Origin of the sequence: Spirulina subsalsa PCC 9445, assembly GCF_000314005.1 — a bacterium.
Classification (GTDB): domain Bacteria; phylum Cyanobacteriota; class Cyanobacteriia; order Cyanobacteriales; family Spirulinaceae; genus Spirulina_A; species Spirulina_A subsalsa.
Genome location: NZ_JH980292.1, coordinates 3,999,098 through 4,229,783 on the forward strand (window position 1 = coordinate 3,999,098; position 230,686 = coordinate 4,229,783).

216 protein-coding genes, 1 tRNA gene, 9 pseudogenes, 1 CRISPR repeat array and 1 riboswitch (2 of these 228 cut by a window edge) are annotated in these 230,686 nt (G+C 47.5%); of the genes and pseudogenes, 112 read left to right on the plus strand and 114 right to left on the minus strand.

Annotated features, from left to right (window positions below; genetic code table 11):
* On the minus strand, positions 1-103 hold the 5' portion of the coding sequence (locus tag SPI9445_RS26075) for a hypothetical protein (protein ID WP_017306213.1). 731 nt of this gene lie to the left of the window's left edge; only the first 103 of its 834 coding nucleotides appear in the window; its start codon is at positions 101-103; its stop codon lies off the left edge, out of view.
* A 456-nt stretch (positions 104-559) separates the two neighbouring features.
* On the opposite strand from SPI9445_RS26075, the gene SPI9445_RS0118245 reads away from it, so the two are divergent.
* Positions 560-2,191, plus strand: coding sequence for a methyl-accepting chemotaxis protein (locus tag SPI9445_RS0118245; protein WP_017306214.1), 1,632 nt, complete (start codon positions 560-562; stop codon positions 2,189-2,191).
* Positions 2,192-2,387: 196 nt separating this feature from the next.
* Complete coding sequence (locus SPI9445_RS0118250; protein ID WP_017306215.1) at positions 2,388-3,107, plus strand: 2-phosphosulfolactate phosphatase family protein; 720 nt, start codon at positions 2,388-2,390, stop codon at positions 3,105-3,107.
* A 71-nt stretch (positions 3,108-3,178) separates the two neighbouring features.
* Positions 3,179-7,735: direct repeats of the CRISPR family, unit length 37 nt; unit sequence GTTTCAATCCTCACCCAGCCCGGAGGCCGGGTGCTAC.
* 168 nt (positions 7,736-7,903) lie between these two features.
* On the opposite strand, the gene cas2 is transcribed toward SPI9445_RS0118250, so the two are convergent.
* The 15 genes from cas2 to SPI9445_RS0118325 form a co-directional block, all read right to left on the minus strand.
* Positions 7,904-8,194 (minus strand): CRISPR-associated endonuclease Cas2, encoded by a 291-nt coding sequence (cas2, locus tag SPI9445_RS0118255; RefSeq protein ID WP_017306216.1) that lies wholly within the window; start codon positions 8,192-8,194, stop codon positions 7,904-7,906.
* A 4-nt stretch (positions 8,195-8,198) separates the two neighbouring features.
* Positions 8,199-9,230 (minus strand): type I-C CRISPR-associated endonuclease Cas1c, encoded by a 1,032-nt coding sequence (gene cas1c, locus SPI9445_RS0118260; protein ID WP_017306217.1) that lies wholly within the window; start codon positions 9,228-9,230, stop codon positions 8,199-8,201.
* Entirely contained in the window at positions 9,214-9,837 is a 624-nt protein-coding gene (gene cas4 / locus SPI9445_RS0118265; protein ID WP_017306218.1) for a CRISPR-associated protein Cas4, read from the minus strand. Before cas4 ends, cas1c begins: the two co-directional genes overlap by 17 nt.
* A gap of 196 nt (positions 9,838-10,033) precedes the next feature.
* Positions 10,034-10,273 carry a type II toxin-antitoxin system HicB family antitoxin gene (locus tag SPI9445_RS0118270; RefSeq protein WP_202803722.1) on the minus strand — a complete coding sequence of 80 codons (240 nt, stop codon included), beginning with the start codon at positions 10,271-10,273 and terminating at the stop codon, positions 10,034-10,036.
* Complete coding sequence (locus tag SPI9445_RS26080) at positions 10,254-10,511, minus strand: type II toxin-antitoxin system HicA family toxin (RefSeq protein WP_017306220.1); 258 nt, start codon at positions 10,509-10,511, stop codon at positions 10,254-10,256. The genes SPI9445_RS0118270 and SPI9445_RS26080 overlap by 20 nt, the downstream gene beginning before the upstream one ends.
* A 136-nt stretch (positions 10,512-10,647) precedes the next feature.
* Entirely contained in the window at positions 10,648-11,772 is a 1,125-nt protein-coding gene (gene cas7c, locus SPI9445_RS0118280; RefSeq protein WP_017306221.1) for a type I-C CRISPR-associated protein Cas7/Csd2, read from the minus strand.
* A 186-nt stretch (positions 11,773-11,958) separates the two neighbouring features.
* Positions 11,959-13,725: a type I-C CRISPR-associated protein Cas8c/Csd1 gene (gene cas8c, locus SPI9445_RS0118285; protein WP_017306222.1), complete on the minus strand. Its 1,767-nt coding sequence runs from the start codon at positions 13,723-13,725 to the stop codon at positions 11,959-11,961.
* A 3-nt stretch (positions 13,726-13,728) separates the two neighbouring features.
* Positions 13,729-14,424: a type I-C CRISPR-associated protein Cas5c gene (cas5c, locus tag SPI9445_RS0118290; protein WP_017306223.1), complete on the minus strand. Its 696-nt coding sequence runs from the start codon at positions 14,422-14,424 to the stop codon at positions 13,729-13,731.
* 359 nt (positions 14,425-14,783) lie between these two features.
* Positions 14,784-17,015 (minus strand): CRISPR-associated helicase/endonuclease Cas3, encoded by a 2,232-nt coding sequence (locus SPI9445_RS0118295; RefSeq protein ID WP_017306224.1) that lies wholly within the window; start codon positions 17,013-17,015, stop codon positions 14,784-14,786.
* Entirely contained in the window at positions 17,015-17,446 is a 432-nt protein-coding gene (locus tag SPI9445_RS0118300; RefSeq protein ID WP_017306225.1) for a DUF6691 family protein, read from the minus strand. Before SPI9445_RS0118300 ends, SPI9445_RS0118295 begins: the two co-directional genes overlap by 1 nt.
* Entirely contained in the window at positions 17,443-17,868 is a 426-nt protein-coding gene (locus tag SPI9445_RS0118305) for a YeeE/YedE family protein (RefSeq protein WP_017306226.1), read from the minus strand. The genes SPI9445_RS0118300 and SPI9445_RS0118305 overlap by 4 nt, the downstream gene beginning before the upstream one ends.
* A 190-nt stretch (positions 17,869-18,058) precedes the next feature.
* The gene (locus SPI9445_RS26085; protein ID WP_017306227.1) at positions 18,059-18,844 is read right to left on the minus strand and encodes an EAL domain-containing protein; all 786 of its coding nucleotides are present in this window, start codon (positions 18,842-18,844) and stop codon (positions 18,059-18,061) included.
* A gap of 181 nt (positions 18,845-19,025) precedes the next feature.
* Complete coding sequence (locus SPI9445_RS26090) at positions 19,026-20,372, minus strand: sensor histidine kinase (RefSeq protein ID WP_237747984.1); 1,347 nt, start codon at positions 20,370-20,372, stop codon at positions 19,026-19,028.
* A gap of 585 nt (positions 20,373-20,957) precedes the next feature.
* Positions 20,958-23,663, minus strand: coding sequence for a phycobilisome rod-core linker polypeptide (locus tag SPI9445_RS0118320; RefSeq protein WP_017306229.1), 2,706 nt, complete (start codon positions 23,661-23,663; stop codon positions 20,958-20,960).
* Positions 23,664-23,927: 264 nt separating this feature from the next.
* Positions 23,928-29,225 (minus strand): AAA family ATPase, encoded by a 5,298-nt coding sequence (locus tag SPI9445_RS0118325; RefSeq protein ID WP_017306230.1) that lies wholly within the window; start codon positions 29,223-29,225, stop codon positions 23,928-23,930.
* 471 nt (positions 29,226-29,696) lie between these two features.
* Here SPI9445_RS0118325 and acnB point away from each other — a divergent pair, with 471 nt between their 5' ends.
* The 4 genes from acnB to SPI9445_RS0118345 are packed head-to-tail and all read left to right on the plus strand — an operon-like array spanning position 29,697 to position 33,356.
* Entirely contained in the window at positions 29,697-32,285 is a 2,589-nt protein-coding gene (gene acnB, locus SPI9445_RS0118330; RefSeq protein ID WP_017306231.1) for a bifunctional aconitate hydratase 2/2-methylisocitrate dehydratase, read from the plus strand.
* A gap of 51 nt (positions 32,286-32,336) precedes the next feature.
* A complete protein-coding gene (locus SPI9445_RS0118335; protein WP_017306232.1) occupies positions 32,337-32,753 on the plus strand; it encodes a XisH family protein in 417 nt (138 codons plus the stop codon).
* Positions 32,741-33,085 (plus strand): XisI protein, encoded by a 345-nt coding sequence (locus tag SPI9445_RS0118340; RefSeq protein ID WP_017306233.1) that lies wholly within the window; start codon positions 32,741-32,743, stop codon positions 33,083-33,085. The genes SPI9445_RS0118335 and SPI9445_RS0118340 overlap by 13 nt, the downstream gene beginning before the upstream one ends.
* A gap of 46 nt (positions 33,086-33,131) precedes the next feature.
* Entirely contained in the window at positions 33,132-33,356 is a 225-nt protein-coding gene (locus tag SPI9445_RS0118345; protein WP_017306234.1) for a hypothetical protein, read from the plus strand.
* Here the strand turns inward: SPI9445_RS0118345 and SPI9445_RS31165 are convergent.
* Complete coding sequence (locus tag SPI9445_RS31165) at positions 33,330-33,569, minus strand: hypothetical protein (protein ID WP_202803724.1); 240 nt, start codon at positions 33,567-33,569, stop codon at positions 33,330-33,332. The genes SPI9445_RS0118345 and SPI9445_RS31165 overlap by 27 nt on opposite strands.
* Positions 33,570-33,625: 56 nt before the next feature.
* Complete coding sequence (locus SPI9445_RS27080) at positions 33,626-34,192, minus strand: hypothetical protein (protein ID WP_017306235.1); 567 nt, start codon at positions 34,190-34,192, stop codon at positions 33,626-33,628.
* 103 nt (positions 34,193-34,295) lie between these two features.
* On the opposite strand from SPI9445_RS27080, the gene SPI9445_RS31700 reads away from it, so the two are divergent.
* Positions 34,296-34,421 (plus strand): hypothetical protein, encoded by a 126-nt coding sequence (locus tag SPI9445_RS31700; RefSeq protein ID WP_272943240.1) that lies wholly within the window; start codon positions 34,296-34,298, stop codon positions 34,419-34,421.
* A gap of 333 nt (positions 34,422-34,754) precedes the next feature.
* Here SPI9445_RS31700 and SPI9445_RS0118355 read toward each other — a convergent pair whose 3' ends face one another.
* On the minus strand, positions 34,755-34,982 hold the full coding sequence (locus tag SPI9445_RS0118355) for a hypothetical protein (protein WP_017306236.1): 228 nt from the start codon (positions 34,980-34,982) through the stop codon (positions 34,755-34,757).
* Positions 34,983-35,043: 61 nt separating this feature from the next.
* Between SPI9445_RS0118355 and SPI9445_RS31705 the strand changes: the two are divergent.
* Positions 35,044-35,181, plus strand: a pseudogene (locus SPI9445_RS31705) (element excision factor XisI family protein); the annotation flags it as partial.
* 48 nt (positions 35,182-35,229) lie between these two features.
* Positions 35,230-35,319: pseudogene (locus SPI9445_RS28830) on the plus strand (element excision factor XisH family protein); the annotation flags it as partial.
* 82 nt (positions 35,320-35,401) lie between these two features.
* On the opposite strand, the gene SPI9445_RS26100 reads toward SPI9445_RS28830, so the two are convergent.
* The 4 genes and pseudogenes from SPI9445_RS26100 to SPI9445_RS0118380 form a co-directional block, all read right to left on the minus strand.
* The gene (locus tag SPI9445_RS26100) at positions 35,402-38,293 is read right to left on the minus strand and encodes an EAL domain-containing protein (protein WP_202803725.1); all 2,892 of its coding nucleotides are present in this window, start codon (positions 38,291-38,293) and stop codon (positions 35,402-35,404) included.
* 116 nt (positions 38,294-38,409) lie between these two features.
* Positions 38,410-40,824, minus strand: a complete 2,415-nt coding sequence (locus SPI9445_RS26105) for a PAS domain-containing hybrid sensor histidine kinase/response regulator (RefSeq protein ID WP_017306239.1) — start codon at positions 40,822-40,824, stop codon at positions 38,410-38,412.
* A gap of 245 nt (positions 40,825-41,069) precedes the next feature.
* Positions 41,070-42,080, minus strand: coding sequence for a zinc-dependent alcohol dehydrogenase family protein (locus SPI9445_RS0118375; RefSeq protein WP_026079920.1), 1,011 nt, complete (start codon positions 42,078-42,080; stop codon positions 41,070-41,072).
* A gap of 137 nt (positions 42,081-42,217) precedes the next feature.
* Positions 42,218-42,496, minus strand: a pseudogene (locus tag SPI9445_RS0118380) (Fe(3+) ABC transporter substrate-binding protein); the annotation flags it as partial.
* A gap of 126 nt (positions 42,497-42,622) precedes the next feature.
* Here SPI9445_RS0118380 and SPI9445_RS0118385 point away from each other — a divergent pair.
* The 8 genes from SPI9445_RS0118385 (at position 42,623) to petE (SPI9445_RS0118420) (ending at position 48,806) form a co-directional block, all read left to right on the plus strand.
* On the plus strand, positions 42,623-43,540 hold the full coding sequence (locus SPI9445_RS0118385; protein ID WP_017306242.1) for a class I SAM-dependent methyltransferase: 918 nt from the start codon (positions 42,623-42,625) through the stop codon (positions 43,538-43,540).
* A 75-nt stretch (positions 43,541-43,615) separates the two neighbouring features.
* Complete coding sequence (nblR, locus tag SPI9445_RS0118390; RefSeq protein ID WP_083883560.1) at positions 43,616-44,332, plus strand: response regulator transcription factor NblR; 717 nt, start codon at positions 43,616-43,618, stop codon at positions 44,330-44,332.
* The gene (locus tag SPI9445_RS0118395; protein ID WP_017306244.1) at positions 44,313-44,864 is read left to right on the plus strand and encodes a DUF192 domain-containing protein; all 552 of its coding nucleotides are present in this window, start codon (positions 44,313-44,315) and stop codon (positions 44,862-44,864) included. The genes nblR and SPI9445_RS0118395 overlap by 20 nt, the downstream gene beginning before the upstream one ends.
* Positions 44,865-45,737: 873 nt before the next feature.
* Positions 45,738-45,959, plus strand: coding sequence for a DUF2949 domain-containing protein (locus SPI9445_RS0118400; protein WP_237747985.1), 222 nt, complete (start codon positions 45,738-45,740; stop codon positions 45,957-45,959).
* Positions 45,960-46,436: 477 nt separating this feature from the next.
* Complete coding sequence (locus tag SPI9445_RS0118405; RefSeq protein WP_017306246.1) at positions 46,437-47,120, plus strand: Crp/Fnr family transcriptional regulator; 684 nt, start codon at positions 46,437-46,439, stop codon at positions 47,118-47,120.
* A 189-nt stretch (positions 47,121-47,309) separates the two neighbouring features.
* Positions 47,310-47,804, plus strand: coding sequence for a photosystem II cytochrome c-550 (gene psbV, locus SPI9445_RS0118410; protein WP_017306247.1), 495 nt, complete (start codon positions 47,310-47,312; stop codon positions 47,802-47,804).
* 191 nt (positions 47,805-47,995) lie between these two features.
* Positions 47,996-48,382 carry a plastocyanin gene (gene petE / locus SPI9445_RS0118415; protein WP_017306248.1) on the plus strand — a complete coding sequence of 129 codons (387 nt, stop codon included), beginning with the start codon at positions 47,996-47,998 and terminating at the stop codon, positions 48,380-48,382.
* Between the two features lie 67 nt (positions 48,383-48,449).
* Entirely contained in the window at positions 48,450-48,806 is a 357-nt protein-coding gene (gene petE, locus SPI9445_RS0118420; RefSeq protein WP_026079923.1) for a plastocyanin, read from the plus strand.
* 90 nt (positions 48,807-48,896) lie between these two features.
* Here the strand turns inward: petE (SPI9445_RS0118420) and metK are convergent, their stop codons facing one another.
* Both metK and SPI9445_RS0118430 read right to left on the minus strand, forming a co-directional pair.
* A complete protein-coding gene (gene metK, locus SPI9445_RS0118425; RefSeq protein WP_017306250.1) occupies positions 48,897-50,150 on the minus strand; it encodes a methionine adenosyltransferase in 1,254 nt (417 codons plus the stop codon).
* A gap of 507 nt (positions 50,151-50,657) precedes the next feature.
* The gene (locus tag SPI9445_RS0118430; protein WP_017306251.1) at positions 50,658-52,037 is read right to left on the minus strand and encodes an efflux RND transporter periplasmic adaptor subunit; all 1,380 of its coding nucleotides are present in this window, start codon (positions 52,035-52,037) and stop codon (positions 50,658-50,660) included.
* 254 nt (positions 52,038-52,291) lie between these two features.
* Between SPI9445_RS0118430 and SPI9445_RS0118435 the strand changes: the two genes are divergently transcribed.
* Positions 52,292-53,149, plus strand: a complete 858-nt coding sequence (locus SPI9445_RS0118435) for a tetratricopeptide repeat protein (protein ID WP_017306252.1) — start codon at positions 52,292-52,294, stop codon at positions 53,147-53,149.
* A 191-nt stretch (positions 53,150-53,340) separates the two neighbouring features.
* On the opposite strand, the gene SPI9445_RS0118440 is transcribed toward SPI9445_RS0118435, so the two are convergent.
* Complete coding sequence (locus tag SPI9445_RS0118440) at positions 53,341-53,736, minus strand: response regulator (RefSeq protein ID WP_017306253.1); 396 nt, start codon at positions 53,734-53,736, stop codon at positions 53,341-53,343.
* A gap of 132 nt (positions 53,737-53,868) precedes the next feature.
* Here SPI9445_RS0118440 and SPI9445_RS0118445 point away from each other — a divergent pair, with 132 nt between their 5' ends.
* Positions 53,869-56,346, plus strand: a complete 2,478-nt coding sequence (locus tag SPI9445_RS0118445; RefSeq protein ID WP_017306254.1) for a DNA gyrase/topoisomerase IV subunit A — start codon at positions 53,869-53,871, stop codon at positions 56,344-56,346.
* Positions 56,347-57,027: 681 nt separating this feature from the next.
* On the opposite strand, the gene SPI9445_RS0118450 is transcribed toward SPI9445_RS0118445, so the two are convergent.
* The gene (locus SPI9445_RS0118450) at positions 57,028-57,867 is read right to left on the minus strand and encodes an SPFH domain-containing protein (protein ID WP_017306255.1); all 840 of its coding nucleotides are present in this window, start codon (positions 57,865-57,867) and stop codon (positions 57,028-57,030) included.
* A gap of 233 nt (positions 57,868-58,100) precedes the next feature.
* Entirely contained in the window at positions 58,101-59,267 is a 1,167-nt protein-coding gene (locus tag SPI9445_RS0118455; protein WP_017306256.1) for a ferrochelatase, read from the minus strand.
* A 402-nt stretch (positions 59,268-59,669) separates the two neighbouring features.
* On the opposite strand from SPI9445_RS0118455, the gene SPI9445_RS0118465 reads away from it, so the two are divergent.
* Positions 59,670-60,293 (plus strand): 4Fe-4S single cluster domain-containing protein, encoded by a 624-nt coding sequence (locus tag SPI9445_RS0118465; RefSeq protein WP_017306258.1) that lies wholly within the window; start codon positions 59,670-59,672, stop codon positions 60,291-60,293.
* A 180-nt stretch (positions 60,294-60,473) separates the two neighbouring features.
* Here the strand turns inward: SPI9445_RS0118465 and SPI9445_RS30750 are convergent, their stop codons facing one another.
* Positions 60,474-60,623 carry a hypothetical protein gene (locus SPI9445_RS30750; protein ID WP_164674553.1) on the minus strand — a complete coding sequence of 50 codons (150 nt, stop codon included), beginning with the start codon at positions 60,621-60,623 and terminating at the stop codon, positions 60,474-60,476.
* A 172-nt stretch (positions 60,624-60,795) separates the two neighbouring features.
* Positions 60,796-62,109: an aminopeptidase P N-terminal domain-containing protein gene (locus SPI9445_RS0118475; protein ID WP_017306259.1), complete on the minus strand. Its 1,314-nt coding sequence runs from the start codon at positions 62,107-62,109 to the stop codon at positions 60,796-60,798.
* A 365-nt stretch (positions 62,110-62,474) separates the two neighbouring features.
* Here SPI9445_RS0118475 and SPI9445_RS0118480 point away from each other — a divergent pair, with 365 nt between their 5' ends.
* A complete protein-coding gene (locus SPI9445_RS0118480; RefSeq protein ID WP_017306260.1) occupies positions 62,475-63,482 on the plus strand; it encodes an ROK family protein in 1,008 nt (335 codons plus the stop codon).
* Positions 63,483-63,675: 193 nt separating this feature from the next.
* On the opposite strand, the gene SPI9445_RS31470 is transcribed toward SPI9445_RS0118480, so the two are convergent.
* Both SPI9445_RS31470 and SPI9445_RS26110 read right to left on the minus strand, forming a co-directional pair.
* Positions 63,676-64,467 carry a glutathione S-transferase family protein gene (locus SPI9445_RS31470; protein WP_017306261.1) on the minus strand — a complete coding sequence of 264 codons (792 nt, stop codon included), beginning with the start codon at positions 64,465-64,467 and terminating at the stop codon, positions 63,676-63,678.
* Positions 64,468-64,526: 59 nt separating this feature from the next.
* Positions 64,527-65,030, minus strand: coding sequence for a YidH family protein (locus tag SPI9445_RS26110; protein WP_017306262.1), 504 nt, complete (start codon positions 65,028-65,030; stop codon positions 64,527-64,529).
* 109 nt (positions 65,031-65,139) lie between these two features.
* Between SPI9445_RS26110 and SPI9445_RS0118495 the strand changes: the two genes are divergently transcribed.
* Positions 65,140-65,979 (plus strand): DUF4344 domain-containing metallopeptidase, encoded by an 840-nt coding sequence (locus tag SPI9445_RS0118495; RefSeq protein ID WP_017306263.1) that lies wholly within the window; start codon positions 65,140-65,142, stop codon positions 65,977-65,979.
* Positions 65,980-66,405: 426 nt separating this feature from the next.
* Here the strand turns inward: SPI9445_RS0118495 and SPI9445_RS0118500 are convergent, their stop codons facing one another.
* On the minus strand, positions 66,406-67,608 hold the full coding sequence (locus tag SPI9445_RS0118500) for an HhoA/HhoB/HtrA family serine endopeptidase (protein WP_017306264.1): 1,203 nt from the start codon (positions 67,606-67,608) through the stop codon (positions 66,406-66,408).
* A 271-nt stretch (positions 67,609-67,879) separates the two neighbouring features.
* Here SPI9445_RS0118500 and SPI9445_RS0118505 point away from each other — a divergent pair, with 271 nt between their 5' ends.
* Entirely contained in the window at positions 67,880-69,028 is a 1,149-nt protein-coding gene (locus tag SPI9445_RS0118505; protein WP_017306265.1) for a hypothetical protein, read from the plus strand.
* A 117-nt stretch (positions 69,029-69,145) separates the two neighbouring features.
* Positions 69,146-69,949, plus strand: coding sequence for a Tab2 family RNA-binding protein (locus SPI9445_RS0118510; RefSeq protein ID WP_017306266.1), 804 nt, complete (start codon positions 69,146-69,148; stop codon positions 69,947-69,949).
* A gap of 13 nt (positions 69,950-69,962) precedes the next feature.
* On the opposite strand, the gene SPI9445_RS0118515 is transcribed toward SPI9445_RS0118510, so the two are convergent.
* Positions 69,963-70,919, minus strand: a complete 957-nt coding sequence (locus SPI9445_RS0118515; RefSeq protein WP_026079924.1) for a GDP-mannose 4,6-dehydratase — start codon at positions 70,917-70,919, stop codon at positions 69,963-69,965.
* A gap of 10 nt (positions 70,920-70,929) precedes the next feature.
* On the opposite strand from SPI9445_RS0118515, the gene SPI9445_RS30755 reads away from it, so the two are divergent.
* The 5 genes from SPI9445_RS30755 to SPI9445_RS0118535 all read left to right on the plus strand — a co-directional run bounded on the left by SPI9445_RS30755 (position 70,930) and on the right by SPI9445_RS0118535 (position 74,549).
* The gene (locus SPI9445_RS30755) at positions 70,930-71,115 is read left to right on the plus strand and encodes a hypothetical protein (RefSeq protein WP_164674554.1); all 186 of its coding nucleotides are present in this window, start codon (positions 70,930-70,932) and stop codon (positions 71,113-71,115) included.
* Positions 71,116-71,275: 160 nt separating this feature from the next.
* Complete coding sequence (locus tag SPI9445_RS26115; protein WP_017306268.1) at positions 71,276-72,244, plus strand: GDSL-type esterase/lipase family protein; 969 nt, start codon at positions 71,276-71,278, stop codon at positions 72,242-72,244.
* Between the two features lie 75 nt (positions 72,245-72,319).
* The gene (gene isiD / locus SPI9445_RS0118525) at positions 72,320-72,535 is read left to right on the plus strand and encodes a protein IsiD (RefSeq protein ID WP_017306269.1); all 216 of its coding nucleotides are present in this window, start codon (positions 72,320-72,322) and stop codon (positions 72,533-72,535) included.
* Positions 72,536-72,555: 20 nt separating this feature from the next.
* On the plus strand, positions 72,556-73,767 hold the full coding sequence (gene coaBC, locus SPI9445_RS0118530) for a bifunctional phosphopantothenoylcysteine decarboxylase/phosphopantothenate--cysteine ligase CoaBC (protein WP_017306270.1): 1,212 nt from the start codon (positions 72,556-72,558) through the stop codon (positions 73,765-73,767).
* A gap of 602 nt (positions 73,768-74,369) precedes the next feature.
* Positions 74,370-74,549 carry a hypothetical protein gene (locus SPI9445_RS0118535; protein ID WP_017306271.1) on the plus strand — a complete coding sequence of 60 codons (180 nt, stop codon included), beginning with the start codon at positions 74,370-74,372 and terminating at the stop codon, positions 74,547-74,549.
* 10 nt (positions 74,550-74,559) lie between these two features.
* Here SPI9445_RS0118535 and SPI9445_RS0118540 read toward each other — a convergent pair whose 3' ends face one another.
* Positions 74,560-75,006 carry a pre-16S rRNA-processing nuclease YqgF gene (locus SPI9445_RS0118540; protein ID WP_017306272.1) on the minus strand — a complete coding sequence of 149 codons (447 nt, stop codon included), beginning with the start codon at positions 75,004-75,006 and terminating at the stop codon, positions 74,560-74,562.
* Positions 75,007-75,194: 188 nt separating this feature from the next.
* Positions 75,195-76,424, minus strand: coding sequence for a DUF3747 domain-containing protein (locus SPI9445_RS0118545; protein ID WP_017306273.1), 1,230 nt, complete (start codon positions 76,422-76,424; stop codon positions 75,195-75,197).
* 446 nt (positions 76,425-76,870) lie between these two features.
* Here SPI9445_RS0118545 and ppk1 point away from each other — a divergent pair, with 446 nt between their 5' ends.
* Complete coding sequence (gene ppk1 / locus SPI9445_RS0118550) at positions 76,871-79,030, plus strand: polyphosphate kinase 1 (RefSeq protein WP_017306274.1); 2,160 nt, start codon at positions 76,871-76,873, stop codon at positions 79,028-79,030.
* A gap of 102 nt (positions 79,031-79,132) precedes the next feature.
* Here the strand turns inward: ppk1 and SPI9445_RS27790 are convergent, their stop codons facing one another.
* The 4 genes from SPI9445_RS27790 to SPI9445_RS0118570 form a co-directional block, all read right to left on the minus strand.
* Positions 79,133-80,464 carry a hypothetical protein gene (locus SPI9445_RS27790; RefSeq protein WP_017306275.1) on the minus strand — a complete coding sequence of 444 codons (1,332 nt, stop codon included), beginning with the start codon at positions 80,462-80,464 and terminating at the stop codon, positions 79,133-79,135.
* A 106-nt stretch (positions 80,465-80,570) separates the two neighbouring features.
* Positions 80,571-81,191 (minus strand): Uma2 family endonuclease, encoded by a 621-nt coding sequence (locus SPI9445_RS0118560; RefSeq protein ID WP_017306276.1) that lies wholly within the window; start codon positions 81,189-81,191, stop codon positions 80,571-80,573.
* Between the two features lie 121 nt (positions 81,192-81,312).
* A complete protein-coding gene (locus tag SPI9445_RS0118565; RefSeq protein WP_017306277.1) occupies positions 81,313-81,771 on the minus strand; it encodes a hypothetical protein in 459 nt (152 codons plus the stop codon).
* Between the two features lie 3 nt (positions 81,772-81,774).
* A complete protein-coding gene (locus SPI9445_RS0118570; RefSeq protein WP_017306278.1) occupies positions 81,775-82,203 on the minus strand; it encodes a Panacea domain-containing protein in 429 nt (142 codons plus the stop codon).
* 52 nt (positions 82,204-82,255) lie between these two features.
* Between SPI9445_RS0118570 and SPI9445_RS27085 the strand changes: the two are divergent.
* Positions 82,256-82,775 (plus strand): annotated as a pseudogene (locus SPI9445_RS27085) (pyridoxine 5'-phosphate synthase); the annotation flags it as partial.
* Positions 82,776-82,936: 161 nt separating this feature from the next.
* Here SPI9445_RS27085 and SPI9445_RS31185 read toward each other — a convergent pair.
* The 4 genes from SPI9445_RS31185 to SPI9445_RS0118590 form a co-directional block, all read right to left on the minus strand.
* Entirely contained in the window at positions 82,937-83,062 is a 126-nt protein-coding gene (locus tag SPI9445_RS31185) for a DUF4926 domain-containing protein (protein ID WP_017306280.1), read from the minus strand.
* A 23-nt stretch (positions 83,063-83,085) separates the two neighbouring features.
* Positions 83,086-83,244, minus strand: a complete 159-nt coding sequence (locus tag SPI9445_RS31190) for a hypothetical protein (protein WP_017306281.1) — start codon at positions 83,242-83,244, stop codon at positions 83,086-83,088.
* A complete protein-coding gene (locus SPI9445_RS26135; protein ID WP_017306282.1) occupies positions 83,237-83,470 on the minus strand; it encodes a hypothetical protein in 234 nt (77 codons plus the stop codon). The genes SPI9445_RS31190 and SPI9445_RS26135 overlap by 8 nt, the downstream gene beginning before the upstream one ends.
* Positions 83,471-83,752: 282 nt before the next feature.
* Positions 83,753-86,065 (minus strand): tetratricopeptide repeat protein, encoded by a 2,313-nt coding sequence (locus SPI9445_RS0118590; RefSeq protein ID WP_017306283.1) that lies wholly within the window; start codon positions 86,063-86,065, stop codon positions 83,753-83,755.
* Between the two features lie 138 nt (positions 86,066-86,203).
* On the opposite strand from SPI9445_RS0118590, the gene SPI9445_RS0118595 reads away from it, so the two are divergent.
* The 5 genes and pseudogenes from SPI9445_RS0118595 to SPI9445_RS0118610 all read left to right on the plus strand — a co-directional run bounded on the left by SPI9445_RS0118595 (position 86,204) and on the right by SPI9445_RS0118610 (position 89,730).
* Positions 86,204-86,383, plus strand: coding sequence for a hypothetical protein (locus SPI9445_RS0118595; RefSeq protein ID WP_017306284.1), 180 nt, complete (start codon positions 86,204-86,206; stop codon positions 86,381-86,383).
* 374 nt (positions 86,384-86,757) lie between these two features.
* Positions 86,758-86,961: a hypothetical protein gene (locus SPI9445_RS0118600; protein WP_017306285.1), complete on the plus strand. Its 204-nt coding sequence runs from the start codon at positions 86,758-86,760 to the stop codon at positions 86,959-86,961.
* Positions 86,958-87,227 carry a type II toxin-antitoxin system RelE family toxin gene (locus SPI9445_RS0118605; protein WP_017306286.1) on the plus strand — a complete coding sequence of 90 codons (270 nt, stop codon included), beginning with the start codon at positions 86,958-86,960 and terminating at the stop codon, positions 87,225-87,227. The genes SPI9445_RS0118600 and SPI9445_RS0118605 overlap by 4 nt, the downstream gene beginning before the upstream one ends.
* 3 nt (positions 87,228-87,230) lie before the next feature.
* Positions 87,231-87,389: pseudogene (locus tag SPI9445_RS32205) on the plus strand (hypothetical protein); the annotation flags it as partial.
* A gap of 157 nt (positions 87,390-87,546) precedes the next feature.
* Positions 87,547-89,730, plus strand: a complete 2,184-nt coding sequence (locus SPI9445_RS0118610; protein ID WP_017306287.1) for a sigma 54-interacting transcriptional regulator — start codon at positions 87,547-87,549, stop codon at positions 89,728-89,730.
* A 43-nt stretch (positions 89,731-89,773) separates the two neighbouring features.
* Here the strand turns inward: SPI9445_RS0118610 and SPI9445_RS0118615 are convergent, their stop codons facing one another.
* From SPI9445_RS0118615 to SPI9445_RS26140, 3 genes are all read right to left on the minus strand, one after another.
* On the minus strand, positions 89,774-91,003 hold the full coding sequence (locus SPI9445_RS0118615) for an FAD-dependent hydroxylase (RefSeq protein WP_033375073.1): 1,230 nt from the start codon (positions 91,001-91,003) through the stop codon (positions 89,774-89,776).
* A gap of 218 nt (positions 91,004-91,221) precedes the next feature.
* A complete protein-coding gene (locus tag SPI9445_RS0118620; protein ID WP_017306289.1) occupies positions 91,222-91,410 on the minus strand; it encodes a PCP reductase family protein in 189 nt (62 codons plus the stop codon).
* 2 nt (positions 91,411-91,412) lie between these two features.
* Entirely contained in the window at positions 91,413-93,179 is a 1,767-nt protein-coding gene (locus SPI9445_RS26140; protein WP_017306290.1) for a DMT family transporter, read from the minus strand.
* Positions 93,180-93,378: 199 nt separating this feature from the next.
* Between SPI9445_RS26140 and SPI9445_RS0118630 the strand changes: the two genes are divergently transcribed.
* From SPI9445_RS0118630 to SPI9445_RS0118660, 8 genes are all read left to right on the plus strand, one after another.
* Positions 93,379-93,681: a hypothetical protein gene (locus tag SPI9445_RS0118630; protein ID WP_017306291.1), complete on the plus strand. Its 303-nt coding sequence runs from the start codon at positions 93,379-93,381 to the stop codon at positions 93,679-93,681.
* Positions 93,682-93,924: 243 nt separating this feature from the next.
* On the plus strand, positions 93,925-95,460 hold the full coding sequence (gene psbB / locus SPI9445_RS0118635) for a photosystem II chlorophyll-binding protein CP47 (RefSeq protein WP_026079926.1): 1,536 nt from the start codon (positions 93,925-93,927) through the stop codon (positions 95,458-95,460).
* A 238-nt stretch (positions 95,461-95,698) separates the two neighbouring features.
* Complete coding sequence (locus tag SPI9445_RS28840; protein WP_071525310.1) at positions 95,699-95,794, plus strand: photosystem II reaction center protein T; 96 nt, start codon at positions 95,699-95,701, stop codon at positions 95,792-95,794.
* Between the two features lie 265 nt (positions 95,795-96,059).
* Entirely contained in the window at positions 96,060-96,587 is a 528-nt protein-coding gene (gene nrdR / locus SPI9445_RS0118640) for a transcriptional regulator NrdR (protein ID WP_017306293.1), read from the plus strand.
* Positions 96,587-97,309: a nicotinamide riboside transporter PnuC gene (gene pnuC, locus SPI9445_RS26145; RefSeq protein WP_017306294.1), complete on the plus strand. Its 723-nt coding sequence runs from the start codon at positions 96,587-96,589 to the stop codon at positions 97,307-97,309. Before nrdR ends, pnuC begins: the two co-directional genes overlap by 1 nt.
* Positions 97,294-98,316 (plus strand): AAA family ATPase, encoded by a 1,023-nt coding sequence (locus SPI9445_RS0118650; protein ID WP_017306295.1) that lies wholly within the window; start codon positions 97,294-97,296, stop codon positions 98,314-98,316. Before pnuC ends, SPI9445_RS0118650 begins: the two co-directional genes overlap by 16 nt.
* 660 nt (positions 98,317-98,976) lie before the next feature.
* Positions 98,977-100,017 (plus strand): 30S ribosomal protein S1, encoded by a 1,041-nt coding sequence (locus SPI9445_RS0118655; RefSeq protein WP_017306296.1) that lies wholly within the window; start codon positions 98,977-98,979, stop codon positions 100,015-100,017.
* Between the two features lie 147 nt (positions 100,018-100,164).
* Entirely contained in the window at positions 100,165-100,347 is a 183-nt protein-coding gene (locus SPI9445_RS0118660; RefSeq protein ID WP_017306297.1) for a hypothetical protein, read from the plus strand.
* 402 nt (positions 100,348-100,749) lie between these two features.
* On the opposite strand, the gene ctpB is transcribed toward SPI9445_RS0118660, so the two are convergent.
* The 3 genes from ctpB to SPI9445_RS27795 all read right to left on the minus strand — a co-directional run bounded on the left by ctpB (position 100,750) and on the right by SPI9445_RS27795 (position 103,167).
* Complete coding sequence (gene ctpB / locus SPI9445_RS0118665; protein WP_017306298.1) at positions 100,750-102,111, minus strand: carboxyl-terminal processing protease CtpB; 1,362 nt, start codon at positions 102,109-102,111, stop codon at positions 100,750-100,752.
* 256 nt (positions 102,112-102,367) lie between these two features.
* Entirely contained in the window at positions 102,368-102,832 is a 465-nt protein-coding gene (locus tag SPI9445_RS0118670; protein ID WP_017306299.1) for an NUDIX hydrolase, read from the minus strand.
* Entirely contained in the window at positions 102,829-103,167 is a 339-nt protein-coding gene (locus SPI9445_RS27795) for a hypothetical protein (RefSeq protein WP_017306300.1), read from the minus strand. Before SPI9445_RS27795 ends, SPI9445_RS0118670 begins: the two co-directional genes overlap by 4 nt.
* Before the next feature lie 47 nt (positions 103,168-103,214).
* Between SPI9445_RS27795 and folD the strand changes: the two genes are divergently transcribed.
* Positions 103,215-104,087: a bifunctional methylenetetrahydrofolate dehydrogenase/methenyltetrahydrofolate cyclohydrolase FolD gene (gene folD, locus SPI9445_RS0118680; RefSeq protein WP_017306301.1), complete on the plus strand. Its 873-nt coding sequence runs from the start codon at positions 103,215-103,217 to the stop codon at positions 104,085-104,087.
* Positions 104,088-104,137: 50 nt separating this feature from the next.
* Here folD and SPI9445_RS0118685 read toward each other — a convergent pair whose 3' ends face one another.
* On the minus strand, positions 104,138-104,980 hold the full coding sequence (locus tag SPI9445_RS0118685) for a Uma2 family endonuclease (RefSeq protein ID WP_017306302.1): 843 nt from the start codon (positions 104,978-104,980) through the stop codon (positions 104,138-104,140).
* A gap of 331 nt (positions 104,981-105,311) precedes the next feature.
* Between SPI9445_RS0118685 and purB the strand changes: the two genes are divergently transcribed.
* The 6 genes and pseudogenes from purB to ligA all read left to right on the plus strand — a co-directional run bounded on the left by purB (position 105,312) and on the right by ligA (position 113,516).
* Entirely contained in the window at positions 105,312-106,607 is a 1,296-nt protein-coding gene (gene purB / locus SPI9445_RS0118695) for an adenylosuccinate lyase (protein ID WP_017306304.1), read from the plus strand.
* A gap of 162 nt (positions 106,608-106,769) precedes the next feature.
* A complete protein-coding gene (locus SPI9445_RS0118700; protein WP_017306305.1) occupies positions 106,770-108,602 on the plus strand; it encodes a tRNA-guanine transglycosylase in 1,833 nt (610 codons plus the stop codon).
* A 290-nt stretch (positions 108,603-108,892) separates the two neighbouring features.
* Positions 108,893-109,987 (plus strand): DUF262 domain-containing protein, encoded by a 1,095-nt coding sequence (locus SPI9445_RS0118705; RefSeq protein WP_017306306.1) that lies wholly within the window; start codon positions 108,893-108,895, stop codon positions 109,985-109,987.
* Positions 109,980-110,612: pseudogene (locus tag SPI9445_RS27095) on the plus strand (MAE_28990/MAE_18760 family HEPN-like nuclease). Before SPI9445_RS0118705 ends, SPI9445_RS27095 begins: the two are co-directional and overlap by 8 nt.
* An 80-nt stretch (positions 110,613-110,692) precedes the next feature.
* Positions 110,693-111,472, plus strand: coding sequence for a DUF1350 family protein (locus SPI9445_RS0118715; protein ID WP_017306309.1), 780 nt, complete (start codon positions 110,693-110,695; stop codon positions 111,470-111,472).
* Between the two features lie 13 nt (positions 111,473-111,485).
* Positions 111,486-113,516, plus strand: a complete 2,031-nt coding sequence (gene ligA, locus SPI9445_RS26160; protein WP_017306310.1) for an NAD-dependent DNA ligase LigA — start codon at positions 111,486-111,488, stop codon at positions 113,514-113,516.
* A gap of 96 nt (positions 113,517-113,612) precedes the next feature.
* Here ligA and SPI9445_RS0118730 read toward each other — a convergent pair.
* Positions 113,613-113,686, minus strand: a tRNA-Pro gene (locus SPI9445_RS0118730).
* A gap of 111 nt (positions 113,687-113,797) precedes the next feature.
* On the opposite strand from SPI9445_RS0118730, the gene lipA reads away from it, so the two are divergent.
* From lipA to SPI9445_RS26165, 4 genes are all read left to right on the plus strand, one after another.
* On the plus strand, positions 113,798-114,670 hold the full coding sequence (gene lipA, locus SPI9445_RS0118735; RefSeq protein ID WP_026079928.1) for a lipoyl synthase: 873 nt from the start codon (positions 113,798-113,800) through the stop codon (positions 114,668-114,670).
* Positions 114,671-114,733: 63 nt separating this feature from the next.
* The gene (locus SPI9445_RS0118740) at positions 114,734-115,228 is read left to right on the plus strand and encodes a pentapeptide repeat-containing protein (protein ID WP_017306312.1); all 495 of its coding nucleotides are present in this window, start codon (positions 114,734-114,736) and stop codon (positions 115,226-115,228) included.
* 179 nt (positions 115,229-115,407) lie between these two features.
* Positions 115,408-116,694 (plus strand): tRNA nucleotidyltransferase/poly(A) polymerase-related protein, encoded by a 1,287-nt coding sequence (locus SPI9445_RS0118745; RefSeq protein ID WP_017306313.1) that lies wholly within the window; start codon positions 115,408-115,410, stop codon positions 116,692-116,694.
* A gap of 145 nt (positions 116,695-116,839) precedes the next feature.
* Positions 116,840-117,304 carry a rhodanese-like domain-containing protein gene (locus SPI9445_RS26165; protein WP_202803727.1) on the plus strand — a complete coding sequence of 155 codons (465 nt, stop codon included), beginning with the start codon at positions 116,840-116,842 and terminating at the stop codon, positions 117,302-117,304.
* Between the two features lie 613 nt (positions 117,305-117,917).
* Here SPI9445_RS26165 and SPI9445_RS31200 read toward each other — a convergent pair.
* On the minus strand, positions 117,918-118,079 hold the full coding sequence (locus SPI9445_RS31200) for a type II toxin-antitoxin system RelN family antitoxin (RefSeq protein ID WP_475297052.1): 162 nt from the start codon (positions 118,077-118,079) through the stop codon (positions 117,918-117,920).
* Positions 118,080-118,200: 121 nt separating this feature from the next.
* Positions 118,201-118,908, minus strand: coding sequence for a diacylglycerol/polyprenol kinase family protein (locus SPI9445_RS0118765; RefSeq protein ID WP_017306316.1), 708 nt, complete (start codon positions 118,906-118,908; stop codon positions 118,201-118,203).
* 82 nt (positions 118,909-118,990) lie between these two features.
* Here SPI9445_RS0118765 and SPI9445_RS0118770 point away from each other — a divergent pair, with 82 nt between their 5' ends.
* A complete protein-coding gene (locus tag SPI9445_RS0118770) occupies positions 118,991-119,449 on the plus strand; it encodes an ABA4-like family protein (protein ID WP_017306317.1) in 459 nt (152 codons plus the stop codon).
* 342 nt (positions 119,450-119,791) lie between these two features.
* Complete coding sequence (gene gloA / locus SPI9445_RS0118775; protein ID WP_026079930.1) at positions 119,792-120,220, plus strand: lactoylglutathione lyase; 429 nt, start codon at positions 119,792-119,794, stop codon at positions 120,218-120,220.
* Between the two features lie 212 nt (positions 120,221-120,432).
* Here gloA and SPI9445_RS0118780 read toward each other — a convergent pair whose 3' ends face one another.
* From SPI9445_RS0118780 to SPI9445_RS0118795, 4 genes are all read right to left on the minus strand, one after another.
* A complete protein-coding gene (locus SPI9445_RS0118780) occupies positions 120,433-120,675 on the minus strand; it encodes a DUF4926 domain-containing protein (protein WP_017306319.1) in 243 nt (80 codons plus the stop codon).
* Positions 120,638-121,834 (minus strand): RNA-guided endonuclease InsQ/TnpB family protein, encoded by a 1,197-nt coding sequence (locus tag SPI9445_RS0118785; protein ID WP_017306320.1) that lies wholly within the window; start codon positions 121,832-121,834, stop codon positions 120,638-120,640. The genes SPI9445_RS0118780 and SPI9445_RS0118785 overlap by 38 nt, the downstream gene beginning before the upstream one ends.
* 50 nt (positions 121,835-121,884) lie before the next feature.
* Positions 121,885-122,073 carry a hypothetical protein gene (locus tag SPI9445_RS0118790; protein ID WP_017306321.1) on the minus strand — a complete coding sequence of 63 codons (189 nt, stop codon included), beginning with the start codon at positions 122,071-122,073 and terminating at the stop codon, positions 121,885-121,887.
* Between the two features lie 109 nt (positions 122,074-122,182).
* Positions 122,183-124,090 carry a GTPase family protein gene (locus SPI9445_RS0118795; RefSeq protein WP_017306322.1) on the minus strand — a complete coding sequence of 636 codons (1,908 nt, stop codon included), beginning with the start codon at positions 124,088-124,090 and terminating at the stop codon, positions 122,183-122,185.
* 99 nt (positions 124,091-124,189) lie between these two features.
* Here SPI9445_RS0118795 and SPI9445_RS30760 point away from each other — a divergent pair, with 99 nt between their 5' ends.
* The 3 genes from SPI9445_RS30760 (at position 124,190) to SPI9445_RS26175 (ending at position 126,544) form a co-directional block, all read left to right on the plus strand.
* Positions 124,190-125,209 (plus strand): S1C family serine protease, encoded by a 1,020-nt coding sequence (locus SPI9445_RS30760; protein ID WP_017306323.1) that lies wholly within the window; start codon positions 124,190-124,192, stop codon positions 125,207-125,209.
* Position 125,210: 1 nt separating this feature from the next.
* Positions 125,211-125,993, plus strand: a complete 783-nt coding sequence (locus SPI9445_RS0118805; RefSeq protein ID WP_017306324.1) for an SDR family NAD(P)-dependent oxidoreductase — start codon at positions 125,211-125,213, stop codon at positions 125,991-125,993.
* A 65-nt stretch (positions 125,994-126,058) separates the two neighbouring features.
* Entirely contained in the window at positions 126,059-126,544 is a 486-nt protein-coding gene (locus SPI9445_RS26175) for an aspartyl protease family protein (protein ID WP_017306325.1), read from the plus strand.
* 22 nt (positions 126,545-126,566) lie between these two features.
* Here the strand turns inward: SPI9445_RS26175 and SPI9445_RS0118815 are convergent, their stop codons facing one another.
* The gene (locus SPI9445_RS0118815; protein WP_017306326.1) at positions 126,567-126,809 is read right to left on the minus strand and encodes a hypothetical protein; all 243 of its coding nucleotides are present in this window, start codon (positions 126,807-126,809) and stop codon (positions 126,567-126,569) included.
* A gap of 141 nt (positions 126,810-126,950) precedes the next feature.
* Between SPI9445_RS0118815 and SPI9445_RS0118820 the strand changes: the two genes are divergently transcribed.
* Positions 126,951-129,050 (plus strand): NAD(P)/FAD-dependent oxidoreductase, encoded by a 2,100-nt coding sequence (locus tag SPI9445_RS0118820; RefSeq protein ID WP_017306327.1) that lies wholly within the window; start codon positions 126,951-126,953, stop codon positions 129,048-129,050.
* Here SPI9445_RS0118820 and aroF read toward each other — a convergent pair.
* From aroF to SPI9445_RS26180, 3 genes are all read right to left on the minus strand, one after another.
* Entirely contained in the window at positions 129,039-129,944 is a 906-nt protein-coding gene (gene aroF / locus SPI9445_RS0118825) for a 3-deoxy-7-phosphoheptulonate synthase (RefSeq protein WP_083883613.1), read from the minus strand. The two genes, SPI9445_RS0118820 and aroF, sit on opposite strands and share 12 nt — an antisense overlap.
* A 484-nt stretch (positions 129,945-130,428) precedes the next feature.
* Positions 130,429-130,746 carry a hypothetical protein gene (locus SPI9445_RS0118830; protein ID WP_017306329.1) on the minus strand — a complete coding sequence of 106 codons (318 nt, stop codon included), beginning with the start codon at positions 130,744-130,746 and terminating at the stop codon, positions 130,429-130,431.
* A gap of 246 nt (positions 130,747-130,992) precedes the next feature.
* Positions 130,993-131,247 (minus strand): peptidoglycan-binding domain-containing protein, encoded by a 255-nt coding sequence (locus SPI9445_RS26180; RefSeq protein WP_164674555.1) that lies wholly within the window; start codon positions 131,245-131,247, stop codon positions 130,993-130,995.
* Between the two features lie 363 nt (positions 131,248-131,610).
* A riboswitch (cobalamin riboswitch) is annotated at positions 131,611-131,754 on the plus strand.
* A 19-nt stretch (positions 131,755-131,773) separates the two neighbouring features.
* On the opposite strand from SPI9445_RS26180, the gene SPI9445_RS0118840 reads away from it, so the two are divergent.
* On the plus strand, positions 131,774-132,532 hold the full coding sequence (locus SPI9445_RS0118840; protein ID WP_017306331.1) for an energy-coupling factor ABC transporter permease: 759 nt from the start codon (positions 131,774-131,776) through the stop codon (positions 132,530-132,532).
* An 89-nt stretch (positions 132,533-132,621) separates the two neighbouring features.
* Positions 132,622-132,918, plus strand: a complete 297-nt coding sequence (locus SPI9445_RS0118845; protein WP_017306332.1) for an energy-coupling factor ABC transporter substrate-binding protein — start codon at positions 132,622-132,624, stop codon at positions 132,916-132,918.
* Positions 132,919-133,025: 107 nt separating this feature from the next.
* Here the strand turns inward: SPI9445_RS0118845 and SPI9445_RS0118850 are convergent, their stop codons facing one another.
* Positions 133,026-133,319, minus strand: coding sequence for a YkvA family protein (locus SPI9445_RS0118850; protein WP_202803731.1), 294 nt, complete (start codon positions 133,317-133,319; stop codon positions 133,026-133,028).
* A 66-nt stretch (positions 133,320-133,385) separates the two neighbouring features.
* Here SPI9445_RS0118850 and SPI9445_RS0118855 point away from each other — a divergent pair, with 66 nt between their 5' ends.
* A complete protein-coding gene (locus SPI9445_RS0118855; protein WP_071525311.1) occupies positions 133,386-133,619 on the plus strand; it encodes a PIN domain-containing protein in 234 nt (77 codons plus the stop codon).
* A gap of 11 nt (positions 133,620-133,630) precedes the next feature.
* On the opposite strand, the gene SPI9445_RS30765 is transcribed toward SPI9445_RS0118855, so the two are convergent.
* A complete protein-coding gene (locus SPI9445_RS30765; protein WP_083883561.1) occupies positions 133,631-133,909 on the minus strand; it encodes a helix-turn-helix domain-containing protein in 279 nt (92 codons plus the stop codon).
* A 208-nt stretch (positions 133,910-134,117) separates the two neighbouring features.
* On the opposite strand from SPI9445_RS30765, the gene SPI9445_RS0118865 reads away from it, so the two are divergent.
* The 7 genes from SPI9445_RS0118865 (at position 134,118) to SPI9445_RS32210 (ending at position 138,740) form a co-directional block, all read left to right on the plus strand.
* Positions 134,118-134,471, plus strand: a complete 354-nt coding sequence (locus tag SPI9445_RS0118865; RefSeq protein ID WP_017306336.1) for a hypothetical protein — start codon at positions 134,118-134,120, stop codon at positions 134,469-134,471.
* A gap of 11 nt (positions 134,472-134,482) precedes the next feature.
* On the plus strand, positions 134,483-135,106 hold the full coding sequence (locus tag SPI9445_RS0118870) for a hypothetical protein (RefSeq protein WP_017306337.1): 624 nt from the start codon (positions 134,483-134,485) through the stop codon (positions 135,104-135,106).
* Positions 135,107-135,186: 80 nt separating this feature from the next.
* Positions 135,187-135,987: a hypothetical protein gene (locus SPI9445_RS0118875; RefSeq protein WP_164674556.1), complete on the plus strand. Its 801-nt coding sequence runs from the start codon at positions 135,187-135,189 to the stop codon at positions 135,985-135,987.
* 17 nt (positions 135,988-136,004) lie between these two features.
* Positions 136,005-137,294 (plus strand): hypothetical protein, encoded by a 1,290-nt coding sequence (locus SPI9445_RS0118880; RefSeq protein WP_164674557.1) that lies wholly within the window; start codon positions 136,005-136,007, stop codon positions 137,292-137,294.
* A 275-nt stretch (positions 137,295-137,569) separates the two neighbouring features.
* Positions 137,570-137,878 carry a DUF4258 domain-containing protein gene (locus SPI9445_RS0118885; RefSeq protein ID WP_017306340.1) on the plus strand — a complete coding sequence of 103 codons (309 nt, stop codon included), beginning with the start codon at positions 137,570-137,572 and terminating at the stop codon, positions 137,876-137,878.
* Positions 137,879-137,980: 102 nt separating this feature from the next.
* Complete coding sequence (locus SPI9445_RS0118890; RefSeq protein WP_017306341.1) at positions 137,981-138,226, plus strand: DUF8054 domain-containing protein; 246 nt, start codon at positions 137,981-137,983, stop codon at positions 138,224-138,226.
* A gap of 76 nt (positions 138,227-138,302) precedes the next feature.
* Complete coding sequence (locus SPI9445_RS32210; RefSeq protein ID WP_017306342.1) at positions 138,303-138,740, plus strand: DUF6444 domain-containing protein; 438 nt, start codon at positions 138,303-138,305, stop codon at positions 138,738-138,740.
* A gap of 170 nt (positions 138,741-138,910) precedes the next feature.
* Here SPI9445_RS32210 and SPI9445_RS0118900 read toward each other — a convergent pair whose 3' ends face one another.
* Positions 138,911-139,225: a hypothetical protein gene (locus SPI9445_RS0118900; protein WP_164674558.1), complete on the minus strand. Its 315-nt coding sequence runs from the start codon at positions 139,223-139,225 to the stop codon at positions 138,911-138,913.
* An 84-nt stretch (positions 139,226-139,309) separates the two neighbouring features.
* Complete coding sequence (locus SPI9445_RS0118905) at positions 139,310-139,555, minus strand: hypothetical protein (RefSeq protein ID WP_017306344.1); 246 nt, start codon at positions 139,553-139,555, stop codon at positions 139,310-139,312.
* A gap of 11 nt (positions 139,556-139,566) precedes the next feature.
* On the opposite strand from SPI9445_RS0118905, the gene SPI9445_RS0118910 reads away from it, so the two are divergent.
* The gene (locus SPI9445_RS0118910) at positions 139,567-139,857 is read left to right on the plus strand and encodes a hypothetical protein (RefSeq protein WP_017306345.1); all 291 of its coding nucleotides are present in this window, start codon (positions 139,567-139,569) and stop codon (positions 139,855-139,857) included.
* Here the strand turns inward: SPI9445_RS0118910 and SPI9445_RS0118915 are convergent.
* Both SPI9445_RS0118915 and SPI9445_RS0118920 read right to left on the minus strand, forming a co-directional pair.
* Positions 139,854-140,177, minus strand: a complete 324-nt coding sequence (locus SPI9445_RS0118915; protein ID WP_017306346.1) for a helix-turn-helix domain-containing transcriptional regulator — start codon at positions 140,175-140,177, stop codon at positions 139,854-139,856. The genes SPI9445_RS0118910 and SPI9445_RS0118915 overlap by 4 nt on opposite strands.
* Positions 140,178-140,182: 5 nt before the next feature.
* Positions 140,183-140,554: a type II toxin-antitoxin system RelE/ParE family toxin gene (locus SPI9445_RS0118920; RefSeq protein ID WP_017306347.1), complete on the minus strand. Its 372-nt coding sequence runs from the start codon at positions 140,552-140,554 to the stop codon at positions 140,183-140,185.
* A gap of 108 nt (positions 140,555-140,662) precedes the next feature.
* Here SPI9445_RS0118920 and SPI9445_RS28850 point away from each other — a divergent pair, with 108 nt between their 5' ends.
* The 5 genes and pseudogenes from SPI9445_RS28850 to SPI9445_RS26200 all read left to right on the plus strand — a co-directional run bounded on the left by SPI9445_RS28850 (position 140,663) and on the right by SPI9445_RS26200 (position 145,973).
* Complete coding sequence (locus SPI9445_RS28850; RefSeq protein ID WP_017306348.1) at positions 140,663-141,049, plus strand: DUF6444 domain-containing protein; 387 nt, start codon at positions 140,663-140,665, stop codon at positions 141,047-141,049.
* Positions 141,050-141,439: 390 nt separating this feature from the next.
* Positions 141,440-142,636 carry a Coenzyme F420 hydrogenase/dehydrogenase, beta subunit C-terminal domain gene (locus tag SPI9445_RS0118930; protein ID WP_017306349.1) on the plus strand — a complete coding sequence of 399 codons (1,197 nt, stop codon included), beginning with the start codon at positions 141,440-141,442 and terminating at the stop codon, positions 142,634-142,636.
* Between the two features lie 193 nt (positions 142,637-142,829).
* Entirely contained in the window at positions 142,830-143,936 is a 1,107-nt protein-coding gene (gene proB, locus SPI9445_RS0118940) for a glutamate 5-kinase (protein WP_017306351.1), read from the plus strand.
* A gap of 164 nt (positions 143,937-144,100) precedes the next feature.
* A pseudogene (locus SPI9445_RS32215) lies at positions 144,101-145,284 on the plus strand (RNA-guided endonuclease InsQ/TnpB family protein).
* Positions 145,285-145,595: 311 nt separating this feature from the next.
* Complete coding sequence (locus tag SPI9445_RS26200) at positions 145,596-145,973, plus strand: DUF1815 family protein (RefSeq protein ID WP_052646684.1); 378 nt, start codon at positions 145,596-145,598, stop codon at positions 145,971-145,973.
* A 738-nt stretch (positions 145,974-146,711) separates the two neighbouring features.
* Here SPI9445_RS26200 and pdhA read toward each other — a convergent pair.
* Positions 146,712-147,755, minus strand: a complete 1,044-nt coding sequence (gene pdhA / locus SPI9445_RS0118955; protein WP_017306355.1) for a pyruvate dehydrogenase (acetyl-transferring) E1 component subunit alpha — start codon at positions 147,753-147,755, stop codon at positions 146,712-146,714.
* A gap of 126 nt (positions 147,756-147,881) precedes the next feature.
* Positions 147,882-148,370, minus strand: a complete 489-nt coding sequence (locus SPI9445_RS0118960; protein ID WP_017306356.1) for a GNAT family N-acetyltransferase — start codon at positions 148,368-148,370, stop codon at positions 147,882-147,884.
* A gap of 27 nt (positions 148,371-148,397) precedes the next feature.
* Here SPI9445_RS0118960 and pheA point away from each other — a divergent pair, with 27 nt between their 5' ends.
* Entirely contained in the window at positions 148,398-149,261 is an 864-nt protein-coding gene (pheA, locus tag SPI9445_RS0118965; RefSeq protein ID WP_017306357.1) for a prephenate dehydratase, read from the plus strand.
* Here pheA and SPI9445_RS0118970 read toward each other — a convergent pair.
* The 9 genes from SPI9445_RS0118970 to codA all read right to left on the minus strand — a co-directional run bounded on the left by SPI9445_RS0118970 (position 149,258) and on the right by codA (position 157,846).
* Positions 149,258-149,899, minus strand: coding sequence for an LON peptidase substrate-binding domain-containing protein (locus tag SPI9445_RS0118970; RefSeq protein ID WP_017306358.1), 642 nt, complete (start codon positions 149,897-149,899; stop codon positions 149,258-149,260). The genes pheA and SPI9445_RS0118970 overlap by 4 nt on opposite strands.
* 167 nt (positions 149,900-150,066) lie before the next feature.
* Complete coding sequence (rpsJ, locus tag SPI9445_RS0118980) at positions 150,067-150,384, minus strand: 30S ribosomal protein S10 (RefSeq protein WP_017306360.1); 318 nt, start codon at positions 150,382-150,384, stop codon at positions 150,067-150,069.
* Positions 150,385-150,512: 128 nt separating this feature from the next.
* Positions 150,513-151,742: an elongation factor Tu gene (gene tuf, locus SPI9445_RS0118985; protein WP_026079933.1), complete on the minus strand. Its 1,230-nt coding sequence runs from the start codon at positions 151,740-151,742 to the stop codon at positions 150,513-150,515.
* 29 nt (positions 151,743-151,771) lie between these two features.
* Positions 151,772-153,847 (minus strand): elongation factor G, encoded by a 2,076-nt coding sequence (gene fusA / locus SPI9445_RS0118990; RefSeq protein WP_026079934.1) that lies wholly within the window; start codon positions 153,845-153,847, stop codon positions 151,772-151,774.
* Positions 153,848-154,163: 316 nt separating this feature from the next.
* Positions 154,164-154,634, minus strand: a complete 471-nt coding sequence (gene rpsG / locus SPI9445_RS0118995) for a 30S ribosomal protein S7 (RefSeq protein ID WP_017306363.1) — start codon at positions 154,632-154,634, stop codon at positions 154,164-154,166.
* Between the two features lie 312 nt (positions 154,635-154,946).
* Positions 154,947-155,321: a 30S ribosomal protein S12 gene (gene rpsL, locus SPI9445_RS0119000; RefSeq protein ID WP_017306364.1), complete on the minus strand. Its 375-nt coding sequence runs from the start codon at positions 155,319-155,321 to the stop codon at positions 154,947-154,949.
* Between the two features lie 120 nt (positions 155,322-155,441).
* Positions 155,442-155,783 carry a HesB/IscA family protein gene (locus SPI9445_RS0119005; protein WP_017306365.1) on the minus strand — a complete coding sequence of 114 codons (342 nt, stop codon included), beginning with the start codon at positions 155,781-155,783 and terminating at the stop codon, positions 155,442-155,444.
* Positions 155,784-155,880: 97 nt separating this feature from the next.
* On the minus strand, positions 155,881-156,282 hold the full coding sequence (locus tag SPI9445_RS0119010) for a phosphomannose isomerase type II C-terminal cupin domain (protein WP_017306366.1): 402 nt from the start codon (positions 156,280-156,282) through the stop codon (positions 155,881-155,883).
* Between the two features lie 310 nt (positions 156,283-156,592).
* Positions 156,593-157,846, minus strand: a complete 1,254-nt coding sequence (gene codA, locus SPI9445_RS0119015; RefSeq protein WP_017306367.1) for a cytosine deaminase — start codon at positions 157,844-157,846, stop codon at positions 156,593-156,595.
* A gap of 54 nt (positions 157,847-157,900) precedes the next feature.
* On the opposite strand from codA, the gene coaD reads away from it, so the two are divergent.
* The 4 genes from coaD (at position 157,901) to SPI9445_RS0119040 (ending at position 161,089) form a co-directional block, all read left to right on the plus strand.
* Entirely contained in the window at positions 157,901-158,473 is a 573-nt protein-coding gene (gene coaD / locus SPI9445_RS0119020) for a pantetheine-phosphate adenylyltransferase (RefSeq protein ID WP_017306368.1), read from the plus strand.
* Entirely contained in the window at positions 158,470-159,069 is a 600-nt protein-coding gene (locus tag SPI9445_RS26205) for an ATP synthase subunit B family protein (protein WP_017306369.1), read from the plus strand. The genes coaD and SPI9445_RS26205 overlap by 4 nt, the downstream gene beginning before the upstream one ends.
* Before the next feature lie 27 nt (positions 159,070-159,096).
* A complete protein-coding gene (locus tag SPI9445_RS0119030; protein WP_017306370.1) occupies positions 159,097-159,852 on the plus strand; it encodes a hypothetical protein in 756 nt (251 codons plus the stop codon).
* A gap of 256 nt (positions 159,853-160,108) precedes the next feature.
* Positions 160,109-161,089: a TIGR04168 family protein gene (locus tag SPI9445_RS0119040; RefSeq protein WP_017306372.1), complete on the plus strand. Its 981-nt coding sequence runs from the start codon at positions 160,109-160,111 to the stop codon at positions 161,087-161,089.
* Between the two features lie 296 nt (positions 161,090-161,385).
* Here SPI9445_RS0119040 and SPI9445_RS0119045 read toward each other — a convergent pair whose 3' ends face one another.
* A complete protein-coding gene (locus SPI9445_RS0119045; RefSeq protein WP_017306373.1) occupies positions 161,386-162,267 on the minus strand; it encodes a polyphosphate kinase 2 family protein in 882 nt (293 codons plus the stop codon).
* Between the two features lie 49 nt (positions 162,268-162,316).
* Between SPI9445_RS0119045 and SPI9445_RS0119050 the strand changes: the two genes are divergently transcribed.
* Positions 162,317-164,278, plus strand: coding sequence for a bifunctional aldolase/short-chain dehydrogenase (locus tag SPI9445_RS0119050; protein WP_017306374.1), 1,962 nt, complete (start codon positions 162,317-162,319; stop codon positions 164,276-164,278).
* Positions 164,279-164,697: 419 nt separating this feature from the next.
* Here SPI9445_RS0119050 and SPI9445_RS0119055 read toward each other — a convergent pair whose 3' ends face one another.
* The gene (locus tag SPI9445_RS0119055; RefSeq protein ID WP_017306375.1) at positions 164,698-165,867 is read right to left on the minus strand and encodes a GNAT family N-acetyltransferase; all 1,170 of its coding nucleotides are present in this window, start codon (positions 165,865-165,867) and stop codon (positions 164,698-164,700) included.
* 157 nt (positions 165,868-166,024) lie between these two features.
* On the opposite strand from SPI9445_RS0119055, the gene glgA reads away from it, so the two are divergent.
* The 3 genes from glgA (at position 166,025) to SPI9445_RS0119070 (ending at position 172,224) form a co-directional block, all read left to right on the plus strand.
* Positions 166,025-167,500 carry a glycogen synthase GlgA gene (gene glgA, locus SPI9445_RS0119060; RefSeq protein ID WP_017306376.1) on the plus strand — a complete coding sequence of 492 codons (1,476 nt, stop codon included), beginning with the start codon at positions 166,025-166,027 and terminating at the stop codon, positions 167,498-167,500.
* A 282-nt stretch (positions 167,501-167,782) separates the two neighbouring features.
* Entirely contained in the window at positions 167,783-170,416 is a 2,634-nt protein-coding gene (locus SPI9445_RS0119065) for a DNA methyltransferase (protein ID WP_026079936.1), read from the plus strand.
* Positions 170,417-170,517: 101 nt separating this feature from the next.
* Positions 170,518-172,224, plus strand: a complete 1,707-nt coding sequence (locus tag SPI9445_RS0119070) for an ABC-ATPase domain-containing protein (RefSeq protein ID WP_017306378.1) — start codon at positions 170,518-170,520, stop codon at positions 172,222-172,224.
* 82 nt (positions 172,225-172,306) lie between these two features.
* On the opposite strand, the gene SPI9445_RS0119075 is transcribed toward SPI9445_RS0119070, so the two are convergent.
* Positions 172,307-173,689 (minus strand): serine/threonine protein kinase, encoded by a 1,383-nt coding sequence (locus SPI9445_RS0119075; RefSeq protein WP_017306379.1) that lies wholly within the window; start codon positions 173,687-173,689, stop codon positions 172,307-172,309.
* A gap of 584 nt (positions 173,690-174,273) precedes the next feature.
* On the opposite strand from SPI9445_RS0119075, the gene lysS reads away from it, so the two are divergent.
* From lysS to groL, 3 genes are all read left to right on the plus strand, one after another.
* Positions 174,274-176,022, plus strand: a complete 1,749-nt coding sequence (lysS, locus tag SPI9445_RS0119080; protein ID WP_017306380.1) for a lysine--tRNA ligase — start codon at positions 174,274-174,276, stop codon at positions 176,020-176,022.
* Between the two features lie 325 nt (positions 176,023-176,347).
* Positions 176,348-176,662, plus strand: a complete 315-nt coding sequence (groES, locus tag SPI9445_RS0119085) for a co-chaperone GroES (RefSeq protein ID WP_026079937.1) — start codon at positions 176,348-176,350, stop codon at positions 176,660-176,662.
* A gap of 79 nt (positions 176,663-176,741) precedes the next feature.
* Positions 176,742-178,367: a chaperonin GroEL gene (gene groL / locus SPI9445_RS0119090; RefSeq protein ID WP_017306382.1), complete on the plus strand. Its 1,626-nt coding sequence runs from the start codon at positions 176,742-176,744 to the stop codon at positions 178,365-178,367.
* Between the two features lie 217 nt (positions 178,368-178,584).
* Here groL and SPI9445_RS0119100 read toward each other — a convergent pair whose 3' ends face one another.
* The 4 genes from SPI9445_RS0119100 to hemW all read right to left on the minus strand — a co-directional run bounded on the left by SPI9445_RS0119100 (position 178,585) and on the right by hemW (position 182,890).
* A complete protein-coding gene (locus SPI9445_RS0119100; protein WP_017306384.1) occupies positions 178,585-180,030 on the minus strand; it encodes a RecQ family ATP-dependent DNA helicase in 1,446 nt (481 codons plus the stop codon).
* Between the two features lie 17 nt (positions 180,031-180,047).
* On the minus strand, positions 180,048-180,890 hold the full coding sequence (locus tag SPI9445_RS0119105; protein WP_017306385.1) for a Uma2 family endonuclease: 843 nt from the start codon (positions 180,888-180,890) through the stop codon (positions 180,048-180,050).
* Between the two features lie 115 nt (positions 180,891-181,005).
* Positions 181,006-181,692 carry a helix-turn-helix transcriptional regulator gene (locus tag SPI9445_RS0119110; RefSeq protein ID WP_017306386.1) on the minus strand — a complete coding sequence of 229 codons (687 nt, stop codon included), beginning with the start codon at positions 181,690-181,692 and terminating at the stop codon, positions 181,006-181,008.
* A 31-nt stretch (positions 181,693-181,723) separates the two neighbouring features.
* Positions 181,724-182,890, minus strand: a complete 1,167-nt coding sequence (gene hemW / locus SPI9445_RS0119115; RefSeq protein WP_017306387.1) for a radical SAM family heme chaperone HemW — start codon at positions 182,888-182,890, stop codon at positions 181,724-181,726.
* A gap of 126 nt (positions 182,891-183,016) precedes the next feature.
* Here hemW and SPI9445_RS0119120 point away from each other — a divergent pair, with 126 nt between their 5' ends.
* The 3 genes from SPI9445_RS0119120 (at position 183,017) to nusB (ending at position 185,727) form a co-directional block, all read left to right on the plus strand.
* The gene (locus SPI9445_RS0119120) at positions 183,017-184,096 is read left to right on the plus strand and encodes a PIN/TRAM domain-containing protein (protein ID WP_017306388.1); all 1,080 of its coding nucleotides are present in this window, start codon (positions 183,017-183,019) and stop codon (positions 184,094-184,096) included.
* Between the two features lie 192 nt (positions 184,097-184,288).
* Entirely contained in the window at positions 184,289-185,062 is a 774-nt protein-coding gene (locus tag SPI9445_RS0119125; protein ID WP_017306389.1) for a DUF502 domain-containing protein, read from the plus strand.
* Positions 185,063-185,088: 26 nt separating this feature from the next.
* Positions 185,089-185,727, plus strand: coding sequence for a transcription antitermination factor NusB (gene nusB, locus SPI9445_RS0119130; RefSeq protein WP_017306390.1), 639 nt, complete (start codon positions 185,089-185,091; stop codon positions 185,725-185,727).
* Positions 185,728-185,838: 111 nt separating this feature from the next.
* Here the strand turns inward: nusB and SPI9445_RS0119135 are convergent, their stop codons facing one another.
* Positions 185,839-186,600: a TIGR04283 family arsenosugar biosynthesis glycosyltransferase gene (locus SPI9445_RS0119135; RefSeq protein WP_017306391.1), complete on the minus strand. Its 762-nt coding sequence runs from the start codon at positions 186,598-186,600 to the stop codon at positions 185,839-185,841.
* A gap of 115 nt (positions 186,601-186,715) precedes the next feature.
* Between SPI9445_RS0119135 and SPI9445_RS0119140 the strand changes: the two genes are divergently transcribed.
* The 3 genes from SPI9445_RS0119140 to SPI9445_RS31725 are packed head-to-tail and all read left to right on the plus strand — an operon-like array spanning position 186,716 to position 191,526.
* Positions 186,716-188,788: an O-linked N-acetylglucosamine transferase, SPINDLY family protein gene (locus SPI9445_RS0119140; RefSeq protein WP_017306392.1), complete on the plus strand. Its 2,073-nt coding sequence runs from the start codon at positions 186,716-186,718 to the stop codon at positions 188,786-188,788.
* 56 nt (positions 188,789-188,844) lie between these two features.
* The gene (locus SPI9445_RS0119145) at positions 188,845-189,651 is read left to right on the plus strand and encodes a biotin--[acetyl-CoA-carboxylase] ligase (RefSeq protein WP_202803732.1); all 807 of its coding nucleotides are present in this window, start codon (positions 188,845-188,847) and stop codon (positions 189,649-189,651) included.
* Between the two features lie 24 nt (positions 189,652-189,675).
* Entirely contained in the window at positions 189,676-191,526 is a 1,851-nt protein-coding gene (locus SPI9445_RS31725) for a M23 family metallopeptidase (RefSeq protein WP_017306394.1), read from the plus strand.
* Positions 191,527-191,681: 155 nt separating this feature from the next.
* On the opposite strand, the gene ribE is transcribed toward SPI9445_RS31725, so the two are convergent.
* The 3 genes from ribE to hpsJ-B form a co-directional block, all read right to left on the minus strand.
* Positions 191,682-192,377, minus strand: a complete 696-nt coding sequence (ribE, locus tag SPI9445_RS0119155) for a riboflavin synthase (protein ID WP_017306395.1) — start codon at positions 192,375-192,377, stop codon at positions 191,682-191,684.
* 231 nt (positions 192,378-192,608) lie between these two features.
* Positions 192,609-193,484 carry a glycosyltransferase family 2 protein gene (locus SPI9445_RS0119160; RefSeq protein WP_017306396.1) on the minus strand — a complete coding sequence of 292 codons (876 nt, stop codon included), beginning with the start codon at positions 193,482-193,484 and terminating at the stop codon, positions 192,609-192,611.
* Between the two features lie 94 nt (positions 193,485-193,578).
* The gene (gene hpsJ-B / locus SPI9445_RS0119165) at positions 193,579-194,349 is read right to left on the minus strand and encodes a hormogonium polysaccharide biosynthesis protein HpsJ (RefSeq protein ID WP_017306397.1); all 771 of its coding nucleotides are present in this window, start codon (positions 194,347-194,349) and stop codon (positions 193,579-193,581) included.
* 331 nt (positions 194,350-194,680) lie between these two features.
* Here hpsJ-B and pgl point away from each other — a divergent pair, with 331 nt between their 5' ends.
* The 6 genes from pgl to SPI9445_RS27805 all read left to right on the plus strand — a co-directional run bounded on the left by pgl (position 194,681) and on the right by SPI9445_RS27805 (position 202,508).
* The gene (gene pgl / locus SPI9445_RS0119170) at positions 194,681-195,427 is read left to right on the plus strand and encodes a 6-phosphogluconolactonase (RefSeq protein WP_033375125.1); all 747 of its coding nucleotides are present in this window, start codon (positions 194,681-194,683) and stop codon (positions 195,425-195,427) included.
* Between the two features lie 6 nt (positions 195,428-195,433).
* Positions 195,434-196,105 (plus strand): FHA domain-containing protein, encoded by a 672-nt coding sequence (locus SPI9445_RS0119175; RefSeq protein ID WP_017306399.1) that lies wholly within the window; start codon positions 195,434-195,436, stop codon positions 196,103-196,105.
* 244 nt (positions 196,106-196,349) lie between these two features.
* Positions 196,350-196,979: a CBS domain-containing protein gene (locus SPI9445_RS0119180; protein ID WP_164674559.1), complete on the plus strand. Its 630-nt coding sequence runs from the start codon at positions 196,350-196,352 to the stop codon at positions 196,977-196,979.
* A 197-nt stretch (positions 196,980-197,176) separates the two neighbouring features.
* Positions 197,177-197,659 carry a hypothetical protein gene (locus SPI9445_RS0119185; RefSeq protein ID WP_017306401.1) on the plus strand — a complete coding sequence of 161 codons (483 nt, stop codon included), beginning with the start codon at positions 197,177-197,179 and terminating at the stop codon, positions 197,657-197,659.
* A 141-nt stretch (positions 197,660-197,800) separates the two neighbouring features.
* On the plus strand, positions 197,801-198,367 hold the full coding sequence (locus SPI9445_RS0119190; RefSeq protein ID WP_164674560.1) for a hypothetical protein: 567 nt from the start codon (positions 197,801-197,803) through the stop codon (positions 198,365-198,367).
* A 583-nt stretch (positions 198,368-198,950) separates the two neighbouring features.
* The gene (locus tag SPI9445_RS27805) at positions 198,951-202,508 is read left to right on the plus strand and encodes a PAS domain S-box protein (protein WP_164674561.1); all 3,558 of its coding nucleotides are present in this window, start codon (positions 198,951-198,953) and stop codon (positions 202,506-202,508) included.
* A 182-nt stretch (positions 202,509-202,690) separates the two neighbouring features.
* Here SPI9445_RS27805 and SPI9445_RS0119200 read toward each other — a convergent pair whose 3' ends face one another.
* The 10 genes and pseudogenes from SPI9445_RS0119200 to rimI form a co-directional block, all read right to left on the minus strand.
* Positions 202,691-203,032, minus strand: coding sequence for a XisI protein (locus SPI9445_RS0119200; RefSeq protein ID WP_017306405.1), 342 nt, complete (start codon positions 203,030-203,032; stop codon positions 202,691-202,693).
* Positions 203,020-203,259 (minus strand): annotated as a pseudogene (locus tag SPI9445_RS26220) (element excision factor XisH family protein); the annotation flags it as partial. The gene SPI9445_RS0119200 and the pseudogene SPI9445_RS26220, both read right to left, overlap by 13 nt.
* Before the next feature lie 7 nt (positions 203,260-203,266).
* Entirely contained in the window at positions 203,267-203,851 is a 585-nt protein-coding gene (locus SPI9445_RS31205; RefSeq protein ID WP_202803820.1) for a Bpu10I family restriction endonuclease, read from the minus strand.
* 3 nt (positions 203,852-203,854) lie between these two features.
* On the minus strand, positions 203,855-204,178 hold the full coding sequence (locus SPI9445_RS31210; protein WP_017306408.1) for a hypothetical protein: 324 nt from the start codon (positions 204,176-204,178) through the stop codon (positions 203,855-203,857).
* A gap of 42 nt (positions 204,179-204,220) precedes the next feature.
* Positions 204,221-205,396 (minus strand): DNA methyltransferase, encoded by a 1,176-nt coding sequence (locus tag SPI9445_RS0119215; RefSeq protein ID WP_017306409.1) that lies wholly within the window; start codon positions 205,394-205,396, stop codon positions 204,221-204,223.
* Positions 205,393-205,623 carry a DUF433 domain-containing protein gene (locus SPI9445_RS0119220; RefSeq protein ID WP_017306410.1) on the minus strand — a complete coding sequence of 77 codons (231 nt, stop codon included), beginning with the start codon at positions 205,621-205,623 and terminating at the stop codon, positions 205,393-205,395. Before SPI9445_RS0119220 ends, SPI9445_RS0119215 begins: the two co-directional genes overlap by 4 nt.
* Positions 205,620-205,868, minus strand: coding sequence for a hypothetical protein (locus tag SPI9445_RS0119225; protein WP_017306411.1), 249 nt, complete (start codon positions 205,866-205,868; stop codon positions 205,620-205,622). Before SPI9445_RS0119225 ends, SPI9445_RS0119220 begins: the two co-directional genes overlap by 4 nt.
* Before the next feature lie 201 nt (positions 205,869-206,069).
* The gene (locus tag SPI9445_RS0119230; protein WP_017306412.1) at positions 206,070-206,957 is read right to left on the minus strand and encodes a GIY-YIG nuclease family protein; all 888 of its coding nucleotides are present in this window, start codon (positions 206,955-206,957) and stop codon (positions 206,070-206,072) included.
* Positions 206,958-207,083: 126 nt separating this feature from the next.
* Positions 207,084-209,552, minus strand: a complete 2,469-nt coding sequence (locus SPI9445_RS0119235; RefSeq protein ID WP_017306413.1) for an ATP-dependent Clp protease ATP-binding subunit — start codon at positions 209,550-209,552, stop codon at positions 207,084-207,086.
* 209 nt (positions 209,553-209,761) lie between these two features.
* Positions 209,762-210,340: a ribosomal protein S18-alanine N-acetyltransferase gene (gene rimI, locus SPI9445_RS0119240; RefSeq protein ID WP_017306414.1), complete on the minus strand. Its 579-nt coding sequence runs from the start codon at positions 210,338-210,340 to the stop codon at positions 209,762-209,764.
* 278 nt (positions 210,341-210,618) lie between these two features.
* On the opposite strand from rimI, the gene SPI9445_RS0119245 reads away from it, so the two are divergent.
* The 3 genes from SPI9445_RS0119245 to pdxH all read left to right on the plus strand — a co-directional run bounded on the left by SPI9445_RS0119245 (position 210,619) and on the right by pdxH (position 212,859).
* Positions 210,619-210,930: a DUF760 domain-containing protein gene (locus tag SPI9445_RS0119245; RefSeq protein WP_193379280.1), complete on the plus strand. Its 312-nt coding sequence runs from the start codon at positions 210,619-210,621 to the stop codon at positions 210,928-210,930.
* A 1-nt stretch (position 210,931) separates the two neighbouring features.
* Complete coding sequence (mutY, locus tag SPI9445_RS0119250; protein WP_202803733.1) at positions 210,932-212,062, plus strand: A/G-specific adenine glycosylase; 1,131 nt, start codon at positions 210,932-210,934, stop codon at positions 212,060-212,062.
* A gap of 155 nt (positions 212,063-212,217) precedes the next feature.
* Positions 212,218-212,859 carry a pyridoxamine 5'-phosphate oxidase gene (gene pdxH / locus SPI9445_RS0119255; RefSeq protein WP_017306417.1) on the plus strand — a complete coding sequence of 214 codons (642 nt, stop codon included), beginning with the start codon at positions 212,218-212,220 and terminating at the stop codon, positions 212,857-212,859.
* A 20-nt stretch (positions 212,860-212,879) separates the two neighbouring features.
* Here the strand turns inward: pdxH and hpsU are convergent, their stop codons facing one another.
* The 4 genes from hpsU to SPI9445_RS0119275 are packed head-to-tail and all read right to left on the minus strand — an operon-like array spanning position 212,880 to position 216,144.
* A complete protein-coding gene (gene hpsU, locus SPI9445_RS0119260; RefSeq protein ID WP_017306418.1) occupies positions 212,880-213,482 on the minus strand; it encodes a hormogonium polysaccharide biosynthesis acetyltransferase HpsU in 603 nt (200 codons plus the stop codon).
* Entirely contained in the window at positions 213,479-214,441 is a 963-nt protein-coding gene (locus tag SPI9445_RS0119265; RefSeq protein ID WP_017306419.1) for a glycosyltransferase family 2 protein, read from the minus strand. The genes hpsU and SPI9445_RS0119265 overlap by 4 nt, the downstream gene beginning before the upstream one ends.
* Positions 214,442-214,464: 23 nt before the next feature.
* Positions 214,465-215,403 carry a glycosyltransferase family 2 protein gene (locus SPI9445_RS0119270; protein ID WP_017306420.1) on the minus strand — a complete coding sequence of 313 codons (939 nt, stop codon included), beginning with the start codon at positions 215,401-215,403 and terminating at the stop codon, positions 214,465-214,467.
* A gap of 36 nt (positions 215,404-215,439) precedes the next feature.
* Positions 215,440-216,144 carry a hypothetical protein gene (locus SPI9445_RS0119275; protein WP_017306421.1) on the minus strand — a complete coding sequence of 235 codons (705 nt, stop codon included), beginning with the start codon at positions 216,142-216,144 and terminating at the stop codon, positions 215,440-215,442.
* A 114-nt stretch (positions 216,145-216,258) separates the two neighbouring features.
* On the opposite strand from SPI9445_RS0119275, the gene cobU reads away from it, so the two are divergent.
* Entirely contained in the window at positions 216,259-216,858 is a 600-nt protein-coding gene (gene cobU / locus SPI9445_RS0119280) for a bifunctional adenosylcobinamide kinase/adenosylcobinamide-phosphate guanylyltransferase (protein ID WP_017306422.1), read from the plus strand.
* Positions 216,859-216,888: 30 nt separating this feature from the next.
* Here the strand turns inward: cobU and SPI9445_RS30770 are convergent, their stop codons facing one another.
* Entirely contained in the window at positions 216,889-217,092 is a 204-nt protein-coding gene (locus tag SPI9445_RS30770) for a hypothetical protein (RefSeq protein WP_164674562.1), read from the minus strand.
* Positions 217,093-217,105: 13 nt separating this feature from the next.
* On the opposite strand from SPI9445_RS30770, the gene SPI9445_RS0119285 reads away from it, so the two are divergent.
* Positions 217,106-218,647, plus strand: a complete 1,542-nt coding sequence (locus SPI9445_RS0119285; protein ID WP_017306423.1) for a formylglycine-generating enzyme family protein — start codon at positions 217,106-217,108, stop codon at positions 218,645-218,647.
* Positions 218,648-219,123: 476 nt separating this feature from the next.
* Positions 219,124-219,666, plus strand: coding sequence for an REP-associated tyrosine transposase (locus SPI9445_RS28870; protein WP_071525315.1), 543 nt, complete (start codon positions 219,124-219,126; stop codon positions 219,664-219,666).
* On the opposite strand, the gene SPI9445_RS0119300 is transcribed toward SPI9445_RS28870, so the two are convergent.
* The 4 genes from SPI9445_RS0119300 to SPI9445_RS0119315 form a co-directional block, all read right to left on the minus strand.
* Positions 219,603-220,208: a hypothetical protein gene (locus SPI9445_RS0119300; RefSeq protein WP_164674563.1), complete on the minus strand. Its 606-nt coding sequence runs from the start codon at positions 220,206-220,208 to the stop codon at positions 219,603-219,605. The two genes, SPI9445_RS28870 and SPI9445_RS0119300, sit on opposite strands and share 64 nt — an antisense overlap.
* A 70-nt stretch (positions 220,209-220,278) precedes the next feature.
* On the minus strand, positions 220,279-221,358 hold the full coding sequence (locus tag SPI9445_RS27810; RefSeq protein WP_017306427.1) for a hypothetical protein: 1,080 nt from the start codon (positions 221,356-221,358) through the stop codon (positions 220,279-220,281).
* Positions 221,348-222,340, minus strand: coding sequence for an AAA family ATPase (locus SPI9445_RS0119310; RefSeq protein WP_017306428.1), 993 nt, complete (start codon positions 222,338-222,340; stop codon positions 221,348-221,350). The genes SPI9445_RS27810 and SPI9445_RS0119310 overlap by 11 nt, the downstream gene beginning before the upstream one ends.
* A complete protein-coding gene (locus SPI9445_RS0119315; RefSeq protein WP_017306429.1) occupies positions 222,337-223,542 on the minus strand; it encodes a hypothetical protein in 1,206 nt (401 codons plus the stop codon). The genes SPI9445_RS0119310 and SPI9445_RS0119315 overlap by 4 nt, the downstream gene beginning before the upstream one ends.
* Before the next feature lie 502 nt (positions 223,543-224,044).
* Between SPI9445_RS0119315 and SPI9445_RS0119325 the strand changes: the two genes are divergently transcribed.
* Both SPI9445_RS0119325 and SPI9445_RS0119330 read left to right on the plus strand, forming a co-directional pair.
* Positions 224,045-224,272, plus strand: a complete 228-nt coding sequence (locus SPI9445_RS0119325) for a hypothetical protein (RefSeq protein WP_164674564.1) — start codon at positions 224,045-224,047, stop codon at positions 224,270-224,272.
* 74 nt (positions 224,273-224,346) lie between these two features.
* On the plus strand, positions 224,347-224,532 hold the full coding sequence (locus SPI9445_RS0119330) for a hypothetical protein (protein ID WP_017306432.1): 186 nt from the start codon (positions 224,347-224,349) through the stop codon (positions 224,530-224,532).
* A gap of 16 nt (positions 224,533-224,548) precedes the next feature.
* Here SPI9445_RS0119330 and SPI9445_RS28875 read toward each other — a convergent pair.
* Positions 224,549-224,741: pseudogene (locus SPI9445_RS28875) on the minus strand (hypothetical protein); the annotation flags it as partial.
* A gap of 1 nt (position 224,742) precedes the next feature.
* On the opposite strand from SPI9445_RS28875, the gene SPI9445_RS31480 reads away from it, so the two are divergent.
* Positions 224,743-224,952, plus strand: coding sequence for a hypothetical protein (locus SPI9445_RS31480; RefSeq protein ID WP_083883565.1), 210 nt, complete (start codon positions 224,743-224,745; stop codon positions 224,950-224,952).
* On the opposite strand, the gene SPI9445_RS0119340 is transcribed toward SPI9445_RS31480, so the two are convergent.
* The 4 genes from SPI9445_RS0119340 to SPI9445_RS0119355 all read right to left on the minus strand — a co-directional run bounded on the left by SPI9445_RS0119340 (position 224,949) and on the right by SPI9445_RS0119355 (position 229,195).
* Entirely contained in the window at positions 224,949-226,634 is a 1,686-nt protein-coding gene (locus SPI9445_RS0119340) for a mechanosensitive ion channel family protein (RefSeq protein WP_017306433.1), read from the minus strand. The genes SPI9445_RS31480 and SPI9445_RS0119340 overlap by 4 nt on opposite strands.
* A 3-nt stretch (positions 226,635-226,637) precedes the next feature.
* Positions 226,638-227,759 carry an AI-2E family transporter gene (locus tag SPI9445_RS0119345; RefSeq protein WP_017306434.1) on the minus strand — a complete coding sequence of 374 codons (1,122 nt, stop codon included), beginning with the start codon at positions 227,757-227,759 and terminating at the stop codon, positions 226,638-226,640.
* A gap of 3 nt (positions 227,760-227,762) precedes the next feature.
* On the minus strand, positions 227,763-228,431 hold the full coding sequence (locus tag SPI9445_RS0119350; RefSeq protein ID WP_017306435.1) for an urease accessory protein UreF: 669 nt from the start codon (positions 228,429-228,431) through the stop codon (positions 227,763-227,765).
* Positions 228,432-228,601: 170 nt separating this feature from the next.
* Positions 228,602-229,195 (minus strand): hypothetical protein, encoded by a 594-nt coding sequence (locus tag SPI9445_RS0119355; RefSeq protein ID WP_017306436.1) that lies wholly within the window; start codon positions 229,193-229,195, stop codon positions 228,602-228,604.
* A gap of 207 nt (positions 229,196-229,402) precedes the next feature.
* Here SPI9445_RS0119355 and SPI9445_RS0119360 point away from each other — a divergent pair, with 207 nt between their 5' ends.
* Together SPI9445_RS0119360 and hemE are read left to right on the plus strand one after the other, a co-directional pair.
* A complete protein-coding gene (locus SPI9445_RS0119360; protein ID WP_026079941.1) occupies positions 229,403-230,308 on the plus strand; it encodes a S66 peptidase family protein in 906 nt (301 codons plus the stop codon).
* Positions 230,309-230,376: 68 nt separating this feature from the next.
* Positions 230,377-230,686: the 5' end (the start) of a uroporphyrinogen decarboxylase gene (gene hemE, locus SPI9445_RS0119365; protein ID WP_017306438.1), read on the plus strand. The gene runs 755 nt beyond the window's last position; only the first 310 of its 1,065 coding nucleotides appear in the window; the start codon lies at positions 230,377-230,379; the stop codon falls past the right edge of the window.

Below are 230,686 nucleotides of genomic sequence, written 5' to 3' on the forward strand. Positions count from 1 at the left end.
AAGCCTGTAATAGGGAACGTTCAATTTTCAGGAGAGCGGAAGAACCCAACGATTGCCGTCTTTTCCGCCGATTTAACACCTGTGCCACGGGGGGATAGTCCAAAGGGATAAGGGAGATTCTACCACCAAATCCGCTCCTTGTCGTACCGAGGGCATCAGAAAAAGCGCTGAATTTTCTTCTGAACCAGCATCTTGGTAGTTAATGCAACATGTGAACTACCCCACCCTGCCTAGGCGCGAGGATGGAGCTTCCTGATTCAATGGGAAGTGCTTTCTATACCGAAATATAGCGAGTCTTATCTTCCCTCCCCAGGCAGAAGTCCTAGTTCCTAAGACCCAAATTTTCTCTTGCAACACAGCCCTTTTTAGCTTGGTTTTCGCTTTGGGAGTTAGTGGTCAAGATATATTTATCTTAGCATGGATTCGCTGTCGCTCAGTATATTGCTGGGTTGCTATCCATCCCCTCCCTGCAAGCGAGGAAGGGGAATTCCGCAACATTTTTGTTAAAATAACTAGACATTAATACTATCAGCCTAGCGTGACTTAACTCAAATATTTGATGAATAACTATCAGCAATTTCACCCAACGATGCAACCTCCGGTACTGCGCCAATCTCGGTTCAACTCCCTCTCATGGGTCGCCAGTTTGCTAGTTGTTATCATTGGCAGTTTCGTCATTATTGGCTGGATCTTTGGGATTCCCCTACTTAAAAGTGTTCTGCCCGGTTTAGTCACAATGAAAGCCAATACAGCCATTGGTTTTATTTTAGCAGGCGCTTCCTTATTGTTCTGGCACCGACAACAAGAATCCTCCCAGTGGAGTCCTCATGCTTTAATCTGCGCTGTGCTTGTATTATTAATTGGTTTGCTCACTCTCAAACAATATGGCTTTCAGGTCAACTTAGGCATTGATGAACTTTTTTTTAAAGAATCCGTCGATGCTGTAGCAACTGCGACTCCCGGACGCATGGCTCCTAACAGTGCTTTTAACTTTCTTTTATTAGGGTCAGCCTTAGTTTTGAAAACAATACCTCGCCCTAACTATTTTCCAGCCCAAATTTTAACTATTATCGCTTCTTTAATTGCTTTGTTGGGCTTTTTGGGCTATCTCTACGGCAATGCCGTATTTTATATGTTTGACTCATCCTTTACCGCCATGGCTATTCACACAGCCGTGGCTTTTCTATTACTCTGTATTGCCATTTTATTTGGCACTCATCACAGTGGGGTTATGACTGTAATAACGGGAAATCATGCCGGAAGTATTGTCGCCCAACGCCTCTTACCTGCGGCTATTCTGTTTCCTCCTATCTTATGTTGGTTAATTTTAATTGGCTTTCGGCAAGAAGTTTATAGCCCAGAAATGGGAATTTCCATGTTAGGCATTTTAAACATTATTATCTTTACGGCTTTGATTTGGTGGAACTCCCTCACAATGAGTAACATTGATTTACGTCGGAGTAAAGCGGAAGACTCTTTAAAGCAGACCTTAGAACAACTAGAGATTAAAGCTCAACAACAGGAAAAGTTAGCTGTTCAATTGCAGCAAACTTTTAGTGAAATTACAACCTCTATGAATGAGTTAGCGGCTTCGTCTAAGATTACAGCTGAACAGGCAGAAGGGGCTGATCAACAAGCGCAAAAAGCCTTAAGGCTCTGTCAGGAGGGATCCCTAACTGTAGCCCAGAGTCAAGGAGTGATGACAGCATTGGAACACAATGTAAGTGCCATTGGTTTAGAAATTTTAAATACTCAAGAAAAAGCGAGTCAAATTGCTGATATTTCTCGCTTAGTGAAAGACCTCGCCAGTCAAACAAATATGCTCGCCTTAAATGCTGCCATTGAGGCGGTGAATGCAGGAGAATATGGTCGAGGTTTTGGGGTGGTGGCGAGTGAGATTCGTAAGCTTGCGGATCAGAGTAAAACTTATGCGGAAACGATTAATACTTTAGTTTCGCAAATTCAAAATGCCGTCCAAGCTACTTCAAGCGTGACTGAACAAGGGATTCAAAGTGTTGTAGAGAATGTAACGGTTGTGGAACAAACAGCTTTAGCCTTTGCAGGAGTCTTGAAAGCTATTGAGAACATTGTTGAAAATAATGAACAAATTGCTTTGACAGCAAATCAACAGGCACTAGCCATTAAACAAGTGGTTAATGTTGTCAATGAAGTGGAAACTAATCAAACTTAGTCGAACTGATGAACCACCCTAAATTGAACAAAAATAAAATGTTCAGTTTCCATGAGTGAGTAGTCAACTCAACTTAAACCTAAGTCACCTTAACAGCCTTGTTCAACTGACCATCAGGCCAAAAAGATATTAACGGATCATGGTAAGATGATTGATGGTTACTGCCAAAACACCATACTCTCATAAAAAAAGCGACGTGAAATTTTTCGTTTACCATACTCCTGAATTAACCCCCACGGATCACAATCCTGATTGTGCGGTTGTGATTGATGTCTTGCGGGCAACAACAACTATTGCCACGGCTTTAAGTGCAGGTGCTGAAGCGGTACAGGCGTTTAGTGATCTAAACCAATTAATGACCGTGAGTGAGGCTTGGGCGGCGGATCGGCGTATTCGGGCGGGAGAAAGGGGCGGCCAACAGGTGGAAGGCTGCGATATGGGAAATTCTCCTCTGTTGTGTACGCCGGAACAAGTGGAAGGGAAACGGTTGTTTATTAGTACCACGAATGGCACTCGGACGTTACAACGGGTAGAAAATGCCTCGGTTGTCGTGACGGGGGCGCAGGTGAACCGTCAGGCAGTTGTAGATTATTTGGGTCAACATCAACCGGAGACGGTTTGGTTAGTGGGTTCGGGTTGGGAAGGGGCTTATTCTTTAGAGGATACGGTTTGTGCTGGGGCGATCGCACTTCCTTTTTATGAACAAAACCCCGCGATGGTCGGCAATGATGAAGTGTTAGGGGCGGTGAGTCTATACCGTCAATGGCAAGATCAGTTAGTGGAGTTATTCTGCCAAGCAAGTCACGGTCAACGGTTGTTACGTTTAAACCTACTTGATGATATCAAGTATTGCGCCCAAACTGATTTATTGAATGTCTTGCCCATGCAAGTAGAAAAAGGAGTTTTAAGGCTTTAATTAGGGTCTGCTGAATAACACCAGACGCTACTTAGATCATCTGTATGGTTTGTTTGTTGGTTAGTGTGGTTATTTCAATCCTCACCCAGCCCGGAGGCCGGGTGCTACTCTAGAGGGGCAATTGGTCGAGATTATCACCAGTTTCAATCCTCACCCAGCCCGGAGGCCGGGTGCTACTCTCCTACCTGCCCCAGCTTTTCCTTGAGTGCTTAGTTTCAATCCTCACCCAGCCCGGAGGCCGGGTGCTACTGTTTGGACAATGAGAACCCTTGCCTCCTTGGCGGGTTTCAATCCTCACCCAGCCCGGAGGCCGGGTGCTACTGGATTAACTTCAAATTTCCCGGTCGTGGGCAACGCGTTTCAATCCTCACCCAGCCCGGAGGCCGGGTGCTACCAACCCACCAACACGGCCGGGGCGGGGGAGAGGGGTTTCAATCCTCACCCAGCCCGGAGGCCGGGTGCTACCTCCCCGAATTCCTGCTTTTAAGCAGGCTCTCCTCAGTTTCAATCCTCACCCAGCCCGGAGGCCGGGTGCTACCTGCTACTAATGGGTGGTCGGTCAAGGCAATGCGGGGTTTCAATCCTCACCCAGCCCGGAGGCCGGGTGCTACACGGAAACGCCGTTGACTGGGCTAAATACATGGATGTTTCAATCCTCACCCAGCCCGGAGGCCGGGTGCTACGGCGAGGGAGGTGCTATCATAGGGGGAAATAGGAGGTTTCAATCCTCACCCAGCCCGGAGGCCGGGTGCTACCTTGTCACTTGCACCTAAGACCTCCTGTAAACTGTTTCAATCCTCACCCAGCCCGGAGGCCGGGTGCTACTCTGCAAACTCGATTAATCCAGCCAACTGGGGGAGTTTCAATCCTCACCCAGCCCGGAGGCCGGGTGCTACTAGACGTATCCGGGCAAATGCCCGACCAAGTATGTGTTTCAATCCTCACCCAGCCCGGAGGCCGGGTGCTACTTCCCGCTTTACCAATCCCGCGTCGACAATCGGGTTTCAATCCTCACCCAGCCCGGAGGCCGGGTGCTACACCACCCAGTTCCGAAACCTGTACAGGAGGGACGCATGTTTCAATCCTCACCCAGCCCGGAGGCCGGGTGCTACATAAACAGATTCTTGGAGACTCATGAATAAACACGTTTCAATCCTCACCCAGCCCGGAGGCCGGGTGCTACTGTAATTTGTTGAGGGTTTCGCCGAAGGTGTTGGGTTTCAATCCTCACCCAGCCCGGAGGCCGGGTGCTACTTTACCTGCTCCTGTACCCGATTGGTCTAGCACGTTTCAATCCTCACCCAGCCCGGAGGCCGGGTGCTACGTTCTAATAGCAACGGTAACGCCCATCCCTCTGGGTTTCAATCCTCACCCAGCCCGGAGGCCGGGTGCTACTTTTAGACTTAACCTCCTTGGCTCGTTCCAATGTGTGTTTCAATCCTCACCCAGCCCGGAGGCCGGGTGCTACCCCATATTTGTCGTCTATGTCAAGCTGAGAGGAGGTTTCAATCCTCACCCAGCCCGGAGGCCGGGTGCTACTTCCCTTAATTCCCCTAGCAAGCTCTCAAATGCTTGGTTTCAATCCTCACCCAGCCCGGAGGCCGGGTGCTACCAAGACCGCCTGAATCTGACCAAGGACATCATCAGGTTTCAATCCTCACCCAGCCCGGAGGCCGGGTGCTACACTCCCCCCAACCCTTTTCCCGACTCCCGATTATTGAGTTTCAATCCTCACCCAGCCCGGAGGCCGGGTGCTACCATAGTCTAATCCATGTTTGCTGGGCTAGATGAGCGTTTCAATCCTCACCCAGCCCGGAGGCCGGGTGCTACTCTTGATTGGACGTTAGTGGTTTGGCTGCAATGCGTTTCAATCCTCACCCAGCCCGGAGGCCGGGTGCTACCCCAAGGGATTGGCCTCCCTTACCTCAGATCGTCGGTTTCAATCCTCACCCAGCCCGGAGGCCGGGTGCTACGAGGCGCGGTATTTTCGGAATCGCCTCCAGAAAGCAGTTTCAATCCTCACCCAGCCCGGAGGCCGGGTGCTACACCGCGATGTGTCTCGGCTATTGCAACCTGAACCCGTTTCAATCCTCACCCAGCCCGGAGGCCGGGTGCTACTTGGCGAGGTCGTCGAGATTATTCACTCCCGGCTAGCGTTTCAATCCTCACCCAGCCCGGAGGCCGGGTGCTACTTGATCGCTGCGGACGACTTTTGATGTAGCATGTTTCAATCCTCACCCAGCCCGGAGGCCGGGTGCTACACTAAGATGATGTTACGCAATGAGTTAAAAAACCAAGTTTCAATCCTCACCCAGCCCGGAGGCCGGGTGCTACCCGGCTGGGAGTGACCGTTATTGTTTGCAATAAACCAAGAAGTTTCAATCCTCACCCAGCCCGGAGGCCGGGTGCTACTTCTGACTCTGGCACGCTAACGCTCATAATGCTAGGGGGTTTCAATCCTCACCCAGCCCGGAGGCCGGGTGCTACTCGACCTTGTTGGTCTTTTTCAACGTGGATAGTAGTTTCAATCCTCACCCAGCCCGGAGGCCGGGTGCTACGCTGCGATGGCTCGGCTGTATGCTCGCACTGGGGAGTTTCAATCCTCACCCAGCCCGGAGGCCGGGTGCTACAGAGTTAACGGCTTTCCCCTTGTTCAGGTCGAGGTTTCAATCCTCACCCAGCCCGGAGGCCGGGTGCTACTTCCAGATCAGCGTAATGCGCGTTCAACATCCCGATCCCGAGTTTCAATCCTCACCCAGCCCGGAGGCCGGGTGCTACGGGAAGACCTCGAACCCGTAAGTACAGAGGATGGTTTCAATCCTCACCCAGCCCGGAGGCCGGGTGCTACTTGGAAGGTTTCGCGATGCAGTCCAGTCCCTACATCGTTTCAATCCTCACCCAGCCCGGAGGCCGGGTGCTACATTTGGGCGTTTAGGTGAGACGAGGAGGCTTCCTGTTTCAATCCTCACCCAGCCCGGAGGCCGGGTGCTACTCAAGCCGATCGCCCCATCCCCCGCCCCTCGCCAGTTTCAATCCTCACCCAGCCCGGAGGCCGGGTGCTACGAGGAAGCTCCTCACTGTCTCCCTCGCCCATAAGGTTTCAATCCTCACCCAGCCCGGAGGCCGGGTGCTACGCTACGGGGACTGTGGGCAGAGGCGCGGTATTTTCGGTTTCAATCCTCACCCAGCCCGGAGGCCGGGTGCTACGAGCCAATGGAAGGGACTGCAAACCAAGGGGTTTTGTTTCAATCCTCACCCAGCCCGGAGGCCGGGTGCTACTCTCCACATTCCTCATCCCGACTTCATCGAGCCGGTTTCAATCCTCACCCAGCCCGGAGGCCGGGTGCTACATCTTTTTATGATTGTAGTACCCAGGAATAGACTTGGTTTCAATCCTCACCCAGCCCGGAGGCCGGGTGCTACCTCCACAGGGCGGGATTCCGCCCCTTGCGGAAGTTTCAATCCTCACCCAGCCCGGAGGCCGGGTGCTACTTTTTTTATCTGTGTTTTTAGCCCTGAACAAGCCAGTTTCAATCCTCACCCAGCCCGGAGGCCGGGTGCTACGGTCAACAAGGACGGAACACCCACCTCAATGTGGTTTCAATCCTCACCCAGCCCGGAGGCCGGGTGCTACATTGGTGGAGGAAATCAACACACTCCGAGCTAAGTTTCAATCCTCACCCAGCCCGGAGGCCGGGTGCTACAAAATCTCCTTAGCCTCGGCGGCCTTTTCTTCGCAGTTTCAATCCTCACCCAGCCCGGAGGCCGGGTGCTACCACGTTTATCTGACTACTCAACAACCCGATAACGTTTCAATCCTCACCCAGCCCGGAGGCCGGGTGCTACGCTGTAGATGCTCGTCCAGTGGTCGTAAATGACGTTTCAATCCTCACCCAGCCCGGAGGCCGGGTGCTACTGGGAACTGGACATCCTCCAATCTGTGTTGGTGGTTTCAATCCTCACCCAGCCCGGAGGCCGGGTGCTACATTACGGGTGTGATTACAGGTGCTATCACCAATACGTTTCAATCCTCACCCAGCCCGGAGGCCGGGTGCTACGGTTCATTGGGTCTTCTTTTCCCAAGTCCCAAAAGTTTCAATCCTCACCCAGCCCGGAGGCCGGGTGCTACGGTCGGGTAACACGCGACCAACCCATCTCTTGCGCGTTTCAATCCTCACCCAGCCCGGAGGCCGGGTGCTACTTTTTTCGTAACCCGCCAACCGATGGATTCCGTGGTTTCAATCCTCACCCAGCCCGGAGGCCGGGTGCTACACCCACGGTCATAGCGCGTCCAGTAACATCGTGGGGTTTCAATCCTCACCCAGCCCGGAGGCCGGGTGCTACCTAAAATTAGCAGCACTTTGGGCGAGTGCATCCAGTTTCAATCCTCACCCAGCCCGGAGGCCGGGTGCTACAATTCAAAGAACAGGATTAACCTACCGCGTTGTTAGTTTCAATCCTCACCCAGCCCGGAGGCCGGGTGCTACGAAAGGAATAGGGTTAAAACTGCAAAAAACAAAAGTTTCAATCCTCACCCAGCCCGGAGGCCGGGTGCTACTAGGGAGAGGGGAGGGGATACCGTCGGGAGATGGTTTCAATCCTCACCCAGCCCGGAGGCCGGGTGCTACCGCGATTGTATCAAACCCCTAGATAATAAGCAATCCAGACCCCCAAAACGCGAACCTCCTTGAGAAGGGGTGCAACAAGAGGGGGAAAAACCAACCCTAAAGGCTGAAACCCTTACTCCGTAAGCTGCGCGAAACCCCCTAGGTTTTACCCATCGCTTGGGGTTCGCGCTACAAAATGAGCGGTTCATCAAAATCGACATAGTGATCCAAACCATAGACCTCCACACAATCACTGCGATCGCCCCGTAAACGATAAACCCTTAAACTGTCGGTTTCTCGCTTGATAATTTTGACCAACTTTGCCACAAACGCCTCGTACTGTGCGGCATTCAACCGACACTCAAAAACCGACTTCTGGACACGCTGACCATAATCCTTACAGGTGTTGGCGACCTGACGGAGCCGACGACGACCCGCCGAAGTTTCTGTATTCACATCATAGGTGACAAGGATATTCATACACTTAACGAGGGATAAAAGGAGGATAGTGGTCTAAATCGCCTCGGAGGTAACGAGCAAACAAGCGCGCTTGAGTATGAGCGACTAAACCGAGAGGTATTTTGGTTTTGAGCAGAGGATGAGTAATTTCCTCCTGTTTGCGCTTTTGATAAGCACCCAGCACCGTTTTACGCCCCGACTCCGTGAGATAAATTGCGCCCCCAGGTCGCTCCATAAAATCATCGGGTTGGATCTGCTGGCGGTTGATTAATGTAAGAACAAGACGATCACACACAATCGGTCGCAACTCCTCCATTAGGTCAAAAGCCAGACTCGCACGACCGGGACGCAACACATGAAGGAAACCCATTTGGGGGTCAAGACCAACGGATTCACAAGCGGCAATACATTCATTTTTGAGTAGACCGTAAAGGAACGAGAGGAGAGAATTGGTCGGGTCAAGGGGAGGATGACGAGAGCGCGTTTTAAACCCAAACGCTTCCCGATTTTGAACAATGGCATGGTCAAACACCTCCAGATAAGCTTTCGCCGCGTTCCCCTCAATGCCCCGGACAGTCTCTACCGTCGTCGCCGCTTCTAGGCGAGTCAGCGATTCTGCATGATGTTGGGCTGCTTTGGTCAGTGCTGTGCGATCGCCCTCTTGTTTCGCATCCCGTGCCGAACGCATCAACAGTTTCCGCGCATTTTGGATCTTCCCTGCCACCATATAGCGGGCAATATCCAACGTTTTAGCCCCGTCATCCACCGCCGCATTTTGAGCGCGACGGAGCAAAACATTTCCCGTCGTCGGCCCCGACAAACGGGCTTTAAACTTGCCATACTCCGACAACCAAACAAAATCTCGCCCATCCTGCGCGCAACGGTGGAGCAAAAACGGACTCACAGATACATTGCCAAACACCACTAAACCAGTAAGATGATGCAAAGGGATTTGAAAAGGCTTTTGTTCCTCTGCTTTCAGTTTCAAGGTATCTCGTTCAAGATGTAGATAAGCGCCCTGAGTTTGAACGTAGAGAGTATTAAGAATCGGTTTCATCGCCAATTATAAACGGGTTGAACACAGCACGACCCACCAGATCAGGCAGACAAACTCCTTGCAGTGAGCAATCCTCACAGCGTTTATCATGCACCGGAGCAGGTATAGTATATTGCTCCAACATTTTCCGGGCTTGTTCCGCAAAAGTCAGCGTTTGTTTTCGCAAAGCTGCCGTCAGTTCCACCTCCTGCCGTCGTCGGGAAGCATGGTGAAAAATCGCCCCCATCGGAATCTCACAATTGAACATCTCCTCCAAACACATGGCTTGAGCGCAAAGCTGGATACTATTCGCCAGACGATGACGACGGGGGCCGGATTTGTACTCTACGGGGTAGGGGAGATCATCCTCTCCAAACTCCACCACATCGGCAATTCCCCGCCATTGGTACTGATGGGAGCAAAGAGAAAGCGAGCGCTCCACCCGCACCCCATCCACCACCTCACTGGTAGCAGAATCCGCCCGCTCATGAACCCGATGTCCCCGCAACGTATAAATATTATCCTCAAACGTTTGTTCAACATGAATTAAGGCACATTGACGAGGACAAAAAGCATAATGTTGTAACACACTAATCCACAGATAATCCTCAGTATTTCGTTCGCTCATCGCTTAATTTTTAGTAAAATAACCAGAAAATCGTAGGTTCGGCACAGGAAGCGTAACCCAACAAAACCGTAAACAGTAACCAAAATATAAGGGAAGTGTCCGCCCCCTGTGCCATAGACTAATCCCCTCTAGCCCCCCTTTAGAATGGGGGAAAATACAGATCAGAAACTGACGTGAATTTGAGTTTCTGAAACGTTCAGAGTGTAGTTGGAAGTGGGATCTCATCTCCATAGTCCCAAGCCGTCTGAATCCAGGCAACTTTTGCCTCTTGAATATTGACAATAGCTTCCTCAAGAGTGTCACCTTGGGAAAGACATCCGGGTAAGTCAGCCAGCATCACCGTATAGCCGCCATCAGGTTCAGGATATAGAGTAATCGGATACTTCAAATTGAGATAGTCTTCCAAAGTTTCAGGTTTAATCTGCGTTTTCATCATTCCAGTTCTCCAAATTTAGTAGTTTGACAATTTGTTTCACGTATATGCCTTTAACCATTTTTCCGCCCTTTTTGGGTATGGTAATTTTCAGCCCGTCTGAGTTACGGAAGGTGTGATGACTTCCCTTAGAGTGTTGTTGTTCAAAGCCAAAGGATTCTAAAAGATACTGGACATCATTAAATAGAATTTCTGGTGGATCTCTTAAAAATTGCTCAATTAGCTTTTCAAGTTTGCTCATCAGTAATCACCTCCAAACCCGGTTTCTAGATATGAAGCCAGGGATGTTGGGTTTTGCTACCGCTCCACCCAACCTACAGATCCCTACCTATAGATCCCTACAAATAACCTGCTTTTGGGGATTTACAACCCACCCATCAAACCAACTCCGTTAATTCCACTCCCTCCGGTAAATCCTCCTTATTGATCACCACTTGATAATCCTTAAACGACCGAGGCGCATTACTCCCAGACTCCACCGTAATCCGATCAAATAATTTGTGAGCCGGAGCATTTCCTAACCGCTTTTCATGGGAAAAAATATATAACCCCCGCAACGCCATCAACCCTCGACTCGCACTCCGATCTAACTCCCACATCCCTTGAATCGCTTGCCAAAATAAAGCTAAATCCTCCTCCGTTACCCCCGTTTGTTGTGCCAAAAATGGCGAGAAAAACCCAAAACCACGATACAAACCATAGGGAATCTGGGTTTTCCGTCCCATTGTTTGTAAATTGACCCGATCCTCCTTCGCCTCCGTAACAGCCATGCGGGTAATCGACCAATCCAACGGCAAAACCGGATCAATAGAACGAGCAAATGTTAACTGGACTGGCCCCCGCACCTGACCCGCATTTAATCCTGTACTCATGACTGCCCCAAACATTCGCACATCATAAAAATTGGCACACATCCACTGTTTCGCTGTCTCAATATTCTGACCTGTTTTAGCAGGCTTACCTGATTTTTTGACTAACCCCTCAACAAATTTTTTCGCTACTTTCCAATCGCTGAACTCTTCCAATTGCTTATACTCTTCCTTTAATTCCTCAGCCGAAAGTTCCCCACTATAAGTCAACGTCGAAACAACATTATCCCCCTCTTCTTCATCTTCAATGGCAAAAGCCGAAGGTAATTCATCGGCTAAATTCCGCAAAGCAGTTAGGACTTTTTCCTCCTTAATCACATCAGAAACTGGTTCACTGACAGGCAACCCTGAACCCACATAAGCCCGACGAATTTGCTCATTGAGAACCCCGTGATGTTCCACAAAAATTTTCAGCCGTTCTTTCTCCGCTTCCGTCGCTTCATACTCGCTGTAAACCTCAACATAATTCCGCACTTTTCGCTTTAAACAAACATCCGTCACTAAACCCTGCATGGTTTCCGCATCAGTCCGAGGTAAATTTCCCCCATCTGGATCTCCGTTAGGGTTGCCGTCCAACACATCAAAAAGCAGGACAAAATCATGACGGCGGTTGGGATCGGTATGAATAGACATGGAATTTTTTTCCTCAATAATTACAAAAAATTCAGTGATTCATGGGTGAGTCGGCAAGACCAACAAGCCCCAAATCGGTTGGCTGAAATGACAGCACAACGCAACAATTCACCATTACTAACCTTGCAAAATTCCTAACGAATTAGGATAAAAAGGCTTGACATTCAACACAAAAAATGCTAATAATTAGCCATCTTTCTTGTTTTTTTGCCTCTTCGCTTGCCCATTATTATGGGCGCGTTGATGGTAGTAACCGAGAGCAAAAATACTTTGTTGCTGCATGGTGAAGTTATGGGGAAAATGCCCCTGATCCGGTTGGATATGACTATAAATTTCCTCCAGTTCCAGTTGTAAATTGTGGTGAGCGCCGGGATTATTTTTCCGAATTTTGCTCAGGTGAGCCTGTGCGCCTTGGATTAACACCCCCATAACCTTCCCCGGCGTGGTAGACATTGCCCCGTAGTAACGATCTACAAGGGTGGCGTTGATTTCTTTACCCAAGGCGGTGCGCTGGATTTGTTCCAGTTGTGCCAGTAGACGGCCGCAGTGATAGGCGGTGAGGTCAGCCCCTTCTAGGGGAGGCTGTAAATTTAATTGGCTCATGGATTCTGTTTCACTCATCGGGATGATGTCCTTAAACGTAAGGTAAAGCTTGATTAACGCGGCGCGGGGATGGGTCATTTTGTTGTCACTATCGACCCGAATTCGGCGCACAACGCTGGCTAGGAGGTCATCAGGCAGGGGTTTTCCCTGCAAGGCGGCGAAAAACAAGGCGGTGGGCATTCGGGGCAACATTTCCTTGCTCACATCCCGATAGGCACAGGCGGCTAAGGCATAGAGGCCAAAGAGTTTGGGATCTTCCCCGGTAGGACTCACCACCTGTTGCGCCCGAAACCACTGGCCGAGGTTTTGCCGTACTTCGGCCAGGGTGATATTGAGCCAACTCCGGACGACGGTGCGGGCATTGTTGGCTGTCAGGGCTACGGCATAAAAGCGGTCTTGTTCCAGTTGCTCTAAGGCGGTGACATTGGGCTGTTTTTTTAGCCCAGCGATGAGGTCTTTGACTTGGGCTTGGGCTTGTTCATCACTGGGTTTATCTAAGAAGCTAAAGAGATCAAATCCTGTGGCTTCTTTGGTCCACCAGGCATAAACGGCTTTATCGCTGATGCGGAGGTGGGAATCTCGTTCTTTGAGCAGGTGATTGAGGGCTTTGGCGAAAGCTTCCCCTGCATCGCGGGAAATGGGGGAGGTGAGGGAGTTGGCGAGGCCGTAGGATTCAAAGGCTTTGGAGTTGGCGGAAACTAAGGCGGTGCCGGATGCTTGACCGCCGGGAACCCCTTTAATGGTGAAGGGGAGCCGTTGCTCAACAGGGCCATAGTTGCCGGAGACTAAACACCAGCCGAGATTTTCCCCTTTGTCTGTTCCCCCGGTATAGTTGGCCCAAAATTGTTGGATGCTGGTTAATTGGGCTTTGTCTTCGGCGGGGATAACGGGGCCGCTGGGGGTCATGACTTGAAAGGTGATGACCATGCTGGGGTCGAAGTCGGGGGGGAGAAGGTGGCGATTGCGGTCTGGCTCCCACTGGTCCAGAAACTGAACAATGGCCTTGACTATAGGCTCTTGGGTCACTTCGGCACAGTGACGGGCGAGGTCTTTAAATTGTTGATGACAGTCGGCAATGCGGTTCGGTTTTGATTTGGGTTTGGGGATGCCGAGAACATATTCCCCCGTATCGGCGAGGAGTTTGGGACTAATGCCGGAACTGCGATTAATATGGGGCAGGATTTTCGGCTCTCCCCGTTTGTTTTTTTTATCCCCGAGGGGGGTGAGTAGATCACCCCGGAGTTGACCATCGAGGGTGAGACTAATCACCCAACGGACTGGAGAGGGGCCATACATGGCGGGGGTGGGGTTGATGCGCTGGGCATAGTCAGCGAGGGCTTTAAGGAGCATAATTTAAAGGGGTTGAGGGGGGATGGTGAGGATGCCTTGTTCAAGACGGGCGGCAAAGAAGCGGGGGCGGGCATTCCCGGAGATGATGCGACGACCTTGGGCATCTTGTTGGCGGTATTGAATGAAGCCTTTGGGGGCGGGTTGAAATTCAAGGTCATAGAGCATTAGGCCGAGTTCGTCGGTGCGGTCAATGGCTTGTTCTTGCCCGGTGGGGGGTTCAAAGAAGGCGCTAAATTCCCGGGTGCCGAAGTAGGGCTGATGGTGGCATTGACCGCGCTGCACTCGACGACGGAATTGGTCGCGGTATTTGGCAATATTGGCGGTGGCATGGGGTTTAAGGTTAATCTGGGCTTCGATGAGGTAGGCGACATTGCGCAGGCCGAGGGTATGGCGTTGAGCGCGATCGCCATCGGCAAAATACCCCCCGACTCCTGTTTTCGCCCAACTCTTGGCACTACTTTCACTCTGGCAGTTATTCACTTCATTACGCCAGATGGAGAAGTGTTGAATGGGGTTGAGGACATGGATTTTTTCGATGCGATAGCTCATTTCCGGTTTCCAGAAAATGGCTTCGAGAATCCCCCGTGCTGCGCTGGGGGTGATCACGTCGTAACTAATGCGCTCTACTTTAAATTCCGGTCGGGTAAAGCAGGCAAAGTCGCCGTAGACTTTTAGGGCTAAGGGGGGGGAATTGCTCACAGTGCTAATCCTTAACGAATGGGACAAGGAAAGGAGAAAAAGGCGCTTTCCTCTTTCTGCCTCTTCCTGGAGAGGGGGGAGAGTGGACTAGGGGGATTGCCCTTGAACCGCCATCCCTAGGATTTCAACCACAACTCAAGGGGGCGGCATTTCGGAACTTTGGCTCAACGGTCAGGTTTTAGGTCACAAATTGCACTAATATCCCCAATATTTTAGAGAAGTGATACGTTTTCTTGCAGTGATGTTCGCAAAAAATCACTAGGTTCAATCTCTGGTGTTTCGGCAAACAGATTAGGTATTTCTTGAAGGGTTAATGTAGGCCATGATTCATTCTCCTGATTGAGAATTGGGGGCAAGCGCTAAATAATCAAATCAAAGGGATCACGCTGGATGGGTTCACCTTGCCATTGAATCCCCACTAACTCATCATAGCCCCCTGTCCATTCCCACAGACCGGGAACCACTTCTTGGCGATTCTCTGGGTTTTGATTGAACTGCCAAGGGAATAGATTGACTAAATAAGCTTGTAAACGACGGCGAGTTTCTCGCCCCACCCGACCCTGAGAACGAATCTGAGCGAGAATTTGCCCACTTTCGCCATAATTGACTACCACCGGGATTGTCTCATCTTCAATCAGGGAAAACTTGGCCACCTCTGGATAATTGAGCTTTTTCCGTTCCCCTTGAATCTCTTGGCCCCTGGAGAAATCCACCTGTTGATAGAGTTCTTGGAAATAGCGCAGAAAGAGGTCTGGGGTATGGAGGGCATCCATTTCCCCCGGACTGAGGTAGTTTTTCGCTACAGCGTAGGCCGTTTGATAGAGTCCCCGAGGACTGCCCCCCTCTTGGGGTTCAAACAAGATCACCTGACCTTGAGCGCGCTTTCCTTCTCGATTACACCGCCCGGCCGCTTGTACAATACGGTCTAAGGGTGCGATCGCCCGATACACCACCGGAAAATCCAAATCCACCCCCGCCTCCACCACCTGAGTAGACACCACCCAACAGGGCAACCTCTCCTTCAAACGTCCTTTCACCGCCTCCAGCACCCGCCGACGATGAGTGCCACAGAGCAACGTCGAGAGATGAAACACCCCCTCACGGGGGAACTCCGCCCCTTGTAGGGCTGCCAACACCCCCAACGCATCCTTGCGCGTATTAACAATGATTAAAGCCTGTTCCGCCGACCGTGCTTGTAAATCTGCCATTAAATCCGACCAAGACCAAGCCCCCGACGGTCGGATATAGCTCACCCGTTTTAAGCGCTGGAAGTGCCTCTGAGCCTCAGCAGGCGGCACGATATCCGTGATTTGGTCGAATCCTCGTAAATAGGGGTTAGTCCCCTCAAAGGCGGGCTGAGTGGCCGTACAGAGAACCAGCGTCACCCCGTAATACTTCACCAATTGCCCCAACACGTCCAAAATCGGCTCTAAGAGAGGAATGGGCAAGGTTTGCACCTCATCCAAAACAATCACACTGTTCACCAGATTATGCAGTTTCCGACAGGGCATGGGGCGATGAGCAAACAGACTATTAAACAACTGAACCGTTGTCGTGACAATTAAAGGGGCATCCCAATTTTGCGCCACCAGACGAGCTTGAGCATAGCCCCAACGGGCATCGTCATCCCGCCAAGTCTCCTTTAATCCTTCCGGGGAAATCGCGCTGTGATGCTCTAAAACCGCCATTTCTCCCAAGGGGGCGAAAATCTTCCGATAGACTTGGACTGTCTGTTCAATAATGCTGGTGTAGGGTACCGCAAAAATCACCCGACGCTGACCCTGACCGCAAGCATGATTTAAGGCAAAGGCCAAACCACTACGGGTTTTTCCCCCTCCCGTCGGCACACAGAGCCGAAAAACTCCCGGTTTTTGTGAGGCCTGAGCGCAACAATACTCATAAACCTCCCGCCGGACTTGATTCACTGGAGTATCTGGCACTTTTTCCAGCAAGGCCGCCTGTTCACGGGCTAACTGGGCTTGGAGTTGGGGCAGGGTGAGGGGAATTTCCCGTTGTGCCGTCTGTTCTGGGTTAAAATGTCCTTCGGTGTCCAGATGATCCCCATCAATCAAGCAGGAAAAGAGCAAGCGCAGGAACAATTCAGCCCGCAAGGGATCCCGTTGATGGGCGGCCATCTCTTGAGCGAGAGTCGGAGGGGCGGTTAGGTCAATCCCTGCCGCTTCTGCCCGTTTTAACACCTCTTGATAATCCGTCGCGGTGCGCTCAGGATTGCACCCTTGGAGTTTAACGTTAAGTGAAGACAAAGCCGGTAGGCCGCCATGATGCCCATAAATCAGGGGGGCGAGGGGTGCAAACTGTTGGGCGGCTAACTTTGCCCCATGAATTGCATGGGGAACTGACTTGGGTTTATCTCCCCGATGGCATCCTTGCAAATAGGCTTGAAAGTCGGGGTTATATTTGCCTAAATCATGCCACAATCCTAAATAATGCCCGACCGTGGGAGCGCCCAAAAGGGTGGCAAAGTCTGCCGTGCGTTTGGCCACTTTAACCAGATGGGCTTTTAAATCGTGCCACTGTTGGGGACGGTTGGGGGAGGGGGTATGGGCGACGGGATGGGATGGGGTGGTCATTAAGGGTTGCCCTGTTTCAAATACCAACGACAGGCCAGAGAACCCCCAATCAAAGCCCCCAGAAAGATCACCGGATTGGGAATCCCCAACACTAGCGCCACAATACCGGGGCCGGGACAATACCCGGCAATGCCCCAACCTATGCCAAAAATCGCTGCCCCAACCAGCAAGCGCCCGTCAATATCGCGCCGCGTGGGGAGTTCAAAGCGTTCTGTTAATAGGGGATGAGGACGAGGCAAAATAAAGCGAAAGGTAATGAGGGTTACGCCCACTGCACCGCCCAAAACAAAGACTAGGGTAGGGTCCCAGTCCCCCAAAAAGTCTAAAAAGCCTAAAACGCGATCGCGGTCAACCATTTGGGATAACCCCAGCCCAAAACCAAACAAAATCCCCGATAGAACAACAATGACATTCTGTAGATTCTCTTTCATAATCCCAATCCATGACGCATAATCCCAACCGTTGCGATCGCCGTCGCCATAAATACTAACACCGCCACCAGCGATCGCACCGACAACCGCCCCAAACCACAAACCCCATGCCCACTCGTGCAACCATTGCCCAAACGAGTCCCAAACCCCACCAAAAAGCCCCCCACCATCATCAGCCAGGGCGCAAACTCCCCCCGAGGAGTCCCTTCAATCGCCCAACCATACTCATACAACGCCCCCCCCACCACCATCCCCAACAAAAACAACCACCGCCACCGCTCCCGTGCCGCCCCCGTCAGCACCCCATTCACCATCCCACTAATCCCCGCAATCCGCCCATTAAACCCCAACAACAGCGTCGCACTCAACCCAATCAAACCCCCCCCCACCAAAGCCGACACCCAAGGCACATCCGTCAGCATCAAACCTTAAACTCCTTCAACTCACATTCAACCCCACCCATTTTAACAAGATTGCCGAGAATTCCCTATCCCCTTGTGGGTCGAGTAGTTCACCAGATGACCTATGTTCACAAAATCATCACAAGAAACCTATAAACCCCCGGCCAGTTAATTTTGTCTCCACTGACCTGGGGGTTTTCTCCTAGTCCATTCAAGCCACCAAAAGCCCTTCCTGCAAACGCCCCAACCACAGCCTTTTCTCTAAGCCAATAATCGTTAACGGATAGCTAAACAAATACCCCTGAGCCACCCCATACCCCTGTTTTTGACAAAATTGGAGCTGCTCTTCCGTCTCCACCCCCTCCAGAATCACCTCCAAATTGAGACGACGGCTTAAATCCAAAATCGACAGCAACACCTCATAATTCTTCGCATCCATCGTCAAACTTTGAATAAAACAACGATCCACCTTCACCCCATTAAACGGGAAATGTAACAACCAAAACAAATTAGAATAACCCCGCCCAAAATCATCCAAATAAATCTTAACCCCCAACTCCTGCACCTCCCGCATCACCTGAACCGCCTGTTGCACATCATGAATTATCACCCCTTCCGTCAACTCCAACACCAAAAAACACGGATCAATGCCCGTCTCCTCCAACACCTCAGCAATCATCCGAGGCAAATACTTATGATTAAAATGACTTGCCGAAAGATTAACCGCCACACTCAGCCCAAATCCTAGCCGATGTAACTCCTGAATATCCTGACAAGCCTTTTTCAGCACCAACGTATCAATCTCAGCAATGATCCCAGTTGTTTCCGCAAACGGCAGAAAAAACAAGGGAGCCAGTAACCCTAAATCCGGATGTTGCCAACGAACTAACGCTTCTACCCCTACAATCTTTTGTTGCAAAATATTAACTTGTGGCTGATAATAAGGAACAAACTCCCCCCGTAAAATTGCTTGCTCAATGCGTTGTAGGGAAAACATAAAACTATCCTCTTAACGAATCATAACAGCTAACTTTATTTTGTTATAACAAACAAAAATCGTTCCTTTCCCTAAGCAAAAGTTCAGATTTAATTTACACTTAACCTAATCCGTAATTAATGCTAGAGAATTTACCCAATCCTGAACTTCTCAGACCACTTTCTTAAAGACCCGATAACCCTCAAGAATTGACACTGGATATCACATCTAAAGGACAGGAAGGAAATACCTTGGGAATTTCCACCACAAACTCCGTACCATGACCCGGTTTAGACCGACAGAACAAAGCCCCTTGATGTTTTTCTACCACAATAGAATAAGCAATCGAAAGCCCCAAACCCGTTCCCTTACCCGGTGGTTTTGTCGTAAAAAACGGGTTAAATAAATGCTGTTGAGTCTGTTCATCAATACCGCCCCCATTATCAATAATCCGAATCTGTACCCGATCCATTAAATCCTCGGTAAAGATCCAGATTGTCGGTCGAACAATCTCCGGATCTAACACCGCGAAACTTTCCCCCACCCCAGACTCATCCAAGGCATCAATTGCATTCGCGATCAAATTCATGAACACTTGATTTAACAACCCGGCATAACATTCAATATGGGGTAGATTGCTATAATTCTTAATGACCTGAATTGTCCCTTGATTGTAGTTCGATTTTAGGCGATGGTTTAAAATCAACAGAGTCCCATCCAACCCCTCATGAATATCAACCCGTTTCTTCTCCGACTGATCCAAACGGGAAAAATTCCGCAACGACTTGACAATCTCCGTAATTCGTTCTGTCCCCATTTGCATACTCGACAATAGTTTTGGTAAATCCTCCCGCAAAAAATTAAACTCAATCTCTGCACAATAACTTTGCACATCTGGATCTTGATCCAACCCCTTCGCTTTATACAGATCCATTAACTGAAACAGATGCTCAATATACTCCATCGCATAGGATAAATTGCCATGAATAAAACACACCGGATTATTAATTTCATGGGCAATCCCCGCCACCATCCCCCCCAAAGCCGACATTTTTTCCACCTGAATCAACTGCGCCTGAGTCTTCTGTAACTCCGCTAAGGCATTTTGTAATTGACTCGCCTTTTCCCGTTCTCTAGCCTGAGATAACCTCAACTCAGCCTCAATTTGTTTGCGATCCGAAATATCCCGAATAATAACAATCACCTCTTGAGTCCCACAGGGAACATAACGCGCCTCATAATATCGCCAAACCTCCTGATCCGGCAATACATACTCACTATGTTGCACTTGCTGAGTTTCTAATGCTTGGGTGATAAAATAGCGAGTTAATGCCGCCAAATCTACAGACCAAATTTCCTCAACTGTTTGACCCACTAAATCCCCATTAGAAGATGCTGCAACGTTTTGTTCTGAAGGGAAATATTCTAAACAAACACCCTCTCTATTAAAGTGGATTAAGGAGTCGGGCATTGCCAACAAGAGTTTCTGATATTTTGTCTCTTGCTCTTCTAACAACTTTTTCGCCGCGAGAATTTCACGAATATTCACTTTCTTGGTGGAGAAATTAGATTTGTGAGCGTTGTTCTGATGAGAAGTGGGAACGCCAGAATTAGACTCTTGAATAGACTTTCGCTCTTTCAAGCTATCTTTCAATGACGTATCATGTTGTGGCGAATGGGAGAATGGGGCGTTTTGCCAAAGTGGTTGGGGGCTAAACATAAAATTTCTCCGTGAGTACGTCCATGTCTATCCCCAATGTACATAAATAAATTGTGTAGAGACATCGGGAAAACTAGGGAACTTTTACCCGTGGAAATACTGAAATTAACTATCCGTGTATTTACGGATAGTTAATCTCGGGTCAAAAACCTGTTAAAGACCAAATCTTGAATTTATTCTTAAATCCCGTCAATTTACAACACAAATATTGTTTTAGGAAACTGCCTTAAGGCAGAAATACGGATTAAGTAGTGTGATCAATATCACAAAAAATCAATGATTTGAACAGTAGCCCTTAGAAAATATAGCACAATACTGGAATTTAGTAGCAAAGGATACCATTTCCTATCAGACAAAAAAAGAGCATCTATACCCTAGATAGATGCTCTTTGAGGTTAAAAATTAGAGACTAAATTAACGACGCACAACGGGTTCAAAACTCGGAACCACTAACTCGTTATCTTGCTTTGTTAACTTGTTGTACAACTTCTCTGTATTCGGGAAGTTGGCCGCAGGTAAGGTCGGGAAACGACGGTAGGGAACGACATCCTCCCCAAACAGTTGGAGATACTCCATCCCGTTGACCATTGCGCCAATAAACGCCCGAATCCCGGAACTGGCCAGAATTTGATTATAGGTTTGAATCTCCTTCTGATTTAAGGGCGCACGACCGAGGAAGTGTTTCGTCCCTAACTCAATCACCTTAGTGTTGGGATAGGGGGTGTAGAACTCTTTGATATACAACTCAGAACAGCCTAACCCTTCGATAAACTCTTTCACGGTGATCTCACCATTGCTGAGTTTACTTTCTAAGCCCGTGAACTGGGTTTGAATCACATAGGGGGCTAAATCCCGCTCAAAGATTTGGCGATAAGCGGCCGCGATCAGGTTTTTCACGGCTACCTTATCACTGCGATCGGTCAGCTTGAAGAGCTTGGTTTGTTGACGTTGAACGGATACCCCTTGACCGACACGGGTATTAATATCCGGGTTGGTACGAGTTTCCGTAACCTGCCCTAACTCCACAAAGCGAGGGGTCGTTTCAACCGTTACTTTGGTGGCATAATCAGGACGCAACGCACCGGGACGAGCCATCCGTAACTGCATCCCGGCGGGGGTTAAATAACGCTCAAAGGGAACGGTATCCTCGCCAAAGGCTTCGGTATACTCGGCGCTATCGACTAGGGCATCAATTAGGGCATAGAAGCCTTTTTTGGCGCATAAGTCAAAGTAGCTGTTGATTTCCTGACGGCCGTAGGTGGGACGACCGAGTAAACGACGGTGAATGTATTCCACCGCTTTACACACGTAGAGAGAAGACCAATACAAGTTACGGAATACATCGGATTTCGCCAAAATCTTGACGAACTCCCGTACTGTAATGTCGCCATTCTCCAGCTTGATTTCCGCTACTTTCTGGCGCTGTCCATCGTAAACATCTCGCCCGAACACTTGACGATAAGCGGCGGCGATTAGTTTTTGGGTGGAGCTTTCGGAATACTTGACGCTGGCTCCGTTGCTGCTGCCGGGGAGTTGGTCTAGGCGGAACACTTTGGGACCCAATGTGCCGGGGAACTCTCCACGGGCGCGAGGGTTTCCGGTTTGGTTGTTGGTGGCCGGTCCTTGGTGGATGAGGATGCGGCGGGTATCTTTGCCAAAGGGTGCCGGACGAGTGTTCGGATTCCGGGTTTCTTTGGGGAAGATGGCCCCAAACTGGATTTCTAAGGGGTCGTTGCCTGCACCGTAAACGTGCTGATCTGGTAAGGGTCGATTGTATTGGGCAAAGGTGGTAATAAACTGAGGAACTTTGCGGAAGGGCGCGCTGTAGTTAAACAGGTCTTGCTGCATCCCCCAGTTACGACATTCTTGGGCTTCTTGACCCAAACCGCGCAAATAGGGAACGGTTTCTTCGCCGAAGTAATCCGAATATTCCTGAGAGTCTACCAGTGCATCGACTAAGGCGGAGAGTCCACCTTGAGAGACGATGGCAAAGTAGCTTTGTACTTCTTCTCTGGAGGACGGCCCACGACCTAAGATATGGCGGAATGCCAATTCTAGGGCGCGGCTGTTGATGAAGGGTTCAAAGAACTGTTTGCGATAGAGGGGGGATTTGGCTAAACGGCGGACAAACTCTTTCATGGAGATGTCGCCGTTTTTGACTTGAGACTCTAAGTAGGAGATGGATTGGCTATAAGCGCGGGTGATGTCCCGTTCAAAAATTTGCCGATAGGCAGCTTTGACTACGGACTGTTTCTCTAGGGCAGAGAGTCCGGGCTTCATGACAAATTTTTGTCGTCTTTCGGCGGCGTTGAAGTAGCTTTGGGGCAGTTGCAGACCTTGCTGGTCGTCAGAGGGCCGTTGACGGAGTTTGTCGGAGGGACTGGGCGCTTGGAATTCGGTGACGAGGACATCAAAGTAATCGGTGACGATACTTTGGGCTTCTTCGTCGGCTTGGAAATACTTCCGCGCTGAGACTTTCATTTCCTGTAATGCCACGAGGGTGGCTGCACTGGAACAGGCGTTCTCGATGACTTCCCGCAGACCGCGCACGTTGACGGTGAGGATGTTGGGGTCCCCGGCCACAATGGCGTAGGTGACGTAGCGCAACATCCAAGATAAGTCCCGCAGGGATTTCTGCATATTGCTCGGGCCGTAACGAGCAATGTTAATGGGACGGAATCCGGCGGGGACGGCTACTTTATTGCCTGTGCTGAGGAAGATGGAACGGATTCCATCGAGGATTCCTCCACCCCCGCTTTCAACGTAGGTTACGGTGCCTAGGGTCATCCCTTTTTTCACGTCTAAGCCTGCGCCAATGGCACTGGCGGCGACGGTTTCGGGTTTTTCTTCGACGGGGGGTTTTTCTAGGAATGCCATAGGCGAACCCCCGGTAAAGATCCGGTTGGCGGCTCTGGAGACAATCAGATCCGCATTTTTGGTGATGATTTGGGCAATCTCTATGCGTTTATTGCCGGATTCAAAAAAAGATTTTAATTCGCCTAGCTCTCGACCGTCGGGGAAGCGGTCTTGTTGTTCCGCTTGGGCGATCGTAGAGGTGGGAACGGTTTGATACAGTTGAGGACGCGCAACTGAACTTCCACCACTTGCCGTAATACTCATGGTTAGCTCAACTATCTCCTATCCAAGTTTGTTACAGTCTACAGGCTATTGGTACTTCGTTATCCTCCGAGTTGTATTCGGGGGATAGGTTCAGGGTTGATAGCCTATAGTCTGCTGATTAAAGGAATCTTTATCAGTTTTGGTCAGCTTTTAGATTAAACTGTTTCCGGCTTCCTTAGCGACATTGTTAAGAAGTGTGTAGAAATTCTCAACATAACTATAAGTGTGATGGGCTTGGAGGGGGTTGGTCGGGTGTGGGGCTTCTCAGTTTTTGGGGAAAAGGCGATCGCACCGTTTAAGGTAATACTGGGCGGGTCTATCTCCCGAATGTTCTCTCAGACACCGCTTAAACAGCCCAGAAGCCTCCTCCATTAGCCCTTGATAGAACAGTAACACCCCCTGCTCAAACCATTCTTTTGTGGCTTTTTTCGCCTCGTACAACTCCCGCCCATCGGCTGAAAACACCTCAAACAAGCCCACGGCGATACTTTTTCCTTTCACTTTCACTTGTTCTATGAAGCGGACATCATAGGCTAAGGGATCATCTAATTGTGCTAGGGTTTGATGGGTAATGAGTAAAGACACCCCGTAGGTTTTGGTTAAGGTTTCTACCCGAGCGGATAGATTGACCGCATCCCCAATGACTGTACCATCCATTCGTCTTGGACTGCCCACTGTTCCCAACATTAAAGACCCTGTATGTAACCCAATACCAATCTCTAAGGGGGAGGACTGGGGATAGGTTTGATTATAGTCGGCTAAGGCGCGCAACATCCCCAATGCTCCCCGCACGGCATCATCTGGCTGTTGGGGAAATAGTGCCATAATCGCATCTCCAATGTACTTATCAATAAATCCATGATTGGCTTGAATGAGGGGTTCCATACAAGCGAGATATTGATTAATAAAGGCAAAATTTTCCGCAGGATTCATTTGTTCGGAAAGGCGGGTGAAGTGACGGATATCGGCAAATAATACGGTCATTTTCCGTTCTACTTGATCCCCTAGTTGAATATCTGTAATACTCTGTTTGTTGAGCAGGTCTAAAAATTGGCTAGGAACAAAGCGTTCTAAGGCTTGATTGAGTTGGGCTTGTTCTTGGTATAAACGAGCTTTTTCTAGGGAGATGGCGGCTTGGGTGGAAAGCAGGTTAATTAAGACAATGCGCTCTGGGGTAAATGCCCCGATGGCTAAGTTGTTTTCCAGATAAATCACACCGACTAATTTTCCTTGATTGACTAAGGGACTACATAAGATAGACTGAGGCTGCTGGGCTTTGATATAGGGATCTTGGTTAAAGCGTTCCTCCTGCATGGCATTATTTAACACGATACTTTCTTGAGTTCGTGCGACATAGTAAATAATGGATTCAGCAAGTTTTTTACTTTCTTTGATGGGAGTTGAGCGAAATAGTACGATATTTTTATGCTCGGTTGTTCCTTCGGCTTCTATTAAGAGTTTACCACGATCTTCTAAAATCAAATATCCTTTTTGTGCGCCTGCGTTTTCAATCAAAAGCCGCATTAACTGAGAAAGTAGTTCATCTAATAGAAGTTCACGGGCAATGGTTTCTGATGCTTTAACAAAGGTTTTAATATCTAAGGTTTGTCCTAAACTATTGGTTGTCAGGTGAGTGGTGAGGGGATAAGAAGATTGGGCTTGATTGCCTAAAAAACGGGGATATTTTTGTTCCATCTGAACCACTTTTAGACGAGCGCCCCAGAGTTGATAGTAATAGTAGGCTTCTTTGAGATAGGCGATCGCCGTTAACTCCTTACTACGGGCTAAATAGAACTCTCCGGCGAGTTCGTAGGCGATCGCCAATTCATGGGGATAGTCCTTTTCCTTCGCCCAAGCAATAGCTTGGTCATACCATTCTATGGCTTGACTATCTTGGTGATTGATATTACATAACTCAGCCCGCACTAACCAATATCTATGTTGGTGATTATCTGGCGCATTTTTAGCCCATTTTTTTAACTTTTTAAGACTTTGACGAATCTCCTTGAAGAAAATTTGACGTTGCCCCGGAGAACAACCCTGTTTTAATAACGCTAGTCTAGTTAAAGTGTGATAAAAACAAAAGTAAACCAACTTAACACAGCCAATCGCCCCTTGAGCATAGTATTTTGCCAGTTCTCCATTTTGATTAGCTTGTGTGTAATCACCTAGCAGAAAATGAATGAAGAGGAGGTTGAAATAAATGCAAAAAATAGCATAAAACTCTCGCTTGTCCAGCAAATCATTGAGTTCTGCTTTTATACTAAAAGACGAGCCTTCTAGAAAGTGAAATTTAGGATTATCTTGTAATAAATCTAGCACGGCTTGACGATAGATTTTTGCATTAAACAGCATAGACTCCTGATTAAACGTTTGGGTAATCTCAACATAATGTGTTAGCTTAATATTAATTTCTTCTAAATTTTGACCCACTAAATAGCTATGACCCCAATCTACATAAGTAGAATAAGAACCATATTCAAAATCCCCTGTTTCTAGACCGCTTTGATAACCTTCTATCCCCCAAGGAATTATCTCTTTTAAGCTAATTTTCCAATGTCTTATAAAAAAATTAGTCAAAAAATAGACCTTAGCTTTCATGATATTAGCCTGATATTTTTCAAGCAACTTTAACGCCAATTCACTAAATTGATAGCCCAGATCAAATTGTTCAACAAATCCGCAAAGAAATAGACCATAATTAGCATAGACGACAATAGACTCTAAGCTATTTCCATAGCGCACAGATAGATTAATCTGTTCAAAAATAATTAAAGGCATCAACAAAGATCCCGAACGATAGGCAGAGGCAATCAGAGCGACTAATATTTTCATCGTTGCCAGTTGATAGGGATCAGTCATCGGTGGTAAATTGGCTAAATTCTCAACTTTTTTTCCTAGGAGCAGCCGTTTCGTTTTTAAAAATCCCCATAGAATATGGCGTTTATTGGGATTATTCGGAAAGTAAATCTTAAGTTCTTTTAAAATCTCTATGCCTACCTCAATGGCTTCTGTTAATTTAATTTGGGCAATGAGTGCAAGAATCTGGATTTCAACAATCCGCAGTTTATCTAATAGGGTTTTTGCTTGATTTATTGCTGTGTCAATCAGCCCATTCATTAGGTCAAACTCTCCCCTTAAGTAGGCTGTTTCTATCCCTAAAGTATAAGCTTCGATTTGCCTATCATAATAGTTGTGCCAACCTTGCTCTCCCAATAGTGCTAGAGCCACTTGCACATAATCAGCACTAGCTGTATAAGCATTGGATATCTTGGCTTTCTGCGCGGCTTTTAAGTTCAACTCAGCCAGTTGATATTTTTCCTTTTGTCCTTCAATTAAATTAATCGCTAAGTTCAATTGATTGACAATATCAAAAATTTTATCATCTCCCTCGGATTCTGATGTTTCTTCCATTAACACCTGACCAATCCGTTGATGAACTTCTTGCCGAGTTGTTTCCGACAATAAAGAATAGGCAGCTTGTTGTACTCTGTCATGAACGAATTTATATTCAGGTAATGAAAAATGCTCAGAATTATCCTCAGAAATTAGTTCTAGCACTCGTTCTAATTTTTCGCTATTTTCCAAAGAAATAATTAAGCCTAACTGAATGGCATCTTTGAGATATATTGCTGTCTCAGCTAAAGAACTTTGATGAGTACAGGCTAGAATTTTTAAATCAAATTGATTGCCAATACAAGCCGCAATTTGCAATAAATTTTGAGTATTAGTTCTCAACTTTTTAATCTTCTGAGTCATTAACTCTACTACATTGCTGGTAATATCACGAGCTTGTATTGATTTTAAATTCCAAGACCACGTTCTAGTTTTTCTATCAAAATAAACTAAATTTTCTGCTACTAAGGAGGTCAAAAACTCTTTGACAAAAAACGCATTTCCTTCTGTTTTTTGTAACAGCAGTTGAGCTAAGGGCTGGACTAGACTAGCAGAACAGTTTAAACTGTCCTCTATTAATTCCATGATCTGCCCTTCGCCTAAAGGACTTAAGGTAATCTGTTCAACTTTAGCTTTTCCTTCTCGAATGTTGGCTAGAGTTGTTACTAAGGGATGTCCTGCAAAAACCTCGTTATCTCGATAAGCACCGATTAAAAACAACCCTGATTGAATGCCGTCCATTAATAAAATCATCAAGCGCAAAGATGCCCGATCTGCCCATTGCAAATCATCTAAAAATAGAACTAATGGATGTTCTGATTGTGTAAAAGTTTGAATAAATTTAAGAAACACCAAATTAAAACGATTTTGACGCTCTGCCGGACTCATGCTTGGTAATTCTGGCTGTTGTCCGATGATCAGTTCTAGTTCAGGAATGACCTCAACAATCATTTGACCATTATTGCCAACAGCCGCCATTATTTTCTCTTGCCACTCTTTTAATTGATCTTCACTTTCCGCTAAAAGTTGCCCAATTAAATCCCGAAAAGCTTCTACAATAGCTGAGTAAGGAATATTCCGTTGAAATTGATCAAATTTTCCGTTAATAAAATAACCACGATGGGCTGTAATGGGTTTAAATAACTCTTGGACGAGGGATGATTTGCCAATGCCTGAATAACCTGCGACTAACATTAGGGTGGTGTTGTTTTCTACCTCAGAGGACTGGGTAACTTGTTCAAAGGCTTTTACAAGAGTCTGGATTTCTTGTTCTCTCCCATAGAGTTTTTGCGGAATTTGGAAACGGTCTGAAATATCTTGTTGGGCTAAAGGAAAAGGGGTTAAAGTTTGAATGGTTCTCAGTTGTTGATAACAGGTTTCTAAATCGACCTTTAATCCATAACTACTTTGATAACGATCTTCGGCATTTTTTGCCATTAACTTGGCAATAATATCTGGTAGGGGATGAGGGAGAGCAAGGGGAGGAGGAGATTGGGCAATGTGGCTATAAACTAATTCTAGGGGGTCTTGAGTCCGAAAGGGAACGCTTCCGGTGAGCATTTCATAAAAGGTAATCCCGAGAGAATAAAAATCACTGCGATAATCTAACTCTCGGTTCATTCGTCCGGTTTGTTCGGGGGAAATATAGGCTAGTGTTCCTTCGAGAATGCGGGGATTTTTTAGGGTAGGATTTTCTCGGTTGAGTTGGGTAGCAATGCCAAAGTCAATAATTTTTAAAACTTGGGTTTCGGGATTATAGACAATGTTGCTAGGATTAATATCTTTGTGAATAATCTGTTGACTGTGGATAGCGTCGAGACTGTTGGTAATGGCAAGGGCTAAGGGGAAAAATTCTAGTAGGCTTAAGGGGGGGCGATTGTTAAGCCATTCTCTTAAGGAAATGCCGCCGAAATCTTCAAATGTAATTACATAACTATTTTGCCAAGGTGTGAGGTCGTAAGCTTTAATGATGTGGGGAGAATCCAGTTGATGGGTGAGATGGTATTCCTGTTTGTAGCGACAGATTTGTTCTGGGGTGGGATAGTCTTGACTGAGAAATTTTAAGATAACCGCTTGTTGATCATTGTGTCGTACTGCGCGGTAGACTTGGGAGTTTAAGCTTTTGTGAAGTGCCACAAAGTCGGTGTATCCTGCCAGAATTGCCATGTTTTGAGTCCTGTATGGAGTGACAATAGGAGATGAATTAGTCTAGCTTGTTTTGAGGATGGTTTCTAGGGCAAATTATGCGATCGCCCCCTCCCATTCCAGAGGTGAGACTTCAAGGACACCCGCCACCGATCACCCGCAGACTTAATTGGCGATCGCACCTTCCCAACATCTCAGATCCTTGCTTTTACCCTTTTCCTCACCCATAAATCCCCGTCCAAAAGTCCAAACGTCTTGGCTACATTTTGAGCCATTCTTGACGGGAATCTAACCCCAAATACACCCTCGAAAAATCACTTAAGCCCCCATCCTTATCCTCAACCCTGAACTACGGCGAATTGAGATGCAACGGATTATCATTCCATATTAGCTAATCCTTAAAAAACTAAGACCGTTCCCCAGTAACTCCCCTAGCCCACCCCTTACAATAAAATAGCAAATAGAACACACTAGAGGAGAATATAAGAATCAATGCTCCAAGAATACCGCCAACACGCCGCAGAACGCGCCCAACTCGGCATTCCCCCCCTCCCCCTCAACGCCCAACAAACCGCCCAACTCTGTGAACTCCTCAAAAACCCACCCGAAGCCGAAAAAGAAGAACTCTTGATGCTTCTGCGAGACCGCGTACCCCCCGGAGTCGATGAAGCCGCCTACGTTAAAGCAGGCTTCCTCACCGCCATTGCTAAAGGAGAAATTGAATGTCCCCTCATCTCCCACCAAGGCGCAGTAGACCTCCTCGGAACCATGATAGGCGGCTATAATGTGCAATCCCTAGTAGACCTGCTCAAATCCAGAGACAGCAGCCTTGCCGCCGAAGCCGCCAACACCCTCAGCAAAACCCTTTTAGTCTTTGATGCCTTCAACGAGGTTTTAGCACTCTCCGACATCAACCCCCACGCCAAACAAGTCGTAGACGCCTGGGCTGAGGGAGACTGGTTCCTCAATAAACCCAAAGTCCCCGAAACCATCACCGTCACCGTCTTTAAAGTCCCCGGCGAAACCAACACCGACGACCTTTCCCCCGCCCCCCACGCCACCACCCGGCCAGACATTCCCCTCCACGCCCTCGCCATGCTGGAGTCAAAAATGCCCGATGGTCTAGAAACCATTGCCCAACTCAAAGCCAAAGGCCATCCCGTCGCCTACGTCGGCGATGTCGTCGGAACCGGTTCCTCCCGTAAATCCGCCATCAACTCCGTCCTCTGGCACATCGGCCATGACATCCCCTTCGTCCCCAACAAACGGGCCGGCGGCTATATCTTAGGAGGAAAAATCGCCCCCATCTTCTTCAACACCGCCGAAGACTCCGGCGCACTCCCCATTGAATGTGATGTCACCCAACTCAATACAGGAGATGTCATCACCATTTACCCCTACGAAGGCAAAATCACCAACGAAACCGGGGACACTATTTCCACCTTCCAATTAAAACCCGAAACCATCCTTGATGAAGTCCGCGCCGGAGGACGGATTCCCCTCCTCATTGGCCGCGCCCTCACCGATAAAGCCCGACAAGCCTTGGGCCTAGAACCTACCCCCCTCTTTGTCCGTCCTTCCCTGCCAGAAGACACAGGCAAAGGCTTCACCCTCGCCCAGAAAATGGTCGGGAAAGCCTGCGGTTTAGAAGGAGTGCGACCCGGAACCTCCTGTGAACCCATCATGACCACCGTCGGTTCCCAAGACACCACCGGCCCGATGACCCGGGATGAATTAAAAGAGTTAGCCTGTTTAGGGTTCAATGCCGACTTAACCCTGCAAACCTTCTGTCACACCGCCGCCTACCCCAAACCCGTAGACATCAAAACCCACAAAGAGTTACCCGACTTCTTCTCCACTCGGGGCGGGGTAGCCCTACGTCCGGGAGACGGCATCATCCACTCCTGGTTAAACCGGATGTTACTCCCCGACACCGTAGGCACTGGGGGCGACTCTCACACCCGTTTTCCCCTCGGAATTTCCTTCCCTGCCGGTTCCGGTTTAGTGGCCTTTGCCGCCGCTTTAGGGGTGATGCCTTTAGATATGCCAGAATCCGTGTTAGTTAAATTTACGGGCGAATTACAACCCGGAGTCACCCTGCGCGACATTGTGAACGCCATTCCTTGGGTTGCCATGCAGCAAGGGAAACTCACCGTCGGCAAAGAGAACAAAATCAACGTTTTCAACGGCCGCATCATGGAAATGGAAGGTTTACCCGATTTGAAGGTAGAACAGGCCTTTGAACTCACAGACGCAACCGCAGAACGCTCTTGTTCTGGCAGTACCATCAAACTCAGTGAAGAAACCGTAGCGGAATATTTGCGGTCGAATATCGTGTTAATGAAAAACATGATTGCACGGGGTTATCAAGATGCTCATACCCTCTTACGTCGTATCGCCAAAATGGAGCAATGGTTAGCCAATCCTAGCCTAATGTCTGCTGACCCTGACGCGGAATATGTAGACACCCTTGAGGTGAATTTAAATGAGATTAAAGAACCCATTGTTGCCGCTCCCAATGACCCGGATAATGTCAAGTTAATGAGTGAATGTGCCGGGGATAAAGTGGACGAGGTGTTTATTGGCTCTTGTATGACCAATATTGGTCATTATCGCGCTGCGGCGAAGATTTTAGAAGGAGCCGGACGAATTAAGTCGGTTTTATGGGTTTGTCCTCCCACCCGGATGGATGAAGAACAGTTACGAGAAGAGGGAGTTTATGGTATTTTCGCGGCCGCAGGTGCGCGGACAGAAATGCCGGGATGTTCTCTTTGTATGGGGAACCAAGCACGGGTAGAAGATAATGCGACGGTGTTTTCTACCTCAACTCGTAATTTCAATAATCGTATGGGGAAAGGTGCGCGAGTGTATCTCGGTTCTGCGGAGTTGGCGGCCGTTTGTGCCTTGTTAGGTAAGATTCCCACAGTTGAGGAATATCTGAGCATTGTGGCGGAAAAAGTTGACCCATTTAAGGGGGATTTATACCGTTATCTCAACTTCAATGAGATTGAAGGATTTGAGAATTTTGGTCGGGTTGTTCCTGAAAGTGAGATGCCTAAGTTAGAGGAGGTTGGGGTATAGTAGTATAATGATTAGGGTGGGCTACGGCTCACCCACTATAATTTTAAAAAAATGCCAGCGAAGGATATTTACCATGATGGATTCAAAAATGCTCTTATTAAGGATGGATGGGAAATTACTCACGACCCTTATACAATTAGATATGAAGGATTAAATTTATTTGCTGATTTAGCCGGAAAAAAGTTGCTTGCTGCCCAAAAAGAAGACACTAATATTATCGTTGAAATCAAAAGCTTTTTAGGTCATTCTCCCGTTCATGAGTTTCAATGTGCTTTAGGGCAATATATTTTATATCAAACCTTGCTCTCTACAATACATCCCGATTATTTTCTTTACTTGACTATTGAAAAAGAAATTTATGAAACCTTTTTCCAGAGAGCGGGAATCAAACTTGTAATAGAGAAATATCAAGTTTTACTTTTAGTGATTGATATTAACAAGGAAGTCATCATACAATGGACAAATTAAATAACTATCGTTTAATCATTAAAAAAATCTTAACAGAGTACCATCAAATCGCCAGTCGGACTCCTAATATTTCTGGTGTTGAAACTGTATTAGCTTTTGATGAAAATACAGACCAGTATTTGTGGTTTGATATTGGTTGGCATGATAGGAGAAGGGTAAAAGCAATTTCAATTTATGTCCGGATTAAAAATGAGAAAATTTACATTGAGGAGGATTGGACTGAGGAGGGAATAGCGACTGAGTTGGTAAGGGAGGGAGTACCGAAAGGGGACATTGTGTTGGCGTTTCATGACCCAGAGAGTCGGAAATTTACGGATTTTGCTATTGCTTGAGTTAGGTGGGTAAGTTGAGGGGGGATTTTGACGAGTTGAGGAATATATGACTATTGTGGCGGAAAAAGTTGACCCCTTTAAGGGGGATTTATACCGTTATCTCAACTTCAATGAGATTGAAGGGTTTGAGAATTTTGGCCGGGTTGTTCCTGAAAGTGAGATGCCCAAGTTAGAGAGCGATCGCACCTTAAAACTCCCCCACAAAGAGCGATCGCACCCCAATCTCCCCTACAAAGCGATCGCATCAAGGAGATATAATAATCAAAGGTAAATTTTCTGAATTGCCAATAATTCTTTCCATAACTAATTTAGGTTTTAAATCTAAATATCTAAGAATTTCATAAGTGCGATCTCTAGTATTACTAAAAGTTCCATCATAATATTTATTCGTTGAATTTACACATCCTTCCCCTTGAGGAGATTCATATTCTTTGCCAATTAAGTTATGATGATAAACTGAGTTTCTTCTCCATGATAAAATCATCAGTTTTTCAAAAACATTACATCGAGTTAAATTAGTTAATGATTGGTTTCTTTCTTCTAAATTTTTTTATTTTCAAATATTATTTTAGTTTGATACTGATCCCAAGCTTTAACATCATAAATAAATGAACTTACCTCGGCAAAAGATAACTTATTTAAAAAATATTGACTATTTTTCTTTTTTTCTAATTTATCTAAGGTGTCTGGTTTAGATTTTTTAATTAAAAAACAAGAATAATTTTTCCTATCTTTATACCAATCAGAATTATTAAAATGATTACTATAATGTTCATCTACCGCACATCTTAAACTATCTTCTAAAGTATTAAAAGCTAAATAAAGAAAAGCATATTCTCGCAATGATTCATTATAACCTGACTTAAGCATTCCCCAAATTCTATCAGGTTGTAATAATGCTTTTTCTCTATCTGTTAGATCAGTTCTCGTTTTATTAATTTTAATATTTTTTCTTTCTTTTTTAAGTTGACGAGCAACTAATTTTAAACGATCATGATTACAATATTTAAGAAATTGTTTGATTTGTGCTTCTATGGGATGATCGCGGGGAATCCCTAAACATTGGCAAATTTCTTTAAAAGTTTGTTCTGACCAAAAAGCACTCATATAAAGGCTATAAAAAAGACTAGCCCAGGGATATTTCACCCTGGATACGGCGTTATAATTTTTTTCAAAAATTTAACCCGTTTACTTTCTACCCCGATCCTAAATGATGATTGCTTATTTTGTCAAGTATTTAATAATACATATCTCAAACTCCCCTCAAAAAGCGCACCGCTATGCGGATCTCTGGAGATCGCACCTCAATCTCCCCAAACAAGCGATCGCACCTTAAAACTCCCCCACAAAGAGCGATCGCACCCCAAACTCTCCCACAGAGCGATCTTACCCTAATTCACCAACGCCAAAAACTTTAAACTTTAAACTTATTCAATTCTTCTATTGCTTCACTTCGATAATTTAAAGATCCTAAATCAAAAATACCAAATAACACTTTTTTTGTTTGATAAGATATAGGATTTTCACTAACAACTAATCTAGCCCAATGTTCACAATTCCATCCTTGTATACCATAATGCCATTTATTATGAAAAGCATGAACAGAAGCTATCAGATTAGCTAATATTTCATCATAGTTTAAGTAAGCATTTAAAACAGCATCTTCAAATTATTTTTCAATTGTATGAATCGCAAGACTACCCTTATAGTAAAGTGCACCTTGTTTATTTGGCCCCCAAGAAATTCCATAATCATCTGATAAAGCAACTCCATAGTGCCAAACACCATCAAAACGTTGTATAAGTTTTCCGACTCTTTTTGATGATAAGTCCCAATATTTCTTAATTTCAGCTATTAATTTATCGTCATCTGTTTGACTCATAATATTTTGACTCATAATATTTTTAATTATTATTGATTGATATATTTTGATTTTTTAATTACCTCATCAATGCTTAAAAACCAGCTTTGAGGAGGATTGGACGGAGGAGGGAATAGCGACTGAGTTATTAAGGGAGGGAGTGCCGAAAGAGGATATTGTTTTGGCGTTCCATGACCCAGAGAGTCGGAAATTTACGGATTTTGCGATCGCTTGAGTCAGGTGGGTAAGTTGGGAGTGTTCCGACGGACAGAAAAGGAGGATAATGGCCGCAAAAGATACTTATCATGAAGCTGTGAAAAATGCTTTAATTAAGGACGGTTGGATCATTACATTTGATCCTTATCCGATTAAAACTGTAAACTGAGAATTATTCGGCATCCATCCCCTCCCCCATTTGCTTGAATGGGATACTTTGTCCAGCTTTTGCCTCTTCCCTATTCCCTATGCCGAACCTGAATTGAAGGCGAAATAGTCATCAAATGCTCCAAATTGTGAGATTGTAGGGTCTTCAGAGGATCGGTTTGTTGACCCATTTGTTGGGTCAAATACCATTGAAACCGATCGGCCGCTAGAGGGGGACTAAACCAATACCCTTGGGCATAATCGCAGCCTTCTTGATATAAAAACTCTAGTTGTTGCAAGGTTTCCACCCCTTCAGCAATGACGCGCAAATGTAAACCATGCGCCATCGCAATGATAGTTTTCACGAGGGACACGGCTTCAGGATCATGGGGAATATCCGTGATGAAAGACTTATCAATTTTTAACACTGTAAAGGGGAAGCGCTTTAGGTAACTCAGGGAGGAGTACCCTGTGCCGAAGTCATCGATGGAAAGGCGTAACTCCAGACGGGTCAAGTCTTGGATCATCTCATTGGCCCCCGGTACATCTTCCATCAGCAAGCGTTCTGTAATTTCTAACTCTAAACAATGACCGGGTAAACCACTGTCACTTAAGGCGTTAGTAATGGCATCCACGAGGCCGTGATCTCGAAACTGCCGAGGGGACATATTCACGGCTACCCATAGTTCATATCCGGTGATTTCTCGCCAAGTCATGGCCGCCTGACAGGCCTGGGAGGTGATCCACTCCCCGAGGGGATTAATCAGGCCGCTTTCTTCGGCGACGGGGATAAAGTGATCGGGGCGCACCATGCCTAATTCTGGACTATTCCAACGCATGAGGGCTTCTGCCCCAACGACAACGCCGGAGGCGAGATGAATAAAGGGTTGATAGTATACTGAAATTTCCTGATTGGCTAAGGCGTGACGCAGATGGTTTTCCAAGCGGATGCGCCGTTGGGCGGCTTCGTTCATGCTGTTGGTAAAGAATTTGAAGAGATTTCGCCCGGCCTGCTTGGCGCAGTACATGGCGGCATCAGCATGACTCATTAAGCCCCCAATATCTAAGGCATCGTCGGGATAGATGGCGATGCCTATACTGCCAGATAGACAGACTTCCTCTCCGCCGAGATCAAAGGGCTGATTGAGGATATCGAGAATTTTTTGTGCGATCGCCTTACAAGCAAAAGGTTGTTCAATATCGGGCAAAATAATCAAAAATTCATCCCCCCCCAAGCGCGCCACGGTGTCCCCACTGCGCAGGGCATCTAATAGCCGTTGAGCCGCTAACATCAGCAAATGATCCCCCATGGCATGACCCAAGGTGTCGTTAATGTTTTTAAAGTGGTCTAAGTCCACAAACATCACCGCCACTCGTTTATTTTTGCGTTCCGCTTGGGCGATCGCTTGGTGCATCCGATCATGAGCTAAAAACCGATTGGGTAAGTCCGTTAGCGCGTCGTATTTGGCCTGATGGAAGAGAATGGCCGCCGTTTCTTTTTGGGCGGTAATATCTTCTTTCACCGCGACAAAATGGGTAATCACATCGTTTTCATCCCGAATGGGCGAAATAGAGGCCTTTTCCCAAAATAATTGACCGTCTTTCCGTTTATTCTGGAACTCCCCATGCCATTCTAACCCTTCAGTAATCGTGTCCCACAGCATTTGATATTCTTCCTCACTGGTAAAACCAGATTTGAGAATACGAGGGTTTTTGCCGATCACTTCTTCCGCTTTATACCCTGTTACCCGCTCAAATTTCGGGTTAACATACTCAATGTCTCCCTCGGAGTTGGTAATCACAATTGAGGCCGGACTTTGTTCACAAGCTTGGGAGAGGATTTTTAAGCGCTCTTCCGTTTGTTTGCGGGCTGTAATATCAGTCAGGGAGGCTAAATAGGCCGTATTTTCTTCCCAAGGTAATTCGACCACCCGCATATCCACAATAGCTAGGGTGTTATCGGGTCGATATAGGGCGATTTCTGTAGAATTTCCCGTCACCATAGGAACGCCCCAAATCGTGTTTAATAACTTCTGAGAGGAACGACCTAACAGTTGTTCGGCAGCCGGATTGACAAATAATACTTTGCCCTCTTTATCTACAATAATAATTCCATTGGCAACTGTGGCAATGATACGCTGTAAGCATTCTTCTGTCTCCTGTAAGGCCGTTTCGGTCTTTTGGTAAGGGGTAATATCCAAAAAGGCCGCCATAAAGCACAGGGGCTGGTCTTCAGTATCGGTGATTAAGTTGGCGACGACTTGAACGTTAAATAACTCCTCCTGTAACCACTGATAATTGTTCTTTTTCCCCGTCAGTTCGCCCGACCAAGTGCGATCGCGCATTAAGGCTATGATAACCTTTTGAGCCGCTTCAGGCTCCTGCCAGAACGAATCCGCCGACCGTCCTACAACTTCACTCGCTTGCTCATATCCCCACATTTTGAGAAATGCACTATTAACATAAGTTAAACGACCTTGCAAATCCGCCAAAGCAATGGCATTAATAGACCCAGCAATCGTAGAATTTTGTACCCGGTTTTTGGCAATTTCTTCCTGTAATTTACGATTTTGTTCCTTCAATTGTTGCGTGAGGTGATAAACTTTTAAGTGATTGTTAATTCTGGCTAATATTTCATCATGTTGAAAGGGTTTCGTGATATAATCTACCGCCCCTAATTTTAGCCCCTTCACTTTATCGACACTTTCCGCTAAAGCGGTCATAAAAATGACAGGAATTTCCTGGGTTTCTGCGTGAGATTTTAACTCCCGACAAGCCTCAAAACCATCGATTTCTGGCATTAAAATATCCAGCAAAATTAAGTCCGGCTTCACTTTTTTTATTTTATTAATCCCCGTTCTGGCATCCCGTGCCACAAACACCTGAAACCCCGCATTTTGCAGCACAGCAGATAACACCTGAAGATTAGCAGGCTGATCATCTATAATAAAAATGTTGATGCCGGAAAAAATAGCCATATTCATCGTTTTTCATAATTCAAGCCTAGGGTTATATCCAAGGGAAAAAACAAAAAATCAAAATCAACTAATTACGTTGCAAAATTACTGATTAAGTTGGTTGTTTAGGGATATTTAGTCATTCATTTCGTTATGCAATCATCTGGCTGCTCGGCTAATTCAATCAGGTTAAAAATCTCCTGATCAGCGAACTCCTGACCTAACTCCCAAAGGCGATTAGCAAATTTTAGGTACAGATGATCCAGTTTTTTTAAGCGGTCAATTTCTTGAAAAATGGTCTTAAAATCTCCCATCTCCAGAGCGTGTTTAATCCCTAATAACTCTTCGGGAGGAGGCAATTTCCAAGTTGAATGACCAGTTAAATGAGATGCACTCTCACATAAAGCACTATCCTCCAGACCAGATAGTTCAGAATCTGGAGGCCTAGCGGTTAACCAAGAAATATGCAAAAGTTTTTGCAGTTTGGCAAAAAGTTCTGGTAGATCAATGGGTTTCCCCATAAACTCATTATAACCGAAATCAGAACGCTCGAACTTTTCTAAATCTGAAAAGCTGGCTGAGATAGCAAGGATAGGTAAGGCTTTAAATTGGGGGAGTTTGCGTAAATTTTTAGTTAAAGAAAACCCATCCATCACAGGCATTTTAATGTCTGTAATCACTAAATCGGGACAGTTTTTAATCGCTTGTTCTAAACCTTCCTGACCATTAGTTGCAGAGTATACAATAAAGTCTAAATTCTCTAACAAACTGATCAATAAAGAGCGGTTTTCTAAACGATCATCAACCACTAAAATTTTTTGCTTTCTCCCAGTATAGCCAATAATTTGCTCGAAAGGTTGGGAAGTTTGAGAGATATTTTCTACTCCCACTTCACTCAAATCTAAATCAAACCAAAATTCACTCCCTTGTCCTTGCTCACTCCGTACATTAAGCTTACTCCCCATTAATTTAACAAGTTCTTGGGAAATAGTTAACCCTAACCCTGTACCTTCATAATGGGCTGAAGTGTCACCGACTTGTTCAAAGGGCAGGAAAATATGATCAATATCTGCATTACTAATTCCTATCCCCGTATCTTTTACGGTGAAGCGAATGGGATGGAAAACATAGTTATGGGGATTTTTTTTCAAAGAATAGGGTAAACGTCGAACGGATAAAGTCACTGTGCCAACTTTAGTAAATTTTATGGCGTTATTTAATAAATTGACCAACACTTGTTTTAGTCGTTTTTCATCCACATAGACTCCTAACGGTAAACGATAATCCATGTCAAGAATTAAGTTAATATCCTTCTGCATAGCTTTGGGTTTAATCATGGCGACTAGCCCTTCCAACAAGCTGGGTAAATGAACAGGATGAGGATAGAGTTCTAGCTTGTCTGATTCGATTTTAGACAGGTCTAAAACTTCGTTAATCAGGTTCAACAAATGATAACCACATTGTTGGATAATATTCAGTTCTTCTTGTTGTTTAGGGGTTAAATTTTGATCCCGTTGGAGTAACTGAGTATAGCCCAATATGCCATTTAAAGGGGTGCGTAGTTCATGGCTCATGGTAGCCAGAAAAACACTTTTAGCTTGATTAGCTTGGTCGGCTTGCTTTTTCGCTTCTTTTAAGGTAACTTCTGCTAATTTACGATGGGTAATATCTGCACAAATCACAACAATTCCGGTGAACTTTTCGCTCACATCAAGCATGGGTTTTGCTTTGATTTCAAACCATCGTTTTCCCTGATTGGTGGGCAAATATTTTTCAACGTCAGGGTTTTCTCGGCTCGGATCAAAAGTTTTAATATAGCGAGATAACCAGGGCAGTTTTAAGTTTAAAGTTTTCCCGGCATAGTATAACTTCCCTGAACCTTCAAGGGAGGTAAAGGTTTGAGCCGCAATTTCATTAAGGTTAACTAAATTATGCCGATCGTCCAAGAAAAAAACCGCTTCGTTTAAGCTTTCAAAAATTGTTAGATATTTGTTTTTTTCATTAGTTAACCAGCGATTTTTTGCCTGTAATTCCCCAAGCTCCTCATTTTCCGAATGACTACTCCACTCTTGACAAAACCCCAATTCAATGCGGTCAAAAAAACGATGGAGAATGTGGGTATAATATTGGGACTGTTCCGGTGCAAAATCCCCAAGGTCTAACAGATCCAGATAGGTTTGACGATAATATTTCATCAAGCCCAAAAATAGAGGGAGTGTGATTCCCCTTGTGCGGTGTCGTTTGGCTTCGAGAATACCAAAAGCGGCGATCGCATCTTGTGTAAAATCCATCTCAGGAGACAGTTCCCACGTCTCAGGAGGCTGTTTCAATGCCGCTAATAGGGGATCTGATAGCCCACAGATAGAAGCCCGCCAAGCCTCTGCTAGGGTGGAGGTATAGGTGGTGTAGTGCTGGGCTTTGGCGTAGTGGAGGATGCGAGACATTAGCCAGTCTTCATGGCTGGTGACTAATGTCTCAAGGGGGTCTAATGGGTAAAATGTACTCGATTCGGTGACTTTTTGCCCGGATTGTTCTTCTGATAATGTGCGATCGCTCATACCCCTCTAACTGCTTAGTGGGGTGACAAGTTTTAGGCCATCGATCCCGCATAATCCCCCCAAGCGGCATCTCCCAAAACTTGATCCCTAAGCAGATTCTGCCTCCTATTTACCATCTTAGAATGGTCAAGAAAGCTTAGGGACATTTTCCCAAACGTTCGTTACTTAAATTTACTTGAACTGAAGTTACTACTCATTCTTGGGGATCACTTAACCCTAAACGGAGTCTTTTATTTCTAAAAAGTTCAAACCACATTAAGCGTTAAAGCAATTTTTCCCATGGTAGAACCCGTTTCAATAGCTTGATGAGCCGCCGCCGCTTCTGCAAGGGGAAAAGTTTGACTTAAATGCAGCCTTAAACGACCTTGATCAAACCACTCACCACACTGTTTTAAAATATCCCCGTGATAGCGTTGGGCTTCCACTAACCCCTGTAACATAGGGGTTAACATCAACTCCAAACTAATCCGATGATTCCGTTGCCGTGCTACCTTTAGGCTACCTTGTTGATAGTTAGGTTCAAGCAATGTAACCACATCACCATAGATTTTAACACAAGGAAACGTCTCATAAAAGACCTTTCCCCCCACCGTATCAAACCCTAAATCAACCCCCTGCCCCCCGGTCCACTCTTCAATCATTGAAGTAACATTACCTTGGGTATAGAGAATCGGCAAATCTGCCCCCAACTGTCGCACTAAACGTTCCTTATCCGGCGAACTCACCGTTGTAGCCACTTGCGCCCCCTTGAGTTTCGCCAACTGGATAGCGACATGACCCACACCCCCAGCCCCGGCGTGAATTAACACTTTCTGACCCGATTCTAAGCGTCCTCGGTCATAGAGTGCTTCCCAAGCCGTAATCAGCACCAGAGGGGCGGCCGCCGCTTCAGCAAAAGAGAGAGAACGCGGTTTTGGGGCCACATAATGCTCCTCCACAACCGCATATTCTGCATAGTTCCCTGTCCCTTGTTTCCCCAATCCCCCAGCGCAAAAATACACCTCATCCCCCGGTGCAAAGCCCGTCACCCCTGCGCCCACCGCTTCCACGACACCCGCCCCATCACAGCCCAACACCGCAGGCATTTGGTCAGGATAAAAGGTTCCCCGTTGTCGTAATTTGGTGTCGATGGGGTTCACTCCAGCCCCGTGGAGGCGAATTAGTAATTGCTGGGGATGGGTGAGGGTGGGTTCGGGAATCTCCTGTAGGGTTAAAACCTCGGGACTTCCCGCTTGAGTCATGAGAATAGCTTGCATGGTCTTTTTTTGGCTAAGGATGAACAGTTCCATCCGGGAGGATAGCATTCTTGAGGATTGTCTGTTCCAAATCACTCGGGTTGACGGTAATGCCGAGCAAGTTGGCAGGATTAGGATCCCTTTTCAGAACGCCCACTATTCATGTGGGCATCGCGATCGCGCTGATTGGGGAAGAAAATGCCTACTTTCTCCACGACTTCCCGATCTACAGGATCATCAGACTTGGCTAAACGAGCGTAATAGTAGCTATTAGCAATGGCTATATCCCCCGCACCGGCCGCACAAGCGCCAATTTGAGCGGTGTCATTACCTTCTGGAGAACGGGCAAAGTTCGACACAAACCCTCGTAACCATTGTCGGGTTCTCGCCGCCCCATGAATGGCAATCAAGCCCCCCACGAGCCATAGATTATAAACCATGAATACCACAGGGGAGCAAACCATCAGAGATTCCCAATCACGTTGACACTCCCCGCGCTAAAACGACGGGGTTTTAAAGCCAAATTTCCGATAAAATCTGTCTTGCACTTCAACAATCACATTATGACTGCACTCACAACCAAAGAACCGGATTTTGTCTCCCGTGTGATCAATGGACTCCTCTCCGTTAAACCCTTAGCCGAATTTGCCAAATCCCGCGCTCGTACCATGATGATCCAACGGGCCCAACGGATTGGGGTGAATTGGCCCGAACGGGTAGAACAGTTACAAGCGCTGGATTGGCAGGAGCGCTTTACTCAAATTCAAAATCCTACTGTCACCTATCCGGCCTATTATCAGGTGTCCTTCCATGCTTACGAAAAAGGGGATTTAAGCTGGGATGCGGCCTGGGAGGTGGAATGTGCCGCGTTAACCGTGCATTCCACCTTGTGGGGGGGTGAAGATCCCGCAGGCGATCGCAAACTCCGGGACAGTTACCACAACGCCTTAAACACCCAACTATCAACCCCCCCTCAAAACATTCTCGATCTCGGCTGTAGTACGGGAATGAGTACTTTTGCTCTACAAGATCACTATCCCCAGGCCACCCTCACCGGATTAGACTTATCCCCCTACTTCCTCGCCGTCGCCCACTATAATAGCGAGCAACAACAACGGGCTGTGACCTGGCACCACGCCCCCGCCGAAGCTAGCGGATTACCCCCTCAATCCTTTGATCTCGTCTCCAGTTGTCTAATGTTCCATGAACTGCCCCAAGCGGCCGCCCGTGCCATTTTAGCCGAAGCCCAGCGCCTATTACGTCCGGGGGGGTACTTCGCCCTCATGGACATGAATCCTCGCTCTTCAGTTTATGCCACCATGCCCCCCTATATCCTCACCCTACTTAAAAGCACCGAACCTTACTTAGATCAATATTTCAGCCTAGATTTAGAACAAGCCCTAAGCGAGGCCGGATTTGAGCAACCCACGATCACCCCTTGCACCCCTCGCCATCGAGCCGTCATCGCTAAACGGAAATAATCCTAACCTTCTGGTTCAGATCGGGGGAGGAGATGCTATATATAAATCGATAACCTAAGCATTTATGCTGAATCTATGCTTTCTCCGTCATCAAACGATTTGGGATCTTTGGGCGATCGCACCTCTACCGTGTTATTGGTCAAAACGGAAGAGTCCCTAACCCACCCCATAAGCTTGGATTTACGAGGGGCGGGTTATGAGGTGATGATTTTATCAGACCTGATGCAAGCACTAGACCAGATCATTGAAATCCAACCCGCCATGATTGTCATTGACCAAACCCAAGCGGGAGAAGCAGGATATCAGTTGTGCCGTCAAATTCGCAGCACCAAATACCGACTCCCCATTTTGATGTATATGGAACGGGAAACCGTCGAAGATCGAGCCGCCTGTTTGGAGGCTGGAGCCGATGATTATATTCTCAAACCCTATCGCTCCGATCTGTTTTTGCAATTACTGGAACTTTATCTCCAACCCCCCCTTCATTCTTCAGAACAGTTACGCTTTGGGGACTTGGTACTGGATTTAAGCCATCGTCGAGCCATGCGCAACAGTCGAGAATTTGACCTCACCATGAAGGAATTTGAGTTATTAAAATACCTCATGTCCCATCCTCGGGAAGTCGTAACACGGGAACAAATCCTCGAAAATGTCTGGGGGTATGATTTTATGGGGGAATCCAACGTCATTGAAGTGTATATCCGCTATTTGCGCCTTAAAATCGAAGATGATGGCGAAAAAAGACTTATTCAAACCGTTCGGGGGGTGGGTTATGTTTTACGGGAACCCTAAAAAATTAGCATCCGGGGTGAGTTTAGTCCTCCTGTTGGGCTTAAGCGCGGGATTAATGGCCTGTTCAACCCCCCCCCAAACCCTAGAAGAAGTCCCCCTTTCTCAACTGACTCAAGTTCCCACAGAAGGCCAAATGTTGCCGATTCGTGCGATCGCCCAACTCGGCGGCCAAGAGATAGAACTCGAAGTCGCACGCACCCCCCAAGAACAAGCCATTGGTCTAATGTTCCGAGACGAAATGCCCGACAATCGAGGGATGTTATTTGTCTTTGCATCCCCCCGACGGGTTAACTTCTGGATGAAAAACGTCCCCATCCCCCTCGATATGCTCTTTTTGCGCGACGGTACAATTCGCGCGATCGCCCGCAACGTCCCCCCCTGTCTTAAAGATCCTTGTCCCACCTACGGCCCCAACCTAGACATCGACCAAGTGCTTGAACTGCGCGGTGGACGAGCCGCCGAATTAGGCGTAAAAGTCGGTGATCCCGTTCCCATTGAATACCTCGACCCAACCCCCTCCGACGAAGAATAAGCAACCGAAAAAAAATTTTCACCCCCCGCCCCAAAAAACACCCAACGGAGTATAATAGTTGACGCTAATCTTGCGGAGACTTAAACTCCTCAAACCCTAGCACATTTATAAATTCCGGTTAAATGACTTAACTTTCAGTGCTTTTCGCTTCTCTCAAGGAAGCCCCACGCTGTAATCTATCATCCAGCGTCGGGAACCTGTCACTTAAAGAAAATTTAATGAAAAATGTGTCGGAAGATAGAGTTTATTGATTTAGGCCTGTATTATCTTGCATCTAATTCGCTTAAGATTAGAAATTTCTAACGAACTTCAAGTGCTAAGTTAGCTCATCGTCACGAAGTGAACGCAAAGCGTTGCGTAGCAAAGCGTTGCGTAGCAAATGTCAGTGTCGGGATGAAAGACGGTTAATTGAGGGGTTCGATGCCCCGAAAATTAACCAACAATCATTCTCAGATTAGACCCTTGCCAGATTGATGGTGTGAGGAAAACGGCAACGGTAGGATGAATAGCCCTGATACAGTCAGCGCAAAGATAATCCAAGACAGAGGGCAAATAGTGGTCAGACGACCTGTACCCCGAAGTGCTTAGGTCAATGTTCTGGCACAGCCTTGAGCCATCCACTGGGTTAACTCCCCTTAAAAGTCCGTGGGACAAGAATCCCCCGTTAGCTAGCGGCAGCCATTAACGGAGGGATAGTGAATCCCCTCCCTTTCTTCCTCGTCTTACCCCCCTGATGGGTTCTCAAACCAGCGCCCAAACCGCGAGGAATCAACGATCCGCCCATTGATTGTTACCCGAGACATTGAAAGCTTGATCTACCCCAAAAATACCTAATCTCAATCATTCATTCCCCATCCCATTGGCAATAAGGAGATGCCATCTACCATGCAATCCATTCCACCTACTCGGTTTATCAGATTCTTACACGAAGAATTAGCCCTACCCAAAGACTCCATCACCATTGCTCAGAGACTCTGGGAACAAAACCCCGGTTCTTTACCCATGATCCTCTGGCAATATGGCTTAGTCAGCCTCGAACAACTTGACCGGATTTTTGACTGGATGGATAATTCTCCCAGCACCAATCTTCTATAGTCAACTGCCGCACCCACAAGGAGATGGGGTTTTCCTGGCAACCTTGATCAATGGGTCGAGAATTCCCCATCCCGCCAGTAGAGTGCAGATGAGAGGCAAATCCCGTAGATAATTTGTGCTAAAATCATTACCGACGATTGCCGTTGAGTTGGGGCGCTCCCTCTCCTTGTGATACCTCTCCTTGTGGTACATCTCCTTGTGGGCGGAGTAGTTCGCTCTCCTTAATGATAAAATGGGGGGAAGTGACTCCTCTGAGTCATCGAAAAAATGGGTCTGAAACCGTACCGTGGGACACACGGAATCGGACTCCTAAAATGGAGTAAAAAGTCTGTGGACTCTGTGTAAGACAGTACATGGTTTTTAGAACTGTGGTATGCGACGGTGAATGAAGCAGAAACCTAAATCGCGAGGTTTGGGAGTCTCCGCCGTTCTGCGGTGGGGAGGATGTCAAGCTAACTGCGTAGCACTATACCTTTCATGGAGATCAAAGCTTTTAGCGAGCTTTTCCCCCTTTTTAATACTGCCAGCCCTGAAACCTTAGAATGGTTGCTCTCGGTCGCCGTCGAACATAGCTATCCTAGAGATCGGGCTGTCCTGATGGAAGATGCTTGGGGGAATGCGGTTTACTTCATCGTTTCAGGATGGATCAAAGTACGCCGCCTATCGGGTGATAAAGCCATGACCTTGGCCGTTATGGGTCGGGGTGACTTTTTTGGCGAAATGGCTATTCTGGATGAGTCTCCCCGCTCAACGGATGTGGTGGCCTTGTCCAATGTAGAACTGTTGAGTATTTCAGCCCAGCGTTTTATCCAAACCTTATTCAAGGATCCCCAGTTACATCACCGGATGCTGCAATTGATGGTACAGCGTCTCCGGCATTTCAATATTCGCTTTTTGATGCGAAATCAACCTCCAGCGATTAAATTAGCCAAAACCTTAGTCACCTTAGCGGAAAGCTATGGACAATCCACCAGTAAGGGAACGGAGATGTTTTTGATTCCCGATGATGATTTAGCCCAGATTTCCGATATTACTGTGGATGAAACCCGCAAAATCATTGAGAAACTAGAAAGCAAGGAGTGGGTTTTAATTGACCGCGATCGCCATAGTTTATGCTTAGTCCATCTTAAACAATTAGCCCATCTCGCCGGACGAGTTTAGAAACGCCCTCCTAGAGTATCTATCCAAGAAGCCCCTTGAATGGCATCATATTATGAGAATCGCTTAATCTTTTGTGATGTCAGCTTAACTGAGCCAGTCATCATCTGTATTGTTAGGGGTGAAAAGCGGGAAAACAAGAGATTGAGCGATCGCTTGTATTGGAAGAAGTACACATCTTGGAGGAGAATCATGCGTCGTTTAAAATTCCTATGGATAGCGGCCATAACCCTAATTTTAGGGTTTCAGGTTGCCGTGCAAAGTGCTATGGCGGTTAATATTTCTGAAAGCAACCGGACAGTTAAGCTCAACGAAGCTGGAGAAACTGTTACCATTACCAACCAACAATTTGAATTAGGGAAACGGGAATTTAATAATACTTGTTCCCAGTGCCATATGTCTGGCAGAACCAAAACCAACCCCAACGTAACATTAGGGCTGGGGGATTTAGAAGGGGCTTTTCCCACTCGGGATAACCTCTTAGCGATTGTGGATTATACTAAAAACCCGACCACCTACGACGGAGAAACTGATATCAGCGACTTGCACCCTAGCACCAGTCGTTTAGACCTCTGGCCGGAAATGCGCAATCTCACCCAAGAGGATCTAGAGAATTTAGCAGGTTATATTTTGGCAGAAATTAATATTCGTGGCGATCGCTGGGGTGCCGGGAAAGTGTACGACTAATCCCACCCAGCAAGGGATTCGCTAGTTCAAATTAGACCCAAGGGGCAGGGAAAACACCTTGCCCCTTATTTTTTTCCTCCTCCAGAAACCTCCCCACCAGTCCAGAGGGCGAATTTTGGGCAAGCCCGAGAACCCGCGAAAATCGGGTAAAATCGATCACGAAACCGAACTACGACAATTTGTAGAAAATCATGAGCAAAAAATTAGGATTACTTCTCTCCAGCGTTTTGTTACTGCTTGCTAGCTTGGCGGTATTCGTCGCCCCAGCAGAAGCCGCCACCTACACCGTCAAAATGGGAGCCGATAACGGAATGTTGCAATTCGTTCCCGACAGCCTGACCATTAAACCGGGCGACTCCGTGGAATTTGTGATGAATAAACTCGCCCCCCACAACGCCGTATTCGGCAAAGGTCCTAGTGGAGCGAAATTAGATAAATTGTCCCACGACAAGCTTTTATTCTCTCCCGGCGAGTCCTACACCACCGAATTTCCCGCCGACAGTCCCAAAGGCGAATATGACTACTACTGCCAACCCCACCGGGGAGCAGGCATGGTGGGAAAAATTATTGTCGAATAAGTTTAACCTCCCAAACAAGGTACAATCTGTAACGAAACCTAAATACGACACCTTGTAGAAGATCATGATTAAGAAACTAGGTTTAGTTCTCTCCACCGTTTTGTTACTGGTTGCTAGCTTTGCCCTAGCCGTTGCTCCGGCCGCCGCCGAAACCTACACGGTTAAAATGGGTGCTGATAGCGGACAGTTAAAATTTGACCCCGCGACTCTGACCATCAAAGCAGGCGATACTGTTAAATTCGTCAACAACAAACTGGCTCCTCACAACGTGGTTTTTGACAAAGCCCCTGAGCTTTCCCATAAACAACTGTTGTTCAGCCCCGGAGAATCCTTTGAAACCAAATTTGATACCGCAGGATCCTATAGCTATTACTGCGAACCCCACAGAGGGGCGGGGATGGTTGGAACCATCACCGTTGAATAAGTGAAATTCAACCCAACTTGATTTAACCATCAAAAAAGAGGGATGTTCAGAACATCCCTCTTGTTTTTGGTTTAAGGCGTGAAATGGAATTTAGGCGATCGCACCCGATAACGCCTCTTCCTTCAAAATAGCCGCCTTGTCAGTTTTTTCCCAAGGAATATCAAGATCCGTCCGGCCTAAATGACCATAGGCCGCCAAATCCTGATAGAAACGCCCACCCCGTTCTGCGGGCAACTGCCGCAAATTAAACGTCTGGATAATGCCAGCCGGACGGAGTTCAAAATGTTTCTTAACCAAACGTAATAAAATCTCTTCATCCACCTTACCCGTGCCGAAGGTTTCCACCAGAATACTCACCGGACGAGCCACCCCAATAGCGTAGCTCACTTGTACCTCGCATTTTTCGGCCAGACCTGCGGCGACAATATTTTTCGCCACATAACGACAAGCATAGGCCGCCGAACGGTCTACTTTCGTGGGATCTTTGCCCGAAAAAGCCCCGCCCCCATGACGGGAGTAGCCCCCATAAGTATCCACAATAATCTTGCGTCCCGTTAAACCGGAATCCCCTTGGGGGCCACCAATGACAAATTTTCCAGTCGGATTAACCAACAACTTAGTATTATCATCGGGTTTAACCGCAATATCTTCAAACACAGGTTTGACCACCACTTCCATTAAATCGCCTTTAATATGGGCTTGAATCGCCGCATCATCGGTCAATCCGGCAACGGTTGCACTGTGTTGGGTAGAAATTAAAATAGTATCAATGCCGACGGGTTTTCCGTCTTCATAGATAACACTAACCTGAGTTTTGCCATCGGGGCCGAGATAGGGGAGTTGCCCAGTTTTGCGCACTTGAGCCAAACGGCGAGAAATGCGGTGAGCCAAACTAATGGGGAGGGGCATTAATTCGGGGGTTTCATCGCAGGCGAACCCGAACATCAACCCTTGATCTCCGGCTCCGATTTGGTCGAGTTCATCATCACTCAAAGCTTCCCGGCGTTCTTGGGCGCTGGTGACACCTTGGGCAATATCGGGGGATTGTTCATCGAGGGCAACGAGAACCGAACAACTCTCGGCGGAGAAGCCATTTCCTGCGTCAATGTAGCCAATTTCAGCGATTTTGCGACGCACCACATCCACATAGTTAATATGGGCTTTGGAGGTAATTTCTCCGGTAATGAGAACTAAACCCGTGTTTACAACGACTTCCGCCGCCACACGACTGCCTTCATCTTCGGTTAAAAGAGCATCTAAAATTGTGTCAGAGAGTTGATCACAAATTTTATCAGGATGCCCTTCCGTTACGGATTCTGAGGTAAATAGATAACGACGAGCCAATGTTTTTTATGTCTCCTTGTACGCAGTGCAACAGGGCACAGGTTTGTGCGTGAACTACCCCACCCTGCCTAGGCGCGAGGATGGAGCTTCCTGATTCAATGGGAAGTGCTTTCTATACCGAAATATAGCAAGTCTTATCTTCCCTCCCCAGGCAGAAGTCCTAGTTCCTAAGACCCAAATTTTCTCTTGCAACACAGCCCTTTTTAGCTTGGTTTTCGCTTTGGGAGTTAGTGGTCAAGATCTATTTATCTTAGCATGGATTCGCTGTCGCTCAGTATATTGCTGGGTTGCTATCCATCCGGTCCCTGCAAGCGAGGAAGGGGAATTCCGCAACATTTTTGTTAGACTCTCATACTAGCGTTTGTTTTGCCAATTTGGAAAAAAACTTAAAGGGAGCAGGGGAGAGGGGGAGAATTGATAATTATTCCCTACTCCCGACTCCCTATTCCCTACTCCCCACTCCCGACTCCCGATTCCCGACTCTTCCCAACCTTTCTCAGCCAGCCATCAATCGGGCAAATCAATAAAAACCCGCTCACCGGGCTGTAAACCTGAGAGAACCTGCACCTTATCCTCTAAAGTTGCCCCAAAAACCACCGGGCGAAATTCTGGTTGATTGTTCTCCCCGACCACCATCACCCCTCGTTGTCCTTCTTCCGTCACCACAGCCACCGTCGGTACGGTTAACGCTTGCCCCAAGGATACCCCCACAAAGGTGACATCTACATTCATCCCCGATAATAATTGACTTTCGGCGGTTTCGTCTAACTGAATCCGCACCTCAAAAGAAGTAACATTTTGTTCCACTACGGCTTCGGGGGCAATTAACTTGACCCGACCGCGAAACACCTGATTCGGGAAGGCATCGGCGATGATTTCTACAGGTTGGCCCGGCTGAAGTCGGATTACATCCACTTCGGGGACTTTAGCGAGGACTTCTAAACCTTGGGCGATCGCCAAAATAGAAGCGGAGGTTGCCGAAGCGGTTGCAGATACGGAGGTTGTGGGCGTAACAAAGGATCCGGGTGTAGCGTATTTCTGGGTGATAATCCCCGCAAAGGGGGCGCGAATTTGGGTATCTTGAAAGCGAATTTGAACTTCTTGTAATTGGGCTTGGGCGGCTTCTGCGGCTCCTTGTAAACGGGTCATTTCAAGGCGAGCATTGCGTTCTCGTTGCTCTAGGGCGATGCGGGCTTCTAGGGCATTGGCTTGTAGGCGTTGGATTTCTGGTTCTCGGGTTTGTACTTCCCGCCTTAAACTCTGTTGGGCTTGAATCACGGCGACCTGAGCATTGCGCAATTCTAGGGCAGCATCATCAAAGGCATTAGTCGAGACGGCCCCGGCTGAGGCGGGGGTTTGATAGCGTTCGTACCGACTACGCGCCCGGTTAAACCGTTCCTCGGCGGCGGCGAGTTGGGCTTGAGCTTGGTCAATCTCTGTGGGGATGCGGGCTTGAGCTTCTCTTAAGCTGGCTTGGGCGGCATTAAAGCGGGCGCGGGCTTGTTGAATTTCCCCATTAATGCGAATTTCTGCCTCTTGTAAGCTGGCGACGGCCTGTTTTAAGTTGGCTTGGGCTTGTATGCCTTGGGCGGCAATTTCATCATTGTCCATTTCGGCTAGAGGTTGCCCTTCTTCTACCCGCATCCCCTGCTCAACGCCTAAGCGCCGCAGTCGTCCGGCTGTTTTGGGGCTAATATTCACACTCTGGATGGGGACAACGGTCCCATTGGCGGAAATGCGGAGTTGGAGGTTTTCCGGTTGAACGGTAATGGTGAGATTATCTAGTTCTGATTGAGGAGGATTAAAAACAGCTTGGTAGGTGGCAATCCCGACGAGGATAGTTCCTCCTCCGACTAAACCAATAATCCAAGGTAACGGGTTACGCATCGAATAGGTAATAGGTAATAGGGAATAGGGAATAGGGTAATAGGGAACTGTTTACAGTTGACTGTCAATGCACCTGACCCTAACTTGTCCCCAATGGGGTCAATGCCTAATTGAACTCCGAGGAAACTAGCTTTGAGAATAGCCAATGCTTCTGAAATGTGTCAACTCTCGGAGTCGGGATGGGGGGCGGCAGAATCTTTTAAGGCGTGATAGCTTAGTATAGAACGCGATATAGGAAATTTCGAGGCTGAACTGTGCCGAAACGTAACTGGTTACTTTCTGTTTTAGCGATCGCAGGTTGTTGGCAGTTAGCCCTCCCTGCATCGGGTCAAGCATTACTCCCTTACACCTTAAATCTGGAGGCGGAGGCGTTGGAAACTCAAGGCTTGGCGTTAACCCAAGATGCTATCCAACTGGTTCGCTTTGAACAATACGATCTGGCCTTGCCGAGGGCAAAGTTAGCCACCCAACTGGCCCCGGATACTTTTGAACCTTGGTTCGTCTTGGGGAGTTTGTATGTCCAGCAACAACAGTTAGACGAAGGTATTACGGTATTAAGACGGGCGCAACGTCTAGCCCCTCGGGAGGCGGGAATTTTATTCACGTTGGGATCTGCCTATTTCCAAAAAGCCGATTATCAAGCGGCACTCCGGGAGCTCGAAGCAGCATTAAGGCTGGATTCTAATTCTTTGGAAGGGTTGTTTGATTTGGGCAATACCTATCTGATGTTGGGGCGTTTCCCGGAAGCCATTGCTACCTATCAGAAGGCAATGGAACAAGAACCGCGTTTTTGGCCCGGTGTCAATAATATTGGCTTAGTGCGGTATGAACAAGGGGATATTGAGGGGGCGATCGCAGACTGGGAAGCCGCCCTAGCCATTGATCCCAATGCGGCTGAACCCATGTTAGCCATTGCGGTGGCTCGTTATCGCCAAGGCCGTCAAAGTGAAGCCCTCAAACAAGGTCAAGCGGCTTTAGCCCTAGATCAAGAGTATGGTAGTTTGGACTATCTGAAAAAGAATCTCTGGGGCGATCGCCTCTTGGCCGATGCAGCGCGCTTTTTCTCGAATCCCCAAATGCAGGCTATTACAACCATTAGCCCTAATCCATAATCAATGGACTGCCCCTAAAAGTCCCTTTGGGGAACGGTAGCATCGGGTCTAACTCTCAATTATCAATTCCCCCACACTCCACTTGCTTAGATTCCTGATTAGGACTAAAATACTACACAAGAAGTCAAAGAAAAAGAATCATCCTCCCAAACGTGAGAGATGAGCCTTTTTCTTTGTGCTTTCTGTTCGTTCTACTGAGGTAAGAGGGTGAGGATTTGATTCACAAACTCTTGATGGTCTACAACAGGCTTAGAAATATAGCCATCGGCTCCACTCTGTTTCAGAAAAGTTTCGCGATCGCCCTCCATCGCATGGGCCGTGACCAGAATAATGGGCAAATGGGCAGTATTGGGATCAGCCTTCAGCATTTGGGTAATTTTGATCCCATCCACGGCTTTTCCTTGATAAACACTGTGAGCGAGGGAGACATCCATTAAAATAATATCCACCTCCCCCCCTTGGGCGGCGCGCATCACTTCTTCCACATCTTCTGTCCCACGGACTTCCAAGCCTCCCCGTTTGGTGAGAATCTTAGAAAAAACGCGAAGATTGATGGGATCGTCTTCTACAATCAAAACGGTTGTCATAGGTAATTATCCGAAAAATCAGATGCCACTCGACGCAAATCAAAACCAGTACTCAAAGTTACCTTATGTAATGTTCCCATTACAGGGGCAATCCGTCATCATGTTTGACCATAACAAAGGAAACCAAAACTCATGGTAAAACAGTTAAACCTGTTACAGACCGGAAAAATCATCCCTACAGCACTCCATGCAGAAATGGAACGGTCTTATCTTGAATATGCCATGAGCGTGATTGTTGGTCGAGCTTTACCGGATGTACGAGACGGGCTTAAACCCGTTCACCGTCGTATTTTATACGCAATGCACGAATTAGGGTTAACGCCAGACCGACCTTTTCGCAAATGCGCCCGGGTGGTGGGGGATGTATTAGGGAAATATCACCCTCACGGGGATCAGGCGGTTTACGATGCCCTAGTGCGGATGGTGCAAGATTTCTCTTCTCGCTATCCCCTACTGGCAGGACATGGCAATTTCGGATCCGTGGACAATGATCCCCCGGCGGCCATGCGCTATACAGAAACACGCTTGGCTGAAATTGCCCATCAAGCCATGTTGAGCGAAATTGGCGAGGCCACGGTAGACTTTACCAGCAACTTTGACAACTCTCAGCAAGAACCTGTCGTTCTGCCTGCTCAACTTCCTCTATTATTACTCAATGGCTGTTCTGGGATTGCCGTAGGCATGGCCACCAATGTTCCGCCCCATAATTTGGGGGAGTTGGTGGATGGTTTAATTGCCTTGATTGATAAGCCCGATTTGCCCGATGAGAAACTCTGGGAAATCATCCCTGGGCCTGATTTTCCCACGGGGGGGCAAATTCTGGACAAGGAGGGGATTCGGGACGCTTACCGTACCGGACGGGGTATTATTACGGTGCAGGGGGTGGCGAAAATTGAACGGGTGGATCTGGGCAAACGCCGCAAAAATACCGGGGTGATTGTGATTACAGAGTTGCCCTTTCAGGTGAATAAGGCGGGCTGGATTGAGAAAATCGCCGATTTGGTGAATCAGGGTAGGTTAGAGGGGATTGCTGATATTCGGGACGAGAGCGATCGCGAAGGAATGCGGGTCGTGGTGGAAGTAAAGCGGGATAGTAACCCCAAGGAAGTCTTACGTCAACTCTATAAACAAACGGCACTGCGGAGTAATTTTGGGGCGATTCTGCTCACGTTGGTAGATAACACCCCCTGTCAGTTGAGTTTACGCCAAGTTTTAGACGAATTTCTCAAGTTTCGCGAACAGACGTTAACCCGGCGTTATGGTCACGAGTTAGAACAGTGTCAACGGCGTTTACATTTAGTCGAGGGCTTATTAGCCGCGTTAAATCAGTTAGATTTGGTGATTGATTTATTGCGCCACGCCCCCGATGGCACCACGGCAAAAGGGGAATTGCAGGTGCGTTTAGGGATTAGTGAAACCCAAGCCGATTCGATTTTAGCCATGCCCTTACGCCGTTTAACGGGGCTAGAACGCCAGAAACTCGAAAACGAGAATGAGGAGTTACAGCAAAGGATTGAGGAGTTAGAACGGTTATTAGGCGATCGCCACGAACTCCTAAAATCCCTAAAAAAAGACCTGCGCGCCCTCAAGCGGAAATTTGGCGACGAACGCCGCACTAAAATAATCACCCCCGCCGCCCCTAGCCCCCACCTTCCCAAATCGGCCACACCCTCCCACCCCATCGAAGCCCCCCCGCCCCCCGTTACCCTGCCCAAAGATGCCGTAGTCGAACTCACCCACAAAGGCAAAATCTGCTGGCATTCTCCCCCCCCCAAATTGAAGAATGCCAAAAAAGTCGAAGATTTAGTTCTCTTCTTTGAACCCGTGCAAAAACGAGAACAACTGATCGTTCTCACCGCCTCCGGCAAAGCTTACCCTGTAGCCGTGGGAGATATTCCCTCGGCCGGGAGTCGGTCTACACCCCTCCTCAAACTCTTACCCAGTAGCGTCCAGCAGAAGCGAGAATACATTTTTACCGCCTTTTTCCCGCCGAAAGACCTCCAACAGCATTTTCTCGTCATTTTGACCGCTCAGGGACGAGTGAAACGGTTAGCGGGAACCGAAGTCGATCAACTCACAAATCGGGGATCTACCCTAGTCAAATTAAAAGCCGATGATGCCTTGATTTATGTGGGGTGGGCGACAGAAGCCGAAGAAGTCGCCGTAGCCACCTCTGGGGGGCGGATTTTGCGCTTCCCCATTGATGATCTGCAACTGCCCATTATGGGGCGTACTGCCCAAGGGAATCAGGCCACCCGCGTCCGCAAAGGGGAGGATGTGGTAGGCTGTGCGACCCTCACCCCCGATCAGGACTTACTCCTACTCTCTCAAGACGGCTATGGGAAGCGTTTACCCTTCCACATGATCCGACGGGGGCAACGGGGCGATATTGGGACTCAAGGGCTACAATTTCACCGGAGAGGCGATCGCCTCATCGGAATGATAGTCGCCCCTCCCGAAAGCGCACAGTTTTCCCTAATCACCAGTCAGCAGCGCCTAATCTATCTCCCTGTAAAGTCAGTCAGCTTATGGGGCAAAGATGGCATCGGGGATAAAATCGACGCACTCCAAGGGGAAGAAACGATTCTTAAGCTATTTCCTCCCGCTTAGATTTATTTCTTCTATCGTGAACTACCCCACCCTGCCTAGGCGCGAGGATGGGGCTTCCTGATTCAATGGGAAGTGCTTTCTATACCGAAATATAGCGAGTCTTATCTTCCCTCCCCAGGCAGAAGTCCTAGTTCCTAAGACCCAAATTTTCTCTTGCAACACAGCCCTTTTTAGCCTGGTTTTCGCTTTGGGAGTTAGTGGTCAATATCTATTTATCTTAGCATGGATTCGCTGTCGCTCAGTATATTGCTGGGTTGCTATCCATCCGGTCCCTGCAAGCGAGGAAGGGGAATTCCGCAACATTTTTGTTAAATCACCCCACATCTGAAGAGGATTAGGTTTGTGACATCCTCCCGACACCGACCCTAGGGGTACGGTGCGGGCTTCCCCATATCACTATGAGGCTTTCCTGCTTCTACGGGAGGCTCTAGATGTCTTTTTAGGGACATCCCCGTTCGCGTTCACTTCGTGACGCTTCGCGTTTGCTACGCAAAGCGTTGCGAACGCGAACGTACAGTGCGGGGCTTCCCGACGATGAGCTAAAACCCCGCCCTTTCTCAGTTTGGAGCTTTCACCCCCTCCTTTTGAAAGAGGGAATGAAAGCTCCCATTTACCTATTCCCCGTTCCCTGTTCCCTAGCCCAGTTATTCAGCCAGCCCTAGGTAATAGAGAATAAGTCATTCACGAACCCTGAGAACCATTGCCCGAATCCCCCGGAGTTCTGGGAGGAATAGAAGAAGGATTTTCTCGATGTAACATTAAATCCGTCATCGCCTGATTTAAGGCATTCGGATCCATAAAAACAATCTTAGAATTGGGACTTTCACCTAACTTTTCATTAGCATCTACATAACGTTGAGCCACTAAATATTGCAAGACCTTTTGGGCATCCGGCTGTAACTGCAACGCCTTTGATAACATTTCAATCGACTTAACTGTACCCTCCGTTTCTAACAAAGCTGCCCGTTTTTTGCTCTCGGCCGCCCGTTCCAACTCTAGAGACTCCATCACCGTCCGCGCTGGCGTAATTTCTCGCACCTCCACCCGCGTGATTTTGACCCCCCAATTGCTGGTAGCTTCATCTAACTGTTGCAGCAATTCCTGATTAATTTTATCCCGAGAGGAGTAGGTTTCTTCTAACTCTAACCGTCCAATCGCTGACCGTAATGTAGTTACGACCAAGTTCTCAATAGCTGAGGTAATATCTTCCACCACATAAAACGTTTTCTCTAAATCAATAATCTGCCAATACACCACCGCATCCACCCGTAAGGACACATTATCTTTAGAGATCGCATTTTGTGGATCAATCCCTAATACTTTTTCCCGAGTGGTTTCTTCTACAACAATTGAATCCACAACTGGCACAATAAAATTGAGTCCAGGAGTCAGCTTTTTGTTATACTGACCTAGCCTTTCAACTAAGGCCTCGTTCCCCTCATTAATAATACGAATTGAAGCTAAAAACGCGCCAACTGTACTGATAAATGCAGCAATAACACTATAAAGTAAGATATCCATAGGTTGAGAACTAATAATTTGAGAGCCATTAATAGAAGCATTCAGCCCTTCTAGGTAACACCCTAAATTACTGTTACTTCATTATAGAACATTGACTCTCCCCACTCTGGCCTAGACGAGACCTCAAAATTCCCGTGTTATTTGTCTGTCGGGAACTCTACAGAAGAGTGGGGGGATTTATCCGAATAAATCCCCCCTGTTGAACGGCACTTCAGTCCGTGCCAGTTGTGACCTTAGTGATGGTGGTGATGTTCACCATGATGGTGGTGGTGATGGTCATGATCGTGACTGTGACTGTGACCGACTGCGGCTAAACTGGGGTTAACGGTTACTCCCGTTTCTGTTAGTAGTGCCTCAATTTGAGGATTTGCCCAGTCTGCAACCATAGTCAAAAAGGCAGGATGATCATTGACGCAAGCCATTTGCACATAGGTCACTTTATAGTATTTTTGGCGCAAATGAGCAATAATATGTTCCACATCTAACAGGGTTTCGTGGTTTTCTGTCGCAAAACCAATGGGCATCATAACAATAGCAGTTGCTCCCAATTCTATTAGGTTTTTGGCGGCCAACTCAACGTTAGGTTGAGTCCATTCAATTAAAGGGGTGTCATGGTTCAACCAACCAATGGAAATTAGAGGATATTTATGAATCAATTTAGCCCGAACCGCTTCATAAAGGGCTTCACTTTCCATAATACCGGAGGTAAATCCTTTGGCTTTATGGGGACATCCATGATTCATTAAAACAATGCCAGTTTGTGAAGGTAAATGAGCAACGGCTAAATCCTTTTGAATTTTCTCTTCTACTAAGCGGGCTAAGAGGTCAATATAGGCGGGTTCATTGTAAAAGGAGGGAATATACCTTGTTCCTTTTAACCAATGTTCTCCGGGGTCTGCTAGGTGGCTGAGAGCGTGATTCACTTGTTCAACGGCGATGCCACTGGTAAAGATAGAATCTACCACTAACAGGGGATAAATCAAGAGTTTATCAAAGCCCTCAGCTTTGATTTGGGTTAATACTTGTTCGGGTAAATGGGGGGCGCAAAAGTTGAAGGCTTTAAAGACTTTTACTTTGTCTCCCCAAGTTTTTTGTAGGGCTTGTTCCACTCCAGCCCGTTGTTGTTCAAAAATATGATTATGGGGAGAAATAAAATTCCCATGTTGATGACTCCACTCATGGAGGTCAAAAATGGCGAGTAATTTCGCTAAGGGGGGATAAATCCAAGTCGGCACAGGGGCAAATTTAGCCGTCAGCAGATTTAGTGCTTGTTCGTTATAGTTGGCAAAGTCTTCATAGCTTTCTACTTCACCATAACCCATTAGTAACACAGCAACGCGATCGCCGCCTGCGGGGGTATCTGTACTCTGGTGTTGGATTTTCTCTGGGGTAGCAACCACGATTCAACTCCTACAAGTCGATTCAGTTTCAGGATGATTTAATCTTTAGCATAGCATCCCCTTGGGGGGGATGGGGACAAACCAGTAAGGTTGATTCTGACCTGCTTGCGAGGCTTTACCCCCTATCAAACATCTTGTTCTTCCTCGCGTATAGGTTTTTCAACGGGAGATTTTAGGAAAAACTTATTCATAATCTCTCGATAGTCTGCCACCATACAGCTTACGTCCCCAATGTGAGGGAAACCAAATTATTTAGTCGTCAAACTGATAAAATTACTTCGACCAAAAGATACAATATTGCTCTTAGGGCGAGGAGAGCAAATCTTAAAAGAGTCTAAAGAAAAAGCAGGAAGGAAGCAATCTTAGAGAGAAAGGAAACAAGACTCCTTACTTTTTTCTCCCATGACACCATTTACTGATTACGCTTCTCCCACTCCTGTCAAAATCCCTCCCCATCATCTCAACATTATGGGGTATGTGGATGAATCCCAAGTCAATGGTCCGGGAATTCGGGCGGTGGTGTGGGTGCAAGGCTGTAAACGAGAATGTCCGGGGTGTTTTAATCCTGCGTCTTGGTCTTTTGAAATTAATCAGTTAGTTTCTGTTGAAACCTTAGCGGAACAAATTTTAAAGAATCCCAATAATCAAGGGGTGACTTTTTCGGGGGGTGAGCCTTTTTGGCAAGCTTCGGCCTTGGCAAAATTAGCCCAAATCTTGAAGGGTGAGGGCTTAAATGTAATGTCTTTTACAGGTTTTACCTTAGAAGAATTACGTCGAGATGATGCCCCCAACGGTGCGGATGCGTTGCTTGCTCAATTAGATATTTTAGTCGATGGTCCCTATGTTGAGTCTTTAGCGATTCATTCACCGGATTCTCCCGTTTCCTCGCGCAATCAACGGATTCATATTTTTAATCCTGCGTTTCAAGATCAAATCACTTGGGCGAGTGATCAGATGGAAATTCACATCTTAAAGGATGGAAGTCGTATTATTACGGGGTTTCAAGGACATTTGGGGTTAATGTAATGTTAAAGGAGGGAGTGGCAAAGTGTCACTGTTTCAGGATTCTGAGAGTAGGACGTTTACGGATTTTGCGATCGCTTGAGATACACTCCATCAAACCATAAAGGAGGGGTAGTATCTGAGTTCGATTCCACCCCTCCTTTAGACTATTAACTGAACTATTGTCTGTATTACTTCCGTCAATCATTCTTTTACCCATTGACAATACAACTGATTCTTTTCATCCTTCACCCAACGCGCTATAAGACGGGGTTTAGCTGTTGTTACAGGAAAGGTCGCGGGGGTAACGCTGGGAATTTGGACTTTGGATGGACGGGTGAGTGTAGTAGCCATGATCTTCAAACTCCTTAGTGATCAGAGGGGGGGAAGGGCTGTCTAAGTTGTTAACCTTTTCTTTACCTAACCTTTACTTTCAGTTTAACCCCTCTGCATCCGGATAGTGTGATGAGCGTCACAAATGTATAAATCCTCCGCTCCCCTGCTCCCTATTCCCTGGGTGTAGAGGTTACAAGTCTGCGATCGCCTTGGGAACATCAGCCGTGAGGACTTCATGGCCTTGTTCAGTCACTAAGACATCATCCTCAATACGAACCCCAATCCCGCGCCATTCGGGGGGGACTTCTGGTTGTCCTTCGGCGGGTTTAATATCTGGTGCGATATAAATTCCGGGTTCCACCGTTAAAATATTACCCGGTTGGAGAACTTGCCATTCCTCGGGACTAGATTGATACATCCCCACATCATGGACATCTAACCCCAACCAGTGGCCAGTACGGTGCATATAGAAGGGTTTATACTTCTCTTCCTTGATTAACTCTTCTAAGTCCCCTTGCAGCAGTCCAAAGTCAATTAATCCCTGAACCAGGACACAAACGGCTATATCGTGGAACTCATTATAGGCCTTGCCCGGTTGAACTTCTGCGATCGCCTTCATCTGAGCCGCTAACACCAACTCATAAATCGCCTGTTGATACTTGTTAAACTGACCATTCACCGGGAACGTCCGGGTAATATCCCCGTTATAGTAATCAAAGGCACAGCCCGCATCAATCAGCAACAAATCTCCATCCTGCATCTGACGGTCATTTTCCGTATAGTGGAGAATACAGGCATTAGCCCCCGATGCCACAATAGAGGGATAAGCCGGCCCCATCCCCCCTTGTAAGCGAAAGGTGTGCTCAATTTCCGCTTGCACCTGGTATTCATACATCCCCGGTTTAGCAAAGTGCCGAGCGCGATTATGAGCTTCCGCAGAGATGGCCGTAGCACGACGCATTAACTCCAATTCCGCCGCGCTTTTCACCTGTCGCAGAGGATGAACGAGGGAATTAGAATCAACGAGTGCCAAAGGCCCCGTCCCTCGTCGGGGATAAGTCATGATAAAACGTTGCCAATGTTGGAGAATCGTTTGATTAAACCCCTCATCTCGCCCTAGGTGATAGTATATTTGCTCTGCTTTTTCAATATATTGGGGGAATTTTTCGTTAAACTCTGTGATGGGATAAGCTTCATCGGCTCCATAACGTTCTTTTGCTTGTTCCACCCCCACTCGATACCCCGTCCAGGTTTCCTTTTCGGGATCTTTCGGTTGGACAAACAAGATAAAGCGGTGTTCCTCGTGGTGAGGTGCCAACACAGCAACAGCTTCCGGTTCATTAAATCCGGTTAAATAAAAAAAATCACTATCTTGGCGAAACGGGTACTCTACATCATTGTGCATCACCACCATCGGGGCGCTCCGAAAAACGGCCGTTCCCCGGCCGATTTTCCCCATAACTTGTTCTCGACGGTGACGGTACTCTGTGGCATCAATGCTCATAGTTTTTGCTTTTTCCCTCTGGTTAGCGAGTCTCCCCCTATTCTAGGGCTTGCTGAGGCAGTCTGCTTGTGGAGGGAGTGGGGAACAGGGAACAGGTAAAAGAAAAAATAGGTTGAGCTACGGTCTTTCTTTACAGCAATGTTGCGTTGAAAGCCCCATTCCCTTGTGGGTGGGGAGCTTCAAGCCTGTGGACAAGGTAAGCCGACTCCGTTGGTAGAAACCAGAAGTCAAACTGACTTAAACGCCTTGAGCCGTCAAGGTTTCAGCCTTTATCTAGCGGAAGTCATCCCCTAGAGTATTCGCCGAACCCCTAACCCCTAGTGAGTGAACTATAATCCGAAGGAGTTGGATCTTAGGAAAGAATCATGAGCATTTACTTAGGGGTTGACATTGGTGCTAGCACGGTCAAACTGGGATTATTTGATCCAGAAAAAGGGGTCATCGGAGAACGGTTAGATCGTCCCAGTAGCGCCTCTGAGGGTCCCGAAGCGACCGTAAATGTGATTAAAACGGCCACCAGTGAGCTACTCGAAGCCAATGATCTACAATTCAAGGATTTAAAAGCCATTGGTGCTTGTTGTCCCACTCCTATTGATGCTTCGGGAATGTGTGTTTATCCCACCAATATTGATCGCTCTTGGCAAGGAGTCAATGTTAGCCAAAAACTCTCGGAGGCTCTCCAGTTACCCGCCCTCCTCCTCAATGATGGAGACGCGGCCGCTTACCGGGAATACAGCGTCCGGGAGGCTCAAAATAAGGCCTCTTCTGTCATGGCTCAGTTTATTACCGGAACGGGATTAGGCGGTGCTTTGATTATCAACGGTAAAATCTGGTCGGCTCCGGCTGTTTCCGCAGAATTGGGTCATATTTGTATTGATAGTTCTGAAAATGCGGATCCCTGCGGATGTGGTGCGAGGGGGTGTGTGGAAACGAGATCCTCTTTATTGGGTCTGAGAAATATGGTTAAACACCGACAGGCTCAGGGGAATGTGCCGGAAGCGTTGCAAGGAGAGCCTATGGAGGTGGCGAAAATCCTGCGTCGCTTGGGTCAAATGGATGATCCTCTGTCGGATGTTGTGGCGATTTGGCAAGAGTATTTTACAAGTTTGGGCATAGCGGCTCGTAATGTGGTCAATACGGTAGGCTGTGACCTGATTGTGATTTCTGGGGGAGCGCAAGAAAGGGAAAAAACGGCATCTGATGGGGCTTATGAACGATTTAAACAGGAGGCCATCTCCTCGATTCGTCAGGGCATTGACCATAGTTTCCCCCATCTCACCCAGACAAGGGTGGAATGGTCTATTGATACGCTCCCAGATAGTGCGGCTTACGGTGCGGCTCAATATGCCAGTGTGATAGGGAATAAGGAATAGTTTAATGGGGAGAGTGGGAGAGTGGGAGAGTGGGAGAGAGGGGGAGCAGGGGAGCAGGGGAGAGGGGGAGTTGATAATTATTAACTATTCCCGATTCCCGACTCCCGATTCCCGACTCCCGACTCCTGACTCCACTTCGACTTCGCTCAGTGGCCACCGACTCCCGACTCCCGACTCCCGACGCACCTTTTCCCTACTCAATCTCAATAGGGGTGGGAGGCGCGTCTCCGGGGGATTGGGGGGTGAGGGGTTGGCGGAATTCGGCATAAAGGCGATCGCGCCAAGCAAAGAAAGGCGCGTAGGCACTATTATCCGCCAACTCCGGAATCCCTTTCCCTTTCAAGTGTTCCGGGATATCTAGATAATTCCCATCGGGGAACTTTAACACCATACTTAACCCAGCTACCGCCAAATCGGCCAGAGAGGCTGTATTCCCCACTAAATAGGGTTGACTCTCCAAAATCAAACACAAGGCCTCTAAATCCTGTTTTAGCCCCGTCACAGCCTCTTTTACCGAGTCTCCCCCCAAACCCACACCAGACCCTAACACATCGAGCAAATCCCCCGGAATTGCCCCCACTAAATTTTTCACAAAATCCGGCACATCTTTGGGCAAGACAGAAGTTCTGAAATTCTGATTCTTGTTTAAGGCCCCAATTAAAGCCTTGCGACCTTTCAATCCAATGGACTCATCCGCCCACTCCTCCATCATCAAACAAAACCCCTTAGCCCTAGGATTAGAGGGCAATAACGGTCGTTCAGGATACTTGCGTTCTAAATAAAACGCAATGTCTGTTGAGTCTCCAATATAGGTATCCCCATCCTTCAAAACTGGAACTTGCCGATGGCCGGACTTTTGAAATAAATCCAGTTGCCCCACCCCCGGAGTCACTTCTACTTTGCGGTAGTCTAACCCTTTGTAATCCAGAATCAAGCGGACTTTCTCAGAATATTGGGATAACTCAAATTGATACAACTCCAGCATGACAATTTTTCCTTAAACGATGGGCTACAGATACAGGGTACAGGTTTTTCCCCTCAGCGTCATGAGGGTTTATCGTTTCTCCCCCGCTTCAATTCTTCCAATACCTCAAGGGGTTTTTCGAGCAAACTCACCCGAATCCCTTCTCTCCAATAGGAAGCGGGGGATTGTTGACCATTGGGGGAACGATTGAGCAACAAAAGAGGAATACTTAACACCCCTAACCCCATGACCAATCCTGCCGTTAGCCAGACCATGAGGGGATTAGGGGTATAGTTACCTGTTTCGATTTGCTCACTGATGCGACCATAGTTCAAGATGGCTAGGGGGATGAGAATTAAACCTGTGAGAATAAAGCCTAGACCCAATATCTCCGACGTGCCTAAAGCACTCATGGAAACGGCCTCGGGATTATTCAGGTATTGACTTTGACGGAGAAACAGACCAAAACGTGCGATCGCCAAACCAATCCCAATCATTGCCAAAGCCGTGCGAATCCAAGCTAAAAACGTCCGTTCATTGGCCTGATGTTCTCGTTGACGATCTAGGGGAGGTTTTCCTGTCATTTTTTATTACTTTTTAGTCACGAATTAACTTTAAGATTTTAATGTATTTACCCCCCAAACATCAAATACAATAGGATTAGTTTTGGTCTATTTTTTACATGAGAAAAATATGCAGCCCTTCAAAGTTTCTCAAAGTCAGCCTTCTGGATTAACTCGTTCACCATGGGCAAGGACGGCTACCCTTGCCGCCCTATTGACCACTTCATCACTGTTCGGGTGTAATTTAGGCATTGCTCAAGGGAGTTACAATCAAGGAGAGATTACGATTAAATATGAGCGAGTTCAAGATAAAACCTATCAAGATGTCTACAATATTTTGACCCAAACCCAAGCTTTTAATGACATTGTGACCAATCTCAATGATACTTTTGCTTTGCCAACTAATGTTTTAGTAAAGTTCACCGAATGTGGGGAAGAGAATGCCTTTTATGATCCCAGTGATCGCTCCATTTGGATGTGCTACGAACTCATTCAAAGGTATGTTGATATTTTGAGTGAGGAAACGGAGTCAGATGAAGACTATTTAGCCCAAGTTATCAACGCGGCACTCTTTACCTTTCTTCATGAATTAGGTCATGCCTTAGTCGATATTTTGGAATTACCCATTACAGGCAAAGAAGAGGATGTAGTGGATGAATTTGCTGCCATTATGTTGTTGCGTGGGGGAGAGCAAGAAATTGAGGCGGTTTTTTCTGCGATGTATCAATTTGAATTAGATGCACAAGAGGCGGAAGAACTAGAGGATGAAATCTCCTATTGGGGTGTACATTCTTTGGACTTACAACGTTTCTACAATCTGGCCTGTTTTGTCTATGGCAGTGATCCTGAAGAATATGCCTACTTTATTGAGCATGAGTATTTACCGGAAGAGCGTGCAGAAGTTTGTGAAGAGGAATATGCTCGGAAAGAGAGAAGCTGGGATATTTTGTTAGGAGATTATTATAATTGACATCCTCTCCCCAGGCCGTTTTAACAAAAATGTTGCGGAATTCCCCTTCCTCGCTTGCAGGGACCGGATGGACTTGACCACTAACTCCCAAAGCGAAAACCAAGCTAAAAAGGGCTGTGTTGCAAGAGAAAATTTGGGTCTTAGGAACTAGGACTTCTGCCTGGGGAGGGAAGATAAGACTCGCTATATTTCGGTATAGAAAGCACTTCCCATTGAATCAGGAAGCTCCATCCTCGCGCCTCGGCAGGGTGGGGTAGTTCACCAACCCGTTGCCCACGGGCAGAGATAACATAGGGGGAGCAGGGGGGCAGGGGGGCAGGGGAGCAGGGGAGCAGGGGAGCAGGGGAGCAGGGGAGAGGGGGAGTTGATAATTATTAACTATTCCCGATTCCCGACTCCCGACTCCCGACTCCCGACTAGGGTCAATTAATCCGGGAAAACCCCCGGTGTAACTTGTAACTGCATCGTGCGTCTTTGACGGAGAATTGTCACCGCTAAAGGTTGACCAATCACACTCCGTTCCACTTGTTGCTGAACATCCATAGCTGTTGCTACAGCCACCCCGCCCACTTCAAGGATCACATCTCCGGCTTGAAAACCCGCTTGGGCGGCTGGGGAGCCTTGGATTACTTCCATAATGACAACGCCTTCATCAACGCTGACATTAAAGTTATGGCGGCTATTCTCATTGATTTCCTTGCGCCGTTCAGCGTTCAGGGTAATCATTTGAATGCCTAAATAGGGGTGATCAGCCTTGCCCTTACTAAATAACTGATTGGCAATCCGTTGAGCGGTTTCAACGGGAATGGCAAAACCTAAACCTTGGGCATTAGCGCGGATGGCTGTGTTCATGCCAATGACTTCCCCTTGGGCATTGAGTAGGGGGCCGCCGGAGTTGCCGGGATTAATCGCCGCGTCGGTTTGGATAAAACGAACACGCTTATCAGGAACTCCCACCTGTGTACTAGAACGGTCGAGAGCGCTGATAATGCCCACCGTGACGGTATTATCAAGGCCTAGGGGGTTGCCAATGGCGATCGCCCACTCCCCCGGAATCAAGGTTTCAGAATTCCCCAACTGTACAGTAGGCAAGTTTTCCGCCTCAATTTTCACCACAGCAATATCCGTCACATTATCCGCCCCAATCACCCGCCCCTCTAAAATGCGACCATCTTTCAAGGTGACGCGGACTAAATCCGAACCTTCCACCACATGAGCATTAGTAATCAAACGCCCATCAGAACTCAGAATAAACCCCGAACCCGTCCCCCGTTCGATGGGAGTTCTTGGTTCAGGAACATCATTGCCAAAAAAGCGACGGAAAAACGGCGAATCCCCAAAAGACTCCATCGACTGACTCGCCGTTGAACGCATCGCATCAATACGAACCACAGCCGGCCCAACTTTCTGCACCGCCTCGGCAATAAAGTTAATATTAGCTGGATTGGGGTTTGCTGCTGGGGAAGGAGTGACAGATAAGGGCTGTATAGCAGCAGGAAGAACCTCTGGCGTTGGCGTAACGGCATCGGGTCGTCCAGAAATAATATACTGATGCCCGACAAAGCCCACACCTCCACCAATGAATAGCAAACTAATATACAAACCCAGTTGCTTTAGTGGAATAGTCATCGAAAAATACAATTTATGCTTACTATCCCCATTCTACTCTTAACCTTTTGAGCTACGGCAATTTTGCCAGATTATTTCCCATTTCCCAAAATGGTGTAGTACCATGCTGGTGACTCCCTCCCGACGCTCCCCTAAGCCCTACGGCCAGACCGCGCCAACGGGAGAGCGTTCTGCAACTGGCGCGGATTGGCGAATTCTGTCTCCTCAAAGGCTTTTAAGTGTTGGGTGATTTCTACCTAATTGTCCACCGTTCTAATTTTCGGGAATTGCTATGAAGAAATTTCGGTTAATCACGCGCTCCACAGCCGCCTTATGTTTGGTGGGACTCCATACCCAAGTCGCCCAAGCCTCCACTAGGGTCATGGTTTGGCAACCGGATGAGGAAGGGGGGGGAGATATCCCGGTGGGCTATGAGACAGAAGACCGGACCAGTGAAGGAATGCCCCTCTCTCCACCAACTACCCTAGTTCCCCTGTCTCCAGTCGCCTCCTATACCCCCATTGAAAAAGACCCCTATATTCGGGCGGCCATTGACCCCGGTAGTTCCTCCCTTTCCCCGGAAGAATTACAACAACTCACGGCCGAGGATGTGATTCGGGATGGTCGGAGTTTTGCCGAACTGATTAACCCTACCTCGGAACAAATAGCCGCCAAAACCACAGGATTAAGGGCGGAAGAACAGGCCTGGGTCGAAGCAGACCGACAAGCGCGGGTGAGTGCTGCCCCAGTGGAATCGGCTCCCGTTGCGGCGACCTCGGCAACCCCTCGCCCCTCCTCGGAACCGCCTCTGTTAGCGGAATTAGAGGCCGACTTACAACGAATTCGCGCCGAAGTCGCTCAGTTGTCCACAGAAACCCTTGACCCGGCCCCAGTGATTCGCAGTGACTTTGTGCCGGAGTCTTTGCCGGAGGATTTTTTCCCACAACGGAACTTAGCCGCCACCCTACCAGACCTAAGCGAGGGGGATTTTCAAACCTTTGCCGGAACTCCGGGCTGGACGGAAGCGACAGAGAGTTTCGCCCGGATTAATCTCAGGTTCTTAAAAACGGATTTATTCAGCCAAGATTTAACCCAAATGGCGGTAGAGAGTTTTACGCGCCATCTAGGGCAGGAGGAAAAAAATCCCCTGGTGAAGGAATTACTAAGTTTTGAGGTGGGGGTTAATGTCTCGCCCTTTGAACTTCAGGGGGACTGGTGGACGGAGATTGCCGGGGAGGTGGATGACCTGTTTAAGGGTTGGGATATGGCACTAAATCCGGTCTTAGGTTTGGAGGTGAACCCAGTTTTTGGGGAGGTGGATTGGGTCTTAGAATCGACTGTTGAGTTATTCTCAGGCCAAACTACACTAGGACAACCGGGGGATTTCTCGGCGGCCTCCGTCCCCTTGATTGCTCAAAACCGTCTTAGTCGGAATAGGTGATAGGGAACAGGGGAGCAGGAGAACAGGGGAGCAGGGGAGCAGGGGAGAATTGATAATTATTCCCTATCACCGACTCCCGACTCCCGACTCCCAAACTATTCAACAAACCCTAGTGAGATGACGATTTGGCAAGCGGATTTTTATAAACAGCCTAGGGATAATTCCCCGGTTCCCCGGTGGGAGTTGGTGGTGTGTGATGAGCAGGGGAGCATCATCACTACGGCTACCTGTTCCCAAAGCGAGGCTTCTGTTCCTTGGCTGGTTGAAACCTTAACCCCTTTGCTGGGTGCCACTCGGCCGGAAAAAATCCAAGTGTTTCGCCCCCAGTCTCTGGCACTACTGGAAGCGGCCGCCCAACGATTCCAGATTCCCCTAGAAGCTACCCGTCAAACGGTGGCACTGAAGGGGATTTTAGCCCAACGGCGGGGGGGTGAGGTGGTTTTAGAGCAACCCCCACCCCAGCCCCTTCCCGAGGCGTTATGGGGGGAAAATTGGCGGTTTGGGAGTCTTCAGGCTGGGGACTTGTTAGCGGTGTTTTGCGATCGCCCTATTCCCATTCTCCAGATTCCTGACAACCTAGATCCCGTCGCATTAGGACTCCCTTCTACAACCCCCATTCCGGGCCTCATCATTGAGGGAGGACGGCGTTCCATGGTGTTAGCCCGTTGGTTGGAGGAGGTACACCCCGCAGCCGTGAACTATATCCCCACAGAAGCGGGGGTTTCGGGGGGATTATTGTTGGAAGCGGGGTTAGTGGATCGTTGGATTTTAGTCACCTTTGAAGATCCAGAAGTCGCTCGGGCGGCTGAACTCTATCAACAGCGTCTCGTCGTCAGTCAGGGGTTACATTTTCTCCTCGTGCAACCGGATGATACTGGCGTGACCTATAGTGGATTTTGGGTCTTATCTCGGGCTTGTTGAATCAGTCGGGGAGTCATGAATTGAGGCTGGCTTTAACCATCTGTTGCGCCACATCCTTCATCTTATAACGAGCGACCCAACCTAACTTTTCCTTAGCCTTGTGGGGATTGCCACAACTGACCGCAATATCTGTGGGACGGAATAAACTTTGGTCGGTAATCACATGATCCCGCCAGTCCAAACCTAAACAGGCAAAAACTTCGGCCACAAAATCCTCTAGACTATGGGTTTCTCCGGTGCAGACAACATAATCATCTGGGTCTGGGTGCTGCAACATTAAATACATGGACTCGACAAAATCCGGAGCCCATCCCCAGTCCCGTTGAATGCGGGTATTGCCGAGGTGGAGTTTATCCTGTTGACCTTGGGCAATCGCACAGGCGGCTGAGACGATTTTTTGAGTGACAAAGCGTTGGGGACGGAGGGGAGAGTCATGATTGAACAAAATCCCCGAACAGGCAAAAATCTTGTAGGCTTCCCGATAATTGGCCACTTGCCAAAAGGCGGCCGCTTTGGCGACAGCATAAGGACTCCGGGGACGAAAGGGAGTCATTTCATCGGCGGCCTGGTCGGGGGTATTGCCAAAACATTCACTAGACCCGGCATTGTAAAACTTAATCTGGGCTCCGGTAAAGCGAATGGCCTCTAGGAGGTTTAATGTCCCCCCGTTGATGCTTTCCATGGTCTCGACCGGAAGTTCAAAGGAGAGTCCTACAGAGGTTTGTCCTGCTAAATTATAGATTTCATCCGGTTGTACTTTGTTGATGACTTGTAAGACGCTGCGAAAGTCGTTGAGGGACATGGAGGCAACTTTAATGCGATCGCGCAATCCTAACTGTTTCAAGTTACTAAAGGAACACATGGGAGCATCTCGCGATGTTCCCCACACTTGATAATCCTTTTGCAGAAGGAGATCCGCGAGATAAGCTCCATCTTGTCCAGAAATTCCACAAATTAAGGCTGTCTTCAAGGGAGATAGATTGAAAGCGACGTTAACTAGCAATTCATGCCAGTTTAACAAATTTGCCGGGAATTCCCCATCCCGCCAGTGGAGTGGAGTCGTTCACGCTTATCCGAAAAATCGGTTGTTGTCGGGAGAATTGCTGAATAAGTCCGAGAGTTGGGGAATCGGGAGTCGGGAGTCGGGAGTCGGGAGTCGGGAATAGGCAATCGTGCCAGTTTTAGATGATCTGTTCCCTGTTAAGAGTTCCCTGTTCCCTTGTTGATGTTATTCAGCAGACCCTACTTATTAATAATGAATCTCTGTCCTGACCTTCCTAGTTTCGGCTTGTTTTATAAACTGTGACGGTTGATGGAAAAACAAGCATGAGTAACCTGTGTTTCTTGGCGTTTAGTTTACTACCTCTTTCTCTACCCCCGCCCCCGGTATCCTTGGCAGGATGGGGGGCATTGGGGCAGCATTTCCGGGGAGAACAGCCCTCTTTTGCGGATAACTTAGCTGTAGCTGCCTCCACCCCTACGCCAGAGTGGACCGACCCCGAAATGATGCCAGAGACGACCAACCGGGCTGTTTTTGCCGCCCCTACTCCTACCTCCGGGCCTCAACTCTATCACCAACGTCTCACGGCCTTACAACGGGGGGAACTGCACAGTCGCTTACACCCCAGTAGTTTTTACCCCGCTTGGGAAAAGGTAGTGCAACAACCCACTCATCAACAGTGGCAGCAGTTGTTAGCAGAAGAAGCCAAAGCGATCGCCCGGGGCCAAGGCCAGAATCGTCTAAACATTATGGTGGGGGATTCTCTCACCCTCTGGTTTCCCACAACGACTTTATCCAGTAGCGGGTTTTGGCTCAATCAAGGGATTTCTGGGGAGAATACCGGGCAAATCCTCCAACGCCTTGGGGTGCTAGATGAAACGCGACCCAGTACCATCTACATCATGGCCGGGGTGAATGATTTGCGACAGGGGGCCAGTGATCAGACAATTCTCCGCCATACCCGCCAAATCCTCCGCCATCTTAGAACCCGTCATCCCCAAGCGGAGATTATGATTCAGTCCATTTTACCCACTCGTTTAGCCGCCATTCCCCCGGAACGGATTGATCGGTTAAATCAGGCGATCGCACAAATAGCCCAAAGCGAAGGCGTGAGTTATTTAAACCTCGCCCCCCTGTTTCAGGATGAAACCGGACAACTGCAACGGGAATTAACCACCGATGGCTTACACCTCAGCCCCCAAGGGTATCAAGTCTGGCAAAGGATCTTAGCCGAACAATTCCGCCCTAATCCAGAGAAATCCTCGCCAATCCTTGAAGTTATGGTACAAAACTGAGACTTTGGGGAAGTGCTTTGCTAAGATGAGGACATGGGGTAAATCTTGGTAATATCGCTCTGTGGAGATAAGGTCATGACAACGACAATCACGGTTCCGAAGAGCAAACTAGCATCCGTTGATGCGGCCGATGTGGCCAAACTGGCTGAACGTTTAGAACAAGATGACTATACTAATCCTTTTGAGGCCTTAGAAGACTGGCATCTGTTGCGCGCGATCGCCTTTCATAATAGCGAGTTAGTAGAACCCTATCTTTACTTGCTGGATATTGAAGCCTACGATGAAGCATAGATTTAGCTACTTGCCACATCATGTTTCAAGGTAGACGGATTCTGTTAGGTATAGGCGGTGGCATCGCCGCCTATAAACTTTGTGAGGTCATTTCCACCCTCGGGAAAGCCAAAGCCGAGGTACGGGTGATGATGACCCAACAAGCCACCCAGTTTATTACACCCCTCACCCTAGCCACCTTAAGCCGCCATCCCGTCTATACCGATCAAGACTTTTGGCAAGCCCATCATCATCGCCCCCTCCATATTGAGTTAGGGGAATGGGCCGAGGTGTTAGCCATTGCTCCCCTCACCGCCAACACCCTCGGCAAACTCGCCCACGGACTAGCGGACAACCTCCTCACCAACACCGTTTTAGCCTCCGCCTGCCCCATTTTACTCGCCCCCGCCATGAATACAGAAATGTGGCAACAAATCCCCGTACAACGGAACTGGCAAACTATTCAACGCATCCCCCGCTACCATAGTCTAGCCCCCGGAGACGGGATTTTAGCCTGCGATCGCCAAGGCACCGGCCGCATGGCCGAACCCGCCGAAATCCTCACCGCCCTAGAATCCCTCCTCTGGACCCAAGGCAAACAGGATCTCGCCGGAAAATGCCTCCTCATCACCGCCGGAGGCACCCGAGAATACTTGGATCCCGTCCGTTTTCTGGGCAATCCCTCCACCGGGAAAATGGGCGTAGCCCTAGCCCAAGCCGCCTTAATGCGCGGCGCCACCGTCACCCTGATTCATGCCCCCCTCATTCCCCCGGTTCCTCTCCACCGGGATATTAAAACCTTCCCCGTAGAAACCGCCCAGGAAATGCAGCAAGCCCTATTACGGGAGTTTCCCCAAGCGGATTGGCTGCTCATGGCGGCCGCGGTGGGAGACATGAAACCCCAAAAATATTCCCCCGTCAAACTGCCCAAAGCAGAACTCCCTTCTCAATTACCCCTCACCTTTGTTCCCGATTTATTAATGGAGTTGGAAAGTCGGAAACAACCCCATCAAAAATTAATCGGTTTTGCGGCTCAAACCGGGAGTATTATTCAACCCGCTTGGGAAAAATTAAAGCGTAAAAATCTAGATGCTATTGTAGCCAATCCCGTCGATCAAGTGGGGGTAGGCTTTGGAACCGATCAAAATCAAGCCGTGTTTTTCGCGAAAACAGGAGAGAAACAGGAAGTTGAACGTTGTTCTAAGTTGCAATTAGCCCATCGTTTGTTTGACTTTATCTTAGAAAACTTATAATTAGGGTCTGCTGAATAACTCTACTCGTGGGGTTAGGGAACAGGGGGAGATTTATCCCTCAAACCTTGCAGTTTCTCGCTCCTAATACCAATTTAACTTGAGTTGTGTTCAGTAGGGGAAGGTTGGGGGAACGGGGAACACCGGATCCGGGAACAGGGGAAATTCAGGTTTTTGCCCTCAAGTCTATTTAATTTGGTATCACTAGGGTTTGTTGAGTAGTTTGGGAGTCAGTAGTCGGTGTAGGGGCGCAATGCTTGCGCCCTAGGGAATCGGGAGTCGGGAATCGGGAAAAGGCAGTCGGGAATAGGTAATAGGTAATAGGTAATAATTATCAACTCCCCTGCTCCCCTACTCCCCTACTCCCCTGCTCCCCTGCTCCCCTACTCCCCTACTCCCCTACTCCCCTGCTCCCCTGCTCCCGACAATGCCAACAGTCAGCCCCAATTATTAAGGTTTTATTAATAATTCTTTATAATTGGATCCCAGTGATCCCTATCACCTATTAAGAGAGTTTAAACTCACTTTCCCTGTCCCCTTTTTGCGTCATAGTAGAGACTAATAATAAATCTTTCCTTAATATTTCCTTTTCAGTAAGGAGTGCTATGACTGTTAATATCCGCGAACGAACTGCACAAATTCTTTCATCTCGTACCATTTCCCGCTTTGATCAACAACTCATGTCTGCCATGTTAGGTCAACGGGATCTCAACGACCAAGACCGCACCTTAATTGAACGCGTGTTTTATGGGGTGCGTCATGGTTTGTTGAAAACAGTGGATTAAAGGGATCGGATTAACCGGATGAAGGGTGTTCTACAGAACGAAAGTAGCGTTCAATTAATAGAATCGCCACAATATCATCAATGGGACGAGGAGGCACGCGCATCCCTTGGGGAATCAATCGAGTCAGCCCTTGAGGAGGATACATTTCCCAATAGCGATCGCGAGCCTCCAATGAACTATTCCGCTCATCTACTAAGACAACGGGTAACGGGGGAGATAAGGCCTCTCCTAACTGTTGTTGCCAGATTTTGGCCGTGGTTTGATTCCCCATAATTATCTGGTTAATAGGGTATTTTCGGCGATACTGTTCAATCTGTGCGATCGCCTCTGAGGACGGAATCACCACATGGTCATACACAGTCCCCGGTTCATCCATCACCGCAAGACCACATTTATCCCGTCCTGGGTCGAATCCTAGGAGATAGTTTTTGGAATCATTCATAGTGGTCAAATCCATCTTAACGACTTTGTCGGGTCTGCTGAATATCCCTCAAAGCAATTTTAATAGGGCTTTCGATTGGGAGCGAGAAACTGCAAGATTTTAGGGATAAATCATCAAAAAGGCTTGCCTTTTTCCGACTCCCCTTCCTGTTCCCCGTTCCCTGTTCCCTAGCCCTAGGAGCAGACTTATTCAACAAGCCCTAATTACTGATCCGCCTTAGCGCAATTGAGCATCCGTAACGTAGCCGTAGCCGCATAATTACGCAGAGAAGCCGCATTAGGCGAAAAACTCGTTCCCCGCTCATTCAAGGGAGACGCAACCCCACAATAGCCCGACATCTCACGAATCACGGCATTTCCCCAGTGACCACTGGTATCGGTGAAATTAAAAGGTGTTTGTTTCTGACCCAATTGAGCGCTCATACCCCGTTGGGTTCTGCTATACTGAGCCGCTTTCTGCATGATGGCCATAAGTTCTGCCCGTGTCACCGCTTGGGCAGGGCGAAACTGCCCATCTGGATAGCCCGTCACAATCCCCGTATTGCGCGCCCACTGAATCTTACCCGCACTCCACCGAGAGGCTGCCACATCTGGGAAAGGAGCCGAGGCCAGATTAGTCGGTTCCGTTGCACTGACACCCGGAATGGTTCTCAAGGCCTCAAACACCATCGAAACCACTTGTTCCCGCGTTAAAGAAGCCAGAGGGCGGAAAGTATTATCTTCCGGGAAACCCGCAATAAAGCCCACTCTCACCGCTTCCTCAATTTGGGTGCGGTAGATATCCCCCGTAATGTCTCGGAAGGTTGCCGGGGTGCTAGGAGGGGTTGTGGGGGGTGTTGTTGGGGGTGTTGTGGGAGGGGTAGGAGTTCCACCTACGGGAGTTCCTTCATAGGTGAAATAAACATGACCTAATGTGCGGTCTTGATAGGTGCGTTTTGTGAAGCGCCAACCCGGAGTCAGAACTAAACGACTATATCCCCCGGGATTTAAACCATTAGTCCGAGCGAGAACCAACTCTTGTAAACCCGGACGGGCGCCTGTGCGCGGGGTAGCGACTAATAAAAGTTCCCCGCTCCGTTGAACCACCCGCAACAGATAGTCTAACCCGTAATCCTCATTATTGATGCGTACTGAGTAGCCGTTACTGTCGGAAAAACGCCCACAATGTCCGCTAAAGTCAAAGGTTGTCCAGAGAGGGTTAATCACAATAGGAGAGCTGCCTGACTCAGCCCAACACTGGTTTCTCCCGGGCAGTTGTTCAATAATCATCAGGTTAAATTGATTGCTGCCAAAGGGTGTCGCCACGGCCGCAAAAGACCCTTGATCAACTTCCTGTTGACCAAAAAGGGAGGCCTTGGCGGGACTCATCCAGAGGGTGGTTGAAAGGGCGGCTGTTGCTAGGGCTGCAAATTTCAGTGGTAGTGCCAATTTCATGCTAATACTCCTTAATTTCCGGATCAGGTGAGATATCAAAACCCATAGGAAACTGTGACCATAGTCTTGTCAAGCATGGCTATGGTACCGTGGTTTACTGGGCGATGGTGGAATCCTTGTCTATTCTCTCAACCTCTTGCGCTTTTTGAAGGAAAAAGCGGGGAAAGTGTTCCCTAGGGGCGAGTATCTGTAGATAGGGTCTGCTGAATCACTGGGCTAGGGAACGGGGAGCAGGGAATAGGGGATAATTCTTGATTCTTTGACTCCTGACACCCGACTCTCCGACGCATTCAGCAAGCCCTACTTATTTCTTAACCCGAACATAAATTGATTTGTCGGGCTTTCAGGATAGGATGAACAATGGACGGCAGGGGACGCATCATGGCCTGTGAATTGAGGATTCGCCCCCTCCCGCAAGTTCTTGTGTTGCTTCTTCCTCAACGATTATGTCCAAAGCCAAAGCCTCCGATCCCACTGCTACAACCCTAAATTTCAAAGATCCCCAATACTACTTCAACCGCGAATTGAGTTGGTTAGAGTTTAACTACCGTGTTCTCCACGAAGCCCTAGACCCCCGCACCCTATTACTCGATCGACTCAAATTTTTGGCTATCTTCAACGCCAACTTAGATGAATTTTTCATGGTGCGCGTCGCTGGACTGAAACAACAAGTAGAAGCAGATGTGCATAAACTCACCCCCGATGGTCGCACCCCTTCTCAACAATTGGAGGAAATTAGCGATCGCCTGCGTCCCATGGTCGAACAACAGGATCAAATCTTTGAACACACCCTCAGACCCCAACTTGCCTCAGAAGGGGCTTATTTAGTCAACTACTTTGATCTGCACCAAGAACAACGGAAATATCTACAACAATTCTTTGAAGCCCATATTTTCCCCGTCCTCACCCCCCTAGCCGTCGATCCCTCCCATCCCTTCCCCCACATCTCCAACCTCAGTTTAAACCTAGCCGTCCTCGTCCAAGATCCCGAAACCAAAGAAGAACTCTTTGCCCGGATTAAAGTCCCTCAAGTCTTGCCCCGTTTCGTCAAACTGCCCAATGATCTCCAAGACTCTGGAGAGAAAGCTGTAGTCTGGACAGGTGTTCCCTTAGAACAAGTCATTGCCCATAACCTAGAAACCCTGTTCCCCGGCATGAATGTCCAAGAATGTTATCCCTTCCGGGTGACACGCAACGCAGACATTGCCCTAGAAGAAGATGAGGCCGATGATCTCCTCTTAGCCATTGAAAAGGAATTGCGGAAACGGCGCATGGGCGGATCCGCCGTCCGTTTAGAAATTCAGGCCTCCATGCCCGATAGCGTGCGTCAAACCCTCATGAGAGGCTTGGATCTCGACGAAATCGACGTTTATGAGGTGGAAGGACTCTTAGGGCTACAAGACCTCATGACCTTGCTTAAACTGCCCTTACCCCATCTCCTTGAACCTGCTTGGACTCCAGTAGTTCCTCCCCGCATTCAACGGATGTTTGACTCAGCTGAGGCCAGTCGTAAATTAGAACGGGATGATGGAGAAGACATCTTTCAACTCTTATCCCAAGGGGATTTACTCTTACACCATCCCTATTATTCCTTTACCTCCTCGGTGCAGGAGTTCATCACCCAGTCTGCTTGTGATCCCCATGTGTTAGCGATCAAAATGACCCTCTACCGGACTTCTGGGGATTCTCCTATTGTTAAAGCCCTGATTCAAGCGGCGGAAAATGGGAAACAAGTGGTAGCGCTGGTGGAATTGAAAGCCCGTTTTGATGAAGAAAATAATATTCAATGGGCGAGAACCTTAGAACAGGCGGGGGTTCATGTGGTGTATGGTTTAGTGGGTCTTAAAACCCATACTAAAATTGTCCTAGTGGTGCGTCAGGAAGCCAATGCCATTAAGCGTTATGTCCATGTTGGGACGGGGAACTATAACCCCAAAACTGCTCGCTTATATACGGATTTGGGTTTATTAAGCTGTCGGGATGAATTGGGAGCGGATTTAACGGACTTGTTTAATTTCCTGACGGGGTATTCTCGCCAGAAGTCCTATCGAAAATTGTTAGTCTCTCCGGTGAATTTGCGCGATCGCCTGATGACCCTCATTGACCGAGAAATCAAGAACGTCCAAGGGGGAGGCACGGGTCGGATTGTGGCTAAAATGAACTCTTTAGTAGACCCCAAAATGATCGCCAAACTCTACGCAGCCTCTCAAGCGGGGGTAAAAATTGACCTGATTGTGCGGGGGATTTGTTGTTTACGGCCTCAACTCCCAGAGGTGAGCGAAAATATCAACGTGATTAGTATTGTTGGCGCATTCCTTGAACATTCCCGCATCTTTTATTTTTATAACCAAGGGGAAGATGAGGTTTATATCGGCAGCGCCGACTGGATGCCGCGCAATTTAGATCGTCGTGTGGAAGCGGTGACACCCATTGAAGATCCCGAAATTGTCAAAGATATTCAAGAAATTTTGGGGGTCATGTTGGCGGATAATCGTCAAGCGTGGGAATTACAAGAGGATGGTAGTTATCAGCAACGGCAACCTGAAACCCGCACCCAATCCCGCAGCGCCCAAAAGATGCTGATGGAGATGGCGTTAGGGAGTTGAGATCCTTTGGGTGGGGGCGCAATGGCAATGAGTGGCGAGGTATTGATCACAATTGAAAATTGTCTGACTAAGGGGAGTCTGTAAGGTTCCAAACTCACAAAATTATCTCATTCCGAACTCAGCTTGAATTTTCTTAACTGCCTGACACAAGCCTTCACCATGAATCAAGCCAACATAGCCCAAGAATTGAATTGTTTCACTGCGATCAACAACAGTCACATGATGAACTCTGACAATATTACGGGTAAGAATTAGAAAACCACAATCATTTCTTAAATTATCTCTTAGGTTAAACTGACTTAAAATTTCGTCAGTAAAATTGAGTTGTTGTGATAATTTTTGTCGAAATTCACTTTTAATATTAGTCATGCCAGGAACCTGATTGAGGCGCAAAATAACTTTATCAAGAATATCTTGAGTTATTTCTTTTGTATTTTTTGGGCAGATCATTGTTGCCATCCGATTTGCAATCATGGAATCTTTAAAGTAGCTTGAATGTGCATTGGGTGTGCCTACAATACCAGGCAACAGATTAATTCCTTCTCGTATAGCAATGGAATTATCAAGGTAGCTCGGACGTTTAGCAGACATACCAAAAATATCAGATAGCATAACAATTGCTTGCTCTAAATCATCATTCTTCTTAATCAAGACTTGCACCGCACTATCAATTTTTTTAGAAACTTGATCAAGGTAATTTGCATCACCATCAAAAACATCTTCAACTGTTATCAAATTATGATCGATTTCTCGAAGTAAAGGACGGATTGGATAGGCAATAAGGTCAGAACCGTTGATAAAATTTAACCAGCAAATAGGTTGACCAGCCCTCGAATAATGACGTAAACTATCCTTTATATTTGATGGCGTTGTTCCTAATGTCATATTGATCATGGCAATAGGTGATCCCATCGTTACGATTCCTTGCAACGAAATTCGATTCCTTAACAATGTTCGTAAATCCAATGCCGGATCATTTGATAAAAAACGCTGTGAAAATAAGATATCCCAGAGAATAACTGTTCCGAAAGAGTGGGTTATGAAGTAAATTTCACGTATTTCTAAATGTATATTTAGGATTTGATTGATTTGGCTATAAATTGCTCTACGAATTTGACAACCAACGTCTGTATTCAGGTAGTTAAACACATCTCCAGTAAACCTAGAAAGTAAACCTCGTCTTGCTGGTTGATACTTAAAGCTTTGATTTCCATCAAAATCGAAATTTTGCTGTTTTTGTTCAGAAAAATCTCTATCGATTGATGTCCACATTTCATCCATTTTGCCAGAGAAATTACCCCAAAAGCCTTTGTGTATGTATGGCACTTCTTTATTTCGCTTATTGAGAGCATTCTTAATGAGCTTTGGTAATGGCTCCGCATAATCTGAGTTGCGAACTGCGACACCATGAATAAAAAAGATTAACTTTGCCATCAGTAGACTTCTCCGAATGTGTGGCTAACTCTGATCCATTAAATTTTAACCCAAGGTTATCGGAAGTTGATCCCATCGTTTGTGTCATCACCATCAGGCGAACAAACTAACCCCCCAACACCTCAGCCGCCGTCACCGTCAAACCGGGAAACGTTGGGGAAATCACCCGATCATCCCCCCGAAACTGCTCAATCTCATAATCCCCCTCCACCCAACGACAAACCGATAACGTCGGCCGCTTTGGTCGGCCAATATGCCGCGTTCCCCCTAAACCGGCATAGTCCACAATCCAATATTCAGGAATCCCCAACACCGCATAATCTTCCAACTTTCGCGCATAATCATTCTGCCAATTGCTGCTCACCACCTCCGCCACCCAAGGCAACGAAGACCCCAACGTCAACACCGATTGACCCGCCCAAAACGGCTCGTTGGCCAACTCCCGCCGATCCACCACCGCCACATCCGGGCGAAACGCCGTCATTCCCTGCTCCATCGGCCGCAAAATCCCCCGCTGCAACACAAACCAGGGCAAACCCAACTGCTCAATTTGCACACAAATTTTCGCCGTGATCAATGCTGCCACCTGTTCATGCTGACCCGTCGGTTCCAAGGCAAATACCTCCCCATCTATCAACTCAAAGCGGTTATCTTCCCCATAGTTGACAAGAAACGCTTCCCAAGAAACCACAGGATTAGGGGATAGTCGATCAAGGGCAAGGGTCATGGGCAAAACTCCGGTTGAGCGATCGCCTCCATTGTAAAACTTTCATCCTCACCCAAAGCCAGGAAATGGGTTATGATTTGGTGATTTGGGTTGATGGTCGGTGCGAGGTAGGCAAATGTATTTAAGTACGCTTTAGGGTTGATGGATAAACTTGGTGATTTGGGTCCCACCAGAGAATATAAAAAACACCTCGATCTAGAATCCCCCATAGTCGTTTTTTACTTGATAGGCGAATTGACCAGAGTTTATCTTGATCGTCCATATTGATTTCTTTCAGTCTCTTACAAGCAATAGAACTAGGCTTTTTAGCTTTAAAGTCAACATCACAACTATGATGCTGTTTTTTCGCATCAAGAAAAATTTCATTCCAAGTCATTGTTTCCAGATTCCACAACACATCACGGATTTCTTTTAAATCATCATACGTTGCTTTATCCCAACCAAAATTATCTCCACAATCCATAGAAGAAAAAGCCCAACAAGCCTTATGTTGAGCGTAAATATTGGGATCAATGGCCCGCTTGGGAATTTTCTCAGCTTGCGGAGTCTTTCTAACCTTGGGTTGCTTATTTTTCGCCATTGCTCAAAGTCCTTCATAATATTCAGCCATGGCAGCTAAAGAAATTTCTTTTCTTCCCCTTTCGCCAGCATGGAGTCCCTCCCTTGCATCAATCCAAGGTGACTCAGAATGAGTTAAATCACTCAACCAATGCGAGTTATGGTTGCCATAAAACTCAAGCACTTTGTCAATTGTATCTTTTTGGTTATCGCTTAAATTGCCTGCATCCCCGCCATCAATGATCGCCAATTTAAACTGACCCCGATGCTTTTCATAAAGTGCGGGTACGACTGGCCCATTAGCCCATGCTTGAATTTGCTCAGAAAACAATGGCGACTCATCCCAAACTAAACTCCAAGCCTGGGCATAATACACCAACTTCTGAAGCTTCATTGCTGTCATTTCGCCCTGTTTTTCCAGAATGTAGCAAGCAACATCGAAAACGTTAGCCATGCTCTTTCCTTATACTTGGCACATTTGTATCTCTAATTGTAGCAGCGATTGCTTGGAAATGGCCGCTACCGATGAGATGGTGGCGATCGCCCTCGATATTAAACCCGATTATGTCACCCTCGTTCCCGAAAAACGCGAAGAAATCACCACTGAGGGGGGGGTTAAACCTTTTGGCGGATGGCGATCGCTATCGCTCTGTAGTGGATCGCCTCCAAGGGGCCGGCATTCCCGTCAGTTGGTTCATTGATGCTGATTCCGCCCAAATCGAAGCCGCTGCCCAAACCGGGGCGCAATTCATCGAACTCCACACCGGAACCTATGCCAACGCTGAAGGGGAAGCGGCAAGGGCGGGAGAATTGGCGATCCTCACTGAAGGGGCGATCTTAGCCCACCGTTTGGGGTTGCGGGTCAACGCGGGTCATGGTCTCACGTACCAAAACGTTTACCCCGTTGCCACAATTCCCCACATGGAAGAGTTGAACATTGGCCACACGATTATCAGTCGGGCCGCTTTGGTGGGGATGGAGCGGGCGGTGCAGGATATGAAAAAAGCAATGCGTGGGAAGCTCTAAACTTTACGGAAAGGGGGGGCGATCGCTCTCACGGTTCTGTTCTGGATGTTGATTCTAAAGTGAGGGCGGATCAGAGGGCGCAAGCGTTGCGCCCCTACGGCGATTGTCCTGTAGGGGCGCAATGCTTGCGCCCACATTGAGAAGGCGATCGCGCTGGGTCTTCAAGCGGTTTGCAAAAGCTCATAATGGAGTAACATCACCGCATCACAGGGGAGGGTTTCCATCGCGAAGGTTGTGCCGTCATTATTGGCGAATTCGACTTCGACGGCTTGATCATCGTATTCCATGATGACGGTTTCGACTTGACCTTTCAGTAAACGGATCGGTTGTCCGGTTTCAGGCTGCTTTGTTTTTTGGGGGTGGTGTCGCGATCTTCGGTGAGGGCAACGAGATCGAGGTCTTGGGGTTTTCTTCTGGATTTGAGGTTCATAACCTTATTGGTATCTCGTAAACTGTTAATCTTATTCATGGCGCATCTGATGTTGAAGGACAACGGGATCGCCTTGGAAGCTTGGCGAGTCTTTCAGTGAACCGATAAAGTGATCGAGGGACAATTCAGGCAAAGCGGGGGTAAGTTGGCTTTGCCATTGTTGCTCATTTTCCAGTTCGGCTAGGATACGAGTGGCGATCGCATTTTGTTGTTGATCGGGTAGGGTTTTCAGTTGGGCGATCGCACGCTCTAATAGTTCGGTCATTGTTTTGCTCCTCGGATGTTGGGGGGATGTAGTCCAGACTGATATAAAATTTGGCGAAGATTAACAACACTTGTCCGATTCAGCTTTAACAAAAATGTTGCGGAATTCCCCTTCCTCGCTTGCAGGGACCGGATGGACTTGACCACTAACTCCCAAAGCGAAAACCAAGCTAAAAAGGGCTGTGTTGCAAGAGAAAATTTGGGTCTTAGGAACTAGGACTTCTGCCTGGGGAGGGAAGATAAGACTCGCTATATTTCGGTATAGAAAGCACTTCCCATTGAATCAGGAAGCTCCATCCTCGCGCCTCGGCAGGGTGGGGTAGTTCACTTGATAATAATGGTCTGGAATTTCAAACTCTTGCATCATTTCTAAGAGAGATTTTTGTCGAATTTTGCCCAGTTGTGCTAGTGCAGCGATGCGTTGAGCATGGAGTTCATCAAGGCGATCGCTATTTAGATTATTGCCTTGCTTTTGATATAGCATACCCAGATTATAAAGAGGAAAAATAAAGTCAGGATGCGTAGAGTGTACGGTATTTTTCAAAATACACAAAACTCTCTGGTACAATTCTTTAGAACGCTCATGTTCACCTTGTTTAAAAAACAAGGTTGCTAGTCCATTCAAATAAACAGATAATTGTTTACTTTGCTCTGGATTTATATCCTTTCTTTTTTCTTCAATTTCTATAGCCTCACTATACTTTTCTTCTGCCTCATTATATCTTTTCTGAGATGAGTATACATTGGCTAATTTGTTAATATAAATTGCCAAATCTGGACTATTGCATGATAAATTGTTGCGGGCTATTCGCTCAAATCTTAATAAGATTTTCTCAGCATCTTTGTGTTTTTTGAATTCTCCAGTTAGCGAACCTCTTTCCCAGTAAAGTAGACCAAGATTATTGAGATGAGAGCATAACTGAGGATCATTATGAGATAACACTTTTTCATCAATGGACAATGCTTGACGATATCGCTTTTCTGCAACCTTATATCTTCCCTGTACTCGATATAATTCGGCGAGATTATTGATTGCACAGGCTGTATCTTTATGAAAATTTCCGAATTTTACCTGTGCTGCTTTTACGCATTTAATATACCAAGGTTCTGCCATATCATAAGAACCTTGTTCTTTGTGATATAAAGCAATGAAGCCAAAAACATCCACTAAATCCTCATCCACAACCCACGCTAGTAAGTTTGCCGCTACCTCTTCTAAATGAGGAATCCAGGGGGCAAACTCTTTTGCTTGTGCCATTGTCAATGTTTGGGGAAGTTGTTTCCCCGCTCTCACAATTATTCCTGCTACTGCTCGTTTTAATCCATTGGCTTCAGTAGGTAACTCTACAATCAAACGCTCCTGCATAAACTGCCGCACTATAGGATGCAATTTTACTTGATCTTTGGTTTTGCGCTCCAATAAACTCAAATTGACTAGCTGCTTCAGGGGTTTACGCCAGTTTTGTTGCCATTCCTCTGATAGTGGAATCGGTGCAGCCCCAAATAAACTCAAAGAAAGGGCTAATCTTCTTGCCTCATCTGACTTCAACCGCCCCCAACTCAAGGCCAATGCCGCCTCAATGCCGTTGTGTTCATAACGCATTTCCTCCGGTTTTTCTGCTAAAGATTCATGGGTTAAATGCAACTCCTTTAGATAATCCCCAATCGTTAAAAACCCATCTAACGCCAAATATCGCCCCGCCAACTCCAACCCCAAGGGCAACCCCTCAAACCACCGCAACACCCCCGCCACCGCCTCCGATTCCGCATCCAACCGCACCGGGTCAATATAACTCGCCAACAACTCCCGCGCCGCCTCATCGGAAAGCTGATCCAACGGATATCGCTCCACCCCTGACCATTCCTCCCGCGTCGTCCACAACACCCAAAACAGACCCCCCGGCCGAAACATCGCCAACCGCGCCCCATCCCGCCCCCGTGCCAAATCATCCAACACCACCAACACCGCCCCCGGCCTCGGCCAATGCTGCCAACAATAGGCTACCCGCTCCCCAACCTCCGTTAATGTATCGGGAATCGTGACATCAAACTCCGTCTGATAAAACAGCGCCAACTGCTCCCCCGGATTCCCCGCCGCCATATCCAACCAGACCACACCACCGGGAAAATTCCCCGCCGCATATTCCCGATGCGCCCACTGCCAAGCCAACTCCGTTTTACCCAATCCCCCCATCCCCATCAAATACACCGCCCCGTGTGCCGCCATCAAATCACTTACCCCCTGCATTTCCACATCCCGCCCGACGAACTTGGGAACCGTGCGACGGTACCGAGATAGATTCGTCGGTGTGTCAGTGGAGGGGGGGGCTACTGGTTGAGGACTAGGCAGGTTTTCCGGTGCTGGGGTTGGTTCGTCCAAATCGGCCACGGCCTCCCAATCTGTCACCCCCACAGCTTCACAGAGGGCAACAAAAGACCCATGGTCAATCTTTTTTCTAGCCCGAAACCGCTTGAGGGTAGCTTGTGAGGTATTTGCTAACTCATACCATGCTGATTCTGAGGCATTCCAGCCCTTGCGTTTGCGGGCTGCTTCGATTGTTGCTTTGCCTGACGAGGAGAGGGCAATGGTTGCCATAAGTTCTAAGACAGGAGTTTTTATTCTCTAGTTCAATTTTGGCTCAATGGGGAATTGAACGAAAAATGCTCCTGAACTGAACCAAAATCCAGTATTTCCCGCAGCACAATAAGTGTATTGAACTGAAGGATTTTAAAGATGACGCAACCCGCTGAAACCTTACCCATCGCTCCGATTCAACCCATTGACCCTAACCGCATTGTTGAGCATGAATCCCCCACAGCGCTAATTTTGGCTACCGGATTTGTCCTGTATTTGGTGATCAATGCAATTACTCAACTGCTTCAAGTGATCTCTACCCCCAAAAAGCCAGATTAAGCATCTAAAGGTTCAGGGTTCTGCCGTTCAGCAACTAGGTTTTTAGACAGGTTGTTCACCTTTTCCTGTTGCTGAAAATAGTAGGCGGCTTAGATGTCAATAGTCAACCCACCAACATAAAGCCGTCCTAGAAGGCTTGTCCTGAGCAAAGCCGTTCGTGAAACGTTGCGTAGCAAAGGGATGGGGTTTCAAACCCATTTTCTTGATAAGCTAGGAAAAAGCTGTCAGCGTGGTGAGTATCCCCGGCGGGGAGGAGAATGACCGTTGGGGGTGTCGGAATCACCGTGAAGAGTTTTGCCGGGAAAACCTGCCGCCCAAGTTTGTGTTATATTTGTCAATAAAATTTTCGGATAAAATGAATTCAGAGAGAGAATATGCCAGCAGAACAATATCCCTTTGCCCAAGAACTGATTACAGATGTTTCCGGTAAAATTCGTAAAGTAATCTTGGATTTCAGTGATTACAAGCGACTGTTAGAAGTTATTGAAGAAGAGGGACTTTATCAAGCCATGATGGAAGTCAAAAATGAAACTTCTTTGGACTTGGAAACTGCCCTAGCTGAACTTGAGAAAGAATGAAAACTGAGTATAAGCCGAGCTTTTTAAAAGATTTGAAGGCTCTGAAAAGTACCCCCAGCTTTGAAGCCATAAAAGCGTTAGCATTTACAGAAATTCCTAATTTGCTAAAATTTGAAGAAATTGGTAATTTAAAAAAGTTAAAAGGGGATGAAAATGCTTATCGAATTCGCCTCGGCGATTACCGACTAGGAATTTTCTTTGATGGCGAAACAGTTACCTTCGCTCGCGTGCTACATCGTAAAGATATCTATCGCTATTTTCCCTAGATGGCGTTAGATTTCTTAGCATAAATTGGTTATGATCCGGTTTATGGCGCACGTCCCCTTAAGCGTGCAGTGCAACGGTATTTAGAAACAGCCATTGCTAAAGAAATCCTACGGGGTCACTTTAACCCCGGTGATATCGCTCTTAGGATATTTATCATTTAGTACATCCTACTTGCTTACTGAGAATAGTAGTTAGATTATCCATTGTCTGACTGCTGATCCTTCTTCGTGCCACCGCCCAACTCTTCAAGTATTCTCAAATTATAGGCGATCGCAAATCCCCACTAGAATGGATACAGGTTCAACGCACCCAAAACCCATGAACAAGCTAGAATGGCTCGCCGCCCAACTGGAACAAGCCACCACCGAACGGGAAGAACTCGCCGCCCAACTCGAATATGAACGACAACGCCAAACCCAACTCCGCCCCTATATTGTCCCCCGCATCCGTCGAGGTATCATCGGCGATAGTCGCTACGCCCTCCGTCTCCGCCAACAGATCAAACAAGCCGCCCAAACCCAAGAATCAATCCTCATTTTTGGCGAACCTGGCCTAGAAAAAGACAACATTGCCAGCCTGATTCATTACAGTTCCCCCCAACGACGGGAGCCCATGATTCAACTCACTAGCGGCCTATTACAAGCCAGTGGCTCAGAACTCTTCGGCCGCAGCAACGGCAACCCCGGACTCCTAGCATGGGTGGGGCAAGGTACAGTCGTTTTAAATAATATTCAGGATCTCCCCGCCGAACTCCAACCCAAAATTCTCCAACTCCTCGCCACTAAAACCTATTGTCCCGTCAGCCGTGATCCCGACAAGCCCCCCATTCCCCAACCCTGCCCAGCCCGCATCATCCTTATTGCCGAGCGCAAAGCCCCCGAATTTGTGCAATGCACAGCCCAACAGATTAAAGTGCCGCCTCTGCGGGTGCGTAAAACCGATTTGCGATCGCTCCTAGACTACAACCTCAATCTCTACTGCCGCAGTCGGGGCATCCCCAAACCCAGCGTCACCCCCGAAGCCCTGCGCCGCCTCCAAGCCTACGATTTCCCCAACAACTTACGAGAACTCACCGCCTTAGTCAAACGCGCCGTCACCCAAGGAGAGCAGGCCACAGAACTCACCGAAGAACTCTTTTGGTCTACGGATACGAAAAAAACACGGCTACGGCTGAACTTACTCAAAACCTATCCCCAACTGCGGGCATTTTTGAAAAGTAAGTTCTGGCCCGAAGGTTTAAACTATGGCATCACTACTTGGGTCTTTGCCTTAGTCGTGATTATGCTGTTCGTCGGCCCCCAAACCCGTGATCAAAATGTAGCGTTAAATCTATTTTGGGCTTGGTGGTGGCCCCTCGTTTTGTTAGGGTTTCCCTTGGTGGGTCGCCTGTGGTGTGCCGTTTGTCCCTTTATGATTTATGGGGAATTGACCCAAAAACTCTCCCTGAAACTCTGGCCCCGTGAATTGAAACCTTGGCCCCGACAGACAGCAGAACGATGGGGGGGTTGGTTTTTGTTTGGCTTATTTGCCTTGATTTTTCTCTGGGAAGAGCTTTGGGATTTACCCAATACCGCCTATCTTTCCAGTTGTTTGTTATTGCTAATTACCGGGGGGGCGGTGATTTGTTCCCTGCTGTTTGAACGGCGGTTTTGGTGTCGCTATCTCTGCCCCATTGGGGGGATGAATGGCCTATTTGCCAAGTTGTCAATAACCGAATTGCGCGCCCAAACGGGGATTTGTGCGGCGGAATGTACGACCTATCAATGCTATAAGGGAGGGCCAGCCAAGGGGGAAGGTCAGGAAACGGCGGGCTGCCCCCTCTATTCGCACCCCGCCCAGCTTCAGGATAACCGCGATTGTGTGCTGTGTATGACCTGTTTAAAAGCCTGTCCCCATCGTTCTGTAGCGGTGAACCTGCGGCCGCCGGGGATTGAACTCTGGACAACTCACACCCCCCAGAGTTATGAGGTAGCCTTGCTGTTTTTGCTCTTGGGAGGGGTATTGATGCGGCGGTTGCCTGTGGTGGTGGAGCGTTGGGATCTACCCTTGGATTTAGCGGCCTTTGGCCCCCATTTAGGCGCGGCGGTTTTGGCCTTGGGATTGCCTGCGATCGCCCCCCTGTTCGCCCATGCCCTGATCCAACTGAGCCATCGCTGGCTACAAACCCCGAAACCCCGTCCTTGGTTGGAATTAGCCTATGGTTATCTGCCTTTGGTTTTGGGGGTCAATTTAGCCCATTATTTGGATTTAGGGTTAGGGGAGGCGGGGCGAATTGTTCCGGTGACGATGGCCACCTTGGGGATAACGGGGGTGAGTGGACCGATCTGGGTAGCGGATCCGGCGGTGATTGGGTTTTTGCAGGGGGTGACGTTGTGGGTGGGGTTATTGTGTTCGGTGATTTTGACCCAAAAAATTGCTAAACAATCCGGGCGGTTTTTGTTGCCCCACCATGGTAGTGCGATCGCCCTCACCTTTCTGTTCTGGATCCTCATTCTCCATTAACTGGACTCCCGATTCCCCAACTCTCGGACTTATTCAGCAAGCCCTACCTAGACTGAACCAGTTGGGGAGCGCGTCCTTTGAGTCCGGTCATTAATTGCAGAGCAAATAACTTGAGGGGGCGGATATGTTTTAACATCAAAATGCCCCAACGTCGCACTGTCACCACAGGCCACCAAGCCGTTGAAAACATTCGGTCGAGAAAATCAGTAAAGCCCAAAATAACCCAATTTTCCCGCCTCCGCCACTGTTCATAACGCTTTAAAACCGCGATACTGCCGATATCTTCCCCTTGAGTCTGGGCTTGCCGTAACACTTCGGCCAAGGCGGCCGCGTCGCGAATCCCGAGATTGAGGCCTTGTCCTCCGACGGGGTGGCAACAATGGGCAGCATCCCCAATCAAGGCAAGGCGGTTTTGAATGTAGCGATCGCACTGCATCAACTGCACCGGGAATAAAAAGCGATCGCCCACTAACTCCACATTCCCGAAAACCCCCGCCGTCCGTTCCTTAAACCGTGCTAAAAACTCCCCCGAATCTAACTCTTGCAACGCCTTCGCTTCCCCGTGGGGAGCCGTCCACACCACTTGACAACGATTCCCCGGCAAGGGCAAAATCCCCATCGGTCCACTATAGCCAAACCGCTCATAGGCCGTCTCATTGTTAGGCTGATCATGGCGAATAGTAAAAGTCACGCAGGATTGCCAATACTTCCAGCCCTTGGTTTTAATCCCCGCCCAACTCCGGAGATGCGATCGCGCCCCATCCGCCCCCACCAACAAACGAGTCCGCAATTTGCGCCGTTCCTCCCCCAGTGCCACCGTCAGATTCATCCCCCATCCGTTCTCCTCCACCTCCACCAACTGCCCCGGACAAAGCCACTCTATATTCTCCGCCCCCGCTAAAAACCCCTGCAACTGCCCCAAAACCACCGAATGTTCCCCCACATAGCCCAGAGCCTCCGTCGCAAGCTCTTCCGGCTGAAAATGAACAATTTGGGGATAATCCGCATCAGAGAGGCTAATTCGGCGAAATTTAGCAATCTGGGGCAACATTTGACCCCATACTCCAATCTGCTCAAAAATCCGCCCCGACAACACCGAGAGAGCATAGGCACGCTGGCGCGCCTTCGCTTGGGCTGGCCGTTGCGCTTCAATGATTACCACCCGTAAGCCGCTCCCCTTCAAAGCCGCCGCTAAGGTTGCCCCCACAATCCCCCCGCCCGCAATGGCTAGATCCGCGTCAAATTGCTTATCACAAAATTCTTTAAATGTCACTTCTTTAAGGAAAAATTTACAAAACAATAAAAATCTTTACCTCTATTCTGACGAAAAAAGGCATTCTCTGGCAAGAGCATTACAAGTTCGTTGTTGGGAAAGTCGGGGAACAGGGAGTCGGGAGTCGGGAATCGGGAGTCGGGAGTCGGGAATAGTTAATAATTATCAACTCCCCCTCTCCCCTGCTCCCCTGCTCCCCCTCTCCCCCGTTCCCCCATTTACTGCCCAAACTCCAGCCTAGCCTGCTCCACCAACTCCGCCGTCACCTCAGACAACTCCCCCTCACGGGCTAACTGTTCAATCCGTTGACGAGCTTGAGAACGGACAAAAAAGGGAATATTTTTTAACTTGACCTTAGCTTCGGGAGTCCAGCGCAAAGACTCCATAAAATTTACATCATCCACCATGCTTAACCCTCTTTTTGATCTTCCACCTTTGGAGCCGGAGGTTTCTTGAAAAAGCGCTCCAAATTCTGCGCCAACACCCCAGCCGTCACAACGGCCATCCCAATCCACTGATTAAACGTCAACGTTGCCCCAATAATCCCCGCCGCCATTAACGACGTAAACGCCGGACCCGTTGCCCCAAAAATTGAAGCCCGTGCCGCGCCAATGTAGCTAATCCCGATATTATTCGCCAAGTAGCTCAACAATGTTAGGCCCCCCAACACCAGACCACTAATGAGTAAATTCACCCACATTCCCGGGTCAATATCAATCTTCACCACCTCCGGCAACGGTAAATAGAGCAACAAAGGCAAACTCACCAACGTAAAGACAAAAATCACAAAGAAATTCACCACACTAAACGGGATCGGGTGAATCTTCTTCATACAAGCCTGAATTAACAGCACATGGAGAGCAAACGTCACCCCAGAAAGAATCGCCATCACAATCCCAAATGTCGAGAGTCTCACCGCGCCTCCCCCCGACGGCAACTGAAGAATAACCACCCCAGCAAACACCGTCAACGACGCAGCACTACGCACCACAGACGGCCGTTCCCCGAAAAACAGCCAACTCAGGATAACCGTCACCACCGGGAAGATAAAGAACAACGTCAGGGCTACCCCCGGCGATAAATCCCCCAAAGCCATGTAAATAAAGGCCGAAGAAGCAAAGAGGAAGAACCCACAGGCGATCATTTGGCTAAAACCCGCCCAGTCCTTCGACTGCAAATAACGACGGATATCCGACCAACTACTGGGATAGAGAACTTGCGCCAAAATTGCCATACAAGGCACCACCACCACCATCCGCAAAAACAGAATCAACAAGGAATTGCCAAAACCCGGCGTAATAAACCCGCCAATTTCCCGCCAGCCGAAAATGGTCGAAGGCGAGAGAATAACCCGAATGACCACATTCTGTAAAGACAAGGCCAAGGAGGACAGCAAGACCAAAATAAACCCTAACTGCAACTGAGAAATAGAAACCTTTTTCTTAGCAGGAGGGGGCGCAACGGGAGGTTTGGGCAGCACCGGGGGCATTTCGGCAACCGGGGGAGGGGATTCCGGGGGCAAGGTCGGCAAATCTAAGCTCGGCAACTCCACCGCAACCGCCCGATCTTGGACTCGCTCAGGCCCCCTTGCCGTCTCAAATCTGGGCGGTATCGGTGCCGGGGGAGAGACTACCGGATCTTGGGTTTGCAGTTGTTCCCGCAAACGGTTGACCAAGGCATCTAGAATAATTTCCCCTTGTTGCTCTAAGCTATACATCTGTCCCAACTGCTGAGACAACGAACTCTGATAACTACTAAGGTCTTGTTGCAGAGTGCGAAAAGTTGCTCTTAACGTTTCATCTAAAGAGGCAATTAGGCGATAGCTTTGTTGATTGTATTGACCTAAATTGCCATTAGACCATTGACCCGCGTTGTCTAACGAGTTTTGGCTTAAATGGCTTTGGAGGTTCTGTAAAACCTGCTCCGCTAAAGCTGGAGCCAGTTGTTTGGCTAACTCTTGTTGTTGACTCAGTTGCTCTTGCCGTTGCAATTCTAGTTGCTCGGTTTCGGCCAAGAGTCGGGTTTTCCGGTTTTGCAGTTGGTCAATTTCTTGGGACAACTGAAGCAAGATATTTTGCTTAAGATGTTCCAATTCTGCCGTCAGTTGCCGTAAATGATCTTCTGCGACGTTCGGATCGCCGTGGTTGAAATCCGGTTGTTTATCCAGTGGCCCCATCTGTCTCTACCTTGTACTTGCGTGAATGCCAATTTTTTCTAGACTGGGAGAAAATTTGAGTGATTCAGCACTGTTCCAGACATTGTATTAGAGGTTCTTGGGGAATCGCTAGAGAATTTGCAGAAATTATAGAAACTGCGGGCTTCTTTCACTTTTCCCTTAGCACAAAATGGTAAAAACTCGCAAAACGTAAAGAACTGTGAAGTACTTTTTTTTATCTGATGGTTGGTTAGTGGGTCGTGTGTGGGAGTTTGGAGGATTGTGGGATGAAAGTGCCTGGCGACGAAGACCCCAAATTCAACGGCTTAACTTAGGCATGATTGAGCACGGGGAGAAATTATGGCTCTACCAAGCGGAGGAAGCGGTTTTAATGGTGGAGGTCAAGCCATCCAACAGCCTTGGGGCAGGGTCTAGCATTGGTCAAGTGGTCTTAAGACGCTTAATGAGTGCCGATCAAGCCTTAGAACGTTTGACTAAAGCAGAAGACTTGTTTAACCCATAAATAAGACCATTCCCAGAGTCCGATCAATTGACTTGCATTCCGTTCTCAGAATCGTTTACACTTCTTTAAACGATTCTTGAGTTTTCTCAGAAAATCCTGAATCCTTAGCTCTTGAGTCTTCTTCACTGAATGAGAAGAGAGCGACAAAATCTCTAATTCTTGGAGCAGACCAAACAGCCGAGGTGCAGAATTTTCTCATTCATGATAAAAAACACAATATTTTCAACAGGAGGAGCGTAGTCAATGGGACTACCTTGGTACAGAGTCCATACAGTCGTCCTGAATGATCCAGGCCGTCTGATTTCCGTTCACCTGATGCACACGGCTCTGGTGGCAGGTTGGGCGGGTTCTATGGCACTATACGAACTTGCCGTATTCGATCCCGGTGATCCCGAGTTAAACCCCATGTGGCGACAAGGGATGTTTGTACTTCCCTTTATGTCTCGCTTGGGTGTCACCTCCTCTTGGGGGGGGTGGAATGTAACAGGTGAAGCTTACACCGATCCCGGTTTTTGGTCTTTTGAAGGAGTGGCGATCGCCCACATCGTTCTCTCCGGTCTGTTATTCTTAGCCGCTTGTTGGCACTGGGTTTATTGGGATCTCGAACTCTTCAGAGATCCCCGCACGGGAGATCCCGCTTTGGATCTGCCCAAAATGTTTGGCATTCACCTGTTCTTATCTGGTTTACTCTGCTTCGGTTTCGGGGCATTCCACCTCACCGGACTCTTCGGACCGGGGATGTGGATTTCTGACCCCTACGGCATCACAGGTCATGTTCAACCCGTTGCCCCAGAGTGGGGGCCAGCTGGCTTTAACCCCTTTAATCCGGGGGGAGTCGTAGCTCACCACATCGCGGCGGGGATTGTGGGGATTATTGCCGGTCTATTCCACCTGACCGTTCGTCCCCCCGAACGCTTGTACCGAGCTTTGCGGATGGGGAACATCGAAACCGTTCTATCCAGCAGTATCGCCGCCGTGTTCTTTGCGGCCTTTGTGGTAGCCGGAACCATGTGGTATGGCAGCGCCACCACCCCCATCGAACTGTTCGGACCCACCCGTTATCAGTGGGACCAAGGCTATTTCCAACAAGAAATTAGCCGTCGAGTCGAGGCCAGCATTGCTGATGGCGCAACCCCCGAAGAAGCTTGGGCAGAAATTCCCGAAAAATTGGCTTTCTATGACTACATCGGCAATAGCCCCGCCAAAGGGGGTTTATTCCGGGTTGGTTCAATGGTCAGTGGGGATGGGATTGCTAAAGGTTGGCTGGGTCATCCCGTGTTTAAAGACAGCGAAGGTCGCGTTTTAGAAGTGCGTCGGATGCCCAACTTCTTTGAAACCTTCCCCATCGTTCTCACTGACTCCGATGGTGTGGTACGCGCCGACATTCCTTTCCGTCGCGCTGAGTCTCGTTACAGTATTGAACAAGCCGGTGTCACTGTTAGTATGTATGGCGGAGCCTTAAACGGCACCACCTTGACGGATCCCCAAGAAGTGAAGAAAATCGCTCGGAAAGCCCAATTGGGTGAACCCTTCGATTTTGACCGGGAAACCCTCGGGTCTGACGGGGTATTCCGCACCTCTACTCGCGGTTGGTTTACCTTTGGTCATGCCGTCTTCGCGCTGTTGTTCTTCTTTGGCCACATTTGGCACGGCTCCCGCACCCTCTACCGGGATGTATTCGCCGGGATTGATGCCGACATCGAGGAACAAGTGGAATGGGGTATATTCCAGAAATTGGGTGACACCACAACTCGGGTGAAGAAAGAAGGCACCGTTTAAACGGGCTGTCCTGAGTGACTGTTGAACTTTCGGAGGGACTGTCTGCCCAACCGGAAAATCACCCTAGAAAATCCCCCAAACTGTGAAAGCTCTCGGTTTGTTGTTACACTGATGATCAACTCCCTTACCCTCGCTCTGTTGGTCTTGTGGGGTGGATGGGTTAGGGAATGAACCGGAGTTTGACCCGACTGGGCAAACTCTCAGAAGATTTGCACATTAAGCCTTTGGACATAAAATCATGGAAAGTGTTGCTTACATTTTGGTTTTGGCTTGTGGGATCGCCGTTCTTTTCTTTGCGATCGCCTTCCGTGAACCGCCTCGTATTGAAAAGTAAATTTGAACAAAAAGAGCGACGCACTCCCCCACCTCGCGCCCTCGCAGGTGGTGGAGCATTCATAAGTAAATAATCCGATGGGGAGTAAATGGCCCGATGGGAATTTCAGCTAGTCTGCTCCCTCCCCCGCCCCCCTCAACAAATTTACTAACCGACCGCAGGGTTCTACACTTTAGGATAAACTAAAGAGTAGAACCTTGTGGTGGGTTTGGCCGGGTTGAACTCATGGGTTTAACAAAATAGACTAAATTTATAGATTAAATTTATGCAATGTCCCCTCTGTCAACATACTGAAAGTCGGGTGTTAGAGTCCCGTTCTGCCGAAAGCGAACAAAGTGTGCGGCGACGGCGGGAATGCCTCAACTGTAAACATCGGTTTACCACCTACGAACGCATTGAATTTGCGCCCATTACCGTCATGAAACGGGATGGCAGTCGAGAACTTTTTGACCGTTCTAAACTCCTACGCGGCATTGTGCGAGCTTGTGAGAAAACCGGGATTCCCAACAGCCGTTTAGAAACCTTGGTTGATGAAATTGAAACCAAACTTCAACAACGGATTAGTCGGGAAACCACCAGCCGCGAAATTGGGGAACTCGCCCTGCACTACCTTAAAGAGGAAAACGAAGTGGCCTATGTTCGTTTCGCTTCCGTCTATCGTCAATTTCAAGGGATTAAAGACTTTATCGAAACCCTCAATCATCTACAAACTCAGATGGAACACCCCCCCCGGGATGAAAACTGGGACTATCCCCCCTCTCATGAAGCCTCCGAAGTCATGGCCTCTTCGTGATGCTTTGGTCATCACGAATTGATCGTCTCGACCGCCTATGGCTGGCGTTTCTGTTGGTTATTGGGGGAATCGTGAGTGCCTATCTAGCAACGAGCCTCTTCGATGCCACAGTCCTCCTATCCGGCATTCTCTGCGTTGGTCTGATCGCCATTGGTCGCCGTGCAGGATACCTGATTGGCCTCTACAACAGCCTTTCCTACTCTGTTTTAGCCTACAATAACGGACTCTACGGAGAAGTCTATCTCAACCTCCTTTTCTTCGTCCCAACGGGTGTGATCGGTTATGTGCTGTGGTATCGCCACACTCAGCAAGATAAAACCGTGGAAATGAGAGAACTGACCGGGCGGCAGTGGTGGGCGATCGCATCCCTCTGCTTGGTTTGCACCGTGGGACTGGGATTCCTCCTCGGTCTAAATCCTCGCCAGAATACGCCTTTCATTGATGCTACTACCAATGTGCTGTCCATCGTGGCGACCTTCTTAATGATGTGGCGCTACAAAGAGCAGTGGTTACTCTACATCCTCCTCAACATTATCACCATTGGGATGTGGTTTCTGCGCTTTAGAGCCGGGGGCGCGGCAGGAGACTTGATGATCTTCATGTGGTTGCTATTTCTGCTCAATGCTCTGTTTGGGTATTGGCGTTGGCATCTAGGCACAAGGCGATCAAGCCTAGGGACCTCCGGTGTAAGCATCAAGGAGGGCAAATGCGACGGGGTTTAACACTGGGCAAATTCGCCCCCTTTCACCGGGGACATCAGATGCTTGTGGAAACCGCCCTAGGTGAGGTGGATGAATTGGTCGTCATGGTTTATGCTACCGACGTGATCAATGTGCCGCTTCAAGTGCGCGCCGGATGGATTCAAAAACTGTACCCAACGATCCAGATCATTGAGGCATGGGATGGCCCAGAAAGCTATGGTGACACGCCGGAAATCTGTCGTGAACAGGAAAACTACATTCTCAAAAAGCTGAATGGTCTACAGATTACCCATTTCTACTCCAGCGAGTTCTATGGCGACCACGTTAGCCAAGCTCTCGGCGCGATTGACCGTAGGATCGATGAAGCACGCGCCTCTGTACCCATCAGTGGAACCGCTCTCCGCCAGGACTACTTTGGGGGTCGGCAATACCTCCACCCTCTGGTCTATGCCGACCTGATCACCAAGGTCTGCTTCATGGGCGCACCTTCAACTGGCAAAACAACCCTCGCCCGAACCCTCGCCCAACAGCACCATACAGTCTGGATGCCGGAATACGGCGCAGAGTATTGGCTAAAACACCAGGTTAATCGGCGCATCACTCTGGATCAGTTTGAGGCGATCGCCCCAGAGCACAACAGTCAAGAAGATGCACTCACCCAGCAAGCCCGTCAGTACCTCTTTTGTGACACCAGCCCCATCACAACCTATGTCTTCGCCAAAGATTACCATGGCACAGTCAGCCCGCTTTTGACCCAACTGGCACGGGCCGCAGAGAAACGCTACGACTTGTTTTTCCTCTGCGACACCGATATTCCCTATGCAGACACTTGGGATCGCAGTGGAGATCAGAAGCGGCAATGGTTTCAGAAGCAGATCCAAGGGGATTTAGCTGAAAGACGAGTGCCATTTTTCAGGGTTAGCGGAACTCTGGAGGAACGAGTCTTACAAGTCAATGACATCCTGGGACAGTATCGCAAATTTGGCAATGTTCTTGATGTTCAACATAAGCCCCTCTGCTCAACATGAATGCTCCTCCACCTGCATTCCGCGAGGTGAGGAAGTGCGTCGCTATTTTTGTTCAATGGTGGACCCAACTGTGTTTTCCCGACTCCCCCTTATTCCCTCTTGTCTTGACAGAGGACAAAAAGCTTAACTTGTCAGCCCTGGGTGTCCCCTTGCCAAAATTGCTCCTGAGAGTTTTCGGCTGCAATGGCTATCGGAAATCACCAAAATCGGTTATTATAATAATTCTGTGCATTCATTAAAATGCTAAACTCGAAATAGTATGTAATTGTCAGCCCCAAATTAAGGAATAAGGCAAATAACCATTATTGTTGCTGTTTTTGCAGGATTGATGCTTTTGCCTTCCCCCCTGGTTGAACTGGGCGAGAGGACAGGTTTTGTCCTCTTTCGGCGCGCTGATTGGCAGTCAAGGGAGTGGGAGCTTAATTCAGATTGTTCTCCTCTAATCGATTTCTGAGCCAAGTCCATTTTTGAGTCAAGCGTTATGGCTCGCAAAACCGGATCTCAGGAAACCAGACTTTCCCAAAAATATCTCTTCGTGAAATACTAACGGGTTAGCCTCGGGATGAACAAACATGGATTATAGGATAGACCTTATCTTACCCTTGAGTCACAGTAAATAGCAGACAAATACGGAGATAGAACATAGGAAACAATACACACATGGTCAGTCAACAAACAACCGCTAGTTATAATCAGAAAAAAGACATTGGTTTCACCCACGACGATTTTGCCGCCTTACTAGATAAATACGACTATCACTTTAGTCCGGGGGATATAGTAGCCGGGACTGTATTTAGTATGGAACCCAGAGGCGCTCTGATCGATATTGGCGCAAAAACGGCCGCCTATATTCCCATACAAGAAATGTCGATCAACCGCGTGGATGATCCCAGTGAGGTCTTACAGCCGGATGAAACGCGGGAGTTTTTCATTTTGACTGATGAGAACGAGGATGGACAGTTAACCCTTTCCATTCGTCGCATTGAGTATTTACGGGCTTGGGAACGGGTGCGCCAACTGCAAGCTGAAGATGCAACGGTTCGCTCTAATGTATTCGCCACAAACCGAGGGGGGGCATTAGTTCGCATTGAAGGGCTGCGGGGCTTTATTCCGGGTTCTCATATTAGCACTCGTCAGGCCAAAGAGGATTTAGTGGGCCAAGATTTGCCCCTGAAGTTCTTAGAAGTAGACGAAGATCGGAATCGTTTAGTGTTGAGTCATCGTCGTGCTTTAGTGGAACGGAAGATGAACGGGCTGCAAGTGGGCGAAGTGGTCACGGGGATGGTGCGTGGGATCAAGCCCTACGGTGCCTTTATCGATATTGGCGGGGTGAGTGGTCTGCTACACATCTCGGAAATTTCCCACGACCATATCGACACGCCTCATAGTGTCTTTGCGGTGAATGATGAACTGAAGGTCATGATCATTGACTTAGATGCTGAACGGGGTCGGATTTCCCTGTCTACCAAGCAGTTGGAACCCGAAGCGGGGGATATGTTGCGCAATAAAGAGTTAGTCTTTGAGAAAGCGGAGGAGATGGCTCAGAAGTATCGCCAGAAACTGCTGCAACAACAGCAAGGGATTGATCCCTCAGAACTAGAGTTTGCGGATGAAACTTCCGAGGCTGTAGAAGAGCTTGAGACGGAGGACGTTTCCGCTGTTGAAGAGGAAGAAGTGGCTGTGGGTGTGAGTGAAGGGTAAGTTCAACGCTCACGCTTAAATAGGGCTTGCTGAAAAACTCCGGGAGTCGGGGAAGAGAGGGGAAGGGAGTTGATAATTATTCCCTCTTCCCTATCACCTCTTGCCCACTCCCTAATCACTAATCACTAATCACTAATCCCTGTCCCGATGAATATTCCTGACGAAGTATTAGCTGAATTAAAGCTCTATTTAGCCGCAAGGGCGAAGCAAGATGATTCCTATGCCTATCGCTTGTTGGCGCTGTTGGAACGCTTACCGGAGGATAGTCCGGGGGGCAATATGATGAGTCTGGCTGTGCCGCCCTATGATGAGGAAGTGCTAGATTGTTAAAAGCTTGAAGAAAAGGATTTAGACAAAAAAAGCGATCGCACGGCTCGATTCATGCGATCGCCATTCCGCTCTGCACCTAGAAATCTACTCTGGCATCTCTAGGGAGTCAGCAACTTGTCTTGTAGTGACACCTCTGGTTTTGCTGTAGGTGCCAGGGACTTCTAAACTTGTTTTCCAACCCTTTCTTAGGTTTCAGGAAAAAGTCATAATTTAAATTAAACTTCTAAGTTTAAGTGACCGTTTCAGATTTATCTTGAAAGCCATCACTTGAACTGATTACCTCAGAAAGTTTGTTTTTCGTGATCCCCGTGCTTATTCTCTCATTATAACGCAAGAATTTGTGTATGGGGAGAATTTACAATCAATTACAATTGACGTTTTTCTCCCCATTTTCTGATACGGTTAGTCGATGGCGGGTTTTCCGTCCTGACGACTGCTCAGAGGGGCGGGAAGAAGAGAGGGGGGTAAAACGGGCTTACGACCGACATTGCTTTGTAAGACAGAAATGGCTTGACGGTATTGGGGATCCCGACTGGTTCCCCAGAAACTGGGATTAGAGCGCAAGAGACGGACTTGATCCCCGGTGAGGTCTAAGGGAACATCAGGGGTAATACCGTTTTGACTGATATTTACGCCACTAGGGGGATAGTAACGGGAGATGGTAACAGCTAACCCGGAACGATCGGAGAGACTATGAACAGATTGTACGGTGCCTTTGCCGAAGGTGCGACTGCCGACAATGACCGCTCGTCCGTTGTCTTTCAAGGCTCCGGCTAGAATCTCACTGGCACTAGCGGAATAGCCATCGACCAAAACCACGAGGGGGAGATTCGTGATGGCGGTGCGATTGGCAGAATAGGCGCGATCGCCTCCTTTGCGGTCTACGGTGCGGACAATGGTTCCGGTTTCCATCCACATCCGGGCAATATCGACACTAGAGAATAATAACCCGCCGGGGTTGCCGCGCAGGTCTAAGACAAAGGCGTTGACTCCTTCTCCTTCTAAACGGTCGATGGCCTTTCTCATTTGTTCGGCCGCGTGGGAGCTAAATTCATCCAGTTTCAAGTAGCCGACTTTGACCTCCCCTTCCTGTTTGAGGGAGGAGTGCAAAACGGGAACTTCTACTTGAGCGCGAGTTAATGTCACCTCAAACAGGCCTCGTCCCGGTCGATTGAGTTGGAGGGTGATGTCGGTGCCTTGTTCCCCGCGAATTAACTCACTGGCCTGTTCAACGCTCATTAAGGCTGTAGACTGACCATCAATTTGTAAAATGCGATCGCCTGCTTGGATTCCTGCCGCCTTAGCCGGAGAATTGTCCACCGGATCCACGACCGTTAAAGCATTGGTTTTTTCATCTAAAGTTAAACGCACACCAATTCCAGACAACTCCCCGGTCGTTTGACTGGTTAACTCCTCAAATTCTTTGGGATCTAAAAAGCGCGTATAAGGATCGCCCAAGTCTCGTAAGGCTTGACGAATCGCCTTATAGGCCTCCCCTTGGGAACTATAATCACGACTTAACAATTCTTGCCGTTTCCGTTGCCAGGCGGCTTGGTCAAAGTTACGACCGACAAACTCGTTATTGACAATTTGCCAAACTTCATCAATGACAATTTTTGGGCTATCTTCTAAAGCCGCTTTGACAGTTGACGTTAGACCAACCGTAACCACAGAAGTTGCAACCAAAGTGGCGAGCGCACCATAAGTGAGGAGACGGGAGGATAAACGGGTGAATTGGGATCTCAATTTGGCTTGATAGTTCATGGAAGGGTGTGCTGAACAATGATTAATGGCAGTGAAGCAATATAGTAAATAAAACCCTACAGAAGTTTAATCGATACAGTCTGCAACCAAAGGTTTATTACAAGACAGGTTGATCACGGGGTTGGTTGCTGGGCGTTATTCTTCCGTAGGCGAGAGCAAGCTAACTGTGTCAAAATGACTTGAGCCGATGCCACCGGATAAATTTTCCCTGAAAGTTTGGGTGCGTGGAGCATAATGCAACACACTTTAGAACTTTTTAGGGATTTGGGGAATATTTTGACCAATCCTCAGAACTCTCTCCTATAAAATCTAACAAAATTTGACGGTGAAGAGGGCTAATGGGTCGTACTGAATTAGCTTTTGAGGAAAAACACGCTCCTCGTTCAATATCTGCTAAACTCAATAGCCCCCAGTCTTGCCCTTCACACAATTGCAAATCGGTTAGGGAAACAGTAAGGGGAAGGGCAAAAACATGACGAATGACCCGTTGATCAGAATAACAACCGAATTTGTAGGGGTCATGGGTTAAAGTATAACGAATTTCTTCCCATAACTCCCGTTTTAATCCTTCGGCTGGTGTTTCTCCTGGTTCAAGATGGCCGCCAAAAAACGCCCAATATCCGGGGTAAAGAATGGTGGGGAGGTCATCCCGTAGCTGCATCAAGAAACGCCCGGGTTGGTAGAGCAAGGCAACGGCAACGGGGATCAAAGACGAATTCATGGGCGTTCTAGTTCCTGAAGATACACTTCTCCGAGATCTAAACCGTCTAATTCTAGGGGTTCATAGATCACTTTCCCGGTGACAGAAAGGGGGCGACCCGATTCAGGTAAAGCCTGTTCGGTAAAGACCCAAATGCTGCCGCTTTCATCTTGGAGTTGATAAGCTCCTCCGGTTAAAAAAGGGGCTTTTTGTTCTACGTTTCCCCTGACGGTGACTGAAGTTCCGGGAGATTGATTGGGGACTTCTGTTAGGGGGGTAAAATCTCCTGAGAGGGGGTTACAGGCGATCGCACTGCCTAATACTAAAGGGAATAGTAAGAGTTGACGTATTGACATAAATTTCCCGTACAATCCAAAGTCTACAATCTCATGATTTAAGTCCGATGGCTCAACTTTTAGATGGTAAAACCCTAGCCCAAAAAATTCAGGAGGATCTGAAAGCGAAAATCCCGGACTGGGTAGACAAACAGGGTAGACCTCCGGGTTTAGCGGTGTTGATGGTGGGGGATAATCCCGCCAGCGCCGCTTACGTTCGTAATAAAGAGCGGGCTTGTGAGAAAATCGGCATGGCCTCCTTTGGTAAGCATTTCCCCAGCGATACGACTCAGGAAACCCTCAGCGAGGCGATCGCACAATTGAACCAAGATGAACGGGTAGACGGCATCCTGGTTCAGCTTCCCCTGCCGAAACATCTCGACGATGTGACCCTGTTGCACCAAATCCACCCCGACAAAGATGCAGATGGCCTCCATCCCCTCAACCTAGGGCGACTCCTGCGCGGAGAAGACGGACTACGCAGTTGCACCCCGGCGGGCGTGATGGAAATCCTGAAAGCCTATGATTTAAGTGTAGCCGGGAAAAAAGCCGTTGTGGTGGGTCGGAGTATTTTGGTGGGCAAACCCTTAGCCTTAATGCTGTTGGCGGAACACGCCACCGTTACAATGGCGCACTCCCGCACCCCCGATTTAGCCTCTGTTACACGCGAAGCCGATGTTTTAGTGGCGGCTGTCGGTAAACCCAATTTAATCACCGCCGAGATGGTAAAACCCGGCGCTGTGGTAATTGATGTGGGGATTAACTCCGTGCTGAATGAGGAGACGGGGAAAAAGCGTTTAGTGGGTGATGTGGACTTTGCCAATGTGGTCAATGTGGCCGGAGCCATTACCCCTGTGCCGGGAGGCGTCGGACCAATGACGGTGACAATGTTGTTACAGAATACCTTTTTGAGTTATTGCCGTAAGTTGGGCGTTAATTAGGGCTGGCTGAATAACTGGGTTAGGGAGCAGGGGGGCAATCGTTTTAAAACTTAAATTTCATCGGGATTAATCCCGTTTTCCATGAGTAAGCGTCGGAAACGTTCCGCTTGTTCTTCTGCTGCTTCTCTAGCCCGTCGTTCCCGTGCTTCCCGTTGTTCGGCGGACTCTCTAGCCCGTCGTTCCCGTGCTTCCCGTTGTTCGGCGGACTCTCTAGCTTGCCGTTCCCGTGCTTCCCGTTGTTCGGCGGACTCTCTAGCCCGTCTTTCCTGTTCCGTCGGCGTAGGAATCCAATCCCCCGAACTCCCATAGAAACGTAACCATAAACGATTCACATTCTCATAAGTCCCTTGCCACAAACCCACTCCTAATTCCAATCCCTCCAACCACCAGCGATTCTCCCTTAGTTCTACTTCCACATAGCGAGGGGATTCGGCTGTTGCTCCCCTTTCTAATTCAAACCCTCGAAACCCCCCCATCGTCCGGTCATATACTACATAGTAGGGGACACTCAGAATCTGCTCATACACCTCCCATTTGGTCGGTGTTCCATCCGCCCCCCCTTCCACTTGTCCTAAATCCTGATCTTGGGTACTTGGGGATAATAATTCCACTACCAGAGAAGGACTAACTCCTTCTTGCCACACCACATAACTTAAGCGCAAGTCTCGATTTTCGTATAAGCGAGGCACTCCCACCACCCCAAACCAGTCGGGGCGTTTATATCGTCTGGTGTGGTTCTCATCGTAATAAACATTGAGATCCATTGCCGAAAAAACCTGTTCTGGGTCGTAATTGCCCGGTTGAAATGTCAGACGCAGTAATTCGGCTTGTAGGGGGTGGAATTGGTCGGGCAAACCCGGTTCTCCTACTTCTTCACTGGGTAGATCGTACATTGTAGGCAGGGTTTTCTGCCTTGGGGTGAGATTAACCATAGCACAGCCATCAGGACATTTTGACTCATCCTATCGTTTTAGAACTTAAATTTCATCGGGGTTAATCCCATTTTCCGTGAGTAAACGTCGGAAACGTTCTGCTCGTTCTCTCACTGAGATCAAGTGATTCCCCTGTTCTCCACCCGGAGCAAAGTTATTCAGCAAGCCTTAATTATCAGTTCTCAAAATCTTGCTGTTCACAGTGAACGAAATTATTAAGTCTTAATGCAAAATGGGGAGAAGATACCCTTGAGTAGTAGAATATGAGCGTTGTATTCCAAGAAGACCCACTGTGATCGAACGCTATACTCTGCCCGAAATGGGTGAATTGTGGACAGATACCTATAAATATAAAACATGGCTACAGGTAGAGATAGCTGTCTGTGAAGCCCAAGCAGAGTTAGGTCAAGTTCCTTCAGAAGCGATCGCAGAAATTAAAGAGAAAGCCAATTTCGAACCGCAACGCATCCTCGAAATTGAGGCCGAAGTCCGTCATGATGTCATCGCCTTTTTAACCAACGTTAACGAATATGTGGGGGATGCAGGGCGCTATATTCACTTAGGCTTAACCAGTTCCGATGTTTTAGATACGGGTCTAGCCTTACAGATGGTGGCCAGTTTGAATCTGATTTTAGAGTCCCTCGAAGATTGTATTCAAGCCATCCGTTACCAAGCCCAACAACATCGTTATACCGTGATGGTGGGGCGTTCTCATGGTATCCATGCCGAACCCATCACCTATGGTTTTAAATTAGCAGGGTGGTTAGCGGAAATGTTGCGGAATCGCGATCGCCTCGTTCACTTGCGCCAAGATATAGCCGTTGGCAAAGTATCCGGGGCAGTGGGGACTTATGCCAATGTTGATCCTCGGGTAGAAGCGATCGCCTGCCAAAAACTAGGACTCGAACCCGATACCGCCTCCACTCAAGTTATTTCTCGCGATCGCCACGCCAACTTTATTCAACACCTCGCCCTCGTTGCTGCTTCCATCGAACGCTTTGCCGTTGAAATCCGCAACCAACAACGGACCGATGTTTTAGAAGTAGAAGAATTCTTCGCCAAAGGACAAAAAGGCTCATCCGCCATGCCTCACAAGCGCAATCCCATCCGTTCAGAACGATTAACCGGACTGGCGCGGATTATACGCGGGAATGCCGTAGCTGCCCTAGAAAACGTCGCACTCTGGCATGAACGGGACATTTCCCATAGTTCCGTAGAACGGATGATCATGCCCGATAGTTGCACCCTGATTCATTTCATGTTGCACGAAATAACCGACTTGGTGAAGAACCTACAAGTGTATCCCAATAACATGGAGCGCAATATGAACATCTACGGTGGCGTAATTTTCAGTCAACGAGTCCTACTCGCTTTAGTCGAAAAAGGCATGAGTCGCGAGGAAGCGTATCGTGCCGTCCAATCCTGCGCTCATACCGCTTGGAATCAGCCTGATGGCGATTTCCAAGCCTTGGTACGCCAAGCACCGACAATCAACACTTACCTATCCTCTGATGAAATTAACAAGTGTTTTGATCCCCAAGAACACCTAAAAAATCTAGACCAGATTTATCAACGTTTGGGCATTTAATCTATTAAAAGGATTACCCCCCACAGTTTAAAACTCCCTTACCTTATTAAGAGGTAGGGGATTGTTGTGATCGTTAGCTTATTCCGGGGGTTTCAGTTTCCCTTGAAAGGCACGCTATTATTAACACAGGAAACCTCAACACTATCTCAATCATTCCGAACTATGTTTAACTCTCAAGATTTTGAATATGGTCGATTGGGTTCACTCAAAATTCAAGACTACACTATTCAAACACCTTTTTTATTCCCTGTTGTATGTCTAGTGACTAGCACTAAAGCTAGTGGTGGAGGGATTTGGAAATATATTCTTCATGCTAATAATGACAACGGACTATTAACCCGGAATATCCCTGTTATGTCCCAGGTACTTCATTTTCTGAATTTCATTGCCAAAAAATATAAGGGAGTTGAGACATGGCGTAAACTTGGCATAAAAAGACGTTATCTAGAAGATTCTGGCGTTCAATATAATGCTCCTATTTTCCTAGACTCAGGCGGTTTTCAATTATTGTCTAAAAAAAACATAGATTTATCACCTTATGGATTATGTTTAGATGAACATCAAGGATTTCAATCTATCTTAAACTTACAAAAAGATTTCGGTGGTAATATCATTGCTAGTTTAGATTATCCGATTCATCCAAAGCTCATTGAATCTGAAGCCAAAGAGCGTATTAATAAAAGTTTATTTAATGCTATTGAAGCAGCTTTACTGCTTCAAAAATCTACTAAATGGAATCCTTTTTTTTATGTAGCAGTTCATGGTCAAAGTCGTCAACAGATTGAATATTATGTTAGACAAGTTTTCAAAAAAATCAATCATCCTATTGGTTTGGCAATAGGTTCTCTTGTTCCACTAAGAGGAGCAAAGAAATATGAAGTCATTGTGGATCTTTTAAGAGGGGTTAAGAATAGTATTCCTGAAGACAAAAAAAATATAACACCCATTCATATTTTTGGAATTACAGGAACATTAATTCCTTTATTATCTTATTTAGGAGTGGATACATTTGACTCTAGTTCTTATGTACAGGAAGCGAGGAGTCTAAGTTATCTTGATCCACACAATAGAATTCCTCATCCTATTCTAGAAATGGATAATATAATTTGTAACTGTCAAATCTGCCAAAAAGCAAATTTAAAACATATCCAAGAAGCTTTTATTTCTGATGTTAAAGGTCGCCCTGTCCATCATGGTTACTATAAGAGTAAATATTATGCTGATCTAGCTTTACATAACCTTGAAATGGATTTCAATCTAGTGCAAACTACCAAAGCAGCGATTAGGGCAAATGAGTTGCAAGAGTATATTATAGAGTATACATCTCAAATCCCTCATTTACGTTCTGCCGTGAATGCTCTTGCTTATGAAGATCAATCTTTACAAACTAGATTATCTCGTGTTGTTGTAACCTGTCCTCGCAACCTAGAAGTTGTGGATAATCAACAGATCGTTTCTTTGAAATATAAGCCAGAAGATTTTAATATTTCCCAAAAATCCTTTCAGCCTTCAGACAAAAAGCGCATTTTACTGATTATTCCTTGTTCTGGTGGTAAACCTTACTCTCAATCTCGTTCCCACCGCTTCATTAAAGAACGTCTGGAAAAAAATCTTAGTGATCGACAAAAACTTATTCATAAAGTCACTCTTTCAGGATTATATGGACCAGTGCCAGAAGAATATGAACAAGAAACACAGATTGTGGAATATGATTTCCAATTAGATCCCCTGGATGAGGTACAGATTGATTTAGTAGCAAAGCGTTTAACGACTTATCTAGAATGTTACAAGACACATTACCATGTGTGTATTGCTTATGCTACTAGCAAAGCCTACAGAATAGTCATAGAAAAGACTGCCAAAGAGTTTTCCAATTTGGTCGTTTTACCCGATAAACCGAAAAGTCGCCGCCTTACGGAATTTTTTCGTAAAGAAAATGTTGCAGAACTTGTAGAAAAAATTAAATCCGTTTTAAATGAGGTGGAGTTGGGATAGAATGGCTAAAGTGTACTTCATGGCTTAGTGAATCCATGCCATACCAAAACCTTTACCTTCTCCTTGAAAACTTGTTTGCTTGGTTCAACACAACGAACGTGGATCTAGATCCTGAAGCAGTTTAGGAGGAATATGGTGAGCAGATCCATCAGTTACTTACTCAAGAGGAGCTTAGAAACGAGTTTACTAATCTCGGAAATGACCTGCAATTGCCTAAAGCATTGGAAGTGACAAGACTATTAAAATATGAATAGTACTAAATTTAGTGAGTAAGAAAGAGATAAAAGTAAATGGATGATTTGAATAAAATAATTGACAAAAAAATTGGCGAAGTTCGTACTGAATCGTTAGATTTTAGCTTTGGTGAAATTGTTAATATGCACAAGGCAGACGAACCAGAAATTATCATTCAACCTGATTATCAGCGTCTTTTTCGTTGGACTGATGTTCAAAAATCACGCCTGATTGAATCTATACTCTTAGAACTACCTATTCCTCAAATTTTTGTTATAGAAAAAGAGAATGCGGTTTTAGAACTTATTGATGGATTACAAAGAATTAGCTCAGTCATTCAGTTTATTGATCCCAAAAGCCTAGGAAAAGAGCCTTTAAAGTTACAGGGGTGTGACTTGATAGAAGAGTTAAATGATAATACTTTTGAAGACTTACCCTTAAAATTAAAGTTGTTAATTAAACGCTCTTCGGTTAGAACTGTAATTATTAAGAGGCAAAGTCAGTCCTTTTTGCGGTACAGTATGTTTAAGCGCTTGAACACTGGAGGAGCTATCTTAGCACCACAAGAAATCCGTAATTGCTCGGCTAGAGTAATGGGAGATGAAGGTGAGAAATTTTATAAATTTCTCCAAAAGATGGCAGACTACCCCAGTTTTGTATTGTGTACTAAAATTCTTCCTGAGCAAGAAAAAGAAAAAAAAGGCGATGAAGAGCTTGTTTTAAGATTTTTTGCGGCAAAGAATGATCCTGAATCATTTAAAAGTAAAGTTCCGGATTGGCTTGATATATATATGGAAAAAGTGATTACCCGGAAAATTGACTTCCAATATGAAAAAGAAGAGAGGGAGTTTAAAAAAGTTTTTGATATATTAGGAAATACTTTAGGAGAAATTGCTTTTGCTTCCTATAGAAAGAAGAAACCTGTAAAAAATTTATCTCCCGCATACTATGAGGCGATTACAATAGGTACTTTTAGACTTTTAGAACAAATTAGTCGAATTTCTATGGATGCTATCAAACACAAAATAATTAATACTGTTCAAAGTGATGAATTTAAGCAATATACAGGATCGGGAGCTAATAAACCAGAAATGCTCAAAGGGAGAATTAAAGTAATTGAAACAGCACTTTTGGAGCTGATTCATGAGTAATTTTGTCAAACAGTTAGAAGAGGATCTGGACTGGAGAATTGCAGAGTTAGGTATTTTGAAAACGCAAGTTGTCTCAGCACGCAAAGGTTCAGACAGATATCAAGTCATGCTGCGCGCACTCTGGGCAATGCTTTATGCTCATTATGAAGGGTTCTGTAAATTTGCTTGAGATTTGTATTTAGATGAACTCCAAAAAATGAGAATCAAAAGGAAAGATTGTCGAGATGAACTTGCGCAATTTTCACTACAAAAACAATTAAAAGATTTTAAAAAGGATTTATCACCAGAAAAAATTTGGCAATTTGTGACCCGTAATTTCAATCAACTGCTAGAAGAATATATAGAATTTCCTGTAAAGCTAGAAACGCGCTCTAATCTGCATCCTAATATCTTTAAGGAGAATATAGTTCAAACGGGAATTAGTTGTAGCTTAATTGATACCTATGAAACTGAACTTAAATCGTTAGTTGGGAGAAGAAACAAAATTGCTCACGGTCAAAAATTAGAGATTAAAGATATTGATGAATATCAGAAACATGAAGATGCTGCAATAGAAGTGATGCACGAGTTGGCGTTGGCTATTGTTGAATGTTTAGATCAAAGACTTTATGTCAAAATTCCATAATTTTTGCTAAAGTGGTGAGTTGTTGGGTTTCACTGTTGCTGCACCCAACCCACGGATACCATTCTTTTTCCCACAAAACAATGGACTGGCAAGAAATTTCTGGTGGATGGGTGTTAACGCCCCCTAATCCCAAGGGTATCGTTCACTTTCTAGGAGGGGCATTTATTGGCACCGCACCCCATATTACCTATCGTTGGCTGTTAGAAGCACTCTCTCAAGCGGGGTATGCAGTCATTGCTACACCGTTCCTCAACACTCTAGATCATAACGCTATTGCCCGGGATGTTCTCAATCGTTTTGAAACTATTCTGTCCCGTCTGCAAGCGAAAAATGCCCTCGGTCAGCGCTACCTGCCGATTTATGGCCTAGGTCACAGTATGGGGTGTAAACTCCATCTGCTCATTGGCAGTTTATATAGTGTGGATAGAGTGGGCAATATTTTGATGGCTTATAATAATTATCCGGTAGAACGGGCTATTCCCTTCGCCCAACAATTTCAACTGACTCCGACCTTTAATCTTGAGTTTACTCCTTCTCCTGAAGATACTTTAGATTTAATTCACACCGATTATCAAGTTCGCCGCAATTTAATCATTAAATTCCGTCAAGATGACTTGGATCAAAGTTATGATCTTTTACCCATTTTAGAGCCGAAATTCCCTCAGATGGTGTCTATGCAAATCTTACCGGGGAATCATTTAACCCCGATTCCTCTGGGGCCTGACGTGAAATGGAATGCGGGGTCGTTTTTCACGCCGTTGGATGCCGTGGGTCAATGGTTTAAGCAGGAAGTGTATCGCGATTTAAACCGTTTGAAAGATGAAGTTTTGCGCTGGTTAAACCCCGTTAAGTTGCATTAATTGAGGATGGATTATGCCAACTCCTGAACAAGAACACCGAATTATTCAACTGCGGATTCAATTGCAAAAGGCGGGTTATGCCTATTATGTGTTGGATGATCCCATTATGCCCGATGCTGTTTATGACCAGTTATATCGGGAGTTACAAGACTTAGAAAGCCAATTTCCTGAACTGATTACTCCCGATAGTCCGACCCAACGGGTGGGGGATAAACCAGCGACGCAATTTGTCTCAGTTGGGCATAATATTCCCCTTTATAGTTTAGAAAATGCTTTTAATGAACAGGAGTTGCGCAAGTGGGAGGAACGATGGCAGCGTCAAGTGAACGAAATGCCGGACTTTGACTATGTTTGTGAACTCAAAATTGATGGATCTGCGATCGCCCTCACCTACGAAAACGGTCAACTTCTGCGCGGTGTCACCCGAGGAGATGGCATGACTGGGGAAGACATTACCCCCAATATTCGCACCATTCGCAGCATTCCCCTCCGTCTCAATGTAGACCCACCCCCGGCACAAATAGAAGTGCGCGGGGAGGTGTTTCTCCCCCTCGATGAGTTTCAACGCATCAATCAACAACGGGAAATCACAGGAGAATCCCAGTTTGCCAATCCCCGCAATGCGGCCGCGGGGACGTTAAGACAACTAGACTCCCGCATTGTTGCCCAGCGTCGTCTGGATTTTTTCGCCTATACTCTCCATATCCCCTCCCACCCGGAACAACAACCTCCGACCCAGTGGGAATGCTTGGAATTCCTCCATCAGATGGGGTTTCGGGTCAATCCTAATCGTCAACACTGTGGGGATTTGGGGGCGGTATTGGGCTATTTTGACCAGTGGGAGACGGGACGGAAAACCTTACCCTATATGACCGATGGGGTCGTGGTCAAGTTAAATGACTTGGCCTTACAGCAACGACTGGGATTTACCCAAAAGTTCCCCCGTTGGGCGATCGCCCTCAAATATCCAGCCGAGGAAGTCAGTACACAAGTTCTAAATGTGATCGTCAATGTGGGACGCACAGGCGCTGTTACCCCGATGGCCGTGATGCAGCCCGTCCAAGTAGCGGGAACTACCGTCCAACGGGCTACTCTGCACAATGAGGATCGGATTCAGGAATTAGATTTGCGGGTAGGGGATAGGGTGATCATCCGCAAAGCAGGGGAAATTATCCCCGAAGTGGTGCGGGTGTTAACGGATTTACGGCCAGAGGGGACAAAACCCTACGAAATGCCCACCCACTGCCCGGAATGTGGTTCGCCCTTAGTCCGTCCGACGGGGGAAGCGGTGAGGCGCTGTGTGAATAGTTGCTGTCCGGCCATTTTGCGGGGGAGTTTAATCCATTGGGCCTCTCGGGATGCGTTGGATATTAATGGGTTAGGGGAGAAAATTGTGGAACAGTTGGTCGAAACAGGTCTAGTGCGGTCTTTGGTGGATTTGTACAGTTTGGAACCAAAGGCGATCGCCCAACTGGAACGGATGGGGGAAAAATCGGCGGAAAAGTTAGTGAAGGCGATCGCCCAATCCAAACAACAGCCCTATTCTCGCGTTCTCTATGGGTTAGGCATTCGTTATGTAGGGAAAGTCAACGCAGAAACCCTCAGTCAAAGTTTCCCCACCATTGAACAACTCAGTCAAGCCACTGTGGAAGACTTAGCGGCTGTCTACAGTATTGGTTTAGAAATTGCCCAATCGGTTTGGCAGTGGTTCAGAAATGAGGCTAATTTGCAACTCATTCAAGAGTTACAAGCCATGGGGTTACATTTAGCGGATCGGACTCCAACGGTTGCCCTTTCTGAAGAAATGCCCCAACCTTTCGCGGGGAAAACAGTGGTCATTACCGGAACCTTACCCACCCTCACCCGCAAAGAAGCGGAAACGTTAATTAAACAAGCCGGGGGAAAAGTGAGTAGTTCAGTGAGTAAAAAAACTGATTATGTTTTAGTCGGGAGTGATGCGGGATCTAAGTTAACCAAAGCCCAAGCGTTAGGCATTGCTCAACTGGATGAAGAGACTTTAAGAGATATGCTTAAAAAGGGGTAATTGTCAAGAGGCATTCACCCACCCCACCCATTCAACGTCACCATGAGGACTGAGTAACCCTGCTAGACCCTAGACTATATAAGGTTTTAAGTTCAATCGGGATGACTGGATTTGAACCAGCGGCCCCTTCGTCCCGAACGAAGTGCGCTACCAAGCTGCGCTACATCCCGAAATAATCGCTTAAGAGAGCCTCAGCCCATCCCAAGCATTTCCCATAGTACCACACTCTAACCTTTCTTGATAACATGGGGGGGTTAGTCTTTTCAGGTGAAGAACAGAACGTGGTCGTAAAACCAGAGTGGTTAAGAGTAAAAGCCCCCCAATGGCAACGAGTGGGGAGTGTTAAAGAGATTCTGCGGGATTTGGGACTCAATACGGTCTGTGAAGAGGCTTCTTGTCCCAATATCGGGGAATGTTTCAACGCCGGAACCGCTACTTTTTTGATTATGGGGCCGGCCTGCACTCGCGCTTGTCCCTATTGTGATATTGATTTTGAGAAGAAACCCCAAGCCTTAGATCCCCTGGAACCCCTCAATTTAGCCGAGGCCGTCAGTCGCTTGCGCTTAAATCATGTGGTGATTACCTCTGTAAATCGGGATGATTTACCCGATGGGGGGGCAACTCAGTTTAAACGCTGTATTGAGGCTGTGCGGAAGATGTCCCCTCAGACTACCATTGAGGTGTTAATCCCGGATTTTTGCGGTAACTGGGAGGCGTTAAAAATTGTCTTAGAGGCCGCTCCGGAGGTGTTAAATCATAATACGGAAACAGTGCCGCGCTTGTATCGTCGGGTACGTCCTCAAGGGGATTATGAGCGATCGCGCCAACTCTTACAACTCGTCCGCCAACTCGCCCCCCAAATCTACACCAAATCCGGAATCATGGTGGGATTAGGAGAAACTGACGAGGAAGTGCGGCAAGTCATGGCCGATTTACGAGCCGTAGACTGTGATATCCTCACCATTGGTCAGTATTTACAACCCACTCAGAAACATTTAGGCGTGCAGGAGTTTGTCACCCCCGAACAATTCGACGCTTGGCGCGACTATGGCGAAAGCATCGGGTTTTTACAGGTCGTATCCTCCCCCTTAACCCGGAGTTCCTATCATGCCGGAGAGGTACAACGCTTGATGAAGCAATATCCCAGAGCTTAAGCGGGTCAGGGTTTGATACAATCGAAGAGTTGTAAACTTTTATGAAGAAAATTAAACTATCCCATGCTCAGAGTGACATTTGTTGTTGCCTTTTTCGTGATTAGCCTCCTGATTGGGGCGATCGCACCCCCAGCCCAGGCGGCAAGTTCTTCCTTGATTCGCGCCTTTGATGATGTGGAAATTCAGGCCAAGGAGTTTGGGGGACAAAACTTAGAAAAAGCCGAATTTGCCAACGTAGATTTAGAAGGGGCAAATTTTAAAGAGGCCAACCTCAAGGGAGTCACATTCAACAATTGCGACCTCAGCCAAGCCGACCTAACTGGGGTGGATTTTTCTAATGGTATTGCTTATTTGAGCAATTTCCGAGGCGCAAACCTGAAAAACGCCGTACTGAGTGAAGCCATGATGCTCCGTTCTAAATTCGAGGAGGCCGACATTGAAGGGGCCGATTTTACTTATGCGGTTTTAGATAAAGCCCAAGTCCGTAAACTCTGCACCAGAGCCTCTGGGGTGAATCCTATCACGGGAGTAGCCACCCGAGAATCTTTGGGCTGTTAAGGATCTGTGATCAGGACATCCCCCATCCTCCCTTTCCTTACCCCCTCCCGACACCCACCCTAACAGGTACGGTGCGGGCTTTTTAACATTAACCCCATCCCAGAAACTTATCGAGAAAAAAAACCGTCTGGCTAACTTGGGTTAAGCTGACTTTAGAGGTCTTTCGGGAACTGTTGGGAATGAATGTTCAATCAGCATTAGCAGCATTAACGGGTGAAAAATTGCCCTTCAGTCTGGATTTATTACCCGATCCAGTCTATGTAGTTGGGGGGGCGGTGCGGGATGCCTTGTTAGGTCGTCAGTCCCCCTATTTAGATTTGGATTTTATTGTGCCTCAGAAGGCGGTGGAAATTGCGCGGGGTATTGCCCAACAGTGTCGGGCGGGATTTGTGATCTTAGATCCCGAGCGCAATATTACCCGGTTGGTTTTTGCTCAAGGGACAGTAGACTTTGCCCAACAGGATGGGGAGAGTTTGGAAACCGATCTCAATCGTCGGGATTTTCGGATGAATGCGATCGCCTATAATCCCCGAACACAAGAGTTAATTGATCCCCTCAAAGGACAGCAGGACATCGAAGAAGGGGTCATTCAGGCCATTAGTAAACATAACCTCAAAAACGACCCCCTGCGTCTGTTACGCGCTTATCGTCAAGCCGCTCAGTTGAACTTTACCATCAAACCTCATACCCGTTCCCTCATTCGGAAACTCGCCCCCCATTTAGAACAAGTAGCCGCCGAACGGATTCAACAAGAACTGAACTACTTACTGAATAGTCCCCACAGTCACACCTGGTTTCAAGCCGCTTGGGATGATCATATCTTGCCCATGATCTTCCCAGACTTGAAAGCGAAACATCTCCAAACCTTAGAACCCATTGAACAAGCCGCTTGGTTAGTCGGTAAAATTTGGACAGACTTAGACCAGCAACTCCAACAACCCTTTCATCATCAGTCCCTCTCCGGTTTAAGTTTAGCGAAACTGGTTAGTCTCCTGCCCCAAAAACCCAACACCGCCACCCGTCAACTAGAAAAACTCAAATACTCTCGGGCAGAAATTCGCGCCGCCTCCCTATCTCTGCGTTATCTCCCCCATCTCCTCAATTTCATTAAACAACCCATGAGCCTAGAGGAGCAATACTTTTTCTTTCAGGAGGTAGGAGATACCTTCCCCATTGTGACCATTTTAGCGATCGCCCTAGCCGCCCATCAAGACATTATTCGTGAAACCCGCTTTGTCGGCATTATCGCCCCCTTAATCAACGCCTATCTTGATCCCAACAGTTTAGTCGCCCATCCCACCCCCCTCATTACAGGCAATGATTTAATTGAACAGCTTTGTCTCTCCCCCTCCCCGCAAATTGGCGAACTCCTAACCCAAATTCAACTCGCCCGCATTAAAGGACAAGTACACACCAAAGAAGAAGCCCTCAATTTTGCCCAGCTGTGGCTACGTCGTCAAGCCTAGGTTGACCTCTTTAGCCTTCAGACCCTGATTGTTTCAGTCTAAAATGGGGAACAATGAGAGTTGTTAGGATTCGAGGGATAACAGCATGGTGTCTAAACATTTAGGATCTAAACTTTGGATAAAGTTCCTATTCGGAGGGTTAATCTTGGTCATCCCTCTGTCACTTTTCTATCATGCTCTGAATCCCTTATCGTTCCTACTTGGCAATCCTTCTCATGCCCAACTTTTAGCCCAGTTACCCCCCAGTTTAATCCAAACAAAATCCCCCAGTTCTGAGTTATTCGAGATGACCGTACAAGAGTTAAAGCCACTGGTTGATCATCAGTCTAAAAAGTTTGTTCTGCTCGATGTGCGCAATCCAGACGAACATAATTTTGCTAAATTGCGGGATTCTGTTCTCATTCCCTTACCGGAAATTCAACAGGGTTTCGGGGTAGAAAAATTAAAAAAAGTATTAAATGGTCGTCCTTTAGTCGTATATTGTCGCACCGGAAACCGCTCGGCTGAAGCCTTAGCCATTCTACAAAAACATGGCATTCAGGGAACTAATCTTAAGGGCGGAATTTTGGCTTGGAGTCAAGAAATTGATCCATCTGTGCCGCAATATTAGGGCGCACCATTTTCTAGCACGAGACGAGTTCAGGGGGATGTATACCGCTATTTCATATAGCTAGGGCTTGCTGTTCACTTCGTGACGCTCCGCGAACGCGAAGCGTTGCGTAGCAATATAACTCTACTCTGGATGGGGAACAGGGGGAATCGGAAAAAAGCAAGCCTTTTTGATGATTTATACCTAAAACCTTATTAATTATTCGTAAACTTTACGTCGCTTGAGTTGCTCAACAGGTATCATCTTTCCTTGTGCAACATTTTGTTTGGCTTTTTCAAAAGAATCCTTAAAACCATTGATTCTCAATAGTTCTTCAGTTGGATTATTTTCCTCACACAAAAGCATATAGCCAACCCATCTGAGTCGTGCTAAAAAGGCTCGTCTGCAATCCAAATAGGACAATAGCCCAGAGTTCGCGTCTCATTCAGACTAGCTATATTTATCTAGCTTTTTCTTTTTCATATTCATAAAGTATTTTTTTCTGTTCAATGTCCTTTAGATACATATCACATAAAAATTTAATATGTGATTCCTCTCGATTTTTAATTCTACAAGCGATTACTGTTTATATAGTTTGTTTTCAAATTCATAAGCAAACCTAACAGAGAATAAATTATTCTCTGTCCTTAATTCTCTCCCATAACTCAGAAATCGGTCTAGTTTTACCCTCTTTTACTTCTTGTAAAGCTCGTTTTAAACTAGCTTTAATTCTTGCTACAGGAGTATCATCTAGATCCGATTCGTTTTCTTCTGGTACCAAAAGAATCACTCTCACTCAACTGGGAGTATCAATCTCTAAGCTATCATCTAATAGCAATTGTTTTTGATCGTTAAGTGTTGCCATTACATCAAAAGCTTTCATGATCTGACCTCAACTCAATTTGAAATTCATCCCCTCACAGACTCATCCCCCACCAAGACATGAGATAAAAACATAAACCTGCACTGCCCAGCGGCACCGTCAGATTATCTAAACCAAAATTAGAGAAAGATTCTAACACCGTCGCGGCGATCGCAACCAATCCCGCAATACCCCACAATATCCCACAATTCCCATACACCGACACCAAAATACACAACGTCACCCCAAAACTCACCCCCAGCATCGTCAGGGAGCCTTCCCAACTCTTCCCATTCCCCCAAACCCGGTACTTATGTTTCCCCCAACGTTGCCCCACTAAAGCCGCCAATCCATCCCCCCAAGCCATCACCAGCACCCCAATCACCCCATAATAGGGCAACTGAGGAAAAAAAACCGCCACCAACAAGCCAATACTAATGGCATAGAAAAACGTCCCTAAACTTTGTCGCCCCACACTATTTAAACTGGGCAAAATCGGCAAAAAATAGGACACTAAAGCAATGAGAGAAGCCACAAAGGAAGCCCCCAAACCAATCCACGGGGGAACCTGAAGCCACCAAGCGAACAAGATCACATTGCCGGAGCCAATATGGACAATTTTCCGCGTAAATTCCGCCGTAGTATGAGAGAGACGGTTTAACCCCTCCGCCGTCACTACAATCACCAGTAAATAGCTTGAAACAAGGGCAATGGTAGCGAATTCACCGGGGGGAGATGGGAAGAAAGGCAGCAGAGACGACACAAGATAACCCTCACATTGGTTTGAGCCTACCGCTAAAATACCAGAAAGACATCATCTTTCTGAATCTACCTTTTGAACAATTATGTGGCTTAACCAACTGTTCGATCTCGCCAATCTCTTTGTTTTGCCCTTTTGGGCGTTGATGATTCTCCTCCCTAACTGGAAAATCACCCAAAACGTTATGAGTTCCGTTGTTCCCTTCGTTCCCCTCGCCGGATTATATATCTACTTTTTCGTTCTTTCTTTAAATCCCGATTCCCTCAACTCCTTTGCCGACACTAGCTTAAGCAATTTAAGCGTACTGTTTGGCAATGAACGAGTGATGGCGACGGGATGGGTGCATTATCTGGTGTTTGATCTCTTTGTCGGGCGCTGGATTTATTGGGAAGGACAGAAAACGGGAGTCTGGACTGTCCATTCCCTGATTTTGTGCCTCTTTGCGGGTCCGATGGGGTTATTGTCGCACCTCACCACCGCAGGATTAGTCAAGGTGTTGGGCAAAAAATCAGCAGAAACCCCTGTTGAGTCCACATCGGGTTAATCCATCCCGCATAATGGGAAAAAGATATTTTGATCGGGAGGTGAACTACCCCACCCTGCCGAGGCGGGAGGATGGAGCTTCCTGATTCAATGGGAAGTGATTTCTATACCGAAATATAGCCAGTCTTATCTTCCCTCCCCAGGCAGAAGTCCTAGTTCCGAAGACCCAAATTTTCTCTTGCAACACAGCCCTTTTTAGCTTGGTTTTCGCTTTGGGAGTTAGTGGTCAAGATATATTCATGTTAGCATGGATTCGCTGTCGCTCAGTATATTGCTGGGTTGCTATCCATCCCCTCCCTGCAAGCGAGGAAGGGGAATTCCGCAACATTTTTGTTAAATCATCATGCGAATGCTACACACTATGATCCGAGTTAGCAACTTAGAGGAGTCCCTCAAGTTCTACTGTGACATTTTGGGGATGAAACTCCTACGCCAAAAAGATTATCCGGGGGGAGAATTTACCCTAGCTTTTGTGGGTTATGGGGACGAGTCCGAGAACACGGTGATTGAGTTAACCTATAATTGGGGAACCGATCACTATGATTTAGGCAACGGTTTCGGTCACATTGCCTTGGGAGTGGATGATATTTACCAAACCTGCGAAACGATTAAAGCGCGGGGGGGGAAAGTTGTTCGGGAACCAGGGCCGATGAAACATGGTTCAACGGTTATTGCTTTTGTCGAAGATCCTAACGGTTATAAAATCGAGTTGATCCAAATTAGTAGTCAAGGGAAAGGGGCAGAAAAAGAAGTAGCAACAACGGCTCGTTAATGTAACGTATTCTGTTGGTCAAGAAGCCTTACCTTTGCTGCGCAACGCTGCACGTTCTCTACGAGACGCTACGGGAATCCGTTCGCGTAGCGTCCCGGGGGGATGGACAATCTGAATCGAACAATCTTGCTCCATAGATATTGAACCAAACTTGGTAAGACCGATTCAAATTGTTTTCAACTGTTCTCCTTATGACTTGGCTTAAGTGCGCGTCACGAGGATGCTAAACCCCGCGCTTGAGCGATTTCTCTGTCTCCAATTCCCCGTACTTGAGAACTCAGGAGAGAAACAATCGCAATGGTTTCTCCGGCAATCGTCATAAATTCTACTTCATAGCCCAAACCTTCTTGATGGACTAAGACAACAGTGCCTATATCGCCGGATTTTAAATCATAGTCCGGTAAATCTACGGGTGAACTACCCCGCCCACAAGGGGACGGGGCTTCCCAACTCAACAGCAACCGCCTCTACGGATGACTTACGCCCCCGCTTTGGTCTTACATTGCCTCCTTGGGCAGTATCGCTGGTTCCCAACGATAATATTCGTAAGCCTTCATCTCGAATATTGATAGCTGCATTTACGTCTCTGTCCTGTTGGGTTTGGCAATTGGGGCATTCCCAACTACGAACATCAAGAGGCAGACTATCAATCTGATTGAGGCATACATGACAAGTCTTACTGGACGGGAAAAACCGACCAATTTCTAGATAGGTTTTCCCGTCTTTTTCAGCCTTGTACTTTAACTGTCTGGTGAATTCTGACCATCCACAATCTGAAATCGCTTTGGCTAGATTGTGGTTTTTCACCATGTTTTTGACGGCCAGGTCTTCCACAACGATGACTTGGTTTTCGTTCACCAATTGGCGGGAGAGTTTGTGCTGGAAGTCTTTGCGAGTGTTAGCAATCCGCTCATGCACTCGCGCTACGATACGTTTTGCTTTAGCCCGACGCTTTGAACCCTTCTGTTTACGGGATAACTTTTGCTGCTTGCGTTTCAGGTTTTTCTCTCTCTTCTTGAGCGGTTTGGGATTATCAAATTTAGAACCATCAGACGTAATGGCAAAATGGGCTAACCCTAGGTCAATCCCAACCGCTTTACCTTGGCCGCTTATTTCAGGTTTAGGTAGTCCATCGTCAAAAAGCAAAGAGGCGGAGTATTTGCCCGTCCTACTCATGCTGACGGTAACGGTCTTCAGCTTACCATCAAAAACACGATGAAATTTTGCTTTGACATCACCGATTTTAGGCAATTTAATCGCTTTATCCAACAACTTGACGTGCTGCGGATACTGGATTGATTGCTTACCATGCTTGCTCTTGAAGTTGGGATATTGAGCTCTTCCCTCAAAGAAGCTGATAAACGCCCGAGAAAGATTCAGGGATACAGACTGGAGAACTTGGGAATAACATTGGGCCAACCAAGGAAACTCCTTTTTGAGTGCTGGTAAGCGGTCGTTATACCCCTGTCTTGACAATCCCTTCCCGGTTGCTTTGTAGGTTTCATTGTTCAGGTTTAGAGCGTAGTTCCACCACCTAGCACAGCCAAACGCCTTTGACAAGGCTACTTGCTGCTCAGTGGTTGGATAGATTCTGACCTTAACAACACTTCTCATTCTCCAAGTTTAACACAAAAAGGATTAATGGCAAGACCGATAGATTATTGTCAATCTGCGCGGCATTGAACCGCTTGATTGACTGGCCTTTCATCCCCACCCACGAGGGGATGGGGAGTTCCCGGCAATCTTTTTAAAACAACTCGGTCTAATTCACTAATCATGGGGTTCAAGATTTTAGGTGAATAAATCAAATCGAGCATCTCATCTTTGGCATTGATGTTGCTCTCTCGATTCATTCTTTTTCTTATCAGAGGAGAGTTTTTCAGCCAGCCTTAGATACTGTTGCGCCCCTTGAATGAGATCGCCCCCATAGACCCTCTGGTGTCTAGAAGAGAAACGAGAACCTCATTGCAGACCTTTCAAATAGTGTTGATAACGCTGTTCGGTTTGATCCAAGCTTAAAGATTGCGTCCAATACTCGACTAACGCATGACCAAAAGCCCAAGCTTCTTGGTCAGGGCGATCGCTACTGGCCAATAATAACGGCCAGAGGGCTAACAAATCAAAGGAGGGACTTTGGGCGTTCTTGCTCCCTAACAAACTATAGAGATCATAGGCTAGTTGTAACTTACCAATCACTACGGGTAATTGTTCCACGGGGATCTGTTCGGCGAGTAAATAGGCTAAGGTCGGGGATCCGGTGGTCAGGGTGGAGAGAAACTGAAGAATGGGGCTTTTAAGGAGGGCGGTGAGGCCTTGGGTGGTGGTCATTTGTAGGGTGTAACGGTCGATGAGTTTGGCGGTGGCGATAATCCGGGTTTCGCGATCGCGCAAAAAACGAGCCAGACGGATTTGTTGGGTGGGTGCGATCGCCTCCCACAGGGTCAGAGATAGCGCCTCTATATTCCAAGGGGCGCGCCCAGTCTGCCAATCTTGAGTCACCACAGGCAGGACTTGCCCACAAAACCCCGCCAACTGTTCCCCCCGGTATAGCGTCGCCTCCCGGATATTTTTTTCCTTGGGGCGATCGCCGTTTTGCCAATCATAGGGCGGCTCCCACTCCCGCAGAGGGCGCAACTTGTCTACCTGAGTCACGACCCCCAAAATAGGCAAATCCGAGGCTGTGGCGTGAATCTCCTGCAATAAATCCCCATCCATCTGTAACGCCGGGTCTAAGGCCGGAGTCACCAACAGCAACAAATCCGACTCCTGCGCCGCCTCCAACACCCAAGCCCGAAATTTAGGTTGGTTCACCTGTTCGTAACCCGGTGTATCCCACAAAATGAGACTATCCCCTTGGGGGGTTTCCCAGTGATAACGTTTAATTTGATCCGTACTGGGTAACACATCCACCTCCCCCTGTTGGGCTTCAAACAAGCTATTAATTAAGCTAGTTTTCCCCGCCCCCGTGCGCCCCATAAACAACAAATTCAAGGGCTTTTGGTCTAATTGTTCCGTCGGTTCTGCCGCCTCTAAAATCGCCTGTAAGGTGGTCGTTTTCGCCTTCGCCAGACTGGGGGTAGGAGAAGCCGTTGCTAGATTCGGCGCATCTTGTCCCCCATAGAGTGCCGCCGCTTGACGGGCTAAATTGCGCAGCGCCGTTTCTCGCACCATTTGCCCCAAATTGACCAAGAGTTGCTGAGTGGCCTTTTGATTCGTCCCCTGACTCGCCAGCCGGGCCGCCGCCGCCGCCGGATTGAGGAGCCATTGCGCCCAATTCCAGACCCGCCACACTTTCCGGGCAGAAGGTTCTAATTTTTGATAGAGAGCATAAGCTTGATAGGCTTGTCCCACCGTCACTTGATTTAAGGCCGGACTTAACTGTTCCATCCAACGGTCTACATCTTCAACGGTACTGCGCATTAAACCATAGGCTTGGGGAATGTAAATATTGAGGATGGGATATTGGACTTGGGGATGATAAACTTGCGCCACCTGCACCACCACCTCCCCACAACGTCCCCAAAAGGTCGCCATATCCTCCCAGAGCGGGCGATCGCCTTGAGCTTGGGCTAGAATATCCTCTAGGACTTGTTCCACCCGTTCTGATGCCTCATCCCGGCGTTCTGGGGTGAAGGTGGGCGAGTCTAGACTTTGTTCCCAAGCGACCAGGGGCGTTTCGAGGGAGCTAGGCAGGGATTTAGTCCAGCGCACTAATAACCAACGCCAGCCCACGAAAAGAAGCGTGAAAACCGCCCAAATCCAATTCAGCCCCCAATCATGGATTTGTGTTCCGGCCGCAATGAGCAGGAACAGAACCATCACCGTAATGGGCGTAATTAAAACAATCCATTGCCAAGGTTTAAGTCGCATGGTTTGAGTCCGGGGAACAGTTGATTCATTCTAACCATCAAAAAAATTAGCATCAAATCATCCAGCGCATTCCTAAACAACGTGGGAAGAGTTAGAGCCATGAAACCTGCTTATTTATTCGCCTGTGCCTTATCCTGCTGTTTAGTCGCAGCCCCCCCAATGGGCAAAGAATCTAGCTGGGCTGCCCTCAGCTTTACACAGCCTAGCTTTGCCGCTACTCCTAAGTTTAATCCGACAGAACAGACCCGGATTCAGGTGTACGAGAAAGCCAGTCCGGCCGTGGTCACGATTGACATGGGGAACGGTTCAGGGTCAGGGAGTATCATTCAGGAACAGGGCTTAGTTTTAACCAATCATCATGTGATATCTGGGGCGAGACAAGGGGTGGTTTTAGTCATCACGGCCGATGGTCAACGCCATCGTGGACAAGTGTTAGCCTTAGACCGTGGCAATGATTTAGCCTTAGTACAAATTATTGCCGACCGACGATTCCCCACTATTCCTTTAGCCACTTCCCGGGAGATTCGTGTCGGTCAGGAAGTTTATGCCATTGGGAGTCCTTTTGGCTTGGCGGGAACCTTCACCACAGGGATTTTAAGCCGCATTGCCCCCAACGGGGACTTACAAACCGATGCCGCCATTAATCAGGGCAATTCTGGGGGGCCACTCTTGAACTCCCAAGGCCACTTAATTGGGGTGAATAAGGCGATTTTAAGCACAGGGGGGGGCAATATTGGCATCGGCTTTGCCACCAGTGCAGAAGCGGCACAGGGCTTTATTAATCAACACCGCGATCGCATTGCCCAAGCCCGCAACGTCGCCGTTGAACTAGCCCGACAACCCCAACGACAACCCCAAGCGCGCCCCCCGGCTCCAAGTCGTGACAGTCGCCACAGTTTAGGCATTGCTATCACCTCTGATTTAGTCATCCAACAGGTTCACCAAGGTTCTCTGGCGGCTCGTTTGGGGTTACGACCGGGCGATCGCATTGTTGCCATTAACCGCCGTCGTGTCCATGATATTCGGGATCTCCTCTCCTTCCTCAATAGTCGTCCGGGAGGGGCTGAAATTACCTTTGCTCGCGATCGCCGTCTTGCCACCGTACAAATCCGTTTTTAAGATGTCCACTGCTCTCATTACAGGTGCATCCTTTGGCTTAGGGGCAGCCTATGCCCGCGCCCTCGCCCAGAGAAACTTTAACCTAATTTTGGTCGCCCGTTCTCAAGACCGACTCGAAGACCTAGGCACTCAATTGACCCGAGAATACGGGATTCAAGTCCTCGTTATTGCCCAAGACTTGACCGCCCCCGATGGGGTGGATCAGGTGCTGCAACAAGTGGAAACCCACCACTGGGCGATTGATTGGCTGATCAATAACGCCGGATTTGGTGATTATGGTCCTTTTGTTAAAAGCGATCGCCGCAAACAACAGCAAATGGTACAATTGAACATCGCCGCTCTAGTAGACATGACCCATCAAGTCCTGCCCCAAATGGTCGCCCGAAAACAGGGAGTTATTCTCAACATTGCCTCCATTGCTGCCTTTTGGTCCATGCCCTACCTCTCCCTCTATGCCGCCACAAAAGCCTTTGTTCTCCAGTTTAGTGAGGCACTCTGGGCGGAAAATCAAGATCAAGGGGTGTTGGTAACAGCCATCTGTCCCGGACCCACGCAAACCCGCTTTTTTGAGGTTGCCGGGTTTGACCCTCGCCTCCGTCCTGACCAGTCCCAAAACGTCGCCACCCCGGAATCCGTTGTCGCGGCCACTTTAAGGGCTGTGGAACGGCAAGACCCTGTGATTGTGACAGGTTGGGCGAATAAGCTTTTAATCAATGTACCGCGCTTTCTACCTCGGGAATGGTTAGTTAAGGTCATTGAACCCCAATTTCGTCCGCCGACGTGAGGGACAATTTTTGATCAATTAGTATGAGTAATAAAGAGGATTAGTTCGTGGCTAAACCATCAGCAATGGGAAGAATTCTGACTGATTTAAAGGTTATTAATCGCATTGATCAAGCCAACGCCGAAGATGGTCGAATTCCATCAGATCAAGTGCGTTCCATCCAGCTCAAAAATGTTCTAGTTGATACTGGAGCAACAACCCTCTGTCTACCCAGTCAAGTGATTCTAACATTGGGGCTAAAACTTCTCAAAGAAGTCGATGTGGCAACCGCTAATGGCTTTAGCAAAGCCCGAATTTTTCAAGATGCTAAGATTGCTCTTATGGGACGAGAAGGCACGTTTGAGTGCTTAGAACTGCCCGGTGGTAGAGATCCGTTGCTCGGGGTTATTCCTCTTGAAGCTCTGGGCATTGAATTGGATTTACAACATCAACAGCTAAGACTGTTGCCTGATGAATCGAGGGAAACTTATTTAACGATTTTGTCCTGTTCCATTGACACTCCCCAACCTAAAAGCGACTCAGCACCGTCCTACAGTATGGGTGCTTTCTAGAAAACAGAATCCTTATCCCGGATTATTCCCCTAATGGCAAACTATACCAAGCATGAGTGACTAATTCACTCAGCCAACGTCGTTGAGCGCCATCGAGCAGGTTATGATCAGTCAAGACCTCTGCCGTGAGATCGGAGAGGGATTTTCCTTGGGCGCGGGCAATTTGGATCACTCCGGCGATCGCCGCCGCGACTAACTCCTCATTCACCGGACGGTGCTGGAGGGCTTGCATTTCTTCTGAACTCTTAGGAATGGGATAATTCATGGCGAATCCTGATTCACCCTAGTGATTTAACAACAAATCGGCAACGGCAACAGTGTAAACTTTCTTTAACACATTTTAAGGATTTTACGACTTTGTGATCCTTAAGTAATCCCCACGCTCTGGTTAGTGAAAAGAACCCCGATGAAAGAACTCCTGTATATTGAACTTCCGACACCGGAAACTCAAGCGGTGTTAGCTTGGCTCCATGACCAATGGCGGCCAGAACTTGGACAGAAACTTAACACTCCCGATGGTGTTCGCTGGCAATTCCCCCACAAATCTTCACAACCGGGGGAAAGGATTCCAGAAACTGAACTCTCCATTTTCCTCTGGTCAGTCCAGCGTACCACCTACCTTAAGGTGTTTCGTTGGGGGAAAATCCCCCTACCCCAAGAACGTCGGCTGTTAGGGAAGCTGGAAGCGGATCTCAGACAACAATTCCCGCAACGCTATCCAGCGCCGCCGGATATCGATCTGAGTCAACAGTCTATTTTTAGCGCCCTTGCGCCCTACTACCCCCAAACGGTGCATTTTTTCCAGAAAATGCCCCAAGGGGAACAGGATTTACAACGGGCTTACTGGTGGGAGAAGCGCTGGCGGGAAAGTGTTTGCACCCCACAAAATCCGAAATCGGTTGTTTTTCCCTTAACCAACTCTCAAACCCTTGCCCCCGAATATGACCTAATTTATATCGGAGGGGCGTTAGGGGTCATTCATGCCGCCGTGATGGCTGGGCGGGGCTACAACGTCCTTGTAGTGGAACGTCTGGGCTTCGGTCGCATGAACCGAGAGTGGAATATTTCTAGGGCAGAGTTCCAGAGTTTAATCGATTTGGGACTCTTTACACCGGATGAGTTTGAGTCCATTATTGCACGAGAATATCGGGATGGGTTCAGTAAATTCTTTGATGGCAATAATCCCCCCCATTTAAAAGCCAATATTCTCTACACGCCAACGGTGTTAAATATTGCGGTGGATTCGGGGAAATTATTAAAACTCTGTGGCGAAAAGTTAAGGGCGGCCGGGGGCGAAATTTGGGATTTTACGGAATTTTCTCGGGTGGAGATTGGGGAAACGGGGGTACAAGTCCACACAACGGCGTTGGAGACGGGGATGACTAAAACGGTGACGGGACGCTTGCTGATTGATGCGATGGGGACGGCTTCGCCCATTGCTTGGCAACTCAACGGCGGACGGGCTTTTGATAGTGTCTGTCCGACGGTGGGGGCGGTTTTATCGGGGATTTCCCCCCAAGTTTGGAATCCTGAATATGGGGATGTGCTGAACTCTCATGGGGATATTTCCCGCGGCCGCCAATTGATTTGGGAGTTGTTCCCTATTGAGGAGGATAATTTAACCCTCTATCTGTTCCACTATCACCAAGTTAACCCAGAAAATCCGGGGTCGTTGTTGGAGATGTATGAGGACTTTTTCTCAATTTTGCCGGAATATCGACGCTGTGACCCGGAACAGTTGGTCTGGAAAAAGGCGACGTTTGGCTATATTCCGGGTCATTTTACGGTGGGAGGAGGCGATCGCAAGGTGGCGTTTGATCGGCTATTAGCGATTGGGGATGCGGCTTCCCTACAATCCCCCCTGGTGTTTACCGGATTTGGCTCTCTGGTGCGCAATTTAGGCCGTCTCACCCATTTATTAGATGTTGCCCTCCAACAGGATTTACTCCAAGCCCAACACTTGAACCAAATCCGCGCCTATCAGAGTAATATCGCGGTGACTTGGCTCTTTTCTAAGGGGATGATGGTACCGACGGGGCAAATTCTACCCCCAGAACGGATTAATGCCATGTTAAACACCTTTTTCGGCTTGTTGGCTAATGAACCCTACGAGGTGGCGGATACGTTTATTAAAGACCGTTTTAACTGGCTGACGTTTAACCGTTTGGCACTAAAGGCGGCGTTTATGAATCCGGCGCTCATTCCTTGGATTTGGGAACAGGCCGGGGCAAAGGATTTTATCCGTTGGCTGGGCAGTTATTTCTGGTTTGGGCTAGATTCCCTCATTGCTTGGGCGTTTCGCGGTTGGTTGCCTCAAGTTTTAGCAGGGCTGCAAGGGTGGTTAGAGCCGAATTATCCGGGGCTGTGGCTGCGGTTGTTGAGTTTTAGCTACAGTTTAACGGGGGTGGGAGATTCCCCCCATTTTGCCTTGGACCAACAACAGCAGGCGCTACGCCGTCAACAGAAGGCGAACGCACTGCCCCCGGAAGTGGAATTAAGCCGCTAATAATGGTCGCTCCGGAGTAGTTCTCACGGAGCGACCAATGGCAGAGGCAACGGGTTGTAAACGGTGGACGAGGGCGACCATATCTTCTAGGGAGAGGGCTTGACGAGCATCAGAAATGGATTTTTCGGGTTCGGGGTGGCACTCAATGATTAACCCATCGGCTCCACAGGCGATCGCCGCCTTCGCCAAGGGAGCGACTAATTCCCGCTTCCCAACGGCGTGGGAGGGGTCTACAATCACGGGTAAATGGGTGAGTTGTTTCAGGGCAACTACAGCCCCGAGATCCAAGACATTACGAGTGAAATTATCGAAGCTGCGGATTCCCCGTTCACATAACACGACTTGGGGGTTGCCATGACTCAAAATATATTCCGCCGCCCCTAGGAATTCCTCAATGGTCGCCGCTAATCCTCGCTTGAGTAGGATGGGTTTTCCGGCCTGGCCGAGGGCTTTGAGGAGGTCGAAGTTCTGCATATTGCGACTGCCAACTTGCAGCATATCGGCAACCTCGGCGAGTTCTTCAATTTGTGCGATCGCCATCACTTCCGTAACCACCGGAATCTGGTGCTGCCTACGCACCCGCGCTAAAATGTCTAACCCCTCATGACCTAACCCTTGGAAGGAGTAGGGCAGGGTGCGAGGCTTATAAACGCCGCCCCGTAACGCTTGGACAGGAGCGGCGCTCAGTGTTTCAGCTACGGTGTCCATTTGTTCCTGACTTTCCACCGAACAAGGCCCGCCAATAATCACCACTTCTTCCCCCCCGAATACCACCTCAGAGGACAGGGAAACTAAGGTCATATCGTGGTCGTGTTGTTTAGCAATCAGTTGAGTCTGAGACATGGTGTGAACCTTCCTTAAAGCATGAATAATGAAACAAAAAAAGCTCGGAATCACAGTCCGAGCAAGAGGGAGAGACAACAGGATCTACGCTCGGACTATCCAGTAGGCCAAGTAAAATAAAAACCAAAAAACCAACAAGGAGCAGCGATGATCATAGGTGTCTCTGTGATGAACGGGTGTTTGGGGATAACCCCCTAAAAAGCAAAAAACCGCAGACTCTTTAGAGTGCTTGCGGTTCACCGAGTTTTCCCTTTTGCTTTCGCCAGCTTAAACGGGACTCACCCTCGGTGAACCTGTCTAAACCAAAAATAAAAGTAGCTCGCGCTGGGGAAATTCATCTAGGAAACTGGTGATTTTAATAAGTTGAATGGAAACTTGCTAGGTTGTTAATTCCAGAGGAGGTTAATTCCGGGTGTTGTTGATTCCAGAAACTCCACCCTAGATATTTAAACCTAGACTGCCTTGAAGGGAACTTAGTTCCCCACTGGCAATATAACCCTATCAGATTGGTTGAGCAAAGTCAACCGGGAATTAATCAACTCCTCACTTGGATTAACAAAGCCGTCCAAACAAAATTAGGGTTGTAATAGGATTCGACCACAGCCACGCGATAGCAGAGGGTTTCCTCCCCCACCGGAATCAACAAATGATCTCCCGTTCGCGGCACAGCATTATAGGCTGTGATGTAGGCCTCGGAACTATGGGGAACTTGCTCAAAAATATAGCGATCGCGATTAATCCCTTTGCGATAGTCGTGAGTCCTCTGTTTTTCACCCCAACGGGGAACAGATAAGCCCAACTTCTCAAAAGGTGTTTTGCTGGTCAAAGAGGATAAAGAATTCAGAAAGGTCATAATAGAAGTTGAGTCTCGGTGCAGTCACTGATTTCAGCCTAACAACTACAGCCTACAAACTGCCACTCCTCTTTGCCCTCCTACAATTGGCTGATTAGGGTTTCCCTTCCCACTCATCCCAGCAAAACGCACTCCCCACCCGCGTTCCGCGAGATGGGGGAGTGCGTCCCTAGTTTTGTTCAAGTCAATTCTGGGGTACTCATCCAGAAAGGGGGCGACTTCGGGGGTCTTTCACAAAATCTTCTTTCAAGAAAAAACAGTTACAGGAAACACTACCTTTTCCCGACCATAATACTCTCCCCCCAAATTCCGCCAAGTGGCTGCTCCTACCACACCATCGATAGATAACCCCAACTCAGCTTGAAAGGCACGGACAGCAGCGAGGGTATTTCTACCGAAAACGCCATCAACACGCCCTAAAAAAAAGCCTTGAGACTCCAGTTGAAGTTGCAAGACCTTCACAAAGCGCCCTTCGCTACCGAGGCGTAATGGTTCGGACAAAATCGGGACCTTGATCTGGGTTGCAGAAATAGAACCTTTCATGACAAGTTTAGTAATTGTGAAAACCCTCGTTTTTTGCGGGGGAAGAACATTACAGGCAAATTAACAAGCGTGTTAAGCGGCCTTCCTTTGTTTTTGATTGCTCTGATTTAACAAGCTGGGGTAAGGGGAGTTAATCCCTCCGATTTAGTCAGGCCTGCTCTAGTCAGGAGTTCCGACTTTCCGAAAATTGTACGATTTCCCAACTTCTCACATCAGTATATCAGGCAAGGGTGTTTTAGGATACAAAAAAAATCTAAAATTCCCTGTGAAACCCGAGAGTTTTTCTCGGGTTATTTTCTGGTTTCCCTACCCCCAATTTCTGGTAAACTGATGCAATTCGGTTCTAATGGGGAGCAGCCATTGGAGGTAACGGGGAAAGATTGGTGTAAATCCAGCACTGTCCCGCAACTGTGAAGGGGTCACGAGTCCCTAAGTCAGGATGCCCGCCGAGGGTTAAGGAATTTAATCAATCTGCGAGGTACAGATGAATTACAGAAATAAGAGTTGGCAGTTAGTGGCCATAGCCGGACTCAGTGGCTACCTAGTGATCGGTTCTGCCGGACCCGTCCAAGCGATGCACATTATGGAAGGGTTTTTGCCTTTGCAATGGGCGGTTTTCTGGTGGGTGTTGGCGTTGCCGTTTTTTGGGTGGGGATTGCGATCGCTCCTGCAAATCACCCGCCAAAATCCTGAGTTAAAATTACTCCTCGGACTAGCCGGAGCCTTTAGTTTTGTTCTATCTGCCCTGAAATTACCCTCCGTCACCGGGAGTTGTTCCCATCCCACCGGAACCGGACTCGGAGCCATTTTATTCGGCCCAGGGGTAATGACGGTTTTAGGCAGTTTAGTTTTAATTTTTCAAGCCCTGTTATTGGCACATGGAGGGATTACCACCTTGGGGGCGAACGTCTTTTCTATGGCCATTGTGGGGCCTTGGGTAGCTTATGGAGTTTATCAAATCGCCATCAAATTAGGGCAGCAAAAAATCGGCATTTTTAGCGCCGCAGCCTTGGGTAACTTAAGCACCTATTTAGTCACCTCAATCCAGTTAGCTGTTGCTTTTCCTGATGCTAGTGGTGGGGTTTTAGCCGCCTTCCTGAAATTCGCCGGGATCTTTGCCCTCACTCAAATTCCCCTCGCCATTACAGAAGGTTTTCTCACGGTTTTAGTGTGGAATTGGTTACAGTCCTATGCCGCCCCAGAACTGCAAACCTTGAAGCTCTTAAGACCTGCTCAAAGTTAATGAATTTTTCTCTATTCATGGAGTCTAAACTGCTCATTTTTTGACCCGCTTAGACCCAAAACAATCACTCACTCTATTTTGAATAAATCATGGCACAATCTAACATTAAACCCAGCAAACAAGGCAACTGGTGGCTTGTTTTAGCCGTCCTTATCTTGACCTTAACTCCTTTGGTATTCGTGCGAGGAGACTATGAGGGAGCCGATGGACTAGGGGAGGAACTCATTACAGAAATTCAACCGGATTACGAGCCTTGGTTTGAGTCAATTTTTGAGCCTCCGAGTGCAGAAATTGAAAGCTTATTATTTGTCTCTCAAGCGGCATTAGGTGCAGGATTTTTAGGCTATGTTATCGGGCTTTATAAAGGTCGTCATGAGAGCAGGTAGTAGGGAATAGGGAATAGGGAATAAGTATCAACTCCCCTGTTCCCCCTCTCCCGACTCCCCATGCCCTTGACTTCTAACTTTAGGCCTCAACTGGTCAAGATTCCCCCCTAGTCATCCTGCACCGTCACCGCGTCCACATCGACAGTTTTTATGGTGGGAGGATCATCATCTCGTCTGAGAGGTTCTAGAGGACGAGGCCGCAAGGCATCAGTGATCAATTGTGAGACTTCGGTGAAGAGAATCGTCAGCAGGACGAGATCATCAATTTGTCCCAAGAGGGGGATCACATCTGGAGATAAATCTAAAGGACTGATGAGATAGAACAAACTGCCCAAAATCAACCACCAACGATACTGGGGGTTACGCAGGGTCTGACGATACCAATAATAAGCCGTTTTCACTCTCAATTCTTCTCCCATGCTTTCAACAAAGCTTTCTTTGCTGTAACAAAATAATTAAAACAAGCTTTGGATTATATTCCACTGAGTACAGATTCCCTGTTGTTAGCGGCTCAACTATGGGCACAAGCCCGACAAACTGGTCAACCTACGGCTGATCCTAAAGCCCTAGATGGTGATGTTATTTTGTCTGCTCAAGCGCGTCTTCTGGCGAGCGAAAAAACTAAGGTAGTCGTTGCAACTACTAATGTTGGTCATTTATCTCGTTTTGTGAATGCAGAGCACTGGCAATCCATTGATTAGCGGAATCGCGCCTATGGGGGATGGACAAGGTTGAGGGCTTGGCGTTCGAGGGTGGTGCGCAGGTTGGTTTTATGGACGGGTTCACCGAGGGCGAGGGAGAGGATTTGCCAAAGTTGGTAGCTGGTGTCTTTGATGTGGCCGATGGAGCAGCCGTATTGTTGGGCGATGGTCGCATACCGTTGACCCTTGAGCACGCCTTTAAGGATGGCAGTCTGGAGGTCGGTGAGGTGTTTGCCAGTTTGTTGGTGGACGATGTGGTCAATTGGGTGCAGTATTTCTTGCCAATCCATACTTGAATTAACCTACAGGTTGAAATTTTAGCCGTCATTTTCCGCCAAAATCCGACTTTTTGAGCAAATCGTTATTATTTCTTTATAAAGTTTGAGTGAATTCCGCCTTTTTCTGCCTTTTTCCGCCTTTTTCAGGCTTGACGGTGGCAAATTTGCGATTCAAGCTGGTGGGTAGGGTTTTTTAGGAGGATGCCTTCAAGTTCGGTTGATGTCCATTGTTTTGGGGGTTGGCGGTATGGATGAGGTGGTTCGCAAGGTGGCGGCTCTGGGTTTGCCGGGGATCATCCTGGTGGTGACGATGGCGACGACGGGTTTAGCGGGGGCGGCGGCGATTACGGCGGCGTTGGCGTTTCTGGGGCCGGGGGGAATGTTGGGGGGAATTGCGCTATTGGGGATCACGGGTTTGATCGCGGATGCGCTGGCGAAGGTGGGCATTGAGCAGTTGTTGCTGAATATCTATCAATACCGCTCTCAACGGGAGGCGCGATCGGCGTTGCTCCAGGAAATTGATCGGTTGCCCATCTCTAAAGATTTGGCGCGATCGCTCAAGGATCATTTATAAAAAATACACAGATGAATCCCTTAAAACGACTTAAAAACGTAATTCAAAAGTCAGGCAGCTTGTTAGAGGATTATGCAAAAAATTACATTGCTGTTTTTCCTCAAGCAAAGCAGGTAGTCCTGAAGCCTAATGCCGTTTTACTCCTTTGTGATCAAGCGGTTTCCAGGGTAGAGCAGTTGACTGATTTAGTACCGGACACTTATGAGGGTTTGATCGCTACGATTGAGCATGGAAAAATTAAAGCAAAAATCCATTTTTCTCCTGAAAAACTTTGTATCAAGGGTGATGTAGTGGAGGGACAGATACGTTTATTGAATAAGCCAGAAGTGAAATCAGATTCTATGGCTTATAATGTTCTCATTGCAGGCTGGAAAATATTCTTAGGGGGTAATCTTCCCAATCACTTACTACCACAAGGCGTAAGAATTGATGGTGATCAAGTTTATTACACGCTTCCCAAGACACAACTAAAGGTTTTGGATGCCTTGTTTCAAAAAACTCAAAGCAGTTTAGCTTTAAATCTAGAGTTGAAGGAGAGCGAATTAAAAATTGACAGTGCCGTAGAAATGAATTGGAGTGAGATCAACATTCAAAGTTTACTCAATATCTTTAATGATCGTAAAGGTGAATCATGATTAAAAAAGGGTGTTTTAAACAATCCACTAATCATGAATTCTAGTGCTATCGACGGTTAACCATACATCGAGTAATGATCATGAACCAACCATCTAAGATTGACTGGCTACAAGATTTTATCGAAAAAATGATTGATGAAATAATCAGTCATTATTTGGACGAAATCAAAAGACGAGTTCAAAAATTCAAACTAAAATATCGTAACTTGCCACGGCGACAGATAGCACAGAAAATTGTTGAAGATCAATCTTTTTGGGGAGGATTATTAGCAGTACCCGGAGGTTTAGGGGGTCTAGTTGTTTTGCCTTTTGCTCTGCCAGTTGATATGGTTAAATATCTAAGGGTTCAGGCTTATATGATTTTTTGCTTAATACATTTATATGAGTATCCACTGAACGATCATGGTGCAATGAAAACTGATTTATTTTTACTAATGTCACATTCTTCAATAGATCAATTAAAGAATTTTGTCTGCTCCGAAGCTCAGAAACAGGTAAAAAATGATTTTGCCATAAAACAAGCCTTGATCAATCTCAAGAAAATTGATTCTTATAAAGATATGGGAAAGAAAGCAGTTAATGAATTGGGAGTGAAATATGGTACACAAGTTGCAATGAGACTTGGTGAAAAGCAATTAATGAATCATACATTACGAAGTGTTCCCAAGATTTTCAGGGGAATTATTTGGCGATTAGGCGGGCGGAAAATTGCGGAAAAAACTCTACAAAAAACAGCAGGTAGGATTGTTCCCATTTTAGGGGCAGTTGTAGCAGGGGGAATGGATTGGTGGATGATCAAGGAAACTGGTAAGCTTGCCATTGAATATTATGAAATGGGAGGGCCAGATTTTCTTGATGCAGCTTATACCTTAATTGAGTAGTTTTTTTGATCTGGAGAATGATGACTCAATCAGATTTATTGGTTAATCGGGCGAAAGAGGGAAATATTGAGGCCATTGCGACCCTTATTGCTCATCAGTTAGCCCCCAAACAGATTAAAACTCAGGTTAATCAAAAATCTGGGGTTCTTAACATCCTGTTTGAATCTGAAAAAACACCCTCCCAAGCCCAGCTAGTGCCGTGGATCACCAAAGCACTCAATAACCTACAACCCAAAGGCATTAAACAAGTCCGCCTCTACGGTCGCATTCAAGGACAATCTGAAATTGTATGGAAACACCAAATTGAATTAAATTCTTTAGATCAAAATCTCTCCATCAAAAAGCCAGCCATCAAAACCCATTCTTCAAAAGCAATAAACAACGCTAGCTCACATCAAAGCAAGTCCAAAGCTCAATCCACGGTTAGCCGTAAATCATCCTCAAAACACCAGCCCAAAAATTCCAAAAACTACACACCGATTGTTCAATCTTTACATAACCAAAAATTAGCCATTATTACAACCGCGATCGCCGGATGTTTTTCAACATTTTTGCCCTGGACATATGTTCCTATTCTTGGAACACTCTCCGGAGCCGCAGGAGATGGATGGATCACATTGGTTTTATTTATTCCTGCAATTGTTGTGGCATTAAAAGGCGATCGCCTAACTCCATTAGTGGAAAACCCTCGCTGGATTGCAGTCATTCCAGCAGGATTAGCAGGTTTTATTGGTTTATCAAAAATTTTTGTAATTGGAGAATTTTTGTCCATCGGCATTGGTTTATATTTACTGATTTTTTCTAGTGGATTATTGTGTATATCTGCGTGGTTTCTTGAGAATAGAAAAATTGACAAAACTCAAATTTCTATCGAGTTTGCCACAAAAACTTTAGGTTCATTCCACAAACAAAGACTAACAATAATTGGCTCTGGATTTGCTGGTTGTGTTGCTACATTTTTACCCTGGCTTTATGCACCAATAGTAGGTTCGGTTTCAGGTACACAAGGTGATGGCTGGATTACACTATGCTTATTTCTCCCTGCAATTGTTTTAGGATTCAGAGGTAAACAATCAACTCCGTTAGTACAGGGCAATCGTTTACTAGCAATAATTCCTGCTGGAATAGCAGGATTGATCGGTATTGCTAAAGTTGTGGAAATCAATAAGCTCAAATCTGGATTAAGTCACAATGCTTTTGCTCAAGCACTATCTGCATCAGTTGATATTGGGTTTGGGTTATACCTATTGATTGCTGCTAGTATTGCTATCTGTGTAACGGCGTGGCTTTTAGAGAAAAAACACTAAACAAAGTGTCCAGGATGGCATGACTATGCCGGCCTAAAAAACAGGAAATTTTAACGGTCACAATAACTCTTACCATTCACGGGTTTAGGCATAGGGGGCAAGGTTGGGTTGGGTGGGTTGAGAGGGAGCGATCGCCCCCACCCAATATTTCCTAATTGTTCACTATTTTATTCTTCAAAAGTAAGGATTCATGTGAGGGGGGTTGACAAAAGATGCTTTTGTTGTTATAGAATTTTTGTGTTACAATTTGTGACATAAATTAAATTATATTAACAATGCTTAAGCAACTTAATAACGCGATCAGCCAGTCACAAGTACTGGTATCCCGTCATGCTCGCGAGCGGGCAAAAGAACGGAAGATTCTGGTGTCTCAGGTATGGGAATCCATCCCACAGGGAGAAATTTTAGAAACCTACCCGGATGATCAGCCCTTTCCCACTTGTCTCATTTATAGTCAACTCAGCGAGGGAACCGCTGTTCATAGCGTTTGGAGCTACGATCCGATAAACGAAGTCGCTATCTTAATCACCGTTTATCATCCCAGTAGCCAGGAGTGGATTGATGGTCGTGTTCGCCGGAGGTGATTCTCTTGTTAAAATCCAAATATAGAACAAAAATCCTTAAGTACATCTTAATGTAGTCATGTTACCCGGCAGGCCCTAGCCTGCCTTTCTGGAGATAGCCCAATGAATACAATGATTTCCCTTTGCCCATTTTGTGGTGGAACGGTTGCTCAAAAATCTGTTCTGGAAACAGTTTGTGGTGGTGGACATACTGCCTCAATTCAGATGAATATTCTAGTTTGTGAAAAATGTAGCGAACGTTTTTACTCTCTTGAACAAAATAATCGATTAGAAGCGTTGCAAGCTAAACTTGAAAATCAGCAAACAGAAGGATTACAACCCACTGGAGTCTCATTTAAGGCAGTTTAACTGACAAAAAGTACACAAATCGTAAGGATTCAGGTAGGGGGGTTGACAAAAGGCGAAAAGCGACTAAGGTGACATCATGAAGCCTATCGAGATTCCCCCACCTATTGAGCGAGAGCAACTGACACGAGCCACTTCAGAGGTGCTGGTAGATTTGGTGCTGCGACAACGAGGGATAATCGAGCAATTAGTCGCGGAGATAGAGCGGCTCAAGAACAACGCCAGCAGCGATAGCCAGAGTTCATCAAAACCGCCATCAAGCGACATCCACAAACGGTCGGAACGCCAAGCAGCAGAAGCGGAACGCTCATTGCGGTTGGCGGTGACGAAGCGAAAGGTGTGCGGTGGGTCGCGTTCAATGGCAGGGTTTGCCCAAACTGCCAGGTTACTGAGTGTGATTCAGACCTGTCGTGCTCAGGGGCGTTCGGTGATAACGTTCCTGAAACAAGCCTTAATGGTAGCGGCGGCTCAAGAAAAGGTCTCCATGCCTTCTCTCATCCCTGACTCTGCCACCTGAATCCTTACAGAGAAATTATGTTAGTAAGCGGTGGGTCAGACACAGTTTGACCCCTCATATCATCATTGATCCGGTCTGATGCAACCCACAATTCTTTGTGTCCTCTGATGTCACTACTTATGCACGACTACCCAATTTAGATTTTGAGTTAAAAGCCGAATTTACAGAGATTAATTAGAGAGATTATACTCATCAAGCCTGGTTGAGAATAAACTAATTTCCTGATTCCATCCTTTCGCAAAGACAAGTTCAACTATGCTCTCATTAAGCAAATCAATACATTCACAAAGCTTATCAAAAACTTTAAAAAAATCATCTACCGTAGCGTTGTTTTTTTTACTAACATCATCTTGACCCATCAATGCTTTCACCCCTTCAGTAATTCCATACGCAGGATTAAGCCAGCCTTTTACTCCACCCATAACTACGTTTGCAGTGACTGTCCAAAAATTATCATTTTCATCAAGCATTGCTTTTAGCTTCATTGCTGACTCCAAGTAATCATTTTCCAACATTTTCAAATAACTGAAGTGGCTCTGCACCGTTGAAAGAATCCATGATTCCTCTTTCTAGGATTTCATCCACCTTTGTAAATCAGCAATACCCTGTTCTTTAGCAGAGTGTTTCATGAACCTAGTTACTTCATCATTATACCAATTTTCGATTGAGATAATGATTTCTCTAAGCTTACTTATCCTAGACAAAGCTGACTCTTGTGCTAATTCTTGTAAACCTTCGCTCAAGATTTTTTGTCGCAGTTTATCATCTGCATTCTCCTCTAGATTAAAAAAATTGATAACCTTTTGCCCGACCAAAGTATTGAATATTGATTGAAGAAATTATTGAAGGTTTTCTTCTCTTAAATAATGATCTGGATTGGGCATACTTAAACCTCCTTGACAAACTTTTGGTTGATAAAAATCATATCGTATTAGTGATCGTAAATTTGCCCGCATTCACGGGCGAGATGATCACCGTCCGTAGCTCTAAATTTTTAACCTTCTCAATCTCTTGGTTAGTCGCATTCACAGCTTCAATCACTGGTAAAAAGAACCGAACAAATTTAGGTTTGCCTCACCGCCAACTGATATATTTTCATCATAAACATCAGTTTTAGGCACAAGAAACAGTTTGAACTTTGATATCTACACGCAACTCTTTACGAAGGACATTGAGAATGGTAGTTAGGTTATCCATCGTCGGATTACCTTTTGCAGACAACATCCGGTGAAGACTTTTGCTCGGCTTAGATGTTTCAACTGCCAACTCTTCAAAGCCCACGGTTGCATTGACAAGATCTCTTAATATGAGTCTTGCAGTTTTTGGTTCACCGTTGAGGAAAAGAGAAACAGCTTCATCAAGTAAAGCTGCTGCAAACTCAGGATCTCGTTGAACTCGCGCATTAACTGTTTCCTTGAAGTCTCTTGTTAATGCCATGATTTTTACCTCTTCTTTCTTTTCTTACTTTTAGTTTCTTCTTGTTTCACTGCTTTATCAGCCTCTTTCTTGCGCCTTTTATACTCTTGGTACAGTGCTATAGCTTGCTTAATATCTGCATCTTGACCTTTTTTCGTGCCACCTCCAAATAGGATAATGAGTTGCTTACCATCTTGAGCCAAGTAAATCCGATACCCTGGCCCCCAATCAATTTTGTACTCGCCGATTCCATCGAACCACCTGATGCTGGATGTATTACCCTGCTCTAGACGAGACTTGGCAACTGCCACCTTTGCAGCAGCTTTGGCATCCAGACTATCAAACCATTTCTGATAAGGATTTGAGTCATCCTCCCTAATGTATTCTTGGACTTTCATGCTAAATCGACAGTAACTTATATGTTACTGGTTGTCAAGGGTAATTTTTGAGGTAAGAATTCAGGTGGGGGGGGTTGACAAAAGGCGAAAAGCGACTAAGGTGACATCATGAAGCCTATCGAGATTCCCCCACCTATTGAGCGAGAGCAATTGACACGAGCCACTTCAGAGGTGCTGGTAGATTTTGTGCTGCGACAACGAGGGATAATCGAGCAATTAGTCGCGGAGATAGAGCGGCTCAAGAACAACGCCAGCAGCGATAGCCAGAGTTCATCAAAACCGCCATCAAGCGACATCCACAAACGGTCGGAACGCCAAGCAGCAGAAAAGGAGCAAGCCAAAGAAGGGAAAAGGAAACCGGGTGGGCAGCCCGGTCATGTGGGCAAGACAAGGAAAGGATTGGGCAGAATAGACCGTTATGAAGTGGTACGACCGCAACAGTTTCCACGCGGCGGACACCCGTTCAAGAGCAGAATTAGTCAAACTATTAGGTGAGCGATTTGAAGGAGTGCTCGTCTCGGATGACTTCAGCCTGTACAACGGTTACTCTGCCACCTGAATCCTTACATAGTAGCTTATTGACATGAACCTATTATACAATATCTAGGGATAAATCATCACTCGCTAGTAAATGATTGTTGGTTAATTTTCGGGGCATCGAACCCCTCAATTAACCGTCTTTCATCCCGACACTGACATTCGTACAGTGCTCGGCTTCCCGACGATGAGCTAAAATATTCATCGTCTGTTGGCGGAGTGTGCTGGAGACAGAACAGCGCCCGGGTGGGAAAGCTAAACCCACAGAAGCCCCCGCGCTCTAACCCCTTTGGGGAAGCTTCGGACACTGCGCCGTCAAATGTTTTTTTTGATAAACCTTTTTTTTAAATGACCTCTCTTATTCCAAAACACCAAAAATCTAAAGCCCTGAAACCGGGAAGCCGCCCCCCTGCGAAGGAACTCTGTAGCGAGTGTGGGCTGTGTGATACTTACTATATCCATTATGTTAAAGAGGCCTGTGCGTTCCTCAATCAACAGATTGCGGCGTTGGAGGAACAAGCTCACGGGCGATCGCGCAATTTAGAAAAGTCCGATGATCTCTACTTCGGGGTACATCAAGACATGATGGCCGCCCGCAAAAAACAACCCATTGAGGGGGCGCAGTGGACGGGGATTGTTAGCACCATTGCCTGTGAAATGCTCACTCAGGGCTTAGTAGAGGGGGTGGTGTGTGTACAGAATAAACCCGATGATCGGTTTGGCCCCATGCCTGTAATTGCCCGCACCCCGGAGGAAGTGTTAGCGGCGAAGGTGAATAAACCCACTCTGTCGCCCAATCTCTCGGTTTTAGAACAGGTTGAACAGTCGGGAATGAAGCGGTTGTTAGTGATTGGGGTGGGCTGTCAAATCCAAGCCCTGCGCGCTGTTCAGTCGGAACTGGGGTTAGAAAAACTCTATGTGCTGGGAACGCCCTGTGTGGATAATGTGAGTCGGGCTGGGTTGCAGAAATTTCTAGAAACAACGAGTAAATCACCGGATACGGTGGTGCATTACGAGTTTATGCAGGATTTCCGCGTTCATTTCAAACATGAGGACGGATCTGAGGAGTTGGTGCCGTTTTTTGGCTTGAATACGAAGGAACTTAAGGATGTATTTGCCCCTTCCTGTATGACTTGTTTTGATTATGTGAACTCCTTGGCTGATTTGGTGGTGGGCTATATGGGCGCGCCTTTTGGCTGGCAGTGGATTGTGGTGCGCAATGAGACGGGGCGAGAAATGCTCAATCTGGTGCAGGATCAATTGGATACCCAAGGGGTGTTTTCTAAGGGCGATCGCAAACAAGCCGTACAACAGAGCATTCCCGCCTACGATAAGGGCGTGACGCTCCCCATGTGGGCGGCTAAACTCATGGGGGTTGTGATCGATAAAATTGGCCCCAAAGGGTTAGAATATGCTCGTTTTTCCATTGATTCCCACTTCACCCGGAATTATCTCTATGTAAAACGGAATTACCCGGAAAAACTCCCCCATCATGTCCCTGAATATGCCCAGCGCATTGTAGATCAGTATCAATTGCCGGAATAGGGAATAGTCGGGAGTCGGGAATCGGGAGTCGGGAGTCGGGAATCGGGAATCCGGGAACTCTCCCCCCTGTTCCCTAAAATAAAAGAGTTTCGGCTATTCACTATTCCCCTGCTCCCCGTTCCCTACTAAAATAAAAAAGTTTTGGCTATTCACTATTCCCCTGCTCCCCGTTCCCTGCTCCCCACGTCCCCCCATGCCTGAAACCCTTGTTGTTAAAATAGGCACATCGAGCCTCACCCATCCCGACACCGGGCGTTTAGCCCTCTCCAATATTGCCAGCTTAGTAGAAACCCTCACAGAGTTACGAGAACAACATAATCGCGTCGTGTTAGTCTCTTCCGGAGCGGTGGGGATTGGGTGCCGTCGTCTCAACTTGCCGGAACGCCCCCGGACTATGGCGAGGAAACAGGCGATCGCCGCCGTGGGACAAGGACGCTTAATGCGCATCTACGATGACCTGTTTAGTAACCTCAAACAACCCATTGCGCAAATCCTACTCACTCGGCGGGATCTCATGCAGCGCAGTTCCTATGTCAACGCCTACAACACCTTTCAAGAACTCTTTGAATTGGGCGTGATCCCCATTGTGAATGAAAATGATACCGTCGCCGTGGATGAATTGAAATTCGGTGACAATGACACCCTCTCTGCCCTCGTCGCCAGTTTAGTTGAGGCCGATTGGTTGTTCCTACTCACTGATGTAGATCGGCTCTATTCGGCAGATCCCCGTTCCTCACCCGACGCACACCCCATTATTGAAGTCTCGGCCTCGGAACTGGCTACCCTGCAAGTGGAAGCCGGGAACAAGGGATCCGCGTGGGGAACCGGGGGGATGGCCACTAAGTTAGCCGCCGCCCGCATTGCCACCAGCGCCGGGGTGAGAACCGTCATCACCCACGGTCAAAAACCCGGTTATTTACCTAAAGTTCTCCAAGGGGAGCAGATTGGCACCCAGTTTGAACCCCAACCTCAACCAGAAAACGCCCGCAAACGCTGGATTGCTTACGGCTTAGTGGCAATGGGTAAATTGTATTTAGATGATGGGGCGGTGCGAGCCATTTGTGAGGGGGGGAAATCCTTACTGGCGGCGGGGATTACCCAAACTGAGGGGGAGTTTCAAGTGTCTGATGCGGTTCAGTTGTGCGATCGCAACGGTAACGAAATCGCCCGCGGCCTCGTCAACTACAACAGCACAGAAATCCAGCAAATACAAGGCCTCCGCTCCGACCAAATCCCCAAAATCCTCGGCTACATGGGAACAGAAACCGTCATCCACCGGGATAATTTAGTTCTCGCCTAATCCCCCAATCTGAACCCCTACCCTGATAAATTTGAAGTTTTTTATCTTGATCGTCGGAAGAAGACCCTCGATTTTATCGACGGCATGAATTACGAAATGTTACAACAGCATACCCCAAATTGTAAAATTGTGCTATAATCTTACTAGCAATGAGCAAGAATTGAATGCTTAACCTTACTTACAACTATAAGATAATTCCAACCAAAGAGCAGACAGAGAAGATCGAATTAAATTTAACTGTCTGCCAATCTGTTTGGAACTATGCTTTGGCTCAAAGAAAGCTTTGGTATAACAGTCGTAGTTGTCAGGTCAACGCTTGCTCTATTCGTTCTGAATATATTGTTGCTCCCTTTGAATATCCTAACTACCATACTCAATCTGCCAATTTAACCCAAGCTAAAAAGACTAACGATTTCCTTAAGTCTGGTAATGCCCAAGCGATGCAGCAAACATTGCGGAAATTAGATCGGGCGTTTAACGACATGAAAAGCAAGGGACTAGGCTTTCCTCGCTTCAAGAGGAACATGAAGTCTTTTAATTTAGTTAGTAGCAGAATTGAAGTCAATGGTAACAAGCTAAAGATGCCTCTATTGGGGGAAGTTAAGTTTGTCAAGTCACGGGATATTCCAGAGGGTTTTAAGATCAAACAAGTTCAAGTAATCAAGAAAGCATCGGGTTACTATGTCAACTTAGCAATTGAGCTTGATGTTAATATCCCAACCCCAATACCTCATGGTCACGCTTTGGGGATTGATGTTGGGATTCAAAGTATGCTGGCAACTTCCGATGGTTTGATTCTTCCTAGCCGAAGTTTTTAGATAAAGCACTGCGTAAGATTAAATTACTACAAAGAAGGCTTAGGAATAAAAACAAAGGTTCTAATAAATGGCAGAAGCTACAGCATCGGATCGCTCTATTACATGAAGCCGTAGCCAACAGAAGAAAGGATTACCATTTCAAGTTAGCCCATCAACTCTGTGATGGAGTCGGGATGGTATTTGTTGAAGATATTAACTTCACAGCTTGGAGTAGAGGACTATTCTGTAAGCAGTCTCTAGATATGGGTTTAGGTCAATTCTTTACTATCTTGCAATATGTTTGCTCTCAAACGGATACATATTTTGCCAAGGTCAATCCAGACTATACCTCTCAAGTTTGTCCTGAATGTGGAACCCATACAGGTCAGAAAGAACTCTCTCAAAGGGTTCACTCTTGCTCTGAATGTGGCTACACCGTGGATCGGGATGTTGCTGCTTCAATGATAGTAAAACAGCGTGGATTAACTGCGGTCGGTGCGCCCGTGGTCAAACAGCCCAGTCATGGCGTTCTGTCGGGGACTTCGGTCTAGATAAGAGTCTATATGGGAATCCCTCGCTTTCAGCGATGGGAGGTTCAAGAAATTCTCACAATATTGACAAAGAAACACAAATATGGATAGGAGTTAAGGTACACTGGGAATGTACATTGAACACACCAACAGGGACATTGCATTTTCGCCCGACAGTTTTGTGTGGCGCGTGATTTCTGCCATTTGCTTCCGTCTCCGAGTGGAGAAGCCAGACCGCTACAAATTCACTGAGTACCAATCAGACAGGGAGACAAAATCTTAAGAAAGTGTTAAAAGTTATACAATAACTCTTGGTGTTTGGAGGACAAACCGTGTTTCTACGACTTGCACAGCAACACCGCCAATTTGTTCGGGATTTAGTCATGAATCTCCAAGCACTGGCCACAGTGTTAGAGAATCAAGGCTATTTAGCATCCTGTTACACCTGTGGCAGTGAGATGAACAGCGCTTCTTTCATGGTCAGCTTAGGGGAAGATCATCTAATCCGTTTCTTGGTGTCAGACTATGGGATCACCTGGACAGAGATGCGAGATGATCGGGAATTAATGAAGCTCGAAGGAGCAGAAGCCATTAGTCAACTACAAGACCTAGCCGATTTAGTGAAGTATTCCATCCCCCCTCACGAATTCCTAAAAGGACGTTCTGGGGAGTTTGCGAAACCCCTTGAAGTCTCCAGCTTAAAGCGCTAAGGCTTAGACCCAACGCGGAGTCAGATTAAGCCGACTCAGGGGCTACAATCCCATACCCACATTAGGGGCGCGAGCAACCCCGTTCAACGGTCTTGCGGCCAGTTTTCCCCTACCTTATAGATTCCCGTCAATCCCTCAAACAAAACCGAGGGCTGTTTTGTGCTGGGTTAGTTTATCCAGAGACGGGAACTAGAAATTCCTCTAGTCCTTAGCGTGACAGTGATCCCCATGATCCCCAGACTCCAGACTGGATTCCGAAAATCTGGCGACCCGCCACTGATGAAAGCAATCACTTGCCTCAAGTATAAGAAACATCAACAGATATTGCTGATTTGTTTAATATCCTTAATATAACTTATTCCTGATTTACGAAACGTCAAGAAAATAAAGAAAATATTACGAATTTTCAGAAGGAGTCCGATCCCTGAGATTATAAAAACAGTTCAAATGGGGTCAGCCAATATAAAGACCCTAAATATATATAAGCTCAGTTAATACAAAAAATAACAGACCCCTGTTTTAGCTAATTGACTTTTAGCCCATAAAACAGGGGTCTGTGTTTTTCTGGCGTTTTTCTCAATAGCGAGTGATCCCCTGCGGATATAACTTGATCCCTAGCTGAATAACTGGGCTAGGGAACGGGGAACAGGGGAGTTGATAATTATTCCCCATTACCTATTACCCAATCTTGACAAGTTAAGCTTGTGTGCATTTTATCAAGTCCCATATGTCCCGTATTTAATCCGCGAATATATAACGATAAAGCTCACTAGGATCCGGTTCCGGGCTTTCTTCGGCAAACTTCACCGACTCATTAACTAAGTTTTGAATTTTTTGGTCAATCCCCTTTAAATCCTCCTCAGAGGCTAGATTCCGCTCAATCAATTGCCCAGCGAGCTTTTTAATCGGATCCCGAGAGAGCCAGAACTCTTTTTCCGGCGCGCTGCGTAACTCATCGGGATCGGCGAGAGAGTGGCCTCGGAAACGGTAGGTGAGTGCTTCAATCAAGGTGGGGCCTTCTCCCGCTCTAGCCCGTGCCACCGCCTCTTGAGCCACCTTCCGCACGGCTAAAACATCCATCCCATCCACTTCTACCCCAACCATGCCAAAAACGCTGGCTTTTTTGTAAATTTCCGGTTGAGAGGTCGCCCGATCATGAGCCATGCCAATCGCCCATTTATTATTTTCCACCACATAAAGAATCGGCAACTTCCACAAAGCCGCCATATTTAAACATTCAAAAAACTGCCCATTATTACTGGCCCCATCCCCAAAAAAACAGGCTGTCACTTGGTCTGAGGACTCATCCCCCATCGTTTCCCGGCGATATTTCGATTGGAACGCGGCCCCCGTTGCTACGGGAATCCCTTCTGCTACGAAAGCGTAGCCTCCTAATAAACGATGGGTGCCAGAAAACATGTGCATGGATCCCCCACGCCCTTTACTACAGCCCGTTTCTTTTCCGAACAATTCCGCCATCACCTCCCGAGCAGGAACACCTGCACTTAGAGCGTGGACATGATCCCGATAGGTACTACAGACATAATCCTCTCCGGGGCGCATCGCTTGGATAATCCCCGTTGAAACCGCTTCCTGACCGTTGTAGAGATGGACAAAACCGAACATTTTGCCCCGATAGTACATTTCCGCGCATTTATCTTCAAACAGGCGACCAAGTACCATGTCCTCATAGAGCATCAGCCCTTCCTCTCGGGTAATGTGAAAGGAAGAGGTATCAATCACGGGGAGGGAGCGCTCTGTAAAGGTGTTGGGGTCGTTCATAGGTGCTTCTCGTAAAACCATGTTGTGTTATTGCCGCCCAAGGGAGGGCAATAGGTCATTCTGACATATTTTCCGGGCTTTTGTTTAGTCGGTTTAAGCGACTTTCTCCCGACGCTTCCCGAAGGCCTATTGGCAGGCTGCGCCCAAATGGTCTAAAGCCTCCCCAGCCACACGGCAAATGCGCCAATCGGGGAGGACTTGCGCCCCCATTTTCTGATAAAACGCGATCGCCGACTCATTCCAATCCAACACACTCCACTCAAACCGTCCCGCCCCCCGTTGCACCGCCAACTGTGCCACCGCCTGTAATAAGGCCGTGCCAATCCCCTGACGGCGATAATCGGGTAAAATGAACAAATCCTCCAAATAAATCCCCGGTTGGGTTAAAAAGGTCGAATAGTTGGGGAAAAACAAAGCAAACCCCACCACCTGCCCCTTCCACTCGGCCAGTAGGGTTTCCGCATAGGGGCATTCGCCAAATAAATGCTCCCTCAACGCCGCCTCACACCCCACCACCGCCTGAGACAGTCCCTCATACTCCGCCAAAGCCCGAATCAAAGAAAAAATCACCGGAACATCCGCAGAAGTTCCGGGACGAATGTTTAATGGAAGCATGGATTAATCCCCCTTACTCACGAAACAATGACCATTTCTATTGCTCATCTTGGACCCACAGGAACCTATAGTGAAGCCGCCGCGATCGCCTATGCCAATTGGCTCACTCGCACCACAGGCGAATCCTGCCTTTTGTGTCCCTATGCCAATATAGCCCAAACCCTACAGGCCGTTGCCGACCAACAAACCAACCTCGGAGTCGTCCCCATTGAAAACTCCATCCAGGGCAGTGTCGCCGTCACCCTAGACACCCTCTGGAAACTAGACAGCCTGCAAATTCAAAAAGCCCTGATCCTGCCCGTCTCCCACGCCCTCATCTCCACGAGTCCCACCCTCTTGGACCTCAAAACCATTTACTCCCATCCCCAAGCCCTCGCCCAATGTCGGCAATGGTTAGACCAACATCTCCCCTCCGTCCAACTCGTCGCCACCAACTCCACCACCGAAGCCCTCGAAAACCTCCCCCAAAACCCCCACGCCGCCGCCATCTCCTCCCAACGAGCCGCCCAACTCTACCAACTGCCCATCCTCGTTGCGGATATCAACGACTACCCCGATAACTGCACCCGTTTCTGGGTCGTCGGCCTAGCCCCCACCCACCACGGCAGCCATCTATCCCTCGCCTTCAGCACCGCCGCCAATGTCCCCGGGGCTCTCATGAAACCCCTACAAGTTTTTGCCGAGCGCAACATTAACATGAGTCGCATTGAATCACGACCCACCAAACGCTCCCTCGGGGAATATCTCTTTTTTATTGACCTCGAAGGCAGCCAAGCCGATGAATCCCTACAAAGCGCCCTCGCTGAACTGCCCCAACACACCGCCATTCTGAAAATTCTGGGCAACTATTCCGCCTTCACCATTCGTCAAGGAGAAATGATCGAGGTTTAACTCAAAACATCCTTCAACGCCGTCCGAGCCGCTAAATGATTGCGAGTAGAGGTTAAAATCTCCGATTCCCGCTTTAACCGATCAACCGTGTTTTGCATCTCTAACAACAGTTGTTGTTCTCCGGCCACTCCATACAAATTGCTTGCCACCCAGTACGATAATTCTAGGGGCAAGCTTGGTAAATCTTCGGGTAATTCAATCCGTTGATCCGTGAGTTTGGCGGAAAGATGAACGACATCTCGCAGCAACTGCTCAACTTCCGTGGCCGTTGGTCGTAAATCTTCCTCCGTGGGATGGTCTTCAATCCACTCCACTAAACCCACACGGTAGGGTTTCTCTCGCACATATTCCAAGACCCGAAAGCGTTGTTGTCCCAAAGTGACAATCTTCATCCGGTCATCGGGAAGCCGTTGGAAATGGATAATTTCTGCACAACAGCCAACTCCGGCAATTTGCCCTTGCACAGGGTCAAACATTAACACCCCAAAACGGCGATCGCTCTCTAGGATCGTATTCATCATGATCCGATAGCGAAACTCAAAAATATGCAAGGGCAAAGGGCGACCCGGAAACAAGACCACATCCGGGAGCGGAAACAAGGGAAGTTCTCTAACAGCGATGGAGGACGAGGATGCCATTTTTATTCCGTCTGACGAATCATGAACTGCTTCCCCTTTACTTTAGCAGTTTCCGCGAAATTCCCCATATCCCCCCCTTGGCCTAAACTGACAAATCCGGTAGGGAGACAATATAGCCGAGCTATCCTGCTATCCCTCACCGGATTTCCCATCAGGAGGAGTCCTCCTTACAACTTCACCTCAATATCCACCCCGGCGGGTAAATCCAACTTCATCAAAGCATCAATGGTTTTAGAAGAAGGCTGATAAATGTCGATAATACGGCGATGGGTACGGGTTTCAAAATGCTCCCGAGAGTCTTTGTCCACGTGGGGCGATCGCAATAAACAATAAATTTTACGTTTCGTCGGTAAAGGAATCGGTCCAATCGCCGCCGCATTAGTGCGGTTTGCCGTATCGACAATCTTTTCACAAGACATATCCAGTAAGCGACGGTCAAACGCTTTGAGGCGGATGCGGATTTTTTGTTGTTGTATCGTTGCCATTTTCAGTTTTCAAGGTTCGGGTGAATTGAAACAAGAGTGATCAAAGAGCAGAAAGGAGACTCCCTTCTGCTCCCCAACTGGCTAGAAACTCGCCCAAAGCAGGCAAAATTCCCAGTTAAAACACGGACTTATTTGATGATTTTAGAAACCACACCCGCACCAATCGTGCGGCCACCTTCACGAATAGCGAAGCGCATTCCGGTTTCAATGGCAATGGGGCTAATTAATTCCACCGTCATTTTAATCCGGTCCCCGGGCATCACCATTTCCACCGCGCCGCCATCATCGGCCGTGTAGTCTTGAATCGTTCCGGTTACATCCGTCGTCCGCACATAAAACTGAGGACGATAGTTTTTAAAGAACGGAGTGTGACGGCCGCCTTCTTCTTTAGTCAGCACATACACTTCCCCTTCAAACAGGGTATGAGGCGTAATCGAACCGGGTTTAGCAATCACCATCCCCCGTTCAATTTCCTCTTTTTTCACACCCCGCAGCAGCAGACCCACATTGTCCCCCGCCATCCCTTGGTCTAGGGTTTTTTGGAACATTTCCACCCCAGTCACCGTAGTGCTGCTGGTGTCTTTAATCCCAATAATTTCCACGGTTTCACCAACTTTCACGATCCCCCGTTCAATCCGACCTGTGGCAACCGTCCCCCGACCGGAGATCGAGAATACGTCCTCAACAGCCATCAAGAAGGGCTTATCAACATCCCGTTCGGGCGTAGGGATATAACCATCCACTTCATCCATTAAAGCGAGGATTTTATCTACCCACTCGTCTTCACCCTTAGCAATTTTGGCGTTTTTGGTTAAGGCTTCCACCGCTTGTAACGCGGAACCCGCCACAATAGGAATATTATCCCCATCAAAATCATAGCTGCTCAGAAGTTCGCGCACTTCCAATTCCACCAGTTCCAGTAACTCTTCGTCGTCCACCATATCTTGCTTATTCAAGAAAACAACGAGGTTAGGAACACCCACTTGGCGGGCTAACAGAATGTGTTCACGAGTTTGGGGCATCGGACCATCGGCCGCAGACACCACCAGAATCGCGCCGTCCATTTGAGCCGCCCCAGTGATCATGTTTTTCACATAGTCAGCGTGACCCGGACAGTCCACGTGGGCATAGTGGCGATCTTCGGTTTCATACTCCACGTGAGCGGTATTAATTGTAATCCCCCGGGCTTTTTCTTCGGGAGCCGCATCAATATCTGCATATCCCCGAGCTTTAGCTTTCCCTTGGGCCGCTAAAGCCATTGTGATTGCAGCCGTTAATGTAGTTTTACCGTGGTCAACGTGACCGATGGTGCCGATGTTAACGTGGGGTTTAGTCCTTTCAAATTTTGCGCGTGCCATTGTATTGATCGTTCCTTCTTTCGTTCTAGTTATGCGTTCCCTTTGCTTTTAGCAATGATGGCTTCAGACACATGGCGAGGAACCTCGTCATAGTGGCTAAATTCCATCGAAAAGATACCGCGTCCTTGAGTCTTGGAGCGGATGTCCGTAGCATAGCCAAACATTTCCGCCAGGGGTACTTTAGCAGAAACTTTGGCAAGACCATCTTCGGAATTCATTCCTTCGATTTGGCCTCGGCGAGAGTTCAAGTCACCCATCACATCTCCTAAGAAATCTTCGGGGACTTCAACCTCAACCTTCATCATCGGTTCAAGTAAGGCAGGAGAAGCTTTTTCCACGGCATTTCGCAGACCCATTGACCCAGCAATTTTGAAAGCCATTTCGGAAGAGTCCACATCATGGTAAGACCCATCCACTAAGGTGACTTTAACATCAATTAGGGGATAACCTGCTAAAATCCCAGTTTCGCAAGCTTCTTTAATGCCTTGTTCCACAGCGGGGACATATTCCCGGGGAATTGCACCACCGACAATCTTAGAAACAAACTCGAAACCTGTCCCTGCTTCTCCAGGTTCGAGGTCAAGGACAACGTGACCATACTGCCCTTTCCCACCACTTTGGCGGATGAATTTACCCTCGGCGTGGGAGTTCTGGCGAATGGTTTCCCGATACGCCACTTGGGGTTGTCCGACGTTGGCCTCCACTTTGAATTCCCGTAACATCCGGTCTACGAGAATCTCTAGGTGGAGTTCCCCCATCCCGGCAATTACGGTTTGATTGGTTTCCGGGTCGGTGCTGACGCGGAAGGTGGGATCTTCATCGGATAGGGATTGCAGGGCTTTGGATAATTTATCCATATCCTGCTTGGTTTTGGGTTCAACCGCTACGGAAATCACAGGTTCAGGAATGAAGAGGGATTCCAGAATAATCGGCTGGTTTTCATCACAGAGGGTATCCCCGGTGATGGTATCTTTCAAACCAATGGCAGCCCCTAAGTCTCCCGCTTGCAGTGCGTCTACTTCAATCCGTTCGTTGGATTTTAAGACAATCAGGCGAGAAATCCGCTCTTTCTTCTCTTTAGTGGAGTTGTAGACATAACTTCCCTTGGTTAAGACCCCAGAATACACCCGCAAGAAGGTCAGACGACCATAGGGGTCAGCCATAATCTTGAAGGCTAGAGCGGCGAAAGGCTCCTCATCACTGGCGGAGCGGGTGGCTTCGGTGTTATCCGGTAGCACCCCTTTAATGGCGGGTACGTCGATGGGGGCGGGAAGATAATCCACCACCGCATCCAGCAAGAGTTGAACTCCTTTGTTTTTAAAGGCAGAACCACAGAGGACGGGAACCATCCCGCCTGTGGTGGTGCCTTTGCGAATGGCAGCCCGAATCTCGTCCTCGGTGAGTTCTTCTTCGGCTAGGTATTTCTCTAATAGTTCTTCGTCGGTTTCGGCGACGGCTTCTAACAGTTGAGCGCGATACTCTTCGGCGAGATCTCGCACCTCTTCGGGAATCTCGCCATCTTCAATTTCCGTCCCCAGATCATTGTTGTAGAGCTTGGCGCGCATCCGCACGAGGTCTACAATCCCTTTGAATTCGTTTTCCGCCCCAATGGGAATCTGAATGGGAACGGCATGAGCGCGCAGACGGTCTTTCAGTTGCCCATAAACTTTAAAGAAGTTCGCTCCGGTGCGATCCATTTTGTTGATGAAGGCAATCCGGGGAACAGTATAACGATCCGCTTGTCGCCAAACGGTTTCAGATTGGGGCTGGACTCCACCCACGGAACAGAATACAGCGATTACACCATCTAAAACACGCATGGAGCGTTCTACTTCGATGGTGAAATCCACGTGACCGGGTGTATCAATAATATTAATCTTATGGTCGCGCCAACTGGTACTAATCGCGGCAGCCGTGATGGTGATTCCCCGCTCCCGCTCTTGTTCCATCCAGTCTGTCACGGCGTTTCCGTCGTGAACTTCACCGATTTTATGAACGATTCCAGAATAGAATAGAATCCGCTCTGTTGTTGTTGTTTTGCCCGCATCTATATGGGCGGCGATCCCGATGTTGCGAACTCTCTCTAGCGGGATAGTTCGTGCCACAGCTACTTCCTCCTTCATGTTTTGGCCGAGCTTAGTTCTGCCCGGCGTGTTGTTGCCAAACGACTTGTTACCAAGGGACTTGTCACTAAGGGACTCGTCACCAAGCGACTTTTTGTTGACGGTATATTTACACTATTTACAATTCTATACTTTTTTTAACTTTTTCAGACATAAGCATCCGAGGGTTGAATCAGTATCTTCCAAGTCTTAAGGACTGGTACTGCCCAACGGGAATGAATAAGGGTCTGAACGCCGCTTGCTTGGTTAATTGGGGTCGGTTTTGAGCCATTAATTGGGGTTAATTAATCGGCATCCCTTAATAGCGATAGTGGGCAAAGGCTTTGTTGGCGTCTGCCATGCGGTGGGTTTCTTCCCGCTTACGAATGGCTCCACCTGTCTCGTTGGCCGCGTCCATAATTTCGTTGGCGAGTTTGATTGCCATGGTGCGACCAGACCGTTGCCGCGAATATTGCGATAACCAACGTAAAGCCAAGGTTGTGCCACGATTGGGACGAACTTCCATCGGTACTTGATAGGTCGCACCCCCGACCCGACGGGCTTTGACTTCAACCAAGGGGGTTAGGTTGCGGATGGCCTGTTCAAAGACTTCGATGGGATCGTTGCCTGTGCGTTCCCCAACGATTTTCAGGGCATCGTAGACGAGGCGGGAGGCGAGGGATTTTTTGCCGTGACGCATGATCCGCCGCACAGTCATGCTAATGAGTCGGCTGTTATATACGGGATCCGGGGGAACTTCGCGTTTTTTGACTACGGTGCGACGAGACATAAGAAATCAGTAACCTTAATAAATGACGACTTGTTAGTTGAATAATGGCGTGGGCGGGTCGGAATCTTGCAAGCTAAATTTTGCAATCTTTTTTTAGGTGCTTCTCTGGTTTGAACCCTCGTGAGATGGGGCTGGCCAGGGTGGTTGCTTGGCCCGGAGATGACCTGGGGACTCACCCAAGGGTAGGGTTTAGGACGGGGGAGCTTTGTTGGGTCGCGGGACGAAATGGCTAAATTAAGGATGAACTCTCAGCCATGATGACTCGGCGAGTTATGCTTTCTTTAGTCATTTAAGCTCTTCCCTTAAGCTCTATTATTCTTTGGGTCGCTTGGTGCCGTATTTGGAACGACCTTGACGACGATCTTTAACCCCAGTTGCGTCTAGGGTGCCACGAATGATGTGGTAACGAACACCGGGGAGGTCTTTGACCCGTCCCCCACGAATTAAAACAACGGAGTGTTCTTGGAGGTTGTGTCCAATGCCCGGAATGTAGGCGGTCACTTCAAAACCGGAGGTTAGACGAACCCGTGCGACTTTCCGCAGGGCGGAGTTCGGTTTTTTGGGGGTGGTGGTGTACACCCTTGTGCAAACGCCCCGACGCTGAGGACATTCTTTGAGGGCGGGTGATTTGGTTTTCTTTTTGGCAACGGAGCGTTCACTCCGAATCAGTTGCTGAATAGTTGGCATGAGTTAAGCTGCTGCCTGTTTACTAGCGATTTTCTCGTTGCATGACAGTCTCCCATCATATCTAAATAGGATCGGGTGTGTCAATAGTTTGGGGTTAAGTCTTGGGGGAAGGGGCAGATTTTAGGGGGAGGGGGAAAAGGAATGACCACAGCCGCAGGTGTTGAGGGCGTTGGGGTTGTGGAAGCGAAAACCGCCGCCCATGAGGTCTTCTGAGTAGTCGAGACGGAGGCCTTGGATGTGGCGATCGCTTTCGGCATCAACACAAATCTCAATCCCTTGGCTCTCGTAGGTTTGATCCCCGTCTTGTTGGGAGAGGGCGAAGCTGAGGTCATAGTATAAGGCGGCACAGCCCCCGGGTTTAACTTGGATGCGGAGAGCTAGCTGGGGGCTTGGGCTGGAGGGGGTTTGGGTCGCCTGTAAGCGGCGAATTTCCTTGGCGGCGCTTTCGGTTAGGGTAATCATGGGCAAAGAACAGGAGATGGGGAATCGGGGCGGGTTGGGCTAATTCAAAATGGCGGATTGACCATTAGCCCAATGGGGCGACTCCCTCTAGAGATGTTTAATTCCGCTTGTAGTCGTCTTGGAAGCGGATAATATCATCTTCTCCTAAGTATTCCCCATTTTGCACTTCAATAATCACCAAATTGATCACGCCGGGGTTTTCGAGACGATGGGCGGTACATTGGGGGACGTAGGTGGATTGATTGCTGGTCAAAATTTCCACTTTGTCGCCACAGGTTACTTTAGCGGTGCCGGATACAACAATCCAGTGTTCGCTGCGGTGGTGGTGCATTTGCAGGCTGAGACGATGACCGGGTTTAACTTCAATCCGTTTGATTTTGTAGCCTACGGCATCTTCTAGGACGGTGAAGGATCCCCAAGGTCGTTGGGTGGTGATGTTGTTTTGAGGGGATGAGGTGGACGTGAGAGGGAAGGTAATGGCTTCTTTGGCTTGAACCATGAGTATTTACTCCAAGTCGCTAAAACTATTTGGGGAATGGGGATAATGTGGCTTGCTGCGTGTAGACGGCGATCGCGGCAGGGGTTTGCTCTGTCACGACGATAACAAGGATTTCCTCCCTCTGTCATCTTTTTTAGCTTGAATTTCACAATTTACAGGAATTCTTCATTGATCCCCTCCCTTGCTTTAGCCCAACTTTACACAGATTCTCGGTTGGGATTTCTTTTTTTGTTGCGATCGCCGCTTGGGAACAGAGAAAGGGTGATCCGATTAATTTTAACGCTCCGGGTCTATGCCAGAGCGAGAAGCGTCAACCTAACCACTTCACTTGAGGCGCTGTAGTCACTGCTAATAACTTGCCTTGGGCGACCACATAAACCACCGTTGCCCGTTTACAAATGGCCTCGTAGGGACTCTCAGCATCCAAAACAATTAAATTAGCAGGTTTCCCCACTTCTACCCCATAATCTCCACCACAATTGAGCGTTTTTGCCCCATTTTTTGTCACCATATCATAACAAGCGTCAATCTCCAAACGGCCGGTCATTTGACAAATGTGAATAGCCATGCTTGCTACTTCTAACATATTTCCCATTCCCAAACTGTACCAAGGATCTTGAATACAATCATGGCCTAAACTCACATTTAAACCCCGTTGCCAAAGCTCCTTAACCCGCGTCACTCCCCGCCGCTTAGGATAAGTGTCCGTGCGACCTTGTAGGGTAATATTAATCAAAGGATTGGCAATAAAATTAATTTGACTGCGGTCTAAAAAGCCCATTAATTTATAAGCATAGGCGTTATTATAAGACCCGAAAGCCGTCGTATGGCTTGCCGTGACTTTTTTTCCTAAACCCGTCCGAATGGCACAGGCTGCCACGACTTCTAAAAAACGGGATTGCTCATCGTCAATTTCATCACAATGAACGTCAATTAAACGGTCATACTTTTGAGCCAATTCAAACACCCGCTCGACAGATTTTACCCCATCTTCTCGGGTCAATTCATAGTGAGGAATTCCCCCCACCGCATCCGCCCCCATTTCTAATGCTTGTTCTAATAAACGCTCATTCTCAGGACGACTATAAATGCCATCTTGGGGAAAAGCCACTACTTGCAGGGTCATCCAAGATTTAACCGATTCTCGCACCTCTAGCAGGGCCTTTAACGCCCTTAAACTGGGTTCACTGACATCTACATGGCTTCGCACCCATAACACCCCTTGGCTGGCCTGTTGGCGTAGAGTTTTGAGGGCGCGTTCCTTGACATCTTCTGGGGTTAAATCTTTTTTGCGATCGCCCCAAATTTGAATCCCCTCAAACAAGGTGCCGCTTTCATTCCACCGCGGCTCCCCAACAGTCCCGGCCGAATCCAGATGCACATGAGACTCCACAAAAGGCGCAGAGACGAACTTTCCTTGTACATCAATGGTTTCGGTGGCTTGGTGGGGCAGATGGGGCGCAATGGTGCTAATTTGTCCCCCCACAATGCCAATATTCATCAGTTGAGACTCCCCCAAGAGTCTCCCATTGCGGATTAACAGGTCATAAAACGGCGTTTCCATATTAATTATTCCGTGAGAAAGCGGGCGGCTCCCCCTCAACCGAGGGGCGGTAGAATGATCAAAGTACGCGATTTACCCGAGAATAGCCCTGTGAGAGCCATTTATCCCGGTAGCTTTGACCCCATTACCCTAGGACACCTTGATATTATCGAACGTGGATCAAAATTATTTGATGCCGTCGTGGTGGCCGTCCTGTGTAATCCTAGCAAAAAGCCCCTTTTCCCCGTCAGTCAACGCATGGAGCAGATTCGGATCTGTACCCAACACATCCCCAACATTGAGATCGACAGTTTTGATGGCTTAACGGTAGAATATGCGCGACTCCAGGGGGCGACGGCGCTATTGCGAGGCTTAAGGGTGTTATCAGACTTTGAGAAAGAACTCCAGATGGCGCATACTAATAAAACCCTTATGGACGAAATCGAAACCGTGTTTCTGGCGACATCGAACCAGTATAGTTTTTTAAGTAGTAGTGTGGTGAAGGAAGTTGCTCAGTTTGGCGGCGCGATTGATCACCTCGTCCCCGAGAATGTTGCTCATAATATCTACCAATGCTACAACAAGACCCCCCCCGGAGCAGTGTCGAGTACGATGAGTTCATTGACTACAACGAACCGGAAACTGTGAATTCTGATCAAGGTGTTGAATTTGACGTACAGGCGGAGTTAAACCGTTTAGAGGAGTTAATCCTCGACAATCCCCGCATTCCCTTCACCCGGAAAACCGTGGTGGATGAGGAACAGTTGTTAGATCAACTGGACTTAATCCGGATGAATCTCCCCCGCGCTTTCGAGGAAGCGGTAGAAGTTCTCCGTCAAAAGGAGGAAATTCTACTGCAAGCGGAGGAATACGCTCAAGATATTATTGAGTCGGCTCAAATGAGAGCCGCTCAACTCTTGGATGAAATGGGGATCATCCGTCAAGCGGAAATGGAGGCGACCCAAATTCGCCAACAGGTGGCTCAAGAATGTGAGGAGTTGCAACGTCAGACTCTAGGGGAAATCGAACAGATGCGGATGCAGGCGATGCAGGAGTTGGAGCAAATGCGTCAGGTGGTGATTGATGAGTGTGAGGATATTCAAGATGGGGCGGATGATTATGCCGATGCGGTACTGACTCGCATTGAACAACAATTAACGGATATGTTGCGGGTGATTCGCAATGGTCGTCACCAACTCCGTGGTGAACCCCAGGGTAATTCTTCCGAAGAGTCCAATAGTTAAGTTTATCAATAAGGTGAAGGGGTCAAGATGGCAATTCAGGAGGAAACTTATCGCTCAAAACTGGGGGCTAATCCGGATTTAACAGAACATCAATTGGATCTGGGGCAATATGTGGCGGTGTCTGATGTGGTGGCGGTTTTGTCGGAGTTGGCGCGTCATCCCTCCCAGTTGGAGGCGTTACCGTCGAAGGAGGCGCGGGGCAATCGTTCTCGCTCTCCTCAGTTGCTATCTTTGGAGGAACGACAACGGGGCATCCGACCCAATGCGCCCCACATTCCCACAGCCATGCGGGAAGCGCCGCCTTTGGGGGAGAAGACGGTGGATGAGTTGTCCCAAGAGTTATGGGAGTTAAAGTTAGTTTCTCTGTCCGATGCGGATTATTATGGCCGACAATTGACGAAGTTAAAAAATCGGCTGTGGTGGTTGACGGGGTTGTTGGTGGGTGCGATCGCCTCTTTAAGTGGGGGTTTAGCTTGGACGGCAGTTCATCTCAGACAAGCCGAGCATCAAATAACATTCTATGAGAGTGAGTTAACCACCCAACGACTCCGCATTGAACAGATTGAGGGAGCGCGTTTGGGGGAAATTGAACAGGTGATGCGATCGCTCCAAACTCAAATCCCCGAAAATCTCGGCGAAGATTTAACCAATAATACTCAAGACATTGCCGCCCTCAAAACCCAGTTACAACAACTCGAATCCAAGTTAGCCGCCCAAGATAAGGCACTGTCTGTCTTAATTGGTACGTTACAGGGGATGATTAATTCTCCGGGGAATAGGTAATAGGGAACAGGGAACAGGGAACAGGGAACGGGGAATCGGGAATCGGGAATCGGGAATCGGGAATCGGGAGTCGGGAGTCGGGAGTCGGGAGTCGGGAGTCGGGAGTCGGGAGTCGGGAGTCGGGAATAGTTAATAATTATCAACTCCCCCTCTCCCCTGCTCCCCTGCTCCCCTGCTCCCCACAACAGGACAAATTAAGGCGGGATGCGCTAAGATTTTGATTTGCGTAGAGAGGCGATGCACTAGGGGAAAAATCATGAGCAACGGGAGTCACGGGTTACAGTTTAGGCAAGGAGTTCCTCAATCTTTAACCATTGCGGTAATCGGAGATATTCATGAGCAGTGGGAAATGGAGGATAATGAGGCTCTAGAGCATTTGGGGGTCGATTTGGCGTTGTTTGTGGGGGATTTTGGCAATGAATCCCTCCCGGTGGTGCGTCGTATTGCTCAATTGGGGATTCCCTATGCCGCGATTCTGGGGAATCATGATGCGTGGTATACGGCATCAGAATGGGGTCGCAAGAAGTCTCCCTATGATCATCGTCTTGAAGACCGGGTGCAAGCGCAATTAGACCTACTAGGGGAGGCTCATGTAGGCTTTGGGAAACGGGATTTTCCTCAGTTGGGGGTGTCGGTGGTGGGGAGTCGTCCCTTTAGTTGGGGGGGGCAGGATTGGAAAAATGACCGTTTTTATCGGGAACGCTACGGGATTGAGAATTTTCACCAGTCGGCTCAGTGTATCATGGCGGCAGCACAGGGGACGGCTTGCGAGACGGTGATTTTTTTGGGACATAATGGGCCTTTGGGTTTAGGCGATCGCGCTGAGGATATTTGTGGACGGGATTGGCAACCGTTGGGCGGGGATTTCGGCGATCCTGATTTTGCGGAGGCGATCGCCCATACTCAAACCAGCGGCAAAAATGTTCCCCTCATCACCTTCGGTCATATGCACCACAATCTACGCCACACGAAAGCCCGCCTACGCACCCCCATTAAAGAACGCCATCATACCGTTTATCTCAATGCCGCCTCAGTTCCCCGCATTCGCACCCGCACCGCCCTATTTAACCCCGCCCAAAGTAGCCGTCTGAGCAATTTTTCCCTTGTGAGATTAGAACAGCAAAAAGTCCGTCAAGTGTCTTTAATTTGGGCAGACTGTGAGGGAAATATTGATGAACAAATCCCCCTCTATGAAGCTCCTTCTCTAGCAGATATTAAGGCCTCTTCGATGAGTTAGGGTTAGCTGAATCAGTCCGAGAGTTGGGGGGAGGGGGAGAGGGGGAGAGAGGGAGAGAGGGAGAGAGGGAGAGAGGGAGACGAGGAATTAAGACCTATTACCTAGGGTCTGCTGAATAACACGCCTATGCTAGGCTCAACAAGGGAACAGGGAACTCTTAACAGGGAACAGATCATCTAAAACTGGCACGATTGCCTATTCCCGACTCCCGACTCCCGACTCCCGACTCCCGACTCCCGACTCCCGACTCCCGATTCCCCATTCCCGACTCCCGACTCCCGACTCCCTAAATCTTCTCAATCTTGCTCTTGTTCCAACATCTTTTGAGCATGAGCAATGTGTTTTTTATGTTCCTCCGTCACCACAGGATAATGTAAACCTAAACGGTCTAGGTAATTATAAATAATTTGACCCACCGTAAGGCGAGAAAACCATTTATGATCCGCCGGGATAATATGCCAAGGCGCAAATTCCGTGCTGGTGTAGTTAAATACCTCCTCGTAAGCATAAATATAAGAATCCCAATACGCTCGTTCCTTTACATCATTTTCCGAAAACTTCCAGTTCTTATCCTTCCGCTCAATCCGTCGAAAAAACCGCCGTTTTTGTTCTTCTTTCGACACATACAAAAAGAACTTAATCACCACAATTCCATTTTCAACTAAATACTGTTCAAAATTATTAATCTGTCGAAAACGCCGCTCCCAAATGCCATCACCCTTGGCAAGAGGGGGTAATTTCTGCTTGTCGATTAACTCAGGATGAACCCGAGTCACTAACACATCTTCGTAGTAAGAACGGTTAAAAATACCAATGCGTCCCCGTTCCGGCAAAGCTTTAAAATAACGCCACAAATAATCATGATCTAACTCTTCCGCCGACGGTTGTTTAAAACTAAACACCTGAAAGCCTTGGGGATTAATCCCAGACATGACGTGCTTAATTGTGCTGTCCTTCCCGGCCGCGTCCAGCGCTTGGAATAAAATCAAAACCCCATAGGTATCTTGGGCGTAGAGTCTGCCCTGTAAGTCCGAAAGCTTCTCGACAATTTGCGCCAGTAATGCTCTCCCTTCTCGTTTTTTCAGGCCGCTTGGAGTAAAATCCGTTTGATAGTCTTTCGTGAGGGAGACGGTGCTGTTAGGGGGAACGATAAAGGAGGGAATTTGTGTTTTTTTCATCGTTTAATATGAAATACTAAGGGCAAATCTGATTACAAAAAGGGGTTCTATGCAAAGTCTTTGGACGGCCGAAGAAGCGGCACAATATCAAACGGATTTAGCCTTACGGGTTTATACTTCTCAACTGTTGGGACGAGAGCCATCCTTAGTGCTGCATGGGGGGGGCAATACTTCCGTTAAGGTGCGGGAGCAAAACCTACTGGGGGAAGAAGAGGACATTCTCTATGTTAAAGGGAGTGGGTGGGATTTGGCGACCATCCAAGAGGCGGGTTTTGCTCCGGTGCGGATGCCCCACTTGCTCAAATTAGCGCAATTAGAGCAGCTTTCTGACCCTCAGATGGTGAATGAGCTAAAAACCCAAATGACCCGGGCAACGGCTCCCTCGCCCTCGGTGGAGACGATTCTTCATGCTATCCTCCCCTACAAGTATGTGGATCATACCCATGCGGACGCGGTGATCACGGTCACGAATACGGCTACAGGTTTAGAACGGGTGCAGGAAATTTATGGCGATCGCGTTGTTATTATCCCCTATGTGATGCCGGGGTTTGATCTCGCCCGGGAATGTGCGCGCCGCTTCAAAGCCCAGGCCGGCCCCCAAACTATCGGTATGGTACTAATGAATCATGGAATTTTCTCCTTTGGGGAAACCGCCCAAGAATCCTACGAACGGATGATTGAGTTAGTCAGTTGGGCAGAGGATTATATTACCCGACAAGGGGGAACCCTCCCCCCCGTGACTCAAGAGGTGCCAGAAACCTCTCTCGCGGCCGATTTAGCCACCTGTCGTCAGCAACTCTCCCAAGCGGCTGGCTTTCCCGTGATTCTCTCCACCACCCGCACGGCGAAAACCCTGCACTTTGCCCAACGGGAGGATATTGGGGACATTTCCCAACAGGGTCCAGCCACTCCAGATCATGTGATTCGCACCAAACGTTTACCCCTCGTGGGGCGAGATATTGCCGCTTACGCGGCCGCCTATGAGGGCTATTTTCGCGCCCACGCCAGCGCCGAGTTGAAAATGTTAGATCCCATTCCCCGGGTGATTTTAGACTCAGAATGGGGCCTCTGTACCGTGGGAAAAACGATTAAAGAGGCGGCCATTGTGGCAGATATTTATGACCACACGATGGACATAATCGCCGCGTCCACCCAGTTGGGGGGCTATCAGGCACTCCCGGCGAAAGATATTTTTGCGGTGGAATATTGGGACTTAGAACAGGCGAAACTCCGTAAGGGCGGCAATCCTCCCCCCTTTACTGGGGAGGTGGCCTGGGTGACGGGGGCGGCTTCTGGGATTGGGAAAGCTTGCGTGGAATCCCTGTTAAAACGGGGGGCGGCCGTAGTTGGCTTGGATCTGAATCCGGCCATTGAGTCTCTTTGGGAACGTCCGGATTTTTGCGGGGTGGCCTGTGATGTGACGGATTTGGATCAGGTGATGCAGGCCGTAGAACGGGGAGTCCGGCGCTTCGGGGGGATGGATATGTTGGTGCTGAATGCGGGGATTTTTCCGGGGGGATGTGCGATCGCCAATCTCAGCGATAGTGAATGGCGCAAAGTCCTGTCCGTTAACCTCGATGCCAATTTAGCCCTGATGCGGGAAGCGCACCCCTACCTCAAACTCGCTCCCCAAGGTGGTCGAGTGGTGGTTATTGGCTCCAAAAATGTCCCCGCCCCCGGCCCCGGTGCGGCCGCCTATTCCGCCTCGAAAGCGGCCTTAAATCAACTGATGCGCGTGGCCGCCTTGGAGTGGGGGAAAGACAACATCCGCATTAATTCCGTCCATCCCAACGGAGTTTTTGATACCCAAATCTGGACAGAGGAAGTGTTAGCCAATCGAGCGCAACATTACGGTTTAACGGTAGAAGCCTATAAAACCAATAATGTTTTAGGGGTGGAAGTCACCAGCCATTCCGTGGCTGAAGTCGTGGCCGAACTGTGCGGCGATTTATTCGCTAAAACCACGGCCGCCCAGATCCCCATTGATGGGGGCAATGAGCGAGTAATTTAGGGTCTGCTGAATAACTCTGCTGGTGGGGCTAGGGAACGGGGAACAGGGAACAGGGAATAGGGGGAGAGGGGGAGCAGGGGAATAGCCAAACCGACTCCCGATTCCCCAACTCTCGGACTTATTCAGCAAGCCCTAATTTAGCTCATCGTCGGGAAGCCCCGCACTGTACGTTCGCGTTCACTTCGTGACGCTTCGCGAACGGGGATGTCCCTAAAAAGACATCTAGAGCCTCCCATAGAAACAGGAAAGCCTCATAGTAATATGGGGAAGCCCGCACCGTACCCCTAGGGTCGGTGTCGGGAGGATGTCACGCTTGCAAGGGTCTATTGTTCCCCCCTTCCAAAGGGGGGCTAGGGGGGATAAGTCCCTTGAATGGGGGGCTAGGGACTCAAGATCAACACTCCATTCTCCCAAATCCCCTAAAACATATCAGGCATAGCAGGCACAGGGAACGCGAAGACTTGAGAGGCGATCGCAATTTCCGCCTCCTCCCCCTCCAACTGCCCCCAGTAACTCAATTGTGCCGCACTATATAACCCACTGTACAACGGCGCTAGACCGCGAATAGTCAGCCGCAAACTCCCCCGGCCCCCCCGTTTCACCCGTCCTTGCCCCCCCGCCACTTCCAAGACAAAACAGCCTTGATTTTCCCCAATTATCGGATCCTCAATGGCTAAATGTAACTCCGTTGTGATGAGGGAAGGATAGGGGCGCAATTCCAGCGCTAACGGCACATTAACAATGCGCAAAAACCACAACTCACTCGAAAGGATTTGAGCCGATTGTTCCGGCAACAGTGCTAAACGCGGGTCAATCATACCCCCATACCAGCGACAGTATTTTAACTGGGAACGATGGAGGGAGAGAAAATGCCAGAGCGTGCGCTGCGCTTCATTCGTCAGGGCGGCCCAGTCGCAAATATCCAAAATCCGTTCCGCAGCGTGCGATCGCTGACTCAAGACAATATAGCCCTCTAACTCCCCCACCCCATAGGCGAAAACCTGCCCCTCTTGCGGATTTAACGTCATCTGCCACAGCGCCGGATGTCGATCCAAATACCCCGAACAACGCGCCGCAAACTGCCGATATACCCCCTCACAATGCCCTAAAATCTCCTCACCCTCCAACGGCACCATTGGCAAACTGCCCTGAATTCCCGCCCAGCCCTCTAACGGTATCTGCCAATAACAACGAGTTCCCCCCTGTTCATAGCCCACACTCCGATACAAAGGCCCAGTCGCCGCATAGAGCGCCGACAAGGGGAACTCCCGCTCATAAACCTCCCCTAACGTCTGCTCCATCAAACACCTTGCCGCCCCTTGTCCCCGATACTCTGGAGCAATCCCCACCGCCGCAATCCCCGCCAACGGTAGACATTTCCCCCCCCACCACTGCCCCATCGGATACACCACCAGGCCCCCCACAATCCCCTGCACCCCCCGCAAAACCCGAAAGTTGTCTAAACCAATCATCCGGGAATAATCTAACCAATCGCTTTTCAACACCCGGAAAGATTGACAGAGAATATCCCCCAAGCGCTGACAGTCCTGCTCATCCTGTAAACTGCCGAGTTCGTAAGATTGACCCATCGTTCTAAATTGCGAGACAGTATCTTAATCCAACATAAACCAAGTTTTCACAATTTCCTGTCCCCCTTTGGGGTTTGCGGCATTCTGTGTAATACATTATAAAAATATAAAAAATTGTAAAGGCGGAATTCGTCCAGCAAACAGTTGAGGAGTGAGTATGTACATTGTTCAGGTTGCCTCAGAATGCGCTCCAGTCATCAAAGCGGGTGGCTTAGGGGATGTGGTCTTTGGCTTGAGTCGAGAACTAGAGATTCAGGGTCATGCCGTGGAAATCATCCTCCCCAAGTATGATTCTATGCGCTATGACCATATTTGGGGACTCCATGAAGCCTATGCCAACTTGACCGTCAACTGGTACGACGGGGCAATTCCCTGTACAGTGTATTGCGGGTGGGTCTACGGACGACAGTGTTTCTTTATTGAACCCCACTCCCCCGATAACTTCTTTAATCGGGGTTGTTATTACGGCTGTTTAGATGATCATTTACGTTTTGCCTTTTTTAGTAAAGCCGCTTTAGAATTTCTCCTGAAAACCAACAAGCGCCCCGATGTGATTCACTGTCATGATTGGCAAACGGGTTTATTACCTGTCATGCTTTATGAGATTTATAAATATCATGGCATGGATACCCAACGGGTTTGTTACACCATCCACAACTTTAAACATCAAGGTATTGCTGGCACAAATATCCTCTGGGCAACGGGATTAAATCGCGAAACCTATTACTTTGATTACGAGCGCTTACGGGATAATTTTAACCCCTTTGCCATTAACTTAATGAAAGGAGGAATCGTTTACTCCAATTATTTCAATACCGTCTCACCCCATCACGCTTGGGAAGCCCATCATACGGATATTAGCTATGGTTTGGGCGAGACAATTAGAAAACATCAGCATAAATTTGGCGGGATTCTCAATGGCATTGATTATGATGTCTGGAATCCTGAATCCGATCGCTATCTGCCCTACCACTACAGCCCGACTAATCTCAAAGGCAAATTAATGAATAAAAAAGCCCTACGGGAGCGACTGTGGTTAAGTCATGATAATAAACCCTTAGTGGCGTTTATTGGGCGCTTAGATGAACAAAAAGGCGTGCATTTAGTTCACCACGCGATCTACTATGCTCTCCATAAAGGAGCGCAGTTTGTATTACTAGGATCTGCCACAGAACCGGGGATTAATGCTTGGTTTGCCCACGAAAAAGGGTTTTTGAATGATAACCCAGATTGTCATTTAGAATTAGGCTTTAATGAAGAACTTTCTCACCTGATTTACGCGGCCGCCGATATTATCGTAGTGCCGAGTAATTATGAACCCTGTGGACTGACCCAAATGATTGGGCTACGCTATGGTGCTGTGCCTGTGGTGCGAGGCGTTGGGGGGTTAGTGAGTACGGTTTTTGATCGGGATTATGAGCAATATAAACCGGAGGAAGAACGGAATGGTTATGTGTTCTATCAAACTGATAATCAAGCGTTAGAATCGGCAATGGATCGGGCGATTGATTTATGGTATAAAAACCCCAAGGATTTCCGTCAATTGGTGAAGCAAGGGATGACCTATGATTATTCTTGGAATCATCCCGGGACGGCCTATGTAGGAGTCTATGATTATATCCGTCACCGTTAAGGGTTATAATATAACCATCCCCGTTGAACCGATGTTAATATTCTTGGAACTCTAGAATATTTTATAGGGGCAATTCATGAATTGCCCCTATAATCACCTTCACTTTAGCGTTCATATTAGCGTTCATAAATGAGATTAAGATTTCCCTAGGATGGGTCGATTATTGTTGGTTCATCAGGATTTTAGCGATTCATTGTGTTATGTTACCTAAGTTATTAGGTCTGACACACCCTACCCACCTGATTTTAACTTACAAATTAACACTAAATTTCTAAAGTCATTGTGCCAAGCTTGTCCACTATTGAGACGTTAAAAAAGATTAACCATCAACCCTACTATCAAACCCATTTAGGCGCGGCCTATTGGGGGAATAGTTTAGACTTGATGGAAGAATTACCCGAGGAAAGTATTGATCTTATATGTACATCTCCTCCCTTTGCCTTACTGCGTAAAAAAGAATACGGCAATGTTGAGGCTAAAGATTATATCCAATGGTTTAAACCCTTTGCCTCTCAATTTTACCGTATTCTGAAACCTCAAGGATCTCTCGTGATTGATATTGGTGGAACGTGGCAGAAAGGGATTCCGGTGCGCTCCCTTTACCATTTTGAATTAGTGATTGAACTGTGTAAACCGAAGCATCAGGGAGGACTGGGTTTCTACCTCGCTCAAGAACTTTTTTGGTATAATCCCGCAAAACTCCCCACCCCAGCTGAATGGGTCACAGTGCGTCGTGAACGGGTGAAAGATGCCGTGAATACGATTTGGTGGCTCTCGAAAGATCCTCATCCTAAAGCCAATAATAAGCGGGTTTTGCGTCCCTATAGTGAGGCGATGCAAAACTTATTAAAAAATGGCTATCAAGCTAAATTAAGACCGTCGGGTCATGCTATTTCTAAAAAGTTTAAACGAGATCGAGGGGGGGCAATTCCTCCCAATATTATCCCGGATTTAGAATTTGGCGAATCCCCTTTAATTGGTCAACCTATATTGGGAGAATTTAACTGGATTTTACAACAGGATTTAATCCAACCTGTTAATGTAATTGCGGCCTCTAATACGGCTTCTAATGACTACTATCAACGACGGTGTAAAGAAGCGGGAATCAAACCTCATCCAGCACGGTTTCCTCAAGCGTTACCGGAGTTTGTGATTGGACTTTGTACAGAACCGGGAGATTGGGTGTTAGATTGTTTTGCGGGGTCTAATACAACAGGCCGAGTGGCTGAAACGTTAGATCGGCATTGGTTAGCCTTTGAGTTAGAGGAAAATTACCTGAAGGCCTCACAATTTCGCTTTGAGCAAGATGCTCCCTTATTAGTTACACCTCGCATCAATCGAGATAATTTAAAAGTTGAAGCGTTAAAGTTAGCCCCTGATTTCAGTGACAGAAATTCAGAGGCGCAAGAAACGACCCATTATCAGTTAAATTTATTCGATTTGTATCAGCAAACTATGCAGGCTAAAAATTTAAAGTTCACCTATGGTCATCAATTTGAACCTAAAAGGATGAATTTGATTGATTTGGTTGAGTTATGCCGCTCTAATCAGCCCAATCGCAGAACGTTACAGGAAGCAATTGCCCAAACCTATTACAGTCAACATTCTGCCAAAAATACCCCACAAAAGGCTGAGAATCAGCGCAAGTTAGCAATGAACACATTCTTATCCTTACGGGCTTATCAATTAGTCGAATCTGATTCAGAGGATGAATGGCAATATCAAGTTTCTAATCAGGGGTATCAACTTTTAGAAGCGCAAGATGATCCCCAAGAAGTATTGAGAATTTTTGCGCGTCATATTCTAACCCATTTAACAGGAATGTCATTATTAAAAGCCATTGACGCAATCCAGAGTCGGGGAGAGCAACCCCAATTAGATTTAATTGGTTATGAGTTGCAAGAAATGGGGTATTCTATCTCGCCGAATGCCGTGTATGTTAGCACTATGCGACAATGGTTACAGCAAGCGGGGGTATTTGAAAAAGCCTATGAGATTAACTGGGATAGAGTCTATGATATTTTGGAACTTGACAAGGATTATATTGATGAACTTTACACGCTCACCCCACAACAAAAGTATTTTCTCTTAGCAATGCTTCAGATGAGTATTGTTGAGTTTACGCCCTGGAATGAAATGGTTAAATATACGGGAAGTGTCTATAAAGTCCGATTTCCGAGCAAGTCTTTTGTTAAAGATGTGATTCAACCGTTGGTTAAGGTGGGATTGATTGAGACGGACAAAACAACCCAAGGCAGAGGAGCAAAACCTAATCGAGTGAAGTTAACGGCTAAAGCGCAAAATGAATTATTGTCTAAACTCTTAGCGTCTATGGCAGATTTAACGGAACTCTCGACAACGGAACTCAATCGTAGTTTTGAGGATGTGGTTCAAGAGTTAGAGCATCCAGATAAATACATTAAGGGTAAAGCGTTGGAGTTATTGGCAATTTGGATGATTCGTCTAACCAGTTTACGATTTACGCAATGGCGCAAACGAGACTATGAAACAGGTCAAGGGGAGGTTGATGTTTTAGCGGCATCGGATCGTTTTGTGTATCATCGTTGGCAAATTCAATGTAAAAATACGAAGCGAGTTGATGTGGAAGTTTTGGCGAAAGAAATTGGCATGACTTTTGTGACAGGGGCCGATGTTGTGATGATTGTTACAACGGGGGAATTTACCCGAGATGCTTTACAGTATGCCTATCGCATGATGGATGTTTCTCGCTACTATATGGTTTTAATTCAAAAGGAAGATATCGAGGCGATTAAGCAGGATAAAACCAGTATTATCAAAATTTTGGATCGACGGGCGCGGCGAGTCTTTGCGAAAAAGGAGTTGGGGATGGTGGAGACGGATGTTGATGGGTGGGAAGCGGAGGAAGGGTTACTGGTGGATGGTGAGGAGGAATGAGCGAGGGACTTTTTTCTCTAAGCTTTAAGAAATCTAGTCTGTTTTGCGATTTCTCCTACTCTTTGAGAAAATAGTGAAGTGTTGTTTTGACTAAACCCTCTATGACCACTGCTTCTACTCTTCGCACCTTGCTTTTAAATTTAGATGGGGCAAGTTATAAGGCGTATAAGGACATCAAGGGCAGCTATTCCTTTGGTGATTTTAGTTTGATGGTTGACTATGTACAGGGGGATCCCTTTGCGTCTCCGAGTGAGTTAAGGGTGCAGGTCCCGATGGCGATCGCACAATTCCCCCAAGCGTTGTTTAATTCCTACAGTCGAGAAGTCGCCCTGAGAGACTATTTAACGCGCCGTTTCGGGGCAGTGGCGAAGGAGTTAAGTAGTCGTCGGGGGACGGGGAAAAGTGGCTTGATTGCGGCCACATCGGTGGGTCAGGAGGTGTTAGAACGAACGGCGGCCTGGATTGATGAGGAGGGGGTAGAATTGCGGTTTGTGGTGGGATTACCTGCCCAAGGCCGACGGATTTTAGGACGACAGGCGGCGGAGTTACTCTGTGAAGATGTGCCGGAGTTGGTGGGGCGATCGCTAAAATATGCCAGTCTCAAGAGTGAGGTCATCCGTCATCATGTAGAAGTCGCTGAGGATGCGGATTTTATCCGTCAGTGTTTAGTGGAACAGCGCTTAGTGGCTTTTGTGGCCAATGGGTCAATTTTACCCCGGCGGAGTGGCGTAGATGACCGTCCCCTGAAGGAGCAGGCGATTCCTTTTCAATCTCCCCCCAGTTTACAAGTGAGTTTTGATTGTCCCAATGGCGGCACAGTAACGGGGATGGGGATTCCCGAAGGGATTACTTTAATTGTAGGGGGGGGCTATCATGGCAAGTCTACCCTACTGCGGGCGATTGAGTTGGGGGTTTATAATCATATTCCCCAAGATGGGCGAGAATTTGTGATTACAGACCCTCGGGCGGTGAAAATTCGGGCTGAAGATGGCCGCAGTATTGCTGGGGTGGATATTTCCCCTTTTATTAATCAATTGCCCCAAGGGCGTTCGACTCGTCAATTTTCGACTCCTAATGCCAGTGGTAGCACGTCCCAAGCGGCGAATATTATCGAGGCCTTGGAAGTGGGGGCGAAGGTGTTACTGGTGGATGAAGATACAGCCGCTACCAATTTTATGATCCGCGATCGCCGAATGCAGCAGTTAATCCAAAAGGACAAGGAACCAATTACCCCCTTTATTGACAAAATCCAACAACTTTATCAGGAATATCGGGTGTCTACGGTGTTGGTTATGGGCGGCAGTGGGGACTATTTTGATGTGGCCGATACGGTGATTGCTCTGGATAATTTTGCCCCCAGTGATGTCACTGAAGCAGCCAAAGTGATCGCCCAGGACTACGCCACCCACCGTCAAGGGGAAGGAGGGGCGAGTTTTGGTCAGATTACCCCCCGGATTCCCCTAGCGTCCAGTATTGACCCCAGCAAGGGCAAACGGGCGGTTAAAGTGAAGGTGCGAGATGTGGATGAGGTAGCTTTTGGGGAGGAGGAAATTGATCTGGCGGCCGTGTCCCAAATTGTGGAAACGGGTCAATTGCGTGCGATCGCCAAAGCCCTAGTTTATGCGAAAGAACGCTATATGAATCAAAAGCGCACCCTAGCCGAAATTATGGAGCAGGTGATGACCGATTTAGACCAAGAGGGCTTAGATATTGTCTCCCCCTATCCCCAAGGCAATTTAAGCGAATTTCGCCCCTTTGAATTAGCGGCCGCGCTCAATCGTTTGCGGACGTTGGAAGTGAAAAGTTAGCCGCCAGATGGTTCAATGTTTCAATTTGTAGAAAAAGCGCCCAAGACCTTGGAGTTTTTTTGTGCTAGGGTTGTGGGCGAATTTACCGGCACTTTTTCTGTTCTTCTAAAAACTGGTTAATCTGTTGAACGACCCATTCATTTTCTTCGTCTTCAAACAATTTACCGAATTTTGTCACTTGTCCCTTTTCCCAAAGAGCGCAGGTCCTTGTTTCTCCCCCTTTGGAGTTAGTATGGACATCAACTTCTACCTTGTCCAGATTGGCGGTCTTCCCGTGTAATGACTTGAGAACAAAATTAGCAAACCGCCATTCTACCCAAAACTCTTGGGAATTGATGAGGATTTCAATACTCCCCCAAAAGGCGAATAAAAGACCCAAACAGAAACAAACAGTCCAAGCCAATAAACTATAGACAATAGCTTGCCCAATATTCTGCTCGTCTAGAAAAGCGATTAAGGGAAGAATAACTCCGCCTAAGATTCCAGCAATTAGAATGGGTAAACTTTCTCCATTCAAACCCACAGGAGGACAAAGAATTTCTAAAGAATCGGCGGTTTTTTTAACTTGAATCTGACTCCATGAAGGAGGAGGACTAACGGTCACGGATTGAGCGATTTTCGCCTCTTGTTGTAGGATGATTCGCGCATCTGTGGCACTTTTAAAACGGTCTTCTCGCGCTGGTTCAAGGAGGGTTTCTAACCAGTGGGTAAGGTGGGGGGAAAGGTTGGTGTAGGGGCGAAAATTAAGTTTAAACCCCTTGTGGGGTAAATTGTCCGGCGATCGCCCCGTAATCAAGAAAACCAACGTAGCTCCTAAGCTGTAAAGGTCTGAGGTGGGATAACTTTTGCCCTGATATTGTTCTGGGGGTATATAACCTAATGTCCCGACAAAGGTCTTAACGACACTATCTGCCTCACGATACACTGTTTGCACAGCCCCAAAATCAATCAGGGATACTTTCCCAGAACGATCTAAAATAAGATTCTCGGGTTTGATGTCTCGGTGCAAAATAGGGGGGTGGAAACTATGCAAATATTCGAGGATTTTCAGGGCTTCTTGGGCAATCCATTTAATGGCTTTTTCTGAAGGGCGCCAGCCTTGTTCAACCCACTGGGCTAAAGATTTACCCTTGACTCGTTCCTGCACGAGGTAAAAAAGGCGATCGCCTGCTGTGTCCTGTTGGAAATAATCTAAGTAGCAGGGAATCCCCGGATGCTCTAACTGCGCCAGAGTCTGAACCTCCCGTTCCCACAGTTCTAGTCCCTTCCAGTCCCCCATCTGCTTCAAGGATACTACCTTAATGGCAACCTGTTGCCGTGAGGGATCTTGTTCTAGTCTCGGTGCTAGTTTCTTCGCCAGATAAGTCTGACCAAAACTCCCCCGTCCCAGTAATGCTAACACTTCATAACGACACCCGGTTTCAGGATTGAGAATACAATCCCCTGCTTGATAGAAGGTTTTCATAGTTCAGAAGGACTCATCAAAAAGAGTCAAAACACGCTAAAAAAAGTACCGGAACTCTTTCCAATCGATGTCCTTCGCGCCCTCGTTATACCCCTCTCCTACAACCCAATACCCGACTTAAAGAGTTACTAGAAAACGGTTCTAGGGTTGACTGGTTTAGTTAAGTTTTGTTAAGAAAAAGGAGATTGGCTACAACTCGCCCAGCTTGGAAAATATTATAAACAAAATTCTATACTTTTTTGAATTAGTTGTCAAGTCCCGCTACAAACTTTTTTCACAGCATTAATAACCATCGCGAGAAATAGGGAATTAAACACCTAAGATTACCAACAATTTTGGGCAAACATTTGTTATAATAAGAACAGTTCAAAGCGGGGACGTTTAAACTGAACGAAGACAGCCATAGCCATCCTCTTTAAGTTGTAAAATTTCGGGGAATTTAACCCACATCCTAGGAAAAATTCATAAATTCCCTCTACGACAACCTATTTAGGGTTGCTATATATTTTTCCTCTAATCCCAAGGAAATAAGTCCCTTTTTTGTTGCTATTCACTTGACAAAACCCTTTGATTGAAAAAATTCCATGTCTGCCAAACCATCTTCCCAACCCGCTCAAAACGCTACAGCCCCCAGTGTAACCCCTAACACCTCAACCTTAGAAGAAATCCGCGCCACACGCTTAGAAAAAGTTGAACAACTCAAACAAGAGGGATTAAACCCCTACGCTTATCGTTGGGAGTCCACCCATCAAGCGGCACAACTACAAGCCAGCTATAGTGATCTCGGCAATGGGGAAGAGGTTGAGGAAAAAGTTTCGATCGCCGGACGAATTTTAGCCCGTCGGGTGTTTGGCAAACTCGCCTTTTTCACCCTGCAAGATGAAAGCGGCGTGATTCAACTCTACCTTGATAAAAAGCGCATTGATAGCCAGATGCCCGATCTTCCCCAGGCCTTCAACCTACTGAAAAAACTCACCGACGTAGGGGATATTATCGGCGTAACAGGAACCATTAAACGCACAGAAAAAGGGGAACTTTCCATTTATGTGCAGGACTACACCATGTTAACTAAATCCCTGTTGCCCTTACCCGATAAATGGCATGGTTTAACCGACACAGAAAAACGCTATCGTCAGCGTTATGTAGACCTCATTGTTAACCCCGATGTGCGAGAAACCTTCCGTCGTCGGGCGAAAATTACCGCCGCCATTCGTCGCTACTTAGACCAACGAGATTTCATTGAAATTGAAACCCCCGTTTTACAGAGTGAAGCCGGAGGAGCAGAAGCACGTCCCTTTATTACCTACCACAATACCCTGCAAATGGACTTGTATCTGCGTATTGCCACAGAACTCCATTTAAAACGTCTCATTGTGGGAGGCTTTGAAAAAGTCTTTGAACTGGGGCGAATTTTCCGCAATGAAGGAGTTTCCACCAAACATAATCCCGAATTTACCTCCATTGAAATTTATCAAGCCTATGCCGATTATCACGACATGATGGCTTTAACTGAAAACTTAATTACCTATGCCGCCCAAGAGGTTTTAGGAACATTAACCCTGAACTACCAAGGGGAAACCATTGATTTAACTCCCCCTTGGCGACGAGTCACCATGCAGGAAATTGTCCAAGAGGTGACAGGTTTAGATTTTAATACCTTGAGTGATTTTGCCAGTGCCAAAACAGCCGCACAACAGGCCGGAATTGAAGTTCCTGATGATTGTCAAACCCTGGGTAAATTATTGAATGAAGCCTTCGAGCAGAAAGTAGAAGCGACGTTGATTCAGCCTACCTTTATTCTCGATTATCCCAAAGAAATTTCCCCCTTAACCAAGCCCCATCGCTCTAAAGCGGGGTTAGTTGAACGGTTTGAATTGTTCATTGTGGGACGAGAAACCGCCAATAGTTTTTCCGAATTAACAGATCCCATTGATCAACGGGAACGTTTAGAATTACAAGCGGCGAAAAAAGCGGCGGGAGACTTAGAAGCGCAGGGGGTAGATGAGGACTTTTTAGCCGCGTTAGAGTATGGAATGCCCCCAACCGGAGGTTTAGGAATTGGTATTGATCGGTTGGTCATGTTATTAACCGATGCTCCCAGCATTCGGGATGTGATTGCCTTCCCCTTGTTAAAAACCACCAGTGCGGCCGTGAAGGGATTTGATTATGATGAGGAAAAAAAAATCCTGCAAATCGAGTTTAATAATGGCAGTGTCTACAAATACAATGATGTGCCGGAAACCGTCTATCAAGAGATGAAAACTACTCCTTCGGTAGGGCAGTTTTTTAATAGTCACATTCGAGAAGTTTATGGATTTGATCGGGTGAAATAAAGGAAGGTTTTTAGATTAGGGAACAGGGAACAGGGAACAGGGAATAAGGAATAGGGAATAGGGAATAGGGAATAGGGGTAATAAGGAATAGGGGTAATAAGTCTTAATTCCCCCTCTCTCCCCTGCTCCCCTGCTCCCCGACTCCCGACTCCCGACTCCCAACTCCCAACTCCCAACTCCCCCCTTGGAGTTCGGGAAACCGTACACCTTGAGGAGTTGCTATTAGACACCGACTTTCGCTAGATTAGCACTCGGAAGGTGAGAGTGCTAAATTCACTGCCGGATGGCGCTCAATCCTGACAACTCAAACATTTGGAGGTTTTGCATGGCAGCACTAACAATTAACGTCTCTACTGTTAATCCTTTGGGCGATCGCGTTTTCGTGAAAATCAGCCCCAGCGAAGAGAAAACCGCAGGTGGCATTTTACTGCCCGACACCGCAAAAGAAAAACCCCAAGTGGGTGAAGTGGTTGCAGTAGGCCCCGGAAAAGTAGACAACAACGGCAACCGCACCGCCCTAGAAGTGAAAGTCGGAGATAAAGTTCTGTACTCCAAATATGCAGGCACCGACATCAAACTAGGTGGCGACGACTATGTTCTGCTCTCCGAAAAAGACATTCTCGCTTCCATCTCTGAATAGATTGGATTGACCGTTAAATCCCGTCGTTCATCGAATCATTCAATATCGATTCCTTAAGTAATCTAGAAGACACCGAACTATGGCTAAGACAATCATTTACAACGATGAAGCGCGCCGTGCATTAGAACGAGGCATCGACCTACTGGCTGAAGCCGTTGCCGTTACCCTAGGACCCAAAGGCCGTAATGTTGTCCTAGAAAAGAAATTTGGCGCACCCCAAATCGTAAACGATGGGGTCACCATTGCTAAAGAAATCGAACTGGAAGATCACATCGAGAATACTGGCGTTTCCTTGATTCGTCAAGCCGCTTCTAAAACCAATGATGTCGCTGGGGATGGAACCACCACCGCAACGGTTTTAGCCCATGCAATGGTTAAAGAAGGATTACGCAACGTGGCCGCTGGTGCAAACCCCATCGCCATTAAACGCGGGGTTGATAAGGCCGTTGAATATTTAGTGGGTAAAATTGCCGAACACGCGAAACCCGTTGAAGATTCCAAAGCGATCGCCCAAGTCGGTTCTATTTCCGCCGGGAATGATGAAGAAGTGGGTCAAATGATCGCCAGTGCTATGGATAAAGTCGGTAAAGAGGGCGTGATTTCCCTCGAAGAAGGCAAATCCATGACCACTGAACTGGAAATCACCGAAGGGATGCGCTTTGACAAAGGCTACATTTCCCCCTACTTCGTCACCGATACCGAACGGATGGAAGCGGTGTTAGATGAACCCTACATCTTAATCACCGACAAAAAAATCACCCTCGTTCAAGACTTAGTTCCCGTCCTTGAACAAGTAGCGCGTTCTGGTCGTCCTTTGGTGATTATCGCCGAAGATATCGAAAAAGAAGCCTTAGCTACCTTAGTGGTGAACCGTCTGCGCGGTGTTCTGAACGTTGCGGCCGTTAAAGCGCCCGGATTTGGCGATCGCCGCAAACAAATGTTAGAAGATATCGCCGTTCTCACAGGTGGTCAAGTCATCACTGAAGACGCTGGCCTGAAACTGGAAAACACCAAGCTGGAAATGCTCGGTGGCGCTCGTCGCATGACCTTGACCAAAGACAACACCACCATTGTAGCCGAAGGCAACGAAGCCGCCGTTAAAGCCCGTTGTGAGCAAATTCGCCGTCAAGTTGACGAAACCGAATCCTCCTACGACAAAGAAAAATTACAGGAACGTCTCGCTAAACTGAGCGGTGGTGTTGCTGTGGTCAAAGTGGGTGCCGCCACTGAAACCGAAATGAAGGACAAAAAACTGCGCTTAGAAGATGCCATCAACGCCACTAAAGCGGCCGTTGAAGAGGGTATCGTCCCCGGTGGTGGTACAACCTTAGCGCACCTCGCCCCCGGTTTAGAAACCTGGGCAAACGACAGCCTACAAAATGAAGAGTTAACGGGTGCGTTAATTGTAGCTCGTGCTTTAACTGCTCCTCTGAAACGCATTGCAGAAAACGCCGGACAAAACGGCGCTGTGATTGCCGAACGAGTGAAAGAAAAAGACTTTAACGTAGGCTACAATGCCGCTAACGGCGAGTTTACCGATATGTTAGCCGCAGGTATTGTTGACCCCGCTAAAGTGACCCGCAGCGCTCTGCAAAATGCCGCTTCTATTGCCGGGATGGTTCTAACCACAGAATGTATTGTGGTGGACAAACCGGAAAAAGAAAAAGCTTCCGCAGGCCCCGGCGGTGGTGACTTCGATTACTAGGGTTTAAAGGGGGGTTTTCCCCCCATAAAAAAACGGCCTCCTCCTTTTGAGGGGGTCGTTTTTTGTTGCACTCTTCCCAACCCTTCCCGTAGGTTGGGTGGAGCGACAGCGCACCCCAACATTCCCCCCTAAAATTAGAGTCCAAACGGTTGGGTTACACTTCGTTTCACCCAACCTACAAATGGGTACAAATGGTAATTTTTGCCCTATTTCAGGTTCATTTTGCACTCAAACAATTATCACAATGACCACAACGAAAGGCTGTATCGGGCTGAAAACCAAAAGCTGCCATGAGAAACTGCCAACGACATTGGGAGGTGCGGAAATAACCACGCAGTTCTTGATAATATTCCTGCTGCTGTTGATAACTCCGATCTAACGCCTGTTGCACATTGCCCGGTTTCACTTGGAAATGAAAAGGATCTAACCAGACCAGTAACTTGGCACTATGGAGCAAGGATAAGGCCATTGCTCCCCCTTTTAAGCCGTCTAGCTGGGTTAAATCCCCTTCTGGGGGCAGTTTCTGCATAACCTGCTGGGCTTGGCGGTATTGTTGGCGGAGGTTGTTGTGAAAAAAGCGATCGCGCTGTTGATCTTCTGGATTTAACCATCCCGTGCGATCACTCACCAAGGTTAAAGTATAACTCATCTTCCCATCTCGTCCCCCCCGTCCCACTTCCTGCAAGTATTCCGTCAACAATAAAGGAGGGCTAAAGTGTACCACCCAGCGCACATCGGGTTTATTAATCCCCATGCCAAAAGCGGAAGTACAGACGACAATAGGGACTTTCCCCCCTAACCACTGCTGCTCAATCTCCCGTCGCTCTTGCGCCCCATAGCCCCCATGATAGGATAGGGTTGGATAACCTTGGGCTGTGAACCACTGGCTGAGGGTTTCGCTGTCCTGACGAGAACGCACATAGACTAAACCGCTACTGTTTCCCTGTTGTTGGACAAACTTTAACATTCGCTGTTTTCGGCCGCGGGGAGTCCAGACATTCTGCACTTGTAGGGACAAATTGCCACGATAGGGACTTTGAGTAAATAAACGAGGTTGGCGCAGTTGTAACACCTGACAAATGGTGTTTTTCCCTTGGGGATTGGCTGTTGCGGTAAAGGCTGCAATGGGGATCGCGGTTCCGGGGGGTTTATGGTTTAATAAAGCAGGGCGCACGGTGCCTAAACGGCGATAGGCTGGACGAAAGGTTTCTCCCCACTGAACTAAACAATGGGCTTCATCTAAAATTAGCCCGTTAATTCGGATGTGAGGTTGGATTAAACGTTCCCAAAGGGCAGGACTCAAGAGGGTTTCTGGGGAGAGGTATAACAGCCGTAGGGTTTGCCGTTCCAGTTGGTGCAGGGTGCGCTTTTTGAGCCATTTCGGGGTTTCGCTGTGGTAGGAGGCGGCCGGGAGTTGGCGATCGCGTAATTCCTGCACTTGATTTTCCATTAAAGCCACCAAGGGCGAAATCACAAGGGTTAAGCCCTGTTGCAACAGTGCCGGAAGTTGAAAACACAAGGATTTCCCGCCCCCCGTAGGCAAGAGAATCAAGGCATCTTGTCCCGTTAACAAACAGTCGATAATATCCCGTTGGAGTGGTCTAAAGTCAGAATACCCCCAAGTTTTTTGTAATTGGGTTTGTAGGGTTTGCCAGATGTCCACAGATTAGAGAATTTGGGTCAGTCAGTGAATCTATTTTGCACTTGTTCGAGGGGTAAACTCAAGGCTTGGGCAATTTGTTCAGCATTTAAGCCAAATTGTTGTAACTGGGCGATCGCATTTAAACGGGCTTGTTCACTCTCTTGGGCGCGCTGTTCGGCTTCTTGAGTCCGTTGTCGTTCCTGTTCGGCCTCTTCCCTCCCAGTTAACAACAAATTCCCGTCCCTATCCCACCACCTTAACCAACGTTGAGCTTGATTTTGATAGTTACCTTGCCAAACGCCTAACTCTACCCCCAAGGGATTAATCGGATAATGACCGCGTTCATTAGGGGGAAGCGGTTCATAAAATCCGTTAACCAGATGATACATTTCGAGGGTTCCTGTCACGACTAAAAAGATTCCATAGTAGGGAATGCGCAGGATGTTTTCATACACCCAAAACTTACCCGGTCGAGTGCGGGGATTGCTTTGTACCAAAGGAGTGCGATCGCGCTCAACCGATCCATCTCCACTAGCAAATTCTAAGGCAATCAGGGGAGTGATAAATTCTCGCCACAGGACATAGGAACGGCGAATCTGACCATTGAGTAAGGGGGGGACATTCGGCACATAAAACCAGTCTGGTGCTTCGGCTCCCTGTTCAGGAGGATCAGTTTCTCGCCAATAGATACCGCAATCCTGACCAATCGCATAGTATCCATCGGGATGGCGTTGTTGGAGAATTGGGGTGAGGGAGTCGGTGAGGATGATACTTTGGGGATGTTCTTGAAAGTTTTTCACAAAGGTTCCGTCAGACTCTGGCAGTTGGGTATGATCCGGGAAAGCAGGAGGCAGATCAATTTTAGAGATCCCTTGAGTCATAATGATGTCAGCGTTCTTTTGTTCTATAGTTTAGCGCAAGCTGAGGGCTGGGGAAGAGGCAAGAGACAAGAAGCAAAAAGCAAAAGTTTTGAATGCACTATTCCCTATCTCTAACCTAACCAATGCCCAAAATATAATCAAAATTCCCTCGTCCTACGGTACTTTCTAAGGTCTTAATCACCTGACGAGGATTATCATAGGGGCCATTAATATAGAGGGGTTTTCCTTCACAACCGAATTGTAATTTTAACGCCCCATCCCATTCTCCCAAATGCTTTTGAGTCTCCGCAAACTCCCCCGGAGGAGAAAACCCTAACCGTTGCGCATACTCGACCGACCCATAAACAATTCCTTGGGCTTCACTCAGGCTAATTTCTCGGTAGCCATCGGGAAAAGAAGCGTAGGAATGAGCCACAAAATAATCATAACGACTTTTATCTAATTTGCGGACTTCCATTGTATCTTTCACCCCTAAACAGAAGTAATCCACCAAGTAACTACAGACTAAAAACTTATCATAGCCATTGAAGCGTGTCACCAAAACCAGAGCCAAACTACTTAAAATTTCGTCATCCTTTAACGTGGCATCTAATAAATGTTTCGCGCAATTTTCATTAACCAAACAACTCGAAACCGGAGGTAAATCTCCCTCATGGACAACCCTTAACACCTGATAGCCACCATTAGAGCGGATCACACCGCGAACTTGTGAAATCCGCACCCCCAAAAAACTGGCGATTTCTCGGGGGGTGTAATTCTGCTCATGGAGTTCTAAAATTTCTTGTTCAATGTCAGACAGCATTACCTACTAAGTTTTTAAGTAATAATGGGTCTTAAGAAAATAAATTAAACAAATCAGACAAGATGGTATTAGAAAACAAAAAACCATCGGGATCGGTGAGTTGTAACTGTGTAGAATGAGGGGAATAAATAACCCAGCCTTGTTGAATATAGGGTTCTACACCCGTCAGAATTTTCTGGGTAATATCTGGGCTAAAGTGGGCTAGGTTTACCCCTTCGCTGAGTCTTAATCCTAACATGAGGGTTTCTAGAAGGCGATCGCACTCAGAAATCACATCCCCCTCAGTTCCCCCCCTGCCCAGACTTAAGCCCTCCACCCAATCATAATACTCCCGACGGGTGCGCGGCCGGGTCAATCGTCGGCCCTCCACATAACTGGCCGCCCCCATGCCAAAGCCAAAATAAGAGCGATTCTCCCAGTACACTCGATTATGGCGGCATTGCCAACCCTTTTGGGCATAATTTGAGATTTCGTAATGTTCAAATCCGGCTGAAGTCAGCCAATCTCGCGCCCTGCGGTACATTTGGGCGGTCATTTCATCACTGGGGAGGGGCTTTTGTCCCGCTTCATACTGCTTACCAAAGGCCGTTACGGGTTCTAATACTAAGTCATAACAGGAAAGATGAGTCGGTTTTAAAGCAATGGCCTGCTTGAGGGATTCTTCCCACTGGGTCAAGGTTTGTCCGGGTAAACCGGAGATTAAATCTAAACTAAAATTAACGATTCCCCCTTGTCTTAAGTCCTCTACCGCCCGGAAAATATCCTCGCAGCAGTGCGATCGCCCGGCCTTGTGTAATAATTCATCTTGAAACGCCTGCACCCCCAAACTAAAGCGATTCACCCCCAGCGCCTGATACCCCTGCACCTGTTCTAAAGTAAACGTATCGGGATCAATTTCCAGAGAAATTTCCGCCCCCTCCCTGATGCCAAACTGTGCCGCCAAAGCCTCCAGAATTTGCCCCACCTGAGAGGGAGCCAAAAGGGAAGGAGTCCCCCCACCCAAAAAGATGGTTTCTAAGGGGGCTGTGGGCTGCGTGAGGGCAATTTCTCGCCCCAAAACCTCGATATACTCCACAATAGAGCCAGAAGCCTCTCCTCGGATGCGATCGCCCAAAACCGAAATCGGGAAATCACAATAAAAACAACGGCGACGACAAAAGGGAATATGAACATAAGCCGCAGTAACCCTTTCCCCCACTATCTCCCCCTCCTGAACAACATCAACTCTTAACCCACAACGTATAATGAAAATAACCAACCCATTCAAATCGTCCTTGACCCGGTAAACCCCATTATCCCAGACCCATTCTATTCAACTCCTATCATGCTTGATGCCGTTATTATTGCCCTCTTTGTGATTGCTGCCGCCGGGGTTGGCTTCGGTGCAGTAGACCTCCTCCCCCCCGACGTTCTCGTTCAAGTCACCAACCTAGAAGCCGTCCGCCTGATTGCCAGTGCCTTCGCCGCCATCATCGGGTTAGCCTTGGGTTTAACCGCCCAAACCACCTATCGCCGCCTAGAAGCCCGCGTCCGCAAACTCTCCATTGAAATCATCCTCACCCGCGCCGTCGGTTGGATTCTGGGCTTGTTGTTAGCCAACCTCATGTTAGCCCCCATTTTCCTCCTCCCCATCCCCCATGAATTCGCCTTTGTGAAACCCATGATGGCCGTCTTAGCCAGTGTCATGTTCTCCTTCTTTGGGGTGAGTTTAGCCGACACCCACGGCCGCACCTTCCTCCGTCTCATCAACCCGAACAGCATTGAAAGTATGTTAGTGGCAGAAGGCACCCTTAAACCCGCCACCACCAAGATTTTAGACACCAGTTGCATTATTGATGGGCGAGTAGAAGAATTACTCGATACAGGATTTATCGAAGGACAAATTTTAGTCCCTCAATTTGTCCTACAAGAATTACAACTGCTGGCCGATGCCGCCAACGACCAAAAACGGAGTCGAGGCCGACGGGGATTAGATATCCTCAACCGGATGCAAAACGCCTACCCGGAACGCTTAGTCATTAATCCCGAGGAATACGAAGAAATTAATACAGTCGATGCAAAATTAGTCCGTTTTGCCCAAGAAATTAACGGAATTTTGCTCACCAATGACTACAACTTAAGCAAAGTGGCTAACTTGCAACGGGTTCCGGTGTTAAATATTAACGACCTCGCCCAAGCCATTCGTCCTATTTACTTACCCGGCGACACTTTAGAATTAAAAATCCTCAAACTCGGCAAAGAACCCCAACAAGGAGTAGGTTATCTCGAAGATGGCACAATGGTTGTCGTAGAAGAAGGCAATACCCACGTCGGCGAAGAAATCCGCGTGATGGTGACTTCTGCCCTACAAACCTCCGCCGGACGCATGATTTTCGCCAAACCTCAAGCCTCCGTCATGGCTTGATAAGCCTGTATTCCCCTCCCCTGCTCCCCTGCTCCCCCGCCCCCGTCCAAGGCGGGGGACAGTTATTTAGCGGATCAATATCTCCTGCAAAGTTGGATGAAAGGTCTAGTCTTGCTAGACTGAAGAGAAACAACGGTAATCAATCCTGAGCGATCAAACAGATTAGAGCAGCAAAAGGAGAGTGGGTATTCTGTGTTCCAACGATTAAAGCAAGACTTAAAGAATGACCTTATTGCAGGCCTTCTAGTGGTCATTCCCCTAGCCACCACCATCTGGTTAACCATTACTATCGCTCGTTGGGTGGTGAGTTTTCTCACGGAAATTCCCAAACAACTCAACCCCTTTCAAGGTCTTCATCCCCTACTGGCCAGCAGTTTAAACCTTGTGGTTGGACTAGCGGTGCCCTTGGGCTGTATCTTGCTGATTGGGTTGATGGCTCGTAATATTGCTGGGCGTTGGTTACTGGACTTTGGAGAACGGATTTTACAAGCCATTCCCCTAGCGGGTTCAGTCTACAAAACCCTGCAACAAATCCTAGAAACCCTGTTTCGAGACTCTAAGAGTAAATTCCGCCGCGTGGTGATGGTGGAATATCCTCGTCAAGGGGTGTGGAGTATTGGTTTCGTCACCGGAACCGTCAGCAATGCTCTACAATCCCATCTCTCGCAACCCATGTTAAGTATTTTCATCCCCACCACCCCTAACCCCACTTCGGGATGGTATGCCATTGTCCCGGAAACCGATGTGATTAACTTAGCTATTTCTATTGAAGACGCTTTTAAAGTGCTAATTTCTGGCGGCATAGTTAGTCCCAATGTGCCTCCTCTGGCATCCAATTCTATCCCCCTGTCTCTGGAAAAATCTCAGAAATCCCGCGAGAAAGTTCCGGTTGAAGCCAGTCGCCCTGACCTGAACGAAGAGTCCCGAAAAGTGTTAACCTTAGAAACTCTGGAAAACGAGAATTAAGCTCAATCAAACCCTCTTTACGAACAATGCCTGTCCGCCAACAACCGCGACGAATTGCCCGGGAACTCGCTCTGTTAGGGTTAAGCCAAGTCAGTGGCAACCCAGAAAAACTCACTCAACAACGGTTGAATGATTTGGTGTTAGCTGCGATTCGCACTCTGACGGCGGAAGTGCGGGAGGTTTTGGAAACAGCCGCCGCCGAAGCTAAACGAGGGAGCGATCGCCTTTTAACCAGCCAAACTCGGGCAGTGGATGTCAATAGTGCTAAAGCTATGGTTGAGGAAGCCCTAGAACTCACTCAAACCGCTATCAATCGTCTCGGTTATGTGGTGGACTTACCCGAAGTGATTCACCTCGCCAATCAGCAGGAAGTGCGGGAATACGCCATTGAATTAATCGGCACCGTCAAGCGTCGTCAAGCGGAGATTGATCAAATGCTCAACAACTCTCTTGTCGATTGGCAAGTGAACCGCTTACCCCAAGTGGATCAACAAATTTTAGAAATTGCAGTGGCTGAAATTCTCTATTTGGAAGTACCGGATCGCATTGCCATTAACGAGGCGGTGGAAATTGCCAAGCGCTATTCTGACGAAGAAGGGGCAAGGTTTATTAATGGAGCCTTACGACGGGTGATTAATAAGAAAATCGGGAAAATTGAGAATTGATCATTAGGGCTTGCTGAATAACTCTACTCGTGGGGGTAGGGAACAGGGAACGGGGAACAGGGAACAGGGAATAGGGGGAGCAGGGGAGAATTGATAATTATTCCCTATCACCTATTCTCTATTCCCGACTCCCGACTCCCGACTCCCGACTCCCGATTCCCGACTCCCGACTCCCGACTCCCGATTCCCCCGATACCAACGGGCTAAACGGTGAGGAGATACCCCCAGAAAATAGCCCATGATTACCCCTTGATTAATCCAAGTGGTTTTGAGAATGCCTAATTTTTCCCAACGACGGGCGGAGGTTATGACTGGGGTAGGGATAATGTGGATAGTACCCCGCTTTCTCAGTTGACGCACTAATGCAAAATCCTCCATAATGGGCAAGGGGGGAAACCCTCCCAACTCGTGAAACGTCGAGGCCTTAATGAAAATAGCCTGATCTCCATAGGGTAAAGAACACCAGCGCGATCGCACTTTAACCAATTTTTCCACCCAACGCAATAACGGATCCTCCCCATCAATCCCTAAATCAAACGCCCCCGCAATAACTGGGGGGTGCAGTACCCCCTCAATTAAGCTCTGATATTGCTCTGGAAGGCGCGTGTCGGCGTGGAGAAACAGCAAAACCTCTCCCGAGGCATAAGCCGCCCCTGTATTCATTTGAGCGGCCTTTCCGGGGGGAGAAGAGAGAACCGTCACTCCTTCCCCTTGGGCTAGGGAAACGGTTTCATCCTCACTCCCCCCATCGACTACAATAATTTCTGGGGGGTTATAGGGATCTCCTTGGGAAGTCAGGATTTTGAGGGTTTGGGTGATGGTGAGCGCTTCATTAAAAACGGGAATAATAATAGAAATTTTCGACTTTTTCATGGTCTATCCTGCTTTGAATACAGACAAAAGATAACCGAATATTGAATCCTAAACCCTAGAAATTTTCCCATTATTCCTAGTTTTGAGTTACGGATCAATCATCTCAATTAATACCATGTCACCTGTCAGCGTAATTAATCTTTTAACAGCTTTAGACTGGACTCAAGATGAAACCACTCTAAACACAGAATTACAAGCAATAATTCGGGTTCTTTCCTCCCGTCACCATCGCTATCCTATCACCCTTTGGATTGATAGCACCCACTACACCTCAGAAGAAATTCACTTACTCCTCTCTGGGGTAGTGCTAAATCTTTTAATGAAGGAGGATCTAGAGGTTTCTCCTCATCTAGAAATTGCCCTCTTAGAATCTATTGTTGTTTCAGAACATCCAGACCTCATTGATAAAATTCAGCTATGTATACAAGGTTCTGGTTCTGACTACCATCCCCTATTTTTTCAACATCCTACCCTAACCTTAACGGCACTAGAAACCATTCCCACGGAGGAAATTTTTCTCTTGGCGGGGGATCGGTTATTTCGAGAACAAAAATGGCAGGGAGCTAGTGAACAATATCAACAGTATTTAAAGGATAACATTGGCTCAGAAACCCTCTACTGGAACTTAGCGGAATGTTATAGATGTTTGGACAAGCTTGACTCTTTAATTGCTACTATTGAGCGGGGAGTAACCGATTATCCAGAAGCGGGACATCTCTATTTTTTACTCATTAGTGATCTGCGCAGAAGGGGTAAGGTTGAACAAGCCCTGCCTTGGGTACAAAACGCCATTGACAAGCTACCCCATGATTACACATTTCGACTATTAAAGCATTTAATTGTCCCCGCTCTTTATCATACTACCCAAGAGATTGACTTCTACCGAGAACGCTTTAGCCAAGGGCTAGATACTTTGCTGGAACAGACCCAACTTGATAGGCCAGAAGAGCGCAAAATTGCCTTAAAAGGGATTTGTTCACTGACTAATTTTTATTTGAGTTTTCAGGGCAAAAATGATCGGGATTTACAGATCAAATATGGTCAGTTAGTCCAGAAAATTGTTCAGGCTAACTTTCCCCAGTGGAGTCACCCTTTAACCAGGCCTCCTCTGGCAGCCGGAGAGAAAATTAGGGTCGGCTATGCTTCGGCTTATTTACATTCCTATAGCGGCACATTATGGCTTATGGGTTGGCTCAAACAACAGGATCGTTCTCGCTTTGAAGTTTACTGTTACTATACCAGTAATACTCCTGACGAAGTAACGGAAAAATTTAAACAATATAGTGATTATTTTTATCAAATTCCGAACGACTTAGAAGCCGTTTGTCAACAGATTAGACAAGATAATTTACATATTCTGGTGTTTCCAGAATTAGGGATGGATGCCCCGACTTTTACTATGGCAGGTTTGCGACTAGCTCCGGTACAATGTACGGCGTGGGGACATCCTGTAACTACAGGTTTACCGACGGTGGATTACTTTTTATCGAGTGAGTTAATGGAAGGGGAAGGGGCGGAAGAACATTATTCTGAACAGTTAGTGCGCTTACCTAATATTGGGGTCGCTTACCCAAAACCGACTGTTCCCCCGCTCATGAAAAAGCGGGCAGATTATCAACTTTCCGAGAAACGAACCCTTTATTTATGTTGTCAGGCTCCGGTGAAATATTTACCCCAATATGATTATATTTTGCCTGCTATTGCGGCACAAGTTCCTGATGCTCAGTTTTTGTTTTTGCGGGGAACGTTATTAAAACCGCGCTTAAAAGCGGCTTTTGCAGAGATGGGGTTAGATTACCGAGAATATTGTGTATTTCGCACGATTCCTGAGCGGTTAGATTATCTGATGATTAATTTACTCTCGGATGTGTATTTAGACACCTTAAGCTGGTCAGGAGGTAATACCAGTTTAGAGGCCATTGCTTGTCATTTACCTGTGGTGACTTGTCCGGGGGAATTTATGCGAGGTCGTCATACGGATAGTTTCTTAAAAATGATCGGGGTCGAGGAAACGATTGCCCAAGATGAGGCAGAATATATTGAAATTGCGGTCAAATTGGGGCAGAATGAGCGGTGGCGGGAACAGGTGCGGGCTAAAATGGGGGACTGTTGCGATCGCCTTTATGAAGATCCCCAATGTGTCCGAGGTCTTGAAACCTTTTATCAGCGAGTGGTTCAGTCCCCCTGAGTTCGGTGTTTTTTCTGCTCTCCCCCGGATGTCCTGAAAACGGATCCTTAACCATTGTGCTGAATCCAGATTTAATCCGGCAAGAACTCCAAACCCTCTCTGGGTCTTTTCCCCTCCCCCAGATAGCGATTCATCCCTTTGACTGCCTCCCGTCAACTAATGATCAAGTGTGGGAATTGCTGAGTGCAGGGGAATCGGTTCCGGTAATGGCGATCGCACAACAACAAACGGCCGGACGCGGACAATGGGGGCGACAGTGGCAATCCTCCCCCGGTGGCCTCTATCTCTCCTTGGGATTAACCATCACCCCAGAACAGCTTTCCCCCCTCCTCACCTTTGCCAGCGCTTGGGGCATTGCCACCACCCTACAACAGGTAGAAATTCCCGTCCGCTTGAAATGGCCCAATGATTTAATCCTCCAAGGATACAAACTAGGGGGAATTAAACTAGAAACCCGCAGTTCTTGCCCTCATATAGTGGTTGGAGTAGGCATCAACTGGCAAAATCAGCCCCCCTTCCCCGGTATTTCTCTAGAGACATTTTTTCAACGGCAAGGAAAACGTTATATTAGTCATTTGGAACAACTAGCCGCCTTGACCACCTCTGGGATTTTAAAAGGCTATGACTTCTATGCTCATCAAGGGTGCGCTCCCCTCCTTCAAGCTTATGAAGCTTTACTGATTCATTTAAACCAAGAAGTAAAGATAAACGGGAGTCCTGGAACCATCCTAGGCGTGAACAAGCAAGGAGAACTACGCATCCGTTTAAAATCCCCCGGAGCCAGCAGTGAAATCCGTTGCCCACTCGGTACAATCAGTTTGGGCTACGATCTGCCCAATGTAAACCCGTCCGAATTGCCTTGAATGTCTTGTGTTGTGAGGAGAATCATGAACCCCAATCGTAAATCCGCCTTCAATCCCTATCAATTCCTCTTGCGTCATTCCCTCTTCACCCGGGGTGCGGGTGTTCTGGGAGGGTTAACCCTCCTCAGCAGTGGCTTTGTGGCAGCACAAACCGATACCTTTGTAGATGCTATCCCCGTATCTCCCCCTTCAGCCCCTGCCCAATCCGCCCCCAATATTCCCAAACCCCAGAAAACCGCCCCAACTCCCGCCCCTCAAGTCAACAAACCCAGCCCCGCCCCGGCCCCCGTCGCCCAGCCCAAACCCGCTCCCAACCCCGCCCCCGTCGCCCGCCCCAATCCCGCTCCTAGTGCGCCTCCTGTGGTGACAAATACCCGCCCCAGTCCTGCCCCCAGTGCGCCCCCGGCCGCCCGTCCCAATCCCGCCCCTAGCGCGCCCCCAGTGGTGAATAACACCCGTCCCAATCCCGCTCCTAGTGCGCCCCCAGTGGTGAATAACACCCGCCCCAGTCCCCGCCCGAGCGCCAGTTCCCAACCCCCGGAAACCCCCGTCGTGGAGATTCCCAGTAATCTAATCGACAGTCCCAGTCAACTCCGTTTACCCAATGGTCAAAACCCCACCATGCAGGCCGGAGGGGAAACCAATACCCTAGTTGATACTGCCAGCTATGGCGCGCCCCAACCTCGCGCCCAACAGCGTCCTAACGTCGTCCTGAGTGAACGGGGGACTGGGTGCAGTACCGTTGTTCGGAATGGACAGTTAACCAGTGCGCGCTGTGGGGCAGCACCGGAACGCAACACCCAAACCGCCAGTGGGGGCAACACCAGCGCCCCCCGTCAACAGGTGGTGATTCCTCGTTCCCTGAGTCGGGATCTGCCCCCGTCTGCCCGTGAAGCGGCGGCTATTGCTTCCACAAGGGCGATCGCACCCTCTAATCCCGTCTCCCTCTCCCAACTCCCCGATCGAGTACGTCAACAAATTAGCGCCAACCCCTCCCCCCGCAGTAGTCGGGTGCAAGTCGTTACCCCCTCCGGCATTCCCATGCCCGGCGGTCAAAACAGCCCCTATAACCGCTCCACCCTCAACTATCCCCGCGCTTACCCCAACAACGGCAACACCTCCCTCCTCTTCCCCCTCTCCATCCCCGCCCGCATCGGTTCCGCCTTCGGGTGGCGAATCCATCCCATTCATGGCACTTGGCGACTCCATGCCGGAACCGACATCCCAGCCCCCCAAGGAACCCCCGTCCTTGCCGCCTATCATGGAGAAGTCGCCCTAGCCGGGAACGCCGGAGGTTATGGTTTAATGGTCATCCTACGCCACGAACAAGGCAGCCAAGAATCCCGTTATGCTCACCTCTCCCAAATCTTTGTCAGTCCCGGACAATGGATTGAGCAAGGGGAAGTGATTGGCCTAGTCGGTAGCACTGGACAATCCACCGGCCCCCACCTTCACTTTGAATGGCGGCACCTCATCGGCAATGAATGGATTCCCGTGGATGCCGGCCCCCATCTGGAATATGCAATGGCGCAAATGTTAGGGGAAATGGATACCGCTCAAACTGATCTAGACTCCCTGAATGCCAGTCTCAACTACCCCCTCTTGAATGGGGAAACTCTGGGGCAACGGGTTCTCAATAGCGGGATTATGTTCCTTGTAGACCCCCAAAATCGTCCCCCCAGCACCTCGGAGGAACTAGAGACTGATCTAGAGGACATGACAGAGAGCAATGCTATCTATGACGAGGCGATACATGGCTTACTGGTCAGTCCTTTAGATGACATGATTGACCCCATCGACACTATTGGCGATATCAACGCCTTAGATGGTCTGGCGGCTATAGATAATCGTGTTCGCTCCAGACTCCTAGACTAATTGGGTCTACTGAATAATTGGGCTAGGGAACGGGGAATAAGGGAGCAGGGGAGCAGGGGAGAGGGGGAGTTGATAATTATTAACTATTCCCGACTCCCGACTCCCGATTCCCGACTCCCGACTCCCGACTCTCAGACTTATTCAGCACACGAGCATCAATCAAGATAACCGTGTTCGCTCAAAAACTCTAGACTAATCCCTTCTGCTGCTCTCCCGTTTCTACCCTGGGGATAGCCTAATAATTTGGCTACATATTTACCTAAAATATCCCCCTCTAAATTGACCCAAGCACCCGGTTCTAAAACGGAGAGGTTGGTTTCTGCGTAAGTATGGGGAATCACAGCCGCCGTAAACCATTGTCCTTGGGGGTCACAGTCGGCAATGGTTAAACTAATCCCATTCACCGCTATACTGCCTTTAGAGACGAGATAAGGGGCAATAAAACGCTGCCACTGTTCCCCTAATTCCGCTACTGGAGCAAACTTAATCTGCCAAGCGGTTTCTTGGGGTAGGGCTTCGACTAAACACCCCACCCCATCCACATGACCTGAGACAAAATGCCCCCCCAATTTACTCCCCACCCGCAAGGCGGTTTCAATGTTCACTGGAGTCCTCTCTTGGCAGCGTTGGCCTAGGCTGGTTCGTTGTAAGGTTTCGGGGGAAGCGGTGGCGATAAAGCCTTGTCCTAAGATGGTTTCAATGGTTAAACAAATCCCATCTACCGCTACGCTATCCCCTAACTCAAAGTCTGCAACTAAGGAGGAGGAGGTCGCACCTTCTAAGGTAATGGCAAATTGATCGTTTCCATAAGGTTCTAAAATACCTTGAGCTTGAATAATTCCGGTGAACATAAATTTTTGAGTTTTCTTGATTATCTTGACTTTTTATGTTATTATTTAGATAATAGAAATCTGTAGTTAAGTTTTTAAATCAAAAATATTCCCATTATACTAAATATAATAACAAAGTCAAGGATTTTAGTCAAGAAAAACCTTCTTTTTTTGATCAAATTTTCTCTATCTACATCCCATTGTTCCAAGACTCTTTTCAAGGGACTTATTCCCCTAGCCCATTCAACAGACTTATCCCCCCTTTGGAAGGGGGGGAAAAGAGGGGGGGGAGTGAATGGGAATCTCTCGTTCAATGGGATTCTCCATTTCCCAGACTTTGAGAACGATGAGATATTCATAAAAGGCTTGGAGAACACACCAAGTAAATCCCGGCTTGCCATCCCAAATCCCACCGAGGAGGAAGTACATATACAGAAAGCGCACGAGGGGGCGAAAGGGAAGACGCACGGAGAGGTCTTTAAGGGCGCGTCGCCTTTCGACTTCTGAACGTCCCCAGAAGAGGTCTTTCCAGTTGACGGTGCCTTTTTGTCGTTGATGGATGGTTTCTTTCGCTTCGTTGGTGGAGTAACGATTATGTTTCTCTAGCCAACGGCTGAATCCTTTACCACTGGTGTAGTGGGGATAGGTTTCTTGGATGAATCCTGTGGGGCCATCACAGACTTCTCGTTCAGTATGACCGTAGTCAGTGAACCAGACTTTATCTTTTCGGAACAGACGCATCTGATACCGAGGATATTGAGTACAGTGACGAATCCAAGCGTTCATAAATAGGACTCGTTCGGCGACGTAGTAACCGATGTATTCCTGAGATTGAATGGCTTGTAGACACTCTGCAAAGAGTTGTGGGGTCATCCGTTCGTCTGCTTCGAGGAGGTAGACCCATTCATGCCGCGTGGGGACTTCCCGCAACATCCAAGTGCGCTGTTTGCCGTGGCTTTCAAAAGCGTGTTGTACGATTTGAACGGGATATTGTTGAGCAATTTCGATGGTGCGATCGCTGCTGAATGAGTCTACAACAATCACCTCGTCAGAAAGAGAGATCACCGACTCGATACATTCGGCGATCTCAATTTCTTCGTTGTAGGTCAAGATATAAACAGAGAACATTACGGACTGGAACGTTTAGGATGAAGGATACCGCCGGAAGCCAAATAACCCGGATAGAAACCTGTGTAATTAAGGGGTTAACTCAACAGGGTGATTAGCGTTTGCCTCCCATTCCCCCTCCTGCACCTACGAGGAGACTTCTAAAACCTGTCCAGCCGATCACAATGTAGCCAATGGCTAGGAGAACACTACTTAGGCCAATTCTGAGGCCAGATTTGAGGGCGTTTTGTTTGGCTTGTTGTTCGGCTTCTGCTCGACGAGTGCGCAGTTGGGTTTCGGCGCTTTCTCTCTGAGCTTGTAGGGCATCAGGGTTTTGGCGCAGTTCTTGAATTTGACTGCGAATGGTTTGTAGTTGTTCGAGTTGTTGACCTTGGACTTGTCCACTGGCGATCGCTTGATCCAATTCTTGAATCCGTTGTTCGTCTTCGAGGAGTTGAGTGATTTGCTCAAATTGACTTTGAATTTGACCCTCGGCGGCTGTTGCACTTTCGGTAATTTGGCTGAGGGCTTGGGCTTGCGCCTGACCTAGGTTGCTGATGTGGAGAGGAACTAGCAGCAAGAAGATTAAACCCATTACGCTGGCAAACAAAAACGCCCAAAATCTAAGACTGAGCAAAGAAATTTGACTGCCTTGCCCATCTACCGCGCTACTAATCCAAGAAGCAACCACTAATAAACCAATCCCGACCATGGGAACAATACCCCGATCGACAATCTGACTGGTGAACCCAATTTGCCATCCTGTATCCGTTAAATTGAGGGGATAGGCCAACAGCACATAATCAATCAGTGAAGAGACAATGAGAATGACAGCAATGGTTTTCAATGCCAAGGCTGTCAAGGAGGAAAGGGCAGAATTATTCATGAGCCTTTAAGGTAATTTTGGACAAACTCTCTATATTTTATGGTCGAATGAATCGCCAGTATTATCGAGTTACAAAGAGCAATGATGGAGCAGCAAGAGGGCTATAACACAGGAGTCCAATCCTTGACGTGCCTATCTTAACCTAACTCTCAAGGGTCAGCCCATAAGTGTAACGATTTGTTGGGTTTTTTGAAATATTTTTTTACGCACAATACAAGACTTTTGTCAAGGGCTGATTCTCTGAGGTTTGGGGAAGAAGGGAAAATGAGGATCGGAAAGTTTCAATGAGAATATACCCTAGGAAAAGCTGGATTCGATGAGGGATATTTTTATGAGAAGTAGACGAGTCAAAGTGTATCAGGATAAAGCGGCGTTGGTGAAGGGGGCGTTAGGGTTGGTGTTGGAGCAGATTAAACAGGCGATCGCACAACGGGGACAATGTAGCCTGGTGTTGGCGGGAGGTAGCACCCCTAAACCCCTTTATGAAGCCCTAGCCCAGGAGGATCTCCCCTGGGAAAAACTGCATATTTTTTGGGGGGATGAGCGCTATGTTCCCCCCACTCACCCCGATAGTAATGAGGGCATGGCGCGGCAAGCGTGGTTAGATCGGGTGAATTTTCCCGCCGCTAATATTCACCCGATGCCCACCAGTGATCAAGATCCCCAAGCCGATGCTAGCCGTCATGAACAAGAATTACGGGCATTTTTTGGGGCGGCTGAGGGAGAATTTCCGGTTTTTGACCTGATTTTGTTGGGAATGGGAGATGATGGACATACGGCTTCTTTGTTTCCGCAAACGGCCGCCTTGGAGGTGTGCGATCGCCTAATTACCGTAGGAGAAAAATCCGGTCAGCCCCGACTGACCTTTACCATTCCCCTGATTAATCAAGGGCGCTGTGTTATCTTCATGGTTGCTGGAGCCAATAAACAACCCGCACTCCAGCAAGTGTTTGCCGAAACAGCCGATCCGGTGGCTTATCCCAGTCGGTTCATTCAACCCCAAGGCGAACTCTGGTGGTTACTCGATGAAGCGGCCGGAACTGTTTTGAAGTCCTTCAATAACCTTGTCATAGAATAAACGCTTATGATTGTTTGTCCGAACTGCAATCACCAAAACCCCGAAGGGGCAACCCAATGTGAGGCCTGTTATACCCCTCTCCCCGTCACCACCAGTTGCCCCCAATGTGGGGCTACCGTACAAACCGATGCTAGTTTTTGTGGTCAGTGCGGTTTTGGTTTACAAGGCAACGGAGATCCCTTCGGTGCAACAGGTCAACCGGATTTTCCTGACTTAGAACCCACCCCAGACCTGCCCGAAGTGCCCTTTCCCTCCAGCCCCGAGGAGCCAGCTACGGAAGTCTCGGAAGCCATTGCCCCCGCTTCTACTCCTTCCTCAACGGCCACCTCTAGCACTCAACTGCAAGTAGAAAACGCCAGTCTACTCCATGTTCAAACCAACAGCGTCCTAGAACTGCCCCAGAACCTACCCATCATTCATCTGGGCAAACCCGGCGGCCCCGTTCCCCCGGATATTGACGTGTCAGGATTCCCTGACTCGGCCATTGTGTCGCGGGTTCATGCGGATATTCGAGTAGAGGGCGGTATATATTATCTGGAAGATGTGGGCAGTTCTAACGGAACCTACGTCAATCACAATCCCCTAGTGCAAGGCAACCGTCATCGTTTACGCGCAGGCGATCGCATTGCCCTCGGCAAAGAAGATAAAGTCACCTTTATTTTCCAACTGTCCTCTTGACGTTAACTCTTCTGACCCTCATCTCAATCCAGACCCCATAAATTTATTTCCCCGATCCGCCAACTCCGGCAAATTAGGGAGATATTATGAATGGTCTGTAGGCAATTTTCAGTAGGATTACAGGGTTATGAAGGGAATGTTAAGTGCAGCAAGCCAGGAAGCCCAGCCGCCCCGAAGTCGAGAGAGAGAAGATTTTGACCCAATCTCAAACGCTTTCGCGGTTAGTTGGCTTCTACCCAGTCCCATGAGCATCTTACCCAGTCTGGGAGTTTCCGGACTGTCCGCCCTAGTGGGTTTAGGGGCGAGTGGCCTGTTGTGGTACAGCATCCGGCGTTATCGGCACTGGCAGCATCTCCAACAAACGATTCAGTCCATGGTTGCCCTGGATATTATGAGTCGTCAATTTCGGGTAATTAATGCCGAATTAAGTATTCAAGAATTCGTGGATGTTTATGTGGTGAACGATCCCTTCACCACCCAGCCCTTTTTTGCCGCATCCAGAGGCCAGTATCACGGCATGATCCTAATTAAGGATCTGACCCAAATCAAGCGGGAGATGTGGGCAAATCATCAGGTCAAGGAAATCGTTCGTCCCTTTGGAGAGTTAGCCTTTGTGTCAGAACAAACCCCTGTCCTAGAGATTCTTGAGCGCTTCTTAGACTCCACCCTTGAACGCCTTACCGTCCTCTCTCAAGGGGGAGTCGTGGTGGGAATTATAAGCCGTCAGGACTTACCAGAGGCGATCGCCCAAAAAATTCACCGAAAAATCCCGGAAAAACTCCTAGGCAAACTGCTGAAAACTCATCCATTCTCCCCCCCGATCCCCCCACATCAACTAGCAAAACTAAACAAATTCCAGCCAAAGATAAGTTAAAGCTAGTTGCCTCTTGGGAATCTTGACCTATACTGATGTTTGTGACAGGTTGACATCCGTGGGACACACGGTAAACAAGCTCAAGGAGGGTAAAGTCAAAAGACTCCCGACCAACTGAGAATCCCCGTGCCTTTAGGTCGGGGAGTGTCCAAGGATTAAACATCTCAAATTCAAGGCTGAAACACACAAAGGATAAGATGTTGGCATCATTCAATCAACTTACTCTCAAAGCCCTAGGTTTAGCCGGCCTCGTCGGCATTAGCTTAGGCATCGCGGCTCCCGCCGCTTTCGCGCAACGTTATAGCGAAGACGGATTAGATCATCCCGTTTGGATGTACACCAACACGGAATGTCCTCCCGCCTATATCCCCAGCCTCCGCGAAACCACTCCCTTCTTCGGCGAAAAAGAAGAAATTGAGCCAATTCGTGGTTATAACCTGGCCTGCTGGGGCATGACTCGCCGTCCGGGTAGCCACATCTGCAAAAACAACCCTAACCCCGCTTGTGGTAATCCTGCCCACTTTGGTTATACCTACGGCACGGAATACCCCCAAGACATTGAAGGGATTGTAGACAGATATTGGCAAGAAATCGGTCAAGCTCCCCCCCGTGAAACCACCCTGCCTCCTACCTCTCCTGTAGCTCCTCCTCCTGTGGCTCCCGTTCCGGGTTTGTGGTAGTCTTACCCGTTAACTAACCTGTCCGGGGTGCAATCGAAGCCACCCCATTCTCCGTCCAGAGTTAAGGTCTTTATCCTCCTTACTTTGGACGTGGGATAGGGTTCCCAAAATCTCTAGGCTGAAATGCAAAAAGGACAATTTATGAAGCAACCCTTAACAGAAAAAACCCGTTCAGTTCGCTCCCTTGTCGCTGGAGTCGGGCTGGCGGGTTTCGGTTTACTCAATGGCAGCGCCGGGTTTTTGGCCAGTCCTGCGATCGCCCAAACCCCAACCCCTCCCCTCGAAATCGCTCAAGTTGAGGCAGACTGGAAAGAAATCGAATGTCCCCCGGCCTTTAGTCCAGGCGTTCCTCGTCCCTTTGATCCCAACTGGGGATATAACCTGAATTGTTGGGACATCGTGCGCACCGGATTTATCTGTGTCAACAATCCCAGAGCCGAATGTGGTCATAACGTGGAAGAAATTAACCTCGCCACCCATCGCCCCCCCACCCGTCGTTACACCCTAACCGACGAAATGCGGGAGCGCGGCCACTTTGCCTGTGTGAACAACGTCAATCCTGACTGTGGAAATCCCGTCAAATATGGGGTTCTCTACGGTGCCGAGTATTTATCGGACTTACCGGATCGAACCGATCCCCTCTGGCGGCAGCTAGGCGTTGAGCCACCTCCCCGTATGAATCCCCGGACTCCACCCGGTTTATGGTAATTTAGCCCAAATCGGCAACAACCCGGTTGATTGCACAATTTCTGCTTCTGACAAGTATTGTGCAATTGGCCGGGTTTCTCTATGGTTCTCCCCCATAATTCACAGTTTTTTCACAAAACAACGACATAATAGTTTGCGAAAAGGGGGAAAAATGACAGTTGTTTCCTTCCCTTGAGATGAGATATCCAAATGTTTGTTACGACATCTTGCCTTGAATTATCGGGGTGTCCTGTCCCCACACCCAATTTGCGAAATTAGAATGGCGTAGATCGATAATTCACGCCAACAAGCCTAAGTGTTCTTTAGAAAAAATTTAGATTATTGCCCAAAAACTTTCATCACAATAGAAAACAAGTGGCAGTCAAGGAGAGCGTTTCTCTAGCCACCAGAAGACCAACATCATTAATAATACTGCGTTCTAATCAAATTGAGGCTTAAAGAACAGCAATTATATTTTCTACTAGCCCCTAATCTCAGATTTCAAGCGAATTTGGGCTATTTTTTGCCATTAACCTGATCAATCAAATTTATTATGTCATCCTTCTTTCAACCCGCTAATTCCCAGCTGACAGAAACCCGCCTAATGGACAATCCTCAACGTTTGCGGGCTTTAGCAGATAATGTTTTAGGAGTCTTGTATCAATTTAAACTAACCCCCGAAGGCATTTATAGTTTTCCTTATATCTCCGCCGGAATTGAAGCATTATTAGGCATTTCTCCTCAAGATATCGAAAAAGATGCCTCACGGATGATTAATTTAACCCATCCAGAGGATCAGGCTCGTTTTGCGCAGACTGTCGCCCACTCAGCCCAAACCCTAACCGTTTGGGAGTGGGAAGGACGTATGATCTTGCCTAGCGGGGAGGAAAAGTGGGTTAAAGCCTCTTCTCGACCGAAAAAAGAACGTGATGGGTCTATTGTATGGGATGGGTGGATTTTAGATACTACCCAATCCAAACGGGATGAAATGTCACTGCAAGCCGCTTTTAAGCGAATTGAAACCATTTTAGCCGGTTGTAGTGATGGCTTCTTAGCCCTTGATAAACAATGGCATTTTACCCAACTCAACCCGATGGGTGAGAAATTATTCGGAAAAACCCAAGCAGAACTATTAGGTCAAAATATTTGGGAGGCTTATCCTGATTCCATTGGTTCTCCCTTTTATACCAACTATTATTACGCCGTAGAACACCAAGTTCCCGTCACCTTTGAGGAATATTATGCTCCCTTTGACACTTGGTTTGAAGTGCGAGCTTATCCCGTTGGAGATGAACTGTTTTCTTATTTTACGAACATTAATGCTCGTAAACAGTTAGAACTCCAGATAAATGAACAGACCACCGCTTTAGAAAATACAGAAAAACGCTATTCTTTATTAGTTGAACAAAACCCTCTCGCCGTCATTGAATGGGATCTAGAGGGAAAAGTCGTCAGTTGGAATAAAGCCGCAGAAGGGGTTTTTGGCTATTCTGCCTCCGAGGTTATTGGTTTTTCTATCTTAGAGCAATTAATCCCCGAAGAATTTAAACCCAATATTGAGGCAATTATCCAAGCTTTGCTAACCCAAACAGGGGGGAGTTATAGCAACAATGAAAATATAACCAAAGATGGGCGACGGATTACCTGTGATTGGTATAACTCCCCCTTAGTGGATGAAACAGGCAGCGTGACAGGGATTGTGTCCTTAGCTTGGGATGTGAGCGATCGCATTGCCGCCGAAAAAGAACGCCAAACCCTAGCCGCCGTTGTCCGCAATAGCACCGACTTCCTTGGAGTCGCCAACTTAGACGGCAGTGCCGCCTATTTAAACCCCACCGGGCGACAGATGGTTAAATTCCAGTCCGAAGACATCACCCCCTACAGTATGCTGGACTTTATCCCCTCAGAACAGCACGACTTTCTCCAACAAGAAATTCTCCCTACCGTCTTACAACAAGGCAGTTGGCGCGGGGAATTTTACCTTCGCAACTGGACCGATGATTCCGCCATTCCCGTAGACTTCAACCTATTTTTAGTCAAAAATCCTGACACAGGGGAACCCATTTGTTTAGCCAGTGCCACCCGCGACATTTCCGAAGAGAAAAAAGCCAAAGCCCGAATTCAAGAAGTGCAAAACTTCCTGACCTCCATTTTAGAAAACTTACCCGTTGGCGTAATAGCCAAAGAAGCCCAAGACCTGCGTTTTGTGTTGTGGAACGTAGCCGCCACTGAACTTTTAGGCCACAAAGCAGAAGAAGTCATCGGCAAAAATGATTATGATTTATTTACCCAGGAACAAGCCGATTTTTTCACCCAAAAAGACCGAGAAGTTCTCAACAATAGGCAAGTCATTGATGTTCCCGAAGAAGCCATCTTACGAGGGGATGGAGAAACCCGCATCCTGCACAGTCGAAAAACCGCTATTCTAGATTGTGAAGGTTCACCCCAATATCTCCTAGCCATTACCGAAGATATTACCGAACGCAAACAAGCCGAAGACCTACTCAGAGAAAGTGAAGAACGCTTAAATAGTATCCTAGCTTCTCTACAAGATATTGTCTGGTCAGCCTCCCATGAAACCTATCAATTATTGTATATAAATCCAGTGGCTGAACAAATCTATGGTCGCCCAATCTCAGATTTTTATGAGGACTCTAATCTCTGGTTTGAAGTGATTCATCCTGAAGATAAACCCCAGGTCATCAGTGGTTCAGAAAAACTCTTTAATCAGGGGTTCAACGAAATGGAATATCGCATTTTACGACCCGATGGCGAAGAGCGTCACCTATTGCAACGTTCCTATTTAGTGCGGGATGAATTCGGGCAAGTATTGCGTATGGATGGCATTGCGCGGGACATTACCGAGCAGAAATTAGCTATCCAACAACTACGAGAAAGTGAGCAACGCTATCAGGTTTTAGCCGATGCCGCACCCATTGGCGTAATTTACACCGATGTAAACTATAAATGCTTATATGTTAATGATCGGTGGTCTAAATTAACTGGATTAAGTTTTGAGCAATCCTTAGATCAAGCTTGGACTCAAGCCATTGCTAAATCTGATCGAGAGAAGTTGCTCAAAGCCTGGAATAGTCATAGTTGGCTTGAGCATTCTTTTCAAACAGAATGTCGCATTCAAGATGCGAATCGTAAAGTGCGTTGGGTCATTTATCAAGCCAAGCCAATTCTAGGGGAAGCGGGAGACATTACCGGTTATGTTGGCACATTAACAGATATTACCGAGCGCAAACGAGCAGAACGAGAAATTAAACAAAAAGCTCAAGAATTACAAAAAACCTTGCACGAACTACAGCAAACGCAAACTCGACTCATTCAAAGTGAGAAAATGTCCAGTTTAGGGCAGTTAGTCGCCGGAATTGCCCATGAGATCAACAATCCTGTTAATTTCATTTATGGCAACTTAGAGCATATCAAAACCTACGCTACTGATTTACAGGAAATTGTTAAAACTTATCAGGAATTTTATCCTGAGCCTACACCAGAAGTGCGGGAGATCCTAGAGGAGTTAGATATTGATTTCTTACTAGAAGACTTTCCCAAAACGATTAATTCTATACAAGTAGGGGCAAAACGGATTCGTTCCATTGTAGCTTCTCTGCGTACCTTCTCCCGTTTAGACGAGGCAGAATGTAAGGAGGTCAATATTCATGAAGGATTAGATAGTACCTTATTGATTCTGCAAAATCGTCTCAAAGCAAAACCCGAATCCCCAGCCATTATGGTTCATCGCAATTATGGCGAACTGCCCAAAATTCAATGCTATGCCGGGCAGTTAAATCAGGTGTTTATGAATATTTTAGTCAATGCTTTAGATTCCTTAGAGGAACGCGATAAAAAGCGAACCTATGAAGAGATTCACGCTCAACCTAGTGTGATTACCATTACAACTCAACTCTTAGGTTCTCAACAGGTACAGATTCGGATTAAGGATAATGGAGTCGGTGTTCCTGAATCGGTGAAGTCGCGGATTTTTGACCCATTTTTCACAACTAAAAGCATAGGCAAAGGAACAGGTTTAGGGATGTCCATTAGTTATCAAATCGTGACAGAACGCCATGGTGGAAGTTTAGAATGTGTTTCAGTAGTCGGACAAGGGGCTGAGTTTATTATTACCATACCTGTCCATCAAAGAGTGAGTTAGAGAGATAGTTAAAAACAACATTTAAGGCAAGCACAGTATCAGGTAGTTTTGCGAGAAGTGATGATCTGGGTTAACTAACGCACCAATCAAGGTTCTAGTACACCTAAAGAATGGTGCGTCAGGGGTAATGGTTAACAATAAAATTAGCTTTTTTCTCTCCAACATACCCTACAAAACTTTTTTTAAGCTACACCATAGTTTGTATAAGGACGCTTGTAGGGAGGGTGCAAACCCAAAACAATATCCTCTCGTGGAATTCCCATTTCCACCAACTCTTCCGCCGGATTGAATTCCGTTAGGTTTTGTTGTAGCCAAACTTTGCCATCTTTAATATCAAAATGAATAATTGTTCGGTAAATTCGATTTAGCTCTTGCCAACCCACATCCATCCATTGATAATGATCCCGTTGGGTATCAAAAATCAGTTGTGTTTCAATTTCAGAATTGGACTGGCAATAGTCTTGATTCGCATAACGAGTGAGAAGACTTTGAATAGCGGCTCGATATTGTTCTATTTTATCCATTGTGTAATGATCTCCTTGATTGGATCATAAACAATTAAAAGTACTTGATATTTTTGAATTGCTGTTTGGGTAAAATCTAATTGAAAAAAGGTTTGATAAGTTTCTAAGGGAACAGCTAAATAGAGCGTTCGCTCTGCTTCAATGGCTTCTAGTGCCAAGCGGTAGCTGAGAAATTGTCCGAGTGCTGCATAAAAATCGGTAATCGCAGAAGGCTTGAAAAAGCTTTTTCCTAATTCAAAAATGACCTTGATTAAGAACATTGTCTATTGATGAGTTTGTATTGTCAATCAGAGCTTGTATCTTATCAATCATTCTTTGAAATACATCACTGTAATATTGAGAGGAATCCAAAAAGTCTATATATTGCTGTCTATGCTTTTGTCTGGCTTCTGGAGTTGTGTACTGTTGACGAATATTAGCAGGAATCCGCTTTGTTTTTCTGACAATTAACACATCATCAATTTGAGTTGAAATAATCGAAACTGGAGTCATGTCTAGAAATTCACAGACAATAAAGTATAAAGAGCTAGGAACAGCCGTTTTTAAGTCTCTGCTGGTAGCAATAGCTTCTTGAAACATGGTTTTATCGAGATTGGTTTTACACTCTGCACAAACATATCCAAGATTTGACTCAATCAACTGACTCCCCTGAAATTCTGGATTAAATGATGATTGAAGATAGAGTTTTTTCCCCAGAATAAAATCTTGGTCTTTACTTCTAATGCTAGGTTCACCACCTTGACTCGAATTTCCGAGAGATGATAAAAAACTTAATCCAGCAAATGTATTTCTCGGACCTAACTCGAAAGAGTCATCCAGTCCTCATAAACTACGGAACACTAGCTGCGGTAAGAACTCTTCGAGGATAGTATTATCTAGTTTTAACTGTCCTTTCTGTCTGTATAGGAAGTTACTTGAACTATCAAAAATTAAATCCAGTTCGACAAAACGTTTGTATCGATTTGTTGCCTCAACTAATTTATGAATTGTATCAACTTGACCACGGTTAATTAACTCGATGTCTGATATCCATTGATGATACTTTTTGATAGCTTCTGCTAACTTTTCTTTGTCAGATTCAGGTAAGCGAGGATTGTTAAGACAAGCCATTAGTTTTGTGTAATGAGGTTGAGAAAAAATAGGCATAGATTTTGTGCTGATGAAGTTTAATTAAATTGAGTAGATAATCTAGAGATAAAATCGTTTATCTAAGGTGGGAGTGTTGTCAATTTCTTGAACTTTATCAATGGCAGCTTTAAGGTGGTTGATATTCTGGGGAGACACCCAACCCAGACTACTTTTTAATATATCTAATGCTACCTCTCTGGCAATCATTTTAAGGTTTTGTTGATCAAGGGAATTTTTCAGGTTGCAAAAATTGATAATATCTTCTCGAATGACTTGCCCGAACTTATTTTTAAATTCTCTTTTTTGTCTTAACTTTTTTTGAAAAACATTAGCATTTAAGCAGATTTTTTCAATAATATCAGCATTATAAAAAGGCACACCTAGGACATTAGATTGATGTCCTATTACCAAAACAAGACGGGCATTTTTTTTGCTAACCCTAGAAAATTCTCGGAGTGTCTCAGCCATGTCTAAACAGTATTGGACAACGGTATAAAATCGGTTGCTGCGGTTAGCTCGATTTGAGCCTATTTCTGACCGCGCTATTTTTAATAAATCCCATTCAAGAAGTTCGGCAGATTTACGGTAGTTTTGATGATAATTGAATACATTAATGTAGGGGGGAGATGTGATGATAAAATCGATAGAATCGTTGGGTAATGGCAGAGAACGGGCATCTGATAAACCTACTTTAATGGGATGATGGGAATAGGGTAGATTTTTTATCAGGTTGACTAAATCAGTAAATTTTGACTGGATTAATTCATTGGTCACAGAATTTTTTTCAACATCGAGTAAAATTACTAGAGTATCAAATATTTTTCTGGTTTCTGGATCTAGTTTTTTTCTAATTGTGGTCAGTTTTTGGGCTAAATTTTCCACTGGTTCATGTTGAAAAATTCTGTAAGGAAATTCTCGATCGACTAATTCTCGGAGGATATGAATTAAGTCCAGTTTTCTAGGGTGATTGATAAGCTGATAGGTTTGGCTGAGGATAAAAGCGGCAGGATTAATGTCAAAGCCATAGGCAGAAAGTTGCAGCTTTGCTGCTTCTAATAGAACAGTGCCGCTTCCGGCAAAAGGATCTAAAATAATGTAATCTGGTAAGCAATATTGTTCTAGGATTACTTCAATAAGCTGAGGGGAAAATTGTCCCCGCCAAGCAAACAAGTTCGACCTATTTTTATGAAAAATATCTAGTTTTTCTTGGGAAATGGGTTGATCAAATGGCTTCAATTTCTAATTGTCCTCAATATTTCGTTGCTGTCCATCTTGACAAAGAGAAGTGATGCTTGCAGATCCTTTGCTTCCAAGTCTGGTATTTCTTCTAAAATTTCTTCTGCACTCAAAACGGCTGGGAATACATCCAATACATCGGACACCCAAACTCCCATCCCTCGGATGCAAGGACAGCCAGCGCATTGGCAGGGATTAATGGTGATTCTTTCCAGTAAGGTTGTCATGATGACTCTATATAATCTGATAAAGTGGGAATGGTAGATCCCACATACATTTTAAACTGGTCTGTTAAATAATCTGCGATCGCGTCAAACTCCTCATCGGCAAGGATATCATAGCGGTCTGCTGGCAAGGCTAGAGGTTCGTTGTTCTTCGTAGACACAAAATCAACAAAATTTAAAACTTCTAAGATTTGACCCTCAGATAAAGAATGTAGCTTCTGCACAATTTCTGAAATTAATGTTTCCATTTTTCTTCCTAGTATTAGTATCAATGAAATTCATACACCCCACACCTCTATTTTAACCAGTGAAGCGACCAAGAAAAAGAAGTGATGATCTGGGTTAACTGAGGCACTAATAGAGGTTTTAGTCGGCTTAAAGAATGGTGCGTCAGGGTTAATGATTAGAAATAAAATTATCTCGTTTTCTCTCTGACACATCCTAGAAAACTATTCTTTCCAATTTTTCCAAAATAGTGGGATGGGATCATAGTCTCTTTCAACTGGTGTAATTTCATAAAATTCTTTAATAGATATCATTTTATCAAATTGATCTATAAAATGAATATATGTATTATTTTTGAAATAGAGAAAGTCATCACTAACAATAGCTTGTGTTTTGATCCCTGCTAATCTCCAAGTAATAGAATGTTCTTTTAAAGATTTAAACTCATGATCTTCAGGGGTAATATCAATAATTACTCCGTTACAGTAAATTTTCCAATGATTATTATAGGCTCTGCGTATGCGAGCCTGTGTTTTTTGTTCTCTACTACCAATTCGAGGTGATTCAGCAAACCATATTTCACCATATTTTTGCCATTTTATTTTTAAACATTTATCTTTGTTTTCCGCTTTAAATTTTCTAATAATAGCTGCTGCTCCCTTTGCAGTTGTATCACTAGAATCGTATTTAACATAAATGATCGTAAGTTCATTACTCAGAGGCTTTATCTGTCCTACTACAACTATCTTTTTTGCAATTGTTCTAAGTAACTTTTTAAGCGTTATTTCTGATGGTATAATCTCGGAATATTTAACCTTGGTCTGATTCATTAAAGGTTGATATTGTTGAATAAAATATCTTTCTGCTGAATCTAAATCATCTTTACTCCAAACTAGATAAGTAATTTTAACTGGATACTTTTGACTCACTATTTGTAATTCAAATTTTCGATGATGTGTTTTCCATCGTTTGTTTAAATTTTCAGCTTTTCCTATATAGTGAATAATACTCTCAGAATCTAAAGCAAAATAAATACCTGCACAATTAGGGAGTGAATTTAAGTCATTAAAGAGGACGTAAGGTAATTGAAATGGGTCAATTTCTAAAGTCATAACTTAACTCATGAATTATCTCTAATAACAAGGGCTTGCCAAATTGATATAAGCTGCACTTTAAAAACAGAGGAGTGAGCCATTAGACCCACTCCTTTATTTTAATAACTCAACCAGCTAAGAACCTTAGTTCTTCTCTAACAGAATCTTAGGCTGTTCACCGGCCCGGACAACGACTTTATTCTCTTCGTCAATGTCCACGCTGGCGGTGTCTCCATCGCCTAAACGACCGGAGAGAATTTCCTCAGCCAGAACGTCCTCTAACAGTCGCATAATGGCACGACGTAAGGGACGGGCTCCGTAACTGGGGTTGTATCCTTCCTCAACGAGACGGTCTTTGAATTTCTCCGTCACATCTAAAGAAATGCCTTGTTCTTTCAAACGATTGAACACTTCTTTGAGCAGAAGATCGGCGATTTCCTTAACTTCGTCTTTGGACAGTTGACGGAAGACGATGATTTCATCGAGACGGTTGAGGAATTCAGGTCGGAAGTATTGTTTGAGTTCTTCGTTGACTAAAGAACGAATGCGGTTGTATTGCGCTTCGGTCTTGTCGTCGCTGAACTCGAATCCTAAACCGCCGCCTCCTTTTTCAATCACTTTTGACCCGATGTTAGAGGTCATGATTAAAAGGGTATTCTTAAAGTCTACTGTGCGCCCTTTGGCATCGGTCAAGCGACCATCTTCTAGGATTTGCAACAGCATATTGAAAACGTCGGGGTGCGCCTTCTCGATTTCGTCGAAGAGGACGACGGTGTAAGGACGACGACGGACGGCTTCGGTGAGTTGTCCCCCTTCGTTGTAGCCGACATAACCGGGAGGGGAGCCGATTAACTTGGAAACGGTGTGACGTTCCATGTATTCGGACATATCCAGGCGAATCATGGCATCTTCGGACCCGAAGAAGTAGGCGGCCAAGGATTTGGTTAACTCGGTTTTCCCGACCCCAGTAGGGCCAGAGAAGATGAAACTGGCGATGGGTCGGTTGGGGTTCTTGAGGCCAACACGGGCGCGACGGATGGCACGGGAGACGGCTTTGACGGCATCTTCTTGCCCAATTAGGCGCTGATGCAGGGTGTCTTCCATGTGCAGGAGTTTTTCGGACTCGGTTTCGGTGAGTTTGTTGACCGGAACCCCTGTCCAAGAGGCGACGATGTGGGCGATTTCCTCGGAGTCCACCATTGGGCCTTCTTCGCCTTTGTCGTCTTCGCCTTTTTTGGCGGCGGCGATCGCACGAATTTCGGCCTTGATTTCCATTTCCCGATCGCGCAGTTCCCCGGCTTTATCAAAGTCTTGGGCGCGCACCGCGTCATCTTTTTGTTTCAGAATTTGGCGCAGTTGTTTGTCCAATTCCTTGGCCGCTGGGGGCAGTTGGGAGTTCATCAAACGCACCCGGGATCCGGCTTCGTCGATTAAGTCAATGGCTTTGTCGGGCAAGTAGCGATCGCTAATATACCGATCCGATAGCTTGGCGGCCGCTTCGAGTGCCTCATCCAGGATTTTCAGTTTGTGGTGTTGTTCGTAACGTTCGCGCAACCCAAACAGAATCTCAATCGTTTCATCAACCGTCGGTTCACCCACCATCACGGGCTGAAAACGGCGTTCTAGTGCCGCATCCCGTTCAATGTGCTTGCGGTATTCGTCCAGAGTCGTAGCCCCAATGCACTGGAGTTCCCCCCGGGCTAAAGCGGGTTTGAGGATATTGGCGGCATCAATCGCCCCTTCTGCGGCCCCGGCTCCAATCAGGGTATGAACTTCGTCAATCACGAGGATCACATTACCGGCCGAGCGAATCTCGTCCATGATCTTCTTGAGACGTTCTTCAAATTCCCCGCGATATTTCGTCCCCGCGACCAATAGACCAATATCTAAAGTCACAACCCGCTTATCCTCTAGGATATCGGGAACATCGGCGTTAGCAATGCGTTGGGCTAGACCTTCGGCAATTGCCGTTTTCCCGACCCCGGGTTCCCCAATCAGCACCGGGTTGTTCTTGGTGCGTCGTCCGAGGATTTGGATCACCCGTTCGATTTCCTTCACCCGTCCCACCACCGGATCTAACTTGCCTTCCCCAGCCATAACCGTGAGGTTGGAGCCGAACTCATCCAGCGTAGGAGTTTTGGTGCGGCCTTGGCTGCCCCCTCCGGCAGAAACTTCCGCCGTTTCCCCTAACATCCGAATCACTTGGGTTCTGACCTTCGAGAGATCCACCCCTAAGTTCTCTAACACCCGGGCGGCCACACCCTCACCCTCGCGGATTAAGCCGAGGAGGAGGTGTTCTGTCCCGATGTAGTTATGCCCCAGTTGGCGCGCTTCTTCCAGAGATAGCTCCAGAACCCGCTTTGCTCTTGGTGTAAAGGGGATTTCTACTGCGACGAAGCCAGAACCGCGTCCGATGATTTTTTCGACTTCGATTCTGGCATCCTTGAGATTCACGCCCATGGATTTCAGGACTTTGGCCGCTACGCCAGTTCCCTCACCGATTAGACCCAGAAGGATTTGCTCGGTTCCCACAAAATTGTGGCCTAAGCGTCTAGCTTCCTCCTGAGCGAGCATGATCACCTTAATGGCTTTTTCTGTGAAGCGTTCAAACATGACCTATTTCATCACCTGTTGCTTGCCCGTTGTGTTGCTCATTCTAGCATAGGGGAATTTATCCCTGTAGAAATCCACAGGGATTGAGCCTCCTTTCCCGTCATCAGGGGCTGGGTGTAACAGCCTGTAGCGTTGATGGGGTCTAGGATTGAGCGATTCAGTTAGCGGGGACAATTAGCCCAAAAAAGGCCTGTAATTCCCGGTGATTTTTAAGGATTTGTGGGCGATCGCACCTCCCGGATGGTTTCGCTCCCATGCCAGTGATACTCCTTCAGACGGGCGGCCGCTTCGGCCTGCCACTGGGCGATCTCTTGGGCAAAAGAGGGGTACTGTAGCCCACTCCGCCACAAAATCAAAGCATCCTCGGCTGGATTTTGGTAGTATTTCGGCCGACTTCCGGCGACTTTAAAGCCAAATTTTTCATAGAGGCTGAGGGCGACAGCATTGGAAGTCCTCACTTCCAAGGTAGCCCGTTCTAACCCTCGTTGACCTGCCCGTGCCAAGAGAGCAGACAGCAAGAGTTTTCCGAGGCCTTGACCGTGATAGTTAGGATGAACTGCCAAAATCGTAATATGCGCTTCGTCTAAAATCGCCCAAAAACAACCCACACCCAGCAGATGAGACTGTCCCGGAACGCTTAAAACCAGCAATTCACTATTCGGACTGTCTAACTCTCGCTGATAGCCCTCCACCGTCCATAAACCACCGAGACACAGACGGTCTAACTCAACTACCGCGTCGAGTTGTTCAACGGAGAGGGGCTTTAACTGAAGTTGAAAAAAAGTCACAGCCTTTTAGTTTACACTCAAAGCGAAACGGGTACTCTAAAAATATAGGACAATTAAAGTATTCCTTCAGACCCCTAACAGGGTGTCATGTCCAGAAAGCCGAAACATAAAGATCGGTAAAGCGATGTGTCATAAAAGGCTACAATTGTTAAATTAGTTTGCAAGGAGTCCCTCAGTGGTGTAAAAGCTTCGCATCCAGTGGAACAGCAAGCTGTTCACAGCAAACCATGCTAGGAGGTAAAACCGTGAATTACGAGAGTAACCGGAGTCAGGATTTTATGGGTAATGATCATGAGGGTGGGAATCAACTGTGGCAATATGTCCAAAATCTAAGTCCTGAAACCATTGCACAACTGTCTCGGCCGCAATCGTCCGAGGTGTTTAGTGTGATGGAGCGCAATATTATTGGGTTATTGGGAACCCTGCCGTCTGAGCATTTTGATGTCACCATTAGCACCAGTCGTGAACATTTAGGGCGCTTGTTAGCCTCGGCGATTATGAGCGGTTATTTTTTGCGCAATGCCGAACAACGGATGAACTTTGAAAAAGCAATTCAAGGCGTTGAGAGTGGGGCAAAAGACGCAGAATAGATTGCACCGGACTATTCCCCATCAAGCCAGCCAGTTCTCGCCATCGGCGCTGGAGGACTTGCGGCATTCTCTTCTGAGGTGGTATGACCACCAAGGGCGGGAATTACCTTGGCGGGGGGAGTCTGACCCTTACAAAATTTGGGTTTCAGAAATCATGCTGCAACAAACCCAAGTTAAAACGGTGATTCCTTACTATCAGCGTTGGTTAGAGAAATTTCCCACTTTAGAGCAGTTAGCCCGGGCGGATCAACAAGAGGTTCTGAAGGTTTGGGAAGGGTTGGGTTATTATGCCAGAGGGCGCAATCTCCACAAAGCCGCCCAAAAGATTGTAAAAGATTATGGGGGAATTTTTCCCCAAACCCTAGAGCAGGTGTTAAAGTTGCCGGGGATTGGTCGCACTACGGCCGGAGGAATCCTCAGCGCGGCTTTTAATCAGCCTATCTCGATTTTAGATGGCAATGTGAAACGAGTGTTAGCCCGTCTCACGGCGTTAACGGTACCTCCGACCCAAGCGTTGCCCCAGTTGTGGCAATGGTCGGATCAATTATTGGATCCTGAGCATCCCCAGGACTTTAATCAGGCCATTATGGATTTAGGGGCAACCCTTTGTACTCCCAAAAATCCCGCTTGTTTACTCTGTCCTTGGCAAAAACACTGTCAATCCTATGAGCAAGGTCTGCAAAATCAATTACCCATGCGTGAAATGACTTCCCCTTTACCCCATAAAAATATTGGTGTTGCCGTAATTTGGAACAAACAAGGACAGATTTTAATTGATCGGCGTTTAGAAGGTGGACTTCTGGGCGGACTGTGGGAGTTTCCGGGGGGTAAACTGGAAGCGGGAGAAAGTTATGAGGACTGTATCCGGCGAGAAATTCAGGAGGAATTGGGGATTGAGATTGAAGTGGGCGATCGCCTAATCACCGTCAATCACGCCTATAGTCATTTTCGCATTACCCTGAATGTCTACCATTGTCGCTATCTCGGCGGTGAACCTCAACCCATTGAATGTCAAGAAATTCGCTGGGTGACTTTGGAGGAAATTGATCAGTTTCCCTTCCCGAAAGCCAACAGTCAAATTATTGCCGCCTTACGGGAGCAAGACTATCCTAGAGCGAGTAATCAAGGTTAGCTCATCGTCACGAAGTGAACGCGAACGGGGATGTCCCTAAAAAGACATCTAGAGCCTCCCGTAGAAACAGGAAGACCTCATAGTAATATGGGGAAGCCCGCACCGTACCCGTAGGGTCGGTGTCGGGAGGATGTCACGAGGACGGGAGCGAGAGGATGACTTTATCCATTGCTGATTTACGCCAAAACTACACCCAAGGGGGATTACAGGAACAGGAAGCGGCCGCTCATCCCTTTGAGCAGTTTAAATTGTGGTTAGAGCAGGCGATCGCCGCCCAACTACCAGAACCCAACGCCATGACCCTAGCCACCGCCAGCCCCGAGGGTCAACCTTTTGCCCGCATGGTGTTATTAAAAGCCCTAGATGAACAAGGCTTTGTTTTTTTCACCAACTACACCAGCCACAAAGGGCAACAACTCAGCCAAAATCCCCAAGCCGCCCTGGTCTTTTGGTGGGCTGAATTAGAGCGACAAGTGCGCATTGAGGGGCGAGTGGAACAAGTTTCTCCTGAAGAATCGGATCAATATTTTTGGAGTCGTCCCCTCAACTCTCAACTGGGGGCTTGGGCCTCTGAACAAAGTCAGGTGATTCCCCATCGAGACATCTTAGAACAGCGTTTAGAGGCACTCCAACAGCAATATCAGGAGCAAGTCGTTCCACGCCCCCCCCACTGGGGAGGGTATCGCGTCATCCCCCACACCATCGAATTCTGGCAAGGTCGCCCTAGTCGTCTTCATGACCGTCTCTGGTATCGTCTCGAAGGGGGGGAATGGCGGCGCGAGCGTCTCGCGCCTTAATCCAGTGCGCTGAAGCGCAACTACAAACGACTGGCGATCATTTTTCGGGCATAATGGGGCTTACAAGGACTCCCCCAGGCCACCTGCTCCTCGGGGATATTGCCAAAGACGCTACTCCTTGCGCCAATCACCGCATTTGCGCCAATTTTCACCCCCGGAGCCACAAAACAATCCGTCGCCACCCATGCCCCATTGCCAATGAAAATGGGGGCTGTTTCGAGGGTAAACCGAGGGGTTGTGATGTCATGACTCCCGGTGCAGAGATAACATTTCTGAGAAATGACACACTGACGACCTACCACAATCCGATCCAAACTATAAAACACCACATCATCCCCCACCCAAGTATAATCCCCGATTTCCACCTTCCAAGGGTAGGTAAAGCGGGCGGTGGGGCGGATTAATACCCCTTTGCCGATTTTCGCCCCAAAAAGGCGCAAAATGGCGCAACGTAGACCACTTAAATTATGGGGAGTCAGGGGAAACGTAACAGCCTGTACTAACCACCAGAATAAAATCCACAGCCCGGATTTTCCCCGTTCAAAATTAGACTGGTCATAATGGCGTAAATCTACAAAGGGTTCACTGCCTAAAATGGGGTCTGGTTTGGGGGAATGACTCATTGTTGTTCTGTAACCGTTTGGGGGACAGAGGGAGGATTAGAGGGGGTATTAGAGGGGGGATGTTGTACATCCACGTTCAAACTGCCGCCAAACTTGCGCAATTCATACAGCTTGACCCCAATTTGATATTCATATTGACTGAGTAAACGACCGTAAATATAACCGGGAGTGCCATCTAAAAAGCCTAAACGCAGAATATAAAACAAAATGAAACGCACGAAGGGTTTAAAGGGTAAACGCACCCAGATTTTTTTCAGGTAGCGTTTCCGTTGGACGGCATCCCCAAACAGATTGGCTCCAATATTGTCCCCGTCCATTTTTCCGGTCAGGATGTTGTAATAGACTTGGGCTTCCCAGTTGGAGTAACGATTATGGCGGGCTAACCATTCGTAGATATCCCGAAAGTCGATGTGCAGCATATCTTCTTTCAGGTATCCGGTTTTCCCGTCGATGATCACGTGTTCGTGAACTTCGTTGTCTCCGGTGTTGCGGATGTTTTCGGTTTTCAGGTTTTCGTAACGTCCTTTTTTGTGCCGAAACAGACGCATATTCCAGTCGGGATATTTCCCCCCGTGGCGAATCCATTTGCCAAGGAAAAAGACTTTCCGGTTGAGGAAATAGCCGTCATAGTCAGGGTCTTGGATGCGTTCGGCGATTTCGTCCCAGAGTTCGGGGGTGATGCGTTCGTCGCAGTCTACGATGAGAACCCAATCATTGCGGAAGGGGAGGTTTTCTAGGCCCCAGTTCTTTTTCTTGGGCCAACGACCGTTAAAGTGAAATTGAAAGACTTGGGCGCCGTAACTTTCGGCAATTTCTACGGAGCGATCGCCACTTTGAGAATCCACCATAAACACTTCGTCCGCCCGGGTCAAGCTTTCGAGACAAGCGGGGAGGTTGCGTTCTTCGTTTTTGGCGGGAATCAGTACAGAGACGGGGATTTTGTCTACCTTAGAAGTCATGTTAGAGCGGGGGTAATAGGATATTAGGATTTGAACGAGTTGGGAAAGAGCAGTCCGGCCACGGCTGTTTTAAGATACCCAATCTGACCATAGGCATACACTAGATTATCAAAGCGGATGGCCGGATCTCGAAAGTATTTAAGAGATTTATAAAGACCGCGCACAATACGTTCTCCTCCCCGGGAAAATTGGACGAGTCCCGCCCGGCCGGCCAGTTGTTCCCGATAGGCCTCGCTCACCCCTTGCCACCAGCCCCGACGCATGAACCAAGTCCGTTGGAGGCGGTCAGGGGTAACGTTATGGGCGACGAGGGCGGCGGGTAAATAAGCGACTTGCCAACCTTGTTCTAGCGCCAGTTCGGTCATTTGTAATTCTTCATTAGACAGTAGATTTTTGCCCACTCGTCCTAATTTGGGGTCAAAACCGCCGATTTGCTCTAAAAAGCTGCGCCGAATGGCGTAATTTAGACCGCGAGGGGTATAAATGGGGTTGGTGATGGGGGTAATCTCCGGACCAAGGTCGTAGGCGCCGAGGTTGCCTGCGAGGCCGTCAGAGAGCCAAGGGGGGGGACTGGTGACTCCGGGGGGCCAGAGCAGGGTAACTTTTCCGCCCGCAATGGCCAGTTTTTCGTTGGCTTGAAAGGCTTCTAGGAGGGAGCTTAACCAGCCCGGAGTGGCTACGGCATCATCATCTAGGTAGGCGAGAATTTCGCCTTGGGCGACTCTTGCGCCAGTATTGCGGGCAACGGATAACCCCACTTGAGGCTCGTAGATGTACTGAAGCTGGGGATGGGGTAAGCGGGCTTCGGTGACTTCTTTGGTGCGATCGCTGGAGGCGTTATCTATCACAATCACCTCGTAGCTGGGGGTGTCTTGGGCAAGGAGGCTGTCTATGGCAGCGCCCAAGTATTGATCGCGGTTGTGGGTGCAGATAATGGCGGAAATGGGTAGGGAATCAACCATCCGAGTTAGGGGTAGGGGACAATGTGGGGGGGAGGATTAATGATCTTTTAGGCTACTGTGAACAATGACGAGGGTTTCCGCTAGACTACTCAGACGGTTTTCGAGGGATTGTTTTTTCTTGAGCAGTTGGCGGAGTTTTTGATAACGTGCGATCGCCATACTGACACTAGCCACCTGATCCGCCGGACAGGGTTTTGTCCACAAACGCCCCTTTTCATCCAGCCCACAGAGACGATAACCGGGACGGAGCCCCAAGTCGGAACTAGGACTAGACAGGCCATCTTGTCCGTGATGAGACTCCAGCCAACCATCTACAATGGGGCCTTCGAGATACAGGTCTTGGATCTGCACTAAGATTTGTTTTAGCTCCCGTTGCCAACCCACTACAATTTCTTCAATCTCTTTCAATAAATTAGTGGCTAAAGCCGGGTTGACACTGTGCCGATGGTTACTGAGTTGTAGAGACTTTAATTCCGGCAGCGTCGGAACCGCACTCGGCGCAGGGGCTACCGTTCTGACCCTTTGGGGGAGGGAAACAGCGCGGGGTGGGGGGGCGGGGGGAACTTGGAGAGCGGCCGCCGGACGCTGGGGGGCAGGTGCAGCCACCGGATAAGCTGGAGCCGGAGCCGGTTTACGCTCCTTCAGATGACGCTCTTTTACAGCCACCCCATACTCTTGTTGACGGGCGAGTTGCTCCAACTGTTCTAAGGTGCTTTCGATTCGTTGCAGTTCTGGTCTCATGCTCCGCTCTTTGGCTACTGGGAGTAGAATACTGAAAACAAGGGGGAAAAACAAGACGGGCTGTTTCTGTTCCCACTATTGTACGGTTTTCCCTTAAATTGTTCACGATTCAAGATGATCCATTCTCCGACTATCATTTTAGTGACTGGTCCAGCCCGTTCTGGGAAAAGCGAGTGGGCGGAATCTTTGGCGATGCAATCGGGGAAACGGGTATCTTATCTGGCCACAGCACGGTTAAATCCCGAGGATTCCGAATGGCAGGCGAGGATTGAAAAACACCAAGCCCGTCGCCCCCCGGATTGGAAGACCTTATGGGTGCCGGAGGACTTAACGGCGACATTAGCCCAAAATCAGGCCGAGGATTGTTTTTTAGTGGATGCCTTGGGAACTTGGGTCGCCAATGGTTTGGAGTGGTCTGAGGAGGAATGGCAAGGGAAGGTGAGGGATTTATTAGAACTCTTGCCGACTTTGCCGGGGGTGGTGATTTTGGTAGGAGAAGAGACGGGCTGGGGATTGGTTCCGGTGTATCCTCTGGGGCGACAATTTCGCGATCGCCTTGGTTCCCTCCTGCGTTATGTTGGAACTCTGGCCACTTCGGTTTATTTAGTCACAGGAGGCTACGCGCTGGACTTAACCCAATTGGGGATTCCTTTATTAGGGAACAGGGGGGGAGAGGGGGAGGGGGAGAGGGGGAGAGGGGGAGCAGGGGAATAGTGGCTAGTAAATAGCCAAAACTCTTTTATTTTAGGGAACAGGGAACAGGGAACAGGGGGGGAGAGTTCCCGGACTCCCGACTCCCGACTCCCTAGGGCGCAAGCATTGCGCCCCTACACCGACTCCCGACTCCCGACTCCCGACTCCCGATTCCCAATTCCCGACTCCCGACTCCCGACTCCCGACTCCCGATTCCCGACACCCGACTCCCGACACCCAACTCCCAACTCCCAACCCCTAATCCCCCATGTCCACCCTCCAAACCTTCACCCAACGCCACGGTCAACTCGCCCACACCCTCGCCTGCCACGCCGCCTTTCCCCTCGCCCTCACCCCAGAACTCCTCTACTGCCTGCGGGAGAACTTCGTCCCCGAAAGTCCTTGGATAAACGTTGCCGACATCCTCCTAACCCTTTGTGACCCCGTAGGACACCGCCTCTACGAAATGCCCACCCCCCTCCGACACCAACTCCTCCAAGACCTCAAAACCCAATGGGGTGCAGAACGACTCCACACCCTCTCCGACTTCATGGTGGTTTATATCCGCGCCACCCTACCCAGCAATGAGCGCATCGCCCAAGACCTCGGAGCCGCCCCCCACTGGACCGCCCTAGCCTATACCCAACCCAACCAAGCCACCCAAACCATCGCCCAGACCCTAAAAAACGCCCTCACCCAGACCCCACCCCAAGAGTGGCTAAAAATCACCAACCTCCTCGAAACCTACAGCGAACTAGACCCCCTCTTAGAAGCCGGATTTCAGCCCCTCCTAGACCTATCCAGAGCCTATGAAGCCCAAGCCCAAGGCGACACCACCACCGCCCAGCAACTCATTCAACCCCTAGGTCGCCCCGGAGAAACCGTAGAAATTGCCGGAGTCTCCTTCCAACTGCCCATCCTCCTAGAAACCGTCACCTTTGAAATTGTCCAAGTGAACCGCCGGGGAGAAATCATCCAGCGAGAAAAGAAAAGCGCCCCATTGTATCGAGAGCAATTAGGAGACAGTGTGGAATTAGAGATGATGGCCATACCGGGCGGAACCTTCCTCATGGGGTCGCCAGAAGGAGAAGGAAATAAGGGCGAACACCCTCAACATTCTGTGACTGTAGCCCCCTTCTTCATGGGAAAAACCCCCATCACCCAAGCCCAATGGCGGGCAGTGGTGACACAAGTCCCACCCATTACACAAAAGTTAGACCCTAATCCATCTGGCTTTAAAGGGGATAATCGACCTGTGGAACAGGTTTCTTGGAAGGACGCGATAGAATTCTGTGCCAGATTAACTCAGTTGACCGGGAAAGACTACCGACTGCCCAGCGAGGCCGAATGGGAATATGCCTGTCGTGCCGGAACTACAACTCCCTTTTATTTCGGGGAAACCATAACCACAGCATTAGCAAACTATGATGGGAATTACACCTTTGCCGATGAACCGAAAGGTGAATATCGTGAAGAAACTACCCCCGTGGGGAGTTTTCCCCCCAACGCCTTTGGATTATATGATCTACACGGGAATCTGTATGAGTGGTGTTTAGATGATTGGCATAACAATTATGAAGGTGCGCCAAGTGATGGGAGAGCGTGGATAGATAATGATAATCATTCTCAAACCCATCAGGAGTGGTTGCAAAGTATGTTGAATAAAAAATCAACATTAAGTAAGCTGCTGCGTGGTGGTTGTTGGTACGACTCCCCGAAGAGCTGCCGTTCTGCCTCTCGCGGCATCATCACCCGCGACTACGAGGGCATCGACATCGGTTTTCGTGTTGTCGTCCCCAGAACGCCTTAACCCTCTACCCTTTTTCCCTCTTTCCCTCTTCCGGCGCGAAGCGCCTTTTTTTATTTTTTCCCTCCCCTCCCTCCCCTCCCTCCCGTAGGTTGGGTGGAGCGATAGCGCAACCCAACACCCCCCCCTGATAAAACCCATACCACCTCAAAAACCCGACACAATTCGATAAAACCCCAAAAACCCAACACCCCCAATAAAACCCGATACCACCCCAACAACCCAACACCCACCCCTGATAAAACCCATACCACCTCAAAAACCCGATAAAACCCCATATCACCCCAACAACCCAACACCCCCGATAAAACCCCATACCACCCCAAAAAACCGACACCCTACGGTAAATGTTGGGTTGCGCTATCGCTCCACCCAACCTACAAGACTACGAGAGGCATTTAATGTTGGGTTGCGCTTCGCTCCACCCAACCTACATAATTAGCAATTATATCCATGATCACAAAAAACCAGACTGAACTATGCAATACCGCCGATCCAAAGTACCCGGAGCTACCTACTTTTTTACCGTTGTCACCTATGAACGTCAACCCTTATTTAACGATCCAAAATTAATCAAATTACTTCGACAAACCTTTAGACAAGTTAAACAACCATACCCCTTTACCTTAGATGCTATCTCAATTCTCCCCGACCATCTTCATTGTATCTGGACATTACCCCCAGACGATGCCGATTTTTCCCGACGCTGGCAACGAATCAAAAGCTCCTTTAGCCGCCATTGTCCCCCCCAATATCATAACATCTCCTCAATCTCCCGTCAGAAAAAAAGGGAAAAAAGCATCTGGCAACATCGCTTTTGGGAACACCAAATTAGAGACGAAACCGATTTTATTCATCATGTGGATTATATTCACTATAATCCAGTCAAGCATGGATTAGTCAACGCGCCGAAAGATTGGCAATATTCAAGTTTCCATCATTATCTAAAAGACGGTGCTTATACCTTAGATTGGGGTGCAAACCAAGTCCCAAAATTAACCCCAGACATTGGCCACGAATAACCCAAAACCCCAATCCCGTAGGTTGGGTGAAGCGACAGCGCAACCCAACACCCCCCCGATAAAACCCCAATCCCGTAGGTTGGGTGAAGCGACAGCGCAACCCAACACCCCCCCCGATAAAACCCCAATCCCGTAGGTTGGGTGAAGCGACAGCGCAACCCAACACCCCCCCGATAAAACCCCAATCCCGTAGGTTGGGTGAAGCGACAGCGCAACCCAACACCCCCCCGATAAAACCCCAATCCCGTAGGTTGGGTGAAGCGACAGCGCAACCCAACACCTCCCCGATAAAACCCCAATCCCGTAGGTTGGGTGAAGCGACAGCGCAACCCAACACCTCCCCGATAAAACCCCAATCCCGTAGGTTGGGTGAAGCGACAGCGCAACCCAACACCTCCCCCGATAAAACCCCATACCACCCCAAAACCCCAACACCCACCCGATAAAACCCCATACCACCTCAAAACCCCAACACCCACCCGATAAAACCCCATACCACCCCAAAAACCCAACACCCCCGATAAAACCCCATACCACCCCAAAAACCCGACACCCTACGGTAAATGTTGGGTTGCGCTATCGCTCCACCCAACCTACAAGACTCCTACAAGACTACAAACTGCTGCGCCAAACTTGTAGGATTCCCTTAATCCCAGATGGGGTTAACTCAAACATCGGTAACATTTGCCCCAAAATCCCCGCCGTTGTCCCCGGCCAACGCTCCTCCGGCACCGGATTCAACCACCCCACCCCCCGCACCCTCTGGCGCAACTCTTCCTGAAACTGTATCGTTAAAAAAACCCGTTCTCGATTTATGCCACCCCTCGCCGCCCCCCCATCACTCACCCAAAATACAACCGTGCGCTGAGGATGAAACTGGCTGTAAATCTCCTGCATAGACTGAGTATCGGGACGGCGAGGATGCAAAAATAACCAATCTGAAGGGGGACAATTGCGGAAATAATAAACCCTTATCCCCTGAAAACCCTCCCCCGCTAACGTCTCCTGTAACAACTCCGTCAACGGTTCAAAAGGAATCATCGAATTAGACACATCCACCAACAGCACCACCTCCACCTGATTCCGACGTTGCGGCCGGAACACAGGTTCCAAGAAAAACCCCTGCTCACATATCCGTTGCACCGTTGCCTCAATATCTACCTCCTGTCCTACCCCCTCCCCCAAAGGACGACGCAACAACCGCCAACGCTGCTGAATTTGCCGTTGAGTCACCGGAAAATCCCGGACTCCCAAGGAAAATCGCCCATCTCCCCCTATCTCCTGTGTCTGCAAGGAAAGGGGAGTGCGCACAGCAACAGCCACCTGTTTCACCCCCTCCCCCACCCAGACTGAATCACCAGAAGGAGGCCGAGAAGAAGGAGAGGATGGGGCTGTCCTGTCCTGTTTCTGAGACGAGGAAAGGGGTTTTTCCGGGGGAAGTTCTGAGGATGGCTCAGACTGGAAAAATTGCTCAAAATAGCCCTGAAAAGCACACTCAAACGGCTGCCGTTGCTCCGGTTTAACTCCCTTTAACCAAAGCATCTGACAGACCTCCTGTAAATCCTCTAAACTCTCCCGTCCAAACCCTCCCCGCCATGCTTCTTCAAGTAAAAAATACTGGTCAAGCGTCAAAGCCAAAACGGGACGCATCGCTAAATATAAGCCAAATAAAGAAGGAGCGTTAGGAATCACGGTTTTGTTGCTGTTGCTTTTGTTGCTGTTGATAATAGTCTTGGTCTTCTTTGGTTTTCAATAATGTTCCCAATACAGGGACATTTTGCACAAGGTTTTTAATCATCTCCAAGGCACTTTCTTTAGGATGTTGTTTCAATTCTCCCACGAAATCCAATAACTCGCTCGTGCTGGCCTGTTTGCCATCCTTCCGTCTTGTTCCCGTCCCTCGCACCTTCAGAAACTCCGCCACCGCCGCCTCAACAACAACTTGTAAGTCTTGATTCTCAAGGACATCAGGATAATGGGCTTGAACAATCTCAATTAAGCGGCTTTCGTCGGGAAAGTCAATATAATAAAAAATACAGCGCCGCAAAAAAGCATCCGGTAAATCTTTTTCTCGGTTACTGGTAATCAAGATAATCGGGGACTGTTGCGCGACATACTCCCTCCCTCCCAATTCCGGCACCGTAAATTGTTTCTCTTCCAACTCCCGTAATAAATCATTAGGGAAATCAATATCCGCCTTGTCAATTTCATCAATCAAGACAACAGGGCGATAATTTTCCACCTCAAACGCCTTGCCCAATGCGCCCAATTTGATATACTCTTCCGGGTCAGTCAATCGGTCAAACAACGCCCGAATTTCTTCCGGTTTTAAATACTTTTCATAACCATTATTGCTGACTAACTGCGCATCCCGTAACCGTCCCACCGAATCATAAAAATACAGTCCTTCTTTAGCCTGACTGGTGGACTTAATCGACCAAGGAAAGTAAGGATAAGGGGAACAGTTCAAGCGTTGTCCTAACTCATAAGCTAAGGCGCTGGCCAGCTTCGTTTTACCACATCCCGGTTCCCCTTGTAACAAGAGAGGGCGTTGTAAATAAATCGCCAGCTTAACAGCTTTTTTCAATCCGTCATCCGGTAAATAGGGGTTTTTGGGGTCTTGGTATTCGCCAGTATAGTGATATTGTTCTGAGTTCATAGTGATAAATTTCATAGTGATAAACGGCTTTCAACATATTCCAATGTTTCTCGCAGACAAGAATCATAGATAAAATCTAGAAAACCTTTAGGTTTTATCTCCTCGGTGTCATATTCGCTTATAAATTCATCAATGGCTTGGGGATATTGGTCTGGTGGTTGCCACAAGTTCTTGAGAATTTTTTCTTTTCTCCCCCGCCAGAGTGTAATAGTACCTTGAGTAAAGTTTTCCAGTGGTGGTAATGAGCATAAACGCGGAGAATCTGTTTGAATAAATGGGTTAAGTTCTGTTGACCATTTCGATGAACTACTATCCCCATCCACTAAAAACAAAATCAAATAATGTTGACCTGTTGACAAGGATTCATTAGTTTGAACCTTTTGCCATAAAGGACACCAAATTTCATTAATAAAGGAGGATAAAATGCCATTTTTTGCCTGATGAATATCACGCAGGGCTAAAACAACACTCTGTGTCTCTAAGTTTTGAGCCAAAGCAGATACAATGTTTTGAGGTTCAGCACCACAATCCATTCCTGAAGCAATACCCTCACAAAGTCTATTAAACCTAAAATGTGTTTTGAGGACAATACTATGCTTTTTAGCATTGTCATGATGCGGCACATAATAGAGTAATTGATTGGTTAACCATCTAGGTGCATGGTGGGATTGACCTTGAACAATAAAAGCGTTAATGCGTTGATTGATTTCTGGCTCAAAACTATCTTTAACAGGTCTTTTTTGGTGGTCATAGTTTAATTTTTTTAGGGTATCATTTAAAAGGTATTCTAACAGTTCTTGATCTAGGGTTGTGAGATGTGGTGATTCACTCGTTCTTAAGAAAAACCCTCTAGATTCCAAATATTTGTTAAAGTCTCGATTTTCCAGTTTCCCCTTGAGCCACGCTTGAAATTGCTGTTCTCTCTGTTGTCCTCTTGAGTTTTGCCAAGGCAAATTTTCAAAGGGAGGATTCTTTTCAGTGTTGTTACACTTATCTTTAATCCGTTTATAGATATCTCTTAAGGTTTTATTGGCATAATCAGGCTCTTCATAATCCCCGAATTCTTGGGTAAATTCTGCGGCGGTTAAAACACAATCGGGTTGAGGAAATTTAATTTCTAATGCGTCTTGTTGTTTGCGAGTTAAATCATATTGCCGAACAATCCAATCTAATAAATTACGCCATTTACACAATAGCTTAATTTCTTCTTCATTCATGGGTTAAACTCTCTCGGTGCTTAGATGTGTTTTAGCCATTCGGGTACTAACTGATTGTACCATGCTGGTTTTAGGCAAAATGTATAAAATCCATAAAATTTGTAGGTTGGGTGGAACGAAGTGTAACCCAACATTTGCCGGGGGGGGTTGGGTTGCGCTTTAAAATTTGTAGGTTGGGTGGAACGAAGTGTAACCCAACATTTGCCGGGGGTGTTGGGTTGCGCTTCGCTTCACCCAACCTACTGGAGTGGGGAGTGGTGAGGGGTGTTGGGTTGCGCTTTTCCTGTGCCTAACCTACAGGATTGGGAGGTGGGGGATCGGAAAAATTTTTCCGATGACCGGATATTTTTTTCCGAATCTATTAGCTACTTCGGAAAAGATTACACCTTATTTTCCTCTTTAATTTGGGTTAAGATGTAAGAAAGCAAAGAGAAGAACGAAGCTTAAACTCTTATCTGGCTTGCTTTTTAGCTCTTGGCTTTCTACTATTCTATTGGAGGTTATGATGTGGTGGCTATTCCGAAAAAAACAACGGTCGGATCTTCCTCAAGCGGTCTGTCGTTGCAGTCGTTTTGCCAAGATGCAAACTGAAGAACGGGCGCTCTGGCATGGGGTGAGTTATCCGGTTCGTCCTGCACGGAAAGGGGAGGTTCTCTGTCCGGGAGATCGGGTTTTTGTGGTGGCAATGGTGGATACTATTGTCCTGTTGGTGCAGGTCTGTGAGGATTGAAGCAAAAGCCGTTATTGTTGGCAGACAACAACGGCTCGATAAATGTTTTTTAACTATACTTTGAGGATACAACAATGTCGAACAACCCTAAAGATTGTGACAAAAAACGTTGCTTTTGGTTAACTTTTCTGGCTATTTTAGTCATCGAAACGCCGCAAATTGTGGCGGCCTATGTCAGTCTTGGGGAGAAAATGCCTCATGGGGGATTGTTCCCCCAAGTGGTGGAGGTGCGTCGTGAGGATTCTTGTTTATCTCCCTAGGGGGTTTGACGGGGGATGGTTGGGTTTCATGACCCACTACGTCTAATTCTTTACAGTCTGGCTTGTCTCCCACTTTCAGGGGGGGGCAGGATGACTTCTTGCTCTTCAATGGCAGCATCGGAGCCTTCCACATAGGCGTGGAAGAAGCCGGGGAAGTCAATGCGCTTACCGTTGGCGCGGAATCCTGCGTCTTCGACTTCCAGATTAACAATGTTCGTCACCCTCCAGACGGTCTTTGAGTGCGATCGCCTTGGTTCTCTTCTGCGTTATGTTGGAACTCTGGCCACTTCGGTTTATTTAGTCACAGGGGGCTACGCGCTGGATTTAACGCAATTGGGGATTCCTTTACAGCAAGTTGGGTCTATGAATGAAGAATCCCCTCCCTCTTTCGGCCCTGGAGTGTCAACTCCAATCCATTAAGACTCTCGCCGATGGGTTAAATTTTGGGATAAGAGTTGCAAAGATTCCGCCACTTCTGGGGAGATGGTAATCGGGAGTTGACCCGAACGAACGTGTAAATCTCGTTGAGGAAAGGGGATCTCTATATTCTCTCGTCTAAAGCGTTCTTCGATTAAAAAATAAAGGTCACTTTTAATCTGGAATTGTTTAGGAGGATGGGCAATCCAGACCAATAAGGTAAAATCTAAAGCACTATCGCCAAACCCCGTAAAAAATACCACAGGACTGGGAATAGAAAGAATATCAGGATGATCTTTTGCGGCTTCTAAAAGGGCATTGCGTACCCGTTTAATATCTGAACCGTAGGCTACCCCTAGGGGAATTCTTAGGCGAGAAATGGGGTTATCATGACTCCAGTTAATGACTTCCGATTCTAGGAAACGGGAGTTGGGTAAAATAATTGAGATTCTATCGAGGGTGCGGATTTCAGTGCTGCGAACTCCAATCCGTTCTACGGTGCCGACTAATCCCCCAACATCGACAAAATCCCCGACTTGAATGGGACGTTCAAAGAGTAGCACAATCCCACTGACAAATTCTTTAGTAATCCCTTGTAAGCCTAAACTAATCCCCACCCCTAACACACTGGCAAAAACGGTTAAGGAGTTTAGATTTAAGCCCCAAATTTGCAGGATAACAATGGTGCCAATAAAGATAAAGGTGTAGTTAGCAATGAGGGAGATATTTTCTTGAGCGGAACGGTTGAGTCCGGTTAGGATGAGAATGCGCGATCGCAAAATCCGACGCAGTAGGCGAGATAAGGACAATACTCCGGCCAGCAAACCAATGAGAATCAAGATATCTAGCACGGAGTAAGCATTATCTCCGAGGGGAAAAAGCCCAGAGGTTAAACTCACTTGCACGGTTTCCACTAAACCATCCCGGATTTCTCGGCTTAAGTTGCGGGTTTGAGGGAAAAGAGAAGCAATGTAAAATCCAGCAAAAAAGATTAATACTCCCCGAATTAATGAAAGTAAAATGTTAGAAATTATTTCTGTACGAGGACGACGGTTTGGGTCTGCTTCTGAGTTGAGTTCAATATTTAATTGTTCCAGCAAAACCGGAAACCAACGTTTCCATAAATTTCCCACTAACCAACTGGCTAATAAGGCGAGAATTAAAGCACCCCCGGAGAGCAATAGGGCATAACGAATATATTCCGGGGTGCGTTGATATTTGGCTTTTTCTAAGGCCTGTTGTAAAACACTACGCCACAAATCGGCTTGATTAATGCCTGAACGTCCCGGAGGTGTATCGGCTTGGGTGACGGAGATCAAATAACGACCATTAATGAGTAAAACTGGGACTTGTTGCCGTTCATCAATCGTCACATTCAGGGATTGATCCGGGGTGATATTTTCAACAATATTCGCTAGGACTTCATTGGCTTCTCTCGCTCGTTGTTGGGCGCTAAAATCTCCAGAACGACTAACTTCAAAAATGGGGTCGCCATCAATTAAAATGGGGGCTTTGAGAGGGCCTTCACTTCCGGCAGTTTGAGCAACAAGGGGAAGGGATAAACAGAGGAAACAGAGAAGAGAACAAAGGGCAAGGGCTAAAGATTTAACCCTTACACCTCGGTTAAACCGAGTAAACAAATTAAACCGAGTTAAAAACCTAAACCTAGTTAAAAAACGCAACATAATTCAACTCGACAACGGCAGGGAGGGATGGGGACTGTCATCCACAGGGGGCAGGTTTTGACTGTCTTGGGCTTTGAGTTTGGGTTGAATGTATAAGTTATCGAGGACGACCAAACTCCCAGCCACCCAGGGGGGAACAATGAGGGCTCCGATAATCCCTAACACTTGGGCGCCCCCTAAAACGGCTAAAAGTTGCAAGATGGGGGGGACTTGAACGGTATTGCCTACCAGTAGGGGATCTAAAACATAGGTTTCGATGTTTTGGATAATTACAAACAACAATAACACCCAGAGGAATAACCATCCCCCTTGGGCGATCGCAACAATTAACGCCGGAATCGACCCTAACACCGGACCGAAAAAGGGAATCAGGTTAGTAAACCCTGCAATTACCCCTAATCCTAGGGCAAATTCTGATAATCCGAGGAAGTTTAAGCCCAAACTAATGGCCACCCCTAAGATGGCGGACACCAGAATCCGACCTTGAATATAGCCCCCCATGCGTTGGCTGACGGGTCGCACTTGGGCGGCCAGTTGGCTATCCCAAGGGGTGGGGAAAAGTTGCACCAAACCCCGAATTAAGCTCTCTGAACCTGTCAACATATAGCCGGAGAGGATAATGGCCAAAAGGGTGCTTAACACGCCGCCCACGAGGCCTCGGGTTAAACTGTAGGAACGCACCAAGAGATCCCGGGAGGTGCGTAGTCCCCAAGTGGTGAGGGATTGGAGATTAAATAAGCTTTCGAGGTAAGCCCAGGTGTCGGGTTCGGTCAGACCCCAGCGAATACTGAGATTTTCTAATACATTGGCGAGAACTTCTAGATAAGCGGGAAGTTTGCGCAGGAGGCGCTGAATTTGTTCGGCAACGGTGGGGCCAATAATCACCCCAAACCCCACGAGAAGGGAGAGGAGGGCAAAATAGACCCCAATGACGGCTAACCACCGGGGCAGGCCCCAACGTTCGGCTGTGTTGACGGCAGGGGCGAGGGTGGCGGCAATGACGACGGCCACCATGAGGACGACGAGTAACCAGCGCAGTTGCCACAGGAGAATAAGGGCAAGTCCAGTTAGGAGTAGGGTGAGGAGGGTGGAGAGGGAAAGGGTGATGACAGGGCGTTCAGGCATGGTCTAGCTGCGAAATAGACGAGTATATTGAGTTTCATGATACATACTGGCTAGGGTGGCTCCCCCGCTACAGGTTTCTAGGTCATCTTCTGAAGAGGATAAGAGTTGGGCGGTGATTTCGTTGAGGAGGGGGGAGAGATGAAAGAGTAACTGTTGACCTTGGGTTTGTCCGAGGGGGATTAATTTCACGCCCCCGTTGATCATATTGGTGGCCCAACTGTGCAGATATCCTAGGAGAAAGGACTCTGGGGGAATGTGGCAGAGGGTGGCGGCGAGGGTAAAGGCGATCGCATAATGACAAGGATTGGCGATTTGCTCAATCATAGCGCGCCCCTCGGGTTGCAGGTTTGCCCATAGTTTGAGCAATGAGGCTCCCATTTGCCAACTCTGTTGACGCAATTCTTGGGTTTCTCGGGTGGCGGAAAGCCATTGATTCCAGTGGTTTAAGCCTTGCCAGTCTTGGGTCAGGATGCAGGAGTGCGATCGCACCATCACCCCCCCCTCCAACTGAATCGCCCCATAGTGCAACTCCCGACGCAACCAATGATCTAACTCCCCCGCATCGGTAATAATGCCCTGTTCAACTAAACTTTCCAATCCTTCCGAATAACTGTAAGCTCCCACAGGTAAACTGGAGCTAACAAGCTGAAGTAATGAGAGTAATTGAGACATAGGTCTTTCATTCGCGGTTCAAGAAAAAACAGCCTGATCCCAAATTAGAATCAATGCTGTTGTAAGGTTCTCTCCCGTTAGACCTGAAAGGTTAACGAGAGCTTCAAAACAAACTGAGGTGAAATCGTTGCAAAACGTGCGCTAGAGTCAAGATTGAGCTAAGAGCAAGTTTAGTGGTCTTCTAATTCCGTTAAGACCTGTTGAGCCACTTGTAAAGTATAACGAGCTTGTTCAATGGTAGATAACTGCTCCCAACTCCGGGAATCTTGGGGTTTGGAGGCCGAATGACTCCGCATCGCATAGACCAAGGGACGGGCAAAGATTTGTAAATCTTCACTAGACCACTCATCTAACAGGGGTTTCACGCACTCAATTAAACGGTCAATGGGGGAAAGGGGAGCATGAATCAAAGTTTCGGCCTGCTGCACAATGGCATCTAACCAATCATGAGGAATGCGATCGCCAAATTGTGCCAAAAATGACGATCTAACGTCATTCAAAGCCCCCTTTTCCCTACAATTCAACCAGTACTTTTCCGCCGTCGCAAAGAATTCATAGGACGGGGTGGCGAATTCTTCCTCATTGAATCCCAATGATCCCGAAAACTCTTGTTCTAAATGGTCAAGATAGGAGTCCACTTCTGGATCTGTCACATCCCAAGGATAAATATAGGGTTCATCTTGGATAATCAGTTCTAATAACTCCCCTTGAATGACTCCTCGCCGTTCTTCGTTCCAGACACAATCGTTCCGCACGTTTTTCATGACTTGTCTCCTCTTAATCTCATGCTCCCTGTTGGAGTCTTGTTGGGATCTACACCTTCACATTTAGCTGTTCCGAAGTAAATCAAGGTTTTTTTTCGGCCGTTTTGCCCAAAACTATAACGCAGATCCTGCTGATATTATCAAGGATTGACCCCACTCGAAACTGGGGGCTATTATACCCCTGTCCTTCCCAATGCCCGATTTCCCATGTTCTCCCCCCTACTCTTTCCCCCACCCCTCCAACCGGGGGACACCCTGGAGATTATCGCCCCCAGTGGAGCTCTCAAGGAATATAGCGCCTTGGCAGCGGGGGTCAAGGTCTGGCAAGACCGGGGCTATGAGATTGCCCTCTGTGACTCATGGCGGCAGCGTTACGGCTATTTGGCGGGTTCAGACCTACAACGCCGTCAAGCCCTGTTAGACGCTTGGCAAGGGGTCGCTCAGGGCGTTCTCTGTGCGCGGGGGGGCTACGGGGGGGCGCGTCTGTTGGAAGGCTGGACTTGGCCGGATTTGCCCCCCAAATGGTTGATCGGGTTTTCGGATATTACGAGTCTTTTGTGGAGTTTAGCCACCCAAGGCCTAGGGGGGGTACATGGTCCGGTGTTAACGACTTTAGCCCAAGAACCGGAATGGTCAAAACAGCGTCTTTTTGATTGTGTCGAAGGTCGTCCTTTAGCTCCGTTGCAGGGGCAGGCATGGCAAGGGGGAACGGTGACAGGTCGCCTCCTACCTGCTAATTTAACCGTCGCGACTCATCTTCTTTGTACACCCCTAGAACCCAACTTAGCGGGGGTGATTTTAGCCCTAGAAGATGTGGCTGAAGCTCCCTATCGTCTCGACCGAATGTTAACCCAGTGGCGACTGAGTGGGCGACTGGAGGCATTGGGGGGGCTTGCTTTGGGGCGGTTTAGTCGCTGTGAGGGAAATCCTGAGACTTGGACGGTGGAGGAAATGTTACGCGATCGCCTTTCGGATCTCCCTTGTCCCATTGTCGCCGACCTACCCTTTGGCCACGACGGCCCCAACGCAGCCCTTCCTGTGGGAGCCGTGGTGACTCTGGACGGAGAGCAAGGGGTTTTGTCTTTTGTTGCGAAACCTCAAGAGAAAGGATAAAGGGTCTAGCGCAAGATGATAAGCTAACAAATGCCCTAAAAAACTTTTTAGAATAAAACGGAGTTTCTATGGCTGGGTCAACCCAGGAACCTTTACTATTACGAGTGGCGCGGGGTGAAACCGCCGAGCGCCCCCCGGTTTGGATGATGCGCCAAGCGGGACGCTATATGAAAGTCTATCGAGACTTGCGCGATCGCTACCCCAGTTTTCGGGAACGGTCGGAAAATGCCGATTTAGCAATTGAGATTTCCCTGCAACCTTGGCGGGCGTTTCAACCCGACGGGGTGATCATGTTCTCCGATATTTTAACCCCCCTCCCCGGGATCGGCATCCCCTTTGATATTATCGAGAGTCGCGGTCCGGTGATTGATCCTCCGA

Bases quoted from the DNA above. Each gene is read 5' to 3' on its own strand.
- SPI9445_RS27805 (WP_164674561.1), top strand. From the start codon at position 198,951: ATGGACAATCCTCAACGTTTGCGGGCTTTAGCAGATAATGTTTTAGGA.
- SPI9445_RS0118540 (WP_017306272.1), bottom strand. From the start codon at position 75,006: ATGGATTTGACCACTATGAATGATTCCAAAAACTATCTCCTAGGATTC.
- acnB (WP_017306231.1), top strand. From the start codon at position 29,697: ATGCTCCAAGAATACCGCCAACACGCCGCAGAACGCGCCCAACTCGGC.
- SPI9445_RS0119175 (WP_017306399.1), top strand. From the start codon at position 195,434: ATGATTGTTTGTCCGAACTGCAATCACCAAAACCCCGAAGGGGCAACC.
- SPI9445_RS30760 (WP_017306323.1), top strand. From the start codon at position 124,190: ATGAAACCTGCTTATTTATTCGCCTGTGCCTTATCCTGCTGTTTAGTC.
- SPI9445_RS0118670 (WP_017306299.1), bottom strand. From the start codon at position 102,832: ATGAATTCGTCTTTGATCCCCGTTGCCGTTGCCTTGCTCTACCAACCC.
- SPI9445_RS0119355 (WP_017306436.1), bottom strand. From the start codon at position 229,195: ATGAAAAACGTGCGGAACGATTGTGTCTGGAACGAAGAACGGCGAGGA.
- SPI9445_RS0119225 (WP_017306411.1), bottom strand. From the start codon at position 205,868: ATGGAAACATTAATTTCAGAAATTGTGCAGAAGCTACATTCTTTATCT.
- cas1c (WP_017306217.1), bottom strand. From the start codon at position 9,230: ATGAAACCGATTCTTAATACTCTCTACGTTCAAACTCAGGGCGCTTAT.
- hpsJ-B (WP_017306397.1), bottom strand. From the start codon at position 194,349: ATGAATAATTCTGCCCTTTCCTCCTTGACAGCCTTGGCATTGAAAACC.
- SPI9445_RS0118605 (WP_017306286.1), top strand. From the start codon at position 86,958: ATGAAAACTGAGTATAAGCCGAGCTTTTTAAAAGATTTGAAGGCTCTG.
- SPI9445_RS26080 (WP_017306220.1), bottom strand. From the start codon at position 10,511: ATGAGCAAACTTGAAAAGCTAATTGAGCAATTTTTAAGAGATCCACCA.
- cas4 (WP_017306218.1), bottom strand. From the start codon at position 9,837: ATGAGCGAACGAAATACTGAGGATTATCTGTGGATTAGTGTGTTACAA.
- SPI9445_RS0119075 (WP_017306379.1), bottom strand. From the start codon at position 173,689: ATGAAAACCTTCTATCAAGCAGGGGATTGTATTCTCAATCCTGAAACC.
- SPI9445_RS0118300 (WP_017306225.1), bottom strand. From the start codon at position 17,446: ATGAAAGAGAATCTACAGAATGTCATTGTTGTTCTATCGGGGATTTTG.
- SPI9445_RS0118595 (WP_017306284.1), top strand. From the start codon at position 86,204: ATGACGCAACCCGCTGAAACCTTACCCATCGCTCCGATTCAACCCATT.
- SPI9445_RS0118270 (WP_202803722.1), bottom strand. From the start codon at position 10,273: ATGATGAAAACGCAGATTAAACCTGAAACTTTGGAAGACTATCTCAAT.
- SPI9445_RS26175 (WP_017306325.1), top strand. From the start codon at position 126,059: ATGGGAAGAATTCTGACTGATTTAAAGGTTATTAATCGCATTGATCAA.
- SPI9445_RS0118870 (WP_017306337.1), top strand. From the start codon at position 134,483: ATGAATCCCTTAAAACGACTTAAAAACGTAATTCAAAAGTCAGGCAGC.
- pdxH (WP_017306417.1), top strand. From the start codon at position 212,218: ATGACTTTATCCATTGCTGATTTACGCCAAAACTACACCCAAGGGGGA.
- SPI9445_RS0118715 (WP_017306309.1), top strand. From the start codon at position 110,693: ATGGACTGGCAAGAAATTTCTGGTGGATGGGTGTTAACGCCCCCTAAT.
- SPI9445_RS0118610 (WP_017306287.1), top strand. From the start codon at position 87,547: ATGAACAAGCTAGAATGGCTCGCCGCCCAACTGGAACAAGCCACCACC.
- SPI9445_RS0119045 (WP_017306373.1), bottom strand. From the start codon at position 162,267: ATGAAAAAAACACAAATTCCCTCCTTTATCGTTCCCCCTAACAGCACC.
- ppk1 (WP_017306274.1), top strand. From the start codon at position 76,871: ATGTCCAAAGCCAAAGCCTCCGATCCCACTGCTACAACCCTAAATTTC.
- SPI9445_RS0118465 (WP_017306258.1), top strand. From the start codon at position 59,670: ATGACACCATTTACTGATTACGCTTCTCCCACTCCTGTCAAAATCCCT.
- gloA (WP_026079930.1), top strand. From the start codon at position 119,792: ATGCGAATGCTACACACTATGATCCGAGTTAGCAACTTAGAGGAGTCC.
- SPI9445_RS28840 (WP_071525310.1), top strand. From the start codon at position 95,699: ATGGAAAGTGTTGCTTACATTTTGGTTTTGGCTTGTGGGATCGCCGTT.
- SPI9445_RS31190 (WP_017306281.1), bottom strand. From the start codon at position 83,244: ATGAATAAGATTAACAGTTTACGAGATACCAATAAGGTTATGAACCTC.
- groL (WP_017306382.1), top strand. From the start codon at position 176,742: ATGGCTAAGACAATCATTTACAACGATGAAGCGCGCCGTGCATTAGAA.
- SPI9445_RS0118840 (WP_017306331.1), top strand. From the start codon at position 131,774: ATGAATTACAGAAATAAGAGTTGGCAGTTAGTGGCCATAGCCGGACTC.
- SPI9445_RS0118450 (WP_017306255.1), bottom strand. From the start codon at position 57,867: ATGGATATCTTACTTTATAGTGTTATTGCTGCATTTATCAGTACAGTT.
- SPI9445_RS31165 (WP_202803724.1), bottom strand. From the start codon at position 33,569: ATGATTTTATCATGGAGAAGAAACTCAGTTTATCATCATAACTTAATT.
- SPI9445_RS27795 (WP_017306300.1), bottom strand. From the start codon at position 103,167: ATGTCAATACGTCAACTCTTACTATTCCCTTTAGTATTAGGCAGTGCG.
- nrdR (WP_017306293.1), top strand. From the start codon at position 96,060: ATGCAATGTCCCCTCTGTCAACATACTGAAAGTCGGGTGTTAGAGTCC.
- SPI9445_RS0118535 (WP_017306271.1), top strand. From the start codon at position 74,370: ATGACTGTTAATATCCGCGAACGAACTGCACAAATTCTTTCATCTCGT.
- SPI9445_RS0118880 (WP_164674557.1), top strand. From the start codon at position 136,005: ATGATGACTCAATCAGATTTATTGGTTAATCGGGCGAAAGAGGGAAAT.
- rpsG (WP_017306363.1), bottom strand. From the start codon at position 154,634: ATGTCTCGTCGCACCGTAGTCAAAAAACGCGAAGTTCCCCCGGATCCC.
- pgl (WP_033375125.1), top strand. From the start codon at position 194,681: ATGAGAAGTAGACGAGTCAAAGTGTATCAGGATAAAGCGGCGTTGGTG.
- glgA (WP_017306376.1), top strand. From the start codon at position 166,025: ATGTACATTGTTCAGGTTGCCTCAGAATGCGCTCCAGTCATCAAAGCG.
- SPI9445_RS0119325 (WP_164674564.1), top strand. From the start codon at position 224,045: ATGATGTGGTGGCTATTCCGAAAAAAACAACGGTCGGATCTTCCTCAA.
- SPI9445_RS0118795 (WP_017306322.1), bottom strand. From the start codon at position 124,090: ATGCGACTTAAACCTTGGCAATGGATTGTTTTAATTACGCCCATTACG.
- SPI9445_RS0118505 (WP_017306265.1), top strand. From the start codon at position 67,880: ATGAAGAAATTTCGGTTAATCACGCGCTCCACAGCCGCCTTATGTTTG.
- SPI9445_RS0119235 (WP_017306413.1), bottom strand. From the start codon at position 209,552: ATGTTTGAACGCTTCACAGAAAAAGCCATTAAGGTGATCATGCTCGCT.
- SPI9445_RS0118440 (WP_017306253.1), bottom strand. From the start codon at position 53,736: ATGACAACCGTTTTGATTGTAGAAGACGATCCCATCAATCTTCGCGTT.
- SPI9445_RS0118785 (WP_017306320.1), bottom strand. From the start codon at position 121,834: ATGAGAAGTGTTGTTAAGGTCAGAATCTATCCAACCACTGAGCAGCAA.
- SPI9445_RS0119275 (WP_017306421.1), bottom strand. From the start codon at position 216,144: ATGAGACCAGAACTGCAACGAATCGAAAGCACCTTAGAACAGTTGGAG.
- cas7c (WP_017306221.1), bottom strand. From the start codon at position 11,772: ATGTCTATTCATACCGATCCCAACCGCCGTCATGATTTTGTCCTGCTT.
- SPI9445_RS27790 (WP_017306275.1), bottom strand. From the start codon at position 80,464: ATGGCAAAGTTAATCTTTTTTATTCATGGTGTCGCAGTTCGCAACTCA.
- SPI9445_RS0119185 (WP_017306401.1), top strand. From the start codon at position 197,177: ATGTTGGCATCATTCAATCAACTTACTCTCAAAGCCCTAGGTTTAGCC.
- SPI9445_RS0119180 (WP_164674559.1), top strand. From the start codon at position 196,350: ATGAGCATCTTACCCAGTCTGGGAGTTTCCGGACTGTCCGCCCTAGTG.
- cas2 (WP_017306216.1), bottom strand. From the start codon at position 8,194: ATGAATATCCTTGTCACCTATGATGTGAATACAGAAACTTCGGCGGGT.
- SPI9445_RS0118875 (WP_164674556.1), top strand. From the start codon at position 135,187: ATGAACCAACCATCTAAGATTGACTGGCTACAAGATTTTATCGAAAAA.
- SPI9445_RS0119220 (WP_017306410.1), bottom strand. From the start codon at position 205,623: ATGACAACCTTACTGGAAAGAATCACCATTAATCCCTGCCAATGCGCT.
- SPI9445_RS0119200 (WP_017306405.1), bottom strand. From the start codon at position 203,032: ATGGATAAAATAGAACAATATCGAGCCGCTATTCAAAGTCTTCTCACT.
- SPI9445_RS0119010 (WP_017306366.1), bottom strand. From the start codon at position 156,282: ATGGTTCAAGCCAAAGAAGCCATTACCTTCCCTCTCACGTCCACCTCA.
- SPI9445_RS0118495 (WP_017306263.1), top strand. From the start codon at position 65,140: ATGCAGCCCTTCAAAGTTTCTCAAAGTCAGCCTTCTGGATTAACTCGT.
- SPI9445_RS0118655 (WP_017306296.1), top strand. From the start codon at position 98,977: ATGGTCAGTCAACAAACAACCGCTAGTTATAATCAGAAAAAAGACATT.
- SPI9445_RS32210 (WP_017306342.1), top strand. From the start codon at position 138,303: ATGAAGCCTATCGAGATTCCCCCACCTATTGAGCGAGAGCAACTGACA.
- SPI9445_RS27080 (WP_017306235.1), bottom strand. From the start codon at position 34,192: ATGAGTGCTTTTTGGTCAGAACAAACTTTTAAAGAAATTTGCCAATGT.
- SPI9445_RS26110 (WP_017306262.1), bottom strand. From the start codon at position 65,030: ATGACAGGAAAACCTCCCCTAGATCGTCAACGAGAACATCAGGCCAAT.
- SPI9445_RS0118745 (WP_017306313.1), top strand. From the start codon at position 115,408: ATGAATGTTCAATCAGCATTAGCAGCATTAACGGGTGAAAAATTGCCC.
- SPI9445_RS31725 (WP_017306394.1), top strand. From the start codon at position 189,676: ATGAACCCCAATCGTAAATCCGCCTTCAATCCCTATCAATTCCTCTTG.
- tuf (WP_026079933.1), bottom strand. From the start codon at position 151,742: ATGGCACGCGCAAAATTTGAAAGGACTAAACCCCACGTTAACATCGGC.
- pnuC (WP_017306294.1), top strand. From the start codon at position 96,587: ATGCTTTGGTCATCACGAATTGATCGTCTCGACCGCCTATGGCTGGCG.
- SPI9445_RS0119230 (WP_017306412.1), bottom strand. From the start codon at position 206,957: ATGACTTTAGAAATTGACCCATTTCAATTACCTTACGTCCTCTTTAAT.
- SPI9445_RS0118545 (WP_017306273.1), bottom strand. From the start codon at position 76,424: ATGAAATTGGCACTACCACTGAAATTTGCAGCCCTAGCAACAGCCGCC.
- lysS (WP_017306380.1), top strand. From the start codon at position 174,274: ATGTCTGCCAAACCATCTTCCCAACCCGCTCAAAACGCTACAGCCCCC.
- SPI9445_RS0118970 (WP_017306358.1), bottom strand. From the start codon at position 149,899: ATGGCATCCTCGTCCTCCATCGCTGTTAGAGAACTTCCCTTGTTTCCG.
- SPI9445_RS31470 (WP_017306261.1), bottom strand. From the start codon at position 64,467: ATGCTGGAGTTGTATCAATTTGAGTTATCCCAATATTCTGAGAAAGTC.
- SPI9445_RS0119315 (WP_017306429.1), bottom strand. From the start codon at position 223,542: ATGAATGAAGAAGAAATTAAGCTATTGTGTAAATGGCGTAATTTATTA.
- SPI9445_RS0119345 (WP_017306434.1), bottom strand. From the start codon at position 227,759: ATGCCTGAACGCCCTGTCATCACCCTTTCCCTCTCCACCCTCCTCACC.
- codA (WP_017306367.1), bottom strand. From the start codon at position 157,846: ATGGAAACGCCGTTTTATGACCTGTTAATCCGCAATGGGAGACTCTTG.
- SPI9445_RS0118565 (WP_017306277.1), bottom strand. From the start codon at position 81,771: ATGGCGAAAAATAAGCAACCCAAGGTTAGAAAGACTCCGCAAGCTGAG.
- SPI9445_RS0119245 (WP_193379280.1), top strand. From the start codon at position 210,619: ATGGGTAATGATCATGAGGGTGGGAATCAACTGTGGCAATATGTCCAA.
- SPI9445_RS0119270 (WP_017306420.1), bottom strand. From the start codon at position 215,403: ATGGTTGATTCCCTACCCATTTCCGCCATTATCTGCACCCACAACCGC.
- nblR (WP_083883560.1), top strand. From the start codon at position 43,616: ATGCTTTCTCCGTCATCAAACGATTTGGGATCTTTGGGCGATCGCACC.
- coaD (WP_017306368.1), top strand. From the start codon at position 157,901: ATGATCAAAGTACGCGATTTACCCGAGAATAGCCCTGTGAGAGCCATT.
- pdhA (WP_017306355.1), bottom strand. From the start codon at position 147,755: ATGAACGACCCCAACACCTTTACAGAGCGCTCCCTCCCCGTGATTGAT.
- SPI9445_RS0118510 (WP_017306266.1), top strand. From the start codon at position 69,146: ATGACGATTTGGCAAGCGGATTTTTATAAACAGCCTAGGGATAATTCC.
- SPI9445_RS0118430 (WP_017306251.1), bottom strand. From the start codon at position 52,037: ATGCGTAACCCGTTACCTTGGATTATTGGTTTAGTCGGAGGAGGAACT.
- SPI9445_RS0118320 (WP_017306229.1), bottom strand. From the start codon at position 23,663: ATGAGTATTACGGCAAGTGGTGGAAGTTCAGTTGCGCGTCCTCAACTG.
- SPI9445_RS0118355 (WP_017306236.1), bottom strand. From the start codon at position 34,982: ATGAGTCAAAATATTATGAGTCAAACAGATGACGATAAATTAATAGCT.
- SPI9445_RS0119340 (WP_017306433.1), bottom strand. From the start codon at position 226,634: ATGTTGCGTTTTTTAACTAGGTTTAGGTTTTTAACTCGGTTTAATTTG.
- SPI9445_RS0118700 (WP_017306305.1), top strand. From the start codon at position 106,770: ATGTTTAACTCTCAAGATTTTGAATATGGTCGATTGGGTTCACTCAAA.
- SPI9445_RS0119110 (WP_017306386.1), bottom strand. From the start codon at position 181,692: ATGCTGTCTGACATTGAACAAGAAATTTTAGAACTCCATGAGCAGAAT.
- SPI9445_RS0119120 (WP_017306388.1), top strand. From the start codon at position 183,017: ATGCTTGATGCCGTTATTATTGCCCTCTTTGTGATTGCTGCCGCCGGG.
- SPI9445_RS0118325 (WP_017306230.1), bottom strand. From the start codon at position 29,225: ATGGCAATTCTGGCAGGATACACCGACTTTGTGGCACTTCACAAAAGC.
- SPI9445_RS0118400 (WP_237747985.1), top strand. From the start codon at position 45,738: ATGCCATCTACCATGCAATCCATTCCACCTACTCGGTTTATCAGATTC.
- SPI9445_RS26100 (WP_202803725.1), bottom strand. From the start codon at position 38,293: ATGAATATGGCTATTTTTTCCGGCATCAACATTTTTATTATAGATGAT.
- SPI9445_RS0118335 (WP_017306232.1), top strand. From the start codon at position 32,337: ATGCCAGCGAAGGATATTTACCATGATGGATTCAAAAATGCTCTTATT.
- SPI9445_RS0118830 (WP_017306329.1), bottom strand. From the start codon at position 130,746: ATGACCTTTCTGAATTCTTTATCCTCTTTGACCAGCAAAACACCTTTT.
- SPI9445_RS0119285 (WP_017306423.1), top strand. From the start codon at position 217,106: ATGTCCACCCTCCAAACCTTCACCCAACGCCACGGTCAACTCGCCCAC.
- SPI9445_RS0119030 (WP_017306370.1), top strand. From the start codon at position 159,097: ATGGCAATTCAGGAGGAAACTTATCGCTCAAAACTGGGGGCTAATCCG.
- psbV (WP_017306247.1), top strand. From the start codon at position 47,310: ATGCGTCGTTTAAAATTCCTATGGATAGCGGCCATAACCCTAATTTTA.
- SPI9445_RS0118445 (WP_017306254.1), top strand. From the start codon at position 53,869: ATGGTAAAACAGTTAAACCTGTTACAGACCGGAAAAATCATCCCTACA.
- SPI9445_RS0118770 (WP_017306317.1), top strand. From the start codon at position 118,991: ATGTGGCTTAACCAACTGTTCGATCTCGCCAATCTCTTTGTTTTGCCC.
- SPI9445_RS0119330 (WP_017306432.1), top strand. From the start codon at position 224,347: ATGTCGAACAACCCTAAAGATTGTGACAAAAAACGTTGCTTTTGGTTA.
- proB (WP_017306351.1), top strand. From the start codon at position 142,830: ATGCCTGAAACCCTTGTTGTTAAAATAGGCACATCGAGCCTCACCCAT.
- SPI9445_RS0118405 (WP_017306246.1), top strand. From the start codon at position 46,437: ATGGAGATCAAAGCTTTTAGCGAGCTTTTCCCCCTTTTTAATACTGCC.
- SPI9445_RS31185 (WP_017306280.1), bottom strand. From the start codon at position 83,062: ATGGAATACGATGATCAAGCCGTCGAAGTCGAATTCGCCAATAATGAC.
- SPI9445_RS0118740 (WP_017306312.1), top strand. From the start codon at position 114,734: ATGCTCAGAGTGACATTTGTTGTTGCCTTTTTCGTGATTAGCCTCCTG.
- SPI9445_RS0118480 (WP_017306260.1), top strand. From the start codon at position 62,475: ATGAGCATTTACTTAGGGGTTGACATTGGTGCTAGCACGGTCAAACTG.
- SPI9445_RS0118600 (WP_017306285.1), top strand. From the start codon at position 86,758: ATGCCAGCAGAACAATATCCCTTTGCCCAAGAACTGATTACAGATGTT.
- psbB (WP_026079926.1), top strand. From the start codon at position 93,925: ATGGGACTACCTTGGTACAGAGTCCATACAGTCGTCCTGAATGATCCA.
- SPI9445_RS0119070 (WP_017306378.1), top strand. From the start codon at position 170,518: ATGACCACTGCTTCTACTCTTCGCACCTTGCTTTTAAATTTAGATGGG.
- SPI9445_RS28850 (WP_017306348.1), top strand. From the start codon at position 140,663: ATGAAGCCTATCGAGATTCCCCCACCTATTGAGCGAGAGCAATTGACA.
- SPI9445_RS0118570 (WP_017306278.1), bottom strand. From the start codon at position 82,203: ATGGCTAACGTTTTCGATGTTGCTTGCTACATTCTGGAAAAACAGGGC.
- folD (WP_017306301.1), top strand. From the start codon at position 103,215: ATGGCTCAACTTTTAGATGGTAAAACCCTAGCCCAAAAAATTCAGGAG.
- SPI9445_RS0118900 (WP_164674558.1), bottom strand. From the start codon at position 139,225: ATGAAGCTAAAAGCAATGCTTGATGAAAATGATAATTTTTGGACAGTC.
- SPI9445_RS0118560 (WP_017306276.1), bottom strand. From the start codon at position 81,191: ATGACCCTTGCCCTTGATCGACTATCCCCTAATCCTGTGGTTTCTTGG.
- SPI9445_RS0118705 (WP_017306306.1), top strand. From the start codon at position 108,893: ATGGATGATTTGAATAAAATAATTGACAAAAAAATTGGCGAAGTTCGT.
- SPI9445_RS0118845 (WP_017306332.1), top strand. From the start codon at position 132,622: ATGGCACAATCTAACATTAAACCCAGCAAACAAGGCAACTGGTGGCTT.
- SPI9445_RS31480 (WP_083883565.1), top strand. From the start codon at position 224,743: ATGTTCGTCACCCTCCAGACGGTCTTTGAGTGCGATCGCCTTGGTTCT.
- SPI9445_RS26135 (WP_017306282.1), bottom strand. From the start codon at position 83,470: ATGACCGAACTATTAGAGCGTGCGATCGCCCAACTGAAAACCCTACCC.
- SPI9445_RS0118385 (WP_017306242.1), top strand. From the start codon at position 42,623: ATGACTGCACTCACAACCAAAGAACCGGATTTTGTCTCCCGTGTGATC.
- SPI9445_RS0118930 (WP_017306349.1), top strand. From the start codon at position 141,440: ATGACCTCTCTTATTCCAAAACACCAAAAATCTAAAGCCCTGAAACCG.
- SPI9445_RS0118890 (WP_017306341.1), top strand. From the start codon at position 137,981: ATGAATACAATGATTTCCCTTTGCCCATTTTGTGGTGGAACGGTTGCT.
- hpsU (WP_017306418.1), bottom strand. From the start codon at position 213,482: ATGAGTCATTCCCCCAAACCAGACCCCATTTTAGGCAGTGAACCCTTT.
- SPI9445_RS0118790 (WP_017306321.1), bottom strand. From the start codon at position 122,073: ATGAATCGAGAGAGCAACATCAATGCCAAAGATGAGATGCTCGATTTG.
- SPI9445_RS0118475 (WP_017306259.1), bottom strand. From the start codon at position 62,109: ATGAGCATTGATGCCACAGAGTACCGTCACCGTCGAGAACAAGTTATG.
- nusB (WP_017306390.1), top strand. From the start codon at position 185,089: ATGCCTGTCCGCCAACAACCGCGACGAATTGCCCGGGAACTCGCTCTG.
- SPI9445_RS0119360 (WP_026079941.1), top strand. From the start codon at position 229,403: ATGTTCTCCCCCCTACTCTTTCCCCCACCCCTCCAACCGGGGGACACC.
- SPI9445_RS0119310 (WP_017306428.1), bottom strand. From the start codon at position 222,340: ATGAAATTTATCACTATGAACTCAGAACAATATCACTATACTGGCGAA.
- SPI9445_RS0119265 (WP_017306419.1), bottom strand. From the start codon at position 214,441: ATGACTTCTAAGGTAGACAAAATCCCCGTCTCTGTACTGATTCCCGCC.
- SPI9445_RS0118915 (WP_017306346.1), bottom strand. From the start codon at position 140,177: ATGGCATTAACAAGAGACTTCAAGGAAACAGTTAATGCGCGAGTTCAA.
- SPI9445_RS0118305 (WP_017306226.1), bottom strand. From the start codon at position 17,868: ATGCTGACGGATGTGCCTTGGGTGTCGGCTTTGGTGGGGGGGGGTTTG.
- SPI9445_RS0118865 (WP_017306336.1), top strand. From the start codon at position 134,118: ATGTCCATTGTTTTGGGGGTTGGCGGTATGGATGAGGTGGTTCGCAAG.
- SPI9445_RS0118500 (WP_017306264.1), bottom strand. From the start codon at position 67,608: ATGACTATTCCACTAAAGCAACTGGGTTTGTATATTAGTTTGCTATTC.
- SPI9445_RS0118620 (WP_017306289.1), bottom strand. From the start codon at position 91,410: ATGGTGGATGATGTAAATTTTATGGAGTCTTTGCGCTGGACTCCCGAA.
- cobU (WP_017306422.1), top strand. From the start codon at position 216,259: ATGATCCATTCTCCGACTATCATTTTAGTGACTGGTCCAGCCCGTTCT.
- petE (WP_017306248.1), top strand. From the start codon at position 47,996: ATGAGCAAAAAATTAGGATTACTTCTCTCCAGCGTTTTGTTACTGCTT.
- SPI9445_RS0119160 (WP_017306396.1), bottom strand. From the start codon at position 193,484: ATGTTCTCTGTTTATATCTTGACCTACAACGAAGAAATTGAGATCGCC.
- SPI9445_RS0119350 (WP_017306435.1), bottom strand. From the start codon at position 228,431: ATGTCTCAATTACTCTCATTACTTCAGCTTGTTAGCTCCAGTTTACCT.
- SPI9445_RS26115 (WP_017306268.1), top strand. From the start codon at position 71,276: ATGAGTAACCTGTGTTTCTTGGCGTTTAGTTTACTACCTCTTTCTCTA.
- SPI9445_RS0118960 (WP_017306356.1), bottom strand. From the start codon at position 148,370: ATGCTTCCATTAAACATTCGTCCCGGAACTTCTGCGGATGTTCCGGTG.
- SPI9445_RS0118685 (WP_017306302.1), bottom strand. From the start codon at position 104,980: ATGTACGATCTACCCAGTGAAGAAGTAGGAGAACCGGGTTTGCCCGAC.
- SPI9445_RS0118885 (WP_017306340.1), top strand. From the start codon at position 137,570: ATGCTTAAGCAACTTAATAACGCGATCAGCCAGTCACAAGTACTGGTA.
- SPI9445_RS30765 (WP_083883561.1), bottom strand. From the start codon at position 133,909: ATGGATTGGCAAGAAATACTGCACCCAATTGACCACATCGTCCACCAA.
- SPI9445_RS31700 (WP_272943240.1), top strand. From the start codon at position 34,296: ATGATGATTGCTTATTTTGTCAAGTATTTAATAATACATATCTCAAAC.
- SPI9445_RS0118815 (WP_017306326.1), bottom strand. From the start codon at position 126,809: ATGAATTATCCCATTCCTAAGAGTTCAGAAGAAATGCAAGCCCTCCAG.
- SPI9445_RS0118295 (WP_017306224.1), bottom strand. From the start codon at position 17,015: ATGACCACCCCATCCCATCCCGTCGCCCATACCCCCTCCCCCAACCGT.
- cas8c (WP_017306222.1), bottom strand. From the start codon at position 13,725: ATGCTCCTTAAAGCCCTCGCTGACTATGCCCAGCGCATCAACCCCACC.
- coaBC (WP_017306270.1), top strand. From the start codon at position 72,556: ATGTTTCAAGGTAGACGGATTCTGTTAGGTATAGGCGGTGGCATCGCC.
- SPI9445_RS0119055 (WP_017306375.1), bottom strand. From the start codon at position 165,867: ATGGGTCAATCTTACGAACTCGGCAGTTTACAGGATGAGCAGGACTGT.
- SPI9445_RS26105 (WP_017306239.1), bottom strand. From the start codon at position 40,824: ATGAGCGATCGCACATTATCAGAAGAACAATCCGGGCAAAAAGTCACC.
- SPI9445_RS0118650 (WP_017306295.1), top strand. From the start codon at position 97,294: ATGCGACGGGGTTTAACACTGGGCAAATTCGCCCCCTTTCACCGGGGA.
- ribE (WP_017306395.1), bottom strand. From the start codon at position 192,377: ATGTTCACCGGAATTATTCAAGCTCAAGGTATTTTAGAACCTTATGGA.
- SPI9445_RS0119005 (WP_017306365.1), bottom strand. From the start codon at position 155,783: ATGATTACCCTAACCGAAAGCGCCGCCAAGGAAATTCGCCGCTTACAG.
- SPI9445_RS0119105 (WP_017306385.1), bottom strand. From the start codon at position 180,890: ATGACTCAAGGGATCTCTAAAATTGATCTGCCTCCTGCTTTCCCGGAT.
- rpsJ (WP_017306360.1), bottom strand. From the start codon at position 150,384: ATGGCAACGATACAACAACAAAAAATCCGCATCCGCCTCAAAGCGTTT.
- SPI9445_RS0119040 (WP_017306372.1), top strand. From the start codon at position 160,109: ATGAGCAACGGGAGTCACGGGTTACAGTTTAGGCAAGGAGTTCCTCAA.
- ctpB (WP_017306298.1), bottom strand. From the start codon at position 102,111: ATGAACTATCAAGCCAAATTGAGATCCCAATTCACCCGTTTATCCTCC.
- SPI9445_RS26085 (WP_017306227.1), bottom strand. From the start codon at position 18,844: ATGTTTTCCCTACAACGCATTGAGCAAGCAATTTTACGGGGGGAGTTT.
- SPI9445_RS0118820 (WP_017306327.1), top strand. From the start codon at position 126,951: ATGAAAGAACTCCTGTATATTGAACTTCCGACACCGGAAACTCAAGCG.
- SPI9445_RS0118345 (WP_017306234.1), top strand. From the start codon at position 33,132: ATGACTATTGTGGCGGAAAAAGTTGACCCCTTTAAGGGGGATTTATAC.
- SPI9445_RS0118245 (WP_017306214.1), top strand. From the start codon at position 560: ATGAATAACTATCAGCAATTTCACCCAACGATGCAACCTCCGGTACTG.
- SPI9445_RS26140 (WP_017306290.1), bottom strand. From the start codon at position 93,179: ATGGGGCCACTGGATAAACAACCGGATTTCAACCACGGCGATCCGAAC.
- SPI9445_RS0118805 (WP_017306324.1), top strand. From the start codon at position 125,211: ATGTCCACTGCTCTCATTACAGGTGCATCCTTTGGCTTAGGGGCAGCC.
- SPI9445_RS30750 (WP_164674553.1), bottom strand. From the start codon at position 60,623: ATGGCTACTACACTCACCCGTCCATCCAAAGTCCAAATTCCCAGCGTT.
- SPI9445_RS0119050 (WP_017306374.1), top strand. From the start codon at position 162,317: ATGCAAAGTCTTTGGACGGCCGAAGAAGCGGCACAATATCAAACGGAT.
- SPI9445_RS0119135 (WP_017306391.1), bottom strand. From the start codon at position 186,600: ATGAAAAAGTCGAAAATTTCTATTATTATTCCCGTTTTTAATGAAGCG.
- isiD (WP_017306269.1), top strand. From the start codon at position 72,320: ATGACAACGACAATCACGGTTCCGAAGAGCAAACTAGCATCCGTTGAT.
- SPI9445_RS0119190 (WP_164674560.1), top strand. From the start codon at position 197,801: ATGAAGCAACCCTTAACAGAAAAAACCCGTTCAGTTCGCTCCCTTGTC.
- SPI9445_RS0118375 (WP_026079920.1), bottom strand. From the start codon at position 42,080: ATGCAAGCTATTCTCATGACTCAAGCGGGAAGTCCCGAGGTTTTAACC.
- SPI9445_RS0118395 (WP_017306244.1), top strand. From the start codon at position 44,313: ATGTTTTACGGGAACCCTAAAAAATTAGCATCCGGGGTGAGTTTAGTC.
- SPI9445_RS0118920 (WP_017306347.1), bottom strand. From the start codon at position 140,554: ATGAAAGTCCAAGAATACATTAGGGAGGATGACTCAAATCCTTATCAG.
- SPI9445_RS0118590 (WP_017306283.1), bottom strand. From the start codon at position 86,065: ATGGCAACCATTGCCCTCTCCTCGTCAGGCAAAGCAACAATCGAAGCA.
- groES (WP_026079937.1), top strand. From the start codon at position 176,348: ATGGCAGCACTAACAATTAACGTCTCTACTGTTAATCCTTTGGGCGAT.
- SPI9445_RS0119140 (WP_017306392.1), top strand. From the start codon at position 186,716: ATGTCACCTGTCAGCGTAATTAATCTTTTAACAGCTTTAGACTGGACT.
- SPI9445_RS28870 (WP_071525315.1), top strand. From the start codon at position 219,124: ATGCAATACCGCCGATCCAAAGTACCCGGAGCTACCTACTTTTTTACC.
- SPI9445_RS31210 (WP_017306408.1), bottom strand. From the start codon at position 204,178: ATGCCTATTTTTTCTCAACCTCATTACACAAAACTAATGGCTTGTCTT.
- SPI9445_RS0118660 (WP_017306297.1), top strand. From the start codon at position 100,165: ATGAATATTCCTGACGAAGTATTAGCTGAATTAAAGCTCTATTTAGCC.
- pheA (WP_017306357.1), top strand. From the start codon at position 148,398: ATGACCATTTCTATTGCTCATCTTGGACCCACAGGAACCTATAGTGAA.
- rpsL (WP_017306364.1), bottom strand. From the start codon at position 155,321: ATGCCAACTATTCAGCAACTGATTCGGAGTGAACGCTCCGTTGCCAAA.
- SPI9445_RS0118340 (WP_017306233.1), top strand. From the start codon at position 32,741: ATGGACAAATTAAATAACTATCGTTTAATCATTAAAAAAATCTTAACA.
- ligA (WP_017306310.1), top strand. From the start codon at position 111,486: ATGCCAACTCCTGAACAAGAACACCGAATTATTCAACTGCGGATTCAA.